This window comes from Bacillus sp. SIMBA_026, from assembly GCF_046535335.1.
GTDB classification, from domain to species: domain Bacteria; phylum Bacillota; class Bacilli; order Bacillales; family Bacillaceae; genus Bacillus; species Bacillus velezensis.
In genome coordinates, this window is the sequence record NZ_JAWRWX010000001.1 from 573,866 (window position 1) to 804,551 (window position 230,686).

General features: G+C 46.5%; 221 protein-coding genes, 1 pseudogene and 2 riboswitches (2 of these 224 cut by a window edge). Of the genes and pseudogenes, 206 read left to right on the forward strand and 16 right to left on the reverse strand.

The features are described 5' to 3' along the window. The 8 genes from SB847_RS02970 to lpdA form a co-directional block, all read left to right on the forward strand. Positions 1-145: the 3' portion of a type I polyketide synthase gene (locus SB847_RS02970; protein WP_044801372.1), read on the forward strand. Its footprint begins 5,567 nt before the window's first position; the window shows 145 of its 5,712 coding nt (coding positions 5,568-5,712); its start codon lies off the left edge, out of view; it ends in the stop codon at positions 143-145. Next, on the forward strand, positions 145-7,527 hold the full coding sequence (locus tag SB847_RS02975; RefSeq protein ID WP_044801373.1) for a type I polyketide synthase: 7,383 nt from the start codon (positions 145-147) through the stop codon (positions 7,525-7,527). Before SB847_RS02970 ends, SB847_RS02975 begins: the two co-directional genes overlap by 1 nt. A 50-nt stretch (positions 7,528-7,577) precedes the next feature. Next, positions 7,578-11,429 carry an alpha/beta fold hydrolase gene (locus tag SB847_RS02980; protein ID WP_410577327.1) on the forward strand — a complete coding sequence of 1,284 codons (3,852 nt, stop codon included), beginning with the start codon at positions 7,578-7,580 and terminating at the stop codon, positions 11,427-11,429. Positions 11,430-11,461: 32 nt separating this feature from the next. After that, positions 11,462-12,553, forward strand: coding sequence for a serine hydrolase domain-containing protein (locus SB847_RS02985; protein WP_265972006.1), 1,092 nt, complete (start codon positions 11,462-11,464; stop codon positions 12,551-12,553). A 470-nt stretch (positions 12,554-13,023) separates the two neighbouring features. Then, positions 13,024-14,139 carry a pyruvate dehydrogenase (acetyl-transferring) E1 component subunit alpha gene (pdhA, locus tag SB847_RS02990; RefSeq protein WP_007611171.1) on the forward strand — a complete coding sequence of 372 codons (1,116 nt, stop codon included), beginning with the start codon at positions 13,024-13,026 and terminating at the stop codon, positions 14,137-14,139. A 3-nt stretch (positions 14,140-14,142) separates the two neighbouring features. Next, positions 14,143-15,120 (forward strand): pyruvate dehydrogenase complex E1 component subunit beta, encoded by a 978-nt coding sequence (pdhB, locus tag SB847_RS02995; protein ID WP_003154528.1) that lies wholly within the window; start codon positions 14,143-14,145, stop codon positions 15,118-15,120. Between the two features lie 122 nt (positions 15,121-15,242). Next, a complete protein-coding gene (pdhC, locus tag SB847_RS03000; RefSeq protein ID WP_410562453.1) occupies positions 15,243-16,571 on the forward strand; it encodes a pyruvate dehydrogenase complex dihydrolipoyllysine-residue acetyltransferase in 1,329 nt (442 codons plus the stop codon). 4 nt (positions 16,572-16,575) lie between these two features. Beyond that, complete coding sequence (lpdA, locus tag SB847_RS03005) at positions 16,576-17,988, forward strand: dihydrolipoyl dehydrogenase (protein ID WP_007409663.1); 1,413 nt, start codon at positions 16,576-16,578, stop codon at positions 17,986-17,988. 46 nt (positions 17,989-18,034) lie between these two features. On the opposite strand, the gene SB847_RS03010 is transcribed toward lpdA, so the two are convergent. After that, complete coding sequence (locus SB847_RS03010) at positions 18,035-18,409, reverse strand: hypothetical protein (protein ID WP_007409664.1); 375 nt, start codon at positions 18,407-18,409, stop codon at positions 18,035-18,037. Positions 18,410-18,657: 248 nt separating this feature from the next. Here SB847_RS03010 and SB847_RS03015 point away from each other — a divergent pair, with 248 nt between their 5' ends. Further along, positions 18,658-19,458, forward strand: a complete 801-nt coding sequence (locus SB847_RS03015; protein ID WP_410562448.1) for a polysaccharide deacetylase family protein — start codon at positions 18,658-18,660, stop codon at positions 19,456-19,458. 114 nt (positions 19,459-19,572) lie between these two features. Continuing rightward, positions 19,573-19,692: a GapA-binding peptide SR1P gene (locus SB847_RS03020; protein WP_003154518.1), complete on the forward strand. Its 120-nt coding sequence runs from the start codon at positions 19,573-19,575 to the stop codon at positions 19,690-19,692. 47 nt (positions 19,693-19,739) lie between these two features. On the opposite strand, the gene SB847_RS03025 is transcribed toward SB847_RS03020, so the two are convergent. Then, the gene (locus SB847_RS03025; protein WP_410562445.1) at positions 19,740-21,212 is read right to left on the reverse strand and encodes an aminotransferase class I/II-fold pyridoxal phosphate-dependent enzyme; all 1,473 of its coding nucleotides are present in this window, start codon (positions 21,210-21,212) and stop codon (positions 19,740-19,742) included. A 179-nt stretch (positions 21,213-21,391) separates the two neighbouring features. On the opposite strand from SB847_RS03025, the gene SB847_RS03030 reads away from it, so the two are divergent. After that, a complete protein-coding gene (locus SB847_RS03030) occupies positions 21,392-21,658 on the forward strand; it encodes a UPF0223 family protein (RefSeq protein WP_007409667.1) in 267 nt (88 codons plus the stop codon). 34 nt (positions 21,659-21,692) lie between these two features. Here SB847_RS03030 and SB847_RS03035 read toward each other — a convergent pair whose 3' ends face one another. Then, on the reverse strand, positions 21,693-22,325 hold the full coding sequence (locus SB847_RS03035) for a DUF1054 domain-containing protein (RefSeq protein ID WP_410562442.1): 633 nt from the start codon (positions 22,323-22,325) through the stop codon (positions 21,693-21,695). Positions 22,326-22,560: 235 nt separating this feature from the next. Between SB847_RS03035 and SB847_RS03040 the strand changes: the two genes are divergently transcribed. From SB847_RS03040 to SB847_RS03050, 3 genes are all read left to right on the forward strand, one after another. Continuing rightward, a complete protein-coding gene (locus tag SB847_RS03040) occupies positions 22,561-22,749 on the forward strand; it encodes a hypothetical protein (RefSeq protein ID WP_003154513.1) in 189 nt (62 codons plus the stop codon). A gap of 133 nt (positions 22,750-22,882) precedes the next feature. Then, the gene (gene suhB / locus SB847_RS03045; RefSeq protein ID WP_017417710.1) at positions 22,883-23,680 is read left to right on the forward strand and encodes an inositol-1-monophosphatase; all 798 of its coding nucleotides are present in this window, start codon (positions 22,883-22,885) and stop codon (positions 23,678-23,680) included. Further along, positions 23,667-24,119 (forward strand): GNAT family N-acetyltransferase, encoded by a 453-nt coding sequence (locus SB847_RS03050; RefSeq protein WP_014417654.1) that lies wholly within the window; start codon positions 23,667-23,669, stop codon positions 24,117-24,119. The genes suhB and SB847_RS03050 overlap by 14 nt, the downstream gene beginning before the upstream one ends. Before the next feature lie 51 nt (positions 24,120-24,170). On the opposite strand, the gene SB847_RS03055 is transcribed toward SB847_RS03050, so the two are convergent. Further along, positions 24,171-25,736: a M4 family metallopeptidase gene (locus SB847_RS03055; RefSeq protein ID WP_017417711.1), complete on the reverse strand. Its 1,566-nt coding sequence runs from the start codon at positions 25,734-25,736 to the stop codon at positions 24,171-24,173. Between the two features lie 372 nt (positions 25,737-26,108). Here SB847_RS03055 and SB847_RS03060 point away from each other — a divergent pair. Continuing rightward, positions 26,109-26,237 (forward strand): annotated as a pseudogene (locus tag SB847_RS03060) (RNA polymerase sigma factor); the annotation flags it as partial. Then, complete coding sequence (locus SB847_RS03065) at positions 26,234-26,527, forward strand: zf-HC2 domain-containing protein (RefSeq protein WP_410562438.1); 294 nt, start codon at positions 26,234-26,236, stop codon at positions 26,525-26,527. The pseudogene SB847_RS03060 and the gene SB847_RS03065, both read left to right, overlap by 4 nt. Positions 26,528-26,565: 38 nt before the next feature. Here SB847_RS03065 and SB847_RS03070 read toward each other — a convergent pair whose 3' ends face one another. Further along, positions 26,566-27,183, reverse strand: coding sequence for a hypothetical protein (locus tag SB847_RS03070; protein ID WP_410562435.1), 618 nt, complete (start codon positions 27,181-27,183; stop codon positions 26,566-26,568). Positions 27,184-27,493: 310 nt separating this feature from the next. Further along, positions 27,494-27,682 carry a YlaF family protein gene (locus SB847_RS03075; protein WP_003154504.1) on the reverse strand — a complete coding sequence of 63 codons (189 nt, stop codon included), beginning with the start codon at positions 27,680-27,682 and terminating at the stop codon, positions 27,494-27,496. Between the two features lie 111 nt (positions 27,683-27,793). Here SB847_RS03075 and typA point away from each other — a divergent pair, with 111 nt between their 5' ends. Both typA and SB847_RS03085 read left to right on the forward strand, forming a co-directional pair. After that, positions 27,794-29,632 carry a translational GTPase TypA gene (typA, locus tag SB847_RS03080; protein WP_007409675.1) on the forward strand — a complete coding sequence of 613 codons (1,839 nt, stop codon included), beginning with the start codon at positions 27,794-27,796 and terminating at the stop codon, positions 29,630-29,632. Between the two features lie 56 nt (positions 29,633-29,688). Then, positions 29,689-30,009: a YlaH-like family protein gene (locus SB847_RS03085; RefSeq protein ID WP_007409676.1), complete on the forward strand. Its 321-nt coding sequence runs from the start codon at positions 29,689-29,691 to the stop codon at positions 30,007-30,009. Positions 30,010-30,050: 41 nt separating this feature from the next. Here SB847_RS03085 and SB847_RS03090 read toward each other — a convergent pair whose 3' ends face one another. Both SB847_RS03090 and SB847_RS03095 read right to left on the reverse strand, forming a co-directional pair. Beyond that, positions 30,051-30,260: a YlaI family protein gene (locus tag SB847_RS03090; protein WP_007409677.1), complete on the reverse strand. Its 210-nt coding sequence runs from the start codon at positions 30,258-30,260 to the stop codon at positions 30,051-30,053. Between the two features lie 102 nt (positions 30,261-30,362). Continuing rightward, positions 30,363-30,986 carry a YhcN/YlaJ family sporulation lipoprotein gene (locus SB847_RS03095; protein WP_012117484.1) on the reverse strand — a complete coding sequence of 208 codons (624 nt, stop codon included), beginning with the start codon at positions 30,984-30,986 and terminating at the stop codon, positions 30,363-30,365. Positions 30,987-31,140: 154 nt separating this feature from the next. On the opposite strand from SB847_RS03095, the gene SB847_RS03100 reads away from it, so the two are divergent. Beyond that, entirely contained in the window at positions 31,141-32,469 is a 1,329-nt protein-coding gene (locus SB847_RS03100; protein ID WP_007409679.1) for a PhoH family protein, read from the forward strand. On the opposite strand, the gene SB847_RS03105 is transcribed toward SB847_RS03100, so the two are convergent. After that, the gene (locus SB847_RS03105; protein ID WP_007409680.1) at positions 32,464-32,940 is read right to left on the reverse strand and encodes a hypothetical protein; all 477 of its coding nucleotides are present in this window, start codon (positions 32,938-32,940) and stop codon (positions 32,464-32,466) included. The genes SB847_RS03100 and SB847_RS03105 overlap by 6 nt on opposite strands. A gap of 103 nt (positions 32,941-33,043) precedes the next feature. Between SB847_RS03105 and glsA the strand changes: the two genes are divergently transcribed. From glsA to pyc, 4 genes are all read left to right on the forward strand, one after another. After that, positions 33,044-33,973 carry a glutaminase A gene (gene glsA, locus SB847_RS03110; RefSeq protein ID WP_038457903.1) on the forward strand — a complete coding sequence of 310 codons (930 nt, stop codon included), beginning with the start codon at positions 33,044-33,046 and terminating at the stop codon, positions 33,971-33,973. 107 nt (positions 33,974-34,080) lie between these two features. After that, complete coding sequence (locus SB847_RS03115) at positions 34,081-34,362, forward strand: Fpa/YlaN family protein (protein WP_003154494.1); 282 nt, start codon at positions 34,081-34,083, stop codon at positions 34,360-34,362. 204 nt (positions 34,363-34,566) lie between these two features. After that, a complete protein-coding gene (locus SB847_RS03120) occupies positions 34,567-35,778 on the forward strand; it encodes an FtsW/RodA/SpoVE family cell cycle protein (protein ID WP_015239798.1) in 1,212 nt (403 codons plus the stop codon). A 75-nt stretch (positions 35,779-35,853) separates the two neighbouring features. Continuing rightward, complete coding sequence (gene pyc / locus SB847_RS03125) at positions 35,854-39,300, forward strand: pyruvate carboxylase (protein ID WP_044801383.1); 3,447 nt, start codon at positions 35,854-35,856, stop codon at positions 39,298-39,300. A gap of 95 nt (positions 39,301-39,395) precedes the next feature. On the opposite strand, the gene ctaA is transcribed toward pyc, so the two are convergent. Then, a complete protein-coding gene (gene ctaA / locus SB847_RS03130; RefSeq protein ID WP_007611205.1) occupies positions 39,396-40,322 on the reverse strand; it encodes a heme A synthase CtaA in 927 nt (308 codons plus the stop codon). 343 nt (positions 40,323-40,665) lie between these two features. On the opposite strand from ctaA, the gene cyoE reads away from it, so the two are divergent. The 6 genes from cyoE to ctaG all read left to right on the forward strand — a co-directional run bounded on the left by cyoE (position 40,666) and on the right by ctaG (position 46,638). After that, complete coding sequence (cyoE, locus tag SB847_RS03135; protein WP_003154486.1) at positions 40,666-41,583, forward strand: heme o synthase; 918 nt, start codon at positions 40,666-40,668, stop codon at positions 41,581-41,583. A gap of 217 nt (positions 41,584-41,800) precedes the next feature. After that, positions 41,801-42,871 (forward strand): cytochrome c oxidase subunit II, encoded by a 1,071-nt coding sequence (gene coxB / locus SB847_RS03140; RefSeq protein WP_003154484.1) that lies wholly within the window; start codon positions 41,801-41,803, stop codon positions 42,869-42,871. Positions 42,872-42,902: 31 nt separating this feature from the next. After that, positions 42,903-44,771, forward strand: a complete 1,869-nt coding sequence (ctaD, locus tag SB847_RS03145; RefSeq protein WP_007611227.1) for a cytochrome c oxidase subunit I — start codon at positions 42,903-42,905, stop codon at positions 44,769-44,771. After that, the gene (gene ctaE / locus SB847_RS03150) at positions 44,771-45,394 is read left to right on the forward strand and encodes a cytochrome c oxidase subunit III (RefSeq protein WP_003154482.1); all 624 of its coding nucleotides are present in this window, start codon (positions 44,771-44,773) and stop codon (positions 45,392-45,394) included. Before ctaD ends, ctaE begins: the two co-directional genes overlap by 1 nt. A 2-nt stretch (positions 45,395-45,396) precedes the next feature. After that, on the forward strand, positions 45,397-45,729 hold the full coding sequence (ctaF, locus tag SB847_RS03155; protein WP_007409686.1) for a cytochrome c oxidase subunit IVB: 333 nt from the start codon (positions 45,397-45,399) through the stop codon (positions 45,727-45,729). Between the two features lie 24 nt (positions 45,730-45,753). Beyond that, positions 45,754-46,638 carry a cytochrome c oxidase assembly factor CtaG gene (gene ctaG / locus SB847_RS03160; RefSeq protein ID WP_025649488.1) on the forward strand — a complete coding sequence of 295 codons (885 nt, stop codon included), beginning with the start codon at positions 45,754-45,756 and terminating at the stop codon, positions 46,636-46,638. Positions 46,639-46,672: 34 nt separating this feature from the next. On the opposite strand, the gene SB847_RS03165 is transcribed toward ctaG, so the two are convergent. After that, positions 46,673-47,032 (reverse strand): YugN family protein, encoded by a 360-nt coding sequence (locus tag SB847_RS03165; RefSeq protein ID WP_007409688.1) that lies wholly within the window; start codon positions 47,030-47,032, stop codon positions 46,673-46,675. 140 nt (positions 47,033-47,172) lie between these two features. On the opposite strand from SB847_RS03165, the gene SB847_RS03170 reads away from it, so the two are divergent. The 8 genes from SB847_RS03170 (at position 47,173) to coaD (ending at position 51,762) form a co-directional block, all read left to right on the forward strand. Then, on the forward strand, positions 47,173-47,616 hold the full coding sequence (locus SB847_RS03170; RefSeq protein WP_014417702.1) for a CBS domain-containing protein: 444 nt from the start codon (positions 47,173-47,175) through the stop codon (positions 47,614-47,616). 84 nt (positions 47,617-47,700) lie between these two features. After that, on the forward strand, positions 47,701-48,741 hold the full coding sequence (locus tag SB847_RS03175) for a CAP domain-containing protein (RefSeq protein WP_044801385.1): 1,041 nt from the start codon (positions 47,701-47,703) through the stop codon (positions 48,739-48,741). Between the two features lie 164 nt (positions 48,742-48,905). Continuing rightward, positions 48,906-49,316, forward strand: a complete 411-nt coding sequence (locus SB847_RS03180; protein ID WP_045207344.1) for a YlbD family protein — start codon at positions 48,906-48,908, stop codon at positions 49,314-49,316. Positions 49,317-49,331: 15 nt separating this feature from the next. After that, positions 49,332-49,571 carry a YlbE-like family protein gene (locus SB847_RS03185; protein WP_003154475.1) on the forward strand — a complete coding sequence of 80 codons (240 nt, stop codon included), beginning with the start codon at positions 49,332-49,334 and terminating at the stop codon, positions 49,569-49,571. 70 nt (positions 49,572-49,641) lie between these two features. Further along, entirely contained in the window at positions 49,642-50,091 is a 450-nt protein-coding gene (gene ricF, locus SB847_RS03190) for a regulatory iron-sulfur-containing complex subunit RicF (protein ID WP_003154472.1), read from the forward strand. Positions 50,092-50,149: 58 nt separating this feature from the next. Next, complete coding sequence (locus SB847_RS03195; protein WP_014417705.1) at positions 50,150-50,422, forward strand: YlbG family protein; 273 nt, start codon at positions 50,150-50,152, stop codon at positions 50,420-50,422. A 298-nt stretch (positions 50,423-50,720) separates the two neighbouring features. Then, the gene (gene rsmD / locus SB847_RS03200) at positions 50,721-51,275 is read left to right on the forward strand and encodes a 16S rRNA (guanine(966)-N(2))-methyltransferase RsmD (protein WP_038457914.1); all 555 of its coding nucleotides are present in this window, start codon (positions 50,721-50,723) and stop codon (positions 51,273-51,275) included. Positions 51,276-51,279: 4 nt separating this feature from the next. Next, positions 51,280-51,762 carry a pantetheine-phosphate adenylyltransferase gene (gene coaD, locus SB847_RS03205; protein ID WP_014417707.1) on the forward strand — a complete coding sequence of 161 codons (483 nt, stop codon included), beginning with the start codon at positions 51,280-51,282 and terminating at the stop codon, positions 51,760-51,762. Positions 51,763-51,780: 18 nt separating this feature from the next. On the opposite strand, the gene ylbJ is transcribed toward coaD, so the two are convergent. Beyond that, positions 51,781-53,007, reverse strand: coding sequence for a sporulation integral membrane protein YlbJ (gene ylbJ / locus SB847_RS03210; protein ID WP_101669576.1), 1,227 nt, complete (start codon positions 53,005-53,007; stop codon positions 51,781-51,783). A 179-nt stretch (positions 53,008-53,186) separates the two neighbouring features. Between ylbJ and SB847_RS03215 the strand changes: the two genes are divergently transcribed. Both SB847_RS03215 and SB847_RS03220 read left to right on the forward strand, forming a co-directional pair. After that, positions 53,187-53,966 (forward strand): patatin family protein, encoded by a 780-nt coding sequence (locus tag SB847_RS03215; protein WP_014304961.1) that lies wholly within the window; start codon positions 53,187-53,189, stop codon positions 53,964-53,966. A gap of 5 nt (positions 53,967-53,971) precedes the next feature. Then, positions 53,972-54,994, forward strand: coding sequence for a SepM family pheromone-processing serine protease (locus SB847_RS03220; RefSeq protein WP_007611255.1), 1,023 nt, complete (start codon positions 53,972-53,974; stop codon positions 54,992-54,994). A gap of 18 nt (positions 54,995-55,012) precedes the next feature. Here the strand turns inward: SB847_RS03220 and SB847_RS03225 are convergent, their stop codons facing one another. Next, positions 55,013-56,260, reverse strand: a complete 1,248-nt coding sequence (locus tag SB847_RS03225; protein WP_410577330.1) for a nucleotidyltransferase — start codon at positions 56,258-56,260, stop codon at positions 55,013-55,015. A gap of 208 nt (positions 56,261-56,468) precedes the next feature. On the opposite strand from SB847_RS03225, the gene SB847_RS03230 reads away from it, so the two are divergent. The 3 genes from SB847_RS03230 to gerR all read left to right on the forward strand — a co-directional run bounded on the left by SB847_RS03230 (position 56,469) and on the right by gerR (position 57,922). Continuing rightward, positions 56,469-56,987: a YceD family protein gene (locus SB847_RS03230; protein ID WP_007611260.1), complete on the forward strand. Its 519-nt coding sequence runs from the start codon at positions 56,469-56,471 to the stop codon at positions 56,985-56,987. Between the two features lie 21 nt (positions 56,988-57,008). Next, the gene (gene rpmF / locus SB847_RS03235) at positions 57,009-57,188 is read left to right on the forward strand and encodes a 50S ribosomal protein L32 (protein ID WP_003154457.1); all 180 of its coding nucleotides are present in this window, start codon (positions 57,009-57,011) and stop codon (positions 57,186-57,188) included. A 158-nt stretch (positions 57,189-57,346) separates the two neighbouring features. Next, positions 57,347-57,922 (forward strand): sporulation-specific transcriptional regulator GerR, encoded by a 576-nt coding sequence (gerR, locus tag SB847_RS03240; protein ID WP_003154450.1) that lies wholly within the window; start codon positions 57,347-57,349, stop codon positions 57,920-57,922. Positions 57,923-57,961: 39 nt separating this feature from the next. On the opposite strand, the gene SB847_RS03245 is transcribed toward gerR, so the two are convergent. Then, positions 57,962-58,444 carry an N-acetyltransferase gene (locus tag SB847_RS03245; protein ID WP_101669575.1) on the reverse strand — a complete coding sequence of 161 codons (483 nt, stop codon included), beginning with the start codon at positions 58,442-58,444 and terminating at the stop codon, positions 57,962-57,964. Positions 58,445-58,606: 162 nt separating this feature from the next. Between SB847_RS03245 and SB847_RS03250 the strand changes: the two genes are divergently transcribed. The 50 genes from SB847_RS03250 to SB847_RS03495 all read left to right on the forward strand — a co-directional run bounded on the left by SB847_RS03250 (position 58,607) and on the right by SB847_RS03495 (position 115,683). Beyond that, complete coding sequence (locus SB847_RS03250) at positions 58,607-59,488, forward strand: 2-dehydropantoate 2-reductase (RefSeq protein WP_257993755.1); 882 nt, start codon at positions 58,607-58,609, stop codon at positions 59,486-59,488. Positions 59,489-59,574: 86 nt separating this feature from the next. Continuing rightward, positions 59,575-61,194, forward strand: coding sequence for a bacillithiol biosynthesis cysteine-adding enzyme BshC (gene bshC, locus SB847_RS03255; protein WP_038457925.1), 1,620 nt, complete (start codon positions 59,575-59,577; stop codon positions 61,192-61,194). Positions 61,195-61,319: 125 nt separating this feature from the next. Further along, positions 61,320-61,751, forward strand: a complete 432-nt coding sequence (mraZ, locus tag SB847_RS03260; protein WP_007409703.1) for a division/cell wall cluster transcriptional repressor MraZ — start codon at positions 61,320-61,322, stop codon at positions 61,749-61,751. Positions 61,752-61,820: 69 nt separating this feature from the next. Next, entirely contained in the window at positions 61,821-62,756 is a 936-nt protein-coding gene (gene rsmH, locus SB847_RS03265) for a 16S rRNA (cytosine(1402)-N(4))-methyltransferase RsmH (RefSeq protein ID WP_007409704.1), read from the forward strand. 39 nt (positions 62,757-62,795) lie between these two features. Beyond that, positions 62,796-63,149 (forward strand): cell division protein FtsL, encoded by a 354-nt coding sequence (ftsL, locus tag SB847_RS03270; protein ID WP_003154442.1) that lies wholly within the window; start codon positions 62,796-62,798, stop codon positions 63,147-63,149. A 6-nt stretch (positions 63,150-63,155) separates the two neighbouring features. Next, positions 63,156-65,300 (forward strand): penicillin-binding protein 2B, encoded by a 2,145-nt coding sequence (gene pbpB / locus SB847_RS03275; protein WP_044801392.1) that lies wholly within the window; start codon positions 63,156-63,158, stop codon positions 65,298-65,300. A 113-nt stretch (positions 65,301-65,413) separates the two neighbouring features. Next, positions 65,414-67,333, forward strand: coding sequence for a stage V sporulation protein D (locus SB847_RS03280; RefSeq protein ID WP_003154438.1), 1,920 nt, complete (start codon positions 65,414-65,416; stop codon positions 67,331-67,333). Between the two features lie 195 nt (positions 67,334-67,528). Further along, positions 67,529-69,001, forward strand: coding sequence for a UDP-N-acetylmuramoyl-L-alanyl-D-glutamate--2,6-diaminopimelate ligase (locus tag SB847_RS03285; protein WP_003154436.1), 1,473 nt, complete (start codon positions 67,529-67,531; stop codon positions 68,999-69,001). A 107-nt stretch (positions 69,002-69,108) separates the two neighbouring features. Then, on the forward strand, positions 69,109-70,083 hold the full coding sequence (gene mraY, locus SB847_RS03290) for a phospho-N-acetylmuramoyl-pentapeptide-transferase (protein ID WP_007409707.1): 975 nt from the start codon (positions 69,109-69,111) through the stop codon (positions 70,081-70,083). After that, positions 70,084-71,439, forward strand: a complete 1,356-nt coding sequence (gene murD, locus SB847_RS03295; RefSeq protein WP_101669573.1) for a UDP-N-acetylmuramoyl-L-alanine--D-glutamate ligase — start codon at positions 70,084-70,086, stop codon at positions 71,437-71,439. A 58-nt stretch (positions 71,440-71,497) separates the two neighbouring features. Continuing rightward, entirely contained in the window at positions 71,498-72,598 is a 1,101-nt protein-coding gene (spoVE, locus tag SB847_RS03300) for a stage V sporulation protein E (RefSeq protein ID WP_003154430.1), read from the forward strand. Positions 72,599-72,714: 116 nt separating this feature from the next. Beyond that, entirely contained in the window at positions 72,715-73,806 is a 1,092-nt protein-coding gene (gene murG, locus SB847_RS03305) for an undecaprenyldiphospho-muramoylpentapeptide beta-N-acetylglucosaminyltransferase (RefSeq protein ID WP_014417719.1), read from the forward strand. Between the two features lie 25 nt (positions 73,807-73,831). Continuing rightward, positions 73,832-74,743: a UDP-N-acetylmuramate dehydrogenase gene (murB, locus tag SB847_RS03310; protein WP_101669572.1), complete on the forward strand. Its 912-nt coding sequence runs from the start codon at positions 73,832-73,834 to the stop codon at positions 74,741-74,743. 128 nt (positions 74,744-74,871) lie between these two features. Beyond that, positions 74,872-75,660 carry a cell division protein FtsQ/DivIB gene (locus tag SB847_RS03315; RefSeq protein ID WP_007409710.1) on the forward strand — a complete coding sequence of 263 codons (789 nt, stop codon included), beginning with the start codon at positions 74,872-74,874 and terminating at the stop codon, positions 75,658-75,660. A gap of 548 nt (positions 75,661-76,208) precedes the next feature. Continuing rightward, entirely contained in the window at positions 76,209-77,522 is a 1,314-nt protein-coding gene (ftsA, locus tag SB847_RS03320) for a cell division protein FtsA (RefSeq protein WP_003154425.1), read from the forward strand. A gap of 35 nt (positions 77,523-77,557) precedes the next feature. Beyond that, positions 77,558-78,706, forward strand: a complete 1,149-nt coding sequence (gene ftsZ, locus SB847_RS03325) for a cell division protein FtsZ (RefSeq protein ID WP_044801395.1) — start codon at positions 77,558-77,560, stop codon at positions 78,704-78,706. Positions 78,707-78,978: 272 nt separating this feature from the next. Then, on the forward strand, positions 78,979-83,274 hold the full coding sequence (locus SB847_RS03330) for a S8 family peptidase (protein ID WP_101669571.1): 4,296 nt from the start codon (positions 78,979-78,981) through the stop codon (positions 83,272-83,274). A gap of 215 nt (positions 83,275-83,489) precedes the next feature. Beyond that, on the forward strand, positions 83,490-84,419 hold the full coding sequence (gene spoIIGA / locus SB847_RS03335; protein WP_101669570.1) for a sigma-E processing peptidase SpoIIGA: 930 nt from the start codon (positions 83,490-83,492) through the stop codon (positions 84,417-84,419). A 57-nt stretch (positions 84,420-84,476) separates the two neighbouring features. Continuing rightward, complete coding sequence (gene sigE, locus SB847_RS03340) at positions 84,477-85,196, forward strand: RNA polymerase sporulation sigma factor SigE (protein ID WP_007409714.1); 720 nt, start codon at positions 84,477-84,479, stop codon at positions 85,194-85,196. A 140-nt stretch (positions 85,197-85,336) separates the two neighbouring features. Next, entirely contained in the window at positions 85,337-86,119 is a 783-nt protein-coding gene (sigG, locus tag SB847_RS03345; protein WP_003154420.1) for an RNA polymerase sporulation sigma factor SigG, read from the forward strand. A 128-nt stretch (positions 86,120-86,247) separates the two neighbouring features. Continuing rightward, positions 86,248-87,045 carry an ABC transporter ATP-binding protein gene (locus SB847_RS03350; protein WP_007611292.1) on the forward strand — a complete coding sequence of 266 codons (798 nt, stop codon included), beginning with the start codon at positions 86,248-86,250 and terminating at the stop codon, positions 87,043-87,045. Positions 87,046-87,049: 4 nt separating this feature from the next. After that, positions 87,050-87,155, forward strand: a riboswitch (TPP riboswitch). Positions 87,156-87,230: 75 nt separating this feature from the next. After that, entirely contained in the window at positions 87,231-88,511 is a 1,281-nt protein-coding gene (locus SB847_RS03355) for an acetylornithine deacetylase (protein ID WP_410562369.1), read from the forward strand. Between the two features lie 60 nt (positions 88,512-88,571). Further along, a complete protein-coding gene (locus SB847_RS03360; protein WP_003154415.1) occupies positions 88,572-88,823 on the forward strand; it encodes a YlmC/YmxH family sporulation protein in 252 nt (83 codons plus the stop codon). Between the two features lie 154 nt (positions 88,824-88,977). After that, positions 88,978-89,814 carry a peptidoglycan editing factor PgeF gene (pgeF, locus tag SB847_RS03365; RefSeq protein WP_014304972.1) on the forward strand — a complete coding sequence of 279 codons (837 nt, stop codon included), beginning with the start codon at positions 88,978-88,980 and terminating at the stop codon, positions 89,812-89,814. A 4-nt stretch (positions 89,815-89,818) separates the two neighbouring features. Then, positions 89,819-90,511 carry a YggS family pyridoxal phosphate-dependent enzyme gene (locus tag SB847_RS03370; protein ID WP_410562365.1) on the forward strand — a complete coding sequence of 231 codons (693 nt, stop codon included), beginning with the start codon at positions 89,819-89,821 and terminating at the stop codon, positions 90,509-90,511. Next, positions 90,508-90,966: a cell division protein SepF gene (sepF, locus tag SB847_RS03375; protein ID WP_003154410.1), complete on the forward strand. Its 459-nt coding sequence runs from the start codon at positions 90,508-90,510 to the stop codon at positions 90,964-90,966. Before SB847_RS03370 ends, sepF begins: the two co-directional genes overlap by 4 nt. Positions 90,967-90,972: 6 nt before the next feature. Next, the gene (locus tag SB847_RS03380; RefSeq protein WP_003154408.1) at positions 90,973-91,251 is read left to right on the forward strand and encodes a YggT family protein; all 279 of its coding nucleotides are present in this window, start codon (positions 90,973-90,975) and stop codon (positions 91,249-91,251) included. 61 nt (positions 91,252-91,312) lie between these two features. Next, entirely contained in the window at positions 91,313-92,083 is a 771-nt protein-coding gene (locus SB847_RS03385; protein WP_007409722.1) for a YlmH family RNA-binding protein, read from the forward strand. A gap of 94 nt (positions 92,084-92,177) precedes the next feature. Beyond that, positions 92,178-92,672, forward strand: a complete 495-nt coding sequence (divIVA, locus tag SB847_RS03390; protein ID WP_206583540.1) for a septum site-determining protein DivIVA — start codon at positions 92,178-92,180, stop codon at positions 92,670-92,672. Between the two features lie 341 nt (positions 92,673-93,013). Then, positions 93,014-95,779 carry an isoleucine--tRNA ligase gene (gene ileS / locus SB847_RS03395; protein ID WP_410577336.1) on the forward strand — a complete coding sequence of 922 codons (2,766 nt, stop codon included), beginning with the start codon at positions 93,014-93,016 and terminating at the stop codon, positions 95,777-95,779. 149 nt (positions 95,780-95,928) lie between these two features. Beyond that, the gene (locus SB847_RS03400; RefSeq protein ID WP_003154399.1) at positions 95,929-96,300 is read left to right on the forward strand and encodes a TraR/DksA family transcriptional regulator; all 372 of its coding nucleotides are present in this window, start codon (positions 95,929-95,931) and stop codon (positions 96,298-96,300) included. Between the two features lie 101 nt (positions 96,301-96,401). After that, entirely contained in the window at positions 96,402-96,863 is a 462-nt protein-coding gene (lspA, locus tag SB847_RS03405; RefSeq protein ID WP_016936189.1) for a signal peptidase II, read from the forward strand. A 1-nt stretch (position 96,864) separates the two neighbouring features. After that, positions 96,865-97,779, forward strand: a complete 915-nt coding sequence (locus SB847_RS03410) for an RluA family pseudouridine synthase (protein ID WP_007409726.1) — start codon at positions 96,865-96,867, stop codon at positions 97,777-97,779. Positions 97,780-97,967: 188 nt separating this feature from the next. After that, complete coding sequence (pyrR, locus tag SB847_RS03415) at positions 97,968-98,513, forward strand: bifunctional pyrimidine operon transcriptional regulator/uracil phosphoribosyltransferase (protein ID WP_003154392.1); 546 nt, start codon at positions 97,968-97,970, stop codon at positions 98,511-98,513. A 154-nt stretch (positions 98,514-98,667) separates the two neighbouring features. Next, positions 98,668-99,978, forward strand: coding sequence for a uracil permease PyrP (pyrP, locus tag SB847_RS03420; protein ID WP_007409727.1), 1,311 nt, complete (start codon positions 98,668-98,670; stop codon positions 99,976-99,978). A gap of 142 nt (positions 99,979-100,120) precedes the next feature. Beyond that, entirely contained in the window at positions 100,121-101,035 is a 915-nt protein-coding gene (locus SB847_RS03425; protein ID WP_410577338.1) for an aspartate carbamoyltransferase catalytic subunit, read from the forward strand. Then, on the forward strand, positions 101,019-102,305 hold the full coding sequence (locus tag SB847_RS03430; RefSeq protein WP_222835957.1) for a dihydroorotase: 1,287 nt from the start codon (positions 101,019-101,021) through the stop codon (positions 102,303-102,305). Before SB847_RS03425 ends, SB847_RS03430 begins: the two co-directional genes overlap by 17 nt. Beyond that, entirely contained in the window at positions 102,302-103,396 is a 1,095-nt protein-coding gene (locus SB847_RS03435) for a carbamoyl phosphate synthase small subunit (RefSeq protein ID WP_032874843.1), read from the forward strand. Before SB847_RS03430 ends, SB847_RS03435 begins: the two co-directional genes overlap by 4 nt. Then, positions 103,381-106,596, forward strand: coding sequence for a carbamoyl-phosphate synthase (glutamine-hydrolyzing) large subunit (gene carB, locus SB847_RS03440; RefSeq protein ID WP_224224246.1), 3,216 nt, complete (start codon positions 103,381-103,383; stop codon positions 106,594-106,596). Before SB847_RS03435 ends, carB begins: the two co-directional genes overlap by 16 nt. Next, the gene (locus SB847_RS03445; RefSeq protein ID WP_410562346.1) at positions 106,593-107,363 is read left to right on the forward strand and encodes a dihydroorotate dehydrogenase electron transfer subunit; all 771 of its coding nucleotides are present in this window, start codon (positions 106,593-106,595) and stop codon (positions 107,361-107,363) included. The genes carB and SB847_RS03445 overlap by 4 nt, the downstream gene beginning before the upstream one ends. Further along, positions 107,363-108,298: a dihydroorotate dehydrogenase gene (locus tag SB847_RS03450; RefSeq protein ID WP_410577339.1), complete on the forward strand. Its 936-nt coding sequence runs from the start codon at positions 107,363-107,365 to the stop codon at positions 108,296-108,298. Before SB847_RS03445 ends, SB847_RS03450 begins: the two co-directional genes overlap by 1 nt. Continuing rightward, on the forward strand, positions 108,267-108,986 hold the full coding sequence (gene pyrF, locus SB847_RS03455; protein WP_023356886.1) for an orotidine-5'-phosphate decarboxylase: 720 nt from the start codon (positions 108,267-108,269) through the stop codon (positions 108,984-108,986). The genes SB847_RS03450 and pyrF overlap by 32 nt, the downstream gene beginning before the upstream one ends. Next, on the forward strand, positions 108,983-109,615 hold the full coding sequence (gene pyrE / locus SB847_RS03460; RefSeq protein WP_309146685.1) for an orotate phosphoribosyltransferase: 633 nt from the start codon (positions 108,983-108,985) through the stop codon (positions 109,613-109,615). The genes pyrF and pyrE overlap by 4 nt, the downstream gene beginning before the upstream one ends. Positions 109,616-109,716: 101 nt before the next feature. Further along, positions 109,717-109,821: riboswitch (SAM riboswitch) on the forward strand. Between the two features lie 126 nt (positions 109,822-109,947). After that, positions 109,948-110,649, forward strand: coding sequence for a phosphoadenylyl-sulfate reductase (locus tag SB847_RS03465; RefSeq protein ID WP_003154369.1), 702 nt, complete (start codon positions 109,948-109,950; stop codon positions 110,647-110,649). Positions 110,650-110,661: 12 nt separating this feature from the next. Continuing rightward, positions 110,662-111,726, forward strand: coding sequence for a sulfate permease (gene cysP, locus SB847_RS03470; protein WP_012117522.1), 1,065 nt, complete (start codon positions 110,662-110,664; stop codon positions 111,724-111,726). A 48-nt stretch (positions 111,727-111,774) separates the two neighbouring features. Beyond that, positions 111,775-112,923, forward strand: a complete 1,149-nt coding sequence (sat, locus tag SB847_RS03475) for a sulfate adenylyltransferase (RefSeq protein ID WP_410562339.1) — start codon at positions 111,775-111,777, stop codon at positions 112,921-112,923. A 13-nt stretch (positions 112,924-112,936) separates the two neighbouring features. Then, the gene (gene cysC / locus SB847_RS03480) at positions 112,937-113,530 is read left to right on the forward strand and encodes an adenylyl-sulfate kinase (protein ID WP_007611313.1); all 594 of its coding nucleotides are present in this window, start codon (positions 112,937-112,939) and stop codon (positions 113,528-113,530) included. Between the two features lie 124 nt (positions 113,531-113,654). After that, entirely contained in the window at positions 113,655-114,428 is a 774-nt protein-coding gene (gene cobA, locus SB847_RS03485) for a uroporphyrinogen-III C-methyltransferase (protein ID WP_015417441.1), read from the forward strand. After that, positions 114,429-115,214 (forward strand): sirohydrochlorin chelatase, encoded by a 786-nt coding sequence (locus SB847_RS03490; RefSeq protein ID WP_044801408.1) that lies wholly within the window; start codon positions 114,429-114,431, stop codon positions 115,212-115,214. Continuing rightward, entirely contained in the window at positions 115,195-115,683 is a 489-nt protein-coding gene (locus SB847_RS03495) for a precorrin-2 dehydrogenase/sirohydrochlorin ferrochelatase family protein (RefSeq protein WP_044801409.1), read from the forward strand. The genes SB847_RS03490 and SB847_RS03495 overlap by 20 nt, the downstream gene beginning before the upstream one ends. A gap of 426 nt (positions 115,684-116,109) precedes the next feature. On the opposite strand, the gene SB847_RS03500 is transcribed toward SB847_RS03495, so the two are convergent. Continuing rightward, positions 116,110-117,816 (reverse strand): Rqc2 family fibronectin-binding protein, encoded by a 1,707-nt coding sequence (locus SB847_RS03500; protein ID WP_044801503.1) that lies wholly within the window; start codon positions 117,814-117,816, stop codon positions 116,110-116,112. A gap of 119 nt (positions 117,817-117,935) precedes the next feature. Between SB847_RS03500 and SB847_RS03505 the strand changes: the two genes are divergently transcribed. The 17 genes from SB847_RS03505 (at position 117,936) to spoVM (ending at position 135,490) form a co-directional block, all read left to right on the forward strand. Then, entirely contained in the window at positions 117,936-120,608 is a 2,673-nt protein-coding gene (locus tag SB847_RS03505) for a calcium-translocating P-type ATPase, SERCA-type (RefSeq protein ID WP_410570095.1), read from the forward strand. A gap of 81 nt (positions 120,609-120,689) precedes the next feature. Further along, a complete protein-coding gene (locus SB847_RS03510; protein WP_014417740.1) occupies positions 120,690-121,565 on the forward strand; it encodes a YicC/YloC family endoribonuclease in 876 nt (291 codons plus the stop codon). A gap of 76 nt (positions 121,566-121,641) precedes the next feature. Continuing rightward, the gene (gene remA, locus SB847_RS03515; RefSeq protein ID WP_003154355.1) at positions 121,642-121,911 is read left to right on the forward strand and encodes an extracellular matrix/biofilm regulator RemA; all 270 of its coding nucleotides are present in this window, start codon (positions 121,642-121,644) and stop codon (positions 121,909-121,911) included. Between the two features lie 7 nt (positions 121,912-121,918). After that, positions 121,919-122,533 carry a guanylate kinase gene (gmk, locus tag SB847_RS03520; protein ID WP_003154347.1) on the forward strand — a complete coding sequence of 205 codons (615 nt, stop codon included), beginning with the start codon at positions 121,919-121,921 and terminating at the stop codon, positions 122,531-122,533. A 3-nt stretch (positions 122,534-122,536) separates the two neighbouring features. Beyond that, positions 122,537-122,740: a DNA-directed RNA polymerase subunit omega gene (gene rpoZ, locus SB847_RS03525; protein WP_003154346.1), complete on the forward strand. Its 204-nt coding sequence runs from the start codon at positions 122,537-122,539 to the stop codon at positions 122,738-122,740. A 90-nt stretch (positions 122,741-122,830) separates the two neighbouring features. After that, the gene (gene coaBC, locus SB847_RS03530) at positions 122,831-124,051 is read left to right on the forward strand and encodes a bifunctional phosphopantothenoylcysteine decarboxylase/phosphopantothenate--cysteine ligase CoaBC (protein ID WP_406527694.1); all 1,221 of its coding nucleotides are present in this window, start codon (positions 122,831-122,833) and stop codon (positions 124,049-124,051) included. Continuing rightward, positions 124,048-126,459 carry a primosomal protein N' gene (priA, locus tag SB847_RS03535; RefSeq protein WP_410562329.1) on the forward strand — a complete coding sequence of 804 codons (2,412 nt, stop codon included), beginning with the start codon at positions 124,048-124,050 and terminating at the stop codon, positions 126,457-126,459. The genes coaBC and priA overlap by 4 nt, the downstream gene beginning before the upstream one ends. A 24-nt stretch (positions 126,460-126,483) precedes the next feature. Then, the gene (def, locus tag SB847_RS03540) at positions 126,484-126,966 is read left to right on the forward strand and encodes a peptide deformylase (RefSeq protein ID WP_029325903.1); all 483 of its coding nucleotides are present in this window, start codon (positions 126,484-126,486) and stop codon (positions 126,964-126,966) included. A 4-nt stretch (positions 126,967-126,970) separates the two neighbouring features. After that, positions 126,971-127,924 carry a methionyl-tRNA formyltransferase gene (fmt, locus tag SB847_RS03545; protein ID WP_038457972.1) on the forward strand — a complete coding sequence of 318 codons (954 nt, stop codon included), beginning with the start codon at positions 126,971-126,973 and terminating at the stop codon, positions 127,922-127,924. Beyond that, complete coding sequence (rsmB, locus tag SB847_RS03550) at positions 127,911-129,254, forward strand: 16S rRNA (cytosine(967)-C(5))-methyltransferase RsmB (protein ID WP_410562326.1); 1,344 nt, start codon at positions 127,911-127,913, stop codon at positions 129,252-129,254. Before fmt ends, rsmB begins: the two co-directional genes overlap by 14 nt. Positions 129,255-129,257: 3 nt before the next feature. Next, entirely contained in the window at positions 129,258-130,349 is a 1,092-nt protein-coding gene (gene rlmN / locus SB847_RS03555; protein ID WP_003154339.1) for a dual-specificity RNA methyltransferase RlmN, read from the forward strand. Between the two features lie 5 nt (positions 130,350-130,354). Next, positions 130,355-131,116 carry a Stp1/IreP family PP2C-type Ser/Thr phosphatase gene (locus SB847_RS03560; RefSeq protein WP_038457977.1) on the forward strand — a complete coding sequence of 254 codons (762 nt, stop codon included), beginning with the start codon at positions 130,355-130,357 and terminating at the stop codon, positions 131,114-131,116. After that, on the forward strand, positions 131,110-133,053 hold the full coding sequence (gene pknB, locus SB847_RS03565) for a Stk1 family PASTA domain-containing Ser/Thr kinase (RefSeq protein ID WP_410577344.1): 1,944 nt from the start codon (positions 131,110-131,112) through the stop codon (positions 133,051-133,053). Before SB847_RS03560 ends, pknB begins: the two co-directional genes overlap by 7 nt. A gap of 14 nt (positions 133,054-133,067) precedes the next feature. Further along, complete coding sequence (rsgA, locus tag SB847_RS03570) at positions 133,068-133,958, forward strand: ribosome small subunit-dependent GTPase A (RefSeq protein ID WP_410562320.1); 891 nt, start codon at positions 133,068-133,070, stop codon at positions 133,956-133,958. A 1-nt stretch (position 133,959) separates the two neighbouring features. Further along, positions 133,960-134,613, forward strand: a complete 654-nt coding sequence (rpe, locus tag SB847_RS03575; protein WP_062623349.1) for a ribulose-phosphate 3-epimerase — start codon at positions 133,960-133,962, stop codon at positions 134,611-134,613. 65 nt (positions 134,614-134,678) lie between these two features. Further along, positions 134,679-135,323, forward strand: a complete 645-nt coding sequence (locus SB847_RS03580) for a thiamine diphosphokinase (protein ID WP_410562318.1) — start codon at positions 134,679-134,681, stop codon at positions 135,321-135,323. Between the two features lie 86 nt (positions 135,324-135,409). Further along, positions 135,410-135,490, forward strand: coding sequence for a stage V sporulation protein SpoVM (gene spoVM, locus SB847_RS03585; RefSeq protein WP_003154329.1), 81 nt, complete (start codon positions 135,410-135,412; stop codon positions 135,488-135,490). A 77-nt stretch (positions 135,491-135,567) separates the two neighbouring features. Here the strand turns inward: spoVM and rpmB are convergent, their stop codons facing one another. Further along, positions 135,568-135,756 (reverse strand): 50S ribosomal protein L28, encoded by a 189-nt coding sequence (gene rpmB, locus SB847_RS03590; protein ID WP_003154328.1) that lies wholly within the window; start codon positions 135,754-135,756, stop codon positions 135,568-135,570. Between the two features lie 258 nt (positions 135,757-136,014). Here rpmB and SB847_RS03595 point away from each other — a divergent pair, with 258 nt between their 5' ends. The 97 genes from SB847_RS03595 to rnjB all read left to right on the forward strand — a co-directional run. After that, the gene (locus SB847_RS03595; protein WP_003154327.1) at positions 136,015-136,377 is read left to right on the forward strand and encodes an Asp23/Gls24 family envelope stress response protein; all 363 of its coding nucleotides are present in this window, start codon (positions 136,015-136,017) and stop codon (positions 136,375-136,377) included. Between the two features lie 15 nt (positions 136,378-136,392). After that, positions 136,393-138,060: a DAK2 domain-containing protein gene (locus tag SB847_RS03600; protein WP_410562313.1), complete on the forward strand. Its 1,668-nt coding sequence runs from the start codon at positions 136,393-136,395 to the stop codon at positions 138,058-138,060. 142 nt (positions 138,061-138,202) lie between these two features. Then, a complete protein-coding gene (sdaAB, locus tag SB847_RS03605) occupies positions 138,203-138,865 on the forward strand; it encodes an L-serine ammonia-lyase, iron-sulfur-dependent subunit beta (RefSeq protein ID WP_017417764.1) in 663 nt (220 codons plus the stop codon). Positions 138,866-138,885: 20 nt separating this feature from the next. Continuing rightward, positions 138,886-139,788 carry an L-serine ammonia-lyase, iron-sulfur-dependent, subunit alpha gene (sdaAA, locus tag SB847_RS03610; protein ID WP_003154324.1) on the forward strand — a complete coding sequence of 301 codons (903 nt, stop codon included), beginning with the start codon at positions 138,886-138,888 and terminating at the stop codon, positions 139,786-139,788. Continuing rightward, positions 139,766-141,814 (forward strand): ATP-dependent DNA helicase RecG, encoded by a 2,049-nt coding sequence (gene recG / locus SB847_RS03615; RefSeq protein WP_410562310.1) that lies wholly within the window; start codon positions 139,766-139,768, stop codon positions 141,812-141,814. Before sdaAA ends, recG begins: the two co-directional genes overlap by 23 nt. 106 nt (positions 141,815-141,920) lie before the next feature. Further along, positions 141,921-142,487, forward strand: a complete 567-nt coding sequence (gene fapR / locus SB847_RS03620) for a transcription factor FapR (protein ID WP_003154320.1) — start codon at positions 141,921-141,923, stop codon at positions 142,485-142,487. A gap of 13 nt (positions 142,488-142,500) precedes the next feature. Then, positions 142,501-143,499 (forward strand): phosphate acyltransferase PlsX, encoded by a 999-nt coding sequence (gene plsX / locus SB847_RS03625; protein ID WP_007409758.1) that lies wholly within the window; start codon positions 142,501-142,503, stop codon positions 143,497-143,499. 18 nt (positions 143,500-143,517) lie between these two features. Next, positions 143,518-144,471: an ACP S-malonyltransferase gene (gene fabD / locus SB847_RS03630; RefSeq protein WP_003154316.1), complete on the forward strand. Its 954-nt coding sequence runs from the start codon at positions 143,518-143,520 to the stop codon at positions 144,469-144,471. Then, positions 144,464-145,204, forward strand: coding sequence for a 3-oxoacyl-[acyl-carrier-protein] reductase (gene fabG / locus SB847_RS03635; protein ID WP_032874875.1), 741 nt, complete (start codon positions 144,464-144,466; stop codon positions 145,202-145,204). Before fabD ends, fabG begins: the two co-directional genes overlap by 8 nt. 84 nt (positions 145,205-145,288) lie before the next feature. Next, positions 145,289-145,522 (forward strand): acyl carrier protein, encoded by a 234-nt coding sequence (gene acpP, locus SB847_RS03640; protein ID WP_003154310.1) that lies wholly within the window; start codon positions 145,289-145,291, stop codon positions 145,520-145,522. Positions 145,523-145,660: 138 nt separating this feature from the next. Continuing rightward, positions 145,661-146,410, forward strand: a complete 750-nt coding sequence (gene rncS, locus SB847_RS03645) for a ribonuclease III (protein WP_410562305.1) — start codon at positions 145,661-145,663, stop codon at positions 146,408-146,410. Between the two features lie 101 nt (positions 146,411-146,511). Then, entirely contained in the window at positions 146,512-150,072 is a 3,561-nt protein-coding gene (gene smc, locus SB847_RS03650; RefSeq protein WP_410562303.1) for a chromosome segregation protein SMC, read from the forward strand. A 19-nt stretch (positions 150,073-150,091) separates the two neighbouring features. After that, entirely contained in the window at positions 150,092-151,081 is a 990-nt protein-coding gene (ftsY, locus tag SB847_RS03655; RefSeq protein WP_003154301.1) for a signal recognition particle-docking protein FtsY, read from the forward strand. 83 nt (positions 151,082-151,164) lie between these two features. Next, a complete protein-coding gene (locus SB847_RS03660) occupies positions 151,165-151,935 on the forward strand; it encodes a phosphotransferase family protein (RefSeq protein ID WP_410562299.1) in 771 nt (256 codons plus the stop codon). A gap of 121 nt (positions 151,936-152,056) precedes the next feature. Next, positions 152,057-152,389: a putative DNA-binding protein gene (locus tag SB847_RS03665; protein WP_003154299.1), complete on the forward strand. Its 333-nt coding sequence runs from the start codon at positions 152,057-152,059 to the stop codon at positions 152,387-152,389. A gap of 13 nt (positions 152,390-152,402) precedes the next feature. Continuing rightward, positions 152,403-153,743: a signal recognition particle protein gene (gene ffh, locus SB847_RS03670; protein ID WP_095060044.1), complete on the forward strand. Its 1,341-nt coding sequence runs from the start codon at positions 152,403-152,405 to the stop codon at positions 153,741-153,743. Between the two features lie 105 nt (positions 153,744-153,848). Next, on the forward strand, positions 153,849-154,121 hold the full coding sequence (gene rpsP, locus SB847_RS03675) for a 30S ribosomal protein S16 (protein WP_003154296.1): 273 nt from the start codon (positions 153,849-153,851) through the stop codon (positions 154,119-154,121). Then, positions 154,121-154,366, forward strand: a complete 246-nt coding sequence (locus SB847_RS03680; RefSeq protein ID WP_007611392.1) for a KH domain-containing protein — start codon at positions 154,121-154,123, stop codon at positions 154,364-154,366. The genes rpsP and SB847_RS03680 overlap by 1 nt, the downstream gene beginning before the upstream one ends. Before the next feature lie 89 nt (positions 154,367-154,455). After that, on the forward strand, positions 154,456-154,842 hold the full coding sequence (locus SB847_RS03685) for a YlqD family protein (protein WP_003154291.1): 387 nt from the start codon (positions 154,456-154,458) through the stop codon (positions 154,840-154,842). Between the two features lie 4 nt (positions 154,843-154,846). Next, positions 154,847-155,371, forward strand: a complete 525-nt coding sequence (rimM, locus tag SB847_RS03690) for a ribosome maturation factor RimM (RefSeq protein WP_003154290.1) — start codon at positions 154,847-154,849, stop codon at positions 155,369-155,371. Continuing rightward, positions 155,368-156,099: a tRNA (guanosine(37)-N1)-methyltransferase TrmD gene (trmD, locus tag SB847_RS03695; RefSeq protein ID WP_003154289.1), complete on the forward strand. Its 732-nt coding sequence runs from the start codon at positions 155,368-155,370 to the stop codon at positions 156,097-156,099. Before rimM ends, trmD begins: the two co-directional genes overlap by 4 nt. A gap of 140 nt (positions 156,100-156,239) precedes the next feature. Next, the gene (gene rplS / locus SB847_RS03700; RefSeq protein ID WP_003154288.1) at positions 156,240-156,587 is read left to right on the forward strand and encodes a 50S ribosomal protein L19; all 348 of its coding nucleotides are present in this window, start codon (positions 156,240-156,242) and stop codon (positions 156,585-156,587) included. 142 nt (positions 156,588-156,729) lie between these two features. Then, on the forward strand, positions 156,730-157,578 hold the full coding sequence (ylqF, locus tag SB847_RS03705; RefSeq protein ID WP_007409766.1) for a ribosome biogenesis GTPase YlqF: 849 nt from the start codon (positions 156,730-156,732) through the stop codon (positions 157,576-157,578). A gap of 72 nt (positions 157,579-157,650) precedes the next feature. After that, positions 157,651-158,418 carry a ribonuclease HII gene (locus tag SB847_RS03710; protein ID WP_007611398.1) on the forward strand — a complete coding sequence of 256 codons (768 nt, stop codon included), beginning with the start codon at positions 157,651-157,653 and terminating at the stop codon, positions 158,416-158,418. 16 nt (positions 158,419-158,434) lie between these two features. Continuing rightward, entirely contained in the window at positions 158,435-160,138 is a 1,704-nt protein-coding gene (locus SB847_RS03715) for a glycosyl transferase (protein ID WP_410562289.1), read from the forward strand. Continuing rightward, positions 160,135-160,416 (forward strand): FlhB-like flagellar biosynthesis protein, encoded by a 282-nt coding sequence (locus SB847_RS03720; protein WP_014417762.1) that lies wholly within the window; start codon positions 160,135-160,137, stop codon positions 160,414-160,416. The genes SB847_RS03715 and SB847_RS03720 overlap by 4 nt, the downstream gene beginning before the upstream one ends. A gap of 174 nt (positions 160,417-160,590) precedes the next feature. After that, a complete protein-coding gene (gene sucC / locus SB847_RS03725) occupies positions 160,591-161,748 on the forward strand; it encodes an ADP-forming succinate--CoA ligase subunit beta (RefSeq protein ID WP_003154283.1) in 1,158 nt (385 codons plus the stop codon). 28 nt (positions 161,749-161,776) lie between these two features. Continuing rightward, on the forward strand, positions 161,777-162,679 hold the full coding sequence (sucD, locus tag SB847_RS03730) for a succinate--CoA ligase subunit alpha (protein ID WP_003154281.1): 903 nt from the start codon (positions 161,777-161,779) through the stop codon (positions 162,677-162,679). Between the two features lie 65 nt (positions 162,680-162,744). Next, a complete protein-coding gene (dprA, locus tag SB847_RS03735; protein ID WP_042635190.1) occupies positions 162,745-163,644 on the forward strand; it encodes a DNA-processing protein DprA in 900 nt (299 codons plus the stop codon). A gap of 181 nt (positions 163,645-163,825) precedes the next feature. Beyond that, positions 163,826-165,901, forward strand: coding sequence for a type I DNA topoisomerase (topA, locus tag SB847_RS03740; protein ID WP_007409771.1), 2,076 nt, complete (start codon positions 163,826-163,828; stop codon positions 165,899-165,901). A 64-nt stretch (positions 165,902-165,965) separates the two neighbouring features. Beyond that, positions 165,966-167,273 (forward strand): FADH(2)-oxidizing methylenetetrahydrofolate--tRNA-(uracil(54)-C(5))-methyltransferase TrmFO, encoded by a 1,308-nt coding sequence (gene trmFO / locus SB847_RS03745; protein WP_012117550.1) that lies wholly within the window; start codon positions 165,966-165,968, stop codon positions 167,271-167,273. Positions 167,274-167,342: 69 nt separating this feature from the next. Next, a complete protein-coding gene (gene xerC / locus SB847_RS03750; RefSeq protein ID WP_410562283.1) occupies positions 167,343-168,260 on the forward strand; it encodes a tyrosine recombinase XerC in 918 nt (305 codons plus the stop codon). Between the two features lie 15 nt (positions 168,261-168,275). Beyond that, a complete protein-coding gene (hslV, locus tag SB847_RS03755) occupies positions 168,276-168,821 on the forward strand; it encodes an ATP-dependent protease subunit HslV (protein ID WP_003154267.1) in 546 nt (181 codons plus the stop codon). 16 nt (positions 168,822-168,837) lie between these two features. After that, a complete protein-coding gene (gene hslU, locus SB847_RS03760) occupies positions 168,838-170,241 on the forward strand; it encodes an ATP-dependent protease ATPase subunit HslU (protein WP_007611413.1) in 1,404 nt (467 codons plus the stop codon). 37 nt (positions 170,242-170,278) lie between these two features. Beyond that, positions 170,279-171,058: a GTP-sensing pleiotropic transcriptional regulator CodY gene (codY, locus tag SB847_RS03765; protein ID WP_003154263.1), complete on the forward strand. Its 780-nt coding sequence runs from the start codon at positions 170,279-170,281 to the stop codon at positions 171,056-171,058. A gap of 353 nt (positions 171,059-171,411) precedes the next feature. Beyond that, positions 171,412-171,801 (forward strand): flagellar basal body rod protein FlgB, encoded by a 390-nt coding sequence (gene flgB, locus SB847_RS03770; protein WP_003154260.1) that lies wholly within the window; start codon positions 171,412-171,414, stop codon positions 171,799-171,801. Further along, complete coding sequence (gene flgC, locus SB847_RS03775) at positions 171,801-172,253, forward strand: flagellar basal body rod protein FlgC (RefSeq protein WP_007409776.1); 453 nt, start codon at positions 171,801-171,803, stop codon at positions 172,251-172,253. Before flgB ends, flgC begins: the two co-directional genes overlap by 1 nt. A gap of 10 nt (positions 172,254-172,263) precedes the next feature. Continuing rightward, a complete protein-coding gene (fliE, locus tag SB847_RS03780; protein ID WP_007409777.1) occupies positions 172,264-172,584 on the forward strand; it encodes a flagellar hook-basal body complex protein FliE in 321 nt (106 codons plus the stop codon). Positions 172,585-172,626: 42 nt separating this feature from the next. Beyond that, a complete protein-coding gene (fliF, locus tag SB847_RS03785) occupies positions 172,627-174,237 on the forward strand; it encodes a flagellar basal-body MS-ring/collar protein FliF (protein ID WP_410562275.1) in 1,611 nt (536 codons plus the stop codon). Positions 174,238-174,249: 12 nt separating this feature from the next. Beyond that, positions 174,250-175,266, forward strand: a complete 1,017-nt coding sequence (gene fliG, locus SB847_RS03790) for a flagellar motor switch protein FliG (RefSeq protein WP_003154256.1) — start codon at positions 174,250-174,252, stop codon at positions 175,264-175,266. Then, complete coding sequence (gene fliH / locus SB847_RS03795) at positions 175,259-176,014, forward strand: flagellar assembly protein FliH (RefSeq protein ID WP_326157060.1); 756 nt, start codon at positions 175,259-175,261, stop codon at positions 176,012-176,014. The genes fliG and fliH overlap by 8 nt, the downstream gene beginning before the upstream one ends. Beyond that, positions 176,011-177,327, forward strand: coding sequence for a flagellar protein export ATPase FliI (fliI, locus tag SB847_RS03800; RefSeq protein WP_335494972.1), 1,317 nt, complete (start codon positions 176,011-176,013; stop codon positions 177,325-177,327). Before fliH ends, fliI begins: the two co-directional genes overlap by 4 nt. A 5-nt stretch (positions 177,328-177,332) precedes the next feature. Then, positions 177,333-177,776 carry a flagellar export protein FliJ gene (gene fliJ / locus SB847_RS03805; protein ID WP_032874893.1) on the forward strand — a complete coding sequence of 148 codons (444 nt, stop codon included), beginning with the start codon at positions 177,333-177,335 and terminating at the stop codon, positions 177,774-177,776. Between the two features lie 11 nt (positions 177,777-177,787). After that, positions 177,788-178,402, forward strand: coding sequence for a MotE family protein (locus tag SB847_RS03810; RefSeq protein ID WP_015388236.1), 615 nt, complete (start codon positions 177,788-177,790; stop codon positions 178,400-178,402). 6 nt (positions 178,403-178,408) lie between these two features. Then, entirely contained in the window at positions 178,409-179,752 is a 1,344-nt protein-coding gene (locus SB847_RS03815; RefSeq protein ID WP_410562268.1) for a flagellar hook-length control protein FliK, read from the forward strand. Further along, a complete protein-coding gene (gene flgD, locus SB847_RS03820; protein ID WP_335494976.1) occupies positions 179,753-180,193 on the forward strand; it encodes a flagellar hook assembly protein FlgD in 441 nt (146 codons plus the stop codon). Positions 180,194-180,217: 24 nt separating this feature from the next. After that, positions 180,218-180,994, forward strand: coding sequence for a flagellar basal body rod protein FlgG (gene flgG / locus SB847_RS03825; protein ID WP_007409783.1), 777 nt, complete (start codon positions 180,218-180,220; stop codon positions 180,992-180,994). Positions 180,995-181,033: 39 nt separating this feature from the next. Then, positions 181,034-181,249: a swarming motility protein SwrD gene (gene swrD, locus SB847_RS03830; RefSeq protein WP_003154243.1), complete on the forward strand. Its 216-nt coding sequence runs from the start codon at positions 181,034-181,036 to the stop codon at positions 181,247-181,249. Further along, positions 181,246-181,665, forward strand: a complete 420-nt coding sequence (gene fliL, locus SB847_RS03835; RefSeq protein WP_014417773.1) for a flagellar basal body-associated protein FliL — start codon at positions 181,246-181,248, stop codon at positions 181,663-181,665. Before swrD ends, fliL begins: the two co-directional genes overlap by 4 nt. Before the next feature lie 33 nt (positions 181,666-181,698). After that, a complete protein-coding gene (gene fliM, locus SB847_RS03840) occupies positions 181,699-182,697 on the forward strand; it encodes a flagellar motor switch protein FliM (RefSeq protein WP_003154240.1) in 999 nt (332 codons plus the stop codon). After that, positions 182,687-183,823: a flagellar motor switch phosphatase FliY gene (gene fliY, locus SB847_RS03845; protein ID WP_015417472.1), complete on the forward strand. Its 1,137-nt coding sequence runs from the start codon at positions 182,687-182,689 to the stop codon at positions 183,821-183,823. Before fliM ends, fliY begins: the two co-directional genes overlap by 11 nt. Positions 183,824-183,849: 26 nt before the next feature. After that, positions 183,850-184,212 carry a chemotaxis protein CheY gene (gene cheY, locus SB847_RS03850; protein WP_003154238.1) on the forward strand — a complete coding sequence of 121 codons (363 nt, stop codon included), beginning with the start codon at positions 183,850-183,852 and terminating at the stop codon, positions 184,210-184,212. Positions 184,213-184,226: 14 nt separating this feature from the next. Beyond that, positions 184,227-184,880: a flagella biosynthesis regulatory protein FliZ gene (gene fliZ / locus SB847_RS03855; RefSeq protein WP_003154237.1), complete on the forward strand. Its 654-nt coding sequence runs from the start codon at positions 184,227-184,229 to the stop codon at positions 184,878-184,880. Beyond that, the gene (gene fliP, locus SB847_RS03860) at positions 184,873-185,538 is read left to right on the forward strand and encodes a flagellar type III secretion system pore protein FliP (RefSeq protein WP_007409786.1); all 666 of its coding nucleotides are present in this window, start codon (positions 184,873-184,875) and stop codon (positions 185,536-185,538) included. The genes fliZ and fliP overlap by 8 nt, the downstream gene beginning before the upstream one ends. A gap of 14 nt (positions 185,539-185,552) precedes the next feature. Further along, on the forward strand, positions 185,553-185,822 hold the full coding sequence (gene fliQ, locus SB847_RS03865; protein WP_003154234.1) for a flagellar biosynthesis protein FliQ: 270 nt from the start codon (positions 185,553-185,555) through the stop codon (positions 185,820-185,822). Between the two features lie 6 nt (positions 185,823-185,828). Beyond that, on the forward strand, positions 185,829-186,608 hold the full coding sequence (fliR, locus tag SB847_RS03870; RefSeq protein ID WP_017417780.1) for a flagellar biosynthetic protein FliR: 780 nt from the start codon (positions 185,829-185,831) through the stop codon (positions 186,606-186,608). After that, positions 186,608-187,687 (forward strand): flagellar biosynthesis protein FlhB, encoded by a 1,080-nt coding sequence (flhB, locus tag SB847_RS03875; RefSeq protein WP_410562260.1) that lies wholly within the window; start codon positions 186,608-186,610, stop codon positions 187,685-187,687. The genes fliR and flhB overlap by 1 nt, the downstream gene beginning before the upstream one ends. A gap of 33 nt (positions 187,688-187,720) precedes the next feature. Next, the gene (flhA, locus tag SB847_RS03880) at positions 187,721-189,754 is read left to right on the forward strand and encodes a flagellar biosynthesis protein FlhA (RefSeq protein WP_410562257.1); all 2,034 of its coding nucleotides are present in this window, start codon (positions 187,721-187,723) and stop codon (positions 189,752-189,754) included. Further along, positions 189,754-190,845 carry a flagellar biosynthesis GTPase FlhF gene (flhF, locus tag SB847_RS03885; RefSeq protein WP_410562254.1) on the forward strand — a complete coding sequence of 364 codons (1,092 nt, stop codon included), beginning with the start codon at positions 189,754-189,756 and terminating at the stop codon, positions 190,843-190,845. Before flhA ends, flhF begins: the two co-directional genes overlap by 1 nt. After that, complete coding sequence (locus SB847_RS03890; RefSeq protein ID WP_038458030.1) at positions 190,842-191,735, forward strand: MinD/ParA family protein; 894 nt, start codon at positions 190,842-190,844, stop codon at positions 191,733-191,735. The genes flhF and SB847_RS03890 overlap by 4 nt, the downstream gene beginning before the upstream one ends. Next, positions 191,732-192,799 (forward strand): protein-glutamate methylesterase/protein-glutamine glutaminase, encoded by a 1,068-nt coding sequence (locus SB847_RS03895; RefSeq protein WP_410562251.1) that lies wholly within the window; start codon positions 191,732-191,734, stop codon positions 192,797-192,799. Before SB847_RS03890 ends, SB847_RS03895 begins: the two co-directional genes overlap by 4 nt. A 5-nt stretch (positions 192,800-192,804) precedes the next feature. Continuing rightward, positions 192,805-194,823: a chemotaxis protein CheA gene (gene cheA / locus SB847_RS03900; protein ID WP_410562248.1), complete on the forward strand. Its 2,019-nt coding sequence runs from the start codon at positions 192,805-192,807 to the stop codon at positions 194,821-194,823. A 22-nt stretch (positions 194,824-194,845) separates the two neighbouring features. After that, the gene (gene cheW, locus SB847_RS03905; protein WP_003154225.1) at positions 194,846-195,319 is read left to right on the forward strand and encodes a chemotaxis protein CheW; all 474 of its coding nucleotides are present in this window, start codon (positions 194,846-194,848) and stop codon (positions 195,317-195,319) included. 15 nt (positions 195,320-195,334) lie between these two features. Then, the gene (gene cheC, locus SB847_RS03910; RefSeq protein ID WP_003154222.1) at positions 195,335-195,964 is read left to right on the forward strand and encodes a CheY-P phosphatase CheC; all 630 of its coding nucleotides are present in this window, start codon (positions 195,335-195,337) and stop codon (positions 195,962-195,964) included. After that, entirely contained in the window at positions 195,961-196,461 is a 501-nt protein-coding gene (gene cheD, locus SB847_RS03915) for a chemoreceptor glutamine deamidase CheD (RefSeq protein WP_410562245.1), read from the forward strand. Before cheC ends, cheD begins: the two co-directional genes overlap by 4 nt. 26 nt (positions 196,462-196,487) lie before the next feature. Further along, positions 196,488-197,252 carry an RNA polymerase sigma-28 factor SigD gene (sigD, locus tag SB847_RS03920; RefSeq protein WP_003154217.1) on the forward strand — a complete coding sequence of 255 codons (765 nt, stop codon included), beginning with the start codon at positions 196,488-196,490 and terminating at the stop codon, positions 197,250-197,252. Positions 197,253-197,279: 27 nt separating this feature from the next. After that, positions 197,280-197,747: a DUF6115 domain-containing protein gene (locus SB847_RS03925; RefSeq protein ID WP_410562241.1), complete on the forward strand. Its 468-nt coding sequence runs from the start codon at positions 197,280-197,282 to the stop codon at positions 197,745-197,747. A gap of 143 nt (positions 197,748-197,890) precedes the next feature. Continuing rightward, positions 197,891-198,631, forward strand: coding sequence for a 30S ribosomal protein S2 (gene rpsB, locus SB847_RS03930; protein WP_007611453.1), 741 nt, complete (start codon positions 197,891-197,893; stop codon positions 198,629-198,631). Between the two features lie 99 nt (positions 198,632-198,730). Next, positions 198,731-199,612 (forward strand): translation elongation factor Ts, encoded by an 882-nt coding sequence (gene tsf, locus SB847_RS03935; RefSeq protein WP_007611455.1) that lies wholly within the window; start codon positions 198,731-198,733, stop codon positions 199,610-199,612. Between the two features lie 145 nt (positions 199,613-199,757). Next, positions 199,758-200,480 (forward strand): UMP kinase, encoded by a 723-nt coding sequence (pyrH, locus tag SB847_RS03940; RefSeq protein WP_003154213.1) that lies wholly within the window; start codon positions 199,758-199,760, stop codon positions 200,478-200,480. Between the two features lie 2 nt (positions 200,481-200,482). Beyond that, a complete protein-coding gene (gene frr, locus SB847_RS03945; protein ID WP_003154212.1) occupies positions 200,483-201,040 on the forward strand; it encodes a ribosome recycling factor in 558 nt (185 codons plus the stop codon). Positions 201,041-201,165: 125 nt separating this feature from the next. Then, positions 201,166-201,948 carry an undecaprenyl pyrophosphate synthase gene (uppS, locus tag SB847_RS03950; RefSeq protein WP_007409795.1) on the forward strand — a complete coding sequence of 261 codons (783 nt, stop codon included), beginning with the start codon at positions 201,166-201,168 and terminating at the stop codon, positions 201,946-201,948. Between the two features lie 3 nt (positions 201,949-201,951). Beyond that, on the forward strand, positions 201,952-202,749 hold the full coding sequence (locus tag SB847_RS03955) for a phosphatidate cytidylyltransferase (protein WP_007409796.1): 798 nt from the start codon (positions 201,952-201,954) through the stop codon (positions 202,747-202,749). Between the two features lie 55 nt (positions 202,750-202,804). Continuing rightward, positions 202,805-203,956, forward strand: a complete 1,152-nt coding sequence (gene dxr / locus SB847_RS03960) for a 1-deoxy-D-xylulose-5-phosphate reductoisomerase (RefSeq protein ID WP_410562235.1) — start codon at positions 202,805-202,807, stop codon at positions 203,954-203,956. A gap of 6 nt (positions 203,957-203,962) precedes the next feature. Continuing rightward, positions 203,963-205,231: an RIP metalloprotease RseP gene (rseP, locus tag SB847_RS03965; RefSeq protein WP_007611459.1), complete on the forward strand. Its 1,269-nt coding sequence runs from the start codon at positions 203,963-203,965 to the stop codon at positions 205,229-205,231. Positions 205,232-205,262: 31 nt separating this feature from the next. Then, a complete protein-coding gene (gene proS / locus SB847_RS03970; RefSeq protein ID WP_130570995.1) occupies positions 205,263-206,957 on the forward strand; it encodes a proline--tRNA ligase in 1,695 nt (564 codons plus the stop codon). A gap of 111 nt (positions 206,958-207,068) precedes the next feature. Beyond that, positions 207,069-211,382: a PolC-type DNA polymerase III gene (locus tag SB847_RS03975; RefSeq protein WP_012117566.1), complete on the forward strand. Its 4,314-nt coding sequence runs from the start codon at positions 207,069-207,071 to the stop codon at positions 211,380-211,382. 239 nt (positions 211,383-211,621) lie between these two features. Continuing rightward, entirely contained in the window at positions 211,622-212,092 is a 471-nt protein-coding gene (gene rimP, locus SB847_RS03980) for a ribosome maturation factor RimP (protein ID WP_007409801.1), read from the forward strand. A 39-nt stretch (positions 212,093-212,131) separates the two neighbouring features. Further along, positions 212,132-213,253: a transcription termination factor NusA gene (gene nusA / locus SB847_RS03985; RefSeq protein WP_003154195.1), complete on the forward strand. Its 1,122-nt coding sequence runs from the start codon at positions 212,132-212,134 to the stop codon at positions 213,251-213,253. Positions 213,254-213,266: 13 nt separating this feature from the next. Next, a complete protein-coding gene (gene rulR / locus SB847_RS03990) occupies positions 213,267-213,542 on the forward strand; it encodes a glucose-induced regulator RulR (protein ID WP_003154193.1) in 276 nt (91 codons plus the stop codon). 1 nt (position 213,543) lies between these two features. Continuing rightward, positions 213,544-213,846, forward strand: coding sequence for a YlxQ family RNA-binding protein (locus SB847_RS03995; protein WP_003154192.1), 303 nt, complete (start codon positions 213,544-213,546; stop codon positions 213,844-213,846). A gap of 19 nt (positions 213,847-213,865) precedes the next feature. After that, positions 213,866-216,016, forward strand: coding sequence for a translation initiation factor IF-2 (gene infB, locus SB847_RS04000; protein WP_007611462.1), 2,151 nt, complete (start codon positions 213,866-213,868; stop codon positions 216,014-216,016). Then, positions 216,013-216,291 carry a DUF503 domain-containing protein gene (locus SB847_RS04005; RefSeq protein ID WP_003154188.1) on the forward strand — a complete coding sequence of 93 codons (279 nt, stop codon included), beginning with the start codon at positions 216,013-216,015 and terminating at the stop codon, positions 216,289-216,291. The genes infB and SB847_RS04005 overlap by 4 nt, the downstream gene beginning before the upstream one ends. 16 nt (positions 216,292-216,307) lie before the next feature. Next, entirely contained in the window at positions 216,308-216,661 is a 354-nt protein-coding gene (gene rbfA / locus SB847_RS04010) for a 30S ribosome-binding factor RbfA (protein ID WP_003154185.1), read from the forward strand. An 84-nt stretch (positions 216,662-216,745) separates the two neighbouring features. Continuing rightward, the gene (gene truB / locus SB847_RS04015; protein ID WP_088462125.1) at positions 216,746-217,675 is read left to right on the forward strand and encodes a tRNA pseudouridine(55) synthase TruB; all 930 of its coding nucleotides are present in this window, start codon (positions 216,746-216,748) and stop codon (positions 217,673-217,675) included. A gap of 19 nt (positions 217,676-217,694) precedes the next feature. Further along, the gene (gene ribF / locus SB847_RS04020; RefSeq protein ID WP_007611467.1) at positions 217,695-218,636 is read left to right on the forward strand and encodes a bifunctional riboflavin kinase/FAD synthetase; all 942 of its coding nucleotides are present in this window, start codon (positions 217,695-217,697) and stop codon (positions 218,634-218,636) included. Between the two features lie 165 nt (positions 218,637-218,801). Further along, the gene (gene rpsO, locus SB847_RS04025; RefSeq protein WP_003154182.1) at positions 218,802-219,071 is read left to right on the forward strand and encodes a 30S ribosomal protein S15; all 270 of its coding nucleotides are present in this window, start codon (positions 218,802-218,804) and stop codon (positions 219,069-219,071) included. A 175-nt stretch (positions 219,072-219,246) separates the two neighbouring features. Then, positions 219,247-221,370, forward strand: coding sequence for a polyribonucleotide nucleotidyltransferase (gene pnp, locus SB847_RS04030; protein WP_410562221.1), 2,124 nt, complete (start codon positions 219,247-219,249; stop codon positions 221,368-221,370). 112 nt (positions 221,371-221,482) lie between these two features. After that, entirely contained in the window at positions 221,483-222,442 is a 960-nt protein-coding gene (locus tag SB847_RS04035) for a polysaccharide deacetylase family protein (RefSeq protein ID WP_044801434.1), read from the forward strand. Positions 222,443-222,481: 39 nt separating this feature from the next. Then, entirely contained in the window at positions 222,482-223,717 is a 1,236-nt protein-coding gene (locus SB847_RS04040; protein ID WP_032874927.1) for a M16 family metallopeptidase, read from the forward strand. Between the two features lie 78 nt (positions 223,718-223,795). Next, complete coding sequence (locus SB847_RS04045) at positions 223,796-224,053, forward strand: YlmC/YmxH family sporulation protein (protein WP_003154176.1); 258 nt, start codon at positions 223,796-223,798, stop codon at positions 224,051-224,053. A gap of 157 nt (positions 224,054-224,210) precedes the next feature. Further along, complete coding sequence (gene dpaA / locus SB847_RS04050; RefSeq protein ID WP_045207420.1) at positions 224,211-225,101, forward strand: dipicolinic acid synthetase subunit A; 891 nt, start codon at positions 224,211-224,213, stop codon at positions 225,099-225,101. Between the two features lie 2 nt (positions 225,102-225,103). Continuing rightward, complete coding sequence (gene dpaB / locus SB847_RS04055) at positions 225,104-225,694, forward strand: dipicolinate synthase subunit B (protein WP_045207422.1); 591 nt, start codon at positions 225,104-225,106, stop codon at positions 225,692-225,694. A 134-nt stretch (positions 225,695-225,828) separates the two neighbouring features. Beyond that, entirely contained in the window at positions 225,829-226,869 is a 1,041-nt protein-coding gene (asd, locus tag SB847_RS04060) for an aspartate-semialdehyde dehydrogenase (protein ID WP_326157081.1), read from the forward strand. Between the two features lie 88 nt (positions 226,870-226,957). After that, positions 226,958-228,172, forward strand: a complete 1,215-nt coding sequence (dapG, locus tag SB847_RS04065) for an aspartate kinase (protein ID WP_410562212.1) — start codon at positions 226,958-226,960, stop codon at positions 228,170-228,172. Between the two features lie 30 nt (positions 228,173-228,202). Beyond that, positions 228,203-229,072, forward strand: coding sequence for a 4-hydroxy-tetrahydrodipicolinate synthase (dapA, locus tag SB847_RS04070; protein WP_003154166.1), 870 nt, complete (start codon positions 228,203-228,205; stop codon positions 229,070-229,072). 178 nt (positions 229,073-229,250) lie between these two features. Next, positions 229,251-230,686, forward strand: partial view of a ribonuclease J2 gene (gene rnjB / locus SB847_RS04075; RefSeq protein ID WP_012117573.1) — the 5' portion only. The gene runs 232 nt beyond the window's last position; the window shows 1,436 of its 1,668 coding nt (coding positions 1-1,436); it begins with the start codon at positions 229,251-229,253; its stop codon lies off the right edge, out of view.

Consider the following 230,686-nt stretch of genomic DNA (forward strand, 5'->3'; position numbering starts at 1 on the left):
AGAGTGCAAAGATGTGAGATTCAGATATGGTCATGAAAAAAGCACTGTTCAGACGGACGACGAACTCATTCGTCTCCTGCGTCAATTGGAAACCAATGATATTGATCAGAAGGCTGTATTGAAACAATTAATGGGGGAAGAATGATGAACGGAAAACGTGAACAAATCAGCGATATTCTTGATCTGATTCAATCAGGACAGATATCGGCTGACGAAGGCTATGCCCGTGTGACATCCATTCAGAATCAAAAATCACGGGCATCGAACCATCCGCTTTTTTATTACAAGCCGGAATGGACAGAATCGTTCATTCCGAATAAGAAGAGCGCACCCTTGACGGGATTGCTCCTGATTTTTGCAGAAAATGAACGGCAAATACAAGAATTGAGCGGTTTGTTTAAGGACTGTACTCTCTTGTTTGTTATCCGCGGAAAAGAATTTGCTGTTTTACATGATGATACGATTTGTATGAATCCCGTGAAAAAAGACGATTATCTAAAGCTGTTCCGGTACATTCATGATCATTATCAGCTGCCCGAAAAGATTCTTCACTTGTGGTCTGATTCTCAGGCTGACATGAGTAAGGGAGGTATACAGAAACAATTGGAAAACGGATTGTTTTCTCTTCTGTATATTACACAGGCGCTGATTGAACTAAAATGGAAAAAGATAATAAAGCTGACGCATATTTTTCAAACTGAGAATAAAGAACAACTGCCGCTGCATCATGCTCTCGGCGGATTGGTGAAAACCGTTCACCAGGAACACCCCAATTTTCACTATCAGATTATCAATATCACGCAATCAGAGGGTGCGGGAGCCGCTCTTCCAGCAATAGCGGATATATATCAGAGAGAGTGTGACGAAAAACGGGATATCCATTTTGAAGTGCGCTATGAAAACGGCAGACGTTTTACGAAAAGCTATAATAAAGCCGGCTCATTCGATTTAACCCAGCCGCTGAAACATCATGGGAATTATCTGATTACAGGAGGCCTGGGCGGTCTCGGTTATATATTGGCAAAACATCTGTCGGAAAAATGGAAAGCGAATCTCATATTGACGGGGCGCTCTGATTTAACTGAAGAGCAGGAGAAAAAGATCGAATATTTAAGAAGTTCAGGTTCAACAGTTGAATATATCCGATCTGATGTTTCAAAACAAAGTGATGCTGAACGGATGTTTGCTTTTGCAAAAGAGCAGTTCGGCACCTTACATGGAGTATTTCACAGTGCCGGCGTACTCCGTGACTCTTTTATCTTAAGAAAGACAAAAGAAGAAATTGATCAAGTCACAGGTTCGAAAGTTTATGGCACGCTGTGGCTGGCGGAAGAAATCAGAAAAATGAAAGTTGAATTACTTGTCTTGTTTTCATCCACATCGGCAGTCTTCGGCTCAGCCGGCCAATGTGACTATGCTTTCGCCAATGCCTGTTTGGATCAGTATGCAGCAGTTATGACCGCAAAAGAGTCTGCCGGAAGGGTAGTGTCAGTCAATTGGCCGCTATGGACTTCCGGCGGGATGAGTATTGACGATGAAGGAATATCCTACATGAAACAGGAACTCGGTCTTGACCCGTTAGATGACAGTGACGGAATACAGGCCCTGGAGAACAGCTTGTGTCAATCATCTGAACAGCTGATTGCCCTGAAAGGCCGAAAAGAAAAGATTGAGGATGTGCTGAAGCGTACCGGCACAATCAGCTTACATTCAGACCAGCAGGAAGATGCTGATTTGAAAAACGATGAATTAAGACAAAATATCATCAGTTATCTGAAAAATATAATGTCAGAGGAATTGAAATTACCGGTCTCACTCATAGATGAAAAACAATACCTGGAGAAATACGGCATTGATTCAGTGATGATCATGCGTCTGACCAAAAAGCTGGAGCAAAGTATCGGCAGATTGTCGAAAACATTGTTTTTTGAATATCATTCAATATCGCAGTTAGCCGAATATTTCCTGAGTCATCACAGCGAACGAATGATGAAACTGCTGAACCCGGCCGGCACATCTGAACTTGTCTCATATCAAAAAAAGCAAAAAAGAAAACCAGTGGAAACAAAAGCGCCGGTACGCTCTGAAGAAGAAGATTCAAAAGAGCACATTGCGGCCGATCCCCTTTCTGCTGATATAGCCATTATCGGTGTCAGCGGCAGATACCCGGGTGCGGAAAACATCAGGGAGTTCCAAAATGTGCTGATGAATGGACAGGATTGCGTAAGCGAAATTCCTGATGACCGGAAGGAAATGCTGGAGGGAAGCTGCTATAAGTGGGGAGGTTTTCTGAAAAATCCAGATCGGTTTGATCCTTTATTTTTCCGGATATCACCGAAAGAAGCGGCTTTTCTTGATCCTCAGGAACGTCTCTTTTTAGAGACAGTGTACAATACCATAGAGGATGCGGGTTATAAACCTTCAGATCTGACCCGCAAAAAGGTCGGAGTTTTTGCAGGCGTCACATATGGAAGCTATCAATTTTTCGGCGTTGAAGAATCACTTAAAGGAAATGAACTGGCCGTCGGGTCTCCATTTTCTGCAATAGCAAACAGAATATCGTATTTCTTTAACTTTAAGGGGCCGAGTATGGCGGTTGATACAATGTGTTCATCCTCTCTTAACGCCATTCACTTAGCCTGTGAAAGTATACGAAGAGGAGAAAGCACACTTGCTGTTGCGGGCGGGGTCAATCTTACGCTTCATCCGAATAAATATACATTATTAAATCAAAGCCGCTTCTTTGCAAGTGATGGCCGATGCCGTACATTCGGCGAGGGCGGTGACGGTTATGTACCGGGAGAAGGAGTGGGATCCGTACTTTTAAAGCCGGCGGCGGAAGCGGTAAGGGACGGAGATCATATTTATGCGCTGATTAAAGCGACAGCGGTCAATCACGGAGGGAGAACAAACGGTTTTACGGTTCCTAATCCGAATGGTCAGTCTGAACTGATACAGGACGCGCTTGAGAAAGCTTGTATTGACCCTCGTACAATTAGTTATATTGAAGCTCACGGAACGGGAACTGCTCTGGGAGACCCGATTGAGATCACCGGGTTAACAAAAGCGTTTCGGGAATTTACGGAGCACACTCAATATTGTTCAATCGGTTCTGTCAAATCAAATATCGGCCATCTTGAGGCCGCAGCGGGAATTGCCGGTTTGACAAAGGTTCTTTTGCAAATGAAACTGAAAAAACTGTTTCCTTCCATACATGCGGAGACGTTGAATCCAAATATTGATTTTAAAGCATCTCCCTTTTATGTACAGCGGTCATTGCAAGACTGGAAGAAACCGAAACTGCAGGAAAACGGAAAAACAGTAACTGTTCCGAGAAGAGCGGGGATCAGCTCATTCGGAGCGGGAGGAACGAATGTTCATATCATTATAGAAGAATATGAAGAAACAAACGTCACAACAGAACATGTTGAGAATGAACCGCATATTGTCCTGTTATCTGCCAAAGACAATGAACGTCTTCTTGAGTATGCCGAAAACATGAGAGATTTTATCCAACGTTCACTAAGTCCTGAAGTAAAGGATAAACAGCCTGATATGAAAGAAAAGGTGAATGAAGTACTCAAACCGTTTGTTTCGGAATTGCTTCATATCCATCCGGAAGAAATTAATATTGCTGATCACCTGAGTGAATTTGGCGTAGGGCCTTTGGAATTAAGCCGGATGGCGGATTTTATTAACGAAATGTTTCAAATTGAACTCACGATGTATGAATTAACTGATTGCCCCTCCATTCAAGCGGTTACTGAATACTTATTGAAGGAATATGCCGGAGCGATAAGAAACATGTTCCCGAATGAAGTGATGGAAGCCGGCCAATCGGAAAGCGTCGTTTTACGGGATCTGGCATACACTACACAATCGGGCAGAGAAGCGATGGAGGCCAGAGCGGCGATTACCGGTACCTCTCTTAAAGAAATTAAGGATAAATTATTTGAGTTTTGCCGCGGTGACAAGCAAGTTCCAGGCGTATATGTTAATCAGCAATCAGCAGATGCATTTGCTGAAAAAATGAAGGCGTTAACGGAAGGCAGAGCAGGTGAATTGTTTGTAAAGACCATTATTGAGAACGGTGAAGCGGAAAAGCTGGCTCAATTATGGGTTTGGGGGGCGGATATCGACTGGAAATCCGTTCATCAACATTTACAGCAGCCGGGTAAACGGATCTCAATTCCGACTTATCCGTTTGCGAAAGAACGTTATTGGGTTCCGTCCAGGAATGAGAAGGCAGAGATCCCTCAGCATTCTTTTCAACATTACTTGCAAAAAAAATGGAGGGAGAATCCGTTTGTAAATCCATCCGAAACAAAAGAGTACGGACTGACAGTAGCATTTGTAAATCAAGACACAGAATCAATTGCCCGCACCATTTATTCGGATATAGATCAGGAGAATCTGATTGTCATAAAACATCACTCTTCATTTATAAAACACTCTGATCAAATGTTTGAGTGTTCTTTATTAGATGAAAACCACGCATACGACGTTATCCGTGAGATCTTCTCGGGCGGTGAGCGGCAGGTCGAAAATATATTTGATTTCTCAGATATCGGAAACCAGAGTGAAAATCAGAACGGCATCCCATATGGTAAATTCTTATTTATACAAGAAATAATTAAGAGGAGTAAAAAGGAAACACCATTATCCATTTTACAAATCACCAATGGCTTGCAGGTATTTAAAGCGGAAAAACCAAAGCTGACGGGGGCAGAATCAGCGGCTTTTCTGAAAGCCCTTTCTGCGGAATACGGCTTTGTTCATGTGAAAACAATAGATATAGACAGCATGAAAGAAACGCATGAGCTGAAACAAATCTTTGAGAATGAAAGGGCGCAATGTACCGGAGAGAATGAAGTATGCTACCGCGGCGGCGTCAGATATGTTCCGTATTTTGAAGAAGAAAGAATCCATACCGGCGAGCCTGTTTCATTTCCTGCGGATAAAGCCATCGTGATTACCGGCGCGACAGGGGGCATTGGCAGAGCAATAGCTGAAGATTTGGTGAAACGGGGAGTGAAAAAACTCGTGCTGACGGGTACGCGTCCATTACCTTTGCGAAGTGAATGGGATCATTTGCTGAAAGAGGGCAGACAGGACGAAAAGACAGTCAGCAATATAAAACTGTTTCAAAGTTTTGAAGAGAAAGGTGTCAACTATCTGTATTACAGCGGTTCTCTCACAAATGAAGAGAAGCTGCGTTCATTCTTTCACCAAGTAAGCCTTGAATTTAAAGATATAAGCGGTGTCATACACTGTGCCGGACTGCACAGCGGCGGAAATCCGGCCTTTATTCATAAAAGAATGAGTGAATTTAAGACGGTGTACGGGCCGAAAGTCACTGGACTTCAGAATTTGGAGCGGATTTTTAATAATAGGCCGCTGGATTTCTTTATTCTATTTTCATCAATTGCTGCACAGTCACCCAAACTGTCGAAAGGAATGACTGATTACGCGTCTGCAAACGCATATATGGACTATTTCGCGGCTTATCATTTTCAAAAGGGGAGAACGTATTTCACGTCCATCAATTGGCCGAGCTGGAAAGAAGTCGGAATGGGTACTGTGACGAGTCCTTTATATGATGAATTGGGATTGGACTCTCTTTCCACACGGGAAGGACTGGCGATTTTGTATCATGCACTGGAGAGAAAATCGGCCAATATCATTCCCATCGTGAAAAAAGGAACAGTGTTTCATGCAGACAGTCTCCTGAACATCAATAAAACCGGCGGAGCTTCGGTGCCAGTCCGAAGACAGGAGACTCCCGACACTTTTGATCATTCAGAAGGGCTTGTCAGTGAACTTTCTGCCGTATTTGCCGAGGAATTGAGCATTCCCCTTGAAAAGCTTAACCCAAATACGGATTTTCAGGAATACGGTGTGGATTCTATACTTCTTGTCAGCATTATACATCGTATAGAAGCAATGATTCAGAAAAAAATTGACCCTACTGTGCTTCTTGAACACAACACGATTCATGGTCTTGCGGAATATATCGGTAAGACGGCGCCGCCGTTGAAAAAACAAATTGAACAGACTGATTCTCAAAGCAGCAATCAGCAAGATATGCAGTCTGTGACGAGCCGAAATACAGAACCGCAGACGGCTTCCTCTGCAAAGATAGCTGTTATCGGAATCGGATGTAAGTTCCCTGGAGCGGCTGATAAAGAGGAATTTTGGGACAATCTGAGAAAAGGAAAGAATCATATTAAAGAAGTACCTGATTCCCGGTGGAATATAGAAGAAAATTACTCTCCGGTGCAGCAAAAGGGAAAAAGCATCAGCAAATGGGGAGGATTTATCAATGGTATCGGCAGCTTCGATCCGGAGTATTTCCGCATGGAAGAGGAGAGAGCCATCCAAACGGACCCGCTGATAAGACATTTCTTAGAAACGAGTGTACAGACTGTACGGGATGCCGGTTATGAAGAAACGGAATTATCGGGAAAAAAAGTCGGCGTATTTGTCGGTTCCAGAATGGGCGGCTACGGTCACAAACTGCCGAAAGAAAGCAGCAGCCACATCGTCGGGCTTAGTCAAAACTTTATTGCTTCACATGTGTCGCATTTCTTTAATTTTCACGGTCCAAGCATGGTTTCTGATACCGCTTGTTCTTCTTCATTAGTCAGCATTCATTTAGCCTGCCAAAGCATAAAAAACGGTGATTCAGAGATGGCGCTGGCAGGAGGGGCGGATCTGCTTTTGGATGAAATTCCTTACCTGATGTTAACAGAAGGAGGAGCCCTTTCGCCGGACGGTCAGTGTTTTACTTTTGATGAAAGGGCAAACGGCTTTGTACCCGGAGAGGGTTTTGGCGCTGTTCTGTTAAAACCGCTGGAGAAAGCGAAAGCTGACGGAGATCGGATATACGGTATCATTGAAGCATCAGCTATTAATAACGACGGTGCGACAATGGGAATTACGACCCCGAATCCTAAGCTTCAAGAGCAGGTTATTCAAGATGCATTTGAAAAAGCCGATATCACTCCCGGATCAGTCAGCTACGTCGAAACTCACGGCACAGGCACGATGATTGGAGATCCGATTGAGCTTCAGGCTCTGACAAAAGTATTCCGAAGAGACACAAACAAAACGCAATTTTGCGGAGTAGGAAGTGTAAAAACCAATATCGGACACTTATTAAGCGCTGCCGGAGCGGCAAGTTTCATTAAAGTGATTTTATCAATATGGCATAAGGAAATTCCGCCTACATTGAATTGTGAAACGCCAAATCCCCGCTTTGAATTTGAAAAGTCGCCTTTTTATCCGAATACAGAACTGAGAAGCTGGAAGGATGGAAAACGGAGGGCGGGCATCAGCGCTTTCGGTTTTGGCGGAACAAACGCCCACCTTTTGGTAAGCGGCCTGGATGATTCATATCATTCCGTCAGAACGCCGCTGCCGCCTGCCGAGTTTGTCAGAAAAGAGTACTGGCCGGATTCAAATCGGAAAAAACAAATCAAACAGAATAAAAAACGGCTTCTTGAAATTATTGATGAAACAGAGTAGCACCTGCTCTGTTTCTTTACTTTGTAAAAGAAGAAAGGTTGTCGAGTTGCATGAGGTTCAGCGTATTAGTCAAACATGACGATTATATTGTTTCAGACCATGTCCTTCATCAAGTGCGTACGATACCCGGCGTAACGTATCTGGATTTAATAACACGATTTTTAGCTGAGAAAGGGATATCGCCCCGAAGTTTTGAAATCAAACATGTTTTATTCCGTGAACCTGTTGCGACGTCAGTCCATTTTGATAAAAAAGTCACCTTCCAGTTTACGCAACAAGAAAACGGCTGGCTTGTTGAAACAACAAGCAGGAAATGGGTCGCTGAAAAGGCGGAAGGTGAAGCGTCAGTCAACTTGCAGGCGGAAATCATAAGAAAAAATGCGATAAACGAAAAGACAATTTCAATCGAAGAATTAAAGAAAGGGGCCGTCCGGACTACGGATGCTGAATCCGCCTATCGTAATTTGCGCAGAGGCGGCCTGATTCATAAAGATTTTATGAAATTGGAAGGTACGGTATATGAAGGTGAAAATTATATTCTGGGAGAGGTCAGTTTAAGCGGAATTTCAAAAGAATATACAGATGACTTTTACATGCATCCCGCATTTTTGGATGGGTCTCTCAGCTTGTTGGGAATCCTTACATCAGACTTGCCGGGTGAAGGAACAAATGCGTTTATCCCTATATATATTGAGACGTTCCGGGCACTGCATAAAACAACTGGGTCTTGTTTTGTGTATATTGATAAAAACAGTATAACGCAGCCGCCTTCTAAAGACATTTTATATGCGGACATAGAAGTATACAGGCCTGATGGAGAGCTTGCTTTTTATTATGAGCGATTCGGTGTGAAAAGAGTCAGAAATGAAAAATCAATACAAAGGCTGGAGCATTCCCAAAAAGCTAAAGAGGTCGGCAGCGCAACGAACAATAAAGAAATGATCAGAAATAATTTGATCCAAGAGATAGCCGGCATGATTGAAAAACCTGCTGAAACAGTCAAGAATGATATTTCCTTTTACGAGATGGGCTTGGATTCTAAACAATTATTAGACTTATCCAAAAAATTAGAACTGATGTTAGATACAAAGCTGTACCCGACTTTATTATTTGATTACTCCACAATCGGTGAATTGACGGAATATCTGCAGGAGAAATACGGAGCCGACATTACAGACTCTATCTCTGATACAGTTTTGCACCAAGAAAGTCATAAAACATTAACAGATGAGCTGTCATCCATTATTGGAGAGGTTACAAACACACCGCCAAATAAAGCGGACAAACACCAATCTTTTTACGAACTGGGTCTTGACTCAAAACAGCTGTTGCATATATCGAAAATGCTAGAGGAAAGATTGGATACACAATTGTATCCGACATTGCTTTTTGATTATAACAATATTCATGATTTAGCGGCTTATTTAGAAGAAAAATATGATGTGCGTAATACGCCGGCCGCAGCTTTTAAAGAAAAAACGCAAACGAAAGAGCCGTCTGAAAAGCCGATGCTTGAATCTTTGTATTTACAAAAAGAATGGATAGAATCGCCATTAAAGTCCGGAGAAGTACCTAAGGAAAATACATTGATTTTCGATTTCGACAGTTCATTGAGTGATGAAATCCGAAAGTACATCGGCAGTGAAAATGTTATTTATGCGGAAGCCGCCGATGAATATGAAATGGTAAATGAAAAGCATTATAAATTTAATCCGGAGCAGTCTGCTCATTACACCAGACTGTTAGAAGATATGAGAAAGTCCGGAGCGTTTCCGTCGTCAATCATTCATTACCTGTCAAAAAAAGCTTATACTGAAGCAGCGTTAGATCTGACTCACAGTTTTTATTCAATTCTTTATTTGAGCAAAGCTTTAATCCGTCAAAAAGTAAAAGAAAACATCAACATTCTGTACGTACATGACAAGGGTCAATATACAAATCCGGTTTACGCCGCGATTGGAGGCTTTTTTAAAACGCTGAATGCGGAGCAGCCGAATATAAAGTGTAAAACGGTTGAGATTTCTTCAAGACAAACCATTGAAAAAGCACCTTTGCTTCTCAATGAATTAAGTGCCGGACATCATCAGGCTGTGAAATATGACGGCGATCAAAAAAGGTGGGTGACAGCATATAAAGACGCTTCGCTGCAAACAGGACAAAAGGCCGCAAAGTTTGCAAAAAACGGGGTGTATCTCATCATCGGAGGGTTAAGCGGCATCGGCTGGATTATTTCAGCGTTTCTTTATGCAAATCACGAAGCCAGCGTTATCATTGCCGGGCGATCGAAAATGACAGCAGACATGGAAGAAAAATTAGACAGCATCCGCTATGACGGGGCAAGCATTTCTTACATTCAGGCTGACATGTCAGATAAGCAGCAGGTCATCAAGTTAGCGGAAAAAATTCATGCTGATTATTCCGAAATCAACGGGGTCATTTACAGTGCAGGCGTGTTAAAAGACTCTCTCATTATGAATAAAACAGACGCGGAAGCTCAAGCGGTGCTGCAATCAAAGGTCAATGGTGTGATTCATTTGGATGAAGCGCTCAGAGATATGCCTTTAGACTTTTTTGTTTTGTTTTCTTCCATCTCCTCAGAAATCGGAAGTCTGGGTCAAGCCGATTACGCCTACGCCAATCGTTTTCTGGAGCATTTTGCCGAGTGGAGGGAATGTATGAGAAAGGCGGGGGGGAGATCAGGAAAAACCATCGCTGTAAATTGGCCTTTCTGGAAAGACGGAGGCATGTCAGTTGATCCCGGCATTCAAGATATTATGAAAATGGAGTACGGACTTCACCCATTAGAAAATACTGCCGGAATCAAAGCATTTGAACACTCGCTTCTCGGCCAAGGCCACCAGCTGATCGTGTTATACGGAGAAAAAGAAAAAATACAAAACGATTTCAAGCCGTTATCCGCCCGTTCAGCACCGCCTCTAGTAAGAGATTCAGCGATTGCAGCCGATTTTGATGCTTCGTCAATCGTTACGGGAGAAGCTGAAAGTCCTTTCCGAATACTCGGCACGGCTTCCAATCGTCATCTCGACGATTATTTGCATTATTGGAGCAGACTGAAGAAAGGAGCCCTTCAGCACGATCAAAGCGATGCCGCAAAAAAACTCATCGCTTTTTACCAGACAGAAGAAACGGAAACCGTTCATTTTCTGGCAAACACAGAAAATGCCCGGCATATGGAAATATTGATGAGCGGTAAGGGCGAAACAATTTTACTGATTTGCGGTTTTGCTACCACTGCTTACATGTGGAAAGAACAAATGAAGGAATGGGCAGATCAATTTAATGTCATTGTCATACACACACCGGGTTACGGGCTGAGTGAGGGGAGCGCCGATTTTACACTGAGCGGGCTGGCTCAGACTTTTATCGAAGTGCTGAACGAGTTAGGGGTTGCTTGGCCGATCCACATTGCGGCAGCTTCTTGGGGAGGCATGATAGGGCAGAGGATAGCCTATGAATACCCCGAAAAAGTAAAAACACTCATTCTTTCCGGAAGTTACACCGAATACGAAGAAGACCCTGAAAGCAGTGTCGAGGAAAAACTGAAAAATGATTTTATAGCTATAGGAAAGTCGCATGAATATGAAAGTTTATACAGTAATCAATTCTTAAATGCTTCTATTGAACGTTTTATGAAGATACATCAACAAGAAGGCTATTCTACAATCGGCTTTTTAAAAGACATTCATACAAGAACGCTTATCCTTACAGGTGAGAAGGAAAGCGTAGTTGATCAGAAAGAAACAAAAAGGCTGCGGAAACTGCTGAGCAATGCAGAATTAAAGAAAATTAAGGGAGCGGGGCATCTTCCGAACCTCACACATCCGGAAGAATTTAATAAAGCGGTGTCAGAATTCATCAAGAAATCGGTAAGTAAAGGATGAAAACGATACATACAGTACAGGGGGAGAAAACAATGAAACAAACAATAAGCAATCCGGCATTTGATATGAAACAAATTAACGCTCTTAACAGCCATTATCAGACGATGATAGACAATGGAGATCTGCAATGTGCGAGTTATATGATGTCAAGAGGAGGTGAGGTTTTTGCAGCTGAGTCGTTAGGGGAATTTACCGGCGGACAAAACGAAAAGCAACCATTTCAGCTTGATACAATCAGAGAAATCGGTTCTTTGACAAAAGTGTTTACCGCTGTAGCCGTCATGCAGCTCGTCGAAAAAGGTTTGCTCGATCTGAAAATGCCGGTCAAGCTCATTTTGCCTGCGTTTGATAAACCGGGTTTCGGAGAAATTAAAATTTTGCACCTTTTGACTCATACGGCGGGATTAAGTTTTGAGCTGGATATTCAAAAGGCTGAAGGCATTGACTTAACGAATGAGGAAGAATGGATAAACTATCTCGTCAGTACGCCTTTGGAGTACGGAGCGGATGAAGCATGGAACTATTCCAGAACCGGTTTTGTTATACTTGGCATCATTATTTCAAAAGTAACAGGCGTATCCTACGAACAGTATGTAACAAAGCATATTATTGAAGCGCTAGGATTAGAAAGAACGTATTTTTATGTGCCTGATGCTTTAAAAGAAGAAGTTTGTGTGATCAATGAGCACGAGTGCGTACAGCTGGAAAAAAGTCATCACCCGTATTTTCCGAATAAAGCGACAAGCGGTCTGTACTCTTCGTTGCGAGATATTTGGAAGTTGGCTGAAATGTTTAGAAATAAAGGCAGATTGAAAGATAAGAAGCTGCTTGGAAGAAAAACAGTCGAAGCTATGCTGAGAAATCAAATAAAGCCGGGTCTTCCTTTTTACTTCTTCGGAGCGCCCAGGGAGGAAGGCGGCTTTGGTTTAGGCGTTAATTTGTGGCCGGCCGGTGACCATTATTTCATGACAGAAGGCACCTTTTCACATCTTGGAATGGGTTGGTGCGGCATGTTTTCTGATCCAGCCGAAGATTTTACGTATGTATTTTTCACTCCGATTTCCGAGTTTCATCCTCATGCCGTGCTGACGCCGCTGAATATCGTGTGGGCGGGTATTGAATAATTAGACAAAAGCATCGTCCCGTCTGTTCGGCAGGCGGGACGATTGCTAACTGCCCGTTTTTATTCCGCGGCATCTTTTCAAAGCCCGCCCCTAAGTTAAATAACTTAATTTACTCTTTGTAATTTTTTTTAATTATAGTACAGTAGAGCATTTTTATAATACAGTTTAAAGTCTTTTATAGTACAGTTTGGCGCAATATGATCTTAAGTTTTATAAGCGGTTTCAAAATGAGGTTATAAATGATTGACGGCTTTGTTTAATTACTGTAAACTATGGTTGTTGATCATATTGTACTAATAAAAAATCTTTTTTTATTAGTACAGTTTAAACGTCATTATCTTTGCTTAAGCGCTATGTGAATTTCTGAATGATTAATTTTAGAATTGCAGAGCATGATAAGACTGTTTTTAATACGGATGGCTAAACGGTATCCTAACCCTGTTAAATCAAAAGAAGAGGTGGTTTAAAAAATGGCTGCAAAGACAAAAACTTCAATTGTTGATAGCAAAAAACAATTTGATGCTATTCATAAGCAGTTTGAAACGTTCCAAATTTTAAATGCTGAAGGAGAAGTCGTAAATAAAGACGCAATGCCTGATCTTTCAGATGATCAGTTAAAGGAATTAATGAGAAGAATGGTGTATATCCGCATTTTAGACCAGCGTTCAATTTCTCTTTCCCGTCAAGGACGTTTAGGTTTCTATGCACCGACAGCGGGCCAGGAAGCTTCTCAAATTGCATCACACTTCGCGCTTGAACAGGACGACTTTATCCTTCCGGGTTATCGTGACGTTCCTCAGCTGATTTGGCACGGGCTTCCTTTACACCAGGCATTCCTGTTCTCAAGAGGCCATTTTAAAGGTAATCAGATGCCTGAGGGAGTAAATGCTTTATCACCTCAAATTATTATTGGTGCTCAAATTATTCAAACCGCAGGTGTAGCTTTAGGTCTTAAAAAGCGCGGTAAAAAAGCGGTAGCTATTACTTACACTGGTGACGGCGGAGCTTCTCAAGGTGACTTCTATGAAGGAATGAACTTTGCCGGAGCATTTAAAGCGCCAGCGATCTTCGTTGTTCAGAATAACCGCTATGCGATTTCAACTCCTGTAGAAAAGCAATCATCCGCACAGACAATTGCCCAAAAAGCAGTTGCCGTCGGTATTACAGGTGTTCAAGTAGACGGAATGGATGCACTAGCCGTTTATGCTGCAACCGCAGAAGCACGCCAGCGCGCAATTAACGGTGAAGGTCCGACTCTGATCGAAACTCTTACATTCCGTTACGGACCTCATACAATGTCCGGTGACGATCCGACTAAATACCGTACGAAAGAAATAGAAAATGAATGGGAGCAAAAAGACCCGCTCGTACGTTTCCGCAAGTTCTTGGAAAACAAAGGACTATGGTCTGAAGAAGAAGAGAACAAAGTGATTGAACAGGCCAAAGAAGAAATCAAACAAGCTATCAAAAAGGCTGACGGCGAATCAAAACCGAAAGTAACAGAGCTGATTGAGAATATGTTTGAAGAGCCGACGTTCAACTTGAAAGAACAACTTGAAATTTACAAAGCGAAGGAGTCGAAGTAAGCCATGGCGCAAATGACAATGATTCAAGCGATCACTGATGCGTTACGCACAGAACTGAAAAACAATGAAAACGTTCTGCTTTTCGGGGAAGATGTAGGCGTTGCCGGAGGCGTATTCCGTGCAACTGAAGGCCTTCAAAAAGAATTCGGTGAGGACCGCGTATTTGACACGCCGCTTGCTGAATCCGGTATCGGCGGTCTCGCTCTCGGTTTAGGCCTGCAAGATTACCGTCCTGTTATGGAAATCCAATTCTTCGGATTTGTATATGAAGTAATGGATTCAATCTCAGGACAAATGGCTCGTCTCCGCTACCGTTCCGGCGGACGCTGGACTTCTCCGGTGACAATCCGTTCTCCATTCGGCGGAGGGGTTCATACACCTGAACTTCACGCTGACAGTTTGGAAGGCCTTATCGCTCAGCAGCCGGGTATTAAAGTTGTTATCCCTTCCACTCCTTACGATGCAAAAGGACTGCTGATTGCCTCTATCAGAGACAATGATCCGGTTGTTTTCTTAGAGCATATGAAACTTTACCGTTCTTTCCGTCAGGAAGTTCCTGAGGAGGAATACACAATCGAGCTTGGCAAAGCTGATGTGAAACGCGAAGGTACTGACCTTTCTATCATCACATACGGCGCGATGGTTCATGAGTCGCTTAAGGCTGCTGAAGAGCTTGAAAAAGAAGGCGTTTCTGCTGAAGTTATCGACCTTCGAACTGTAAGTCCGCTTGATATTGATACGATTATTGCTTCTGTTGAAAAAACAGGCCGCGCAATTGTCGTGCAGGAAGCTCAAAAACAAGCCGGCATCGCTGCCAACGTTGTAGCTGAAATCAATGACCGCGCGATTCTGAGCCTGGAAGCTCCGGTTCTGCGTGTTGCGGCGCCTGATACAGTATTTCCTTTCTCGCTTGCTGAGAGCGTATGGCTTCCAAACCATAAAGACGTTCTTGAAACTGCGAAAAAAGTTCTTGAATTTTAATCAGGCATCATAAAAGACGGTAAAGAGAGTCCTTTTCTCTATATGAAGGAGTCTGTTTACTAGGTTCAATGCTTGCGAATGCATAACTAAAATTTGCTTAATCAACTAGGAGGTCGAAAACTGTGGCATTTGAATTTAAACTTCCGGATATCGGGGAAGGTATCCACGAAGGCGAAATCGTAAAATGGTTTGTTAAGCCGAACGACGAGGTAGAAGAAGACGATGTTCTGGCTGAAGTGCAAAATGATAAAGCAGTGGTAGAAATTCCTTCACCTGTTAAAGGAAAAGTATTAGAATTAAAAGTTGAAGAGGGAACAGTTGCAACTGTTGGACAAACGATTATTACGTTTGACGCACCTGGTTACGAAGATCTTCAATTTAAAGGAAGCCATGATTCAGGAGATGCGAAAACTGAAGCTCAAGTTCAGTCGTCTGCTGAAGCAGGGCAGGATATCTCTAAAGAAGAGACTCCTAAAGAGCCTGCAAAAGAAACCGGCGCAGGACAGCAGGACCAAGCGGAAGCTGATCCGAACAAACGCGTGATCGCGATGCCTTCCGTACGCAAATATGCCCGTGAAAAAGGCGTGGATATCCGTAAAGTAACAGGTTCAGGCAATAACGGACGTGTTGTAAAAGAAGATATCGACAGCTTTGCAAATGGAGGAGCGGCTCAAGAAGCGGCACCGCAAGAAACAGCTGCACCTCAGGAAACAGCTAAACCTGCAGCGGCTCAGGCTCCTGAAGGCGAATTCCCTGAAACACGCGAAAAAATGAGCGGTATCCGTAAAGCGATCGCGAAAGCAATGGTGAACTCTAAGCATACTGCACCGCACGTAACTCTTATGGATGAAGTTGACGTAACAAATCTTGTTGCTCACCGCAAACAGTTCAAACAAGTTGCTGCTGATCAAGGCATCAAGCTGACTTATCTGCCTTACGTCGTCAAAGCATTAACATCTGCTTTGAAAAAATTCCCTGTTTTAAACACATCTATTGATGATAAAACAGATGAAGTGATCCAAAAACATTACTTCAACATCGGAATTGCAGCGGATACCGAAAAAGGCCTGCTTGTGCCGGTAGTGAAAAATGCCGACCGTAAAGCCATTTTCGAAATCTCTGATGAAATCAACAGCCTTGCTACAAAAGCGCGTGAAGGCAAGCTTGCACCTGCGGAAATGAAAGGCGCTTCTTGCACGATCACAAATATCGGTTCTGCCGGAGGCCAATGGTTCACACCGGTTATCAACCACCCAGAGGTTGCGATTCTCGGCATCGGCCGTATTGCTGAAAAAGCGATCGTCCGTGACGGTGAAATTGTAGCTGCTCCTGTCTTAGCTCTTTCTCTCAGCTTTGACCACCGTATGATTGACGGAGCAACTGCACAAAATGCGTTAAACCACATCAAGCGTTTACTGAACGATCCACAACTTATTTTAATGGAGGCGTAATGTTATGGTAGTAGGAGATTTCCCTATTGAAACAGATACTCTTGTGATTGGTGCGGGACCCGGCGGCTATGTAGCTGCCATCCGCGCTGCTCAGCTTGGACAAAAAGTAACAGTCGTTGAAAAAGCAACTCTTGGAGGCGTTTGTCTGAACGTCGGCTGTATTCCTTCAAAAGCGCTCATCAATGCAGGCCATCGTTACGAGAATGCAAAACATTCAGATGACATGGGAATCACTGCTGAGAACGTAACGGTTGACTTTACAAAAGTCCAAGAATGGAAAGCTTCTGTTGTAAATAAGCTTACCGGCGGTGTTGCAGGTCTTTTAAAAGGAAATAAAGTGGACGTTATAAAAGGGGAAGCTTATTTCGTAGACAGCAACTCTGTCCGCGTAATGGATGAGAACTCTGCGCAAACATACACATTTAAAAACGCAATCATTGCTACCGGTTCTCGCCCTATCGAATTGCCAAACTTCAAATATAGCGAACGCGTTCTGAACTCTACAGGCGCACTTGCGCTTAAAGAAATTCCGAAAAAGCTCGTTGTTATCGGCGGCGGATATATCGGTACTGAGCTTGGAACAGCGTATGCGAACTTCGGAACTGAATTGGTTATTTTAGAAGGCGGAGATGAAATTCTTCCTGGCTTCGAAAAACAAATGAGTTCTCTCGTTACCCGCAGACTGAAGAAAAAAGGTAACGTTGAAATCCATACAAGCGCTATGGCTAAAGGCGTTGAAGAAAGACCTGACGGCGTAACAGTTACATTCGAAGTAAAAGGCGAAGAAAAAACGGTTGATGCTGATTACGTATTAATCACTGTCGGACGCCGTCCGAACACTGATGAGCTCGGCCTTGAGCAAGTCGGTATCGAAATGACTGACCGCGGTGTCATTAAAACAGACAAGCAGTGCCGCACAAACGTACCGAACATCTACGCAATCGGTGACATCATTGACGGACCTCCATTGGCTCACAAAGCGTCTTACGAAGGTAAAATCGCTGCGGAAGCTATTTCAGGAGAGCCGGCTGAAATCGATTACCTCGGTATTCCGGCGGTTGTATTCTCTGAGCCTGAACTGGCTTCTGTCGGTTACACTGAAGCACAGGCGAAAGAAGAAGGCATTGAAGTCGTCGCAGCTAAGTTCCCGTTTGCAGCGAACGGACGTGCGCTGTCTCTTAACGAAACTGACGGCTTCATGAAGCTGATCACTCGTAAAGAAGACGGTCTTGTAATCGGTGCGCAAATTGCCGGCGCAAGCGCTTCTGACATGATTTCTGAATTGAGCCTGGCGATCGAAGGCGGAATGACTGCTGAAGATATCGCAATGACAATTCACGCTCACCCGACATTGGGCGAAATCACTATGGAAGCTGCCGAAGTAGCAATCGGAAGCCCGATCCATATCGTAAAATAATAATGTAATAAGAAACAGCCCCCGTTTGTAAAAGCGGGGGCTGTTTTTATTGTGCAAGCACATGCTGCATAGGTTTGATGATATCCTCTTTTTTCTTTACGGATCCCTCAATCTTCATGACCACATGCCGATGATTGATCACCATCAGCGCAGGGAACGTATTGATTTCCTCTTCCCATCCCTTTCTGTTGTCATAAACCTTCATTTGATCGACATGATGGGGATATTTCTTTTCTAAATCAAGAATCGCATCGTAATAAGGAACTTCTTTATCTATATGATTTTCATCGGAAAAAAACAAGATTTGAGTGTGATGAATGCTGTCGATCCGGTTTTTTGTGAATGGACTGACAGTAGAAACCGAACAGCTTGACAGAACGAACAGCATCAAAAAAAAGGGAATCACCGTACGGTAGCGCATCTATCTTACTCCTCTGTTTTATATAATATATTGGTTCATCCATTTATAAGGACTATATCAAGTGTATCACGAGAGGTGAAAAACCTAAGGCTTGTTACTGAATTGTTATATAATTGAAACCGTTTTTAATGAAGAAATAATACGTGTGACAACTTGCGCAGCCGATGTGTAAAAAAGGCACATTGTTTTTCGTGAGAGCGCTGTTTTTTCGTTATACTGGGGGCAAAACCATATCAGGAGGGATTGTCATGTATAAAGCCGCTGCAGCCGTCATATGTATGTGCTTACTCGCCGGCTGCCAATCAAACGAAAAGATGCAAACCAACAAACCCCATTCTCAAGCCGCGGCCAATCACGCCAAACGGGAAAACCATCATTCAAAAGAGGAAAAACAGAAAAAACAGAAGGCGGAGCCCCGTTACTATATCAATCCGAAAAGTTTTTCTGTGGAAAAAATGGATGAACAGAAAGAGAAAAAACCGATCGCATTGGTAACGATCGATGACGCGCCTGATCAGCATGCCGCTGAGATTGCGGATAAACTGCATGATCTCAATGCATCAGCGATCTTTTTTGTGAACGGACATTTTTTGAAAAAAGATGAAAATAAGAAAGCGCTTAAGCATATTCATGAGTTAGGTTTTATGATCGGAAATCATACAATGACTCATCAAAACTTAAAAGATCTTTCCGAACAAAAACAACGGGAAGAAATCATTGGCGTCAATAAAGCGGTTGAAAAGGTAATAGGAGAGAAACCCGCATTTTTCAGGGCGCCTTTCGGAAGCAATACGGACTACAGTGACAGACTTATAAAAAAAGAAGGTATGGTGAAAATGAACTGGACCTTCGGGTATGATTGGGATCAGAAATATCAATCCAAAAAAGCGCTTACCGATATCACACTGAACAGTCCTTATCTGCGGGACGGGGCCAACATATTGATGCATGACCGGAAATGGACGGCGGAAGCCATGCCGGACATTGTAAAAGGATTGTGTCATAAAGGATATACTGTTATTGACCCTCGAGCTATAAAAAGACCATAAAAAAATAAATGTGTTATACAATTTATCGGTTGACATATTAAATATGACATAATAATATAATAACAACAAGTAAAAATTAAGCGTTTTCAAATTCTGAGAAATGGGGAATGACAGATGGGTACAATTGTTTGCCAAGACTGTAACGAAGCGATTCATTACTTTGAGGATGAGAAGGTCACGACGTTATACGGAACATGCTGCGGACAATGCCAGTGTCATCTTGAAGAAGAGTAAAAAGCGTAAAAAGGCCCGAAACGATTTCGTTTCGGGCTTCTTTATATTTATTGGATGGCTTTTTGCTCTTTGATGACTCTGATCATTTCAAGCGTTGCATCTTCGGGACCCTGCACAGGAAGGCCGGCGTCCAAGTTTTTAAAAATGTAGCTGATATTTTCTTCAGTAATAATCTCACCCGGAATAAAGATCGGAATTCCCGGCGGGTACACCATGACAAACTCTGCGATGATCCGTCCCGCGGATTCTTTTAACGGAATGACTTCCGTATTTGCGTAAAACGCGTCTCTTGGCGTCATCGCTAACAGAGGAATTTCAGGAAGCAGAACTTCGGTTTGCTGATGAGCATAGTCATTGGCGGAAGCCTGCTTTGAAATGTCTGTAAGCGCGCTTACAAGACGGTCGGCATCTCCTGCTCTGTCTCCGGGGGTGAAAATACATAAAATATTATACAAATCGGACAGCTCGACTTCGATATTATATGATTCGCGGAGCCATTTTTCAACGTCATGACCCGTCAGGCCGAGGTTTTTGACCGAAATGATTAATTTAGTCGGATCATAACTGAAGGCAGCTTTAGACCCTGTGATTTCTTCGCCGACACAGCGGATGCCTTCAATTTGATTGAGGCGTTCCCGTGTCTGATCCGCCAGCAGAATCGTATCTTCAAGAAGATCGCGGCCTTCTGTAGCGAGGCGTTTTCTTGCGACATCAAGTGAAGCGAGAAGCAGATAGGATGTTGACGTTGTCGTCAGCATGCTTAAAATCGACTGTACTCTTTCTTTGGAAACAAGGCCTTCTCTCACATTTAAAATGGAGCTCTGCGTCAGGGAGCCTCCCAATTTGTGCACACTAGTAGCTGCCATATCAGCGCCCGCCTGCATGGCGGACAGAGGAAGCTTTTCATGAAAATGAATATGCACGCCGTGCGCTTCATCGACAAGCACAGGCACATCGAAAGAATGCGCGAGCTTTACAATGCTGCTCAAGTCCGCTGCCACACCGAAGTACGTCGGATTTATGACAAGCAGGCCTTTTGCGTCAGGGTGCTCCGTCAAAGCCCGCTCGGCGGACTCAAGCGTAATGCCGTGAGAAATTCCGAGCTCATCGTCAATTTCCGGGTGTATAAAAATCGGCACCGCTCCGGAAAATACAATGGCCGACATAATGGATTTATGAACGTTTCTCGGGATGATGATTTTATCTCCGGGTCCGCATACGGCCATGACCATCGTCATAATGGCGCCGCTCGTCCCTTGTACGGAAAAGAAGGTATGGTCTGCGCCGAATGCTCGAGCGGCCAGATCCTGGGCTTCTTTAATGATGCCCTTTGGCGCATGTAAATCATCCAGAGGTTCGATATTAATTAAATCTATGCTTAACGCGTTTTCTCCGATAAATTGTCTGAATTCCGGGTCCATTCCCGCGCCTTTTTTATGGCCCGGAATGTGGAATTGGACAGGCTGTCTGTCCGCGTGCTTTTTCAGTCCGCTGTACAGGGGTGTTTTATGTTGCGGCAATTGTTTTCCCACCTTTATCATAATACCTACGGATTAGTTTGTATTACATTCAGTTTTATTACCCGTTTTTTAAACGTAAAACAAATGAATTATATTATGAACTTGAAAGAAAGTAAAGAACAATTTATGATCTATGGAAGATGCTTATTTTGAGCATGATTATAAAGGAGTGAAGACATTTGGAATATCAATATCCGATGAATGAGGACTGGACGACAGAGGAGGCCGTGGATGTCATTGCTTTTTTTCAGCAGGTGGAAAACGCCTATGAAAAAGGAGCTGACCGGGACAGGCTTTTGAATGCGTACCGCCGCTTTAAAGAAATCGTTCCCGGGAAAGCGGAAGAAAAGAAAATCTGCAGCCAATTTGAAGCTGACAGCACCTATTCCCCGTATCGGACTGTGAAACAGGCGAAACAATCAGATCAAGCGATTATCAAAATGTAGACAAAGCGAGCCGGCAATCGGCCCGCTTTTTATGTTATGAGACTTTCTGAGTCAGTGTGTATAAAAAGGAAAGCTTCTGAAAAGCATCTTCAATGGTTTGCAGGAATTCATTGTTGTTCATGTTGATCACGTCTTCTTTTTGCAGCTGAATGCCGCACAAAAGCTCTGCTTTTTTCACTGTCTGCAGGCGTTCAAATAATGTTTTCAGCTGCTCCTGATCCATGTCGGACTGCTTGTACGCACCTGGCTTCGTATGATCCGGCGACCATACAAAATGACCGGGAATCTGTTTTGTGATGTCCTCCTGCTTCGCTTCCAGCAATCTGCCGTATTCCTCTTTTATCGGAGATTCATAAATGATGGCAAACCATACAAACATATGGGTGTCCCATAAACCGATCTGAAAGTGAGGGAGTTTCTTATACCCGCGTTTGCTGTTGGCAAAGGCAACCCAGCTGTCAGCCGGCGGGTTGACAGATCTTCTCGCGTGCTTGGCGACATGAGGGAACATTTCATCGCCTGTCAATGCTGACAATGTCGGTGCGAAATGCTCTCCTAACAAGGTCAGCTTCGGACGGACTTGTTCTTTTAACACCTCCATGCGCGGATCTAAACCTTCTATTGTAAATGTATCGAAGTCTTCTTTTGTAAAACGCATCTGAGTCATCTTTTTCCTCCTTATCGTAAGTATTCATATTTTACCACAGCCGCCGCCGGCCGCAAAAACATTGAGAACGTTTGAGCCGGGAGGATTGGGGTAAAAAACGAATAGGTAAACACACAATTTTAAGAATGTTGTTACAGCCGAATATAAGTTTCCATACGATATAAGAAGTATCATTAATAAATTGGAAAAATGGGATGCTTTTTTAACAAATGATCTCTGGAAGGGGCGAAAGACAATGAGGCAAGTGGTGAAGGAAGGATTCAGGGAGGAAAAAAATAACCGTGTAGCTGTCTGGAGACTAGAGGTTGATTATGAATTGGCAACCCTGTATGAGGCCATGCAAAAAGAGAATGAAGATCAAATCGATCTCAGCAAAAGAAAACTGGAACGTCTCAGAAAAGAATGGATTCGGCTTAACGGATAAAGAATAGTAAAAACGAACCGCAGGAAATGGTTCGTTTTTACGTGAGAAGGCATTTTTTTCATTTTCCTTGCTTTTTCATCGCCTTTATCAGTATGCTATAGAATAAGCTATACATAGAAAAGAGGTACACGGTATGACAAATTGGACGGAAATTGATGATATCGCAAAAAAATGGGTAAAAGAAGCCGGAACGAGAATCAGACAATCCATGCAGGAAAGCTTGACGATTGAAACAAAATCAAATCCGAATGATTTAGTCACAAATATTGATAAAGAGACGGAACGCTTTTTCATTGACCGTATACAGGGAACTTTTCCCGGACACCGGATTCTCGGAGAAGAAGGGCAGGGGGATAAACTCCGCTCCCTTGACGGAATTGTCTGGATCATTGATCCGATTGACGGAACGATGAATTTTGTCCATCAAAAGCGGCATTTCGCGATCTCCATCGGCATCTTTGAAGATGGAAAAGGCAAAATCGGCTTAATTTATGATGTGATGCAGGATGAACTGTATCACGCATTCAGCGGAAAAGGGGCTTATCTGAACAATACGCCGCTTGCTCCTTTAAAAGAAGCTTCCATTGAAGAAGCCATTATTGCAATCAATGCCACATGGGTGACGGAAAACAGAAGGATTGACCCGAGTATTTTGGCGCCGCTCGTAAAACGGGTCAGAGGAACGCGTTCCTACGGTTCGGCGGCACTTGAGCTGGCCAGTGTTGCGGCCGGCCGCATTGACGCATACATTACGATGAGGCTCGCGCCGTGGGATTACGCTGCCGGGTGCGTGCTGCTGAACGAAGTCGGGGGTATTTACACGACCACAGACGGCGAGCCGTTTACGTTTTTAGACAACCACAGCGTGCTTGCGGGCAATCCGGCAATACATAAAATTATCTTTGACGACTATTTACATGCTGACAGGTAGAGATTTTGAAGAAGAAGATCTCGGGTTTCTAGAGCAGCTGGCGGCATCACACCCGGTGTGGAAAAGCGAAGAGTTCGGAACAAAAAATGCGGCGGAGTTTATGCTTGCATACTCCATGTACAATGGAACGTGGCTCGTATGGGAGATTGACGGCGCTCCTGCCGCCGTCAGTTTTCATTTGGAATGGGCGCCTTCAAACGGAAAACCGTGGCTCGGAACCGTGGCCGTCGCTCCGGAGGCAAAAGAGAAAGGAATCGGACGCGCGGTCATTGAAGAGATTGCGGGCCGGCTGAGAGGGGAGCATAAAGCGATGTTTTCAGCCGTTCCCCTGGACAGGCAGGAATGGGTTTTGTTTTTAAGCCAATGCGGCTTTGAACAGCTTAAGCTTGAAAAAGACGATCGGGAAAAAACATATATGATCATGGTGAAGCCATTGTGAAATGTTTCAGATATAAAAAAGAGACCGGATTTCTCCGGTCTCTTTTCTTGTTTACAAGCCGACCGCATTCCAGGCCGCTTCTACGCTTGCAGCGTCTTGAGAGCCGTAAAGGTCCCGCGCTGATTGAATCAAAGCTGCTTTTGCATCTTTAAAGCTTGATGACGGAGTGAGATATACCGTCAGTGCACGGTAGTAAATCTGCTCCGCTTTTTTCACGCCGATTTTTGTAATCGTGTTGTAAGCGGCTTTGTTCGGAATTCCGCTGTTTGTATGCACGCCGCCGTAGTCGCCAGCATCAGTGTTCGGAAGGTTTCGATAATTTTTGTAATGGTCGGGCTGTCCGTATTTTGTCGGATTGGATAAACTGCGGAGAGCCGGCTGGCTGACCGTAATATCTTCACCGATATCCCAGTCCTCAGTATCATTGAAGTATCCGAATACATCAGAGAAGGATTCGTTTAAAGCGCCCGGCTGATTTTCATAGTTCAAGTTGGCTGTTTCCTGTGTAACACCATGTGTCATTTCATGGGCTGTTACGTCCATTGAACCGGAAAGAGGCGAGAAGAATGAGCCGTCACCGTCACCGTAAATCATTTGGTCGCCGATCCAGGCCGCGTTATTGTATTTGCTGCCGTAATGAACGGAAGATACGATTTTGCCGCCTTTATTGTCGTAGCTGTTGCGTTTAAACGTCTGATAGAAATAATCGTACACTTTGCCGAGATTGTAATGCGCATCAACGGCAGCGCGCTGAGAAGAAGTTGTGAACTGGTTTGTAGTGCTTGATACGAGCGTGCCCGGCAGGTTATATTGTCGGTTTTGCAGATCGTACGTAATAATTTGCGTTCCGGTAGGTTTAGAAAGATCACGCATTACATATTTGCCGCTTTCAGAAGAAATATTTAATGAGACCGTTTTTCCTTTAAGAGTCGTACCTGTTCCGGTTGCAGCGGCATGCTCCACTTTGTTTTGCTTTTTCAGGACTTTCCCTGTTTCCGCATCAACGGTTACTTCCCAGTTAGCTGGTTCCGGTTCGATGTAGCGGATGGTTACATCATAGGCGAGGCGGTATTTACCGTCTTTTGTGGCCGCTGCTTTCAGCTCGGCTTTGTTTTTGTTTGCAACGTTGCCGTTAGAGACGGCTTCAGGTGATTTGCCGATTGCTTTAAAAGCATGATCCAGCGCCTGATTTGCAGATAATTTTTTGCTGTTTGCCGTTTTGGCAGAAGCATCGTTGTTTAATTCTCCGTTAATCGCATAGACATTGTTGGATTTATCGACGTGAATAATGACTTGCGAGTCTTTCACAGGCACACCGTTAACGACAGGCACATAACGGAAGTGCTTGTAGCCGAGATCATCGGTCGTGTGGTCAATTAGCTTCAGTCTCTCAGAAGGGTTGCCTTTGAAGACTTTGCCGTTTTGTTTCAAGTATTGCTTGATTGCTTTGTCACTGACTGAAGGCAATTCAGATTGCACCAAAGAATGCTTCGGCACAAAGTTCGTCAGGTTTTCTTTAAGCTGAGGATTCTCAGCGGCCTGAACACCCGGAAGACTGATGGTTAAACTCATAAAGGAAGCGGCGACAGCAACAGACAATTTCTTACCTAAACCCACAATAAATCCCCCTTTTTGAAAATAATGAAAACTTATATTGTTATAATAAACCAGCATTCTCTCATTCTGCAATATAAAACTAGACTCCGCTGATGAATTGATAGAATCGTCCCGGAAAGGCTTCCGGCGGCCAGCATCGGGGGATAAGCCGAGAGGCACGTGTTGAATCAGACATGAGTCGAATGATGCGATTTATTCTGAAAAAAATGACAAATGAAGTCGGGAAAAATGATAGGGGAAAAATGTTCCGATCTGTAAAACTTTTTTTATAGCCGTTTGTCTCAACGGGTGAGGCCTTAATAAACGAAAAGGATTGTTTCAGATGTCAGAGATTTTCAGTCTTTTTATTCAGCATTTCGACAGGTATTTTAAGAGCTGTCTTACGAAGAGATTGCTGATGTTTTGGACTGGAGTCTTTCGAAGGTGAAGAGCACCCTGTACAGGGCGAGAATGCAGCTGAAACAGCACTTGGCGGAAAAAAGGAAGGACGGACAGATATGACTTGCTGTTTAGTGAGAGATTTACTCCCTTTATATATTGAAGGCGATTGTGAAACAGAAACGGAGCGGTTTATTTCCCGCCATCTTGAATTATGCGGTAAGTGCGGGAGTTTATATCATATGATGAAGGAGCCGCTTGACCTCGGCAGCCCTGAGATGAAGGCGCCAGCCTGTTATGCAGAAGAAGAAAGGCGGTTTAAGGAACGGTATTACGGGAAGCTGCTGATAAAAGCAGCCTGTTTGTTCGGCGCTGTTTTCTTTATCATGCTGATCCTTAAACTGCTGATTTAAAAAAACGCCCGGCTGAATGACCGGGCGTTTTAATCCGTTTACTCAGCCGGATGAAAGGCTGTATAAATGCCTTCAAGCAATTCCTGGGGCAGTGAATTAAAGAATCCGGCACACAGCTTTGCTTCTTTTTTTCCTGCTCCTGCTTTTTCAGCAAGGTCCTGATCAAACGTATACACACCGTCTTCTTCAATCAGCGCAGATTGAAGGATATGAAGACTTTGGGAAAAAGCGGTGAACAGCTGATCAACGATAAGGGCCTCTTTTTCCGTAAAGCCGAGCTCCACCGCTTTTTCTTTATTAAATGTATATTCGCCGTCCGTTTTCTCAATACATTGGGAAAGAACGGTTAAAAATTCGGTTGAACTGTCCCACAGCTTTTGAATGATCTGGGCTTGTTCTTGATCTAATCCCAATTCCACCGCTTTTTCGCCGTCAAAATAATAGACACCGTCTTTTTCGTAAATCGATTGGCTGATGATGTCAATGAGTTTTGCCGCGTCTTCCGGTGTTTTCTCTGCGGAAGCCTGCATGACATGCGGTTCATTTGCCTGGATCGTTTTTGCACCGGCAGAATCAAGCGGACTGAATGCAAGCAAGGCGGCTGAGGCGGTTGCGGCGGCAGTTACAGCGGTTTTCTTCAAAAAAGATGTTTTCATTTCGTTCTCTCCTTGTCATGTGTATTTGCTTACAGCCACAAGTATAAAAAGACAATGATGGAATTGATATAGGAGGTATGGTATTTTCTGCATAACGATGCCGGACTATTTCAGACTTCATTTTCTGAGGGAATCTGCTGATGTAACTAGACTGGGGGCCGTCATTTCCGGCTTCCTGACTAGGCGGCGGGGGAGATAAGCCTTACATCTCAGCCTGTTTTGAGGATGTAAAAAAGCCTGAATCTTTGATTCAGGCTTCATAAGATATTGTGCTTTCCATGTTTACGGAATTTTGCAAAGGGTCATGCTTTTAATCAAGCAGTCCCTGTTCGCGCATTTTTTTCTTTACGGTGAAACCGCTTCCCATCATGGCAATAACGAGAACAATGCTTCCGATGATGCCCCATGCGCTTTTCTCAGCGATTGATACGCCGATCAGCATCATGCTGAAGACTGCTGCGAATGCAAATAATAATAAGAGCCAATTCAATTTTTTCATATTTCCATCCCCTTTAACGTCATACTTTCAGTTTACAGAAAAACGTAACGCTTTTAAAGAGGATGTGTGGTATAATATGAAAGTTATCTAATTTTTTTAGGAGATGAAAATGTGAAACTTCGAAACGATCTTCGCAACATCGCGATTATTGCCCACGTTGACCATGGGAAAACGACTTTGGTAGACCAATTGCTTCACCAAGCCGGAACATTCCGTGCCAACGAAAATATTGCCGAACGCGCAATGGATTCAAACGATCTTGAACGTGAACGCGGTATTACAATTCTTGCGAAAAATACTGCGATTAACTATAAAGATACACGCATTAATATTTTGGACACTCCGGGACACGCCGACTTCGGCGGAGAGGTAGAACGGATTATGAAAATGGTTGACGGCGTTCTGTTAGTCGTTGACGCATATGAAGGCTGCATGCCGCAAACCCGTTTCGTACTGAAAAAAGCCCTTGAGCAGAACTTAAATCCGGTTGTCGTCGTAAACAAAATCGACCGTGATTTCGCCCGCCCGGAAGAAGTCATTGATGAAGTGCTTGATTTGTTCATCGAGCTTGACGCAAACGAACAACAGCTTGAGTTCCCTGTCGTCTACGCTTCTGCGATTAACGGAACGGCAAGTCTGGATCCGAAAAAGCAGGACGAAAATATGGAATCACTGTATGAAACGATTCTTGAACATGTCCCTGCCCCGGTAGATAACGCCGAAGAGCCTCTTCAATTCCAAGTGGCGCTGCTTGATTACAATGATTATGTCGGCCGTATCGGTATCGGACGCGTTTTCCGCGGCACGATGAAAGTGGGTCAGCAGGTTTCATTGATGAAACTTGACGGAACGGTAAAATCATTCCGCGTAACGAAAATCTTCGGTTTCCAAGGATTGAAACGCGTGGAAATTGAAGAAGCGAGAGCGGGAGACCTCGTTGCCGTTTCGGGCATGGAAGACATCAACGTCGGTGAAACGGTTTGTCCGGCTGACCACCATGAGCCGCTGCCGGTTCTGCGCATTGATGAGCCTACGCTTCAAATGACATTTGTTGTAAACAACAGCCCGTTTGCAGGCCGTGAAGGCAAATATGTCACAGCCCGCAAAATTGAAGAGCGTCTGAACGCGCAGCTTCAAACAGACGTCAGTCTTCGTGTCGAACCGACTGCATCACCTGACGCATGGGTTGTTTCAGGACGCGGTGAGCTTCACCTGTCCATTTTAATTGAAAACATGCGCCGTGAAGGCTATGAGCTTCAAGTGTCTAAACCTGAAGTTATCATTAAGGAAATCGACGGCGTAAGCTGCGAGCCTGTTGAGCGCGTACAGATTGACGTGCCTGAAGAGCATACCGGTTCTGTTATGGAATCAATGGGTGCGAGAAAAGGCGAAATGCTTGATATGATTAATAACGGAAACGGCCAGGTCCGCCTGATCTTTACCGTACCTTCACGCGGACTCATCGGTTATTCTACTGAGTTTCTGTCACTGACACGCGGTTTCGGTATCCTGAACCACACGTTTGACAGCTATCAGCCGATGCAAAAAGGCCAAGTCGGAGGCCGACGTCAGGGTGTGCTCGTTTCCATGGAAAACGGAAAAGCGACATCTTACGGAATTCAAGGTATTGAAGACCGCGGCGTCATCTTCGTTGAGCCTGGAACAGAAGTATATGAAGGCATGATTGTCGGCGAACATAACCGTGACAATGACCTTGTCGTCAATGTCAGCAAAATGAAACAGCAGACAAACGTCCGTTCCGCTACGAAGGATCAAACGACTACAATTAAGAAAGCGCGCATTATGTCGCTTGAAGAATCACTCGAGTACTTAAACGAAGATGAATACTGTGAAGTAACGCCGGAATCCATCCGTTTAAGAAAGAAAATCCTGAATAAAAACGAACGTGAAAAAGCGGCGAAAAAGAAAAAAACAGCAGGAATGTCTTAATCACTTGCAGAATTTGAAGAGGTAGAACCCGAACGGAAAAGGGGAGGGGGATCCTTTTGAATGAAGTAAGTGAACGGCTGTCGTTCTTTGCGGCTCTTTACCAAGTGGATGAGCATCCGCTGTCGGGAATGTGGCTGTTATACGGAACGATCGTCGTGCTTTCGGTGATTGTATTTAAACTCGGCTTTGCCAAACGGCTGCCGGTGTTGAAGGCTGCGGCAGTTTATCTCTTTCTCGTGCTCGGCTGCACCGTACTGACTTTTTTCGGTGTGTTTCTGCCGGTCGGAGAAGGGCTTGTTGTCGCCGCCTTGATTTTGATCGTTTACAAAATCCGTCTGCACCAGTCCAAAAAAAGCCAGTCAGCTAAACCGCAATAAAAAAATGACCTTGCCTTCCGGCGGGTCATTTTTTATTCGGTTTATTTTTTCAGTTTATCTTTTTTCGCTTTTTGTCCGGGATGAAAGGAAAAGTGTCCGGTATTCAGCCGCGCCTCCGTTTTGACTTTGATTCGGTCATGGCATTCCCGGCACATATATGTATGAATCGGACGATTGCGGAGGCGTTTGGCTGTCAGTGTTTCATCATCAATTTGTTCGATTTTGTCGCAAATGGAACATTTTACTCTCATTGATTTTTCACCTCTTTCACTATGACAAGCATTATATCATGGATGCCCCTCCTGCCAAAGGGAAAGAAAGCAGCGCCCTTCCTTTGGAGCGGGCGCTGCTTTTTACCGGCGGTTTTTCATATGATGATCCGATTGATCGTTCTGTTCGTTCTGCAGCTTGTTCTGGTCTCTTTGGTTCAGCTGATCATCATTCGATTGAGTCGGTGATTCTTTTTCATTGTCGGTCACATCATTCGGGACTTCCGGCATGACACGACCGACGATGGCGGCAAGTTCGTCCAAAATGCCTGAAACGGGGCGGCCGGCCTTAATGTCGCTGCCCATGCCTCTCAGACGGGAAACCGTATCAGGATCAGCCACGACAACGGCATTGGCGCCGTAAGGATCGTTTTTTAACGCCTGGGCAACCGTGTATTTAATGCTCTCCACTTTGCTTCTTTCTAAATTGTCATCCACATCGATACCGACAACGGAGTATCTTCCGAGTACAACCGCTGTGGCATCTGAAATGCCGGGGATTTTTTCGGTTACCTCGACGAGATGCTTAGCGATGTCTGTCCGGCCGGGATTTTCAGCTGTCTCAGGAGCTGTATTTTTCACATGGATCGGTTTTGCATCGCGCTGATCGGCTGATTCGTTCTGAATATTACGGCCGCGGCCGTCCTGTACAGCAGTGCAGCCGGTAAGGATAAACAAGGCTTGTATGATAATGAAAAGAATTCGCACGTCAGATTTCCTCCTTGAATGCTTTCATTTATTTTATTGTTGAATTAACCTTCTATCTTTATTCACAAAATCATATATTTTAGCAGGCATCCCCGTTATTCGCGGAAAGAGAAGCACACGATGGGCTTTGATCCTTATTTCAGGAGGCTGAGACTTGAGTAAAATTTATGTGTTAGATACGAATGTACTTTTGCAGGATCCTAACGCCATTTTTTCCTTTGAAGAAAACGAAGTTGTCATCCCCGCCGTCGTGCTGGAAGAGGTCGATTCAAAAAAGCGGTATATGGACGAGGTCGGGAGAAATGCGAGGCACGTATCTAAGCTGATAGACGGGCTCAGGGAGAAAGGAAGGCTGCACGAAAAAGTTCCGCTTGAAAGCGGAGGAACGCTCAGAATTGAACTGAACCACCGGTCGTTTCACCAGCTCCAAGAAATTTTTATCGAAAAAACGAATGATAACCGCATTTTGGCGGTGGCAAAAAATTTAAGCCTTGAGGAGGAAACGAAAGAAAACGGCCGCCTCGTCATCCTGGTCAGCAAAGATGTGCTTGTCAGGGTAAAGGCGGATGCCATCGGGCTTTTGGCGGAGGACTTTTTAAACGACAGAGTCGTTGACCATGATGAAATATATAGCGGGTACAAAGATATATTTATGAATAAAGAGCGGTTTGCCTCGTTTTATAAAAACAAACAAATTTCAGTCAAGGAGCTTCAGCAGCATCAGGTTTATCCGAATCAATTTGTGCTGATGAAAGATGAATTAGGAGGATCTTCGTCTGCGGTCGGCATGACAGATAAGAAAGGCGAGACCGTAAAAAGACTCGTTTTCGATGATGAGCACGTATGGGGTATCAGGCCGAAGAACGTCCAGCAGACAATGGCGCTTGAACTCCTGCTGAGGGAAGATATCCCGCTTGTCACCCTGATCGGAAAAGCGGGAACGGGTAAAACCTTGCTTGCTCTCGCGGCAGGGCTTCTGCAGACGGAGGATCTCGGGATTTATAAAAAACTGATCGTCGCGCGTCCCATCGTCCCGGTGGGAAAGGATATCGGATATTTGCCGGGCGAAAAAGAGGAAAAGCTCAAGCCGTGGATGCAGCCGATCTTTGATAATCTTGAATTTTTATTCAATGCGAAAAAGCCGGGTGAACTTGAAGCGATTTTGGCAGGAATCGGATCGATTCAGGTGGAGGCGCTGACATACATTCGGGGAAGAAGCATTCCGGATCAGTTTATTATTATTGATGAGGCTCAGAATTTGACGAGGCACGAGGTCAAAACGCTTTTGACTCGGGTGGGAGAGGGCAGCAAAATTGTCCTGATGGGCGATCCGGAGCAAATAGATCACCCATACTTAGACAGTTTAAACAACGGACTTGCTTATGTTGTAGAACGGTTTAAAGAACAAACCGTCTCCGGCAGCGTGAAGCTTGTGAAAGGTGAGAGATCCGGCCTTGCACAGCTTGCCGCCGATTTGTTATAAAACTTCGATTTCTGTGACGCCCGTTATCGGTTTTTCAAAGTCTCCGTCCACATAAAAATGGACCGGGCCGCCGTCTTGAAGGGGTTTCCCCGCATCGCTGAAATGCGCGATTGCGTCCATCGCCTTTTCGAGCGGCACTTCGGTTCTTTCTGATTTTGAAATAAATGCGCACAGGACAGCGCTTTCTTTCGGCTCGGCATTTGCTAAAACAGCGCCGAGCTTCATGGCGAAGCTGCCGTTCATCAGTCTTTCTTTTTCATAACGTTTTTCGCTTTTTAAAGTCGGCGGCGAAATGCGCCCTTCTCTGATCACCCGTTCCGGATCAAGCGTATGCTCCTGGGTTTCTGCAGAGCCGTCCGGATGAACGGGCTGATTTTTTTCAAACGGAAACTTACGGTCATCGAAAATCCAGACACTCGGATCAATTGTAATCGGGTATGTAACATTGCCTTTTACTTGAATAACGCTCATGGTGAAGCCCCCCTTTACTTAAAGTATAAAAGTTTTCGCATGAATTGTCACTTTGCGTCGCAAATTAGATGTATACAACGGCAGCGAAGTGAGGATGATCGACATGGTATGCCGGCATTACCAAGAGCTGGACGCATTAGTTCAGGAAGCGAAAAAAAGAACCGAAGAAGGCAAAGTGGCAGACTATATTCCGGCTCTGGCTGAATCTGAACAAGACAGCCTTTCGGTCACGATTTATCATGCGGAAAATACATGTCTGACGGCAGGAGACGCCGACCGGACATTTACGCTGCAGAGCATTTCGAAAGTGCTTTCTCTGGCGCTCGTACTGATGGATTACGGAAAGGAAAAGGTGTTCAGCTGCGTGGGTCAGGAGCCGACCGGCGACCCGTTTAATTCCATGATTAAGCTTGAAACAGTGAATCCGGGCAAGCCTTTAAATCCGATGATTAATGCAGGGGCTCTCGTCGTTACGGGCTTAATTAAAGGGCATTCGCCGAAAGACCGCCTGGATTACCTGCTCGGATTCATCAGAAGACTTGCGAATAATCAGGACATTACATATTGCAGCCATGTCGCGGAATCGGAATTCAGTTCATCCATGATTAATCGGGCCATGTGTTATTACATGAAGCAGTATGACATTTTTAAAGGCGATGTTGAAGAGGTCATGGATTTGTATACAAAACAGTGCGCGATTAAGATGAGCAGTCTGGATTTAGCCAAAATCGGCTGTGTATTCGCCCTTGACGGCAAGCACCCGGAAACCGGGGAGCAGGTCATTAAAAAAGATGTGGCGAGAATCTGCAAGACGTTTATGGTGACATGCGGCATGTACAATGCGAGCGGGGAATTCGCAATCAAGGTTGGCATTCCCGCTAAAAGCGGCGTTTCGGGAGGAATCATGGGCATTTCGCCGTACAACTTCGGAATCGGTATATTCGGCCCGGCGCTTGATGAAAAAGGCAACAGCATCGCGGGTGTGAAGCTTTTGGAAATCATGTCTGAGAAATACAGGCTGAGTATTTTTTGAAACATTTTTTATCATAACATCTGCTTAAATCCTCTTGCAATTTCACCTGATACCCTTTATGATAAATAGAAGAATTAGGTACTCGCCTGGGGAACGGAGGGATACTTTTGGCTTCAGAGATTATAGTTGACCATCAGCAGAAAGCATTCGAGCTGTTAAAATTAGATGCTGAGAAGATTTTGAAGCTGATCCGAGTACAAATGGATAACTTAACGATGCCTCAATGTCCTCTGTATGAAGAGGTCTTGGATACTCAGATGTTCGGACTGTCGAGGGAAATCGATTTTGCTGTCCGCCTGGGATTAGTTGACGAAAACGACGGCAAAGAGCTGCTGGACAGACTTGAAAGAGAACTGTCTGCTTTGCATGACGCGTTTACAGGAAAATAAATGATCAAACTCAAACTATTCAACGGTTTGGGTTTTTTTATAACCGTAAACCGTTTTTTTGCATCTTCTTTTCGTAAGACGGTCTCTTAATCTGCATTTCATCCGAAAAACTATAAAGAAACTGCGTAAATTGTTTATGAATTATAGTAAAATATAATACGCTATAGGTATTAAACGTAAGCTTTAAGCAGGAAAGAGGATGTTATGTTTAAAAGAATGTTAAAATCTTACGATTATTCATTGATATGCGCTATCATTCTGCTGTGCTGTTTCGGATTGGTAATGGTATACAGCTCAAGCATGATTACCGCCGTTATGCGTTACGGCGTGAGCAGCGACTATTTCTTTAAACGGCAGCTGTTCGCCGTCATCGCGGGGTTTGTGCTGTTTATCATCGCGGCCGTTTTTCCGTACAAAGTGTTCGCCCATCAAAAGATTCAGAAATTCATACTGCTTGCGTCAGTGGCTGCGCTTTGCGCGCTGTTTGTTTTCGGACATGTTGCCGGAAACGCGCAAAGCTGGTTTAAAATCGGCGGAATGGCCATTCAGCCGGGGGAATTTGTCAAGCTGACCCTGATACTGTACCTTGCCGCGGTATACGCAAAGAAACAAAGCTACATCGATCAGCTTTTGACGGGGGTTGCTCCGCCGGTGATCGTCACCGTAGTTATTTGTGCGCTTATCGCCATTCAGCCCGACTTCGGAACGGCAATGATTATCGGTCTGATCGCGTTTTGCGTCATTATGTGTTCGGGATTCAGCGGAAGGACCCTGCTCAGGCTGGTTCTCATGGCGGGAATCGTATTGCTCCTTGTCAGCCCGATCATCTATCTGAAATGGGACGATATTTTGACACCCGGTCGTATGAGCCGGTTTGAAAGCCTTGAAAATCCATTTAAATACGCCAGCACATCAGGCCTGCAGATTATAAATTCGTATTATGCGATCGGCTCAGGCGGTTTTTTCGGTCTCGGTCTTGGAGAAGGCATTCAAAAATACGGTTATCTGCCTGAATCGCATACAGACTTTATTATGGCGGTTATTTCAGAGGAGCTCGGCATTTTCGGCGTCCTGTTTGTCATTGTACTGCTGGCTTTTGTCGTGTTAAAAGGTTTTTATATTGCGAGAAAATGTGAAGATCCGTTCGGGAGCCTTTTGGCAATCGGGATATCCAGCATGATTGCGATTCAGACTTTTATCAATCTCGGCGGTGTCAGCGGCTTAATTCCGATTACAGGTGTTCCGCTGCCGTTTATCAGCTACGGGGGCTCATCAATGTTGTTGTTATTAATGAGCGCCGGTATATTGGTGAATGTCAGCATGCATGTCAAGTACTCAGAAAAGAAGAAAAAGAGGGAGCCCGTTCCGTCTAAGGGGGTAAAAAGACGGCAGACGGAAAAATCTGTGTATCTCTAAAAAACAAGTGTATACACAGGACGGATATTCCTTTATTATAAACTACATATTTATTAGGCCAAGGGGGAGAAAAGTTTGTCACAACAATCCATCCAAAAAGTGTTAGTAGCAAACAGGGGAGAAATTGCGATCCGGATTTTCCGGGCGTGCACAGAATTGAACATCAGAACGGTAGCCGTTTATTCAAAAGAAGATTCGGGCTCCTATCATCGCTATAAAGCGGATGAAGCTTATCTTGTGGGAGAAGGCAAAAAACCGATTGACGCGTATCTTGATATTGAAGGGATTATTGAGATCGCAAAAAGAAACGGCGTTGATGCCATTCATCCGGGCTACGGATTTCTCTCTGAAAATATCCAATTTGCGAGACGCTGTGAAGAAGAGGGCATCGTATTTATCGGACCGACGTCAGCGCATTTGGATATGTTCGGAGATAAGGTAAAGGCGAGGGAGCAGGCAGAAAAAGCCGGCATCCCCGTTATTCCGGGGAGTGACGGACCGGCTGAAACATTAAAAGATGTCGAACAATTCGCAAAAGTTCACGGATTTCCGTTTATTATTAAAGCATCGCTCGGAGGCGGAGGCCGCGGAATGAGAATCGTCCGAAGCGAAAGCGAATTGAAAGAATCGTTTGAACGGGCCAAATCAGAAGCGAAAGCTGCATTCGGAAACGATGAAGTGTATGTTGAAAAACTGATCGAAAATCCTAAGCATATTGAAGTTCAGGTGATCGGAGATAAAGAAGGCAATGTCGTCCATCTGTATGAGCGGGACTGTTCCGTTCAGAGACGCCATCAAAAGGTCATTGAGGTGGCGCCGAGTGTATCTTTGCAGCCTGAATTAAGGGACGAAATCTGTGAAGCGGCTGTGGCGCTTGCGAAAAATGTCGGCTATATCAACGCGGGGACCGTGGAATTTCTCGTAGCGGGCGGTGAATTTTACTTTATTGAAGTGAACCCGCGCGTGCAAGTGGAGCATACGATTACGGAAATGATAACGGGGGTTGATATCGTTCAGACGCAAATCCTCGTCGCTCAGGGCTACGGACTGCACAGCCGTGCCGTCAATATCCCTGAGCAGAAAGACATTTTTACAAACGGGTATGCGATACAATCACGTGTGACCACTGAAGACCCGCTGAATGACTTTATGCCTGACACGGGTAAAATTATGGCTTACCGCTCAGGCGGCGGCTTCGGCGTCCGCCTTGATACGGGAAACAGCTTCCAGGGCGCCGTCATCACGCCTTACTATGATTCACTGCTCGTCAAGCTGTCGACATGGGCGCTGACGTTTGAACAGGCATCAGCAAAAATGGTCCGCAACCTGCAGGAATTCAGGATCAGAGGCATTAAGACCAATATTCCGTTTCTTGAAAACGTGGCAAAGCATGAAAAGTTCCTGACGGGCCAATATGACACATCGTTTATCGACACAACGCCTGAGCTGTTTGTTTTTCCAAAACAGAAGGACCGCGGAACAAAAATGCTTTCCTATATCGGCAATGTCACGGTGAACGGTTTTCCGGGAATCGGGAAAAAAGAAAAACCTGCATTTGATAAGCCTCAGACCGTTACGTTAGGTATCGAAGAAAAGCCGGCAAGCGGTACGAAACAGATCCTTGACGAAAGAGGCGCCGAGGGGCTTGCTGACTGGGTGAAAGAGCAAAAATCCGTGCTCCTGACCGATACAACGTTCAGGGATGCCCATCAGTCTCTGCTTGCAACCCGGATCAGATCCAATGATTTGAAAAAAATCGCGAATCCTACGGCTGCCCTGTGGCCTGAACTGTTCAGCCTTGAAATGTGGGGAGGCGCGACATTTGATGTAGCGTACCGTTTCTTAAAAGAAGACCCTTGGAAACGCCTTGAAGATCTCCGCAAAGAAGTGCCGAACACATTGTTCCAGATGCTCCTTCGTTCATCAAATGCCGTCGGTTATACAAACTATCCGGACAATGTCATCCAAAAATTTGTCCGGCAGTCAGCGGAGTCAGGTATTGACGTATTCCGGATCTTTGACAGCCTGAACTGGGTAAAAGGGATGACGCTGGCCATCGATGCCGTCCGTGAAACCGGAAAAGTGGCGGAGGCTGCGATTTGTTACACGGGAGATATTCTTGATAAGACCCGGACGAAATATGATTTGCAATATTATCTTTCTATGGCGAAAGAGCTTGAGGCGTCTGGTGCGCACATTCTCGGTATTAAAGACATGGCCGGTCTTTTGAAACCTCAAGCCGCATACGAACTTATCTCAGCGCTGAAGGAAACGATTGATATTCCCGTTCATCTCCACACGCATGATACGAGCGGAAATGGCGTCTTTCTCTATGCCAAAGCTGTTGAAGCGGGTGTGGACATCGTGGATGTTGCCGTCAGCTCAATGGCGGGTCTGACTTCACAGCCGAGCGCAAGCGGATTTTATCATGCCCTTGAAGGAAACAGCCGCCGTCCTGAAATGGATGTCCGGCAGGTGGAAAGACTGTCGCAATACTGGGAATCCGTCCGTCAGTATTACAGTGAATTTGAAAGCGGGATGAAGTCTCCGCATACTGAGATTTATAATCATGAAATGCCGGGCGGCCAGTACAGCAATCTGCAGCAGCAGGCAAAAGGAGTCGGCCTCGGTGATCGCTGGAATGAGGTGAAAGACATGTACAGCGTCGTCAACCGCATGTTCGGCGACGTCGTGAAAGTAACACCTTCTTCCAAAGTCGTCGGAGATATGGCGCTTTACATGGTGCAAAACAATTTAACAGAACAAGATGTTTATGATAAAGGCGAAACGCTTGATTTTCCGGATTCAGTCGTTGAGCTCTTTAAAGGGCAGATCGGCCAGCCGCATGGCGGATTTCCGGAAAAACTGCAAAAGCTCGTTCTGAAAGGACAGACACCGATCACGGTAAGACCGGGTGAGCTGCTTGAACCGGTATCTTTTGAAGGCATTAAAGAAGAATGGAAAGAAACACATCAGATGGAATTGAGTGATCAGGACGCAATCGCGTATGCTCTTTATCCGAAGGTGTTTACTGAATATGTTAAAACGGCAGAACGCTTCGGTGATATTTCCGTATTAGACACACCGACTTTCTTCTATGGCATGACACTCGGTGAAGAAATCGAAGTGGAAATCGAGCGCGGAAAAACGCTGATCGTGAAGCTTGTATCTATCGGTGAACCGCAGCCAGATGCAACACGTGTCGTTTATTTCGAATTGAACGGCCAGCCGCGCGAGGTGGTCATTAAAGATGAAAGCATTAAATCGTCCGTACAGGAAAAATTAAAAGCAGATCGGACAAACCCAAGCCACATTGCGGCATCCATGCCGGGAACCGTCATTAAATTGTTAACGGAAACCGGGGCAAAGGTGAATAAAGGCGATCATCTGATGATTAATGAAGCGATGAAGATGGAGACGACGGTACAGGCGCCGTTCTCCGGGACGATACAGCAGATTCATGTGAAAAACGGTGAACCGATTCAGACAGGCGATTTACTGATCGAAATTGAAAAAGCGTAAAATGAATATAAAAAACCTGATCCGCCCCCGTGTGCGATCAGGTTTTTTATATGTAAAAAGGCCGAAGCTCTAATGCTTCGGCCTTTTCATGTGCCTCAGATGTTCCGCTGTTTTGATTCATATCGGAAGCGGGCGATTAATAATAAGAAATAGCATAAGACGCCGAACAGGCCGGCAATAAAGAGCGAATGGGCAAGTGCAAAGCCGGTGGCCATTTCTGAATAAACAACCATGATTCCGGAGAGCGCCTGTAATACAACAAAGGCAAGAGCCGCTATCCAGCCCCCAAGAATCTGTTTTTGATCTTTGTAGGAGCGCACCGCATGCGCAAAAGCGACAAGAATCCATACGAACAGAAGCAGCGCTGCCGTTCTGTGGCCCATCTGCACCCATTCCTGAAAATGAGACGGAAGCCCGTGGTTCAGCCTGCTGCAAAGCGGAACGTCAGGGCAGGCAAGGCTTGATTTCGTATGGCGCACATAAGCTCCCGTATAAACGACGATATACGTGTAAATCGAAAGGCCGATCATATGAAACTGCATTTTCCTGCCGATTCTGAGCGGCTTGACGAGCTTTTTGTCTGATTTATCAGCTTCAAATATGAGCAGCGTCAAAATCAGAACAGAAGCGAAAGAAATCAGCGATATGCCGAAATGAAGCGCCATAACGAGCGCATTTGATCCGAAAACAACCGCTAATGCGCCGAGAAGCGCCTGTAAAAACAAAAAGATAATGGACATAATGGCGAGAAAGGTTGTTTCACGGAAAACAGGCGTGACTTTTCTCCATGCCCAAAAAGCGAGACTCAGCACGAGAACGATTGAGACACCGCTTGCGAGTCTGTGGCTCCATTCAATGATAGAAGCGGCGTTAAGCTCCGGGAAAAACCGGCCGTGGCAAAGCGGCCACTGCCTTCCGCATCCGAGACCCGATCCTGTCTTTGTGACAAGAGCGCCGCCGATCAGCACGACGAGCATAACGAATGTCGTAAGCACGCCGAGCGCTTTCAAAGCTTTATTCATTTTACATTCACCTTCTTAACAAACTGGACAAAATGATATACGTACCAAGTGTAAGCGAATATGTGTTTCGTGGCAATTCTCAATTCTGTTTGTTCACAAAAATATAATAGAATCAGGACTTCTTAGATAATGGGGTTGATTATTCCAGATGGGTCTGATAGAAATAAAGTAACCGCTTTATTATGAAACCGGCGTATTTGGTAAAATTCATAAAAAGTTCACAAATAAATTCCTGTTTCTCGTTTAATATTTAAGAGGATGTTTTTTTACAGGTCATTATCTTGTATGATAGAGTTGCAGGTCTTAAAAAACCTGCTTTAGGTTTGTAAGGGAGGTTTACGTTATGGCTAATTCCAGAATTTTAAACGATACAGCTATAGACGGACAGATTGAAGAGACGACGGCATGGAAGGATTTCCTTTCGCTTATCAAAATAGGAATCGTCAATTCGAATTTAATTACGACTTTTACCGGCATGTGGCTTGCGTTACATATATCCGGTCTGAGTTTTTTAGGCAATTTAAACACCGTGCTTCTTACATTAATAGGATCATCTTTGATCATCGCCGGTTCTTGTGCGGTTAACAACTATTATGACCGTGATATTGATCATTTAATGGAACGCACGAAAGTAAGACCGACGGTAACCGGAAAGATTCAGCCGAATCAAGCGCTGTGGTCAGGAATTTTACTCATTGCTTTAGGACTTATCATGCTTTTGATGACCACCGTGATGGCAGCAGTCATCGGTTTTATCGGCGTGTTTACGTACGTTGTTCTTTATACAATGTGGACGAAACGCCGTTATACGATTAATACGGTTGTCGGAAGTGTATCAGGCGCCGTGCCGCCGTTAATCGGCTGGACAGCGGTTGAAGGACACATCGGTGTTGTCGCGTGGGTTTTATTCATGATTTTATTCATCTGGCAGATTCCGCACTTTTTAGCGCTTGCGATTAAGAAGACGGAAGATTACAGAGCAGCGAATATTCCGATGCTTCCGGTAGTGCACGGCTTTGAAGTGACGAAAAGACAGATTATCGTCTGGGTCGCATGCCTGCTGCCGCTTCCGTTTTTCCTCGGCAGTCTCGGTCTTCCGATCGTCATTCTCGGCACTTTGCTGAATGTCGGATGGCTTGTTCTCGGACTGATGGGATTCCGCATGAAAAACATCATGAAGTGGGCAACTCTTATGTTTGTCTATTCGCTTAATTACATGACCATTTATTTTGTAGCGATGGTGGTCTTCACGCTGTTTTAATTGAATAATGAGCTTGTTTGATCGCCAAAACAAACAATGACAACTAGTAAACGCCGCCTTGACCTTTTGTTTAATCAGGCGGCTTTGCTTTTATACATAGATGGAATTTTAAGTAAAAAATCTCATATTTTAAGAAATGAGGAAATGAAGTATTTCGGCTGGAAGCAGTTTTACTGCTTGTGCATCTCGTACTGATTCAAAAAAGGGGTTGGGTGAAATGTTAAAGCGTTGGCGTCTTTTATCATTATTAGCCTTAGTGCCGCTTTTATTGAGCGGCTGTGGAAAACCGTTTCTGTCCACACTCAAGCCTGCCGGCGAAGTGGCTGATAAACAATATGATCTGACGGTGCTCAGCACACTTATCATGGTTGTCGTCGTTGCGGTCGTAGCAGTTATTTTCTTTTACGTCATTGTGAGATTCAGACGGTCGCGTATAGGGGAAGACACGATACCGAAACAGGTGGAGGGGAACCGTTTTTTAGAAATCACCTGGACCGTTATTCCGATCCTGCTTCTGATTATTCTTGTCATTCCGGTTGTCATCGATACATTGGCACTGGCGGATACGTCGCCGATGGATAAGAAAAACCGTAAAGCAGAGGATGCGCTCGTGATTAATGTAAGGGCGAATTTATACTGGTGGGAATTCGAGTATCCCGATTACGGGTTTGTGACAAGTCAGGAGCTGATCGTTCCCACAGATGAACGCGTCTATTTCAAGCTGAAGTCCTCAGATGTGAAACACTCTTTCTGGATTCCGTCAGCCGGGGGAAAAATCGATACGAATACGGATAATGACAACACTTTCTTTCTGACCTTCGATTCTAAACGCAGCAAAGAAGCGGGAGAATATTTCTTCGGTAAATGCGCGGAGCTGTGCGGACCTTCACATGCGCTGATGGATTTCAAAGTGAAACCGCTGCCGTCAAAAGAATTTAAACAATGGACGAAAGCGATGAAAAATTATAAGCATACAACAGATTCCGGTTTAGCCGCGCAAGGAGAAGAGCTGTTTAAGGAAAAAAACTGCCTGAGCTGTCATGCGGTTGAGCCCAATGATAAACGGGCTGAAGCGGCAAGAACGGCTCCGAACCTCGCTACCTTCGGTGAACGGGTCAAAGTGGCCGGCATTAAGGATGCGAATAAAGAGAATATAAAAGCCTGGCTGAAAAATCCGGACAGCATTAAACCGGGCAATAAAATGACAGGCACTTATCCGAAGCTCTCGGACGCTGAAACGGATGCGCTGTATGAATATTTAAAAGGGCTGAAAGCGGAGAACAAGTGAGGACAGGGAGATATCAGGGGGGAGGTCGTAAATGATGAATACGCTTACAGGACAGCAAAGAAAAAGCTCTTTGCTTTGGGATTATTTGACGACGGTTGACCATAAGAAAATCGCGATTTTATATATGATCGCCGGGGGATTTTTCTTCGTCGTCGGCGGACTTGAGGCCATGCTTATCAGGATTCAGCTCTTGAGGCCGGGGAACGATTTTATGGGTGCGCAGCAGTTTAATGAAATTATGACGATGCACGGCACGACAATGATCTTCCTGGCGGCGATGCCGCTGTTATTCGGGCTGATGAACGCGGTTGTGCCGCTGCAGATCGGGGCGCGTGACGTTTCATTCCCATTTTTGAATGCGCTCGGATTTTGGCTGTTTTTCTTCGGAGGCATCTTTTTGAATCTGAGCTGGTTTTTAGGAGGCGCTCCTGATGCAGGATGGACGTCGTACGCGTCGCTTGCGCTGAATTCGAAAGGGCACGGCATAGACTTTTTCGTGCTCGGCCTGCAAATATCAGGCTTAGGTACACTGATTGCGGGGATCAATTTTCTCGCCACGATTATTAATATGAGGGCGCCGGGTTTGACGTATATGAGACTGCCGCTGTTTACGTGGACGACATTTGTGGCGTCGGCACTCATTTTATTCGCATTTCCTCCGCTCACCGTCGGTTTGGCGCTGATGATGCTGGATCGTTTGTTCGGAACGAATTTCTTTAATCCTGAATTGGGCGGCAATACGATAATCTGGGAGCATCTGTTTTGGATTTTCGGGCATCCGGAAGTATACATTTTAATTCTTCCCGCCTTTGGGATTTTTTCAGAAATCATTCCCGTTTTTGCGAGAAAACGTCTGTTCGGTTATTCGTCTATGGTCTTTGCGATCGTGCTGATCGGCTTTCTCGGGTTCATGGTTTGGGTTCACCACATGTTTACGACGGGACTCGGACCGATCGCTAATGCGATATTTGCGGTTGCGACGATGGCGATCGCGGTGCCTACCGGCATTAAAATTTTCAACTGGCTTTTGACCATCTGGGGAGGAAACGTCAAATTCACGACGCCTATGCTGTATGCCGTCGCCTTTATTCCTTCTTTCGTACTCGGAGGAGTCACGGGTGTCATGCTGGCGGCCGCAGCGGCAGATTATCAGTTCCACGATACTTATTTTGTCGTAGCGCATTTCCACTATGTCATTATCGGCGGCGTTGTGTTCGGCATCCTGGCGGGCGTGCATTTCTGGTGGCCGAAAATGTTCGGGAAGGTGCTTCATGAAACGATGGGGAAAATTTCGTTCGTCTTATTTTTTATCGGGTTTCATCTTACCTTCTTCATTCAGCATTTCCTCGGTTTGATGGGAATGCCGCGGCGCGTTTACACATATCTGCCCGGCCAGGGGCTTGATACCGGCAACCTGATCAGTTCAATCGGCGCGTTTTTCATGGCGGGCGCGGCTGCTTTACTCGTCGTCAATATTATTTATACCTCAATAAAGGGGAAATACGTCGGGAACGACCCGTGGCTGGACGGTCGTACGCTTGAATGGGCGGTCTCTTCGCCGCCGCCGGAATATAATTTTAAACAGCTTCCGTTTGTCCGGGGACTTGACCCGCTGTGGATTGAAAAGCAGGCCGGAAATGAAGGGATGGCGCCTGCAGAGCCTGTAGAGGACATTCATATGCCGAACGGATCCATCATGCCGTTTATCATATCTTTCGGGCTGTTTGTCGCAGCGTTCGGGTTTTTATACCACTCCGATTATTCATGGGGGCTTCCGGTTATCTTCATAGGGCTCGGCATCACATTCTTTACCATGCTGCTTCGCTCTGTGGTCGATGATTACGGCTATCATATTCACAAAGAAGATCTGCCGAATGATGATAAAGGGGTGAAGGCGTAATGCAGCTGCAGGAAAAAATGACGGCTGAAACCTTTCCGGCTTCTCCTGAAAAAGCAACGCTGGAAGGGAAAAATAAGTTTTTGGGATTTTGGCTGTTTCTCGGCGGGGAAACGGTTCTGTTCGCCTCTCTATTTGCAACATTCCTTGCTTTACGGGAATCTAAAGCCGGAGGGCCGTCAACGGCTGAGATGTTTGAGCTGCCGATCGTATTTATCGCGACGATGCTTCTTTTAACGAGCAGCTTAACGAGTGTGTATGCGATGTATCATATGAAAAATTTCTCCTTTAAAAAAATGCAGGTGTGGCTTTTGGTTACCGTTTTATTGGGAGCAGGATTTTTAGGGGTAGAAATCTATGAATTTATGCATTACACTCACGAATTCGGCTTTACCATTACAAGCTCTGCGCTCGGCTCAGCGTTTTACACGCTCGTCGGCACACACGGAGCACACGTGGCGTTCGGGCTGTTGTGGATCAGCGCGCTTATGATCCGGAATGCGAAAAGAGGGCTCAGCCTTTATAATGCGCCGAAATATTATGTGGCCAGCTTATATTGGCATTTTATCGATGTCGTGTGGGTCTTTATCTTTACCGTTGTATATTTGATGGGGATGGTGGGATAACGATGGACGATAACAAAAACAGAGGGACTGTCAGTACGGATCTCGAATATCGGAAAAAGAAAAATGCCGAGGAGATGAAATATCAGGTCATATCCTTCGGTTTGATGATCGGCCTTACGCTTGTCGCGTTTTTGACGGTGGCTGCTGACGGCATTGCCGGATGGTTTACGATGCCGTTTCTGATCCTGCTTGCGGTCATCCAGGTCATCTTTCAGCTGTTCTACTTCATGCATATGAGCCAGAAGGGGCATGAAGCGCCGTCATTATTTCTGTATTCGGGAATATTTGTCGCGTTTATCACCGTGCTTGCATTTGTCACGATTATTTGGTGGTAATCGGGACGGCGGGGAGTGAGAGATTTGATTAATTTGGAAATGTTCGGGTTTCGCGCAATGTGGAGCCCGTATCTGTTTTGTATAACTGCCGTGATAACAGGTGTTTACTTTTACTGGTGCAGCCGGCATAAAGGACGTGTGGCCGCTAAGGAGAAGGTGCTGTTTGTGCTTTCCGCGCTATTTTTTTACACGGCTGCGGGAAGTCCGGTTGATTTATTGGGCCATGTGATGTTCAGTGCTCATATGACGCAGATGGCGGTTCTGTTTTTAGTCGTACCGCCGCTGTTGATTTCCGGAATTCCCGGCTGGGCATGGAAGAAACTGATCTTCCGTCCTGTCGTAAAGCCGCTGTTTTCGTTCTTTTCAATGCCGCTTATCGCATTAGTGCTGTTTAACGGTATTTTTTCACTGTATCACATCCCGTTTATATTTGATTTCGTCAAAACGGATTCGCTGTATCACACGCTGATGAACGGACTCATCTTTGTAACGGCGTTTTTTATGTGGTGGCCGCTTGTGCATAAGGTGGACGGTCTGCCCCGTCTCAGCGGTTTAATGAAGCTGGGGTATATTATGGCAGACGGGATTCTGTTAACGCCGGCCTGCGCGCTCATTATGTTCAGCGGGGCGCCCATGTATGCCACGTATACAGATCCGGCGGCTTGGGCCGAAGCAATGAAGCTTTGCGTTCCTTTAGATTTGCTGGAGGAGATCCCTTTATCCGGACCGGAGATGTTCAACACGCTGCCTCCTCTGGAAGATCAGCAGCTTGGGGCAGTACTGATGAAAATCATTCAAGAGGCGGTCTACGGAACATATTTGGCTGTCATCTTTTTTCAGTGGGTCAGAACGGAACGGGAAAAAGATACGCTGTCAGAGCCGCCGTATATCGAGCATACCGTCTCATGAAAAAAAGTACAGCAGAATATGCTGTACTTTTTTATTACATTTGCACTGTTTTTAATGACTCTTCCAATTCAAGCAGTAAAGCTTTGCTTTCAGCGACGACATGTTCCGGAAATTCTTCAGCGCTGCCGTATTCTACGCCGTGCGGATAATAATGCTTTCCTAAAAGAGGGGCCTTCAGCTGAATCACGGCCCGGCTGCCGCCGACATCGCCCTCTTTTGCCGTTCCTTGAATCCGCAGATAAAATGTCCCCTCAGGTACTGAAAACTTTTTGTCGTAAGTCACTCTTTCATAATCCCATTGTCCAGCCAGAATGAGCCCTTTACCTTCCATCAGATCATTCAAGCGGCTGAGCTCCGCTGTTACTCCTTCAAGACCGCTGTTTTCAAACTTCAAACCTTCCCCCTCCTTTTAAAAATGCCCTTTCCTGACAATCATAGTATGAAAGCGTTACACTTTCAATGATTCATACGGTGAAAGTATGCAAAAAGAAAAATTTGACGACAATAGTAGCAGAAAAAAGGAGGAATTCCGCAATGACAAAGATCAATAAGCTCATGACGTCAGACTTGCAATATTGTACAGTATTAGATAATGTATATGAAGCTGCGGTGAAGATGAAAGACGCGGATGTCGGCGCCATTCCGATAGTGGATGAAGACGGCGCCACCCTTGTCGGGATCGTGACAGACAGAGATCTCGTATTACGGGGAATTGCTTCAAAAAAGCCGAACTCTCAAAAAATAACCGACGCAATGACAGAGCGGGTTATCAGTGCAGAAGAAGACGCCTCTGTGGAGGAGGTGCTCCATTTGATGGCTGAACATCAGCTCAGAAGAATTCCCGTCACAAAGGATAAAAAACTGGTAGGCATTGTTACGCTCGGCGATCTTTCGTTGGCCGAGCAATCAAATGAGCAAGCAGGCCGGGCGCTGTCTGACATTTCTGAAGACGGCGGTCCGGAGGGGTTTATCCATTAAACATAAATCACGGACGATGCAAATAGGCTGTACTGTATAAGAGTAAACAAAAACAGAACGGTTTGAACATATGGGGGTGAGAGGTTGAAAAATATCGCAAGGGCTCTCGTTATCCTTTTGCTTATTTACGGAGCGTATGTTCTGTTTATACAATATGGATCGGCTCCTCAGAAAAAGACGGATCAGGAGGAGCCACAGGTTTCCAATGAAGAAGAGAGCGGAAAACGGCTGAAAATGCCGTCATCCGGACTGCTTTCTCTCATGGGGAAATCTGCCGCCGATGTGAAAAAGAAACTTGGGGAACCGTCTCGGAAAGATCCTTCTGCCTACGATTACGAGTGGTGGGTGTACAACCAGGGGAAAGACCAATACGTACAAGTCGGTATTTTGAATGATAAAGCCGTGACTTTGTACGCTTCGGGAAGCGGCATCAACGCAAAACCGTTTAAGATCGGCGAATCGACGGGTGAAGTTTTTAAAACGACGCAGGTTTCTCCTTTTGTCAATGTGACTGACAAGGGAAACACGTATCGGTTCGAGTTTTCTGAAGAAGATATCAATACCCGTCCCACCGTCAAGATAGGCGGAATGTATGTTCAGCTGTACATGGACAAATTTGACGGGAATCTGTCAAGCATCAGGGCATTTGATGCGGAAACACTTGTGAAACAAAGGCCGTATGAAGTCATGTACAGAGGAAAGCTGACAGAATCCGAACCTGTTTCTGATGAAAAATGGAACGACATTGAACGAGCGAGTGAGCAGCAGATTCTCGATATTACAAATGTCATCCGCGTAAAACACGGACTTGCAAGGCTGAAATGGGACGAAGGCGCCGCAAAAGTGGCATTCGGTCACAGCAAGGACATGAAGGATAACAAGTATTTCTCTCACGTCTCAAAAAAATACGGGACTCTGAAGGATCGCTTGGAAAAAGGCGATGTGAAATACCGGGAGGCCGGTGAAAATATTGCCTACAACTATGTGGACGGTCCTGCAGCCGTGGAGGGCTGGCTGAACAGCGAAGGCCACAGAAAGGCGCTGTTAAGCCCGGATTATACGCACCTCGGTGTCGGCGTGGACCGGAAGTATTATACGCAAAACTTCATTAAGCCTTGGCAGTAAAAAACCGCAGAGGGGCACGTCCCCCGCGGTTTTTTTATGTTTTTTCGCGAGCGGCGCTCCTGCTGAAAAAAATATACCTGCTTTTTTTCGCAATTTAGGCGAACATTAAGGCGCATGAACCGATACATTATAGCAGGCAAAACTTTTCGGAGGGGGTGAGAATTGTGGCGAATCAGCAATCACGGCAATCAATCGATGATTTTAAACAATTCGTAAAAAAGCATCCCAAACTGATCCAAAATGTTCGCAAGGAACAAAGAAGCTGGCAGGAAGTCTATGAAAACTGGGTTCTTCTGGGCGAGGATGATCCGATATGGACCCCTTTTAAAGACGAGGCCGTTCAGCCTTCTTCCGACGCGGAAACCAAACAGGAACCAGCTGAAAAAAACGATTTCGTTTCAAAAATGGTCACTGCCGTCAAAAAGATGGATATCAACCAAATGAATGAGCAGATCAATAAAATGAGCCAATCCATTTCATCATTGCAAAGCCTTTTAAGCCAATTTTCGGGGAGCAGCACGAAGCAGCCCCGGCAAGGCTCCGGACAACATCCTTTTTCGTTCAGGAAGGATTAAAGAAGGGGATCGTGTATGCGAAAAGAGGTTCAGGAATTCATATCCGCAGATGAGGAACGGAAACGGTTTATACGGCAGCGTCCCGTCTGGTACCGCAGACTTGCGAGAAAACCGGACGATCTCAATTCCTTTCAGCTTGACATGATGAATTTTTATGAAAAGACGATACCGCATCGGGTAAGCCAATTCTCAAACGGGATTCAAATGGCGCAGATGATGATGCAGATGGTTCACGCCATGCGTTCACAGGATTAAAAAGCGTTTAAACGCCGCATTTTCCAATTGGGTGGTTTCATGGTAAACTAGCAACTGGAGGTGCGTATTTATGTATGCAACAATTGAGTCCGTCAAGCTTCAAAGTGAAGCGGAGCAGCTTGCCGGCATGATTCTGCAGTCTGAGACGGCTGAAAATTACCGCGATTGTTACAAGCGTCTCCGTGAAGATGAAGAGGCAGGGCGGATCATTCGTTCTTTTATGAGCGTTAAAGAGCAGTATGAGGATGTGCAGCGCTTTGGCAAATACCATCCTGATTATAGAGAGATTTCCCGCAAAATGAGAGAAATGAAGCGGGAACTGGATTTAAACGATAAGGTGGCCGAATTTAAAAAAGCGGAGACTGAGCTTCAGTCGCTGCTTGACGAGATCAGCATTGAACTCGGAACGGCCGTCTCGGAGCATGTAAAAGTGCCGACGGGGAATCCTTATTTTGACGGCCTGTCATCCTGCGGCGGCGGCTGCGGTTCCGGCGGCGGCTGCGGATGCAAAGTTTCCTGACGAGACGGCCGTCTCGTCTTTTACATAAAATGAACAGAAAGTCAGGCGGGTGATCATGATGGAAAATAAGCGCCAAGGCATAATCGTATATCTGCATTCCTTAAAACACAGCAAAATGCTGAGAAAATTCGGCAACGTTCATTATGTTTCAAAGCGGCTGAAATACGTTGTGCTGTATTGCGATATGGATTTAATCGAAAAAACAATGGAAAAGATTTCTTCTTATTCTTATGTGAAGAAGGTAGAGCCTTCTTATAAACCTTTTTTAAAGCTGGAATTTGAATCAAAGCTTGATAAAGCGAAAGAGTACGATTATAAAATCGGCATATAAAAAAATCCCCGCAGATACCTGCGGGGTCCTTCTATTCCTTAACAAGTTAAGGAGAAGGAAAAGGGAGAGGAGAAACCGGAGGAAGAACTTATGGGGAAACGTAAGTCTTCTCCGCGGTTGGCAACAACATCATTCATTGATGCTGTTACACGTAGTCTTGACAGGAATGTGAATATGTATACACGATTTCACGTTCATTGTTTGAAAGAATGCTTTATGATAAGATAGGGATTGTTTTTATACATAACGGCTCAGCCGATGAGAAACATCAAAGTTTTCAGAAAAAGTGGTGTGAATAATGAGAGTAATTTCCGGTTCAAGAAAAGGACGAGCCTTAAAGGCTGTGCCGGGCACATCAACAAGGCCGACGACGGATAAAGTAAAAGAGTCTATTTTTAATATGATCGGCCCTTATTTTGACGGAGGAACGGGGCTGGATTTGTTTGCGGGGAGCGGCGGTCTCGGGATTGAAGCGCTGTCGCGCGGATTTGACCGCTGTATCTTTGTGGATCGTGATTTCAAAGCCATCCAAACGGTAAAAGCGAATATCAAAGCGCTTGATCTGCTGTCTTCAGCGGAAGTATACCGCAATGATGCAGAGCGGGCCCTCTATGCCGCGGCGAAACGGGAAAAAGGTTTTGACGGAATTTTCTTAGATCCTCCGTATAAGGAACAAAAGCTGAAAGCGCTTATCGAAATGATTGATGAGCAGAACATGCTGAATGAAGACGGTTTTGTCGTAGCCGAGCATGATAAAGCCGTTGCGCTTCCTGAAGCCATCGGCGCGCTTTCTGTAACAAGAAGGGAAATTTACGGGCTTACAGGAGTGACGATATACCGAAATAGGGGGTAATGATGTGGCAAGTATAGCTGTATGTCCCGGAAGTTTTGATCCCGTTACCTACGGACATCTGGACATTATCAGACGGGGGGCAAACGTGTTTGAGCAGGTGTACGTATGCGTGCTCAATAATTCTTCTAAGCAGCCGCTGTTTACAGTTGAGGAACGATGTGAGCTGTTAAGAGAAGTGACAAAAGACATTCCGAATGTTACGGTCGAGACGTCACAGGGACTGTTAATCGACTATGCGAAAAAAAAGCGGGCGAAGGCGATTATCAGGGGGCTCAGAGCCGTTTCTGACTTCGAATATGAGATGCAGGGGACTTCCGTCAACCGCGTGCTCGACGAATCAATAGAAACTTTTTTTATGATGACGAACAATCAGTACTCTTTTTTAAGTTCAAGCATCGTAAAAGAAGTCGCAAAATATAACGGGCCTGTTTCAGAGTTTGTTCCTCCGGAAGTTGAACAGGCGCTGAAGCAGAAATTTAAAGGATGAGAAGCGCTGATTGGCGTCTCATCCTTTTTTTGTCCGTGCTGACAGCCTGTAACAATAAATCAATGCGTATACGGCGAGAGCTGTCAGCGTGATAGCGGGCCCGGTTTCAACAAGTGTATTCCAACCGCTGACGGCAGCAAATACCGCTTCCTGATCGCGGAAAGGGAGGAATACGGACTGGTAAGGTTCGTCCAACGCAAGGTAAAGCGGCTTCCACAGTAAGAGAATAAAGAGTGCGGCATAAATGCCCTGAAGGATACGCGCCGCGAAAAACGGTTTAAAGCGGATATCTGTTTCTGATAAAATGCCGGCTACCTGGGCCTGTACGGAAAGGCCGCTGAACCCGAGAATAAAACTCACAATCATGGCTTTCGGCAGCAAGGCGGCATCAGCTTCACTGACCAGCTTGCTCCCAAGTGTAATTTCAAACATCCCGCTGATAAGAGGGATGTCCAGATTTGCCGGAAGATGAAAAAGCGAAAGCAGCGCGTTTGTAAATACAGAAAGCACATCCATGACTTGTACGATTGATAATAACCGGCTGAAAACCGAAAACAATATAATAAAACCGCCCACCATCAGCAAGGTTTGTACAGAAGAGGTGACGGCGTCGCCCAAAATTTTTCCGAGCGGCCGCTTTTCCGAAAGCCGCGCCTTGTGGAGGGCCAGAAATGCTTCCTTCAGAGAAGGAAGAGCGATCGTCTTTTTACCGGTATACGCCGCTTCTTCTTTCCGTCCGTATGAACGCATCGTCAGGCCGACAGCGATGTTTCCGAGATAGTGAGCCGATGCCAGCAGAATGCCGAGAGACGCGTTATGAAAAAAGCCGACTGCCACAGCAGCGAATATAAATAACGGATTGGATGAATTGGTAAAAGAGACGAGGCGTTCAGCCTCTACTCTGGAGATTTGTTTATCCTGGCGCAGCCGTGCAGTCAGCTTTGCGCCGGCCGGATTGCCTGAAGCCATGCCCATAGCCAGTACAAATCCGCCGACCCCCGGCACTCTGAAAATGGGACGCATAAAGGGTTCGAGTAAAAGGCCGACAAACTTGACAATGCCGAATCCGATTAAAAGCTCAGATAGAATAAAAAACGGAAGCAATGAAGGAAAAACTACCTCCCACCACATGGAAAGACCGGTTTTGGAGGCTTCGAATGAGGCCTGAGGGTGTGAAATAACCGTCGCCGTCAAAAAAATGAAAAACAATGAAATCAAAAATGTATGAAACTTAGACAAATTCATTCTTACCTCCCCGATGCTAAAATTGCACACTGACATTTATATCATGATAAAATATAGAACAGACCTTAAAGGCGGCCCGGCAAGTACCTATTTGTCATCCTGTACTAATATACGAGCATAGGGGTTCAATTTAGACCATAGAATTCATGTATAGGATGTCTATTAGGGGGTTCGTCGCGTTGGCCAAACCTACAATCGGGTTAGCGTTAGGTTCGGGAGGGGCAAGAGGCATCGCTCATCTCGGAGTGTTATCCAGTTTACATAAGCATCAGATTCCAATTGATATGATTGCCGGCAGCAGCATGGGAGCATTAGTCGGAAGCTTTTATGCGGCCGGGCATGACGTGGCCACGATGAAAAAAGTCGCCAAAGCATTTAAGCGGCGGCTGTACGCGGATTATACGATGCCGAGGCTCGGATTTTTAAAAGGGGACCGCATCAGGCAGCTCGTTCATGCCTATACGTACGGCAAGCCGATAGAAGAACTGCGGATCCCGCTCGGCATCGTGGCCTGCGACCTTCAGACCGGCGAAAAGCTTGTTTTTACGAAAGGTTCAGTATCCGAAGCCGTCCGCGCGAGCATCAGCATACCGGGCGTTTTCGTCCCGCAAAAAATGAACGGACGTATGTTAGTCGACGGCGCGGTGGTCGACAGAATCCCGGTTTCCGCCGTAAAAGATATGGGTGCTGATATCGTCATCGCCTCTGACGTATCCCGGGTGAAAAAAACGGAAAAGGCGGCACATATTTTTGATGTAATCATGCAAAGTATGGATATACTGCAAAATGAATTGGTCCGTCACCAGACCATTGCCGCAGACGTCATGATCCGCCCTTCTCTTGAATCATTCAGCTCAAGTTCTTTTGCCAATATTGATCATATGATCACAGCGGGCGAAGAAGCCGCAGACCGGATGATCGGCCGGATTAAACAAGAAATAGAGAACTGGGAGGGCTAACTCATATGAAAGCAAAACATTTTCGCTGGGTGTTTATCATCCTGATCTTATTAATCGCTGTTACATTTATTAAGCTTCCGTATTACATCACACAGCCGGGAGAAGCATCAGAGCTGAGACCGCTGATTAAGGTGGACGGAGGCTATCCTGAAAAAGGAAGCCTTTCCTTGATGACTGTCAAAGTAGGCCCCGCCAATCCGTATACATATCTTTGGGCGAAAGTGCATCCTTACGATGAAATCGTCTCTGATGAAAGCATAAAAGAAGAGGGCGAATCGGACTCGGATTATATGAAGCGCCAGCTGCAAATGATGAAAAGCTCCCAAGAAAACGCGGTCATTGCCGCTTATCAAAAAGCCGGGAAACAGGTGAAATACTCATTTAACGGCATTTATGCCAGTTCAGTCGTCTCTGACATGCCGGCAAAAGGAAAAATAGAGGTCGGTGATAAAATCATCAGCGCGGACGGGAAAACATACGAATCCGCTGAAAAGCTGATTGATTATATCAGCAGCAAAAAAGCGGGGGAAAAAGTAACGTTTCACATTGAACGGGACACGAAAGAAAAGACCGTTGACATTGTGCTGAAATCATTCCCGGACGACCCGAAAAGAGCGGGAATCGGCGTCGCATTATATACGGACCGGAACGTGAAAGTGAAGCCGGATCTTCATTTCAGCATTGAAAACATCGGCGGGCCTTCTGCGGGTCTCATGATGTCTTTAGAAATTTACAACCAGCTGACAAAACCTGACGAAACAAAAGGCTATAATATAGCCGGAACGGGGACAATCGACGTGGACGGCAAAGTCGGACCGATCGGCGGAATCGATCAGAAAGTCGTCGCCGCAGACAAAGCGGGAAAAGATATTTTCTTTGCGCCGAATCAAAACGGAGCTGAAAATTCTGATTACAAAAATGCGGTAAAAACGGCGAAAGCAATCAAGTCCGATATGAAGATCGTTCCTGTCGACACCATGCAGGACGCACTTGACTATTTGGATCAGCTGAAAGTAAAAAGCACCTGATACAGTCAGGTGCTTTTTTTACGCATTCAAAAAACGCTTTTCGTCTTCATCATAGCGGATCGGGGCTTGTGAAAATTCCTGTTTCTCAAACAATGTGCGTTCAGGTTCGTTTATCGGCAGGCTGTAAACCCGTCCCGCCAGTATGTCCAGATCCAGAGCGGGATGAGAGAAAGAAGAGAGCTTGCTGACGAGAGGTGCGGTAAGCTTTTTTTTCTTTGCTGACAGGTACGTCTGTCCTTTTTTCGTCATTCCGAGAAGACGGATATAAGGAGCGCTTGAAGGCTGTAAGAGCCGATGCATGTCTTCCTTTTTCGTCCGTGTCAGAATGTGCGTATTCATCCGCTGCAGCCTCGTCCACGTGTATCGTTTTGTTTTCAATCGTTCCATCATTTCGCGATAGGATCGGGCTTGTCTGATGGTGCGCAGAATTCTGTGCTCAAGTCCTTCTTCCACTTCATAGATTCGGCTCAATTCTTCAGCGGAAAGAGTGCTGAGGCTGTATTTTACATATGAAAAATAGTCTTCCGTGCTGTGCCATATTCCGTATGAATTTCTGTATGCCTCCAGCTCACGCGCAGACGCTTCCGGGAGAAAGCTCCTTGCGGCCGCCGTTCCTTTTTCTATCAGCGCTTTCCGGATGCTTGTTGCGCTGGCTATCCGGCTGTTATCTCCGGGAAGCTCGGCGTCATGATACTGGGAAGCGATTCTGGCTGTCGTATAAGGCTGCATAGCGGAACCGGAGGTGTGAATCGCTCTAACGTAGTGAAAACCGAGAATATTGTTCGGCTTGGACAAATCGAGCATGTCCCGCCCTTTGAATATGTGTGAAAAAGCTTTTGAGGCGGCGGCCGGATAGCTGAGACCCTTTTTCAGCTCCTCTTTCAGAATCAGGCTGCAGTCATCTTCCTTTCGGCTGAACGCTTCAGACGCTTCAATAAAGGCCTCGATCCGCCCGTTTTCGCTGCCGAAAAACAAGCTGCTGCATCCTAAATGATGAAGAAGCGAAACGCTGCCGCGCGCGAATAATTCCGCTTTTTGTACGGCATATATATAAGGGAGCTCAATGACGATATCCACGCCGTTTTCCAGCGCCATTTTTGTCCGGGCCCACTTTGAGACGGCGGCCGGTTCCCCGCGCTGCAAAAAAGGGCCGCTCATCACCGCCGCCGCGACGCTGCTGTCCGTTTTGATTTTTGCTTGTTCCGCATGATAGCGGTGTCCGTTATGAAAGGGATTATATTCAACAACCAGGCCGACTGCTTTCATATTTGTCCCGCCTTTCTTGCTATGTTTTGCTTCGTGTGGTACATTTGCAAATGAAGTGCATATTTTAGTCCGTTTCGTTTAGTGTATGCATAGCCTATCCGGCTGTCAACGATTGCATGACGGCGGCATTATGCTGTAAAGAAAAAATATTGACAAAAACATTCTGAAAAGCTATAATCATGTTTGTTGCTTTCCTGAGGTGATACAAATGAAATGGACGATTTATCAGCTTCATCAAATGGCGAAAAAGAGTTTTGAATTTGATGAAACAGTTGAGTTAAATGAGCTGACAAAATTGAATTCTGACATCCGCCGCATTTCTCCCGTCCGGGTGAAGGGCCGCGCGGAGATTGAATCCAAGCAAGTTTCGTTTGACTTTACGATTTCAGGCGAAATGGTTTTGCCGTGCTCAAGAACTTTAGTTGATGTGCCGTATCCATTTACAATCGCGACAAAAGAACTGTTTAGATTTCATAAGTCGGATGATATAGAAGATGAGGACGTTCATATTGCTGAAGACGATATCGTCGACTTAACTCCGATCATAAAAGAAGAGATTCTTTTAGAAATTCCTATGCAAGTCTTTTGTGAAACTGAACAAAAAGAAGGAGCCGCTCCCCAAGTGGGGAAGGATTGGCAAGTGATTTCTGAGGAAGACAAGAAAAATCAAATCGACCCCAGACTTGCGGATCTGAAAAAGCTCTTAACACAAGATGATGAATCTTAACTCTTTAAGGAGGTGGGAATAATGGCTGTACCTTTTAGAAGAACTTCTAAAATGAAAAAAAGATTGCGCCGTACACATTTCAAACTAAATGTACCTGGTATGACAGAATGCCCGTCATGCGGAGAGATGAAATTGTCTCACCGTGTATGTAAAGCATGCGGATCATACAACGGCAAAGACATAAATGTTAAAAGCAATTAATGTATGAAGAAAAGCGCGGGAATCTCGGTTCCTGCGCTTTTCTTTTTTTTTGCCCCTCCGGTCTGCTTCCGCCGAAAAAATTGTGAGCGCCAGTAGTCTATCTAATCTATCAGCGGCATATGTATGAGGTAAATGAGCAAATATGGAGGGAGATACGATTGACGATAACGAGACAAGACGCGTGGACGCAAGATGAAGATTTGCTGCTGGCCGAAGTGGTGCTCAGGCATATTCGGGAAGGCGGTACCCAGCTTTCCGCTTTTGAAGAAGTCGGCAGAGCGCTGACGAGAACGGCTGCCGCCTGCGGGTTCAGATGGAATTCTTATGTCAGAAAACAATATCAGTCAGGGATAGAACTGGCGAAAAAACAGCGGAAGGAATTAAGAAAGCAGATCGGGGTGCATTCCGCCAATCTGCCGGGAACCGTCAAACAGCCTCCGATCCGCAGGGCGGAAGGAGAAAAAGAGCTGTCCATTGATGATGTCATTTTGTTTCTGCAGCAATTTAAAGAGTCGCCAGCCGCAGCGGATGTGCGTCATGAAAAAGAAAAACTCACAGAACAGCTGACCGCGCTGCAAAAAGAAGTCGAGGATCTGCGTGAGGAAAATGAAAGCTTGAGAAACAAGCTGGAGATGACGGAAGAAGATTATAAAGCGCTAATTGACATTATGGACAGAGCGAGAAGGATGGTCAATTCAAAAGAAGACGACAGAAAATCGGCGCAGAGCCTGTAAAATGAACCGGCCTGGGGGCGGCGCCCGGCCGGTTTTTTATTATGCCGTTTCTCCGGCTGTCATTTCACCGTCCATATCGGGTTGCCAGATATAAGGATTTTCTCCTTTATCACGCGCCATATCATATTTAACCGGCTCAAAATTCATCTTATCCCAGAAATCTGCTGATTTCATGCGTGAATTTGTCCTGATCGGCATTCTGAAGGATTTTGCAAAATCAACAAGCGCTTTTCCGTATCCGTTGTTTTGATAGCCCGGAAGAACCTCAAGCTTCCAAAGTTCCAAAAAGTCCTGGCGCTGATCAAAATACGGATTCGCGCCTCCGTTTACCTGATATAAACTCATTCTCGCCACTAGTTTATCCCCGAAGTAAATCCCGTAAAAAGGCGAGGTGCTGTCATTTTCAATGATATTATCCTGAAGATCTTCAAGCATCGACAGCTCCTGCATCCCGTATTCCTTAAACCTTTTAAATTCTTCGAGTGTCTTAAAGTTGATGAGCAGCCGCTCTATTTTCAACACAAACTCCCCCTTTGTTGTGTTCTACCATTATTGTAAACGCTTTAATTGAAAATTCCAACTATAATATGCTTGCCAGTCTTTTTGCTCAAAACGAAATTGAAGTAATTTGCGGCGGCTTCTGCTATGATAATATGGAAAAATGCAGATATAGGGTGTGACAGTGTGAAAATCGGAATTATCGGCGGCGGAGCGGTAGGCCTTTTATGTGCTTACTACTTATCGTCCCGCCATCAGGTAACGGTCATTACGCGGCGGACGGAGCAGGCTGATGCGATTAACTCAGGCGGTATACGGCTTTTGAAAGACGGAATAGAATGTACGGCGGCATGCAGAGCGCAAACAGGCATCACTTCCGGATTCGACCTCTTAATCGCAGCCGTTAAACAGCACCAGCTAAGTGCTGTGTTGCGGGATCTTGAGATGATAAAAGGGACGAATGTGCTGTTTTTGCAAAACGGCATGGGACACATACACGACATTAAAGATTGGCATACGGATCATTCGCTTTATGTCGGCACTGTTGAGCACGGAGCTAAAAAGATTTCAGATCATGCCGTTGAACATACGGGAGCGGGAGCCGTAAGGTGGAGTGTATTCAGCGCTTCCCGGCCGGAAACGCTCAAAAGCATCTTTTCCGGCATGCACCGGGATTTTCCCGTATATGATGAAAACGACTGGTATCGGCTGTTAACGGGAAAACTGATCATAAATGTATGCATTAACCCGTTAACTGCATTGCTGCGCGTGAAAAACGGAGAGCTGGTAACAAATGACGCTTACAAAAAATATATGAGAAACGTGTTTGAAGAAGCGGAGACAATACTTGGCCTCGCCGATAGAGAAAAAGCGTGGAACAAGGTTTGCGAAGTGTGCAGACTGACGGAAAAAAATCATTCTTCCATGCTCGTCGATATCATGGCAGGCAGGCGGACAGAGGCCGATGCGATTATCGGCTACCTTGTAAAAGAAGCGGAAAGCCGCGGATTGCCGGCCGTTCATCTCACGTTTTTACACCGCAGCATAAAAGCGTTAGAAAGAAACTGAAACAAAGTCTTTTGAGGTTTTCCGGTAACATGCTATACTCATTTCGGAAACCTAACTATTTATTGGAGAAAGGAAGTTCCAGACAGATGCAGCTAACTGAACTTTCCATCAAAAGTCAAAATAAGTTTGTGCAGCACTATATAGATGGAGAAAACATGTCTTCATTTTTTGATTATGATATTCATTCAGAGGACGTATGGCAAAAGCGGCTTCATGACTTGTCTTCGCGGCCGTTTGCCAGAGAGGAATTAGCGGATTATTTATCCTCCTATCACGAAAAATTTCACTCCGCCGCCATGCAGGCCTCCATCGAAAAACTGAGAGATCCAAAAAGCGCAGCGGTTGTAGGCGGCCAGCAGGCCGGTCTTTTAACGGGGCCTCTTTACACCATACATAAAATTATCTCCATTATCGTACTTGCCAGACAGCAGGAAGAGGCGTTACAGATTCCTGTTGTTCCGATTTTCTGGGTGGCGGGTGAAGATCACGATCTGGAAGAAATCAATTTTGTGCATACGTCAGCAGAGAATAAAGGTCCGGTGAAACAGAAACTGCCGCAGTCGTACTGGAAAAAAACATCGGCGGCTAAAACCGAGCTTGATCAGGAAAAATGCGCGGCTTGGATTGATGAAGTGTTCGCTGCTTTTGAGGAAACGGATCACACAAACACACTCCTTCAAAACGTGAAGCGATGTTTACGCTCATCAGAGACATTCACGGACTTTTTTGAGCTGTTGATCGCCGACTTGTTTCAAGAAGAAGGCCTTATTCTGATGAATTCGGGAGATCCGGGGATTAAAAAGCTGGAAACGGGTATGTTTCAGCAGATTTTAAAACACAATCATGAGCTTGCCAAAGCCGTGTCAGACCAGCAGAGTCTTATGCGGGAAGCCGGTTATCACCCGATTATTGAATCGGACAAAGATCAGGCCAATCTGTTTTACGAACACGAGGGAGAGCGTTTCTTAATTGAAAAAGAAAACGGCGTTTTTGTTATTAAGGAGCTTGACCTGAAGTGGACGAACGACGAGCTTCATACTCATATGGAAGAAAAACCGGAATGTTTCAGCAATAACGTTGTGACAAGGCCGCTTATGCAGGAGTTTCTTATTCCGACTCTGGCGTTTATCGCGGGGCCGGGGGAGATCAATTATTGGGGTGAGCTGAAGCAGGCTTTCTCATTAATGGGCTTTCGCATGACGCCGGTAGTGCCGAGACTGAACATTACGATTCTTGAGCGCCATATTGAAAAGAAGCTTTCAGAACGGAATATCCCGCTTCAGGAAGCGATTGAACACGGCACCGGACACCTGAAAGACACTTATTTTGAAGAGCAGATTCCGGAAGAGTTTTCTTCTGTAATGGAACAGGCGAAGTCGCAGATTGAAGCTGTCCATAAACGCGCAAGGGACGAAGCGCTGAAGGTCGATTCAAGCCTTGAGCCGCTCTTACAGAAGAATGCCGCCTTCATTCAAGATCAGCTCTTGTTTTTAGAACGGACGGTAACGAAAAGAATTGAAGAAAAAGAAGGCTTTGTGCTGCGTGACTATGAAAGAATCCAAAACAGCATCAGACCGCTCGGCGCTCCGCAGGAACGGATTTGGAATGTGATGTATTATCTGAACCGCTACGGTCCAAAATTCTTCACAACCTTCAAACATCTGCCATTTTCTTTTCAAAACCAACATCAGATTGTCAAACTTTGAAATAAAGTTTTAAAGAACCCTGAATAGTTCAGGGTTTTTTTTTATGTGTAAACAGTGTAAAATGAGGTTGTGGAGAGAAGTGGCGGATAGTGGTGAGTTTAGGGGAGAAAGTGGGGGTCCTTATCATGTTTATGGGTGAATACCGGCATACTGTTGATGCAAAGGGCCGCATGATCGTACCCGCAAAATTCAGAGAAGGCCTCGGTGAGCAGTTCGTGCTGACCAGAGGACTGGACCAATGCCTTTTCGGCTATCCGATGAATGAATGGAAGCTGATTGAAGAAAAGCTGAAGGCTCTGCCGCTCACCAAAAAAGACGCCCGCGCATTTACCCGATTCTTTTTTTCCGGTGCGACCGAATGCGAACTGGACAAGCAGGGAAGGGTTAATATTGCGTCATCTCTTCTGAATTACGCAAAACTGGAAAAAGAATGTGTTGTCATCGGGGTTTCCAATCGAATTGAATTGTGGAGTAAGGTAATATGGGAACAATACACAGAAGAGCAAGAAGATTCATTCGCTGAAATTGCTGAAAACATGATTGGATTTGATATATAATGGATCTTCGTGCATCACAACAACAACTGACAATTCAATTCATTCCTTATAAAGGTGGGACCGACACAAATGTTTCAGCATAAGACAGTACTTCTTCGTGAAACCGTCGACGGTTTAAATATCAAACCTGACGGAACCTATGTGGACTGCACCCTTGGCGGCGCCGGGCACAGTACATATTTATTGCAGCAATTATCGGAAAAAGGACGCTTGATCGCCTTTGACCAAGATGACACAGCACTTGAAAACGCAAAGAAAACATTGTCCGAATACAAAGGACAGCTTATTCTGGTGAAAAGCAACTTTCGTTATTTAAAAGAGTGTTTACATGAACACGGCATTACGAGTGTTGACGGAATTTTATTTGATTTAGGAGTATCCTCTCCGCAGCTTGATACACCGGAACGGGGATTCAGCTATCATCATGACGCACCGCTGGACATGAGGATGGACCAGTCGGCCGCCCTTACGGCGAAAGAAGTCGTAAATGAATGGCGGTATGAGGACCTTGTGAGGATTTTCTTTAAATACGGAGAAGAAAAATTCAGCAAGCAGATCGCCCGAAAAATTGAAGAGGCTAGAGAAAAATCGCCTATTCAAACAACCGGCCAACTGGTCGATCTAATAAAGGACGCGATACCGGCACCGGCGAGAAGAAGCGGAGGTCATCCGGCCAAACGCGTATTCCAAGCCATTCGAATCGCAGTAAACGACGAGCTTCAAGTATTTGAAGAGGCCCTCTTGCAAGCGATAGAGGTGCTGAAACCGGGCGGAAGGGTGTCTGTGATCACTTTTCACTCACTGGAAGACAGAATGTGCAAGACGACATTCAAGGAAAAATCATCACTTCCCGAACTGCCTCCGGGTCTTCCCGTGATACCGGAAGAATTTGAACCGGAATTAAAACTGATTACGAGAAAGCCCATTACGGCATCAAAAGAGGAGCTTGAAGAAAATAACCGCGCCCGGTCAGCGAAGCTCCGCATTGCGGAGAAACGAAAATAACGGGCAGCAAATGACAACATTAAAGGAGGTCATCAGCCTATGAGCAACTTAGCTTACCAGCAGGAAAAACAACAACGGCCAGTGATAAGTCCCGAAAAAAAGGTGATTGTCAAAAAGAGGGCTTCCATTACACTCGGGGAAAAGGTGCTGCTCGTCCTGTTTGCCATTGCCGTTCTCTCCACATCAATGTTTATCGTATCAAAGGCATACGCGGCGTACCAATCCAATATTGAGGTGCAAAAACTGGAGGAGAAAGTATCTGAGAAGAATAAGCAGATCGGTGATCTCGAAAAGACGGCTGCTGACTTAAGCCAGCCGCAGCGCCTGATGGATATCGCTAAAAAGCACGGTTTGAATCTGAAAGATAAAAAAGTGAAAAACATACAGGAATGATAACCCATGCCGAAAAAAAATAAGTTTATGAACAGAGGAGCAGCGATACTCAGTATTTGTTTCGCTCTCTTTTTCTTTGTCATTCTCGGGAGAATGGCGTACATTCAATTAACCGGTAAAGCAAACGGTGTAGAACTTGCAACAAAAGCGACCGAGCAGCACGAAAAAAAGCGGACGATAGAAGCGAGCCGCGGCTCTATTCTTGACCGGAACGGCAAAGTGCTTGCAGAGGACACGGCGACATATAAGCTCATTGCCGTGCTTGATAAAAAAATGACGAGTGATCCGAAGCATCCTCAGCATGTCAAAGACAAAGAGAAAACGGCGGAAAAACTGGCGACCGTTATCAATCTTGATAAAAGCAAGATTCTGGACATCTTAAACAGGGATGGCGCGAAGCAGGTGGAATTCGGTTCAGCCGGCCGCGATATCTCTTATGCGAAAAAACAAAAGATCGAAAAAATGAATCTTCCGGGTATTTCTTTCTTAAGAGATACGAAGCGCTACTATCCGAACGGTGTATTTTTGTCAAATGTTCTCGGCTATGCCGATGTGAATGAAAAAACAAACGAGATACAAGGCTCTTTAGGGCTTGAAAAAATACTGAATAACTATCTGACGGAACGCGACGGATCCGTCACTTACGAAAGTGATAAATCCGGCTGGAAACTTCCGAACAGCAAAGAAAAAATCACCGCACCTAAAAACGGTGACAATGTATATTTAACCATTGATCAGAAAATTCAAACCTTTTTAGAAGACAGCATGACGAAAGTAGCGGAAAAATATAAACCGAAAAAAATTATGGCGGCTGTCGTAGAACCGAAAACAGGCAAAGTGCTTGCGATGGGGCAGCGTCCGAGTTTCGACCCGAACATCAGAAACGTCACCAATTATTACAACGACTTAGTGTCGTACGCATATGAACCGGGATCGACGATGAAGATCTTTACGCTTGCCGCGGCGATTCAGGAAAATGTGTTTTCCGCAAACGAGAAATATAAATCAGGAACATATAAAGTGGGAGGCGGATCTGTTAAAGATTGGAACGAAGGCGCCGGATGGGGTATGACAAGCTTCCGTGACGGCCTCATGAGGTCATCGAATGTTGCTTTCGCCAAACTGGCCAACGAAAAACTGGGGTTTGACCGGTTTAATGAGTACCTGCACAAATTCGGGCTCTATCAAAAAACAGGGGTTGATCTGCCCGGTGAAGTATCAAGTAAAATTAACTACAAATATGATTTTGACAAAGCGTCTACGGCTTACGGCCAAGCATCGGCGATAACGCCGATCCAGCAGCTGCAGGCGGTCACGGCGATTGCCAATAACGGCAAAATGATGAAACCTTACGTCATTGATCATATTGTCGACCCCGATACGAAAAAAGTCGTCAAGCAGACAAAACCAGAGCAAGTAGGCACGCCGATTTCGGCCGATACGGCGAAAAAAGTCCGGAATCTGCTCGGAGAAGTCGTGACGTCAGACATCGGAACGGGAAAACCTTATAAAATTGAAGGATTTGACGTCGCGGGTAAAACGGGAACCGCACAAATCGCCGGGACGGGCGGATATTTAAAGGGAACGAGCAACTATGTGTTTTCATTCATGGGCATGGCGCCGAAAAATGATCCTAAGCTCGTCATCTATGTAGCCGTGCAGCAGCCGCAATTAAAAGCGGGGCAAAGCAGCTCTGATCCTGTCGCCGAAATCTTTAACCCGACGATGAAAAACAGCCTCCACTACATGAATATCGAACCGACGGAAAAAACAGATTCCGGTCAGGAAGAAACGAAAAGCCAAAAGATGCCTGACCTGACAGATAAGACGGTCAAGAGCGCTGAGAAGGAAGCGAAAAATGAACATCTCACACCGATTGTCATCGGCAGCGATGTTGCCGTAAAAGAGCAGTATCCGACAGCCGGAGAAGATGTGATCACCAATCAGAAAATCTTCTTAAAAACAGACGGAAAGATGACGATGCCGGATATGTCCGGATGGTCGAGACGGGAAGTGCTTCAATTCAGCAAAGTATCAGGCATTCACATTGATGTGAGCGGTGAAGGTTACGCTTCAAGCCAAAGTGTGAAAAAAGGCAAAGAACTGAAAGAAAATACCGTGATCAAGGTGAAATTTAAAAATCCTGATTAACGGGACAGAGAAGTCCGCGGATGCCCGCGGGCTTCTTTTTTATGCGCCGCCGTTCTATGTGTCCAAGCTGAGGCATAAATTGAAACAAGCCTAAATAAGGAGTGGACGGTCCCTTGCGCGTTTCAAATGTAACGGTTCGAAAACGTTTATTACTGGTTTTGCTTTTTGGCGTAATCATTTTTTTGATCATTGACAGCAGATTAGGCTATGTCCAATTTGTGATGGGAGAAAAGCTGACTTCACTGGCTAAGGATTCCTGGAGCCGAAATTTGCCGTTTGAGCCTGAGCGGGGAGAGATCCTTGACCGAAACGGCGTGAAGCTGGCTACTAATAAAAGCGCGCCGACCGTATTTGTCGTACCGCGCCAGATCCAAAATCCCATAAAAACGGGCAAACTTCTCGCGTCAGTTTTAAATATGTCGGAAGAGAAGGTCTACAAACACATTACTAAGAAAACCTCCATAGAAAAAATCTCACCCGAGGGGCGGAAAATTTCCAATAAAAAAGCGAAAGAAATCAAAGCGCTCGACTTAAAAGGGGTTTATGTGGCTGAAGACAGCATCCGCCATTATCCGTACGGAAGCTTTTTGTCCCATGTTCTCGGTTTTGCCGGTATTGATAACCAGGGCCTTCTCGGATTGGAGGCTTATTATGATGATGACTTAAAAGGTGTAAAGGGATCTGTGAAATTTTATACGGATGCCAAGGGGAAGAAAATGCCTGATGAAGCGGATGATTACACTCCTCCGAAAGACGGACTTGATATGAAATTGACGATTGACGCCAAGGTTCAGACGATTATAGAAAGGGAGCTCGACAATGCAGCGGCGAAATATAACCCGGACGGAATGATTGCGGTCGCAATGAATCCGAAAAACGGGGAAGTGCTCGGCATGTCAAGTCGTCCTGATTTTGATCCGGCTGACTATCAATCGGTGGATCCGTCCGTTTACAACCGGAACCTGCCGGTATGGAGCACATATGAACCGGGTTCGACCTTTAAGATTATTACACTTGCGGCGGCTCTCCAAGAGCAAAAAGTAAACTTGCAAAGAGACCACTTTTATGACAAAGGATTTGCCGAGGTCGACGGCGCCCGCCTCCGATGCTGGAAAAAGGGCGGCCACGGTTCGCAATCTTATCTTGAAGTCGTTCAAAATTCCTGCAACCCCGGGTTTGTACAGCTCGGGGAACGGCTCGGAAAACAAAAGCTGTTTCAATATATTAAGGACTTCGGCTTTGGAAAGAAAACAGGCATTGATCTGCAAGGGGAAGGAACGGGGATCTTATTCCCGCTTGACAGAGTCGGCCCGGTCGAACAGGCGACAACCGCTTTCGGACAAGGGGTTTCCGTCACGCCGATTCAGCAGGTGGCAGCCGTTTCCGCAGCAATAAACGGCGGAACGCTTTATACTCCGTTTATCGCCAAAGAGTGGGTTGATCCCGTTACGAAAAAAACTGTTAAGAAACAATCACCGATTGCGAAAAGGCAAGTTATTTCCCAGGAAACGTCAAAGCAGATCAGATATGCTTTAGAAAGTGTCGTCGCTCAGGGAACGGGGCGGAACGCCTTTGTGGAAGGGTATCGCGTCGGCGGAAAAACAGGTACCGCACAAAAGGTCAAAGACGGCAAATATCTCGAAAACAACCATATCGTCTCCTTTATCGGTTTTGCGCCGGCTGATGACCCGAGCCTTGTCGTGTATGTCGCGGTTGATAATCCGAAAGGCACGATTCAATTCGGGGGAACCGTCGCCGCGCCGATTGTCGGAAATATGATGAGAGACAGTCTGCCTGAGCTCGGCGTGAAACCACGAAAAAATCAAATCGAGAAAAAATATCAATGGAACGACACAAAAACAATAGAGGTTCCGAATGTTGTAGGGATGTCTGTCTCTGATCTTGAGTCGCTGCTTGTCAATTTGAATATTGACTCCTCAGGAAAAGGAAGCAAAATTGTGAAACAATCACCTGCAGCCGGAACGAAAGTAAAAGAAGGCTCAAAGATCCGTGTTTACTTGAGTGAAGAATGAGTCTTTTTGAGGCAGCCGATTGTTTTCGGCTGCCTCTTATCATAAAGAGAAAAAAAGAAGATAACTTTTAAGATTAACTGGATGTATCCTTTTATTTACGCTAAAATATGAACTGTATGTTTAAAAGCCATTCTGACTTTTATAAACGGTTATCATGATAAAAGAATGAATAGAATTTCTGAGAGGTTTGATACAATGAAACTTACAAAGCTGCTTACATATTTAATGGCCGAACCTGTTCAAAATGACTTTCATGACCCTGACATAACTTCAATTGAGATGGACTCCAGGGAAGTGAGAAAAGGGAGTCTTTTTGTGTGTATAAAAGGGTATACGGTAGACGGACATGATTTCGCCCAAAAAGCCGCAGAAAACGGCGCGGCGGCCATCGTTGCCGAGAAAGAGCTTGACGTCGATGTTCCTGTCATTATCGTCCGCCGGTCACAGCGGGCGCTCAGCGTTCTTTCTGACGCGTTTTACGGGCAGCCGACAAAGCAGCTTCAGCTTATCGGCATCACCGGAACAAACGGCAAAACATCAACGACGCACATGGTTGATGAGATTTTTAAAAAAGCGGGAAGACAGACCGGTTTAATCGGAACGATGTACATTAAAATCGGGGATGAGACATTCCCGGTCAAAAATACAACGCCCGAAAGCGTCACACTGCAAAAAACGTTCAAGAAAATGAATGATGAGCATGTTGACACAGCTATTATGGAAGTGTCTTCTCACGCTCTGTCACTCGGCAGGGTTCACGGCTGCGATTATGATATCGCCGTATTCACGAACCTGACGCAGGACCATTTAGATTATCACAAGACGATGGAAGACTACAGACAGGCTAAAAGCCTCCTGTTTTCCCAGCTGGGCGGCTCCTTTAACCATGAAAAGCCGAAGCGGGCCGTTTTAAACGCAGATGACAAAGCCAGTGCTTATTTTGAAAAAGTGACGGCGGCGCACATCCTTACATACGGAATCGAGAACGATGCCGATGTCATGGCGAAACAAATCGAGATCTCTGCGCAAGGCACAAGCTTTGAACTCGTTACGCCAAAAGGAACAAAGCAGATCACGGTTTCACTCGTCGGCCGCTTCAACGTGTATAACGTACTGGCTGCAGCGGCGACAGCGATCGCAGCGGGTCTGCCGTTTGATACGATCACAAGCGCTCTTGAAGAGCTGCAAGGTGTCAGAGGCCGGTTTGAACTGGTGAATCACAATCAGCCGTTTCCTGTGGTCGTCGATTATGCGCACACGCCTGACAGTCTGGAAAACGTTCTGAATACATGTAAAGACATGACAGAAGGCAAGCTTTTCGTCGTCGTCGGATGCGGCGGAGACCGGGACAAAACGAAACGCCCGAAAATGGCGGAAATTGCGGTACGGATTGCCGACGAACCGATTTTCACTTCAGATAACCCGAGAAGCGAGGACCCGCTGGCCATATTAAGAGATATGGAAAGAGGGGTAGAAGGCACCTACTATCACAGTATCGCAAACCGCGAGCAGGCTATCTTTTTTGCCATTGCCAACGCGAAAAAGGGAGATGTGGTTCTGATTGCCGGGAAAGGGCATGAAACCTATCAGCAGATCGGCAATGAAACATTCGACTTTGATGACGCCGAAGTAGCGGGAAGAGCTATTGTTGAGCTGAATAAAAAGTAAAACAGGAAAGAGTGTTAGAATGAGGGAAATGAATAGAATTACGGGGACACAATGTGAATATGATAAATACGTATGTCGTTTGAACGAAACGGGAGGAGAAAAGAGCAATGCTTGAGCAAGTGATTTTATTTACAATAATAATGGGATTTTTGATCAGTGTTCTGATATCTCCGATTCTTATCCCGTTTTTAAGACGTTTAAAATTCGGCCAAAGTATCAGGGAAGAGGGGCCGAAATCACATATGAAAAAATCAGGGACGCCGACGATGGGCGGGGTCATGATTATTGTATCCATCGCCATTACGGCGATTGTCATGACGCAGAAATTTTCGCATCTGAGCGCGGAAATGTTTCTTCTGCTGTTTGTCACGATCGGATACGGCCTGCTCGGCTTTCTGGATGACTATATTAAAGTAGTAATGAAACGGAATCTCGGATTGACGTCGAAGCAGAAATTGATCGGCCAGATCATTATTGCCATTGTATTTTACGGAGTATATCATTATTGCCATTTTTCAACCGGCATCAGGGTGCCGGGCACACATCTGTCAATCGATCTCGGCTGGGGATACTTTATCCTCGTTCTCTTTATGCTTGTCGGAGGTTCAAATGCCGTCAACCTGACAGACGGTCTGGACGGTCTCTTGTCCGGTACCGCGGCTATCGCATTCGGAGCTTTCGCCATCCTTGCGTGGAACCAGTCACAATATGACGTTGCGATTTTCTCGGTTGCCGTTGTCGGCGCCGTTCTCGGTTTTCTTGTATTCAACGCCCATCCCGCCAAGGTATTTATGGGGGATACCGGTTCGCTTGCGCTCGGAGGAGCGATCGTGACCGTTGCCATTTTGACGAAGCTTGAAATTCTGCTCGTCATTATCGGCGGAGTATTTGTTATTGAGACCTTATCTGTTATCTTACAAGTCATCAGCTTTAAAACGACAGGAAAACGAATCTTTAAGATGAGTCCGCTTCACCACCATTACGAATTGGTCGGATGGTCTGAATGGAGAGTTGTCGTCACATTCTGGACTGCGGGACTGCTGCTTGCCGTTTTAGGAATTTACATCGAGGTGTGGTTATAAGTGGAAAACGAACTTTTTTTGCAAAAACAAAACTTTATGGTCCTCGGACTGGCGAAAAGCGGATATGCGGCTGCGTCGATTCTTCATGAAAAAGGCGTTAACGTCGTCGTGAATGATCAAAAAGCCTTTGAAGAGAACGAACCTGCCCAAAGGCTTGCAGAAAGAGGAATTGAGGTCATCTGCGGTGAGCATCCGACGTCACTTTTTGATCAGTATCACATTACCATTCTGATCAAAAATCCCGGAATCCCGTATGAAAATATCATGGTGGAGGAAGCGCAAAAAAGAGGTATCCCGGTCTGGACGGAAATCGAGCTTGCGTATTATATCACCAATGCAAAATTCATCGGCATTACAGGTTCAAACGGGAAAACAACAACGACGACCCTGATTTATGAAATGCTGAAAGCTGATTCGATAAAGGCGCTGATCGCAGGGAATATCGGCACTGTCGCCAGTGAAGTGGCTTACCATGCTGACGGTGATGAATGGATCGTCACAGAGCTTTCTTCGTTCCAGCTTATGGGGACTCATGCGTTCAGACCTGAAATCGGCCTGATTTTAAATGTGTTTGACGCTCATTTGGATTACCATCACAGCCGTGAAAACTATGAAAAAGCTAAGCAGAACGTGTATCTTCATCAGCTTGAGAGTGATACGGCCATCGTGAATCAAAGCGATGAAACAGTCGTGCGGCTTGCCGAAAGCGGAAAAGCCGGCACCGTTCCGTTTTCAGTTCACCAGGAACTGTCAAGCGGCGCATTCATTAAAGACGGAATGCTGATGTTCGGTGATGAAGCGATTCTGCCTGTTGATGACATCGTACTGCCGGGCGCGCACAATTTAGAAAATATTTTAGCCGCTGTAGCCGCGGCAAAAACGGCGGGCGCATCTAATAAAGCGATTCAGAAGGTGCTGACAAGCTTTACCGGTGTTAAACACCGTCTGCAGTATGTAACAGCGATCCAGAATCGTAAATTTTATAATGACAGCAAAGCGACGAATATTTTGGCCACAAGCAAAGCGCTCTCCGCGTTCAAAGCTCCGGTTATTCTGCTTGCAGGCGGACTGGACCGCGGCAACGGTTTTGACGACCTGAAACCGTATATGGACAATGTCAAAGCGGTCCTGACGTTCGGACAGACAGCGCCGAAGATAGAAAAACTGGGCAATGAGCTGGGAATACAACATGTCAAACGTGTCGATAATGTTGAACAAGCAGTATCTGCGGCGTTTGCGCTCTCAAATGAAGGAGACGTCATCCTCTTGTCACCCGCGTGTGCAAGCTGGGATCAGTTCAAAACATTTGAAGAACGCGGTGACATGTTTATAGATGCCGTGCATATGCTTAAGTAAGGGCTTGTCTCTGTTCATCGGCAGCCCTAAATGACTTATGCTTGGGGTGTCGATTGCTTTGACTACTAAAAAAACAGCGCCTGATTTGTTATTAGTTATCATTACGTTATTGCTTTTAACAATAGGATTAATTATGGTCTACAGTGCAAGTGCGGTATGGGCGGATTATAAATTTGACGACTCGTTTTTCTTCGCGAAACGGCAGCTGCTGTTTGCGGGAATCGGCGTCATTGCCATGTTTTTCATTATGAATGTGGATTATTGGACATGGCGCACATGGTCGAAGCTGCTTCTGATCATTTGCTTTTTTCTGCTTGTGCTTGTGCTGATTCCGGGAGTCGGAATGGTGCGGAACGGTTCAAGAAGCTGGATCGGAGTGGGAGCGTTCAGCATTCAGCCTTCGGAGTTTATGAAACTCGCGATGATCGCGTTTCTGGCTAAATTTCTTTCTGAAAAACAGAAGAATATTACGTCATTCAGACGCGGATTCGTTCCCGCGCTCGGAATCGTGTTTTCTGCATTTATTATTATTATGTGCCAGCCGGACCTGGGAACGGGGACGGTAATGGTGGGCACGTGCATCGTGATGATTTTTGTTTCCGGTGCGCGAATCGCTCATTTTGCGTTTCTCGGACTCATCGGTTTAAGCGGATTTGCGGCGCTAGTTCTGTCCGCTCCTTATCGGATTAAACGGATTACCTCTTACTTAAACCCGTGGGAGGATCCGCTTGGAAGCGGATTTCAGATCATTCAGTCGCTCTATGCCGTAGGTCCGGGCGGACTGTTCGGGATGGGGCTCGGCCAAAGCCGGCAAAAGTTTTTTTACCTGCCGGAGCCGCAAACCGATTTCATTTTTGCTATTTTATCTGAGGAACTCGGCTTTATCGGCGGTTCGCTCATATTGCTGCTGTTCAGTATTTTATTATGGCGGGGCGTCAGGATTGCCCTCGGCGCGCCGGATTTATACGGAAGCTTTGTCGCCATCGGTATTATTTCTATGATAGCTATTCAAGTCATGATTAATATCGGTGTTGTGACGGGGCTGATCCCGGTAACAGGAATTACGCTGCCGTTTTTAAGCTACGGAGGCTCATCACTGACGCTGATGCTCGCAGCGGTCGGCGTGCTTTTAAATGTCAGCCGGTACTCGAGGTATTGATCTGTATCTTGCCTCATCACTCATGATTTATTCGTTATCTATAAAAAAACAGACAACATCAATAACCCTGTCCTAAAAAACAGGGTTATCGCTATGTGATTAAGGGGGACATACGAATGCGTATTGCAGTAAGCGGAGGCGGAACCGGAGGACATATTTATCCGGCCCTGGCCTTTATTAAAGAAGTTCAGCGCCGGCATCCGGATGTGGAATTTTTGTATATCGGAACAGAGAACGGTCTTGAGAAAAAAATTGTTGAACGGGAAAATATCCCGTTCCGCGCCATTGAAATTACAGGTTTCAAACGAAAACTTTCTTTTGAAAATGTAAAAACCGTCATGCGTTTCTTAAAAGGCGTGACGAAAAGCAAATCATATTTAAAAGAGTTTAAACCGGATGCCGTTATCGGTACAGGCGGCTATGTATGCGGTCCGGTCGTATACGCGGCGGCAAAAATGGGAATTCCGACGATCATTCATGAGCAAAACAGCCTGCCCGGCATCACAAATAAGTTTCTCTCGAAATATGTTAATAAGGTGGCAATTTGCTTTGAAGAGGCAAAATCGCATTTTCCTGCTGAAAAAGTTGTGTTTACGGGAAACCCGAGAGCCTCTGAAGTCGTCTCAATTAAGACAGGCCGCTCATTAACTGAGTTCGGGCTGAAAGACAATCAAAAAACGGTGCTCATTTTCGGCGGAAGCAGAGGCGCGGCTCCCATTAACCGTGCCGTTATAGATATGCAGGAAGAATTGAAAACGAGACCTTACCAAGTGCTTTATATTACCGGGGAAGTGCATTACGAGAAGGTAACGGCTGAGCTGAAAGGCGGAAAAGCCGCTGATAATATGGTGACAAAACCGTTTTTGCACCAAATGCCGGAGTACTTACAATCAATTGATGTCATTGTGGCCAGAGCCGGAGCGACGACGATTGCGGAGATCACCGCTCTCGGCATTCCGAGCGTGCTTATTCCGAGCCCGTATGTGACAGCCAATCACCAGGAAGTCAATGCGAAGGCGCTCAGCCAGCATGACGCTGCGATCGTACTGAAGGAAACCGAGCTCAGCGGAGAAAAACTGATCGCTGCGCTGGACAAAATCGTCATGAATGAAGAAACCTTAAAAGACATGAGTGAGCGGACAAAATCACTCGGTGTTCCGGATGCGGCAGCCAGACTGTACAGTATCATGGAAGACATAAAAAAATAGAGCAAATGGAATGCGGAGGTTTATGATGGAGAACGTAATTCAGGAATTAAGAGACCGCGAAGTCGGCAAAGTGCTGGAACAAGAACCGCTCGCGAACCATACAACGATGAAAATCGGCGGTCCGGCGGACATTTTGATCATCCCCAACCGTGTGGAAGCGGTCAAAGATATTATGGATATTGTGAAAAAACATGATCTGCCATGGACGGTTATCGGCCGCGGTTCAAATCTGCTCGTGCTTGATGAAGGCATAAGAGGAGTTGTCATCAAACTGGGCGCGGGTCTGGATCATTTGGAGATTGACGGTGATCAGGTGACGGTCGGAGGCGGCTATTCGGTCGTCCGGCTTGCGACTTCCATGAGTAAAAAAGGAATGTCCGGTCTCGAATTTGCAGCGGGCATTCCCGGATCAATCGGCGGAGCCGTCTATATGAATGCCGGGGCGCACGGATCTGATATGAGTGAGATTCTTGTGAAAGCCCGTATCTTATTTGAAGACGGCACAATCGAATGGCTGACGAACGAAGAGATGGATTTCAGCTACAGAACGTCTGTTTTGCAGAAAAAACGTCCCGGCGTCTGTCTCGAGGCAGTTCTTCAGCTTGAGCAAAAGGAACGGGAAGCCATTACGGCGCAAATGCAGCAGAACAAAGATTACAGAAAAAATACTCAACCGTATTCAAGCCCATGCGCCGGAAGCATATTCAGAAATCCGCTGCCGAATCATGCCGGAAACCTCGTTGAAAAAGCGGGATTAAAAGGATATCAGATCGGCGGAGCGAAAGTGTCCGAAATGCACGGGAATTTTATCGTCAATGCTGGCGGAGCGACTGCCAAGGACGTTCTCGATCTGATTGAATATGTGAAAAAGACAATCCGTGAGCAGTATGATGTTGACATGCATACAGAAGTTGAAATCATCGGAGGGAATCGTTAAAAGGTTCTCTGATTACATGAGCTCATGTGATATACTTTTAACAAATGTCAAACGGCATCACAGCATGCCGTTTGTTTTTCAATCAGACGAATGTCAAGCTGTTTCATTCTTAGTGAGGTGGACAGGCAGTGAACCCAAATCATGAAAGAGAAAAAATCGTAAATATTGAAGAGCGGATTCCGAAAATCAAAGAGCAGCGGAAACAAAAAGCAAACCGCCGGCTGATTTCATTCATTGTGCTCTTTTTTATGATGGTGCTAATCATCGTGTACTTGCAGATGCCGATCAGCAAAGTGTCTTCTGTCACCGTTTCCGGAAACGAAAACGTGTCTGTAAAAGAGATCAACGCGCTTTCTGATATACATAACGGACAAACCGAGTTCTGGAGTCTGAACAAGAAACAAACAGAAGAAAAGATTGAGCAGAATAAGCTGGTGAAAAAGGCGGAACTTTCAAAAGTATTTCCTAACAAAGTCAGCATTCACATTGAAGAATACAAGACGATCGCGTATCTGCAGCGACATGATGTGTATTATGAAGTGCTCGAAAACGGCACTGTGCTGCCGAACGAAGTCACGCCGGATGACGCGGGCCCGATTTTGGTTGACTGGACAAACGCGAAAAAGCGGGTCAAAATGGCGGAGCAGCTTGATAAGCTTTCCGGTTCGCTTAAGCAGTCGATTTCTGAAATCTATTATACACCGGTAAAAATGGATCAGGACCGGATCAAGCTGTATATGAACGACGGGTATGTAGTTACCGCTTCTATTAAAACGTTTGCCGGCCGAATGAAGACCTATCCTTCTATCGTTTCCCAGCTGGATGGCGGGAAAAAGGGGATTATCCACTTAGAAGTCGCTACGTATTTTGAAGAATTTAACAAAGGTAAATCCGGCAAGAAAAAAGAAAATGATTAATAGTTCTAAAGAACTAATTTAAAGGCGGTTCAAAAGAATCTATTACAATCAGCGGGGCAGCCGATATAACCGATAGCGGAATCATTATGACTATGTTTGTTTTTGCGCGGGATATGGCTGCCGGACAAGCGGAAAATTCTCAATGCAATGGGCGTGTCTTCTGCAGTGAGCATTACATTTGGAATTTTCCTCCTGTTTCTTCTTTTTTCGGATGTTTCTGGCAATATCTATAGCTTTTCTGGAGGTTCATCTTAGTGTAGACTAAGGGAAAGCGGGTATATTTGCATCTGGATTGCACAGTATGACACCGTGACAAGAAATCTTACGGTAAGGTGGGCCGTCTCTAAAAAAATAAAAAAAATGCGATATAAAAGAGGATATACATAGAATATAACGAATAGTTTCATTAAACATAAATTGTGAGAAATCAGATAAGAATTTGTTGATGCTGTTGTTTTTGTTACACACTTGTAAAGCCACATTCATTGTATTGTTGTTCCGCAAATAATAGAATAGAATTTGATCGAAATGTGAGGAGGTGCCATAGAATGAACAACAATGAACTTTACGTCAGTCTTGACATCGGTACGTCCAATACAAAAGTGATCGTCGGAGAAATGACAGATGATTCCCTTAACATTATCGGAGTGGGAAATGTGCCGTCTGAAGGGTTGAAAAAAGGCTCAATCGTTGATATAGATGAAACCGTTCATTCTATAAGAAAAGCGTTTGACCAAGCTGAAAGAATGGTAGGTTTTCCGCTGAAAAAAGCCATTGTCGGCGTTAATGGAAATTATATTCATATTCAAGATACGAACGGCGTTGTCGCTGTTTCCAGTGAAAACAAAGAAATTCACGTTGAAGACGTCCGCAGGGTAATGGAAGCGGCACAGGTCGTGTCAGTTCCGCATGAGCAGCTGATCGTAGACGTCGTTCCTAAACAGTTTATCGTTGACGGAAGAGACGAAATTACCGATCCGAAAAAAATGCTCGGCGTGCGCTTGGAAGTAGAGGGCACGCTGATTACCGGCTCCAAAACGATCTTACATAATTTACTTCGCTGTGTGGAGAGAGCGGGCGTTGAAATTACTGATATCTGCCTGCAGCCGCTTGCGGCCGGTTCGGCGGCTTTGTCAAAAGACGAAAAAAACCTCGGAGTCGCCATGATTGATATCGGCGGCGGCTCGACGACGGTGGCGGTATTTGAACAGGGGCACCTGAAGGAGACAGCCGTCATTCCGCTCGGAGGCGAAAACATCACGAAAGATGTATCGATCGGATTGCGCACTTCCACCGAAGAGGCTGAAAGAGTAAAAAAACAATTCGGACATGCATTCTACGATGAGGCTTCAGAAGATGAAGTATTTGAAGTCACCGTCATAGGAACGAATCAAAAGCAATCTTTTACACAGCAGGAAATTGCCAATATTATTGAAGCAAGAGTGGAAGAGATTCTTGAGATTGCCGCAGCCGAAATTGAGCATATGGGAATTACAGATCTGCCCGGCGGCTTTGTGCTGACCGGCGGACAGGCCGCAATGCCCGGAGTGCTTTCATTGGCACAGGAAGTGCTGAGGCACAATGTAAGGGTCGCAAGCCCGAATTATATCGGTGTAAGAGACCCTCAGTATATGACGGGTGTCGGCTTGATACAATTTGCCTGCCGAAATGCCAGAATTCAGGGAAGAAAAATAGGCTTTCATATGCCGGAAGAAGCCGTGCAGGAAATCGCGGTCTCTCACGAAGAAGAACATCATCAGCGGCCAGAGGCGCAGCAGCGTCCAAAAGCAAAACAAAAAACACAAGCCGAACACAACAAACCGAGCAAAATGAAAAAACTATTAAGCATGTTTTGGGAATAGATTGATAGTCATTCGGCAGATTAGGAGGATTTAGCATGTTGGATTTCGAAACAAACATAGACGGCTTAGCATCAATTAAAGTAATCGGAGTAGGAGGCGGCGGTAATAACGCGGTCAACCGAATGATTGAAAATGAAGTACAGGGTGTAGAGTACATTGCGGTAAACACGGACGCGCAAGCTCTTAACCTGTCAAAAGCGGAAGTGAAAATGCAGATCGGGGAAAAGCTGACCCGCGGTCTCGGAGCGGGAGCGAATCCGGAAGTCGGCAAAAAAGCCGCTGAAGAAAGTAAGGAACAAATCGAAGAAGCGCTGAAAGGCGCTGACATGGTGTTCGTTACAGCCGGAATGGGAGGCGGTACCGGAACGGGAGCCGCACCGGTTATCGCGCAAATCGCAAAGGACTTAGGCGCTTTGACTGTCGGTGTCGTAACAAGACCGTTTACATTTGAAGGAAGAAAACGCCAGCTGCAGGCTGCAGGCGGTATCACGGCAATGAAAGAAGCCGTTGACACACTGATCGTTATTCCGAATGACCGCATTCTTGAAATTGTCGATAAAAACACACCGATGCTTGAAGCATTCCGTGAAGCTGATAACGTGCTTCGCCAAGGGGTGCAAGGTATCTCTGACCTCATCGCGACGCCTGGTTTAATCAACTTGGACTTTGCCGATGTCAAAACCATCATGTCCAACAAAGGTTCAGCATTGATGGGTATCGGGATCGCTACGGGCGAAAGCCGTGCTGCTGAAGCCGCCAAAAAGGCGATCTCCAGTCCGTTACTGGAAGCGGCAATCGACGGAGCGCAAGGTGTTTTGATGAACATCACGGGAGGTACAAACCTGAGCCTCTACGAAGTGCAGGAAGCAGCCGACATCGTCGCTTCTGCATCTGACCCTGATGTCAACATGATTTTCGGTTCAGTTATCAATGAAAATCTGAAAGATGAAATCGTCGTCACCGTTATTGCGACCGGTTTTATCGAACAGGAAAAAGATGACTCAAAACCGCAGCGTCCGACTTTAAACCAAGGATTGAAGTCTCAAGGCCAAAACGCTGCGAAACGTGAGCCGAAACGAGAAGAAACACAGCATCAAAACACGGTGAACCGCCATACATCACAGCCGGCGGATGATGCCCTCGACATTCCTACATTTTTAAGAAACCGCAACAAACGCGGCTGATGTAAAAAAGGACAAGACCACATGGTTTTGTCCTTTTTCTTTTGTGCACAGTCTTCCTTCCTATCCCCGTAATCTACACAGTGAAAAAAGCAACTTTATACCTATGACGAATTGATTGTTTTTTAGTTTCATACGGTTTTCTACAGAATGTGACAATATCTGGATGGAAGATTGTCTACATTTAACGTACAGCATCGAAAATGACAAACGATTCCAATTATGAAGGAGGGATACACATTTTATAGGGCGTTACCAAATAAGGGGGGATACGATTGAAGAAAAAAACGAGAAACAGATTGACAGGCTCCGTTTTAAGCGCGATTGTCGTCAGTTCCCTGTTGTTTCCGGGTGCAGCCGGAGCGAACAGCACACCGGGGGCAGTTTCTTTCACCAAAGATCTTTCTTCCTCTAAGAGCATTCAGCATAAGATTTCCGATTCAGTCAAGAAGCGTTTTGAAAAAAATGATAAAGTCACGTTTCTTATCAAATTTAAAGAGAAAGCCAATACGAAAAAAGCGGTCAAAGAAGCAGAAAAAAACGCCAAGTCTCAATCGCTTTCCGCAGCAAAAACCGAATATCAAAAACGGTCAGCCGTCGTTTCTTCTTTAAAACTGGCGGCTCATGAAGCGCAGCAGAATCTGAAAACATATTTGGAAAAACAAAAAAAGAAAGGCAAGGCTGATCACATCCATTCCTATTATATTGTCAACGGAATGGCAGTCACTGCTTCGAAAGAGGTAATGGAAAAAGCCGCCTCATTTCCTGAAGTAGAAAAAGTTCTTCCGAATGAAAAACGTCAGCTTACTCAACGACAATCAAAAGCTCCTTTTCAAATGAAGAAAAAACAAAAAGAGATCAAAGCAAAGGAAGGCATCGAATGGAATATCAGCCAAATTGATGCGCCGCAGGCCTGGGCCTCAGGATACGACGGAACCGGCACGGTTGTCGCCTCCATTGATACGGGAGTTCAGTGGGATCATCCGGCGCTTAAGGAAAAATACCGGGGTTACGATCCTGAAAATCCCGCAGCGCCGAATCATGAAATGAACTGGTATGATGCCGTGTCCCATAAAGACGCTCCCTACGATGATCTTGAACACGGTACTCATGTAACAGGGACCATGACGGGTTCAGAACCTGACGGCTCAAATCAAATAGGTGTGGCTCCGGGGGCGAAATGGATCGCAGTAAAAGCATTTTCAGATGACGGAGGAACCGATGCCGATATTTTGGATGCCGGTGAATGGGTGCTCGCGCCTAAAGATAAAAACGGCACGCCGCATCCCGAGATGGCGCCGGATGTTGTTAATAATTCCTGGGCAGGCGGTTCGGGAATGGACGAGTGGTACCGCGATATGGTGAATGCGTGGAGAGCGGCAGGGATTTTTCCGGAATTCTCTGCGGGAAATGAAGACTTATTTACACCGGGAGGACCGGGTTCAATTGCAAATCCGGCCAATTATCCTGAAGCATTTGCGACAGGTGCGACTGACATCGACAAGAAACTCGCTGATTTCTCACTTCAAGGCCCCTCACCGTATCATGAAACAAAACCGGACATTTCGGCTCCGGGAGTGAATATCCGTTCTTCGATTCCTGGAGGAACATACGAAGGCGGCTGGGACGGAACTTCAATGGCCGGGCCGCATGTGGCGGCGACGGCGGCTTTGTTAAGGCAGGCGAACGCCTCTATTACGGTCGATGAAATGGAAGACGTTTTGACGCGCACCGCGGAAAAGCTGACAGATTCCGTTTTTCCGGAATCACCGAATAACGGTTACGGCCACGGTCTCGTTAACGCTTTTGATGCCGTTTCTGCCGTAACGGACGGAATCGGAAGCGTAGAAGGCAAGGTCACTTCTGCGGGCGAAGATCACAATCCGCCCAGCTTTCATCATGAACCGGTCTCAGTGGCTTACAAAGGGGCAAACCTTCCGTTAACGGTTACAGCAGAAGACGATGTAAGCGTAACTGAAGTCATCCTTTCCTATCAGTTTGATGAAGGAGAGTGGAAAACGACAGCCGCCGTTCAAAAAAGCGGTGATGAAAAAAAGGGAACATACCAGGCGGAAATTCTGGATGTAACGGGAAGCAAGATAAGTTATAAATGGACCATAAAAGATTTCGGAGGTCACTCTGTAGAATCTGATACGTACCGGGCTGACGTGAAACCGAGCATTACGGCGGGATACAAAGAGGATTTTGAATCACAGCCGGCGGGCTGGTCCAGTTACGGGACACATGACCAATGGGAATGGGGGATCCCGGGTTCAGGGCCCGGCGCCGCATTTTCCGGAGATAAAGTGTATGCGACGAATCTGTCCGGCCCTTATGCCGATTCAGCCAACATGAATTTGGTGATGCCTCCGATTCAAGTTCCGGAAACAGGACGGCTGTTTTTGCAATTTAAAAGCTGGCACAAGCTCGAAGAATTTTTTGATTACGGGTATGTGTTCGTTCTTCCGGAAGGAAAATCAAATTGGGAGCAGGCGGCCGTTTACAATGGTGACTCCGCAGGATGGAACGATGAAGAGGCAGATTTATCTGCGTATAAAGGCCAAAACATAAAACTCATGTTTAATATGCAGTCAGACGAAGTACTGAATGAAGACGGATGGTATATCGATGATGTCCGGCTTTCAAGCAGCTCTCTCGGCAAGGCGGCTAAAAAAAGTAAACACAATAGACAAACACCTCCCGGCCACCTGAAGAAAAAAGCCGTCAGTCCGAAACAGGCCAAACCGGCAGTGAAATCACCCGGAAAAAGAGTAAAACGTGAAACAAACCTCCTGCCTCTCAGAGCGCAAATCAGTGTCGCCGAGACGGGGAAATCCGTATATTCCGACCCTGCAAGCGGAAGCTACAGCCTGTCGCATAAGGCGGGAAGCTATACGCTGAAAGCAGAGGCTTACGGATTTAAGTCCGCTTCGAAACAAGTTTCTATTCAATCAGACAAAACCGCACAGGCAGACTTTACTCTGGAGCAAATGCCGTCCGGCACGCTAAAAGGAACCATCACCAATCAGTCAACAGGCAAACCGGTAAAAGGGGCTGCGCTTTATGTGGCCGAGGATGCCGCAATTGAACCGGCGGTGACAAACGATAAAGGGGAATATTCGCTTAAGGCGTACGAAGGCTCCTACACAATCAAAGTAGCGGCAAAAGGCTTTTACAATAGCGAATTTTCTGTTGACATCAAAGGAGATGCTGAAAAAAACGTCAAGCTTAAGCCGTATATCGGTTATGAAGGGGAAATTGCCTATGATAACGGGACGGAAGAAGCCGCGCTGTCATATTTTAAAGCCGGCAGCAAATCTGCCGTTAAGATGACGCTTAAAGACGGAAAAGAACACGGTATGCTGACGGGAGGCCTTTTTAAATTTTGGGGCGCAGACTGGCCTGATCCGGGAGGTACCGAATTTCAAGCAGAAGTATATGATGCATCCGGCCCCGATGGAGCTCCGGGCAGCAAAATTGCCGGCCCGTTCCAAGCTGAAGCGCTTCGAAACGGAGAATGGACCAAAGTGGATCTCAGCTCAAAAGGAATCGCGGTCGGAAAGGATTTTTATCTTGTGTTCCGCCAGACGAAACCCGATCCTTATACACCTGCCCTGTCATCTGATGACGGCAGTCCGTACTCGAACAGAAACTGGCAATACCTCGACGGCCGCTGGTCTAAAACCGATAAATCAGACGGAAACTTTATGATCAGGGCTTTGGTCGACTACGAAGCTTCTGTGCCTGACATAACGTCGCCTGAAGACCGGTCATTTACAAACAAGAAGTCAATCACGGTGAAAGGAACGGCTTCACCAAAAACCGCTGTCCGTCTTACCAATAACGGTAAAACCGCCGCAGAAACGAAAGCAGATGCAGAAGGCAATTTCCAGGCCGGCGTCACACTCACTAAAGATGCCAATCGGCTGACGGCGGCATCTGTGACAGACAGCGGGTCAACCGATGAGTCACGCCCTGTCATGGTCATACTGGATGAGGATAAGCCGGATGTGACGATTGACAGTCCGGCAAACGGTGATAAAACAAATAAAGAAACAGTGACCGTAAAAGGAAAAGTGCACGACGCCCATTTAAAATGGGTAAAGGTGAACGGAAAAAAAGCTGAAGTAAATAACGGTTCTTATCAAGCGAGAACCCTCCTGGAAAACGGCAGCAATGAGATCAAGGTGACGGCCTCAGATGAAGCGGGTAACAAAACAACGAAAAAGACGGTGATCGATGTCAATTACAATGCTCCCGTCATTTCCGGATTGGTTCCCGGAGCGGATAAGGAATTAAAAGCCGGAGAATCAGTGAAAATCGCTTTTTCAAGCGGAAAGAAATTAGACGCTTCCTTCGTTATCCGTCTGCCTCTGACAAACGCCCGGGCAGGGAGCCAAAACGCAACGGAGCTTCCGCTGAGAGAAATTTCTCCGGGACGATATGAGGGTTACTGGACGGCGACTTCTTCCATCAAAGCAAGCGGAGCAAAAATTGACGTTATCGCTAGAGATGACTACGGAAATGAAACGAGACAGACGGCTAAAGGAAAACTTTATATCAATGAGTAAAACAGAGCGCTGCCAGATCACGGCAGCGCTTTTTTAGTTGAAGCGGACAATAGGAAAGCAACCCTTTCGGCCCTCGACAAATAAAACGGTTATCCCTTAAAAATTGTACTTTACCCTCAACATTAATTGACAGACTTTCCCACAGAGCTTGCTTTATACTTATGAAACAAGAGAGAGAAACAGATATGTAAGACAAAAGAGGAAAGGGGTCAGATGTGAAAATCTATCTGGATGTCATTTGGCTGTTGAACTTTTGTTTTGATTCTCTTTTGCTTTTATTGACCGCCTTTATTTTAAAACGCCAGGTGAAAAAAAGAAGAGTGGCCGCCGGCGGTTTCATCGGGTCAGCCATTGTGCTTCTGATGTTTACGCCTGTTTCTCCCTTTGTGGAGCATCCGGCGGGAAAAATGGCGTTTTCAGTAGTCATCGTGCTTGCGGCTTTTGGCTTTAAACGGTTCCGATACTTTTTTCAAAATTTGTTCGCCTTTTATTTCGCGACTTTTCTCGTCGGCGGGGGAATGATCGGCGTACATTCCCTGCTGCAGACAGAATCAATTGTGCAGCAAGGCGTAATGGTCACAAGCCAGACCGGATTCGGCGACCCGATCAGCTGGATGTTTGTAGTTATCGGATTTCCGGCCATATGGTTTTTTTCGAAAAAGAGAATTGAAGACATCGAGACGAAGTCCATTCAGTACGATGAACTTGTCATGGTGCAGGCGGAATTCAGCGGACAGACAATCCGCGCGAAAGGATTGGTGGATTCCGGGAATCAGCTGTATGATCCGCTGACGAAAACGCCGGTCATGATTCTTCACATTGACAAATTCGCTCCGATTCTCAGCGAAAAGGAAACGGACCTCATCAAATCCGCCAGTCCGCTTGAAGTGATAGAGCGGCTTGATGATTCGTTCCGCCATGCGGATAAGCTGAGGCTGATTCCATACAGGGGCGTCGGCCAGGACAATCAATTTTTACTCTGTTTAAAGCCGGATTACGTCACGATTTTAACAAAAGACGAAATGATCGCTTGTGAAAAATGCCTGATCGGCATCAGCACGAAACCATTATCCGCGGACGGTGAATTTGACGGAATCGTTCATCCGAAGATGCTGACAGGGAAGGCTGTAAAACATGTTTCCTGACGAAAAGTCTGTTATTCATCATACTCAAAACGCGTTGTATTTAGAAGGGGGAGGAAGATGAAAAAACTTAAGCTGCGTCTGACATATTTGTGGTATAAATGGCTGATGAAACTCGGACTGAAAAGCGATGAAGTGTATTACATAGGAGGAAGCGAGGCGCTGCCGCCGCCTTTGTCTAAAGAAGAGGAGCAGGTGCTCTTATTAAAGCTGCCGAGCGGGGATCAGGCGGCGCGGGCCATTCTGATTGAGAGAAACTTACGTCTTGTCGTTTACATTGCCCGCAAATTCGAAAATACCGGCATCAATATCGAGGACTTAATCAGCATCGGCACCATCGGTTTGATCAAAGCGGTAAACACTTTTAATCCGGAAAAGAAAATCAAACTCGCCACCTACGCGTCGCGATGTATCGAAAACGAAATTTTAATGTACTTGCGCCGAAACAATAAAATCCGTTCAGAGGTGTCCTTTGATGAACCGCTGAATATTGATTGGGACGGAAACGAGCTGCTGCTTTCGGATGTGCTCGGCACTGATGATGATATTATTACAAAAGACATTGAAGCCAATGTGGATAAAAAACTTTTGAAAAAAGCGCTTGAGCAATTAAACGAAAGAGAAAAGCAGATTATGGAACTGCGTTTCGGGCTTGTCGGAGAAGAAGAAAAAACACAAAAAGATGTAGCCGACATGATGGGGATTTCACAATCTTATATCTCCCGGCTCGAAAAGCGGATTATCAAAAGACTGAGAAAAGAGTTTAACAAAATGGTGTAAAATTTTTTCCATCTGACAGCCCTTACTGCTGCAAGGATTGCCGTCGCCGGATGTTTATTTCTGTAAAATGGCGGTGCATATTTTTCCCACCCGAGGAGATACTTAACGTTGTACAGCAGCTCCTAGTGGGAGGGAAAAACGTGTCAAGAAATAAAGTCGAAATTTGCGGGGTGGATACCTCCAAATTACCGGTGCTCAAGAATGAAGAGATGAGAAAGCTGTTTAGGCAATTACAGGATGAGGGCGATGATTCAGCGAGGGAAAAGCTTGTAAACGGCAATCTGCGCCTTGTCTTAAGCGTCATTCAGAGGTTTAACAACAGAGGAGAGTATGTTGATGACTTATTTCAGGTCGGCTGCATCGGACTAATGAAATCCATTGATAATTTTGACCTAAGCCATAATGTTAAGTTTTCAACATACGCTGTACCGATGATCATCGGAGAAATCCGCAGATATTTGCGGGATAACAATCCGATCCGCGTCTCGAGGTCGCTTCGCGATATCGCATATAAAGCGCTTCAAGTAAGAGAGCGGTTAATCAGTGAGACAAGCAGGGAGCCGACAGCAGAGGAAATCGCCAAAGTTCTTGAAGTGCCCCATGAAGAAATTGTGTTTGCCCTTGACGCCATTCAGGATCCGGTTTCACTGTTTGAGCCGATTTATAATGACGGCGGCGATCCGATTTACGTGATGGACCAGATCAGTGATGAGCGCAACAAGGATACACAATGGATTGAGGAGCTGGCTCTGAAAGAAGGCATGAGAAGACTGAACGAACGGGAAAAAATGATTTTGCGAAAGCGCTTTTTCCAAGGGAAAACCCAAATGGAAGTCGCTGAAGAAATCGGCATATCCCAAGCTCAGGTCTCAAGGCTTGAAAAAGCAGCCATTAAACAAATGAATAAGAATATCCATCAATAACGGAAAAAGCCTTTAAACCTTGTTTAAAGGCTTTTTTCATGCGATGGTTTACGTTTGCAAAAAAGTGATGTATTCTAATGTGTAAAAGTTTTTAGAAAATTTAAACAAAGTAAACGGGGGAAACTGCAATGATTTTACAGCTGGACAGTGTGTCATTAAAAAGAAACGGGAAATGGATTTTGAAAGATATTAACTGGCGCGTCGAGAAAAACGAAAATTGGGTGCTGTACGGATTAAACGGAGCCGGAAAAACGGCTTTGCTGAATATGTTATGCTCTTATTACTTCCCCACTTCAGGAGAGATGCAGGTGCTCGGCCATCAATTCGGCAAAACAGAGCTCGGTGACAGGCTCAGAAGGAAAATCGGCCTTGTTTCGGCAGGTCTTCAGCACAAATTATATGCCGCGGACTCCGCTTTTGAAATCGCCCTCAGCGGCGCGTACGCCTCAATCGGGCTGTACGAAACTCCGAGTGAGCAAGTAAGGGAAAAAGCGATCGGTCTTCTGAAGGATTTGGGCGCCATCGGTTACGCCGACAGACGGTATGAAACATTATCACAAGGGGAAAGACAAAGAGCGCTGATTGCGCGGGCGCTTATGGCTGATCCGGAACTGCTGATTTTGGACGAACCCGTGACGGGTCTTGATTTTATGGCAAGGGAGCAGCTGCTGGACACGATTACGTCGATCGCCGAAAAAGAAAATGCGCCGTCCATCCTTTATGTCACCCATCACGCTGAAGAAATTCTGCCGGTGTTTGATCAGGCGCTGCTTTTAAAACAGGGCGAGGTGTTCGCCTCCGGGAAAATCAGGGACATGCTTTCTGACGAGCGGCTTACAGCGTTTTTCGATATGCCTGTCAATGTCTTATGGAACAATGGCCGACCGTTTTTAACACGTGCAAAAGAGGCATCATCCGTAAAATAACATAAATTCACCCTGGGGGTGCTGCCATGCGGCTGAGAGAGACGTTTGTCTCAACCCTTAACGGACCTGATCCGGATCATGCCGGCGGAGGGAAGCGGTGAAAAAAGCGGAGGAAGATCCGTTTTTTACCCGTTTCATTTCATGAATGAACGGGTTTTTTGATACAGCCAAAGGGGAGATTTCCAATGCATCAGATTGATATGCTTTTACATCAGGCGGAGAAACGGCGGCACGACTTGATACATATTGCTGAAAGACTGATAGCTTTTCCCACTCCGGCCCCGCCAGCAAGAAATACGGCAGAAGCCCAAAAGTGGGTGGCCGGCTTTTTAAAAGAAACGGGCTGCTCGGTCGATATGTGGGATGTGTATCCGGAAGACCCGAATGTAGTCGGTGTTTTAAAAGGGACAGATTCAAGCAGGCATCAAAGCCTGATTTTAAACGGACACATTGATGTGGCAGAAGCCGGGGGCGAAGACTGGCACTCTGACCCGTTTCAGCCGCTCGTAAAAGACGGCATGCTGATCGGAAGGGGCGCCGCTGATATGAAAGGGGGTTTGGCGTGTGTTCTTTTCTCTCTGAAGCTGATCCATGATGCCGGCATTAAGCTTCCGGGCGACCTCATTGTACAGTCTGTAATCGGAGAAGAAGTCGGTGAGGCGGGGACGCTGGAATGCTGCAAACGCGGCTATCACGCGGATTTTGCGGTTGTCGCGGATACGAGCAGCCTGCATATTCAAGGGCAGGGCGGTGTCATCACCGGCTGGATAGAATTGAAAAGCAAACAAACATTTCATGACGGCATGAGGCGCAATATGATTCACGCGGGCGGAGGCACATTCGGAGCGAGCGCCATCGAAAAAATGGCGAAAATCATCGCTGCCTTGGGAGAGCTGGAGCGCCACTGGGCGGTAACGAAAAGCTATCCCGGCTTTGCGCCCGGCACCAATACGATCAACCCCGCCGTCATTGAAGGCGGAAGACACGCAGCGTTTGTCGCCGATGAGTGCCGGTTATGGATCACCGTCCACTTTTATCCGAACGAAACGCACGAACAAGCAGCTGCAGAAATCGAAGACTATATTAATCGTGTCGCTGACAGTGATCTGTGGCTCAAAGAAAACAGGCCGGTGTTCAAATGGGGCGGATCTTCGATGATTGAAGACAGAGGAGAGGTGTTCCCGGCGCTGGAAATCGACCCGGACCATCCGGCAGTTTCTGTCTTGGCTGCATCACACTCAGCCGTCAATAAACAGGAGCCCGTCATTAATGTTTCCCAAACCGTAACTGACGGAGGGTGGCTTTATCATGCCGGGATTCCGAGCGTCATATACGGTCCCGGCGATTTAAAAAACGCCCACTCCGTAAACGAGGAAGTGTCTGTTGATGAGCTTATGGACTATACGAAAATCATGCTGAGATTTATCCTCGGCTGGTGCAGCCGCAAAAAAGATTGCCCGATGTGACAAGGTTCAGCCCGGCCGTTCATATAATAGGAAAAAGAACGGGCAAAGGGCGTGATACAGATGATCAGCATATCTGAATTTCAAATAAAAGATGTGGTAAACGTGTCGAACGGAAAAAAACTCGGAAGCATCGGTGATATTGATATTAACGTGACAACGGGAAAAATTCAGGCAATTATTTTAGGCGGAAGCGGAAAAGTTCTCGGTTTTTTCGGAAAAGAAGAGGAAATGATCATTCCTTGGCGAAATATAGTTAAAATTGGGGAAGATGTCATCTTAGTGCGTGTAAACGAACCAAAGGGGGGAGCGTAATCCTCCCTTTACTTGTAAAATGCCGGAAATCTCAATGTTTCCGGCACATTTATTTATCTCATTTTTCAATCAGCCGCTAAACGTATGCTTAAAATTGTGTTAAAATGAGTTGGAAATTACGCTTTTTTAATGTTTGTCGAAAGGTTGGATCTCCATGAATACATATCACCCGTTTAGTCTTACCACCCCCTCGGCACTCATGATAGAAGACTGGAACTGTGTGAATCAGCTTAACACAAAGGTCATCGCCGGATTCACAACGAAAAACGGCGGGGTCAGCAATCCTCCGTATGAGTCATTAAATACCGGATTGCACGTCCGGGACGAAGCTCATGATGTTGTGACAAACCGTGAAGTCATAGCGTCCTTATGCGGTACTGATCTGGATTCCTGGGTGTTCGCCGACCAGACACATGAAAACCGCGTCCGGCGCGTGACAGCCGGGGATAAAGGAAAAGGAGCGAGAGACTATTCTTCCGCATTCCGCGGGACGGACGGGCTCTACACGAAAGATGCGAATCTTTTTTTGGCCCTTTGTTTTGCGGACTGTGTGCCCTTGTATTTTTATGACCCGGTAAAATCCATTATTGGCGCTGCCCATGCCGGATGGAAAGGGACGGTCAAACAAATCGGACGCATCATGACGGAACGCTGGGTAAACGAAGAAGGCTCCCGTTTAACAGATATTCAGGCTGTCATCGGTCCGTCCATCAGCGCGGGAAGCTATACAGTCGACGATCGCGTCATCAATGAAGTGCGGGCGCTGCCTTTTACGGCTGAATCCGCTATATGCGAAACGGAAAAAGGCCAGTATCAGCTTGATTTAAAAGAGGTCAACCGCCTTCTTCTGATACATTGCGGCATTCCGGAAGAAAACATTTCAGTCAGCGGTTTATGCACTGAACGAGAGCGTGAACTATTCTTTTCACACCGCCGCGACAAAGGGAAAACGGGACGCATGATGTCCTTTATCGGAATGAAGGAGGCGTAAGATCTTGCGTGTTGCTGATCAATTACGACATATAAACGAAAGAATAAACGAAGCATGTAACAGATCGGGCCGAAGCCCCGAAGATGTTACCGTCATCGCGGTTACAAAATACGTATCAGCCGAAAGGGCTCAAGAGGCCGTTGATGCCGGTATTACAAGTCTGGGAGAAAACCGGGATGCCGAGCTTATCCATAAGCAGGAAGTCATCAAAGGCAGCCCGGAGTGGCACTTTATCGGCAGTCTTCAGTCCAGAAAGGTGAAGGCCGTCGTTGACCGTGTATCTTATATTCATTCCTTAGACAGACTGTCATTGGCAAAAGAGATTGAAAAACGGGCGCAGCATACGGTTCGCTGTTTTGTGCAGGTGAATACTTCGCTTGAGCCGTCTAAGCACGGTTTGAAAACAGAGGAGGTCATCCCCTTTATCAGAGAGCTTTCTGAGTTTAGAAACATTTCTGTAGAGGGCCTGATGACGATGGCTCCCCTGACAGACGATACAGAAACGATCAGAGCCTGCTTCCGGCAATTGCGTGATCTGAGGGGTCAGGTGCAAAAACTGAATCAGACAAACGCACCGTGCCGGGAACTGTCAATGGGCATGTCAAATGATTATGAAATCGCTGTTGAAGAGGGCGCAACTTTTATCAGAATCGGCTCTTCATTAGTCGGAAATGAACCGGGGGGTGTAAACAAATGAGCATGAAAAATAAACTGAAAAACTTTTTCTCAATGGATGAGGAGGAGTACGAGTACGAATACATTGAAACAGAGCAGGATCATCAGGAAGAGCATGAACAGCAGAAAGATAAACAGCCTGCTTACGCTCAGAAGCCGCAGGGCAAGCAGAACGTAGTAAGCTTGCAAAGTGTTCAGAAATCCTCTAAAGTGGTGTTGAGTGAACCGCGTGTATATGCGGAAGCGCAGGAAATCGCCGATCATTTAAAGAACAGGCGTGCGGTTGTCGTCAATCTGCAGCGCATCCAGCATGATCAGGCGAAAAGAATCGTCGACTTTTTAAGCGGTACCGTCTACGCCATCGGCGGCGACATTCAGAGAATCGGTTCAGATATTTTTCTGTGCACGCCTGATAATGTCGACGTTTCCGGCACGATTTCGGAGCTTATAAATGAAGACGAACATCAGAGGTGGTAAAGCAGGATGATTCTTTATCAAATTTTTTCCGTTCTGAGTTATTTAATTTACATCTACTCGTTTGCCCTGATCATCTATATCTTTATGTCATGGGTGCCGAGTACGAGAGAAACGGCGGTCGGACGGTTTCTCGCAGCGATTTGCGAACCGTATTTAGAGCCGTTCAGAAGGATCATTCCGCCCATTGCCATGCTGGATATATCCCCGATTGTAGCGATTATCGTGCTTCGGTTTGCCACGACGGGACTTTGGGGCCTATACCGCATGATCGCAATGTATACTTGAATGCGACAGTTTGATACGGGCTTGGCACCAGCCAAGCCTCTTTACATAGAAAGGAAAGAACATGAGCGATATTTACCAGCACTTCAGACAAGACGAGCGGCCTTTTATTGATCAGGCGCTTGAATGGAAACAGATTGTCCTGGACCAGTATCGGATGAAGCTGACTGATTTCTTAGATCCCAGAGAACAGGTCATTGTAAAGGCCGTTATCGGCGACGCCTGCGGTCTTGCGTTTTTCGGAGGATATGACAGAGCTGAGCGCAAACGCGCGATTTTATACCCTGAATATATGGAACCTGAACAGGATGATTTTGAGCTTCGGGCTTTTGACGTTCAATACGCTGAAAAATTCGTCAGCATTGACCACCGCTCTCTTCTCGGATCATTAATGGGGATCGGCTTAAAGCGGCAGAAATACGGCGATCTGATTTTCTCAGAGGAAGCCGTGCAGCTGATCGTCTCCGGTGAAATCGCCGATTTTGTCAGCACTCAGCTGACCAAGGCGGGCAAAGCGCCGGTAAAGCTTGAGAAAATCGAGCTTTCAGCTCTTCACATTCCCGCTTCAGATGTCGAAATAAGGGATGACACGGTTTCTTCATTGCGTCTCGACGCCGTCTGCGCTTCAATGAGCAGGCAATCCCGTCAGAAAGCGCAGGCGCTTGTGAAAAACGGGCTCGTTAAGGTGAATTGGAAAGCCATTGAAGATCCGTCTTATCAGGTTGCTGAAGGGGACATGCTCTCGATTCGCGGCTTCGGACGATGCAGTTTGGCAAAAGTTGACGGAAAAACGAAAAAAGACAAATGGAAAGTTACATTTGAACGGCAAAAATGAGTCGTTTTTTCAGTTTTTTTCTCCATCTGTGCCGTATTTGTTTTATAATGTGAACTAGATAACCGTACTGAAATGTAAAAATGGAGGTGGCAATATGCCATTAACGCCGAATGATATCCATAACAAAACGTTTACAAAAGGTTTTCGCGGATATGATGAAGACGAAGTAAATGAATTTTTAATGCAGGTCAGAAAAGATTACGAAATCGCACTCCGTAAAAAAACGGAGCTTGAGGCGAAAGTGAACGAGCTGGACGAAAAAATCGGCCACTTTGCCAATATCGAAGAAACGCTGAATAAATCAATTCTCATAGCCCAGGAAGCCGCAGAAGACGTAAAGCGCAACTCGCAAAAAGAAGCGAAGCTGATCGTCCGTGAAGCAGAAAAAAATGCCGATCGCATCATCAATGAGTCGCTTTCCAAATCAAGAAAAATCGCAATGGAAATTGAAGAGCTGAAAAAACAGTCTAAAGTCTTCAGAACACGTTTCCAAATGCTGATTGAGGCGCAGCTCGACCTGCTGAAGAACGATGATTGGGATCATCTGCTGGAATACGAAGTCGACGCGGTTTTTGAGGAAAAAGAATAATTTTCTGATTTTCTTGACATTCTCCGGCCCGTTCGAATATAATACGTTCATAAATTCAGATGAAAAGACGATTGAAAGGGACCGGCATGACTCAAAACAGGCTATAAAGCGACCCGGGGAAGGTGAAAGCCCGGGATGGCCGGAATCATGCAGATCAGCCCTTTAGTTTCCTTTCTGAACCGAGAGTAGGATAGGACGTTCCATCACGTTACGATGTTCGAGAGGAAAAGACGGATGATCCGTTTTTTCTAAAAGGGTGGTACCGCGAGATAAGCTTTCTCGTCCCTTATGGGATGAGAGGGCTTTTTTTATTTTCTGAAAAATGTTGTGGAGGAATGAAAATGGATTACAAAGATACGCTGTTAATGCCGAAAACAGATTTTCCGATGCGGGGAAATCTGCCGAATCGTGAGCCGGACATGCAAAAAGACTGGGAGGAGCAGGACATTTACCGTCTTGTTCAAGAACGGACGAAAGACCGCCCGAAATTCGTGCTGCATGACGGACCTCCTTATGCAAACGGAGACATCCACATGGGCCATGCCCTGAACAAAATCCTGAAAGACTTCATCGTCCGCTATAAATCAATGAGCGGCTACAACGCACCTTACGTGCCGGGCTGGGATACGCACGGACTGCCGATTGAAACGGCGCTGACGAAAAACAAAAAAGTAAACCGGAAAGAAATGTCCGTCGCTGATTTCCGCAAGCTTTGCGAAGATTATGCATGGCAGCAGATCGAAAGACAGCGCGAACAATTCAAGCGTCTCGGCGTCAGAGGCGATTGGGAAAACCCGTATGTTACGCTTCAGCCTGAATTTGAAGCGCAGCAGATCCGCGTTTTCGGCGAGATGGCGAAAAGAGGCTATATTTATAAAGGTCTGAAGCCGGTCAACTGGTCGCCTTCAAGTGAATCTGCCTTAGCGGAAGCGGAAATTGAATATCAGGACAAACGTTCCGCGTCTATTTATGTTGCGTTTAAGGTGAAAGACGGTAAAGGCGTTCTGGAAAACGGAGAAAGCTTCATCATCTGGACGACGACGCCGTGGACGATGCCTGCCAACCTCGGAATTTCCGTTCATCCTGATCTTGAATACAATGTCATCAAGGTTGGAGACAAGCGTTATGTAGTGGCTGCTGAACTGATCGAAAACGTAGCGGAGGCATGCGGTTTTGAAAATCCTGAAGTTGTCGCATCATATAAAGGCAGAGAATTAGAATACATCACTGCAGAACATCCGCTGTACGGCAGAGATTCACTCGTCATGCTCGGTGACCACGTCACAACCGATGCCGGAACAGGCTGTGTTCATACTGCTCCGGGCCACGGGGAAGATGACTTTATCGTCGGCCAAAAGTACGGCTTAGAAGTACTGTGCCCTGTTGATGAAAAAGGAAACATGACCGACGAAGCGCCGGGCTTTGAAGGAATGTTTTACGATAAAGCCAATAAACCGATCACGGAGAAGCTTGAAGAAAACGGCGCGCTCTTGAAACTCGAGTTTATTACACACTCCTATCCGCATGACTGGAGAACGAAAAAACCGACTATCTTCAGAGCGACAGCGCAATGGTTTGCGTCAATTAAAGATTTCAGATCCGATCTGCTTGATGCCATCAAACAAACGAAGTGGGTGCCGGAGTGGGGCGAACAGCGCCTTTACAACATGGTGCGCGACCGCGGTGACTGGTGTATCTCAAGACAGCGCGTCTGGGGCGTTCCGATCCCGGTATTTTATGCAGAAAACGGTGAGCCGGTCATCACTGACGAAACGATTGAACACGTGTCTGAGCTGTTCAAACAGCACGGCTCAAACGTCTGGTTTGAAAGAGAGGCAAAAGACCTTCTGCCGGAAGGATTTACACATCCGGGAAGCCCGAACGGAATCTTCACGAAAGAGCAAGACATTATGGATGTATGGTTTGATTCAGGTTCTTCCCATCAGGCTGTTCTTGAAGAACGTGATGATCTTGTCCGTCCGGCTGATTTATACCTTGAAGGCTCTGACCAATACCGCGGCTGGTTTAACTCATCTCTTTCCACCGCTGTTGCAGTCACCGGCAAAGCGCCGTATAAAGGCGTATTAAGCCATGGATTTACACTTGATGCAAACGGCCGTAAAATGAGCAAATCACTCGGCAATACGATTGACCCGACAAAAATCGCAAAACAGCTTGGAGCTGAAATTCTGCGTTTATGGGTATCTTCCGTAAACTATCAGGCCGATCACCCGGTTTCTGAAGATATTCTGAAGCAGGTCGCGGAAGTATACCGGAAAGTCCGCAACACGTTCCGCTTCCTTCACGGCAACCTGTTCGATTTCAATCCAAGCGTCAATGCCGTGGATGTAAAAGATCTCCGCGAAGTGGATCAATATATGCTGATCAAGCTGAATAAGCTGATCGAAAAGGTGAAAAAAGCGTACGATGAATACGAATTTGCGGTTGTTTATCACAGCATTCACAATTTCTGTACGATCGAGCTCAGCTCCTTCTATCTTGATTTTGCAAAAGATGTTGTGTACATCGAGCATGCGGATCATCCGGACCGCCGCAGCATGCAGACCGTCTTTTATGAAACGCTGCTGGCGTTAGTGAAGCTGACGGCGCCGATTCTCCCGCACACGGCGGATGAAATGTGGTCTCACTTATCATTTGTTGAAGAAGCGAGCGTGCAGCTGACAGATATGCCGGAAACCATTGCTGTTCCGGACAGTCAAGCGACAGAAGAAAAATTCGACCGCTTCATGGAGCTTCGAAACGACGTGCTGAAAGCTTTGGAAACAGCCCGTAACGAAAAAATTATCGGAAAATCATTGGAAGCGAGCCTGACTTTGTATCCGAACAAAGAAAACCGCGACCTCTTGTCATCCATTAAAGAAAATATCGCGCAGCTGTTTATCGTTTCAGAACTGACAGTAAAAGACGAAAGTGAAGCGCCGGAAAACGCGCAAAGCTTCACAACAGGAAAAATGACCGTAGAAAAAGCGGAAGGCCAGATGTGTGAACGTTCCCGCGTAATTTCTAAAGATGTCGGAGCCAATCCGAAATATCCGACGTTATCACTGCGCAATGCGGAAATCGTTGAAAAATATTATCAAAAATAATAAATGAGAAAGCGCCCGGTGTCAGCCGGGCGCTTTTTTACATGCCAGCAATGTCATCGATTAGAACGACAGGAAAAATCTTATGGGCTTCAAATGGCGCCCTGGGGGCAACAATAAAGCTATAACATCAAGAGCAGGAGTTGTGATGAATGAATGATCAACTGACCGCAATCCACACGGAGCTTCTCATGATGAAAGAAGAACTTCAATCAAGATTATTCGAATATTCTTGCTTTCAAATGTCAGCATCTGTTGAACCTTCAATGAACGACCAAGAAGCAACTCTGATCTATCATATAAAAGAAGAACTTCAGGACGTTCTTCTTGCCCTGTCTAAGTTTGAAAACAATACGTACGGTTATTGTGAAAAAACAGGCGCCCCCATTCCGATTGAAAAACTTGCGGTGTTGCCTACGGCCAGAACCGCTGATGATTTTTATTATCCCGCTCAATTTGAAAAGAAAACCCTTCCATATTGGGAACCCGGAGATTATGCATATGATCAGGCGCTGTATGAGTGACAGCGTCTGTTTGCATGCGCTTATGATCTGCCTTTACTCTGGCATCTTTTACTGATAAAATTCATAAAGGATAAAAGTAACTGTATACTGGAGGAACGTGTGTGCTTTATTATCTTATCGCTCTTTTTATTATTATTGCCGACCAATTGACCAAATGGCTTGTCGTCAGCCATATGGAATTGGGACAAAGCATACCTGTCATCGATCAGGTGCTTTATATCACATCTCATCGCAACACGGGAGCGGCGTGGGGGATTTTAGCCGGCCAAATGTGGTTTTTCTACGTCATTACCATCGCCGTGATTATCGGAATCGTTTATTACATACAGCGTTATGCAAAAGGGCAGATGTTACTCGGAATTTCTCTCGGCTTAATGCTGGGCGGTGCGGCCGGAAACTTTATTGACCGGGCGGCGCGCCAGGAAGTGGTGGATTTTATTCATGTCATCATCGTGAATTATCACTATCCGATTTTTAATATCGCGGACTCCTCACTGTGCGTCGGTGTAATACTTTTATTTATTCATATGCTGTTTGACAGCGGGAAAAAGAAGGAGCAATAACATGAATCAATTTGAGATAACCGTTCAGCCTGAACAAAAGAGCGAACGGATTGATAAATTTTTGGCTTCAACGGGAGAAAACTGGTCACGCACTCAAGTGCAGCAATGGGTAAAAGAGGGACTGGTATCCGTTAATGGCAAATCCGTAAAAGCGAATTATAAAATGCAGCCCGGCGATCAGGTAAACGTCACCATTCCTGAACCGGAAGAATTGGACGTGCTTGCAGAGCCGATGGATTTGGACATTTACTATGAAGACCAGGATGTCTTGGTTGTGAACAAGCCGCGGGGCATGGTTGTACACCCGGCGCCCGGCCATGTGACAGGGACGCTTGTAAACGGACTGATGGCTCACTGCAACGACCTTTCCGGCATTAACGGTGTCATGCGTCCGGGAATCGTCCACCGGATTGATAAAGATACTTCCGGTCTGTTAATGGTCGCTAAAAACGATATGGCGCATGAATCACTCGTTAATCAGCTCGTCAATAAAACCGTGACCAGAAAGTACACAGCGGTTGTCCACGGGGTGATTTCACATGATGACGGAACAATTGACGCTCCGATCGGGAGAGATAAAAAAGACCGTCAAAGCATGACCGTAACAAGAGAAAGCAGCAAAAACGCCGTCACGCATTTCCACGTGCTTGAGCGTTTTCAAGATTTCACGCTCGTAGAGTGCCGGCTTGAGACCGGAAGAACGCATCAGATCCGTGTTCATATGAAATATATCGGGTTTCCTTTGGCGGGCGATCCGAAGTACGGACCGAGAAAAACCATTGATTTCAATGGTCAGGCGCTTCATGCCGGAATATTAGGTTTTGATCATCCGCGGACGGGCGAATACATGGAGTTTGAAGCGCCCCTTCCTGAAGATATGAAAAAACTCATTGAAGATTTAAGAAATAGCCATTGACAGCGACTCTCTTTTCTGAAATAATAAAAACAAGCTGAATAGATTCTTTAACACAGTCCAGAGAGGCTGAGAAGGATAACGGATAGGACAGAAGAGATACGCATGTGTCTTCGTCCTGGAAAGGAACCCCTCTATGCTCTGGCAGGAGGGGTTTTTTCTTCTTATATACGAATGGAGAGGTGTCACGAGTGAATCAAAAAGCTGTTATTCTCGACGAACAGGCGATCAGGCGGGCGCTGACAAGGATAGCCCATGAAATGATCGAACGGAATAAAGGAATGAATGACTGCATTCTTGTAGGGATTAAAACAAGAGGCATTTATTTAGCGAAGCGGCTGGCCGAGCGGATCGAACAGATTGAAGGAAATCCGGTCACCGTCGGGGAAATCGATATCACCCTTTACCGTGACGATCTCACGAAAAAAACGAGCAATGAAGAGCCGCTTGTAAAAGGCGCGGACATTCCGGCCGATATCACAGACCAAAAGGTCATTGTGGTTGATGATGTGCTTTATACCGGCCGGACGGTGAGAGCTGCGATGGATGCCCTCGTTGATGTCGGGCGGCCGTCATCGATACAGCTTGCTGTGCTTGTCGACAGAGGGCACCGGGAGCTGCCGATCAGAGCGGACTATATCGGGAAAAACATTCCGACCTCAAAAGCTGAAAAAGTGATGGTTCAGCTGAGCGAAGTTGATCAGACTGATATGGTCGCCATTTACGAAAATGAATAATCACCCTTTTTAAATGCATTCCAGAGAGTTTGCAAAGAGGATTTTAAAACACAGAGCCGGGCGGATCGACGCGGCCGGGTTTTGTATGCCTCTTTGCGCAAAAAGCAAAGAGGTTTTTTTATACCATTTGAAAGTCAACCGGGAGGAAAACGCCATGAGTAAGAAAAAAGTAAACCTGGGAGTCAGGGACGTCCCCAATCCATTGTCCTGGCTGTCATTCAGCCTGCAGCATTTATTCGCCATGTTCGGTTCAACCATACTCGTGCCGAAACTGGTCGGAATGAGCCCGGCAGTGGCGCTTGTCACGAGCGGAATCGGGACACTCGCCTATCTCTTGGTGACAAAAGGCCAGATTCCCGCTTATCTCGGCTCATCATTCGCCTTTATATCACCGATTATCTTGGTGAAGGCGACGGGAGGGCCGGGGGCTGCCATGGTCGGCGCTTTCCTGGCGGGAATTGTGTACGGTCTGATCGCGCTTCTCATCAGGCAGCTTGGAACGGGGTGGCTGATGAAGCTGCTGCCCCCGGTGGTCGTCGGGCCGGTCATCATCGTCATCGGCCTCGGACTGGCAAGCACAGCCGTCAATATGGCAATGTATGCTGATCCGAATGCGAAGGAACTCGTCTACAGCTTGAAACATTTCAGTGTAGCCGGCGTCACTTTGGCAATCACCATTATCTGCGCCATCTTTTTACGGGGATTTTTAAGCCTGATTCCGGTATTGATCGGCATTATAGGCGGATATCTGTTTGCGCTGACACAGGGCATCGTCAATTTTCAGCCGGTCATTGATGCAAAGTGGTTCGCCGTTCCTGAATTTATCATCCCTTTCAAAGACTATACGCCGTCAGTGACATTGGGCATTGCGGCTGCGATGGTGCCGGTCGCTTTCGTGACGATGTCAGAACATATCGGCCACCAAATGGTGCTGAGTAAAGTCGTCGGACAGGATTTCATTAAAAAGCCGGGACTGCACCGCTCCATAATGGGGGACAGCGTAGCGACGATTATCGCTTCGTTAATCGGAGGCCCGCCGACGACAACATATGGCGAAAACATCGGTGTACTGGCAATTACGAGAGTTTTCAGCGTCTTTGTCATCGGCGGCGCGGGTGTGATTGCGCTGTGCTTCGGATTTATCGGAAAAGTATCAGCGCTGATCAGCTCTGTTCCGTCCGCGGTTATGGGGGGCGTTTCCTTCCTGCTCTTCGGAATTATCGCCTCCAGCGGTTTAAGAATGCTGATTGACAACAACATTGATTATGAAAACAAGCGAAATTTAATTATCACATCCGTCATTCTCGTGATCGGCGTCGGAGGGGCTTTTATTCAAGTATCAAAAGGCGGGTTCCAAATATCCGGCATGGCGCTTGCGGCAATCGTCGGAGTCATCCTGAACCTTATCCTGCCGCATGCAAATGAAGAAGACGCAATTGCATCAGAAAAACAAAATCATATGTAAAACCTTTTAAAGAAAGTCCAGAGAGGCTTGGAAGGGTTATAACGGGAAGAAGCTGTACGCTGCTTCTCTCTTTAACCGCACCCCGAGTCTATAGACCGGGGTGTTTTTTTACGGCCTTCAAGCGGAAACGGAGGAGAAAAACATGAATCATTTAACGGCGATGTCTGAACTGAGCACTGCTGAAATTACAGAACTGCTGCGTGAGGCAAAAGCGATAAAAGAGGGTACAGTCCGTCCCGATCTCGCGGGAAAATTCGTTGCGAATCTGTTTTTTGAACCGAGCACGAGGACGCGGTTCAGCTTTGAAGTGGCGGAAAAGAAACTCGGGATGAACGTGCTCAGCTTAGACGGCACGAGCACAAGCGTTCAAAAAGGCGAGTCCTTATACGACACGGTCAAAACACTGGAATCAATCGGAGCGGACGCCTGCGTCATCCGGCACAGCACGGATGAATATTACAAAGATCTGACCGGCAGAGTCAATATTCCGATCTTAAACGCCGGCGACGGCTGCGGCCAGCACCCGACCCAGTCGTTGCTTGATTTAATGACGATTCAAGAGGAATTTGAGACCTTTCAGGGCCTGACGGTTTCCATTCATGGCGATATCAAACACAGCAGGGTGGCAAGGTCGAATGCCGAGGTGCTGACAAGGCTCGGCGCGCGTGTGCTGTTTTCTGGTCCGCCGCAATGGCAGGATGAGAAAAACGCCTTCGGCACCTGTGTTCAGACGGATGAAGCCATACAAGCTTCAGATGTCGTCATGCTGCTCCGCATCCAAAATGAAAGGCATCAGACAGAAGCCGACCAAAAAGGCTACCTGGAAGCATACGGGCTGACCGCAAAGCGGGCGGAGAGCATGAAGCGGCATGCCATCACCATGCATCCCGCACCGGTGAACAGAGGAGTCGAAATTGACACAACATTAGTGGAATGCGGAAAATCAAGAATCTTTAAACAAATGGAAAATGGCGTGTATATCAGAATGGCAGTCTTAAAAAGAGCACTGCAAACCAATGTGAAAAGGGGAGAAGCGGCTTATGTCTTATCTCATTAAAAACGGCTGGATGTTAAATGAACAAGGAGAAAAAGTGGCACAGGATATCCGGGTAACGGGTGAATTTATTTCGGAAACCGGGCTTCTGACAGCGAAAGACGGAGAAACGGTGATCGACGCTGGGGGACTGTTCGTTTCACCGGGACTCGTAGACCTTCATGTCCACTTCAGAGAACCGGGCGGCGAGAAAAAAGAAACCATTGAGACGGGCTCTAAAGCCGCAGCGCGGGGCGGCTTTACCACAGTCGCAGCCATGCCGAATACAAGGCCGGTGCCGGATACGAAAGAGCAGATGGAATGGCTGCAAAACCGGATCAAAGAAACCTCATCTGTCAGGGTTCTTCCTTACGCATCCATTACGATCAGACAAACCGGCGAAGAAATGACAGATTTTGAGGCGCTTCATGAAGCCGGCGCATTCGCCTTCACCGATGACGGCGTCGGCGTTCAGACGGCCGGAATGATGTATGAAGCCATGAAACGGGCGGCTTCAATGAATAAAGCGATTGTCGCTCATTGTGAGGATAACTCGCTTATTTACGGAGGGAGCGTGCATGAAGGTTCTTTTTCAAAAGCGAACGGCCTGAACGGCATACCTTCCATTTGTGAAGCGGTACATATCGCCCGTGACGTGCTGCTGGCGGAAGCGGCGGGCTGCCATTACCACGTGTGTCATATCAGCACGAAAGAATCTGTCAGAGCCGTAAGAGACGCAAAAAAAGCGGGAATCCGCGTGACGGCGGAAGTATCGCCTCACCATCTGCTGCTTTGTGACGAAGATATCCCGGGACTTGATACCAATTTTAAAATGAATCCGCCCCTTCGCAGCAAAGAGGACAGAGAGGCGCTGATTGAAGGGCTTTTAGACGGCACGATTGATTTCATCGCCACTGACCATGCGCCGCATACAGAAGAAGAGAAAAACACGGACATGAAGCTTGCGCCTTTCGGTATCGTCGGTTTAGAAACAGCCTTTCCGCTTCTGTACACACATTTTGTGAAAAACGGGGCGTGGACGCTGAAGCAGCTGGTTGATTTCATGACGGTGAAACCTTGCGAGGCATTTGATCTTCCGTACGGAACGCTTGCACCGGGAGCGCCGGCTGACATCACCCTGATTGATCTGGAAAAAGAAGCAGCCATTGACAAAGATACATTTTTATCTAAAGGAAAAAATACGCCATTCAACAAGATGAAGTGCTTCGGCTGGCCTGTTGCAACGATGGCTGCCGGTAAGCTTGCATACGAAGAAGGGAGACTCGTCAAATGAAAAGAAGACTAGTGCTGGAAAATGGAGCGGTATTTGAGGGTGAAGCATTCGGGAGCCTGGAACATACAGCGGGTGAAGTCGTATTCAACACGGGAATGACCGGTTATCAGGAAATTTTATCAGACCCTTCTTACTGCGGGCAGATCGTGACGCTGACGTATCCTCTGATCGGCAACTACGGAATTAACAGAGATGACTTTGAATCCATCACTCCTTTTGTAAAAGGGCTGATCGTAAAAGAACTGTGCGAGCTGCCTTCCAACTGGCGTTCGGCTTACACGCTTGACGAGTATTTGAAAATGAAAAATATCCCCGGCTTACAAGGGATTGACACGAGAAAGCTCACAAGAATGATCCGCACGGCCGGCGCATTAAAAGGAACGTTTGCTTCAAGTGAGGAGAATGTCGGAGAGGTTCTTGCAAGGCTGAAAGAAACGGAACTGCCGAGAAATCAAGTCGCTCAAGTATCTGCGAAAACGGCATATCCGAGTCCGGGCCGCGGCAAACGCATCGTACTCGTCGATTTCGGTATGAAGCACGGCATTTTAAGAGAGTTAAACAAAAGAAAATGCGATGTCATCGTTGTGCCGTACAATGTAACGGCGGAAGAAGTGCTTCAGCTCAAGCCGGACGGCATCATGCTTTCTAACGGACCCGGAGATCCGAAAGATGTGCCGGAAGCCATTGAAATGATAAAAGGCATACTCGGGAAGGTGCCGTTATTCGGAATCTGCCTCGGCCACCAATTATTTGCGCTGGCATCCGGAGCGGAAACGGAAAAAATGAAATTCGGACACAGGGGTTCCAATCATCCGGTTAAAGAGCTTGCGACAGGGAAAGTCGCTTTAACCGCCCAAAACCACGGATATACAGTTTCTTCAATAGATGATACAGAGCTTGAAGTGACGCACATTGCGATCAATGATCAAACGATCGAAGGACTCAAGCATAAAACATTGCCGGCATTTACGGTTCAGTACCACCCTGAAGCTTCACCGGGGCCGGAAGACGCCAATCATTTATTTGACAGATTCATTGACTTGATCGAAACAACTGAGAAAGAAGGGGAAGCGGTATGCCAAAACGCGTAGATATTAAAAAGATTTTAGTGATCGGATCAGGCCCGATTATTATCGGACAGGCGGCGGAATTTGATTATGCGGGCACACAGGCGTGTCTCGCTTTAAAGGAAGAAGGCTATGAAGTCATTCTCGTCAACTCGAATCCGGCAACGATTATGACGGATACGGAAATGGCTGATCGGGTATACATAGAACCGCTGACGCCGGAGTTTCTCACGCGTATTATCAGAAAAGAACGGCCGGACGCCATCCTGCCGACTCTGGGAGGACAGACCGGACTGAATCTTGCCGTCGAGCTGTCTGAACTCGGGGTTCTTGAGGAATGCGGAGTGGAAGTGCTCGGCACAAAGCTGTCCGCCATCCAGCAGGCGGAAGACCGCGACTTATTCCGTACGCTGATGAATGAGCTGAATGAACCGGTGCCGGAAAGTGAGATCATCCGCACTTTACAGGAAGCCGAGGAATTTGTCGGCCGGATCGGGTTTCCGGTTATCGTGCGCCCCGCTTACACATTAGGCGGAACGGGCGGCGGCATCTGCTCGAATGAAGCAGAACTGAAAGAGATCGTCGAAAACGGATTAAAACTCAGCCCCGTCCATCAGTGCCTTCTGGAAAAAAGCATTGCCGGTTACAAAGAGATCGAATATGAAGTCATGAGAGACAGCAGAGATCACGCGATCGTCGTCTGCAACATGGAAAATATCGATCCGGTCGGCATCCATACGGGTGACAGCATCGTCGTTGCCCCGAGCCAGACTTTGAGCGACCGGGAATACCAGCTTTTGCGCAATGTTTCATTAAAGCTGATCCGCGCGCTCGGCATTGAAGGCGGCTGTAATGTTCAGCTCGCGCTCGATCCCGACAGCTTCCAATATTACATTATCGAAGTGAATCCGCGGGTGAGCCGCTCATCTGCCCTCGCCTCAAAAGCGACGGGTTACCCGATCGCAAAGCTTGCGGCGAAAATCGCAGTCGGGCTTTCTCTTGATGAAATGATGAATCCCGTAACGGGAAAAACATATGCGGCTTTTGAGCCCGCACTTGACTATGTCGTTTCTAAAATCCCGCGCTGGCCGTTCGACAAATTTGAGTCGGCAAACCGCAGGCTCGGGACGCAAATGAAAGCTACCGGAGAGGTCATGGCTATCGGACGCACCCTTGAAGAATCGCTGTTAAAGGCGGTCCGCTCACTTGAAGCCGATGTCTATCACCTGGAACTGAAGGATGCGGAAGAGATTTCTGACGGACTTTTGGAAAAACGGATCAGAAAAGCCGGGGATGAACGCCTGTTTTATCTTGCTGAAGCGTTCAGAAGAGGCTACACAGTGGAGCAGCTTCATGAGTTTTCCGCAATTGACGTATTCTTTTTGCACAAGCTCTGTAAGCTGGTCGCTTTTGAAACAGAGCTGAAAGCGGAAAAAGGCAGCCTCGCCGTCCTTCAGACAGCGAAGGAACTCGGTTTCTCCGACAAATATATCAGCCGGGAATGGAATATGCCGGAACAAGAGCTGTATCAAATGCGAAAAGAAGCAGACATCAAGCCTGTATATAAAATGGTGGATACATGCGCGGCGGAATTCGAATCAGAAACCCCGTACTTTTACAGCACATATGAGGAAGAGAACGAGTCTGAGGTTACATCAAGAAAAAGCGTCGTCGTCCTCGGTTCCGGGCCGATCCGTATCGGACAGGGCGTCGAATTTGACTATGCGACCGTTCATTCTGTCTGGGCGATCAAGCAGGCAGGCTATGAAGCGATTATTATCAACAACAACCCTGAGACGGTGTCCACTGATTTCAGCATATCAGACAAACTGTATTTTGAACCGCTGACGGTAGAAGATGTCATGCACATCATTGATTTGGAACAGCCGGAAGGCGTTGTTGTCCAATTCGGCGGCCAGACGGCGATCAACCTTGCGGAAGAATTGAGCGCCCGCGGCGTCAAAATACTCGGCACATCACTTGAAGATTTAGACCGTGCGGAAGACCGGGATAAGTTCGAGCAGGCGCTTGAGGCGCTGAATGTGCCGCAGCCGCTCGGGAAAACCGCCGTATCGGTGAACGAAGCGGTCAAAATCGCCGCATCCATCGGCTATCCGGTACTTGTCCGCCCTTCGTATGTGCTCGGCGGCCGGGCGATGGAAATCGTCTATCACGAAGAAGAGCTGCTTCACTATATGAAAAACGCGGTCAAAATCAACCCGCAGCATCCGGTGTTAATCGACCGTTATCTGACGGGGAAAGAAATCGAAGTCGATGCCGTATCTGACGGTGAAACAGTCGTTATTCCGGGAATTATGGAGCATATCGAGCGGGCCGGCGTCCATTCAGGGGATTCAATCGCCGTCTATCCGCCTCAGACTTTAAGCGAAGACATTAAGAAAAAAATCGAACAATACACTGTAGCCTTGGCAAAAGGCCTTAACATCATCGGGTTGCTGAACATCCAGTTCGTACTGTCGCAAGGTGAGGTGTATGTGCTTGAGGTAAATCCGCGGTCAAGCAGAACCGTGCCGTTCTTAAGCAAAATCACAAAAATCCCAATGGCGAACCTGGCGACAAAGGTCATTCTCGGCCAAAAGCTTGCTGATTTCGGCTATCAAGAGGGGCTGCAGCCTGAACAGCAGGGGGTATTCGTGAAAGCGCCTGTCTTCTCATTCGCGAAGCTGAGAAGAGTGGATATCACGTTAGGCCCTGAAATGAAGTCGACGGGAGAGGTCATGGGCAAAGATTCAACCCTGGAAAAAGCGCTCTATAAAGCGCTGATTGCCTCTGGCATTCAAATCCCGAACTACGGCTCAGTGCTGTTGACCGTTGCCGATAAAGATAAAGAAGAAGGACTGCTGATCGCCAAGCGGTTCCACGCCATCGGCTATAAAATCTTGGCGACGGAAGGAACGGCGGCTTATTTGAAAGACGCTCAGATTCCGGCTCAGGTCGTCGGAAAAATCGGCGAAGAAGGGAAAAATCTGCTCGATGTCATCAGAAACGGCGAAGCGCAATTTGTCATCAATACGCTGACAAAGGGCAAACAGCCGGCCAGAGACGGCTTCAGAATCCGCCGCGAATCTGTTGAAAACGGAGTCGCCTGCCTGACATCTTTAGATACGGCCGAAGCCATTTTGCGGGTATTGGAAAGCATGACATTCCGGGCGGATCATATGCCTGCATCCGAAACCAATCAAAAGGCGGCAGTCACGATATGAAGAAAGCGCATTTGACTGTTCAATCCAACTTAGAAATTGCCGACCGGATTTATAAGATGGTGCTGAAAGGAGAGCTTGTCCGGCACCTTACTGAGCCGGGTCAATTTCTTCATCTGAAGGTGAGTGACGCGGTCACGCCGCTATTAAGAAGACCGCTCAGCATTGCGGACGTCAATTTCGCTGCGAATGAAGTATCCGTTATCTACAGAGCTGACGGTGAGGGAACGCGTCTTTTGTCCGAGAAAAAAGAGGGCGGCAGGATAGACGTTCTCGGCCCTCTCGGCAACGGGTTCCCCGTCCGGCGGATTGAACCCAGCAAAAACGCGCTGTTAGTCGGAGGCGGAGTCGGGGTTCCGCCTTTGCAGGAACTGTCAAAGCGCCTGACGGAAAAAGGCGTAAACGTCATTCATGTGCTTGGATTTCAATCAGCAAAGGATGTTTTTTACGAACAGGAATGTCGTGCGTACGGAGACACCTATGTGGCGACGGCTGACGGAACATATGGAGAGAAAGGGTTTGTCACCGATGTCATCCGTGAAAAGCAGCTCGAATTCGATGTCCTGCTAAGCTGCGGACCGACACCGATGCTGAAAGCTCTGAAGCAGCAGTACGGCCATAAAGAGGTTTATCTTTCGATGGAAGAGCGGATGGGCTGCGGCATCGGTGCCTGCTTCGCCTGCGTGTGCCGCACGGGTGAAAGCGATACATCCTATGTAAAGGTCTGCCTTGACGGGCCGGTATTTAAAGCTGAGGAGGTGGCGCTGTAATGTTAGAGGTGAATCTGCCGGGTCTCCAATTGAAAAACCCGGTCATCCCCGCTTCCGGATGTTTCGGTTTCGGGAAAGAATATGCCGGATTTTACGATTTATCATGCCTCGGAGGCATTATGATTAAAGCAACGACGAACGAAGCCCGCTTCGGAAATCCGACGCCGAGAGTGGCGGAGACAAGCGCGGGAATGCTGAATGCCATCGGACTGCAAAATCCCGGCCTTGAGCATGTGCTCAATCATGAGCTGCCTTGGCTCGAACAATTTGACACGCCGATTATCGCAAATGTCGCCGGTTCTCAGGTGGACGACTATAAAGAAGTGGCCGAGCACATCAGCCAAGCGCCGAATGTGCATGCGCTTGAGCTTAACATTTCATGTCCGAATGTCAAAACGGGGGGGATTGCTTTTGGTACTGATCCCGTCATGGCGGCCGAACTGACAAAAGCGGTGAAAGAAGTTTCCGCAGTGCCTGTGTATGTGAAGCTTTCGCCTAATGTCGCAAACATAACCGAAATTGCCAAAGCGATTGAAGCGGCCGGTGCTGACGGTCTGACGATGATTAATACACTCATCGGGATGAGGCTCGATCTCAAGACGGGACGGCCGATCTTAGCAAATAAAACGGGCGGACTGTCAGGCCCGGCGATCAAACCGGTCGCCATCCGGATGGTATACGAAGTCAGCCAGGCCGTTCAAATTCCGATTATCGGGATGGGCGGCGTTCAGACCGCAGAGGATGCATTAGAATTTCTTCTTGCGGGAGCGAGTGCGGTTGCCGTCGGCACGGCAAACTTCGTCAATCCGCTCGTCTGCCCGGAAATCATAGAACAGCTCCCCCGTGTGCTGCGCCAACACGGCTTTCAATCTGTAAGTGAATGCATCGGAAGGAGCTGGAAACATGAAAAACAACCTGCCCATCATCGCGCTTGATTTTGCATCAGGGGAAGAGACTTTAACGTTTTTAGACTTGTTTGAAAAGGAAAGGCTTTTTGTCAAAACGGGGATGGAACTTTTTTATCAGGAAGGCCCCGCCATCATTCACCAATTAAAAGAACGGAACTGTGATATATTTTTAGATTTAAAGCTTCATGATATCCCGACTACGGTCAATAAAGCGATGAAGCGGCTGGCCGGCCTCGGCGTTGATCTCGTCAATGTGCATGCAGCAGGGGGCGCACGCATGATGCGCGCGGCCCTTGAGGGGCTTGAAGAAGGCACGCCGGCAGGCAGAAAACGCCCGTCTTTAATCGCGGTGACGCAGCTGACCAGCACTTCAGAGCAGGTGGCGAAGGAAGAGCTTCTGCTGCATAAGCCGCTGTTAGAAACGGTTGTGCATTACGGCAAAATGGCGGAAGAGTGCGGGCTGGACGGAGTGGTATGTTCGGTACATGAAACAAAAGCCATTTATGAAGCGGTCCGGCCTTCATTTCTGACAGTCACGCCGGGCATCCGCACGGCCAGTGACGCAGCTGACGATCAAGTCCGGACGGCGACTCCGTCATTTGCGAAAGAAAACGGTTCGTCAGCGATCGTCGTGGGCCGCTCAATTACAAAAGCGGAAAACCCCGTTGAAGCATATGAAGCAATTAAACTGGAATGGGAGGGCGTTCGCCGATGAAACAGGCTATCGCAAAACATCTATTACACATTGAAGCTGTCTTTTTACGCCCGAATGAGCCGTTTACGTGGGCGAGCGGCATTTTATCACCGATCTATTGTGACAACCGTCTGACATTGTCGTATCCAAAAGTGAGAAATGATGTGGCGGACGGGCTCGGCAAACTGCTGAAAGAGCATTTTCCCGAGGCAGAGATGATCGCGGGCACTGCAACGGCGGGCATTCCGCATGCTGCGCTTCTCGCAGACCGTACAGGCGCGCCGATGTGCTACGTCAGAAGCAAACCGAAAGCGCACGGCAAAGGAAATCAAATAGAAGGCGCCATTAAGAAAGGACAAAAAACAGTCGTGATTGAAGACTTGATTTCTACCGGAGGCAGCGTGCTTGAAGCTGCGGCGGCCCTTCAAAGAGAGGGCGCGGAAGTCCTCGGCGTCATTTCCATTTTTACATACGGGCTGCCGAAAGCAAAAGAAGCCTTTAAAAAAGCGGGTCTTCCTTATTACTCGTTAACGGATTATGACACGCTGATTGAAGTCGCGCTTGAAAACGGAACGATTCATTCAGCTGACATTGAAAAACTGAAATCATGGAAACAGAATCCCGAGTCAAAAGATTGGTTTAAAAAATAATGACAATAAAAACAGGCCTCAGGGCCTGTTTTATTATTCCTATCAAAAAACTCGGGTTGACTTCTGTTAGAATTGTGCTAAAATTTAGTACAAATCTAAAAAGCTTATCAAGAGCGGCTGAGGGACTGGACCGATGACGCCCGGCAACCTGCGTGTCATGCAAGGTGCCGCATCCAGAAAAATGCACAGCATTTTGAAGATAAGGGCTATACCGGGTCACTGTCTTTCATTCCGCTGGATTGAAAGTTTTTTATATGAAAAAAGATTGAGGGATAAGACAACCGGCAGAAAACAACAGCTGTTTGATTGTCTCCGGGAGGAGGAAAGGAAAAATGTTAACGTATGACACATGGGAAGAGCCGGCGATTACATTTCCGGAAGACGATTCCTATAAAGGGGCGCTGTCCGTTTTAAAATGGGCATACGGCCACTACGGAGACCAGCTTGTTTACGCGTGCAGCTTCGGGATTGAAGGCATCGTCCTGATCGATTTAATTTCTAAAGTAAAGAAAGACGCGGAAATCGTGTTTCTCGATACGGGTCTTCACTTTAAAGAAACATATGAAACGATCGAAAAAGTGAAAGAGCGTTACCCGGGACTGAACATTATCCTGAAAAAGCCAAGCCTTACTCTTGAAGAACAAGCCGAGGCTCACGGAGATAAACTGTGGGAAAGAGAACCGAACCAGTGCTGCTACATCAGAAAAATTCTGCCGTTAAGAGAAGCGCTCGCAGGGCATCCGGCATGGCTGTCCGGCCTTCGCCGGGATCAAGGGCCGAGCCGGGCGAATACGAATTTCCTGAATAAAGACGACAAGTTTCAATCGATTAAAGTATGCCCGCTGATCCATTGGACATGGAAAGACATCTGGAGATATACTTCCAAGCATGAGCTGGATTACAATATCCTCCATGATCAGGGGTATCCGAGCATCGGCTGTGAACCGTGCACTTCACCTGCGTTTACCGCGGAAGATTTGCGGAGCGGCAGATGGAACGGCATGGCGAAAACAGAATGCGGACTGCATGAATAAAGGAGCTGCACGATGGAATTAGCCGCTATTTTATTCTGCCTGTTTTTTGCCATGAATATCGGAGCCAGCGGGGCCGCGGCATCAATGGGAGTCGCTTACGGGTCCGGCGCAGTTAAAAAGAAAACGTATGCGCTGATCATTTGCGCGGCCGGAGTCCTGTCAGGGGCGGTTATCGGCGGCGGAGAAGTCGTTAAGACGATCAGCGGCGGAATCATTCCCGAACAAACCATTACGCTCACCATTGTCTGCATTATTATCGGATCGGCGGCGCTATCGTTATTCACGGCGAATGTGCTCGGCATTCCGCTGTCGACGAGTGAGGTCACTGTCGGGGCGATTGTCGGTGTCGGCGTCGCGTACAAAGTATTGTTTTTACAGCATCTTTTGGTCATCGTGAGTTTTTGGGTGCTCGTACCGTTCGTCGCGTTCTGTTTCACGTTTCTCGTCTCGAAGGTATTCAGTTCTCTGAATATTCGAGTCATTTCGAATCGGAAACAGAAGATTTTAGGGATTGTGCTGCTGATTGCGGGGTTTTGGGAAGCTTTTTCAGCCGGAATGAACAATGTCGCAAATGCGGTGGGCCCTTTGGTTGCTGCGGGCGTGCTCAGCGTGTCCAAAGGAACGCTGTACGGAGGCATCTTTGTCGCTCTCGGCGCTCTGCTTTTAGGACGTAAAGTGCTTGAAACCAACGGGAAAAAGATTACGAGATTTTCAGCCGGAGAAGGCATACTGCTTTCAGGAACCGGCGCGGGGCTTGTCATTATCAGTTCCGTCTTCGGTCTGCCGGTCCCATTGGCGCAAGTCACATCATCATCAATTATCGGCATCGGAATGGCCAAAAACGGGCCGAACGTTTTTCATAAAGAAGTCGTGAAAACGATGCTCAAAGTATGGGTCGTTTCGCCGTTTTTGTCACTGTCGATTTCGTATCTGCTTGTCTCCCTGCTGTTAAAAGGAGATTACTATTCCATCTTTATGATGGCCAGCGTGCTTTTGGCAGCTGGCGGAGCCGCCAGTCTGATGAAAGCCATCCGAAAAGAGAAACGCTCTGTCCATGAACAAGGCGGAGGCATTTAACTATTAATCTGAGTTTATTTATCTGTTAACTGGGAGGAATCATGTATTATGAGTTTAGCACCGCACGGAGGAACATTAATTAACCGGGTGAATGAGCAGTATGATCTTACATCCGTCCAAAAAGAAATTGAGCTTGATTTGATTTCGTTCGCTGATTTAGAGCTGATCGGGATCGGGGGGTACAGCCCGATTGAAGGATTTTTCACAGAAAAAGATTACGTGTCAGTCGTTGAAAATATGCGTTTGGCATCCGGGGTTGTCTGGTCCCTGCCGATCACGCTTCCGGTCGATTCAGAAAAAGCGGCTGAGCTTGCCGTCGGCGACACGGTGAAACTGACTTACGGCGGAGAAACATACGGCGTAGTCGACATCGAAGATATTTATACGCCGGATAAACAAAAAGAAGCCGTTCACGTATATAAAACCGATGATGCCGCGCATCCGGGCGTGAAAAAATTATTTTCACGCGGCGATACGTATGTCGGCGGGCCGATCACATTAGTTAAAAAAGCGTCAAAGCAGTTTCCCGAGTTTACATTTGAACCTGCCGATACAAGACTAAGCTTCGAAGAAAAGGGCTGGAAAACCATTGTCGGTTTCCAAACGAGAAATCCGGTCCACCGCGCCCACGAATATATCCAAAAAACCGCGCTTGAGACGGTAGACGGCCTGTTTTTGAACCCGCTCGTCGGTGAAACAAAATCAGATGATATTCCGGCGGATGTCAGAATGGAAAGCTACCAGGTGCTGCTCGATCATTATTATCCGAAAGACCGCGTTTTCCTCGGTGTATTTTTGGCGGCTATGCGGTATGCGGGGCCGAGAGAAGCCATTTTCCACGCGCTTGTCCGTAAAAACTACGGCTGCACGCATTTCATCGTCGGCCGCGATCATGCCGGCGTCGGTGATTACTACGGCACATATGAAGCGCAAGAGCTGTTTGATCAATTTACAGCGGATGAACTCGGGATTACACCGATGAAATTCGAGCACAGCTTCTTCTGCCGGAAATGCGGCAACATGGGAACGGCCAAAACATGCCCGCATGAAAGAGAAGACCACGTCATTCTGTCAGGAACAAAGGTCAGAGAAATGCTGCGAAGCGGCGTCATGCCGCCGGCGGAATTCAGCCGTCCTGAAGTTGTCGAAGTGTTGATTAAAGGGCTGAAAACGAAAGAAGAAGCAGGCGTTTCTTAAGGAGGAAAATAGAGTGACAAATCGTGATATCGTGTGGCATGAAGCCTCAATAACGAAAGAAGAATACCAGCAGAAAAACAAGCATAAAAGCTCTATCCTCTGGCTGACGGGCTTAAGCGGTTCAGGGAAATCCACGATTGCAAACGCCGCAGCGCGCGAGCTGTTTGAACAAGGCTATCAAGTCATCGTGCTTGATGGTGATAACATCCGCCACGGCTTAAACAAGGACTTAGGTTTTTCCGATGATGACCGCAAGGAAAACATACGCCGCATCGGGGAAGTGGCGAAGCTTTTCGTTCAGCAGGGAACCATCGTCATCACGGCTTTTATTTCTCCGTTCCGTGAGGACAGAGATCAGGTGAGAGAGCTTGTGGCAGAGGGCGAATTTAATGAAATCTATGTTAAATGTGACCTCGATATATGTGAAAAGCGCGATCCGAAAGGTTTATATAAAAAAGCAAGAAATGGTGAAATTCCGTTCTTTACGGGGATCGACTCACCGTATGAAGAGCCGAAAGCGCCTGAGCTCGTACTTGATTCAGGTAAATGTGAACGCGAAGAATGCACCGGAAGACTGGTTGACTTTGTGAAAAACAGCTTAGCATAATAGGTCCAAAAAGGCCGCGCAATCAGCCGGATATCCCCCGCAATGGCGGGATATGGTAAAATAGCTGAAGTGCGGCCTCGCGGCTGTTCTGGGAAGATTTCAAAACGGATCGGGGAGACATGCTATGGGGAAAGTATTTATCGTTGGAGCCGGTCCGGGAGATCCGGACTTATTAACGGTGAAGGCAATGAAAGCCATACAAAAAGCGGATGTTATATTATATGACAGATTGGTAAGCAAAGAGATTTTACAGTATGCCGGAGAAGAGGCGGATCTGATTTACTGCGGCAAGCTCCCGGATTTTCACATTATGAAACAGGATACGATCAACCGTTTCCTTGTGAAGTATGCGAAAAAAGGAAAAACCGTTGTAAGGCTCAAGGGGGGCGATCCGTTTGTTTTCGGCCGCGGAGGCGAAGAAGCGGAGGCTCTCGCGCAAAACGCCATTCCGTTTGAGATCGTTCCCGGCATTACATCAGGAATCGCGGCTGCTGCTTATGCCGGCATTCCCGTGACGCACAGAGAGGCGAGCTCCAATGTCGCATTCGTTACGGGGCATTATAAACAAGAAGACGACTTTGAAGAAAAATGGAAAGCGCTGGCGACGGGTATTGATACGCTGGTGATTTATATGGGAATTAAAAATATCCGGCAGATTGAAAGAATGCTGCTGGAAAACGGCAGAGACGCCGGCACCCCGGCAGCCTTTATTCATTGGGGAACGACGGACAGGCAAAAAACAGTCGTCTGCACCGTCGGCACGCTTTCAGACACCGTGATAAAAGAAGAAATCAAAAACCCGAGCTTAATTGTTATCGGTGATGTCGTCAATTATCACTGCAAACTGGACTGGTATGCATCTGATCAGAAAAATCTGGATTTGAGCGAGGCGTTGTAAATGAAGCAGGCGATTTTATACATCGGGCACGGAAGCAGGCTGAAAAAAGCGCAGACAGAGTCGGCGGCGTTTTTAAAAGGGTGCATGCCGCACGCTGACGCTCCCATTCAGGAAATTTGTTTTTTAGAACTGCAGGAACCGTCTATTGAAGCGGGATTTGAAGCATGTGTCAGACAAGGCGCCACTCATATTGCGGCCGTGCCTTTGCTGCTGTTGACCGCTGCCCACGCAAAACATGACATTCCGGCTGAAATCGCCCGTGCGGCGGCCCTGCATCCCGATATAAAAGTGACATATGGTGTTCCGATCGGAGTGGACGATGAAGTCGTAAAAGCGGTGCATCATCGCATTGAAGATACCGGAGTGCCCATTGAGCAGGCGAAAGTGGTGCTGATCGGAAGAGGAAGCACAGATCCGGCAGTTAAAAACGCAGTCAGTGAGATTGCCGGAAAACTTGAGGCGATTACACCTGTTAAAGAAGTCATCCCTTGTTTTTTAACAGCATGTGACCCGCACTATAAAGAAGTGTTTGCCGGCCTTGAAGAGGATGACGGAGCACCCGTTTTTATCGTTCCATATCTTCTGTTTACCGGGCTTTTAATGACTGAGATTGAACGGGAAGTTGAAAAGCTTCAAACGATCAATCAAAATGTTCATCTCGCTTCATACTTAGGTTTTCACCCTCATATTAAGCAGGCGTTTTTGAACCGTGTGTCAGAAGCTGTTCGAAACCCCGGCGGTCAGTTTGATTTTAAGGGGGGACAGTATGCTGCCTCTGCACATTAATTTAAGCGGAAAAAGAATTATCATCGCGGGCGGAGGCAATGTTGCCTTAAGAAGGCTCAAAACGGTGCTTCCGGAAGGCGCGGATATAACTGTAATCAGTCCCGATGCCCTGCCTGAAATTAAACAGCTGGCAGATGAAGGACGTATCCGCTGGGTTTCCCGTAAAATTGAAATGAAAGATCTCGCGCCCGCTTTTTTCATCATTGCCGCGACAAATGACCGCAGCGTGAATCAGGAGATAGCCGCGAGCGCTTCTGAAACGCAGCTGGTCAATTGTGTAAGCGATGCTGAACAGGGCAGCGTGTATATGCCGAAGATCATTCGCAAAGGGCGCATTCAAGTATCCGTATCAACAAGCGGCGCAAGCCCGGCACATACGAAAAGACTGGCTGAGGACATAGAGCCTCTCATTACTGCTGATTTGACTGAAGAAGTGGATCGATTATTTGAGAAAAGAAGAAGACCATAAAAAACACCTTGTCTGTCATCAGGCAGGGTGTTTTTTATACTGTCCTGACAGTCCGTCGAATGTGAACAATTCAAAACGAAAGCGGGCAGTTTGAATGGTATATGCCGACAAGCGGTCAGGGTTGCGAAGTGATGCGGAATATGTATCTGATCCCAATGCCGCCTGGATTCCGCCCGCATACAAAGGAAAGGTCAGAGACCCGCCCGGATGTGCTCAGGTTCGGCGAGGGAAGGTGACAGTATCCGCCGCCAAATCAAGGTGTGACCGCTTTAATCAGAGACGGCCCCCGGCGGATCAGGCAGACATGACGGGAAACTGATCAGATACTGTAAAGATCGGTTCTGACGGCTGGGAGAGTTTCGTCTCCGTTTATACGTAATAAAAAACACCTCCAAGCTGAGTGCGGATTTCAGCTTGGAGGTGCGTTTATTTTTTCAGCCGTATGACAAGGTCGGCATCAGGTGTGACAAATACGGTATGCTGGCTGTCATAGGTGACAAATCCGGGCTTTGCGCCGTTTGGCTTTTTCACGTGTCTGATTTTTGTATAATCAACCGGAACGGAGCCGGAATCTTTCGCTTTGGAAAAATAAGCGGCGATCGCAGCCGCCTCCAGTATGGATTGTTCATCCGGATCGCTGCTTTTAATCACAACGTGGGAACCCGGAATGTCTTTCGTGTGGAACCATAAATCATCCCTTGCGGCAGCTTTTGTCGTTAAGTACTCATTTTGTTTATTGTTTTTGCCGACAAGAATCGTCAATCCCCGTGAAGATTCATATTGCTCCAAAACAGGAACGTGCTGCTTCTGTTTTTTCTGTCCCCGCTGCTGTTTCGGTCGCAGATATTTGCCTTCCACAAGCTCTTCCCTTATTTCGTGAATATCCTTTGTGGACGCGGAGGAGAGCTGCTGGATCAGCTGATCGAAATAAGCGATTTCCTCCTCGGCCAGACGGATCTGTTCTTTTACCACCTCGACGGAATTCTTCGCCTTTTGATACTTTGTAAAATACATCTGTGCGTTTTCTGACGGTGTTTTGTTCGGATTTAAAGGGATGGTCACTGTCTTACTTTCTTCATCATAATAATTGATGACTTCCGCTTCTTTGTCACCTTTTTTCAGCATATACAAATTCGCCGTCAGCAGTTCGCCGTATAGCTGGAATTCCTTCGCATTCTCTGAGTAGTCGAGCGTCTTTTCCAGCTTTTTTATCTTATTGGCGTTCTTTTTCCGTTCATTTGCGACAAACCGCTCGAGATCCTGAGCCTGCTGTTTGACGCGGTCGCGTTCCGCCTTGCCGAAATAAAACCGGTCCAACAGCTCACTCAGTGAGTGAAAGGTGCGCTCCTCTCCGTTTACATGTGTGAGAGACAGGAGATAAAAGTATTCCTTTCCGCCGGCTGTCGTAATGTTCGGTGTAAACCTGCAATCTTTCACGGCATGGAACATTTCAATCAGCGTCTTCGGCAGCGTTATTTTGTTAGCGAGACCCGCTCTGTGAACGGCTTCTTTTGAAAACAGCGGAGAAACACCGGAGAAGTGTCTGACGATCTGCTGGTCAAGCCGTCCTTCCTGAAAACTGAGATAACGTAAAACGTCTTCTTCATCCGCGGCAAGCGGCGAAATTTTTTCCTGAGCGGGGGGAAGCTTGTAATCATAGCCCGGCAGAACGGTCCGGTAGCTGTTCATCGACGGAGATAAATGCTTCAGCCCGTCGATGATGGCTCCTTCTCCGTCAGTCAGAATAATATTGCTGTGCCGCCCCATAATTTCAACATACAGCGTTCTGACGGTTTCGTCGCCGATTTCATTTCTGCTTTTTATGCGGAATATCATAATCCGGTCTAATCCGGCCTGTTCTATTTTCTCAATAAATCCGCCTTCTATATGCTTTCTGAGCAGCATACAAAACATCGGCGGCTCGCTCGGATTTTCATAAGCCTGATTCGTCGTGTGCACCCGTGAATAGCTCGGATGCGCCGATAATAATAATTTATGGTTTTTTCCGTTAGCGCGGATATGGAATATCACATCGTGCTTAAAAGGCTGATGGACTCTCGTAATCCGGCCTCCGGCGATCCGGCTGTTTAATTCATGTGTCATTCCGTATGTAAACATGCCATCAAAAGACATATAAAACACCCTTTCCTTCTTCCTGCATTCGATAATTATAGCATGAAAAGGGACGAGTCAGAATAAGCTTGTTTACAGAGTGACATCTCTAAAGCGAGGCAGGGGAGTGGACGAGAAGAATGAAGTTTCATGAAATGGGACAAACCGATTTGCTGAAAGCAACAAATACGTCCATTAAACAGGGGTTGACCGAAAAAGAGGTGAAAAAACGCCTTGAAAAGCACGGACCGAACGAGCTTCAGGAGGGCAAGAGGACACCGGCGATCGCCGTGTTTTTCGCCCAATTTAAAGATTTTATGGTGCTCGTGCTGCTGGCGGCAACCTTAATATCCGGGTTTTTAGGCGAATATGTAGATGCCGTAGCGATTATGGCGATTGTATTTGTCAATGGGGTTCTCGGTTTTTTTCAAGAGCGGCGTGCGGAAAAGTCTTTACATGCATTAAAAGAGCTGTCAACGCCGTATGTGTCAGCGTTGCGGGACGGGAGCTGGAAGAAAATTCAGTCCAAGGAGCTCGTTCCCGGCGATATTATGAAATTTTCAAGCGGCGACCGGATTGGCGCGGATGTGCGGATCGTTGAAGCGAAAAGCCTTGAAATTGAGGAATCGGCGCTGACCGGGGAATCAATTCCGGTGGTTAAACAAGCTGATAAACTGAGAAAGCCGGATGTTTCGTTAGGCGACATCAGCAATATGGCGTTTATGGGTACGATCGTAACGCGCGGCAGCGGTGTCGGCGTCGTCGTCGGTACAGGAATGAATACGGCAATGGGGAAAATCGCCGATATGCTGGAATCCGCCGGCAGCCTTTCAACACCGCTGCAGCGAAGACTTGAAGAGCTCGGCAAAATTTTAATTATCGTCGCGCTCCTTTTAACGGTATTGGTCGTTGCAGTCGGCGTCTTACAGGGACATGAGCTTTACAGCATGTTTTTGGCCGGGGTGTCATTGGCCGTCGCCGCGATTCCGGAAGGGCTTCCCGCCATTGTTACGGTGGCATTATCAATCGGCGTCCAGCGCATGATCAAACAAAAATCAATTGTCAGAAAGCTCCCGGCGGTTGAAACATTGGGCTGCGCCTCTGTCATTTGTTCTGATAAAACCGGCACGCTGACACAAAACAAAATGACCGTCACCCATATGTGGTCAGGGGGAAAAACATTTAAAGTGTCAGGCATCGGCTATGAGCCGGAGGGCGTTTTCACCCGAGATGAGCGGGAAATCAAGCCGAAAGATGAAAAGATTCTTGAACAGATGCTGGTTTTCGGCGCGTTGTGCAACACATCCGAAATCGCACTGAAAGACGGCCATTATGTACTCGACGGTGATCCGACAGAAGGAGCGCTGCTGACGGCTGCAAGAAAGGGCGGCTATTCAAACGATTGGCTCAGCGCGCAATACCGCGTGGTTGCCGAGTTTCCGTTTGACTCCGTCCGCAAAATGATGACCGTCATTGTAGAGGATAAGGAAAAAAAGCAGTTCGTCATCACTAAAGGAGCGCCCGATGTGCTGATTGACCGCTCGTCACATCTGATGTACGACGCAAGAAGCGCGCCATTTTCAGGAGAAAAGAAAGCAGAAACGGAAGCGGTTCTGAAAGAGCTGGCGTCGCAAGCTTTGCGTACGATCGCGATTGCTTATAAACCGCTTAAGCCCGGAGAAAAGCCGACAATGGAGCAGGCGGAAAAAAATCTGACGATGCTCGGCTTGTCAGGCATAATTGATCCGCCCCGTCCGGAGGTCAGACAGGCAATTAAAGAATGCCGTGAAGCCGGCATTAAAACGGTTATGATCACAGGGGATCACGTCGAAACGGCAAAGGCCATTGCGAAAGATTTGCGTCTTCTTCCGAAAAAGGGGCGTGTGATGGACGGCAAGACGCTGAATGAGCTTACGGAGAAAGAACTTATCGAAACGGTCGATGATGTCTACGTCTTCGCACGCGTGTCGCCTGAACATAAATTGAAAATCGTCAAAGCGTTCCAGGAAAACGGACACGTCGTCGCCATGACGGGAGACGGGGTTAATGACGCGCCGGCCATAAAGCAGGCAGATATCGGTGTTGCCATGGGCGTGACGGGAACGGATGTGGCAAAGGAAGCCTCTTCTCTCATTCTGGTAGATGATAACTTTGCTACGATTAAATCAGCCATAAAAGAGGGACGGAATATCTATGAAAATATAAGAAAATTCGTCCGGTATTTGCTCGCCTCCAACGTCGGTGAAATTTTAGTGATGCTGTTTGCGATGCTTCTCGCTCTGCCGCTGCCGCTCGTTCCGATTCAGATATTGTGGGTGAACTTAGTCACTGACGGGCTGCCGGCGATGGCCCTCGGTATGGATCAGCCGGAAGGAGATCTGATGAGGCGGAAGCCGCGGCATCCGAAAGAAGGAGTGTTTGCGAGAAAACTGGGCTGGAAAGTCGTATCAAGAGGGTTTTTAATCGGAGCCGCAACCATTTTAGCGTTTATCATCGTCTATCACCGCAATCCTGAAAATCTGCCCTACGCACAGACCGTTGCATTCGCGACTCTTGTCCTGGCTCAGCTTATACACGTGTTTGACTGCCGGAGCGAAACGTCTGTTTTCTCCCGGAATCCGTTTGAAAATATCTATCTGCTCGGCGCCATCATTTCTTCTATCTTCCTGATGGTCATCGTCATCTATTATCCGCCGCTGCAGCCGATTTTCAAAACAGTGCCGATTACGCCGGGCGATTGGATGCTGATTATCGGTATGTCGGGCATACCTACTTTTTTGCTGGCGGGTTCACTTTTGACAAGAAAAAAATAATTCCATATGATATAATCTTAGGGGTAATAGCATGTCTATTGCCCTTTTATTTTGATAACGGGAAAGAATTGGGTGTTTCATATGATACGGAGTATGACAGGCTTCGGCAGCGCAAGCAGCACAAAAGGCGATCTCTCGGCAACCGTTGAATTGAAATCCGTCAATTACCGGTTCAAAGAAGTGAACGCCCGCCTGCCACGGCCTTTGCTATATGTAGAGGATAAGCTGAAACAAACGATATTACAGCATATACAGCGCGGAAGAGTAGAGCTGTTTCTCACTGTAAACAGTGACGCGCTCATAAAAAGAAGCCTGAACATCGATTGGGAGCTCCTTGATGAATATGTGAGCGCCGCACGCGTCATGAAAGAGCGCTACAGCCTGGCCGCAGAACCCGATGCAATGGATTTCTTTAAATTTGAACATATTGCGCAGATACACGAAGAACAGATGCGTGATGATAAGCTTGAAGAAGTCATCAGGGAAGCCGCTGAGCTGGCTGTAAAGGAACTTTGTGACATGAGGGAAAAAGAAGGCCGGCTTTTGGCGGAAGACTGCTTTCTGCACATTGAGCGGCTTGAGACGCTGTCCGAACAGGTGAAAGAGCGCGCTTCGGCCGTTGTTATTCAATACCGCGAGCGTCTTTACGCCCGAATGAAGGAATGGACGGAGGACGCGCTCGACGAAAGCAGGCTGATCACGGAATGCGCCATTTTCGCCGACCGTTCTGATATCACGGAAGAAATTACCAGATTGAAGAGCCATTTTGTTCAATTCCGTGATATATTAAAAGAAGGCGGGGCAGTCGGCCGCAAACTTGATTTCCTTGTTCAGGAGCTTAACCGGGAAGCGAACACGATCGGCTCAAAAGCCAATGATCATCAAATCACAAAGCTTGTCGTTGAAATGAAAAGTTCTATTGAAAAATTGAAGGAACAAGTGCAAAATATAGAATAGCGACTGTGCGTATTGTTTACAGACGGTCTCTTCAGGTTACACTAGAGACGTCTATTTTACAGGGGGAACGTAGAAGATGACGATTAAACTGATTAATATCGGATTTGGCAATATCATCTCCGCCAATCGGATGATTTCGATTGTCAGCCCGGAGTCTGCGCCAATAAAGCGAATGATCCAGGATGCAAGAGACCGCGGAATGCTAATAGACGCTACATACGGACGAAGAACCCGTGCAGTTGTCGTCATGGATAGTGATCACATTATCTTATCTGCCGTCCAGCCTGAGACAGTTGCACACAGACTTTCTGTGAAAGAAGAAATTATGGATGAAGGGCAGGGGTAATTGCCGCATGAAAGAAAGAGGGTTATTAATCGTTCTCTCAGGTCCCTCCGGAGTTGGAAAAGGAACGGTTCGGCAAGCAATATTTTCACAACAGGACACGAAATTTGAATACTCAATTTCAGTCACGACGAGAAACCCGAGAGAGGGCGAGGTCGACGGCGTCGATTATTTCTTTAAATCTAGAGATGAATTCGAACGCATGATTGAAAACAACAAACTGCTTGAGTGGGCGGAATATGTCGGCAACTATTACGGAACGCCCGTTGATTATGTCGAACAGACGCTTCAAGAAGGAAAAGACGTCTTCTTAGAGATTGAAGTGCAGGGCGCGCTCCAAGTGCGGAATGCATTTCCGGAAGGCCTGTTTATCTTCTTAGCGCCGCCGAGTCTTTCTGAGCTGAAAAACAGAATCGTGACAAGAGGGACTGAAACCGACGATTTAATCGAAAACAGAATGAATGCCGCAAAAGCTGAAATCGAAATGATGGACGCGTATGATTATGTCGTTGAAAACGACGATATCCAAACGGCTTGTGATAAGATTAACGCAATCGTTCTCGCCGAGCACTTAAAACGTGAACGCGTCGCTCCGAGATATAAGAAAATGCTGGAGGTAGAATAACTTATGTTAGATCCGTCAATTGACTCTTTAATGAATAAATTAGATTCTAAATATACGCTGGTGACCGTGTCTGCAAGACGCGCGCGTGAAATGCAGATCAAAAAAGACCAGCAGATTGAACATACCATTTCTCACAAATATGTAGGCAAAGCTTTAGAAGAAATTGACGCGGGCCTGCTTTCGTTTGAAAGAGAAGACAGCGAATAACAAGCACACGTAGCAACCTATCTCTACATAGGTTGTTATTTTTTTCCGTTTGGGATTTGTCCAATGCTTTCATAAAGGGGAGAAGACTTCATGAAAAACCGAAACATTTTGCTATGCGTAAGCGGAGGAATTGCCGTTTATAAAGCTTCCGCACTCACGAGCAAGCTGGTTCAGGCCGGCGCAAACGTCAAAGTGATTATGACTGAGTCCGCGCGTGAGTTTGTTTCTCCGCTGACATTTCAGGCGCTGAGCCGGAATGAAGTGTATACAGATACATTTAATGAACAAAATCCGAAGGTGATTTCTCATATTGATGCCGCTGACTGGGCGGATTTAATTATTGTCGCGCCCGCTACGGCAAATATCATCGGCAAGCTTGCCAACGGAATTGCTGACGATATGCTCACAACGACGGTGCTGGCCGCTGAGGCCCCGGTCTGGGTGGCGCCTGCGATGAATGTCCATATGTATGATCATCCGGCGGTGAAACGGAACATCTCTGTGCTTTATCAGGACGGGGTCCGCTTTATCGAGCCGAGTGAAGGCTATTTGGCATGCGGATATGTCGGCAAAGGAAGGCTGGAGGAGCCGGAGCTTATTGTTGAGCGTGTCAGAGAGCATTTTAAGGAGCCTGAAGACGAAGCGCCGCTGAAAGGAAAACATATTGTCATTACGGCCGGTCCGACGCGCGAAGCCGTGGACCCTGTCCGCTTCTTCACAAATAAATCCACCGGCAAAATGGGCTACGCCGCTGCTGAAGCCGCCGTCCGTCTCGGGGCGCGGGTGACGCTGATTTCAGGCCCGGTGTCAATAGAGCCGCCAGTCGGGCTGTATCAGTTTCTTCCTGTGCAATCGGCAGCCGATATGAGAGAAGCTGTGCTTTCTGTGTTTGATTCATGCGACATGGTGATTAAGACGGCGGCCGTGGCCGATTTTACGCCGGCGGCTGTTTCTGATCACAAAATGAAGAAGAAAGACGGTTCGCTCGTGATCGAATTCAACCGTACGGCAGACATACTGAAAGAACTCGGCGAACGGAAAACACACCAGCTGCTGGTCGGATTTGCGGCTGAAACGCAAGACGTCGAACGCTATGCGCGCAGAAAACTCGAACAGAAAAACCTTGATATGATCGTTGCGAATGATGTGAAAGCAGAAGGAGCCGGATTTGGCACGGATACGAATGTCGTCACCTTCTATTTCCGGGACGGAAGAAAACGGGAGCTTGCGCTTATGTCTAAACTTGACGTTTCCTTTGAAATGCTGAAGGAAATGACCGCTTTGAAAGCCGAGGACCGAAAACCCGTATGAATGTAGCAGAAGTCATTGTCGATGTCAGCTCCAAAAACATTGACAGACCCTTTGATTACAAAATTCCCGATCATTTAAAAGGGATGATCGAAGTCGGAATGCGGGTGATTGTCCCGTTTGGCCCGCGCAAGCTTCAAGGATTTGTGACCGGTTTGAAAGATTCGTCTGAATTAAACGGCGGCTCAATGAAGGAAGTCGAGAAGCTTCTTGATTTGACGCCCGTGCTGACTGAGGAACTGATGCAGCTGTCTTCATGGCTTTCTGACAAAACGCTGTCGTTTAAAATCACGGCGCTTCAGGCAATGCTGCCCGCCGCACTGAAGGCGAAGTACGAGAAAGAGCTGAAAGTCGTTGACGAAGAAGCGCTGACACCGGAGATCAAACAGCTTTTCAGGAATCAAAAAAGTCTTCTGTACTCGGATATTACCGATGAAAGCATTCTTTCGTCACTTCAAAAATTCGTGCGCAAAGGAAGCATTGATGTCACATATAAAGTCGCCCAAAAAACGAATAAAAAAATGATCCGCATGATCGAAGCGGGGGCAGACAAAGAAGAACTCACCCGGCACGCAGATTCATTGACAAAGCAGGCTTCTAAACAGCTCGCCGTGCTTACTTATTTTATCGGCGGGGGAGCAAAGATTTCCGCGGCCGAACTTTGCAAAAAGACCGATTCCAGTTCAGCGACGCTGAAAACGCTTCTTAAAAAGGGGCTTCTTACGGAAAGCTTTGAGGAGGTTTACCGCGATCCTTATCAGGACAGAATGTTCAAAAAAACAGAGCCGCTCTCTCTTACAGAAGAGCAGCGGGCCGCTTTTGAGCCGATTAAACAAGCTGTAGCCGACCATGTCCATCACGTCTTTCTGCTTCACGGCGTCACGGGAAGCGGCAAGACGGAAATTTACCTGCAATCCATTGAAAAAGTGCTGGCAAAAGGACAAGAAGCCATCGTGCTCGTTCCGGAAATCTCGTTGACACCGCAAATGGTCAACCGTTTTAAAGGCCGCTTCGGCTCACAGGTTGCGGTCATGCACAGCGGATTATCCACAGGTGAAAAATACGATGAATGGCGGAAGATTCAGCGCAAGGAAGTCCGGCTTGTCGTCGGAGCCAGATCGGCCATCTTTGCCCCGTTTGAAAATCTCGGCATGATCATTATTGATGAAGAGCACGAATCTTCCTATAAGCAGGAGGAAATGCCGCGGTATCATGCAAAGGACGTAGCCATCCGCCGGGCCGAGCATCACAGTTGTCCGGTCGTCCTCGGGAGCGCCACGCCGACATTGGAATCATTTGCGCGGGCGAAAAAAGGCGTTTATGAGCTGCTTCCGTTAAAACATCGCGTAAATCGCCAGCTCATGCCTGACGTTTCTCTCGTTGATATGAGAGAAGAACTGAGAAACGGCAACAGATCAATGTTTTCAAGAGAGCTGATGGAACAGCTGGAAGAGAAGCTTGCAAAAAAAGAGCAGGCCGTCCTTTTTCTGAATAAACGGGGGTATTCCTCGTTTGTGATGTGCCGGGACTGCGGTTATGTGCCGCAATGTCCGCATTGCGACATTTCAATGACTTATCACCGCTACGGACAAAGGCTGAAATGCCATTACTGCGGCCATGAGGAACCTGTACCGGGAACATGCCCGGAATGCGGCAGCGAACATATCCGCTTTTTCGGCACGGGAACGCAGCGTGTGGAGGAGGAGCTTACCAAAGTGCTGCCTCAGGCGCGCGTAATCAGGATGGATGTGGACACCACTTCAAGAAAAGGCGCCCATGAAAAACTGTTGTCAGCGTTCGGTGAAGGGAAGGCGGATATCCTGCTCGGTACGCAAATGATCGCAAAAGGGCTTGATTTTCCGAACGTGACGCTCGTCGGAGTATTAAGCGCAGATACGACGCTTCACATCCCTGATTTCAGGGCCGCGGAGAAGACATTCCAGCTGCTGACACAGGTAAGCGGACGGGCCGGGCGGCATGAAAAGCCGGGAACGGTGGTCATTCAAACGTATACACCGTCTCATTACAGCATTCAGCTGACGAAAACGCACGACTATGAAACTTTTTTTCAGCAGGAAATGGCGCACAGACGGGCCCAGTCATACCCGCCTTATTATTACGTGGCGCTGGTGACTGTTTCTCATGAAGAAGCGCCAAAAGCCGCGGTCACCGCAGAAAAGATTACAAACTATTTAAGAGCGGGATGCGGGCCTGATACGAAAATTCTCGGGCCGGCGGCTTCCCCGATCGCCAGGATCAAAGATAGATATCGCTATCAATGCGTGATAAAATACAGACAGGAAAACGAGTTGCAGATTCAGTTGAAAAAGATACTGGAGCACTATAAACGCGACATTGCGCAAAAGCATGTAATGATTTCAATCGATATGAATCCGTACATGCTGATGTAACATTAGTTTTTGGAGGGCAAAATTTTGGCTGTGAAAAAAATCGTCACACACCCGGCGGAGGTTCTGGAAACACCTGCCGATGAAGTGACAGTGTTTGATAAAAAATTAAAAAAACTGCTTGACGATATGTACGATACGATGCTTGAAATGGATGGCGTCGGCCTCGCCGCGCCGCAAATCGGTATTTTAAAAAGAGCGGCCGTCGTGGACATCGGTGAAGAAAGCGGCCGGATCGACCTTGTAAATCCGGTTATTCTTGAAAAGAGCGGTGAACAGACCGGAGTCGAGGGCTGCTTAAGCTTTCCCGGGGTTTACGGCGATGTCACCCGCCCGGATTACGTAAAGGTAAAAGCCCACGACCGTAAAGGAAAACCGTTTATTTTAGAAGCGGAGGGTTTTTTGGCCAGAGCCGTTCAGCATGAAATGGATCATTTAGACGGCATTTTATTCACATCAAAAATTACGGCTTACTACACTGAAGAAGAACTGGCAGAAATGGAAGGATGATTGGATGACAAGGATCGTTTTTATGGGAACGCCCGACTTTTCAGTTCCCGTCCTGCGCACGCTTATTGAAGACGGGTATGAAGTAGTTGGCGTCGTTACGCAGCCTGACCGCCCGAAAGGCAGAAAAAAAATCATGACGCCCCCTCCTGTAAAAGCTGAAGCTGAACGTCACGGCATTCCCGTGCTTCAGCCCGAAAAAGTAAGGCTCGAAGAAGAAATAGAAAAAGTGCTCAGCCTGAAGCCGGACCTGATTGTTACGGCGGCATTCGGACAGATCCTGCCCAAGCAGCTGCTGGACGGCCCGAAATACGGCTGTATCAACGTACACGCGTCACTATTGCCTGAATTAAGAGGCGGAGCGCCGATACATTATTCGATTCTCCAAGGGAAGAAGAAAACCGGCGTGACGATCATGTATATGGTTGAAAAGCTTGATGCGGGCGATATGATTTCTAAAATCGAAGTGGAAATTGATGAAACGGATAACGTCGGCACGCTTCACGACAAATTAAGCATAGCGGGGGCAAAGCTTTTGTCAGAGACCGTTCCGAACGTCATTTCCGGAAATATTAAACCGATCAAACAGGACGAATCAAAAGCGACTTACGCGCCTAATATTAAGCGTGAGCAGGAGCGGATTGATTGGGCAAAGCCCGGGGAAGAGATTTACAACCAGATCAGAGGTTTAAACCCTTGGCCTGTCGCCTATACAACTTTGAACGGTCAAAATATTAAAGTATGGGCTTCTGAAAAAGTTGCGGCAAAAACTGAAGCTGCGCCCGGAACAGTCATCCGCACGGAGCAAAACGGCATTGTCGTCGCAGCAGGAAACAGCACCGCCCTTTTAATCACAGAGCTGCAGCCGGCGGGAAAAAAACGGATGAAGGGCGAAGATTTCGTAAGAGGCAAAAATGTGCAGCCCGGTGACGTGTTAGGAGAAGCAAATGAAGAAAATTAATGTCCGGGAGCTCGCCCTTGAAGCGCTTGAGAAGCTTGAGCAAAATCAGGCATACAGCAACCTGCTTCTTACATCGGTTATCAAAACGAACACGCTCAGCGATCAGGACAGAGGACTGCTGACAGAGCTTGTCTACGGAACGCTGCAAAATAAAATCGCCTTAGACTATATGCTGAAGCCTTTTATCCGCAAGCCGAATAAGGTGAAGCCGTGGGTGATTCAGCTGCTTCGTCTGTCCGCATATCAAATGGAGTATTTAGAAAAAATACCGGATCGCGCCGCCATTCATGAAGCGGTTGAGATCGCCAAAAAACGCGGGCATAAGGGCATTGCGTCCTTTGTCAACGGCATCCTCCGCTCCCTGCAGCGTGAAGGGGCGCCGTCATTCGCTGAAATTGAAGACCCGGTTCTCCGTCTTTCCACAGAGACAAGCCATCCCGAATGGCTCGTAAAAGAGTGGGTCGAGGCGTACGGCTTTGAGGCAGCTGAAAAGATCTGCCGGATTCATCTCATTCCGCCGAAGCAGACGCTCCGTGTCAATCACATAAAGAGCGACAGGGAAACGGTGCTGAATGAGATGGAGAAAGCCGGTCTGGAAGCGGAAGCCGGAGACCTTTCTCCTGATGCGATTAAGCTTTTAAAAGGAAGCATCGCGAACACGGCATTTTTCCAAAACGGCCGGGTATCCATACAGGATGAAAGCTCTATGCTTGTCGCGCGGGCGCTGGACCCGAAGCCGGGCGAAACCGTTTTAGACGCATGCGCCGCACCGGGCGGAAAGTCGGCTCACATTGCGGAACTGATGGAGAACGAGGGGAGCCTCATATCGCTTGATCTTCACCGCCATAAAGTGAAGCTGATTAAAGAGGGCGCCGAACGGCTCGGGCTTACGATCATCGACGCACAAACGATGGATGCGCGGAAAGCGGGAGAGGCCTTTGGCGCAGAACGGTTTGACCGTATTCTCGTTGATGCCCCTTGCTCAGGTTTCGGCGTCATCAGAAGAAAACCCGATATGAAATATACGAAGACGCCGGAGGACAGCAGACGGCTGTCAGAAATCCAGCTCGGCATTTTAAGGGAAATCGCCCCATTAGTAAAAAAAGGTGGCACACTCGTATACAGTACGTGTACAATGGACCGGACAGAAAATGAAGAAGTTATGCATGCGTTTATACAAGAACACCCTGAGTTTGAACCCGATTTGTCTCTTGAAAAGCGGCTGCCTGAAAAGGCGAGACCCTTTGTTCAGGATGGAAGCCTTCAAATTCTTCCGCATTATTTCGGAACAGACGGTTTCTTTATTAGCAGCATGAGAAAGAAGGGATAAAAAATGACACAATTAAAAAAGACAAGCGTACGGAAAGAGCTGCGGACTGAGCAGCCGTCCATTTACTCTTTTGAATTAGATGAAATCAAACAATGGCTGACCGAGAATGGCGAAAAGCCGTTCCGCGCGGCACAGATTTTTGAATGGCTCTATGAAAAGCGGGTTTCTTCATTTGATGAAATGACAAACCTCTCAAAAAGCCTGCGTGAAAAACTCGAGAGCAATTTTGTGCTGACAACGCTGAAAACGGCTGTAAAACAGACATCTCAAGACGGCACGATGAAATTTTTATTTGAGCTTCATGACGGTTATACGATCGAAACGGTTTTAATGAGACACGAGTATGGTAATTCTGTATGTGTAACGACACAGGTCGGCTGCCGGATCGGCTGCACATTTTGCGCGTCAACGCTCGGCGGACTGAAACGGAATCTTGAAGCGGGAGAAATCGTCGCTCAAGTCGTGAAAGTGCAAAAGGCGCTTGATGAAACGGATGAACGCGTCAGCTCAGTCGTCATCATGGGAATCGGAGAGCCGTTTGATAATTTCAATGAAATGCTCGCTTTCTTAAAAATCATTAACCACGATAAAGGGCTGAACATCGGAGCGCGTCATATCACAGTTTCCACCAGCGGAATCATTCCGAAAATTTACGATTTCGCGGATCAAAAAATGCAGATCAATTTCGCGATTTCTCTGCATGCTCCGAATACGGAAATCAGAAGCCGTCTGATGCCGATTAACAAAGCTTATAAGCTTCCTGATCTTATGGAGGCCGTCAAATATTACATCGAGAAAACAGGCAGACGGATCAGCTTTGAATACGGGCTGTTCGGCGGCGTAAATGATCAGGTCGAACATGCAGAAGAGCTTGCAGAACTGTTAAAAGACGTGAAATGCCATGTCAATTTAATTCCGGTAAACTATGTGCCTGAACGGGATTACGTCCGCACACCGAGAGATCAGATTTTCGCATTTGAAAAAACGTTAAAATCCCGCGGTGTAAATGTCACGATCAGAAGAGAGCAAGGCCATGACATTGACGCGGCCTGCGGTCAGCTTCGCGCGAAGGAGCGTCAAGACGAGACGAGGTGAAGAGGTTGATTACAGCCTTGAAAACAGATACAGGTAAAGTCCGCCGGCATAATGAAGATGCGGCGGGCATTTTCACAAAAGAAGACGCGGTGCTTGCGGTTGTCGCCGACGGCATGGGCGGTCATCTTGCCGGAGATGTAGCGAGCAGGATGGCGGTTGCGGCGATGGAAGAGCAGTGGAACCGGACCGAAACGGTTCCTTCTCTGCCGTCTGCTTGCGAGGATTGGCTGAAAGACCGGATTCATGAGGCGAATCTCAAAGTACATGACCACGCTAAAGCGAATGAAGAATGCCGGGGAATGGGCACCACTGTTGTTTGCGCCTTATTCACCGGGAAGTTTGTCACTGTGGCTCATATCGGTGACAGCCGGTGCTACCTGCTTCAAGAGGGGGAATTCACTCAGCTGACTGAGGACCATTCGCTTGTGAATGAGCTGGTCAAGACGGGGGAAATTTCGAAAGAGGACGCCGAGCACCATCCGCGGAAAAATGTATTGACGAGAGCGCTGGGGACAGATGAAACCATCAGTCCCGACGCCCGTTCTTTTGAACTGTCTGACGGCGATCAGCTGCTTTTATGCTCTGACGGACTGTCAAATAAAATAGAAGATCACGAGATCAAACAAATGCTTCAAGCCGAATCTGATCCTCAGGAAAAAGTAGACCTTCTCATCAGCAAAGCGAATCAAAACGGCGGCGAAGATAACATCACGGCTGTGTTGATTGAGTTTTCCGCAGATGCAAAAGAGGGTGAAGACAAGTGCTAACCGGCAAGCGGATCAGCGGGCGTTATCATATCCTCCGGCCCATTGGCGGCGGCGGAATGGCAAACGTTTTTTTAGCTGAGGACATCATTCTCGAACGTGAAGTCGCAATTAAAATTCTGCGGTTTGACTTTGTGAATGACATTGATTTTATCAGGCGTTTCAGAAGAGAAGCACAGTCGGCATCAAGCCTCGATCATCCGAATATCGTCAGTATTTACGATATCGGGGAGGAAGGCGATATTTATTACATTGTCATGGAATACGTGGAAGGCATGACATTAAAGGAATACATAAACGCACACGGGCCGCTCCATCCGAAAGAAGCGCTGTCCATTATGGAGCAGATCGTCTCGGCCATCGCCCATGCCCATCAAAACCATATCGTGCACCGGGATATTAAACCGCATAATATATTGATAGATCATTTAGGGCATATCAAGGTGACGGATTTCGGCATCGCCACAGCGCTTACGTCTACGACAATCACACATACGAATTCTGTGCTGGGCTCGGTTCATTATTTGTCTCCGGAGCAAGCGAGAGGCGGTCTGGCAACGAAAAAATCAGATATTTACGCGCTCGGCATCGTGCTGTTTGAGCTTTTAACAGGTAAAATTCCTTTTGACGGAGAATCAGCCGTCAGCATAGCGCTAAAGCATCTGCAAACAGAAACGCCTTCCGCCAGAAAGTGGAACCCTTCCATTCCGCAGAGCGTCGAAAACATTATTTTGAAGGCAACCGCTAAAGACCCGTTTCACCGCTATGAAAGCGCCGAGGACATGGAAGCGGACATCAGAACGGCTTTTGACGCCGGCAGGCTGAATGAACAAAAATTTTCCGTTCAGGATGATGAGGAAATGACAAAAGCCATTCCCGTTATTACTGACGGCGCAAAAGCCGCGCCTCAGGCGGAAACGCCGGGGAAGACGGACGATAAGGAACAGCAGCCCGCCAAAAAGAAAAAACGGAAATGGCCGTGGGTTTTGCTGGCCGTCTGTTTCATTTTCATTATGGCGGCTGTTCTTGCGGTCACCGTGTTTCCGTCTTTATTTATGCCTAAAGATGTAAGCGTCCCCGACGTACGGGGCATGAAGTACGAAAAAGCGGAAGCCCTGCTTGTAAAGAACGGACTCCGGGCGGATCCTGATATAACGGACATTGAAGATGAAAAAATAAAAGAGGAATTAATGGTCAAAACGGACCCAAAAGCGGGGTCTACCGTTAAAGAAGGCTCTTCTGTAAAACTGTACAAAAGCATCGGAAAACCGAAAACCCAGCTGATCGACGTGAAAGGGCGGCAGATCGGCGACGCAAAAAAAGCGCTGAAGGAAAAAGGCTTCAAACATGTCAATGTCAAAGAAGAGAACGATGACAGCGAGGCCGGCACCGTAATTGATCAGAACCCGTCAGCCGGCACCGACATGGTCGCAAGCGACGATGAAGTCAATCTAACGGTCAGCCTCGGCCCGGCGGACGTTACGCTGAGGGACTTAAAGACTTACAGCAAAGAAGCGGCTTCAGGGTATCTTGAAGATAACGGCCTGCAGCTTGTTGAAAAACAAGCCCATTCAGATGACGTGCCAAAAGGACAAGTCATGAAACAAGAGCCGTCAGCCGGCACTGCGGTTAAGCCGGGAAGTAATGTTGAAGTGACGTTCTCGCTCGGACCTGAAGAAAAACCGGCGAAAACGGTAAAAGAAAAAATCAGCATTCCTTACGAACCCGAACATGAAGGGGACGAGCTTGAAGTGCAAATCGCCATCGATGATAAGGACCACAGCATCTCTGATACGTATGACTCATTTAAAATAAAAGAGCCGACTGAAAAAACAATTGAACTGAAGATTGATCAGGGACAGAAGGGGTATTATCAAGTGATGGTCGATCATAAAGTCGTCAGCTACAAAACGATTGAATACCCGAAAGATAATGACTGACAAGGAGGGACCCTATGCCTGAGGGCAAAATTATAAAAGCGTTAAGCGGATTCTATTATGTCTTGGATGAATCACAGGACAAGATCATTCAATGCAGGGGCCGGGGCATTTTCAGAAAAAATAAAATAACGCCCCTGGTCGGCGATTATGCCGTTTATCAGGCTGAAAATGATAAAGAAGGCTACCTGCTGGAAATCAAAGAACGAACAAACGAGCTGATCAGGCCGCCGATTTCAAATGTCGATCAGGCCGTTCTCGTCTTTTCTGCCGTTCAGCCGGCGTTCAGCACGTCTTTATTGGACCGTTTTCTCGTCCTTGTGGAAGCCAACGGCATTCACCCGATCATCTGCATAACCAAAATGGACTTAGCTGCAGACGGGGAATCGAAAGAGGTGATACTTTCTTACGTGAAAGACTATCAGGCAATCGGTTATGACGTATATGTGACGTCATCAAAAGAAAACAGCGGCTTAACAGGCATTGTGAAACACTTCGAGAACAAAACAACGGTGTTTGCCGGTCAGTCCGGAGTCGGAAAATCTTCGCTTTTAAATGCGATCAGCCCGGAGCTTGAGCTGAAAACAAACGAGATTTCCGCGCATTTGGGACGCGGAAAACATACGACGCGCCATGTGGAGCTCATTCATACATCAGGCGGTCTGGTGGCGGATACTCCGGGATTCAGTTCGCTTGAATTTACCGGCATTGAGGAAGAAGAGCTGGGCAGCACGTTCCCTGAGATCAGAGAAATAAGCGCCTCTTGCAAATTCAGAGGCTGTCTGCATCTTAAGGAGCCGAAATGCGCGGTAAAGCAAGCGGTGGAAGAAGGAGAGATTCAGCCGTACCGCTATGAGCATTACAAAGAATTTATGCAGGAAATAAAAGAGAGAAAGCCGAGGTATTAATATGATTAAGGTTGCGCCATCAATTCTTTCCGCCGATTTTGCTTCACTGGGCGAGGAAATTAAAGACGTGGAAAAAGGAGGGGCGGACTATATCCATATTGATGTCATGGATGGCCATTTCGTCCCTAACATTACAATCGGGCCGCTTATCGTTGAAGCCGTCCGTCCGGTGACTGATCTGCCGCTGGATGTCCATCTTATGATTGAAAACCCGGACCGCTACATCCCGGCATTCGCAAAAGCCGGTGCGGACATCCTTTCCGTTCATGCTGAAGCGTGTCCGCATCTTCACCGGACCATTCAATTGATAAAAGAGCAGGGGGTAAAAGCGGGAGTTGTGCTCAATCCGCATACGCCCGTCCACATGATTGAACATGTGATCGAGGAGCTTGACCTTGTGCTGTTAATGACGGTTAACCCCGGTTTTGGCGGACAGCGCTTCATTCATTCGGTTCTGCCGAAAATCCGTCAGGTCAAACAGCTGGCTGAGGAGAAAGGTCTGTCTGAGCTTTTAATCGAAGTGGATGGAGGCGTTAATAAAGAAACAGCCCCTTTATGCGCTGAAGCGGGCGCCAATCTGCTTGTTGCCGGGTCTGCCGTATATAATCAGCCGGATCGGAAAAAAGCCATCGCTGACATCCGAAACGCATCATAAACATGCTGAAAAAGAGCCCGGTGAAAGCCGCCGGCTCTTTTCGCGTCTAAGAGAGAGGAAAACATATGAAGACAATCAATATTGTTGCGGGCGGCCCGCGGGAGCTTATTCCCGATCTATCCGAATACACAGACGGAGATACGACATGGGTCGGAGTCGATAAAGGGACGGTTGCTCTTTTGGAGGCCGAAATCATTCCGCAGGAAGCTTTCGGTGATTTTGACAGCATTACGGAAGAGGAGCTCATGCAGATTCAAAAAGCGGCGCCGGCCCTCCATGTATATCAGGCGGAAAAAGATTATACCGATCTTGAACTCGCCCTTGACTGGGCTTTACAACTAGAACCGGAAACCATTCGGATATTCGGTGTGACGGGCGGAAGAGCCGATCACTTTTTAGGGAACATCCAGCTGCTGTATAAAGCTTTACATAAGAATACCGATGTCGAGCTGATCGACCGGCAGAATGACATTCAGATGTTCGGGCCCGGCCGTTATACAATTGAAGAGAAAGCAAGCAGACGCTATATTTCTTTCATTCCGTTTACGGAAGCGGCAGACGGCCTGACACTCGACGGTTTTAAATATCCCCTTGATAATTGTCATATTCCTCTGGGTTCCACACTATGTATTAGTAACGAACTCATTCATTCACGAGGTACTTTTTCGTTTGCAAAAGGCATATTAATAATGGTAAGGAGCGCGGATTAGAAAAGCGGCTTCTGCCATATGCGGAAAAAACCATGAATCCTAAAGTGATGAACGCAGCGGATACGGGATTTATAGGAGGGGACAAAATGAAATTTTATACCATTAAATTGCCGAAGTTTTTAGGAGGAATTGTCCGGGCGATGCTGGGCTCATTTAGAAAAGAGTAAGCCCAAGAAGCTGAAATTGCCCTCTTTGAACGCATAAAAAACGCCTGCCGCATAAAAGGGCAGGCGTTCATTTTTGCTTATACACGCTCAACTTTACCGGATTTTAAAGCCCGGGCAGATACATACACTTTTTTAGGTTTGCCGTCAACGAGGATGCGGACCTTTTGAAGGTTGGCGCCCCAAGTACGCTTAGAAGCGTTCATTGCGTGAGAACGGTTGTTTCCGGCTTTTGTTTTTTTACCTGTAATAAAACATTTACGTGCCATTTGTTTCCCTCCTAACTGCGCGAAACATCTTTTCAAACATAGTGTCTCAGATGCTTTCGTTATACAATACTTTAAATAATTTACCACAGCTAAAAACCGTTTGCAACTATTGTTTCCCTTACTTTCAAGAAAAATCACTTGACATGTAAAACCAATCACATTTCCGCGCTGAAGGCCGCTGTCTGTATCTTTTCTTTTCATAATGGGATACATATAGTAGAATAATGATAACTCTATGCACCTGAAGGAGGAACCTGTGTGTCCATTGAAATGAAGACAAAATACGGACAGATTGATATATCCAACGAAGTCATCGCAATGGTTGCCGGAGGCGCTGCCATTGACTGTTACGGAATAGTGGGGATGGCCTCAAAAAACCAGATTAAAGACGGTTTGTCTGAAATCCTCCGGAGAGAGAACTTCGCAAAAGGCGTACATGTCCGTCAGGAAGCCGAACAAATACATATCGACATGTACATTATTGTCAGCTACGGCACTAAAATATCCGAAGTAGCCCACAATGTTCAGACGAAGGTAAAATACACAGTAAATCAAACAATCGGACTTGCAGTTGATTCTGTAAATATTTATGTCCAAGGCGTACGAGTAACGAACCCGTAGTGAGGAGGATGAGTATTGTCTAGACGAAACTTAGATGGGAGAGCTTTTGCGGCAATGATTCTGGCGGGGGCTGAGACATTGTCTCAAAACGCATCCGCGGTGGATGCGCTGAACGTGTTTCCCGTGCCTGACGGCGATACCGGAACAAATATGAATTTATCGATGTCATCCGGTGCAAGAGAGGTAGAGCACATTGACTCACCCGACATCGGCAAAGTCGGCATCGCCCTGTCAAAAGGCCTGCTTATGGGGGCGAGAGGAAACTCAGGGGTGATCTTGTCCCAATTGTTCAGAGGTTTCACAAAGAGCATTGAAAACAAAAACCAAATAGACGCCCAAGAATTTGCCGCAGCACTCCAAGCGGGAGTGGATATGGCATATAAGGCGGTCATGAAACCGGTTGAAGGAACGATTTTAACCGTGGCCAAGGATGCGGCTAAAAAAGCGGTCGCCTCGGCTAAAGAAGAAACCGATATCATTGCTCTCATGGAGGCCGTTATTGAAGAAGCGGAAGCGTCGCTGAACCGCACGCCGGATCTGCTTCCTGTTTTAAAGGACGTCGGTGTCGTTGACAGCGGCGGAAAAGGTCTGCTTTGTGTATATGAAGGCTTTTTGGCTGCTTTAAAAGGAGAGGCCGTACCGAAAAAAGCGGTTCTTCCGGCACTCGATGATATGGTGAATGCCGAGCATCATAAAAGCGCGCAGAGCATGCTGAGTACAGAAGATATTGAATTCGGATTTTGTACGGAAGTGATGGTAAGGCTGGATCAAGATAAACGGACGTTCAAGGAAGAGACGTTCAGAAACGAACTGAGCCGTTTCGGCGATTCATTGCTGGTCGTGGCTGATGATACGCTGGCGAAAGTCCATATTCATGCCGAAGAACCAGGGAACGTACTCAATCTCGCACAGCGTTACGGCGATTTGATTAAAATTAAAATTGAAAACATGAGGGAACAGCATACTTCAATCATCAGCCAAGAACATGATGAAAAAAAGCCGGCCGGCGTTATGAAAGAAGCCCGCAAGCCTTTTGGCATCGTGACTGTGGCAATGGGAGAGGGCATTTCTGAATTGTTTACGAGCATCGGCGCTTCACACGTAATCGAAGGCGGCCAGACAATGAATCCGAGCACGGAAGATATTGTTGAAGCCGTTCAGTCTGTCAATGCGGAGACGGTTTTCATTCTTCCGAACAATTCCAATATTGTGATGGCTGCCAATCAGGCGGCGAGCGTGGCTGAAGAAAATGTCATTGTCATTCCGGCAAAAACGGTCCCTCAAGGCATGACCGCCCTGCTTGCGTTTAACCCTGACCAGCCGGCTGATGTAAATGAAGCCAATATGCTTGAGGCCATCCGGAATGTGAAAAGCGGCCAGGTGACATATTCAGTCAGAGACACCCATATTGACGGCAAAGATATTAAAAAAGGTGATTTTATCGGCATTTTAAACAGTTCAATTATCGGCAGCGCCGAAGATCGGATGAGTGCGGCGAAATTGCTGCTGGATGAAATGATCGGGGAAGAAGATGAAATCGTCACCATCCTGTACGGAGAGGACGCGCCGGAAGAAGAAGCTGAGAAACTTGCTGAGTATATTGCAAGCGTCTGTGAAGATATCGAGGTTGAAATCCATAACGGCAGACAGCCTCTGTATCCATATATATTTGCGGCAGAATAGAAGGGCTTATCAGGCCCTTCTATTCTTATGCCTTTATTTACCTGCGGCAGTGCGGCAGTGTGCCTGCTTGCCAATTGAGAAATGTTCAATTAGTCTAAAGAAAAGCGCTGAATAGAGTGATGTTAAGGAGGAACAAACCAGCATGAAGTATAGAAGCGTTTTTGATATTATCGGCCCGGTAATGATCGGTCCGTCCAGTTCACATACCGCAGGCGCCGCCCGGATCGGCAGAGTGGCCAGAAGCCTATTCAGGCGGGAGCCCCGCCGGATCATTGTGTCTTTTTACGGATCATTTGCGGAGACGTATAAGGGTCACGGCACTGATGTCGCGATTATCGGCGGCCTGCTTGATTTTGATACATTTGATGAACGGATTAAAACAGCGATTCAAATTGCGGAAGAGAAGGGCATATATGTAGAGTTCCGTACAGAGGATGCCGTGCCCGTTCATCCGAATACGGCGCGTATCGTCATTTCTGATGATGAGGGAGAGCTTGCCCTTACTGGTATTTCCATCGGCGGCGGAAAAATAGAAATCACGGAGCTCAATGGCTTTGAGCTGCGTCTTTCCGGAAACCATCCGGCTATTTTAGTCGTTCACAATGATAAATTCGGCACGATTGCAGGCGTTGCCAATGTGCTTGCGAAATTCTCCATCAACGTCGGACATATGGAAGTGGCGCGTAAGGACGTCGGCCAGCTTGCGCTGATGACGATTGAGGTCGATCAGAATATTGAAGAAGAAGTGCTTGACGAGCTTTCAACACTTCCTAATATTATACAGGTTACTAAGATAGCTGACTAAAAAGTCAGGAGGAAAATGACATGTTTCGTAATGTAAAAGAATTAATAGAAATCACTCAAGAAAAACAAATTCCGATTTCGGAAGTGATGATCACCCAAGAGATGGAAGTAACGCAAAAAACGCGGGAAGAAATCTTTCAAGGAATGGAGCGCAATCTCTCCGTCATGGAAGCAGCTGTTGAAAAGGGGCTGAAGGGCGTCACGAGTCAGACCGGTTTAACAGGCGGAGATGCCGTGAAACTTCAGGCATACATCCAATCGGGAAGAAGCCTGTCGGGCAATCTGATTTTAGACGCCGTTTCTAAAGCTGTCGCGACAAATGAAGTCAATGCGGCCATGGGAACGATCTGCGCTACACCGACCGCCGGCTCTGCCGGGGTTGTGCCGGGAACGTTATTCGCCGTAAAGCATAAGCTGAACCCTACGACAGAACAAATGATCCGTTTTCTGTTTACAGCCGGCGCGTTCGGTTTTGTCGTAGCAAACAATGCGAGTATTTCAGGAGCGGCAGGAGGCTGTCAGGCGGAAGTCGGGTCAGCATCAGGCATGGCAGCGGCTGCGATTGTGGAAATGGCGGGCGGAACGCCTCAGCAATCAGCGGAAGCAATGGCGATTACACTGAAAAATATGCTCGGTCTCGTATGTGACCCGGTCGCCGGATTGGTAGAAGTGCCGTGTGTCAAACGAAATGCAATGGGAGCATCGAACGCAATGATCGCGGCGGATATGGCGCTGGCCGGGATTACAAGCCGCATTCCTTGCGATGAGGTGATTGACGCGATGTACAAAATCGGCCAGACAATGCCGACAGCACTGCGTGAAACGGGACAAGGCGGTTTAGCCGCGACACCGACGGGAAGAGAATTAGAGAAAAAAATTTTCGGAGGAGCGCTGAAATCAAGTGACACACCATCAGCAAACTAGTATAGCGGAAATTAAGGGCATTGGGCCGGAAACAGAAAAAACATTGCGCGAACTTGGTATCTATGACATTTCTGATCTTCTGAATTATTTCCCTTACCGTTATGACGACTATGAGCTGAGGGACTTAGAAGAAGTAAAACATGAAGAAAGAGTGACGGTAGAAGGGAAGGTTCATTCAGAGCCTTCTCTTACCTATTACGGCAAAAAACGAAACAGGCTGACATTCAGGGTGCTTGTCGGCAATTATTTAATTACCGCGGTCTGCTTTAACCGTCCCTACTTAAAAAAGAAACTGACGTTAGGTTCTGTCGTCACAATATCCGGGAAATGGGATAAACACAGACAGACCGTTTCCGTGCAGGAATTAAAAAACGGTCCTCATCAAGAAGATAAAAGCATTGAGCCTGTTTATTCCGTTAAAGAAAACGTCACCGTAAAAATGATGAGACGGTTTATTAAGGAAGCGCTGGAGCATCATTTGGACAGTGCGGCCGATCCGCTTCCTGAAAAATTGAGAATCCGCTACAAGCTGCCTGATTACAAACATGCCCTGCAGACGATGCATCAGCCTGAAACGAGGGAATCGTTACAGCAGGCAAGACGCCGGTTTGTTTACGAGGAATTCTTATTATTTCAGCTGAAAATGCAGGCGTTCCGTAAAGCGGAAAGGGAACAGTCAAAAGGCATCAGCCATGTGTTCCCTGCTGAAAAGCTCGCCGCTTTCACAGACAGCCTGCCGTTTTCGCTCACAACCGCACAGACGCGCGTGCTTCGAGAAATTACCGCTGATATGACATCTCCTTACCGAATGAACCGTCTGCTGCAAGGTGATGTCGGTTCAGGGAAAACGGCCGTCGCCGCCATCGCTTTGTACGCTGCGATTCTGTCGGGGTATCAGGGGGCATTAATGGTGCCGACTGAAATTCTGGCCGAACAGCATGCAGATTCTCTCGTATCATTGTTTGCAAATGAAGATGTGAATATCGCGCTTTTGACGAGTTCTGTAAAAGGAAAGCGGCGCAGGGAGCTTTTGGAGCGGCTTGCTCTCGGAGAGATTGATATTTTAGTAGGTACCCATGCTTTAATCCAGGATGAAGTGGAATTTAAAGCGCTGAGCCTTGTCATTACGGACGAGCAGCACAGGTTCGGGGTCGAACAGCGCAAAAAACTCAAGAATAAAGGCCAGGATCCGGATGTGCTGTTTATGACAGCCACCCCGATTCCGAGAACGTTGGCCATTACCGTCTTCGGAGAAATGGATGTTTCCGTGATAGATGAAATGCCCGCGGGGCGAAAACAAATCGAAACGTATTGGGTGAAACACGACATGCTGGAGCGGATTTTGGCTTTTATAGAAAAAGAGCTGAAACAGGGAAGGCAAGCCTATATTATCTGCCCGCTCATTGAAGAGTCGGATAAACTGGATGTACAGAATGCGATTGACGTATATAACATGCTTTCTGACGTTTACCGCGGGAAATGGAATGTCGGCCTGATGCACGGGAAGCTCCATTCTGATGAAAAAGATCAGGTGATGAGAGAATTCAGCGCCAATCAATGTCAGGTACTTGTGTCAACAACCGTCGTAGAAGTCGGGGTGAACGTGCCGAATGCGACGATTATGGTCATCTATGACGCCGACCGTTTCGGATTATCTCAGCTCCACCAGCTCCGCGGCCGGGTCGGGCGGGGAGACCACCAATCTTTCTGCATCTTGATGGCAGATCCGAAATCCGAAACCGGGAAGGAACGGATGAGAATCATGTCGGAGACAAACGACGGCTTCGAGCTGTCTGAAAAGGACCTTGAACTGCGCGGCCCCGGGGATTTCTTCGGAAAAAAACAGAGCGGTATGCCCGAGTTCAAGGTGGCGGATATGGTTCATGACTACAGAGCTTTGGAGACGGCCCGCCAGGATGCGGTCAATCTGGTGTCTTCAGAGGCTTTTTGGAAAGATGACGAATACCGCATGCTGCGCGGTCAATTACTTTCAAGCGGCGTCTTGGAAGGGGAGAAATTAAGCTGATTCTGTAAAATTCGGCGGCTTTCAAAAAACAATCATTGCATTCCAATCTATGAGATTATATACTACTATTAGTACCTAGTCTTAATTGTCCGGATGGTGTTTACAGATGAGAAGAAGCAAAAAAGAACGCCAAAAATTATTGCAGCAGACGATCAAATCGACACCCTTCATCACAGATGAAGAATTAGCGGGGAAATTCGGCGTCAGCATTCAGACGATCCGTTTAGACCGCTTAGAGCTCTCAATACCGGAGCTGAGGGAAAGAATTAAAAACGTGGCAGAACAAACGCTTGATGATGAAGTGAAATCACTGTCTTTAGACGAAGTGATCGGTGAAATTATTGATCTGGAGCTTGACGGCCAGGCCATTTCCATATTAGAAGTAAGACGCGAACATGTCTTCAGCCGCAATCAAATTGCGCGGGGGCATCATTTGTTTGCGCAGGCGAACTCACTCGCCGTAGCCGTCATTGATGATGAGCTGGCGCTGACCGCAAGCGCAAATATCCGCTTTACAAGACAGGTGAAAGAAGGCGAGCGCGTCGTTGCGAAAGCCAAAGTGACGGCAGTCGAAAAAGAAAAAGGCAGAACGGTAGTTGAAGTCAACAGCTATGTGGGAGAAGAAGTCGTGTTCTCCGGCAGCTTTGACATGTACCGTTCAAAACAATCATAAAGGTGGAGCATGCATGAGAATAGCTGTAGATGCAATGGGAGGCGACAACGCACCCAAAGCTGTTATTGACGGAGTAATGAAGAGTATTGAGGCATTTGACGATCTTCATATTACGCTGGTCGGTGACAAGACAACGATAGAATCACACTTGCCAACAACATCAGACCGCATCACTGTGTTGCACGCCGATGAAGTGATTGAACCGACGGATGAACCGGTCCGCGCCGTACGCAGAAAGAAAAACTCTTCTATGGTGCTGATGGCGCAGGAAGTGGCTGAAAACAGAGCGGACGCCTGCATCTCAGCGGGGAATACGGGCGCACTCATGACAGCGGGACTGTTTATCGTCGGCAGAATTAAAGGAATCGACCGGCCTGCGCTTGCGCCGACGCTTCCGACCGTTTCAGGCGACGGTTTCCTTCTTTTGGACGTGGGAGCCAATGTCGATGCCAAACCGGAGCATCTCGTCCAGTACGGAATTATGGGATCTGTATATGCCCGGCAGGTTCTCGGAATCAGCTCGCCCCGCGTCGGCTTGTTAAATGTCGGCACGGAAGAAAAGAAAGGAAACGACCTGACAAAAAAGACGTTTGAATTATTAAAAGAAACAAACGTGAATTTTGTCGGAAACGTAGAGGCGAGAGACTTGCTCGAAGGCGCTGCTGACGTCATCGTCACAGACGGCTTTACGGGCAACGTCACGTTGAAAACATTGGAAGGTTCAGCGTTATCGATTTTCAAAATGCTGAAAGATACACTGACTTCAAGTTTTGTTTCTAAGCTCGCAGCGGGAGTGCTGAAGCCGAAGCTGATGGAAATGAAACTGAAAATGGACTATTCTGAGTACGGCGGGGCGAGTCTTTTCGGTTTGAAAGCGCCCGTCGTTAAAGCGCACGGCTCTTCTGACGCACGCGCTGTTTACCATGCGCTGCGCCAGGCGAGAGAAATGGTCAGCCAAAACGTGGCCGCATTTATAGAAGAAGAAGTAAAAGAAGAAAAAACAGATGAGTAGTCTGGAGGTTACCGCATCATGAGTAAGATTGCATTTTTATTTCCCGGACAGGGATCACAATATATCGGTATGGGAAAAGACCTGTACGAACGCGAAGAAGCGTCAAAACGTATTTTTGATGAAGCGGATGAAACGCTTGAAACAAAGCTGAGCTCACTCATTTTTGAAGGTGACGCCGAAGAATTGACCCTTACATACAATGCGCAGCCCGCGCTGTTGACAACGAGCATCGCCGTATTGGAAAAGTTTAAAGAATCCGGCATCACCCCTGATTTCACCGCCGGCCACAGCCTCGGAGAATATTCGGCGCTTGTTGCGGCGGGAGCGATGACATTTAAAGATGCCGTTTACACGGTAAGAAAACGGGGAGAATTCATGAATGAAGCCGTGCCGGCCGGAGAAGGCGCCATGGCAGCTATTCTCGGAATGGATGCGGAGTCCTTGAAAAAGGTGACGGATCAAGTGACGGAAAACGGTCATCTCGTACAGCTTGCAAACCTGAACTGCCCCGGCCAGATCGTCATTTCCGGAACGGCAAAAGGCGTGGAGCTTGCTTCAGAAGAAGCGAAAAACAACGGAGCAAAACGGGCAATCCCATTAGAAGTAAGCGGACCGTTCCATTCTGAATTAATGAAGCCGGCAGCGCAAAAACTCGAGGAGGTGCTCAGCGCCTGTGAGTTAAAAAATGCGGCTGTTCCCGTGATTTCAAACGTTTCGGCTGACGTTATGACAGAAAAAGACGATATCAAGAAAAAATTGATCGAACAGCTGTACTCACCTGTGCGCTTTGAAGAAACCATTAACAAACTGATTGACGAAGGTGTCACGACGTTTGTTGAAATCGGGCCCGGAAAAGTGCTTTCAGGCCTTGTGAAAAAAGTGAACCGCCGCCTTAAAACAATCTCGGTTTCTGACCATGAAACCATCGAACTGGCGATTCAAACGCTGAAGGAGGAGAATCAGGATGCTTAATGAAAAAACAGCAGTGGTAACGGGAGCGTCCCGCGGAATCGGGCGGGCGATCGCGCTTGATCTTGCGAAAAACGGCTGTAACGTAGTAGTCAACTACTCCGGGAATGAAGCGAAAGCGAACGAAGTCGTAGATGAAATCAAATCTTTGGGCCAAAACGCGATCGCGGTAAAAGCCGATGTATCAAATTCCGAAGAAGTACAAAACATGATGAAAGAGGCTGTCGCTGCATTTTCTTCAATCGACATTCTCGTGAACAATGCGGGGATCACAAAAGACAATCTTCTGATGAGAATGAAAGAAAATGAATGGGATGATGTCATTAACATTAACCTGAAAGGTGTATTCAACTGCACGAAAGCCGTGACAAGACAGATGATGAAACAGCGCTCCGGCCGGATTATCAACGTATCATCAATCGTCGGCGTCAGCGGAAACCCCGGCCAGGCGAACTATGTGGCGGCAAAAGCCGGTGTAATCGGCTTAACGAAGTCATCAGCCAAAGAGCTTGCGAGCCGAAATATTACGGTTAATGCCATTGCTCCGGGCTTTATTTCTACAGATATGACGGACAAGCTTTCTAAAGAAGTCCAAGATGAAATGCTGAAGCAGATTCCGCTCGCGCGTTTCGGTGATCCTTCCGATATCAGCAGCGTTGTTACGTTCCTTGCTTCTGAAGGATCGCGTTATATGACGGGCCAAACCCTTCATATTGACGGCGGAATGGTGATGTAAAGATTTGTTTTTAAAATTTCATCCTAGTTTCTCTAGTTTTTTAAAAACGAATCCTCTATAATACTTGAGGGGAGGTGAATTGCTATGGCAGATACATTAGAGCGTGTAACGAAAATCATCGTAGACCGCCTTGGCGTTGATGAAGCTGACGTCAAACTTGAAGCTTCTTTCAAGGAAGACTTAGGTGCTGATTCCCTAGATGTAGTTGAGCTTGTTATGGAACTTGAAGACGAGTTTGATATGGAGATTTCTGACGAAGATGCTGAAAAGATTGCAACAGTCGGCGACGCTGTGAACTACATACAAAACCAGCAATAAGCTGATGCTAAAAGTCCCGCCTGACAGCGGGGCTTTAGCCCTTTAATCGTTCGGTTACCGGCGTCTGACGCTGTACGCGCTGCCGATTCCGTTTACGGCGGGGAGCGCGGTGAACCTGATGTGCCTATGGAGGTTACTATGTCAAAATACTCACATTTTAAAGATAAAAAAAAGTTCTATAAAAAAATAGAGCAATTTAAAGAGTTCCAAGAACGGATTTCGGTTCATTTTCAAAACGAGAAACTTTTGTATCAAGCATTTACACATTCATCTTATGTGAATGAGCATCGGAAAAAGCCGTATGAAGACAATGAAAGGCTTGAATTTTTAGGTGACGCTGTTTTGGAACTGACGATCTCCCAATTCTTATTTGCCAAATATCCGGCCATGAGTGAAGGAGATTTGACGAAGCTGAGAGCCGCTATCGTATGCGAGCCGTCACTCGTCTCACTTGCCCATGAATTGTCATTCGGCGATCTTGTTCTCTTGGGAAAAGGAGAAGAAATGACGGGCGGCAGAAAGCGTCCTGCGCTTTTAGCGGATGTGTTTGAAGCGTTTATCGGCGCACTGTATCTGGATCAGGGCCTTGACCCGGTTCAGCAATTCCTGAAAGTGTACGTGTTCCCTAAAATAAACGATGGTGCTTTTTCTCATGTGATGGATTTCAAAAGCCAGCTTCAAGAATTTGTACAGCGGGACGGAAAAGGATCGCTTGAGTACAAAATTCTCAATGAAAAAGGGCCTGCCCACAACCGGGAATTCGAGGCGCTTGTCTCTCTTAAAGGTGAGGCGCTCGGTATCGGGAACGGACGTTCCAAAAAAGAAGCCGAGCAGCATGCGGCACAGGAAGCTCTTGCAAAAATGCAAAAACATCATACGAAACAATAAAATCCCCCTGTTTCCCTAGGGGGATTTCAGTATGTCTGCGCCTGATATAAGCGGGTGATTATGATAATATTGAGATACTTATACGATAAGGAGGATCTGGGATGTTCCTCAAACGTTTAGACGTTATAGGATTTAAATCGTTTGCAGAACGGATATCCGTTGACTTTGTAAAAGGCGTCACGGCCGTTGTCGGTCCGAACGGCAGCGGAAAGAGCAACATTACCGAAGCCATCCGCTGGGTGCTCGGCGAACAATCAGCCCGCTCGCTTCGGGGCGGAAAAATGGAAGATATCATTTTTGCGGGAAGTGATTCGCGCAAGCGGCTGAACCTTGCCGAAGTCACGTTAACGCTTGATAATGAAGATCATTTTCTCCCGATCGATTATCACGAAGTCAGCGTGACGAGACGGGTGTACCGTTCCGGAGAGAGTGAATTTCTCATCAACAATCAGCAGTGCCGCCTGAAAGACATCATTGACTTATTTATGGACTCCGGGCTCGGGAAAGAAGCATTCTCTATTATCAGCCAGGGGAAAGTCGAAGAGATTCTCAGCAGCAAAGCGGAAGACCGCCGCAGTATTTTTGAAGAAGCGGCCGGCGTGCTGAAATATAAAACAAGAAAGAAAAAAGCGGAAAACAAACTGTTTGAGACGCAGGATAACTTAAACAGGGTGGAAGATATTCTCCACGAGCTTGAAGATCAGGTCGAACCGCTGAAAATCCAGGCATCAATCGCCAAAGACTACTTAGAAAAAAAGAAAGAGCTTGAGCATGTCGAAATCGCCCTTACCGCCTTTGACATCGAAGAACTGCATGGCAGATGGTCGGGTTTAAAAGACAAGGTGCAGGCTGCTAAAGAAGAAGAATTGGCGGAATCATCGGCTCTGTCCGCAAAAGAAGCGATGATAGAAGAGACGAGAGATAAAATCCACGCGCTTGATGAATCGGTCAACGAACTGCAGCAGGTTCTGCTCGTGACAAGTGAAGAGCTGGAAAAGCTGGAAGGCCGGAAAGAAGTGCTGAAAGAGCGCAAAAAAAACGCCGCGCAAAACCGGGAACAGCTTGAGGAATCCGTTACACATTACACGAACAAAGAAGCCGAACTGAAAGCGGACATTGAAAAACAGTCTGCCGTCTATGATAAGCTGCGTGCGGAAGTGAAGCGGTTAAACGCCCAGGTGAAAGAAAAGCAGCAGGCTCTCAGTCTGCATAATGAAAATGTAGAAGACAAAATCGAACAATTAAAAAGCGATTACTTTGAATTGTTAAACAGCCAGGCGTCGATTCGCAACGAGCTGCAGCTTTTAGATGACCAGATGTCCCAATCTGCGGTCCAGCAGGCGAGACTGACCGCAAACAATGAAAAATACCTTGAAGAACGTAACGATATTGCAGTCCGCAAAGCGGCGTGCGAAGAAGAATTGGCCGCCGTTGAAGAGGATATTCACAATCAGGTCGTCCGCTTTCGCGAAGTCCAGACAGCATATGAACAAAAAAAACGCCAATATGAAAAGAAAGAATCTGCGCTGTATCAGGCGTATCAATTCGTCCAGCAGGCCAGATCCAAAAAAGATATGCTTGAAACGATGCAAGGCGATTTTTCAGGATTTTACCAAGGCGTAAAAGAAGTGCTGAAGCAGAAAGAGCAGCTTGGCGGCATCCGCGGCGCCGTTCTCGAACTGATTGCCACCGAACAAAAATATGAAACGGCGATCGAGATTGCACTCGGCGCAGCGGCGCAGCACGTTGTCACAGACGACGAGCAGGCGGCGCGGAAAGCGATTCAATATTTAAAACAGAATTCATTCGGCCGCGCGACGTTCCTGCCGCTTACGGTTATGAAACCGCGCCAGCTCCAAACCCGTGATGAACAGACGGCTTCAAAGCATCCGTCTTTCCTCGGCACAGCGAGCGGGCTTGTCACATATGATGCCGCGTATCGGAATGTCATTCAAAACCTTCTCGGCACCGTGCTGATCACTGAAGATTTAAAAGGCGCAAATGAACTGGCCAAGCTTCTCGGGCACCGCTACCGCATCGTGACGCTTGAGGGTGATGTCGTCAATCCAGGCGGATCAATGACAGGCGGCGCGGTCAAAAAGAAAAACAATTCTCTGCTCGGCAGAAGCCGTGAGCTTGAGACGGTGACTGCGCGGCTTGCCGAAATGGAAGAAAAAACAGCTCTGCTTGAAAAAGAGGTCAAAACGCTGAAGCAGGCCATTCAAGAGCTTGAACATACGCTGAGCGGTCTCCGTGAAGACGGTGAAGCTTTCAGAACAAAGCAGCAGGATGTAAAAGGCAGGCTGTATGAACTCGAAGTCGCTGAAAAGAACATCAATACCCATCTGGAGCTTTACGATCAGGAGAAAGCATCGCTGACGGAAAGCAGCCGGGAAAAAGAGACGCGCAAATCAGCTCTGGAAGAACAGCTGAGTGAGGCATCCGGCCAGCTGAAAGAGCTTGAGGAAGAGATGGAAAAGCTGACAAAACAAAAGCAGACCCTATCCTCAACAAAAGAAACGCTCTCTCATGAACTGACGGAATGTAAAGTGGCCGCTGCGAAAAAAGAACAGGCGTGCTCGAGTGAGGAAGACAACCTCAAAAGGCTGAAAAAAGAGCTTGAAGAAACGCAGCTCGCTCTGAAAGAAACACGGGAAGATTTAAGCCTCCTGACCTCAGAGATGACGTCCAGCACAAGCGGTGAGGAGCAGCTTGAAGAAGCAGCCCATCATAAACTTCACGATAAAACGAGAACGATCGAATTGATCGCCAGCCGGCGCGACCAGCGGGTGAAGCTTCAGAGGGCGCTTGATACGAACGAGCTTGAGCTGAAAGAGATGAAGCGTCTGTACAAGCAAAAAACGGACATTCTGAAAGATGAAGAGGTAAAACTCGGCCGGATGGAAGTCGAGCTTGATAATCTCTTGCAGTATTTACGCGAGGAGTACAGCTTATCCTTTGAAGGGGCAAAAGAACAATATCAGCTCGAACTCGAGCCTGAAGAGGCGAGAAAACGGGTCAAACTGATCAAGCTTTCAATTGAAGAGCTCGGAACGGTCAATCTCGGCAGCATCGATGAATTTGAAAGAGTAAACGAACGGTATCAGTTTTTAACAGAGCAGAAAAATGACCTGACGGAAGCGAAAAACACACTGTTTCAAGTCATTGAAGAAATGGATTCTGAAATGACGAAGCGATTCCATGAAACGTTTGTCCAGATCCGTTCTCAATTCAACGACGTGTTCCGTTCTTTATTCGGAGGAGGACGGGCTGAACTGAAGCTGACTGATCCGAATGATCTTCTTAATTCCGGGGTGGACATTATCGCGCAGCCTCCGGGCAAAAAACTGCAAAACTTAAATCTTTTGTCAGGGGGAGAACGGGCGCTGACTGCCATTGCCCTTTTATTCTCCATTCTGAAAGTAAGGCCCGTGCCGTTCTGCGTCCTTGATGAAGTGGAAGCTGCGCTTGATGAAGCCAATGTATTCAGGTTTGCGCAATATTTAAAAAAATACAGCGGCGACAGCCAGTTTATCGTCATCACCCACAGAAAAGGCACTATGGAAGAAGCGGATGTCCTCTACGGTGTTACAATGCAGGAATCCGGCGTTTCCCGAATGGTTTCGGTCAAACTGGAAGAAACAAAAGAATTCGTTCAGTAACGAGGAAAGAGGTTGAAAGATGAGCTTTTTTAAAAAATTAAAAGAGAAAATCACGAAACAGACAGACTCCGTCTCTGAAAAATTTAAAGATGGTCTTGAAAAAACAAGAAATTCCTTCTCAAATAAAGTGAACGAACTCGTCTCCCGCTACCGGAAAGTCGACGAGGATTTCTTCGAAGAGCTTGAGGAAGTGCTGATTGGCGCTGACGTAGGTTTTACAACCGTTATGGAGCTGATTGATGAGCTCAAAAAAGAAGTGAAGCTGAAAAACATCCAGGATCCTCAGGAAGTGCAGTCCGTCATTTCTGAAAAGCTTGTCGACATTTATAATAGCGGCGACGAACAGATTTCTGAATTAAATATTCAGGACGGGCGCCTGAACGTTATTCTGCTTGTCGGGGTAAACGGCGTCGGAAAAACGACAACGATCGGAAAACTTGCCCATAAGCTGAAAAATGAAGGCAAATCCGTTGTGCTCGCTGCCGGAGACACCTTCAGAGCCGGGGCGATTGAACAGCTTGAAGTGTGGGGGGAGCGTACAGGCGTGCCTGTCATTAAACAGGCTGCCGGAAGCGACCCTGCTGCGGTTATTTATGATGCCGTACACGCGGCTAAAGCAAGAGGAGCGGATGTGCTGATTTGTGATACGGCCGGCCGCCTTCAGAATAAAGTAAACTTAATGAAAGAGCTTGAAAAAGTCAAACGCGTCATCGAACGCGAAGTGCCTGAGGCTCCGCATGAGGTTCTCCTTGCGCTGGACGCGACGACAGGCCAAAATGCGATGGCGCAGGCGAAAGAATTCTCCAAAGCGACGAATGTGACGGGTATCGCGTTAACGAAGCTTGACGGCACCGCAAAAGGCGGTATCGTCCTGGCGATCCGCAATGAGCTTCACATCCCCGTGAAACTGGTCGGCCTCGGAGAAAAGGTTGACGATCTCCAGCGGTTTGATGCAGAATCTTACGTATACGGTCTCTTTTCTGATTTAGTTGAAAAAGCCGAGGATTAATGAATAAAAAACGAGTATAAAATGGACGGTTTTATACTCGTTTTTTTATACGCATTGATAGATCGGAATGGAGGGGGCAATTGTTGGACAAATGGCTGAAAGCTGAATTGGAAAGTAAGATCGGGGCGATAAACCATATGTCGCTGTTGGATGAACAGGGAGGCACTTCAACCGTTCGAAAAATAGTGACCGGCCAAGACGCATTTCTGCTGAAAAGTTCTTTTCAACAGAAGTATCGGGAATGGTTAATGAGAGAAGCCTTCGTTTTACAAAAACTGACGGAAACTCGTCGTCTGCCTGTTCCTGTTTATTATGGGATGATACAGGAACAGCATGCCAGCCATATCATAATGTCATTTGAGGATGGAATCACCCTGACTTCGGCTTTAAGAAAAGCAAAAGGGGATACTGAAAAGAAAAAGCTGATCAAAAGTTTCGGCCAGTTTCTGCAACGGCTGCATGAAACCGAAATGGTCTCTGGTTTACAGCCGGAGACAGACTGGCTCGATCTGCAAATCAAACGAGCCGGAGAATATGTCAAAAAAGGACAGGCTGAAGGAAGTGCAGAGCTTTTGAAGGAATTAGACAGGTACAGGCCTGTTCCTGTTCAGCAGACAATGATTCACGGTGACTGCACGACTGATAATGTGCTGGTGAAAGACGGAGAGGTCTATCTGTTTATCGATGCTGCGGGAATATCGGCGGGAGATCCGCGATATGATGAATCATTAGCGATCAGTCATTTTATCACAAATGAAGCATGCCTCAATGCTTTTTATGAAGGCTATTGCCGCTATCGTGTATCAAAACAAGAATTCGAGTATTTTAACGACGGTCTATATGAATTTTTTTAAAAAAACTTATTATGTAAAAAGAGCATCATGCTTTGACAAGATAAAAACTTGACACACGCTCTGAAACCATGTAAACTAAGTTTTTGTAAAGGGATTTGACTTAACAAAGGGGAGAGCTCAAATGTCGCTCGAAAAAACGACGAGAATGAACTATTTATTTGACTTCTATCAGTCGTTGCTGACGTCAAAACAAAAGAGCTATATGTCGCTTTATTATCTGGACGATTTCTCCCTTGGTGAAATAGCCGAAGAGTATGACGTTTCAAGGCAAGCCGTTTACGATAACATCAAACGGACTGAAGCGATGCTTGAACAATATGAAGAAAAACTGCTCCTTTTTAAAAAGTTTCAGGAGCGTAAAGAAATGTTTACAAAGCTGAAAGAGCTTGCTTCCGGGTTGCAGGAAGAGGAAAAAATGACGGCTCTGATTGAAGCGCTTGAGAAATTAGATTAGGAGGCGGCAAACAATGGCATTTGAAGGATTAGCCGACCGACTGCAAAAGACGATTTCAAAAATCCGCGGAAAAGGAAAAGTCAGCGAACAAGACGTAAAAGAGATGATGCGTGAAGTTCGTCTTGCGCTTCTTGAGGCTGACGTTAACTTTAAAGTCGTAAAGGATTTTGTGAAAAAAGTAAGTGAACGGGCTGTCGGACAGGACGTTATGCAGAGTCTGACACCCGGTCAGCAGGTTATTAAAGTCGTAAAAGAAGAGCTTACCGAGCTGATGGGCGGCGAAGAAAGCAAGATTGCCGCCGCCAAACGCCCGCCGACCGTTATTATGATGGTCGGGCTCCAAGGTGCCGGTAAAACGACAACCACGGGGAAGCTTGCCAACCTGCTGCGCAAAAAACATAACCGCAAACCGCTGCTCGTGGCTGCGGATATTTACCGCCCCGCCGCGATTAAACAGCTGGAAACACTGGGGAAACAGCTTGATATGCCGGTCTTTTCGCTTGGCGATCAGGTCAGCCCGGTGGAAATTGCCAGACAGGCGATTGAAAAAGCGAAGGAAGAGCATCATGATTATGTGATTTTAGATACCGCCGGACGGCTGCACATCGATCACGAACTGATGGATGAGCTCTCCGGCGTAAAGGAAGTCGCAAATCCTGAGGAAATTTTCCTTGTCGTCGACTCAATGACCGGTCAGGATGCGGTAAATGTCGCCAAAAGCTTTAATGACCAGCTCGGTTTAACGGGCGTCATTTTAACAAAGCTTGACGGGGATACCCGCGGAGGTGCGGCGCTTTCTATCCGCGCGGTCACCGAAACGCCGATTAAATTCGCCGGAATGGGAGAAAAGCTCGATGCTCTTGAAGCGTTCCATCCTGAACGGATGGCATCCCGGATTCTCGGAATGGGTGACGTGCTGACGCTGATTGAAAAAGCTCAGGCGACCGTTGATGAAGACAAAGCCAAAGAGCTTGAGCAGAAAATGAGAACGATGAGCTTCACATTGGATGATTTTCTGGAGCAGCTCGGCCAGGTCCGAAACATGGGGCCTCTTGACGAACTGCTGCAAATGATGCCCGGCGCAGGCAAAATGAAAGGCTTAAAAAACATCCAAGTCGATGAAAAACAGCTGAATCATGTGGAAGCGATCATTAAATCAATGACTGTTCTTGAAAAAGAACAGCCGGATATCATTAACGCCAGCCGGCGGAAGCGGATTGCCAAAGGAAGCGGAACATCCGTTCAGGAAGTCAACCGTCTTTTAAAGCAGTTTGAGGAAATGAAAAAAATGATGAAGCAGATGACCAACATGACAAAAGGGAAGAAAAAAGGCTTTAAATTACCTTTTATGTAATCGGTTATACATGATAAAACCGTTGTTAAGAAAAAACACTTTACAAACACTTTTATCATTGTTAATATACTATCTTGTTGAAATATTTTCGGAGGTGCTAGTAAAATGGCAGTAAAAATTCGTTTAAAACGTATGGGAGCAAAAAAATCTCCTTTCTATCGTATTGTTGTAGCAGATTCTCGTTCACCGCGTGACGGCCGTTTCATCGAAACAGTCGGCACATACAACCCGGTTGCAAAGCCGGCTGAAGTGAAAATCAACGAAGAGCTTGCTCTTAAATGGCTTCAAACAGGAGCTAAACCTTCTGATACAGTCCGCAACTTGTTCTCAAGCCAAGGAATTATGGAAAAATTCCACAACGCTAAACAAGGCAAGTAATGACTGATCAGAACTTGGAAGATTTGATTGTCAGCATTGTGGCTCCGCTTGTCGACCATCCGGAAGACATAACGGTCACAAAGGAAGAGACTGATCAAAAGATTGCGCTGCGCTTATCTGTCAATAAGTCAGATACCGGTAAAATTATCGGAAAGCAAGGCCGGACTGCAAGAGCGATTCGAACCGTCGTTTTTGCAGCTGGCGCACAGTCTTCTAAGAAAGTTCAATTTGAAATATTTGACTGAAAAGGGAGAGGGCCGGCACCTCCCCTTTTTTTACACGTAAAAAAGGCAAATGAACAGAAATATGTTGGAAGAGTGGGGAGTCTGGTACTATGCAGATTATTCACAGGGTAACCGTTATGCAGGTTCTGACCGAGCAAAGCAAGGAAAAGCTTTTGGCCTCTTTTGCAGAAAAAAAGCAAACGCTTGAACGAGAATGCAGCCAGCTCTATTTTCAGCTTAGAAAACATGAAAAAGATCAGCAGAATCCCGATGTAGCGGAATCTTTTAAAAAAGCCATTGAAAAAAGACAAGACAAAATCAAAATGATCGATTTCCAAATAAGCCAGACAGAGTCGCTCCCGCTTGGAAGCGAAGTGAAGGAAAAGGAGATCGATGCGCTGCTTTCAATCAACGTCGGTGATAACTGGCATGAAAAAACAGCGGCAAATACCATCGTCATAAAAGACGGGGTAGTAATTGAAATCCGCCCGAGGTGATAATATGACAAACAGATGGTTTAATGTAGGCAAAATTGTAAATACCCACGGCATTAAAGGCGAAGTGCGGGTCATTTCTAAAACGGACTTTGCCGAAGAACGGTACAAGCCCGGCAATACGCTTTATTTGTTTGCGGAAGGGGCTGCGGAGCCAATCAAAGTAACGGTCAGCGCCCACAGGCTTCACAAGCAGTTTCACCTGCTGCAATTCAAAGAAATGCCGAGTCTCAATGAAGTCGAGCACCTAAGAAACATGGTGATCAAAGTCCCTGAAGAAGACTTGGGAGAGCTTGAAGAAGATGAATTTTATTTTCATGAAATCATCGGCTGCGAGGTTGTGTCAGAAGACGGGGAACTGATCGGCACAGTGAAGGAAATCTTGACGCCCGGGGCTAATGACGTATGGGTGGTTGCAAGAAAAGGCAAAAAAGATGCGCTCATTCCGTATATTGCTTCTGTGGTAAAGGATATTAATATAAATGAGAAGAAAATTAAGATTCATGTAATGGAAGGGTTAATAGACGAATGAAAATCGACTTTTTAACACTGTTTCCCGAAATGTTTCAAGGGGTGCTCGGCTCATCCATTCTGCAAAAAGCACAAGAAAAAGAGGCTGTCCGTTTTGACGTCATCAATTTCCGGGCTTTTTCGGATAATAAACACCAAACGGTTGATGATTACCCGTACGGCGGGGGAGCCGGGATGGTGTTAAAGCCGCAGCCTGTATTTGATGCGGTTGAAAAGCTGACAGCCGGTACGGACGCCAAGCCGCGCATTATTCTCGTCTGCCCGCAAGGTGAGCGTTATACGCAGAAGAAAGCCGAGGAGCTGGCGGAAGAGGAACATCTCATGTTTATTTGCGGACATTATGAAGGGTATGATGAACGGATCCGGGAACATCTTGTCACTGATGAAATCTCCATCGGGGATTTTGTGCTGACCGGGGGAGAGCTCCCTGCCATGATGATCGCTGACAGCGTTGTCAGGCTTTTGCCGGGCGTCCTCGGGAAAGAAGCATCCCACGTGGAGGATTCCTTCAGCACGGGGCTTTTAGAGCATCCTCACTATACGAGGCCAGCAGATTATAAAGGCTTAAAAGTGCCTGAGACCCTTCTGTCCGGCAACCATGCCAAAATACAAGAATGGCGCAATAAAGAATCAATCAGAAGAACCTTTTTAAGACGTCCCGATCTTCTTGAAAACTATCCTCTCACTGATGAGCAAAGAAAATGGATTTCCGAGTGGGAAAACGAATAGATTCTATTGCGCAGGCGATGAAGATATGATAAGATACTACTTGTGGCTTAAGGAGGCTTATCCTTCAGAAGCTTGAAAACGATGTTCCGCTGTGCCTTGCAGTTGTGGCCAAGAGCATCTGTTGGAAGGAGTTGAAAACGATGCAAAAACTAATTCAAGATATCACAAAAGAACAGCTTCGCACTGATCTTCCTGCGTTCCGTCCTGGTGACACTTTACGTGTACACGTAAAAGTTGTTGAGGGTAACCGTGAGCGTATCCAGATCTTCGAAGGTGTTGTGATCAAGCGTCGTGGTGGTGGAATCAGCGAAACGTTCACAGTTCGTAAGATTTCTTACGGTGTTGGCGTTGAACGTACATTCCCTGTACACACACCAAAAATCGCGAAAATCGAAGTTGTACGTTACGGTAAAGTACGTCGCGCTAAGCTTTACTACCTGCGTGAACTTCGCGGAAAAGCGGCTCGTATTAAAGAAATCAGACGATAATGATAACGAACGAAAAGAGCTTGTTACCCGTAACAGGCTCTTTTTTTATATGAAATTTGTAAAAGCAGAACAAGCAACGTAAAATACATAAGAGATCATCGGAACATCCGGTTCCGGTAAATAAGGCAGGTGTCGAAGTCACATGACCATTCAATGGTTCCCAGGCCATATGGCTAAAGCGAGACGGGAAGTAACAGAAAAACTGAAATTAATTGATATCGTATACGAATTGGTGGATGCGAGAATCCCGATGTCATCGAGAAATCCGATGATTGAGGAGATTTTAAAAAATAAGCCGCGCATTATGCTTTTAAATAAAGCCGATAAGGCGGATGCGGCTGTGACTGCCCAGTGGAAGGACCACTTTCAGGAACAGGGCATTCCCTCTCTTTCAATAAACTCCGTTAACGGGCAGGGACTGCATCAAATCGTGCCGTCCTCAAAAGAGCTGCTGAAAGATAAGTTCGATAAAATGAAAGCAAAAGGCGTTAGGCCAAGAGCAATCCGCGCATTAATCATCGGCATTCCGAATGTCGGCAAGTCTACGCTCATTAACCGGCTGGCCAAGAAAAACATTGCCAAGACGGGAGACAGGCCCGGCATTACCACTTCACAGCAGTGGGTAAAGGTAGGCAAGGAATTAGAGCTGCTCGATACACCGGGAATTTTATGGCCTAAATTTGAAGATGAGCTTGTCGGCTTGCGCCTGGCGATCACCGGGGCGATTAAAGATACGATTATCAACCTGCAGGATGTGGCCGTCTTCGGGCTGCGCTTTCTGGAAGAGCATTATCCCGACCGCTTGAAGGAGCGCTACGGACTTCAGGAAATCCCTGAGGATATCGCCGCTCTTTTCGACGCGATCGGTGAAAAACGCGGCTGTTTGATGGGCGGCGGAATGGTTGACTATGATAAAACAACGGAAGTCATCATTCGGGACATCCGGACGGAAAAATTCGGCAGGCTTTCATTTGAAACACCATCAGAATAAAGACGCGCAGCGATGCGGGTCTTTATTTTTTCCGCAGAATACCGATATACATAATGTAAGGGAGAAGAGAACGTGAATACATTAACCGTAAAAAGCGTAAAAGAACGCCTGCAAGAGGTCAGGGACGAAAGCGACCCCTTCCTTGCCCAATGTGAGAAAGACCCGAGAAAAAGCGTACAGACGCTTTTAGAGCAATGGCTGAAAAAGCACGCGAAGGAAAAAGCTCTTAAAGAGCAATGGCTGAACATGACGGCATACGAAAGACTGTCATCCAAAAAGGGCTTCCGCCTGATTGCGGGTGTTGACGAAGCCGGAAGAGGGCCGCTTGCCGGACCGGTTGTCGCCGGCGCCGTCATTTTGCCGGCAGAATGCGAGATTCTCGGTCTCACGGACTCGAAGAAATTGTCGGAAAAGAAGCTCGAGGAGTATTACAGCCGGATCACGGAGGAAGCGGCGGCTGTAGGAGTCGGCATTGTCCATGCGGACGTGATTGACCGGATCAACATTTATGAGGCCGCGAGACTGGCGATGGTAAAAGCCGTCAATGCTTTAACGGAAACACCTGATTATCTGCTTGTTGATGCCATGACCCTTCCGCTTGACATTCCGCAGTCATCAGTTATTAAAGGGGATGCCAAAAGCGTGTCAATTGCCGCCGGAGCCTGCATAGCAAAAGTAACGCGGGACCGTCTCATGGCTGAGTACGCCAAAACCTATCCCATGTACGGCTTTGAAAAAAATAAAGGCTACGGAACGAAAGAACATCTTGAAGCTCTTCAGGCATACGGACCGACAACTATTCACCGAAAAACGTTCGCTCCCGTTCAATCTTATTGTTAGAAAAGAGGCTTAAGACATGAACATAAGCGGCGAAATCCAAGCGGCTTTCAGACAGCTGACGGCGGAAATCCCTCAGGACCGGCAAGACGGCGGTAAAGACAGCGGCGCTCAAAGGCTGCTGTTAGGGAAGGTTCTCCGTTTGCTGGACGATCAAAGCGCTCTTATCCAAATCGGCGGCCGGACGATGCAGGGAAAACTTGAAACCGTCCTTCGTCCGCAGGCGTATTACTGGTTTTCTTATGACAAACAGCCGGCGGAAAAAACGGGCCGGCTTCATGTCATCGACCAATTCGAAGGAAGCCCGAAAACCGTTCAGGAAGCTGCGGGAAGACTGTTAAACGCTCTTTCCGTCAAATCAGGTCCTGTGTCTCTGCAGATTGCCGAAACATTTATGCAGCAGAAGCTGCCGATGACGGAAAACAGCCTCAAAGCCTGCATCCGCTGGGCTGAATCACTTCCGGCGGCCGAATTGAAAAAAGCGGCGGAAACAATCGTATTTGCGCTGAAACGGGAACTGCCCGCACATCCGGAAGTCTTGTCAGCCATTCATGCCGTTAAATATCCGGTTCCGACCCGGCGCCTCCTCTCAGGACTGCTTCAGGCAATCAATCAGGCTCCGCAATCGGCAAAAGAGCTGTCTGTGCTCAAAGAGGCGGTTTCTGACGTGTTAAACGCGGAAACGGATCTTCATGCAAAACGTCTCTTGAAGAAGCTTGCCGAGACTGCACGCATGCCGATTTCAGAAACCGGGCTGATGAATGAGGGAGAACCGACGGAATCAAAACAATCACCATTTGTCCGAGAGACTCGAGAAAACGGAAAGGCAGTCTCAAGCCAATCTTCTCCTCCGAGTGCACGGACAAATCCGGAACTGCCTGAAAAAACGGCAAAACAGATTATAGAGAAATTAATGACATCGGCAGAAAAAACTGAAAACCGTCCCGTAAAAGTAACGGCGGAGATCATTAAGGCTTTCATTTCTCAAGAAAGAACATTAAAAACAGCACCTGTTCTTCAAAACGCACATCTGACAGAACAGGAGGCGGCTGTTTTCGAAAAAGCCGCTCAGCTCACCGAATTGAAATATGCGGAAAAACATGATGTATTAAGCCTTTTGCAGAAAATCAAAAAAGGACTGGGCACGCGTGATGAATTATCATTCATTACAGCGCTTGAAAAAGGCGTGTCTCCGCAGCCGGAGAAACAAGCGCTGAAAACGGCCCTCCAAGCCGTCCGGACGCTTCAAGAAGCGCCCCAATCCGTTAAACAAGAGGCGGAACCGCTTATTCATAAATTAAACGGCCAGCTGTTTATTGAGCAGCATAACCCTTCTTTTACGCAGATGGTGCTGTCATTTCCGCTGGGAGCGTCCGCGTATGAGAATGACATCACAGTTCTCTTTAAAGGACGGAAGAAGCCGGACGGAAAACTCGATCCGTCACATTGCAGGCTCCTGTTTTTGCTGCATCTTGAAACACTGCAAGAAACCGTTGTGGACTGCATGATTCAGCAAAATGTAATGACCATTACGGTTGAGACTGATTTTGAGCTTCAGGCGGCCATCGACCCTCTCGTACCGGCTTTAAAAGAAGCCGTAAAAGAAACGGGCTTCAGCCTGTCAGGCGTCACGGCTAAAAAACGGCGCCCGAAAGACCAGAGCGCTCTTGTGGAAGAGTTTATAGAAAAAGACGGCGGAAGAAAAGTGGATGTGAAAATATGAAAGAGCAAACGCCGTTAAGAAGAGCTGTCGCTCTGCATTACGACCGGCAGAAAGACCAAGTCCCGAAGGTTGTCGCAACAGGCAGGGGGCACGTGGCGGAAAATATTATAAAAGAAGCTGAGAAGGCTGGGGTCCCCATTCAGGAAGACAGAACCCTTGTCGAATTAATGCGCCATTTGACGGTTGACGATCAGATACCGGAGGCGCTTTATGAAACCGTTGCCGAAATTTTTTCATTTGTTTACAGACTGGACGAAACCCTGAAAAACGAAAAATAAGGACCATTCATTTCCCGGACTCCGTTTAAATTTATATTTTCAATAAAATAAAAGTTAGAATGTTTGGAAGGATATAAAGATTTTGTTTTGAACCCTAGACAATTCTTCCAGTATTATATAGAATGAAAGCGCAGTCTATTTTTAGTTTTGCTACATAAGTTAGGAGGATGGGAAATGAATATCCATGAGTACCAGGGAAAAGAAGTCCTCAGAAAATACGGGGTGTCTGTTCCTGAAGGTAAAGTGGCTTTTACAGCAGAGGAAGCAGTTGAAAAAGCAGAGAGCCTGTCAAGCTCGGTTTATGTCGTAAAGGCGCAAATCCATGCTGGCGGCCGCGGCAAAGCTGGTGGGGTAAAGATTGCAAAAACAAAAGATGAAGTGAAAGAGTATGCCGAAGAACTGTTAGGCAAGACGCTCGTCACACATCAAACGGGTCCGGACGGACAAGTAATAAAACGCTTACTTATTGAAGAAGGCTGCGATATTAAAAAGGAATACTATGTCGGGCTTGTACTTGACCGCGCTACTTCAAGAATCGTTTTAATGGCGTCTGAAGAAGGCGGAACGGAGATTGAAGAAGTAGCGGAAAAAACACCTGAAAAAATTAAAAAAGCGGTAATTGATCCGGCTGTCGGCCTTCAGGGCTATCAGGCAAGGGAAATTGCATTCGCAATTAACATCCCGAAAGAGCTTGTCGGCAAAGCTGCTAAATTTATGCTCGGCTTATATAAAGCATTTGTTGAGAAGGACTGCTCCATCGCCGAGATCAACCCTCTCGTCGTTACGGGGGACGGAAACGTCATGGCGCTGGATGCTAAGCTGAACTTCGACAGCAATGCGTTATACAGACAAAAAGACATTATGGAATACAGAGATTTAGATGAAGAAGATCCGAAAGAAATCGAAGCGTCAAAATACGATTTAAGCTACATTTCCCTTGATGGAAATATCGGCTGCATGGTAAACGGCGCGGGTCTTGCAATGTCTACAATGGATATCATTAAACACTACGGCGGAGAACCTGCAAACTTCCTTGATGTCGGGGGCGGCGCAACCGCAGAAAAAGTTACGGAAGCTTTTAAAATCATTCTTTCCGATCAAAACGTAAAAGGAATTTTCGTTAATATTTTCGGAGGCATCATGAAGTGTGATGTCATCGCCGAGGGCGTTGTTGAAGCGACGAGACAAGTCGGATTGACATTGCCGCTGGTCGTGCGCCTTGAAGGGACAAACGTAGATTTAGGAAAGAAAATCCTGAATGAATCAGGCTTAAACATCACATCTGCGGAATCAATGGCAGACGGCGCACAGAAAATCGTATCCTTAGTTTAGGAAAGAATGAAAGGCAGGGGACCAGATAATGAGTGTTTTTATCAATAAAGATACAAGAGTTATTGTACAGGGGATTACAGGTTCTACCGCTTTATTTCATACAAAGCAGATGCTGGAATACGGCACGAATATCGTTGGCGGTGTAACACCTGGAAAAGGCGGAACGGAAGCGGAAGGCGTACCGGTATTCAATACGGTCGCAGAAGCGGTTCATACAACGGGCGCTGATGCGTCAGTTATTTACGTGCCGGCTCCGTTTGCGGCGGACGCAATTATGGAAGCGGTTGACGCGGAAATTGATCTTGTCATTTGTATCACTGAGCACATTCCGGTTTTGGACATGGTGAAAGTGAAGCGCTTTATGGAAGGCAAGAAAACGAGATTAATAGGGCCGAACTGCCCGGGTGTTATTACACCTGAAGAATGCAAAATCGGCATTATGCCGGGATACATTCATAAAAAGGGTCATGTAGGCGTTGTATCCCGTTCAGGAACATTGACATACGAGGCCGTCCATCAGCTTTCAGAAGCCGGCGTAGGCCAATCTACCGCTGTAGGGATCGGCGGCGATCCGGTCAACGGCACGAACTTTATTGACGTGTTAAAAGCGTTCAATGAAGATCCAGAAACACATGCCGTCATCATGATCGGAGAAATCGGCGGCACAGCTGAAGAAGAAGCGGCTGAGTGGGTGAAAGCGAACATGACGAAGCCTGTTGTCGGCTTTATCGGCGGTAAAACCGCGCCTCCGGGAAAACGCATGGGCCATGCGGGCGCCATCATCTCCGGAGGAAAAGGCACGGCAGAAGAAAAAGTCAAAACGATGAACGCCTGCGGAATTGAAGTCGCGGAAACCCCTTCTGTAATGGGTGAAACGCTGATTAAGGTGTTAAAAGAAAAAGGCTTATTTGAAACGTGCAAAACGCACTGATCGAAGCAGGGGCAGCCGTAACGGCTGTTCCTGTTTTTGCTGAAAAAAAGAGGAGGTTGCCAGATTTGGATCAAGCATCGCGCTGTTTAATGGTCTGCAGTATTAATCAAATCATTTCCCCGTCTCTTCTATTAAAATGGTGGAAAGCTGATCACTCTCTGTCTTTTTTACCGAATCCGCATCCATTAACTGTTTTATCAGAAGGGAAAACAGCCCCGGAAGCAATTTTTCGGGAAATAGAGCGCAAGGATCCGGAACTTGATGAAGTTCTGTCCGATTACCGCCGCGAAGGCATTACTGTCATTCCGATTTCATCAAGCCGCTATCCAACATGGCTTAAAGCGATTTATGATCCGCCGGCTGTCTTGTATGCAAAAGGGAACACGCTGCTTCTTGAAAAAGGCAGAAAAATCGGGATTGTAGGAACGCGGAAACCGACGGAAGACGGAATAAAAGCGGTTGGGCATCTTTCCGCCGAACTCTCAAAAAAAGGCTGGATCATTGTAAGCGGGCTTGCATCCGGTATAGACGGATTGTCTCATAAGGCGAGCATCAGGGCAAAAGGGCTTACGATCGGCGTGATAGCCGGCGGATTCCATCACATCTATCCCCGGGAAAATCTCCTGTTAGCAGAATACATGGCTGAACACCATCTCCTACTCTCAGAACATCCTCCTGAAACAAAGCCGAAAAAATGGCACTTTCCGATGAGAAACCGCATAATCAGCGGACTAAGTGAAGGGATTGTGGTCGTGCAGGGAAAAGAAAAAAGCGGTTCATTAATCACAGCTTACCAGGCTCTCGATCAAGGCAGAGAGGTATTTGCCGTTCCGGGTTCCATATTTAATCCATATTCCGGAGGACCTATAAAACTCATTCAAGAAGGGGCGAAAGCTGTATTATGCGCAGAGGATATTGACGGAGAGCTGACCGCCCGATGCGTTCAGTATACGGAACCCTTTTGAAATATCGTTTGACAAACGGTATTGTAATATTTAATAATAGTGAGGATTTAAAGTTGCACATTATTTTCATGTATAAAATGACGTTCATCATAAAGAATGAAATGTTGAAAGCCATAAAAAGGCAGCTCTAAAATGAATTGATACTTGAAAAGAGAGAGAACACCTCTTGAGGGGGATGAAAATGTCTGATTATCTAGTCATCGTGGAATCGCCGGCAAAGGCGAAAACGATTGAACGTTATTTAGGGAAGAAATATAAAGTCAAAGCTTCAATGGGACATGTCCGGGATCTTCCGAAAAGTCAAATGGGAGTTGACATCGAACAGAACTTTGAACCGAAATATATTACGATCCGCGGAAAAGGCCCTGTTTTAAAAGAATTAAAAACAGCGGCAAAGAAAGCAAAAAAAGTCTATCTCGCGGCCGACCCCGACAGAGAAGGAGAAGCGATTGCATGGCATCTCGCACACAGCCTTGATCTGGATCTCAGCTCGGACTGCCGGGTCGTCTTTAATGAAATAACGAAAGACGCCATTAAAGAATCATTTAAACATCCGCGCATGATTAATATGGATCTTGTCGATGCGCAGCAGGCGCGCCGCATACTAGACAGACTCGTCGGATACAAAATCAGCCCGATTCTTTGGAAAAAAGTAAAAAAAGGCCTCAGTGCGGGCCGTGTGCAATCCGTTGCGCTCCGGCTGATCATCGACCGGGAAAAGGAAATCAATGACTTTAAACCTGAAGAGTACTGGACGATTACCGGCTCATTTTTAAAGGGAAAAGAGACGTTTGAAGCCGGATTTTTCGGAAAAAACGGCAAAAAGCTTCCTTTAAAAAGCGAAGAAGACGTAAAAGCCATCCTTGCTCAGCTGAAAGGCAATAAGTATACAGTTGACAAGGTTACGAAAAAAGAGCGCAAACGAAATCCCGCTCTGCCGTTTACAACGTCCACTCTGCAGCAGGAGGCTGCAAGAAAGCTGAATTTCAGAGCGAAGAAAACGATGATGATCGCTCAGCAATTATATGAAGGAATTGATCTCGGCAAAGAAGGGACAGTCGGGCTCATCACGTATATGAGAACGGACTCAACGCGGATTTCCAACACAGCCGTTGAAGAAGCGTCAGCTTTTATTGATCAGGCGTACGGAAAAGAGTACTTAGCGGGAAAACGGAAACCGGCAAAGAAAAATGAAAACGCTCAAGATGCCCACGAAGCGATCCGCCCGACTTCGGTGCTCAGAAAACCTGCCGACTTAAAAGCGGTGCTTGGAAGAGACCAGCTCAGATTATACAAGCTGATTTGGGAGCGCTTTGTTGCAAGCCAGATGGCGCCTGCCGTCCTTGATACGATGAGCGTCGATCTCAGCAATAACGGATTGACATTCCGGGCAAACGGAAGTAAAGTCAAATTCGCCGGCTTCATGAAAGTCTATGTAGAGGGTAAAGACGATCAGCTGGAAGAAAAAGACCGCATGCTTCCGGACCTTAAAGAGGGAGACACGGTTTTATCGAAAGATATTGAGCCTGAGCAGCACTTTACTCAGCCGCCTCCGCGTTATACAGAGGCGCGCCTGGTTAAAACGCTTGAAGAACTGGGGATCGGCCGTCCTTCGACATATGCGCCGACTCTTGACACCATCCAGCGCCGCGGTTACGTGGGATTAGACAATAAACGGTTTGTGCCGACTGAGCTTGGGCAGATCGTGCTGGATCTTATCATGGAGTTTTTCCCGGAAATCATTAACGTTGAATTCACGGCTAAAATGGAAAGAGACCTTGACCATGTTGAAGATGGCCAGACAGAATGGGTTCAAATCATTGACAGCTTCTATACTGATTTCGAAAAACGCGTGAAAAAAGCGGAAGCCGAAATGAAAGAAGTGGAAATTGAACCTGAATATGCCGATGAAGATTGTGAGTTATGCGGCTCCCGGATGGTTTATAAAATGGGCCGATACGGCAAATTTATGGCGTGCTCCAACTTCCCTGACTGCCGAAATACAAAACCGATTGTCAAACAAATCGGCGTAAAATGCCCTAAGTGCCATGAAGGAAACATTGTCGAACGAAAATCAAAAAAGAAACGCATCTTTTACGGCTGTGACCGTTATCCTGAATGCGACTTCGTATCTTGGGACAAACCGATTGAACGAAAATGCCCGAAATGTGAAAATATGCTCGTAGAGAAAAAGCTTAAAAAAGGCATACAAGTCCAATGCGTCGAATGCGATTATAAGGAAGAACCACAGAAGTAGCGGTGAGCAGAGCCTTGCTCACCTTCTTTGTGTGGAAGGGACAAACAACAGGAGATGAAAAGAAATGAACCAGCAAACAGTTAATGTAATCGGAGCAGGCCTTGCCGGAAGTGAAGCGGCATGGCAGCTTGCAAAACGAGGAATTCAAGTGAAACTATATGAAATGCGGCCCGTCAGGCAGACGGCAGCCCATCATACTGATAAATTCGCCGAACTGGTATGCAGCAACTCCCTCCGTTCAAATACACTCGCCAATGCGGTAGGCGTATTAAAGGAAGAAATGCGGGCGCTTGACTCGGCAATCATTCAATCTGCTGATAAATGCTCGGTTCCGGCCGGAGGAGCGCTTGCCGTTGACCGTCATGAATTTGCGCAAAGCGTGACGGATCTCGTGAAAAACCATCCGAACGTAACGGTTCTTACTGAGGAAGTAACAGAGATTCCGGAAGGCCCGACTGTTATCGCGACCGGACCGCTTACATCAGAATCGCTTTCACAGCAGCTGAAAGAGCTCACGGGAGAAGAGTATCTGTATTTTTATGACGCGGCGGCGCCGATTGTCGAAAAAGACAGCCTTGATATGGAGAAAGTGTACTTAAAATCCCGTTATGACAAGGGAGAAGCGGCGTACTTAAACTGCCCGATGACAGAGGAAGAGTTCGACCGTTTCTATGAAGCATTGACGACGGCTGAGACGGTACCTTTAAAAGAATTCGAAAAAGAAATCTTCTTTGAAGGCTGCATGCCGATTGAAGTCATGGCGAAAAGAGGCAAGAAAACGATGCTGTTCGGACCGATGAAACCGGTCGGACTGGAAGATCCGAAAACAGGCAAGCGCCCTTATGCAGTCGTTCAGCTCAGACAGGATGATGCGGCGGGAACGCTTTATAATATTGTAGGTTTTCAGACACATTTAAAATGGGGAGACCAAAAAGAAGTGCTTAAACTGATCCCCGGCCTTGAAAATGTTGATATCGTCAGATACGGCGTCATGCACAGAAACACATTTATCAACTCGCCGAGCCTTTTGAACCCGACATATCAATTTAAACAGCGGAACGATCTGTTTTTCGCGGGCCAAATGACCGGCGTAGAGGGTTATGTTGAATCTGCCGCTTCAGGTCTTGTAGCGGGAATCAATGCCGCCAAACTTGTGCTCGGTCAGGATCTTGTGACATTCCCGCAGGAGACGGCAATCGGAAGCATGGCTCACTACATTACGACGACAAATCAGAAGAACTTCCAGCCGATGAATGCAAACTTCGGCCTCTTAAAAGAATTGCCTGTAAAAATTAAAAACAAAAAAGAAAGAAATGAAGAATACGCTAAACGCGCAATTGAAACTATTCAAACTATTTCGAAAACGATATAGCTTTTCATTGCAACTTCGATGCATTATATGATACCATTTAAAAGCCCTTCGGAGAGGGAGGTCTTCATAATGACTGAGAATGTTAACTTTTTTTTAAAGTTATTCGTTGAATATTTACAAATTGAAAAAAATTATTCACAATATACTATTGTGAATTATGTTAATTCGATTGAAGAATTTGGGATGTTTCTGCATGCTCAAAATATAAATGGAATGAAAGAAGTTGCATATCATGATGTGAGAATATTTTTGACAGAGGCTTATGAAAAAGGCCTGTCAAGAAAAACAATCAGCAAGAAAATTTCAGCTTTGAGAAGCTTCTATAAATTTTTAATGAGGGAAAAGCTTGTTGAAGAGAATCCGTTTCAGCTTGTTCATCTGCCGAAACAAGAGAAACGGATTCCGAAGTTTCTTTATGAAAAAGAACTTGAGGAACTATTCGCTGTTTCAGACAGAAGTCAGCCGTCAGGGATGCGCGATCAGGCCCTGCTTGAGCTTCTTTATGCGACCGGAATGAGGGTCAGTGAGTGCTGTACGCTTACTGTCGGCGATCTTGACCTGTTCATGGATACGGTGCTCGTTCACGGGAAAGGCAAGAAGCAGCGCTATATCCCGTTCGGCTCATATGCCCGTGATGCGCTGGAGCTGTATATCAACAGCGGAAGGCAGTGCCTGCTTGAAAAAGCAAAAGAGCCTCATGATGTGCTGTTTGTCAATCAAAGAGGCGGCCCGCTGACCGCCAGAGGAATCCGGTATATTTTAAGCGGGCTTGTAAAAAAAGCATCCGGCACTTTACATATACACCCGCATATGCTTCGGCACACGTTTGCGACTCATCTGCTGAATGAAGGGGCTGATTTAAGAAGCGTCCAGGAGCTTTTGGGCCATTCCAATCTGTCTTCTACGCAGATATACACGCATGTATCGAAGGAAATGCTGAGAAACACATATATGTCCCACCACCCGAGAGCTTTTAAAGAAAATTAAAAGGAGGCCCTTCTCATGTCATCTTTTCATGCGACAACGATTTTTGCCGTCCAGCATAACGGGAAAAGCGCTATGTCAGGAGACGGCCAGGTCACATTCGGTCAGGCTGTAGTCATGAAACATACCGCGAGAAAAGTGAGAAAGCTGTTTAACGGAAAGGTTCTGGCCGGATTTGCAGGATCTGTTGCAGACGCTTTCACACTTTTTGAAATGTTTGAGGCGAAGCTTGAAGAATACAACGGCAATTTAAAACGTGCGTCGGTTGAGCTTGCGAAAGAATGGCGCAGCGATAAAGTGCTGCGCAAGCTGGAAGCCATGCTGATTGTCATGAACCAGGATACCTTGCTTCTCGTATCGGGAACAGGTGAAGTGATTGAGCCGGATGACGGCATTTTGGCAATCGGCTCCGGCGGAAACTACGCCCTGTCAGCAGGAAGAGCGCTGAAAACCTATGCCGGAGAGAATCTGTCCGCCAAAGATATTGCAAAAGCCGCTTTGAAAATCGCGGGCGAGATTTGTGTGTACACAAACGATCAGATCATTTTGGAAGAACTTGAATAGAAAGGACTTGAGGCGCATGGAAAACAAACCGTTAACACCGAGACAAATCGTAGATCGGTTGGATCAATACATTGTAGGACAGCAGGATGCGAAAAAAGCTGTCGCCGTGGCATTAAGAAACCGCTATCGCAGAAGTCTTCTTGATGAAAAACTGAGAGACGAGATCGTTCCCAAAAACATCCTGATGATGGGCCCGACCGGGGTGGGGAAAACAGAGATCGCCAGACGGATCGCCAAGCTTACCGGTGCGCCATTTATAAAAATTGAAGCGACAAAATTTACAGAAGTCGGCTATGTAGGCAGAGATGTCGAATCAATGGTCAGAGACCTCGTTGAGACATCCGTGCGGCTCATTAAAGAAGAAAAAATCAGCGAAGTGAAAGAACAGGCTGAAGAAAATGCAAACAAACGTATAGTGCGGCTTCTCGTTCCGGGAAAGAAAAAACAAGCGGGAGTGAAAAATCCGTTTGAAATGCTTTTCGGAGGAAGCCAGGCGGCAAATGATGATGAAGCCGACCAGCAGGAAGAAGCAAGCCTTGAAGAGAAAAGAAAGCGCATGGCGCATCAGCTCGCATTGGGAGAGCTCGAAGACCATTACGTCTCCGTAGAGGTGGAAGAGCAGCAGCCGTCGATGTTTGACATGCTGCAAGGCTCCGGGATGGAGCAGATGGGCATGAATATGCAGGATGCGCTGAGCAATCTGGTGCCAAAAAAGAAAAAACGCCGCAAAATGACGGTCAGAGAAGCAAGGAAGGTTCTGACCAATGAAGAGGCAGGCAAATTAATCGATATGGATGAAGTCGGCCAAGAAGCCGTGTTAAGAGCTGAAGAGGGCGGCATTATCTTTATTGACGAAATAGATAAAATCGCAAAAAACGGAGGGGCTTCTTCCTCAGCAGATGTATCGAGAGAAGGCGTTCAAAGAGATATCCTTCCGATTGTCGAAGGATCTACCGTCGTCACGAAATACGGCTCCGTCAAAACAGATCACGTGCTGTTTATCGCAGCCGGGGCATTCCATATGGCCAAACCGTCTGATCTGATTCCGGAGCTGCAGGGCCGCTTTCCGATTCGTGTAGAATTGAGCAAGCTGACAGTAGATGATTTTGTGAAGATTCTCGTCGAACCCGATAACGCGCTGCTAAAACAATATCAGGCTTTATTGCAGACAGAAGGTATATCTCTTGAATTTTCTGACGAAGCTATTCGTAAGATCGCCGAAGTAGCTTATCATGTGAATCAGGATACGGACAACATCGGAGCGAGAAGGCTTCACACGATATTGGAACGTCTCTTGGAAGACCTGTCGTTTGAAGCGCCGGACGTGACGATGGAAAAAGTCGCTATCACGCCGCAATACGTTGAAGAAAAGCTCGGAACGATTGCAAACAACAAAGATCTAAGTCAATTTATATTGTGAAAATTTAATAAGAGGAATTCTAGGAGGATTATTTATCATGGCTTTACTACAAAAAACACGAATTATTAACAGCATGCTGCAGGCTGCGGCAGGCAAACCCGTAAACTTTAAAGAAATGGCTGAAACGCTTCGTGACGTCATTGATTCTAATATTTTCGTCGTCAGCCGCAGAGGAAAGCTTTTGGGCTACTCTATTAATCAGCAGATTGAAAATGACCGCATGAAAAAAATGCTTGAAGACCGCCAGTTCCCGGAAGAGTACACGAGAAATCTGTTCAATGTTCCGGAGACGTCTTCAAACCTTGATATCAACAGCGAATACACGGCGTTTCCTGTAGAAAACAGAGACCTGTTCCAAGCGGGCTTAACAACGATCGTGCCGATCATCGGCGGAGGAGAGAGACTGGGCACGCTCATTCTGTCCCGTCTGCAGGATCAATTTGAAGATGATGATCTCATTCTTGCTGAATACGGAGCAACCGTTGTAGGAATGGAGATTTTAAGAGAAAAAGCAGAAGAAATCGAAGAAGAGGCGCGAAGCAAAGCGGTTGTTCAAATGGCGATCAGTTCTCTGTCTTACAGTGAACTTGAAGCGATTGAGCATATCTTTGAAGAGCTTGACGGAAACGAAGGCTTGCTTGTGGCAAGTAAGATTGCGGACCGTGTCGGCATTACGCGTTCAGTAATCGTTAACGCGCTGAGAAAGCTGGAAAGCGCAGGCGTCATTGAATCCAGATCACTGGGAATGAAGGGGACGTACATTAAAGTTCTGAACAACAAATTCCTTATTGAATTGGAAAACCTTAAATCTCATTAAGACAAAAGCAGGATCCCTAAAAATGGGCGTCCTGCTTTTTTTATGGACAATAGGTGAAAAGTTGCAGTTTAAAGTTGCTTATTGGAATCTGATCTGAGATAATCCATCTTGCTGTGTGAAAAAAGGAGGAAGATACAGAAATTCTGCTATTTTCAGTCTAATATTAAACAAATCCTTGTAGTACAAATATTCTAGGACTTAATACCTACATACAAAATAGATATAATTGAGCACTTTTTTTTAGCCTAACTTCATAGACTTTAAGCCTGTTATTTCTTACAATAAGCATATGGTTTTACAATTCTCGACAAGGATTTTTAGGAGAAAAATATCTGAAATGGAGGTAAGTGGATTTGGACTTATTTTCTGGAACTATACAAAATCTTGAGAATGCCTTGGGGAGAGCGGACATTAAGCAAAAAGTCTTAACTAATAATATCGCCAATATAGATACACCGAACTACAAGGCAAAAAAAGTCTCTTTCCGAAATTTGTTAGATCAGGAAACATCCAATCTTGAGGCTGTAAAAACCGACTATCGGCACGTTGACTTTACGGGTTCGGGGGACGATTATTCTATCGTGTCCAGCAGTGATACATCGTACCAGCAAAACGGAAACAATGTCGATATCGACAAAGAAATGACAGATTTAGCCGAAAACCAAATTAATTATCAGGCTTTGGTTGAAAGAATGAGCGGCAAATTCAATTCTCTGAAAACCGTCTTGACAGGAGGAAAATAATGAGTGGCTTTCAAAGCTTAAATATTTCGGGTTCCGCTTTAACTGCACAGCGTGTCCGGATGGATGTCGTATCGTCCAACCTGGCCAATATGGATACAACGAGAGCGAAGCAGGTAAATGGCGAATGGGTGCCTTACAGAAGAAAGCTGGTATCTCTCCAATCCGGAGGCGAATCATTTTCGTCCCTTTTACATTCCAAGATGAACGGAACAGGAAGCGCGGGAAGTGGCGTAAAGGTATCTGGTGTTACGGAAGACCCGTCCGCTTTTAATCTCGTTTATGATCCGGAGAATCCTGATGCGAATAAAGACGGATATGTACAAAAACCAAATGTAGATCCATTAAAGGAAATGGTGGATCTTGTCAGCAGCTCGAGATCATATGAAGCAAACGTAACTGCATTAAACGCCTCCAAAGGCATGCTTTTGAAGGCTTTAGAAATCGGAAAGTAAGGTGATGTAAGTGGTTAACGCTATTACTCCTTTTCAGCTTCAACAAACCCAAAACACTCAAAACGTAACGAATCAATTAAACCAAACTCAAAAAACTGATTCTTCAAACCAAACAAGCTTTTCGGAGCTTTTAAAAAACTCTATTGATTCGTTAAATGAGTCACAAGTAAAATCTGACCAAATAACGAACGAACTGGCTGCAGGAAAGGATGTAAACCTTGACGAGGTCATGATCGCTGCCCAAAAAGCAAATATTTCTCTGACGGCCGCTACCGAATTCCGCAATAAAGCCGTGGAAGCCTATCAGGAAATCATGAGAATGCAGATGTAGTGGTCAGATTGAAGAGAATGACTGGAATGACCGGGGGTTAACATGAATCGTACTCTAATGCAAATGAAAACCAAAACGGCAGCGTTTTGGAACAACAGATCAAAAACACAGAAGATACTCATGGTAAGCGGCTTGGCCGCATTCATTATTTTACTCATCGTCGTTATTATTTTTACTTCGTCTGAAAAGATGGTGCCTCTTTATAAAGATTTGTCCGCGGAAGAAGCGGGGAAGATTAAAGAAGAGCTCGATACGAAAAAGGTGTCTTCTGAACTTGCTGACGGCGGCACGGTCATTAAGGTTCCTGAGAGCCAAGTGGATTCGCTTAAAGTCCAGCTTGCCGCAGAAGGCCTGCCGAAAACGGGATCAATTGATTATTCGTTCTTCGGACAAAATGCGGGCTTCGGCCTGACAGATAATGAGTTTGACGTTTTAAAGGTTGAGGCGACTCAGACCGAATTGTCAAACCTGATAAATGAAATGGACGGTATTAAAAGCTCGAAGGTCATGATCAATATGCCGAAAGAAGCCGTGTTCGTCGGTGAAGATCAGCCGGCAGCATCCGCTTCAATCGTTTTGCAGATTAAACCGGGCTACTCGCTTGATCAAAACCAGATCAACGGGCTGTACCATCTCGTTTCTAAAAGTGTTCCGAACTTAAAAGAAGATAATATCGTCATAATGGATCAAAATTCTACATATTATGACAAAAGTGACGGCGGTGCAGGGTCCGTTTCTGACAGTTATGCTTCTCAGCAAGGTATTAAGTCGCAGGTCGAAAAGGACGTTCAAAAACATGTTCAGTCACTGCTCGGCACAATGATGGGGCAGGATAAGGTCGTGGTTTCCGTAACGGCGGATATTGACTTCACGAAGGAAAAACGCACTGAAGACACTGTCGAACCTGTCGATAAAGATAACATGGAAGGCATAGCGGTAAGCGCCGAAAAAGTTGCGGAAACGTACAAAGGCGACGGCGCGGCCAACGGCGGCACGGCCGGAACGGGAAGCAATGACACCGCGAACTATGCCGAGACAAACGGCGGTTCAAACAGCGGGGACTACGAAAAAAGCAGCAATAAAATCAACTATGAAGTCAACCGCATCCATAAAGAAATCGCTGAAAGCCCGTATAAAGTGCGTGATTTAGGCATTCAGGTCATGGTGGAGCCGCCTAATCCGAAAAATGCCGCTTCCTTATCAGCACAGAGACAGGCTGATATACAGAAGATTTTAGGAACGGTCGTCAGAACGTCTCTTGATAAAAACGAAACGCAAAATCAAAACCTGACAGACAATGATATCAACAATAAAATCGTTGTATCCGTTCAGCCGTTTGACGGAAAAACAAGCCTGAACACAGATTCGGCACAATCTTTAGGTCTTCCGATCTGGGTATACATTACAGGCGGCGTACTGCTTGCGGCCATTATTCTGCTTATTATTCTCCTCATCAGAAAGAAACGCTCACAAGAGGATGAATACGAAGAATATGAATATGAAACACCGCCGGAGCCGGTTCGATTGCCTGATATCAACGAAGAGAAAATTGAAACGGAAGAAACAGTCAGACGAAAACAGCTTGAAAAAATGGCTAAAGAAAAACCGGAAGACTTTGCTAAATTGCTTCGAAGCTGGCTGGACGAGGATTAGGGGGAATGGAAAATGGCGAAACGTGATCAGAACAAGCTTACAGGAAAACAAAAAGCAGCCATCCTCATGATTTCCTTAGGCCTTGATGTATCAGCTTCTGTATACAAGCATTTGTCTGAAGAAGAAATTGAAAGATTGACACTCGAGATTTCGGGAGTCAGAAGCGTCGATCATCAAAGAAAAGATGAAATCATTGAAGAATTTCATAATATCGCAATCGCTCAGGACTATATTTCACAAGGCGGTTTAAATTACGCCCGCCAAGTGCTTGAAAAAGCGCTCGGAGAAGACAAAGCGGTAAGCATTTTAAACAGGCTCACCTCTTCTTTGCAGGTAAAGCCGTTTGACTTCGCAAGAAAAGCGGAACCCGAACAGATTTTAAATTTCATTCAGCAGGAACATCCGCAAACGATGGCGCTGATTTTATCCTACCTTGACCCGGTGCAGGCCGGACAGATTTTGTCTGAGCTGAACCCGGACGTTCAGGCTGAGGTGGCAAGAAGGATTGCGGTTATGGACAGAACGTCTCCTGAAATCATAAATGAAGTGGAGCGGGTCCTTGAACAAAAGCTGTCCTCCTCCTTTACGCAGGATTATACGCAGACCGGCGGCATAGAAGCCGTTGTTGAAGTGTTAAACGGCGTAGACAGAGGAACGGAAAAAACGATCCTTGATTCATTAGAAATCCAAGATCCTGAGTTGGCGGATGAAATCAAAAAACGGATGTTTGTCTTTGAAGATATTGTCACCCTTGATAACCGTGCGATTCAGCGCGTGATCAGAGACGTTGAAAACGACGACCTCCTGCTTTCATTGAAGGTTGCGAGCGAGGAAGTCAAAGAAATCGTCTTCAGCAATATGTCACAGCGTATGGTTGAAACGTTTAAAGAGGAAATGGAGATTATGGGGCCTGTGCGTTTGCGTGATGTGGAAGAGGCGCAATCAAGAATCGTGGGCGTCGTCCGCAAGCTGGAAGAAGCCGGTGAAATTGTAATCGCGCGAGGCGGAGGAGACGATATTATTGTCTAATATCATTAAACAGCAATCATCATTTTCTCCTGAACAAAAACGGCGCAAGCTTTCCTTGCAGGAAGTCAGGAAAACACATTCCCAGCCAGACCGGGAGGAACCCGAAAATCCAGAGGCTCTCATGGCTTTTGCCAAAGCAGAAGCCGACAGGGTGTCTGAAGAAGCGAAAAATCAATTAGAGCACACTCTTCGGCAGATTGAAGAAGCGAAAAACCGCTGGGCGGAAGAAAAACAAAGATTGATAGAAGAAGCAAAGGCAGAAGGATATGAAGAAGGCATGGCATTGGGAAAAGCCGAGGCTCAAGCTGAATACGCTAATCTCATCAGCCGGGCCAATGCCGTTATGGAAATGGCGAGACAGTCAGTCGAGGAAAAACTGGAAAGCGCTGAGGAAGAAATTATTGAGCTTTCCGTTGCGCTCGCTAAAAAAGTATGGCGGCAAAAAAGTGATGATAAAGAGGCTTTCCTTCTGCTGGTCAAACAGGTAGTAGCCGAAGTAAAAGATTATGATGACATCTCCATCTATGTGGACCCTGAATATTATGAGACGGTTCATCAGCATATGGACGAAATTCAGCAGCTGTTATACAAAGAATGCAGATTAAGCTTATATGCCGATGAAAAAGCCGCGAAGGGAACGTGCTCGATAGAAACTCCGTTCGGACGTGTCGATGCAGGCATAGACACCCAGCTGATGCAATTAAAGCAAAAACTTTTAACGGCGCTTGAGGCGGGAGCGGAGCAATGAAGACACAGTATTTAATAGACTCAATTGAAACAGCGGATCCGTACAAGCGCTACGGCAAGGTTAAACGGGTCATCGGGCTGATGATTGAATCAAAAGGGCCCGAAAGCTCAATCGGAGATGTTTGTCTCATTTATCCGAAAGGCCATGCGAAAAAAGCGATTAAAGCTGAGGTTGTAGGCTTCCAGGATGAAAACATTCTGCTAATGCCTTATCTGGAAGCGGCCAGCATCGCGCCGGGCAGCATTGTGGAGGCCACTGGCGAGTCGCTCCGCATCAAAGTAGGCGCGGGTTTAATCGGACAGGTTGTTGATGCGTTCGGCGAACCTCTTGACGGCCGGGCGCTTCCGAAAGGTTTGTCCCCCGTTTCGACCGAGCAGCCGCCGCCAAACCCGATGAAACGCCCGCCGATACGGGAAAAGATGGGTGTCGGCGTCAGATCGATTGACAGTCTGCTGACGGTAGGAAAAGGGCAGAGAATCGGGATTTTTGCCGGAAGCGGAGTCGGAAAAAGCACCCTGATGGGAATGATCGCGAAGCAGACTGAAGCTGATTTAAACATTATCGCACTCGTCGGTGAACGGGGGCGCGAGGTGCGTGAATTCATCGAGAAGGATTTAGGCGAAGAAGGCCTGAAACGCTCGATAGTCGTAGTCGCGACCTCTGATCAGCCTGCCTTAATGCGTTTGAAAGCGGCGTATACGGCCACCGCCATTGCAGAGTACTTCCGCGATAAAGGCCGGAATGTGATGTTCATGATGGACTCTGTCACGAGGGTCGCGATGGCTCAGCGGGAAATCGGCCTGGCAGCGGGAGAACCGCCGACAACAAAAGGATATACACCTTCTGTGTTCGCTATTTTGCCCCGTTTGCTGGAAAGAACGGGCGCGAATGAACAAGGAACGATAACCGCTTTTTATACGGTTCTCGTTGACGGAGATGACATGAACGAACCGATTGCCGATACGGTGCGCGGAATATTAGACGGCCATATCGTTCTCGATCGGGCGCTTGCCAACAAAGGGCAGTTCCCGGCCGTGAACATCCTGAAAAGCATCAGCAGGGTCATGTCTAATATTTCAGACACATCGCATATAGAGGCGGCCAACAAATTCCGCGATCTTCTGTCAACTTATCAAAACTCTGAAGATCTCATTAATATCGGAGCTTACAAAAGAGGATCATCAAGAGAAATTGATGAAGCGATTCAGTTTTATCCGCAGCTTATTCAATTTTTAAAACAAGGAACGGAAGAACCTGCTCACTTGGAAGACAGCATTGCGGCATTGACGAGCCTGACAGGAAAAGAGGAATAAACATCGTGGCATACCAATTCAGATTTCAAAAGCTGCTGGAATTAAAAGAAAATGAAAAAGACCAAACATTGACTGAATACAGACAATCGGTTTCTGAATTTGAGACAGTGGCTGAAAAACTATATGAAAATATGAGCAAAAAAGAATTGCTCGAAAAAGACAAAGAATCAAAGCTGAAATGCGGGATGAGCGTTCAGGAAATGAGACATTATCAGCACTTCGTTTCCAATCTTGAGAACACCATCTATCATTATCAAAAGCTTGTCATCATGAAACGAAATGAAATGAATGAGAAGCAGGAACAGCTCACCGAAAAAAACATTGAAGTAAAGAAATTTGAAAAAATGCGGGAAAAACAATTTAATATGTTCGCACTTGAAGACAAAGCTGCAGAGATGAGGGAAATGGACGACATTTCAATCAAGCAGTTTATGATTCAGGGGCATTAGGAGCGAATGAAATGGCCGATAAAGAAAAGAGATCTGGAAAGTTCGGTTCAATCCTGCTTTTTATCATGATCCCGCTGATTTTTCTGATCATCGTCGCAAGCATCATCCTTTGGGCTGCCGGCGTTGATGTGATGAAGCCGATTCAGGAAACAGCCGCTAAAACGCCTGTTTTAAAAGAATTGGTTCCCGAAACGAAAGAAATGAAAAGCGCGGCGGAAAAGCAGAAGGAAGACAGAACGGCTTCTCTTGAAAAGACCATAAAGGAACAAAAAAGTGAAATTAACATTTTGAATAAAGATTTAGACACAAGCAAATCCGAAATCGATAATCTGAATCAGAAAATCCGTTCACTGAAACAGGAAGCTGAACAGCAGCAGAAAACGAAGACGGATGAAACGAAAAAAGACGCTTCGGATTCAGCCGGAAAAGATAAGATGATCAACATCTATAAAAGTATGGACAGCGGTAAAGCGGCAAGCATTATCGTAAAGCTGAAAGAAAAAGAAGCCCTCGATATTTTAAACGGATTAAGTAAAAAGCAGCTTGCTGAAATCTTGACGAAAATGACTCCTGAACAAGCGGCTAAATATACAGAAAAACTATCCGCTGACGGAAATAAGGAGTGATGTAAGTTGAAGCTGCTTGAATTAACTGGTAATCGTACGCAGACTGCGCAAAACAGCAATGTGAAGATGAATGTAAACAGCTTAGGTCTATTTCAGAACTGGCTCCTGTCGGAAATCACTTCTCCCCGGCAGCCCGGAGATGAAACAAAAACAAGTGACGCTGAGCTGAATGATGCTCTATCGAAAATCGGTGATTGGCTGAAAGCCGGCCCGGAAGATAAAGAATTGCAGCTAAAACAGCTGCTTGAGGCGGTAAAAGCTCTTGAAGGAAAGCAGACGGCTGAAACAGCTCTTCCTTTATTGAAACAGCTTGCCGAATCTGTTGAAGACATGTTAGCGGGAAAACAGCATGGGGCGAAGCCTGAAACGGATGAGCCGGATTCTTCCGCAAAAGACGGGGATTCCGTCAAGGATGCGCTTGAGAAGGGTCTGCTTTTCATTCATGAAGCCGTATCCCAGCTCTTCACATCTCAGCAGGAACTGCCGGACAGCGCGCAGGCAAAGGCGGTTTACCAGGAAGGCGCCCGTTTATTAGAGGCATTGAAAAAACAAGGCGTTCCGGACCGCGTAATTCAAGACCTGCGGCAGACATTTTTTCCGAAAAACGAATCTTCATCTAAACTTTACTCCATGACAGCCGCTGAGCTGAAGAGCTTTCAAAGCGTCGCGGAGCAGCTTGCGGGCCTCTCTCAAAAGGGAACAAAGGAATGGGATATGGCTGAAACTGAGCTGAAAGCTTTTGTGTTATCTCAATCATCTGAATCATCCCAAGAGTCAGCCGGGAAAACAGAACAGCAAAACGGCGGCACGGTTTCTCACGCAAAGGCGCCTGACAGCAAATTGTCTGCACATATCCTGTTTTCGGGAACGAGAAGCCTTGCCGGCATTCAGCAAACGTCCGCAGGAGCTGAACAGCAGCCGGCAGAAAATAAACCGTTAACGGATCAGGTCATCAGCGGCTGGAAACAGATGAAATACACGCCTTTCGGGAAAACAACCGGAAGCTTTACGATTCGTCTTAATCCCGAGAACCTCGGATTTGTCACAATTAAGGTGACAAACGAAAACGGGATGTTTCAAAGCAAAATAATCGCATCCAGCCAGTCCGCGAAAGAGCTGCTGGAACAGCATCTTCCTCAGCTGAAACAGTCGCTTCCGAATATGTCGGTCCAGGTCGACCGTTTTACAGTCCCGCTTCAAAGCGGGGATCAGCAGCCTGTTTACGGGCAGACGGCCGATCACAATAAACAGCAGCATCAGGGACAGAGAGAGCAGAAGAACCAGCAGCAGTCAGGCGATTTCGGAGATATGCTGGAGGAGCTTTCTCTCAATGAAATGGAGGAAGAATAGTTGACATCAGTAAACTCGGATTATGCCGCGGCGGGCGCTTCAACCACTTCAAGCGCGAAGAGCACCTCCGCAGTAAACAGCAGCACGAATTTAGGGAAAGACGAATTTCTGAAGATCTTAATGACACAGGTTCAAAACCAGGACCCGCTCAATCCGGTTGATGACAAAGAATTCATCAGCCAGATGGCGACATTTTCTTCATTAGAGCAAATGATGAATATGAATACGACGATGACTAAATTTGTAGAAAATCAAGATCCGTTTACGATGTATGTGAACTGGATCGGCAAAAATGTAACATTCAACGACAGCGACGGGAAGGACCAGACAAGCCCAGTCAATTCAGTCAAGCATTCAAACGGCAATTACGTGCTCGTGCTTGAAAATGGCAAAGAGGTCAGTCCGTGGAATGTCACGGCCGTCAGCGAAACATCTAAATAAAAAGAAACCCAGGGGGAATTTAACATGTTACGTTCATTATATTCCGGTATCAGCGGCATGAAAAACTTTCAGACAAAACTAGATGTAATCGGCAATAACATCGCCAACGTCAACACAGTAGGATTTAAGAAAAGCCGCGTTACATTTAAAGATATGATCAGCCAGACAGTCGCCGGCGGTTCAAACGTGACCAATTCAAAACAAATCGGCTTAGGTGCCGCGACTTCTTCCATTGATGTCGTTCATTCAACCGGCGCCCCGCAGGCTACACAGAATAAAACCGACCTAGCCATTGACGGAGACGGCTACTTTCAGATTAATACAGGCGCGGGAATTGTTTACACACGTGCGGGGAATTTCGGAAAGGACAATCAAGGGAACCTTGTTACGACTGACGGGTACTACCTTGAAAAAATCGGCGGCGGCAAAATCAATATTCCGACTGATGCGAAAGATTACAGCATCGGTGCAGACGGAACGGTTACATACACTGATGCAGGGGATGAGGTTCATGATGCCGGACAAATCGGTCTGGTCACGTTCCCTAACAGCGCCGGTCTGGAAAAAATCGGAGGAAACCTTTACAGAGAATCATTAAGTTCAGGAGCTGCGAGCGCAGTCACCACTCCGGGCGAAAACGGAACGGGTAAGCTTTTGGCAGGCTATCTTGAAATGTCAAACGTAGATCTGACAGATGAATTTACCGAAATGATCGTTGCTCAGCGCGGTTTCCAATCAAATTCAAAAATCATTACGACTTCAGATGAAATCCTTCAGGAGCTGGTTAATCTGAAACGGTAAGGAGGGAGGAGAGGCGGTTAGGCCGCTTCTCCGGATTGCATGATTCAAGTCACCCGTTTAAACGGCCAGCCTTTTACGCTGAACGCGCTGTTTATCGAACAGATTGAGTGCTTCCCCGACACGACGATTACACTGTCCAACGGCAAAAAGTTCGTAGTGAAAGAACCGGAAGAAGCAGTTCTCAAAAAAGTCATATCGTTTTACCATAGCATACAAATATTTTCACTGGATCAGGGAATAGAGGAAGAAGAATGAAGAAAAAATTAGTCATCATTTTGCTGATTATTTTAATTGTCATCGCCGGCCTCGGAACGGCAGCATATTTTGTCGTCAGCGGAAATTCCGGCAAAGACAAAAAGCCGACAATTGACGAAGTCGTTGCAGCCACTGTGTCTGTCGACGATATTACGACAAACTTAAAGTCTGACAGCATCATCCGTATCGGCATCAAGCTTGAAACCGACTCGGCTAAAGCGAAGGAAGAACTTGAAAAACGCGATTTTCAGGTGAAAGACAACATCATTTCCATTTTAGCCGACACAAGCGCCGGAGAGATTGAGGGAGATAAAGGAAGAGAAGCGTTTAAACAATCATTAAAAGAGAAAGTAAACAGCTATCTCCAAGAAGGAAAAGTTCAGAAAGTGTACATTACCTCCTTTAATCTGCAATAAAAACAAATTTGACAGAATACGGAGGTGAAGAAAATGTCAGGAGAAGTTCTCTCCCAAAATGAAATAGACGCACTGCTTTCCGCCATTTCCACGGGTGAGGCGGATGCGGAAGAGCTGAAAAAAGAAGTTAAAGAGAAAAAAGTAAAGGTATATGATTTTAAACGGGCTCTCAGATTCTCGAAAGATCAGATACGCAGTTTAACCCGGATACATGATAACTTTGCGAGGCTTCTCACAACACACTTTTCCGCCAAGCTCAGAACGTATATTCATATATCTGTCAGCTCAGTTGACCAGGTGCCATATGAAGAATTTATCCGTTCCATACCGAACATGACGATTTTAAATTTATTCGATGTTCATCCGATGGAAGGCAGAATCATGATGGAGGTTAATCCCACCATCGCATACGCAATGCTTGACCGCGTCATGGGAGGCATCGGCATCACTCATAACAAAGCTGACAGCCTTACGGAAATTGAAACGAATATTATTTCTAACTTATTTGAAAATGCACTGGGCAACTACAAAGAAGCTTGGCAATCGATTGCTGATATTGACCCTGAAATGACTGAATTTGAAGTGAATCCTCAGTTTGTACAGATGGTTTCCCCAAATGAAACAGTCGTTGTCATTTCTCTCAATACACAGATAGGTGAAATCAGCGGTGTCATTAACCTTTGTATTCCCCATGTCGTACTTGAGCCGATTATCCCTAAGCTTTCCGTACATTATTGGATGCAATCAGACCGGAATGAAGCGAAGCCCGAAGAAACGAAGTTGCTTGAAAAGCGCATCATGACGGCTCAAATTCCCGTTGTGGCTCTCTTGGGCGCTTCTGAACTGACAATAGAAGAATTTTTAAGTTTGGAAGTCGGGGACTGTATAACTCTGGACAAATCAGTGACTGATCCTCTTACTGTATTGGTCGGAAACAAACCGAAGTTTTTAGGGCAGGCCGGCCGGGTGAATCGAAGACAGGCAGTGCAAATTTTAGATCACGACATAAGAGGTGAACAAGATGAACAATAGATTATCTCAAGATGAAATCGATGCTCTTCTTAACGGCACAAGCAGTCAATCAGAGGATACAGAACAGCCTCAAGGGGCGAACTTGTCTGAACTTGAGCGCGATGCGATCGGAGAAATCGGGAATATTTCGTTCGGCAGCTCGGCTACGGCGCTGTCCACTCTTTTAAATCAAAAAGTGGACATTACGACGCCGAGTGTGACCGTCATTTCAAAAAGTAAAATCAGTGATGAATTTCCTCATCCGTATGTTGCCATTGAAGTGAACTACACAGAAGGCTTTGACGGCAGCAATTTGCTCGTCGTCGAACAAAGCGACGCGGCCATCATCGCGGATTTGATGATCGGAGGGGACGGCCGGGGCGCCGATCCGTCACTCGGTGAAATCCACCTGAGCGCCGTGCAGGAAGCAATGAATCAAATGATGGGCTCGGCTGCTACGTCAATGTCGACCGTGTTCAGTAAAAAGATTGACATTTCTCCGCCAAGGGTTGAACTTCTGGATGTTACGGAAGAAAAAGGGACCGACAGAATACCTGAGGATGACCTGCTCGTAAAAGTGTCATTCCGTCTGAAAGTCGGCGAATTAATCGATTCGAGCATCATGCAGCTTTATCCGATTACGTTTGCGAAAGATCTGATCGCAGACCTGATGACTGCAGACCAGCATGAGTCAGAGGCCGCAGAAACCGTATCAGAACCTCAGCAAACATACGAAACGCCGCAGCCGGAACCTGCCATGCAGCCGGAGCCGCAGGCAAAACCCGAGCTTCCGAAGAGACAGGGAACCGCAAAAAAAGCTGCTCCTGTTCAAGTCGCTCCGGTAGAATTCCAGGCGTTTGATCATAACGAAGCGGCGCAAGGATCAAGGAATAACCTTGATATGCTGATGGATATTCCGCTTTCCGTTACGGTTGAGCTTGGCAGAACGAAGAGAAGCGTCAAAGAAATCCTTGAACTTTCTGCGGGAAGCATTATTGAGCTTGACAAGCTGGCTGGTGAACCTGTTGACATCCTGGTCAACCAGCGGATCGTGGCAAAGGGCGAGGTCGTTGTCATAGAAGAAAACTTCGGCGTGAGAGTCACTGATATTTTAAGTCAGGCAGACCGCCTTAACAATTTAAAATAAGCGAACATAGAGGAGAGAAACAGATTATGGCACACAGAATTTTAATTGTAGACGATGCAGCATTTATGAGAATGATGATCAAAGATATTTTAGTGAAGAACGGTTTTGACGTTGTAGCTGAAGCTTCAGACGGAGCGCAGGCAGTCGAAAAATTCAAAGAGCATTCCCCCGACCTAGTGACAATGGATATTACAATGCCTGAAATGGACGGGATTACAGCTTTAAAGGAAATTAAACAAATCGATCCGCAGGCGAAAATCATCATGTGTTCGGCTATGGGCCAGCAGTCAATGGTTATTGACGCGATTCAAGCCGGCGCAAAAGACTTTATCGTGAAACCGTTCCAAGCGGACCGCGTGCTTGAAGCTATTAATAAAACATTAAGCTAAAGGGTGTACGACTGTTGAAAAAGAGTCATGGTTTACTAGCTTTGATTTGTTGTTTCGTTTTACTCAATGTACATCCGTTCCCTGCTTTTGCGGCGGAGTCTGACAATTCCACCGTCAACGAATGGTTTGACAAACAATCAACAAACAAAACAGAGAAAAAAAGCGATACATCGAAACAAACGGCTGATCAAGAGATAGGGGATGCTTCTGCATCTTCTGTCTCCGCTTTTGATTTTGTAAAGATGATTGGGGCGTTATTATTCGTCATTCTGCTGATCTATGGATTTGTCAAACTGATGAATAGAAGAAACCGTCTGCTGAAGCCGTTTCAATATGTAGAAAATATCGGCGGAACGTCAGTCGGCCAAAACCGTTCCGTGCAGCTGATTAAAGTGGGAAACAGCGTTCTCGTAGTCGGTGTGGGCGAAACGATACAGCTTTTAAAAGAAATTGAAGATGAAAAAGAGCGCGAGGCGATTCTGAGCCAATACGAAGAGTCGATGTCTTCAAAAGTGGAATGGACCAAGCTCGTAAATCCGCGTAAGGATGGAGAAAAAAAGCCGCAAACGATGCTTCCGTCGTTTTCAAAAGCGCTGAAAGAACAGCTGAACGAGCTGAAACAAAGCCGTTCTGAAGGAAAGAAGAAAGGCCCTTATCATCATGAATGAATTTATTAATCTTTTTAATTCAAGCAGTCCGACCGAAGTCAGCTCCACTGTTAAATTACTGCTGCTTTTGACTGTCTTTTCAGTGGCGCCGGGGATTCTGATTTTGATGACCTGCTTTACGAGAATCGTCATCGTTCTGTCTTTTGTAAGAACCTCACTGGCGACGCAGAACATGCCTCCCAACCAGGTTTTAATCGGCCTTGCGCTGTTCTTGACGTTTTTTATTATGGCGCCGACTTTTTCAGAGATTAATAAGGAAGCCTTAACGCCGCTGATGGACAACAAAATCAGTCTCGATGAAGCATATACAAAAGCCGAGAAGCCGATTAAAGAGTATATGAGCAAGCATACAAGGCAGAAGGATCTGGCGCTGTTTATGAACTATGCCAAAATGAAAAAACCTGAATCGATTCAGGATATTCCTTTGACGACGATGGTGCCCGCTTATGCGATATCAGAACTCAAAACCGCTTTTCAAATGGGCTTTATGATTTTTATTCCGTTTTTAATTATCGATATGGTCGTGGCGAGCGTCTTAATGTCAATGGGAATGATGATGCTACCGCCGGTTATGATCTCTCTGCCCTTTAAAATATTGCTTTTCGTTTTGGTCGATGGATGGTATTTAATCGTGAAATCTTTGCTTGACAGCTTTTAGGGTAGGTGCTAATTGTGAGTTCAGAATTTGTAATTTCCATGGCGGAAAAAGCCGTATATGTAACACTAATGATCAGCGGGCCGCTGCTTGCGATCGCGCTGATCGTCGGTTTGCTCGTCAGTATCTTTCAAGCGACAACTCAAATCCAGGAACAGACGCTTGCGTTCATTCCGAAAATCGTGGCGGTGATGCTTGGACTGATCTTTTTCGGTCCTTGGATGCTGTCGACGATTCTTTCGTTCACAACTGATCTGTTCTCTCATCTGAACCGATTTGCAGGGTAGAATCAAATGAATTCCATCATTGATTTGTTTCCCGCTTTTTTATTGGTCTTTATCAGAATCTCTGCTTTTTTTGTAACGGTGCCGGTGTTCGGACATCGGAATCTGCCGGCGGTTCACCGAATCGGCTTTGCTTTTTTTCTTTCGGTGATCTGCTTCAGCACGCTGAAACATGCGCCGGAAATAGAAATAGGGGAACAGTATATGCTGCTTGTCATAAAAGAGGCCGTTGTGGGCTTGAGCCTCGGGCTGATTGCTTTCATGATGATGACAGCCATTCAGATAGCAGGTTCCTTTATTGATTTTCAGATGGGCTTTTCCATCGCCAATGTCATTGATCCGCAATCAGGAACGCAAAGCCCGCTGATCGGACAATTCGTTTATACGCTGGCGCTGTTATTTATGCTCAGCGTAAACGCCCATTATCTTTTATTGGACGGGATTTATTACAGCTTTCAGTATATCCCGCTTGATCAGGCATTTCCGTCGTTTGGAAATGATCACTTTGGACTTTTTATCGCAAAAAGCTTCAATGCCATGTTTATTATCGCTTTTCAAATGTCTGCGCCGGTTGTGGCCAGTCTGTTTTTAGTTGATTTGGCGCTCGGCATTGTGGCGAGAACGGTGCCGCAGCTGAATGTTTTCGTTGTCGGGCTTCCTCTGAAAATAGCCGTGAGCTTTATTATGCTGATCGTTTGTATGTCGGTGATGTTTGTCGTCGTCCGCAACATCTTCAGCCTTACCGTTGAAACCATGCGGAATCTATTGGCATTGGTCGGTGTGACATGATGAGACTCAGACTGAATCTGCAATTCTTTGCCGGTGAAAAAACGGAGAAAGCCACTCCGAAAAAACGGAAGGATACAAGAAAGAAAGGACAGGTCGCGAAAAGTACGGATGTGAATACAGCCGTTTCTTTACTGATTATCTTTCTTTCGCTGATCGCGCTCGGTCCTTACATGCGGGACAGGCTGCTGTCTTTTATTAAAACGTTTTATACGAAATCGATAACATTACATCTGTCAGCATCTGTCGTGCATGAACTGTTCGTGGATACGGTGAAAGATATCAGCCTCATCCTCGCGCCGATTATGCTGGTCGCGCTTGTGGCAGGTGTCGTGAGCAATTACATGCAGGTGGGTTTTCTGTTTTCTGCGGAAGTGCTCAAGCCTGACTTGAATAAGCTCAGCCCGCTGAAAGGATTTAAGCGGATTTACAGCATGAGGGCGATTGTTGAACTGGTCAAATCCATTTTGAAGATTACCGTGGTCGGTTTTGCCGCCTTTATGGTGCTCTGGCTTCATTATGGCGATATTCTCCGCCTTCCGCTTTTAACGCCTGCGGAAGTGCTCACTTTCGTTTCTAAGCTCACGCTTTGGATGGGGCTTGCGGGATCAGGGGCTTTAATGCTGCTGGCCGGGCTTGATTATTTATATCAGCGTTTTGACTATGAGAAAAATATCAGAATGTCAAAGCAGGATATAAAAGATGAATACAAAAAATCGGAGGGTGATCCGATTATCAAGTCCAAAATTAAGCAGAAGCAGCGGGAAATGGCGATGAGGCGGATGATGCAGGAAGTGCCGAAAGCGGATGTCATCATTACCAACCCGACCCATTATGCGATAGCTTTAAAATATGATGAAAAGAAAATGGACGCTCCTTACATTGTTGCCAAAGGGGTCGACCATCTCGCATTAAAAATCAGGCAGATCGCCAAAGAACACGATGTCATGACGATTGAAAACAGGCCGCTCGCGCGTGCGTTATATGATCAGGTTGACATTGACCAGGCCGTGCCGGAAGAGTTTTTCAAAGTCATTGCGGAAATTTTGGCTTATGTATATAAAACGAAACAAAAAGTATAGTGAATTTCAGATTCAAAAGGAGAGAAAAACAGCATGTCAACAAGAGATTTATCGGTTTTAATAAGTGTTGTCCTCATTGTGGCAATGCTGGTGATTCCATTCCCTCCATGGTTGTTAAGTATTTTGATCATCATTAATATCTCTCTTGCGTTGATCGTGCTTCTCACCACAATGAATATGCAAGAACCGCTGCAATTCTCGATATTCCCGTCATTGCTGCTGTTATTGACGCTGTTTCGGCTTTCGCTCAATGTGTCGACGACACGTTCGATTCTTTCTCACGGAGAAGGGGGAAAGGTTGTTGAGACATTCGGGAATTTCGTTGTCGGCGGAAATGTGCTGGTAGGGCTTGTTGTCTTCATTATCTTGATTATTATTCAGTTTATCGTCATTACAAAAGGCGCCGAGCGGGTATCGGAAGTGGCGGCGAGATTTACGCTCGATGCGATGCCCGGAAAGCAAATGAGTATTGACGCGGATTTAAATGCCGGCATGATTACGGAGCAGGATGCAAAGCACAGACGTGAAAAAGTCGGCCGGGAAGCGGATTTTTACGGCGCCATGGACGGTGCGAGCAAATTCGTCAAAGGGGATGCCATCGCGGGTATCATCATCGTGATGATCAATATTATTTTCGGAATTGTAATCGGCATGCTGCAGCAGGGGATGAGCATACAAGAAGCTGCGTCTCACTTTACAATGCTGACGGTCGGTGACGGTATCGTTTCTCAAATGCCGGCCTTGCTCATTTCAACGGCTACGGGGATTGTCGTGACGAGAGCGGCATCTGAAGGAAACCTCGGTCATGATATTACAGGCCAGCTGTTTGCTTATCCGAAGCTCTTATATGTAGCCGCGGGAACTGTACTTTTGCTCGGTCTTCTTACACCGATCGGCATTCTGCTGACGGGGCCGATCGCCGGTCTGCTTGCATTCGGCGCTTATACGCTGTCCAAAGCGGATAAGCCGAGCGAAGAAGAGGAAGAAATTCTTGAAGAAGAGGCTCAGGCGGATGAACTGAAAAGCCCGGAAAGCGTTGTGCAGCTTTTACATATTGATCCGATTGAATTTGAATTCGGATACGGACTCGTGCCGCTTGCAGACGCGGGGCAGGGCGGTGATCTTCTTGACCGCATCGTCATGATCAGACGTCAGCTTGCGCTTGAATTGGGACTTGTCATTCCGGTTGTGCGCATCAGGGATAACATCGCGCTCCAGCCGAATGAATACAGATTGAAAATTAAAGGCAATGAAGTCGCTAAAGGAGAGCTCCTGCTGGATCATTACTTAGCGATGTCACCGACGCCTGAAGATGACGTCATTGAAGGAATTGAAACGATTGAACCGTCGTTCGGACTCCCCGCAAAATGGATCAGCGAAGCTGCAAAAGATGAAGCGGACATGCTGGGGTATACAGTTGTTGATCCGGCGTCAGTCGTATCTACGCATATTACAGAAAAAATTAAGCAGCATGCCCATGAACTGGTCGGCAGACAGGAAACAAAGCAGCTGATCGATCATCTGAAGGAAAATTATCCTGTGCTTGTTGAGGAAGTCACGCCAAACCCTCTTTCTGTCGGCGATATTCAAAAGGTGCTTGCCAAATTGCTGAGAGAAAAAGTTTCAATCAGAAACTTGGTGACCATTTTTGAAACTCTTGCCGATTACGGGAGATTAACGACAGATTCAGATCTTTTGACAGAATACGCGAGACAGTCGCTTGCCAAACAAATCACGGCACAATATGCGAGAGAGCATGAAACGCTGAAGGTCATCACATGCTCAGGCCGGGTGGAAAAAGCGATTGCAGACGGGGTTCAGCAGACTGAACAGGGCAATTACCTGTCACTCGACCCTGAGGTTTCAGACAGCATCATCCGTTCTGTCGCTAAAGAAGCCGAGCAGCTTTCCATCCGTCAGGAGTCGGCGATTCTTCTTTGCTCGCCTGCTGTCAGAATGTATGTTAAACAGCTGTTAGAACGCTATTTCCCTGATCTTCCGGTTCTTTCTTATAATGAGCTGGAAGCAAATGTTGAAGTACAGAGCATTGGAGTGGTGGATATTTAATGAAAATAAAAAAATTTACAGCCGCTTCAATGCAGGATGCCGCGAAGCAAATCAAAAAGGAACTCGGCAATGATGCCGTTATTTTACATTCCAAACAAGTAAAGAAACGAAAATGGCTGGGGCTGCGGTCGCAGCAGGCCGTCGAAGTGATAGCGGTTTTAGATCGTGACGTCAGGGAAGCGAGAAAAACGCCGCCGGCTGCCGCTGAAGAAATGAAAAAGACGGAAACGGCGGAGAAAGCTGAGCCTGTTCAGCCGCCGCGTCTTCCGGATCAAAGCATTTCCGGCGAACTGGCGCATTTTAAAGAAGTGCTCCCTGAACCATTAAAAAAAGCCGAGAGACTATTGAAGCAAGCCGGGCTTCCTGATCATACGCAAAACGCCGTACTCAGTGAATTGCTCCGTTCTTCAATTGTTTCCGGAGATTTAACTGAAGATAATGTCAGCTCAAAACTGCAGGATTTGTTAGTGAAAAAACTCCCTTCGGCAGACAGGTGGCAGGAAGGGATTCAATCAAAATACGTCGTGCTTTTCGGTTCAACCGGGGCCGGCAAAACGACTACACTTGCGAAACTCGCGGCCTCATCAATGCTGACAGAGCATAAAAAAATTGCCTTTATGACGACGGATACTTACCGGATTGCCGCGGTCGAGCAGCTGAAGACATATGCGGAGCTGCTTCAGGCTCCTCTTGAAGTATGCTATTCAAAGGAAGAATGTCTGAAGGCACTGGAAAAATTCGCTGAATATGACCATGTTTTCATTGATACAGCCGGTAGAAACTTTAAAGAAGAGCATTATATTACGGAATTACAAGAGATGATTCCGTTTGAATCAGGCTTACAATCCTTTCTCGTATTATCGGCATCTGCAAAGTATGAAGATATGAAACAGGTACTGAAACAGTTTTCAGGTGTGCCGATCAATCAATTCATTTTCACGAAAACGGATGAAACCGCCTCACTCGGCTCCGTGTTTCAAGTGCTGTCGGAATCAAGAATCGGCGCCGCCTATTTGACAAATGGACAGGATGTGCCTGAAGACATCCTATCGGCTTCACCAAAAGAGTTTGTAAGGATGCTTTTGACATGAAACCCGATCAGGCAGAGTCATTAAGAAAGAAAATGAGAGAGCGGCAAATGATCAAGCCGGAGCTTTATGAGAAAAAAGCGAAGACATTAGCCGTCATCAGCGGTAAAGGCGGCGTCGGAAAATCTAATTTAACATTAAACATGGCAGTTGCCCTGCAGGAAAAAGGAAAAAAAGCACTCATCATTGATCTTGACATCGGAATGGGCAACATTGATGTGCTGATCGGCGCTGCTTCTTCCCGCACCATTATTGATGTGATGGAGAATCGGCACGCGTTGGCGCAATCACTTTCCTCCGGTCCGAAAGGCCTTCGCTACATATCCGGCGGAACGGGGCTTGAGGCGATCTATCAAGCAGACGGAGAGAAGTGGACGGCTTTTATGAATGGTCTTTCCGCTGTATTAAGCGATTTTGATTACGTTCTGTTTGATATGGGAGCGGGACTTTCAAAAGAACAGCTGCCGTTTATTTTATCGGCGGAAGACATTCTCGCCGTGACAACGCCTGAGCCGACGGCCATTATGGATGCCTATAGCGCGATCAAACATCTTTTGCTCGCGGATGAACGGCTGACCGTAAACATTGCCGTAAATCGCGCCCGCGCCCAAAAACAGGCGCTGGACACGTACAACCGCCTTTCTCATGCGATTCACACGTTTTTAGGCGCAGGGGTGCGTTTCGCCGGCTCCATACCCGATGACCCGCTAGTAAGTCAAGCCGTCATTGACCAGGTGCCTTTTTTAATAAAAAGTCCTCAAGCAAAAGCCAGCAGGTCCGTCCGTCTTCTGACGGATGTCTTGTTTCAAACGGAAGAAAACAAACCAAGAGAAGAGAAACCGGCATTTATTGAGAGATTATCTTCTTTTTTATTGAGGAGGACTTTACAGTGATTCGTGTGCTTGTCGTTGATGACTCAGCTTTTATGAGAAAGATGATTACCGATTTTCTGGCTGTGGAAGTGCAGATAGAAGTCATCGGGACAGCCAGAAACGGGGAAGAGGCGCTGAAGAAAATAGAGCTTCTTAAACCGGATGTTGTCACGCTTGATATTGAAATGCCGGTCATGAACGGAACGGATACATTACGGAAGATCATCAGCATATATAAACTTCCCGTAATCATGGTATCGAGCCAGACACAGCAAGGGAAGGACCGAACGATCAACTGTCTGGAAATGGGCGCTTTTGATTTTATCACCAAGCCTTCCGGAGCGATTTCACTTGATCTTTATAAAATTAAAGAGCAGCTGATTGAGAGGGTGATTGCAGCCGGGCTGTCCCGCGCACAAAAACCTGAGGCGGCAGTAAAAGAGTCTTCTATCCCGGAACGTCCGGCTTTGGCGGGATTTGAAAGACCGAAAGCAAAATCAGCCAAGCAGGCCGTATTCATCGCGACCTCTACTGGCGGACCGCGGGCTCTGCAAAAGGTGATTCCGAAACTGCCGAAGGATTTAAAGGCGCCTGTATTTGTCGTTCAGCACATGCCTGAAGGCTTCACCGCTTCACTTGCAGACAGACTCAACCATTTGTCAGATATTCAGGTCAAAGAAGCGGAAAACGGTGAAGAAGCGAAAGACGGATGGGTGTACATCGCGCCCGGCGGAAAAAATATGACGGTTGCAGAGGAAGGCGGAAGGCTCCGCATCATTCTTGACGTTCATGATACGGAAAGCCGGCATAAACCATCAGCCGATTATTTGTTTCGGTCGGCAAGCCGCTTATCCGATTACGAAAAGGTGGCCGTCATTATGACAGGCATGGGCAGCGACGGAACCGAGGGCGTAAAAGAAATGCTCAGAACAGGCGGCGTTAAAACGATTGCGGAATCGGACGAATCCTGTGTTGTGTTCGGAATGCCGAAGTCAGCGATAAAGGCGGGCCTCATTCATGAGATTAAACATGTGGAAGATATCGCGGCATCCATCACCGGATGTGTGAAAAAAGAGAGGGTGTGAATCAATTGGATATGAATCAATATTTAGATGTCTTTATTGATGAAAGTAAAGAGCACTTACAGACATGTAACGAAAAGCTGCTGCTGTTGGAAAAAGATCCGGCAGACCTTCAGCTTGTGCATGACATCTTCAGAGCTGCCCATACGCTGAAAGGCATGAGCGCAACGATGGGATATACAGATCTGGCGCATTTAACCCACCTGATGGAAAATGTGCTGGACGCTATCCGCAATGGAGAAATGCCAGTTACATCGGATTGGCTGGACGTGCTGTTTGAAGCGCTTGATCATCTTGAAGAGATGGTGCAGTCCATTATTGACGGTGGAGACGGCAAACGTGATATTTCTGAAGTGAGTGCGAAGCTCGACGTAAATGCGGTGCATGAGACTGCGGCTTCAGCCGAAACAGCAGAACCGCCGGCTTCAAAACAACAGGCTTCAACTGAATGGAATTATGATGAGTTCGAACGGACTGTTATTGAAGAGGCGGAAGAGCAAGGATTCAGCCGCTATGAAATAACGGTTTCCCTGAATGAAAGCTGCATGCTCAAAGCCGTGCGCGTGTACATGATATTTGAAAAGCTGAATGAAGCCGGGGAAGTCGCAAAAACGATACCCGCCGCGGAAGTGCTTGAGACGGAAGATTTCGGAACGGATTTTCAGGTGTGTTTCTTGACAAAGCAGCCTGCTGAAGAAATTAAAGAACTCATCAGCGGCATTTCAGAAGTGGAGAATGTCGAAATTTCTGCCGGTGCTCCGTTAAAAACGGCCGAAAAACCGCAAGCGGCTGAACCGGTGAAGGAAGATCCGGTTAAAAAGGCTGAGAAACAGCCTAAGCCGCAAGCGAAAACGGAAGAACAGCCGAAGCATCACAGCGGCTCGAAAACGATTCGCGTCAACATTGAAAGACTGGATTCTTCAATGAACCTTTTTGAAGAACTTGTCATTGACCGCGGACGTCTTGAGCAGATCGCCAAGGAGCTTGACCACAATGAGCTGACTGAAACCGTTGAACGCCTGACCAGAATCTCGGGCGACCTTCAGTCTATTATTCTTAATATGCGGATGGTGCCGGTAGAAACCGTCTTTAATCGTTTCCCGAGAATGATCCGCCAGCTTCAAAAGGAATTAAACAAGAAGATCGAATTGTCCATCATCGGAGCTGAAACGGAGCTGGACCGCACGGTGATTGATGAAATCGGCGATCCGCTTGTCCATTTAATCAGAAACAGCATCGATCACGGCATTGAATCGCCTGAAGTGCGGGTGAATAAAGGAAAACCGGAATCTGGCCATGTCGTGCTTAAGGCATATCACAGCGGCAACCACGTCTTTATTGAGGTTGAAGATGACGGAGCCGGCCTGAACAGAAAGAAAATTCTTGAAAAAGCGCTCGAGCGGAGTGTAATCACCGAACGTGATGCTGAAACGCTTGAAGATAATGAGATTTACGAGCTTATTTTTGCTCCGGGCTTCTCGACTGCCGATCAAATTTCTGACATTTCAGGGCGGGGCGTCGGCCTGGATGTCGTAAAAAATAAACTCGAATCACTCGGCGGCTCTGTCAGTGTCAAATCCGCGGAAGGCCAAGGTTCTCTTTTCAGTATCCAGCTTCCGCTGACACTTTCAATTATATCCGTTCTTCTCATTAAACTGGAAGAAGAGACGTTTGCGATACCAATTTCTTCTATTATAGAGACGGCTGTTATTGATAAGAAAGATATCCTGCAGACGCATGACAGAGAAGTGATTGATTTCAGAGGCCAAATCGTTCCGATCGTCTATCTGAAAAAAGAATTCGGCATTACGGATTCAAAACAGGATGCCGATCAGTTCCATGTAATCGTCGTGAAAAAGGGCGATAAATCCACTGCTTTTGTCGTGGACTCTTTTATCGGACAGCAGGAAGTCGTACTGAAATCACTCGGCGACTATTTAACGAACGTCTTTGCGATTTCCGGCGCTACGATTCTCGGAAACGGAGAAGTGGCGCTGATTATTGATTGTAATGCGCTGATCTACTAAAACGACACGAGGAGGTGCCCGAATGACTGCTGAAATCAAAACAGGTGAAAAAATGATTGTGTTTATGATAAACGGGAAAGAATACGCTATCTCAGTTTCCCAGGTGAAATCAATTGAAAAGTGGCAAAAACCGACGAGGGTCCCGGGTGTGGAATCTTATATCCGCGGCGTTATCAATCTGCGCGGAGTGATTACCCCGGTTCTTGATTTAAGAAAACGTCTGAATCAGCCTGAACAGGACATCACAGAAGAGACTCGGATTATCATCATTTCTTACCGTGACGCTGATGTCGGATGGGTCGTGGATGAGGCCAATGACGTCATCACCGTGCATGAAAATGAAATCGAATCCGCGCCTGAAAGCCAGACAAAGGAAACGGATGTGTGGATTAAACAGATCGTCAAGCAAGATAACAGGCTCCTCAATATTATCGATGCGCATGCGGTACTGGATAAAGGTGCTTCGGCATCTGCGTCCGGAGAGCCTAATGCTTAAAGGGGAAAAGACAACATGAGTAAGTTTGAAGCGATCAAAGAAGAGCAGATGGATATTTTGCGGGAAGTCGGAAATATCGGGGCGGGTCACTCGGCTTCTGCAATGGCTCAGCTGCTGAACAGAAAGATAGACATGGAAGTGCCGTTTGCGACTTTATTGACATTTGATGAGCTCGCTGATTTTTTCGGCGGGGCTGAAACGCCGGTCGCCAGTATCTTTTTAAGAATGGAAGGCGACATGACCGGCTCTATCTTTCTCATCATGCCTTTCCATCAGGCGGAACAGTTTATCAGAGAGCTGATCGGAAATCCGGATTTTGATATTGACCAGTTGGGCGAAGATCATTTGAGTTCTTCTGCTTTACATGAGTTCGGCAATATTTTAGCAGGTTCCTATTTAACGGCATTGGCTGATTTGACGAAGCTTGAGATTTACCCAAGCGTGCCGGAAATCTCACTTGATATGTTCGGCGCGGTTATCAGTGAAGGGCTGATGGAACTCAGCCAAGTCGGAGAGCATGCCATTGTCGTGGATACTTCTATTTTTGACCAGGGCAGCCGGCAGGAGCTCAAAGCTCACATGTTTATGCTCCCGGACTATGATTCTTTTGAAAAGCTCTTCGTCTCATTGGGTGCGGCTTTATGAGCCGTGCGGAAGCCGCAGTCGTTAAAGTGGGGATTGCGGATGTTCAAGTCGCGCGTTACCCGGATAAAATCCGAACCTCGGGACTCGGTTCATGCGTGGGGCTGGTTTTATACGATAAAGACAAACAAACGGCAGGACTCGTTCACGTCATGCTGCCGGACTCCGGTTTATCAAAAACGGCGGAGCTCAACCGTGCAAAATACGCGGACACCGCCGTTAAGATGACGATTGATATGCTTTTGAAAGCCGGCTGCCGCAAGTTTGCCCTGAAGGCAAAACTCGCCGGGGGAGCGGAGATGTTTAAGTTTAAAATGACGAACGACCTGATGAAAATCGGTCCGAGGAATGTAGCGGCCATCAAAGAGCAGCTTTCATTGTATAACATTCCGATCATCAGTGAAGATACGGGCGGCTCAAGCGGCCGGACGATTGAATTTGAGCCAAAGTCCTGCATGCTGCACATTCGAACTGTTAAACAAGGTGAAACAACGATTTAATAAAGGTATGAGGTAGGGGGATAACAATGCAATCCTTGAATTATGAAGATCAGGTGCTTTGGTCGCGCTGGAAAGAGTGGAAAGATCCTAAAGCCGGTGATGATTTAATGCGCCGTTACATGCCGCTGGTCACATATCATGTCGGCAGAATTTCCGTCGGACTGCCGAAATCGGTGCATAAAGACGATCTAATGAGCCTTGGTATGCTTGGTTTATATGATGCCCTGGAAAAATTTGACCCCGGCCGGGATTTAAAATTTGATACCTATGCCTCGTTTAGAATTCGCGGTGCAATCATCGACGGGCTGCGTAAAGAAGATTGGCTGCCCAGAACTTCACGGGAGAAGACAAAAAAAGTCGAAGCGGCGATCGAAAAACTTGAACAGCGCTACCTTCGGAATGTGACGCCTTCAGAGATCGCAGAAGAGCTGGGGATGACGGAGCAGGACGTAGTATCAACGATGAATGAAGGGTTTTTTGCCAATCTCTTATCCATTGATGAAAAGCTTCACGACCAGGATGACGGTGAGAATATTCAAGTGATGATCAGAGATGACAAAAATGTGCCGCCGGAAGAAAAAATCATGAAGGACGAGCTGATCGCTCAGCTTGCGGGCAAAATTCACGAGCTCTCTGAAAAAGAGCAGCTTGTCGTCAGTTTATTCTATAAAGAAGAACTGACTTTGACCGAAATCGGACAAGTCCTGAACCTTTCGACGTCGCGGATTTCACAGATTCATTCAAAGGCGCTGTTTAAATTAAAGCACCTGCTTGAAAAAGTAATTCAATAATGAACTCATGGTTAGCGAGTGAAAAACATGTCAACACTATTATGGCTTTTAAGCTTTGTGCTTCACGGCGTACTGCTTTATGCCGTCATTATTCTGTACACGAGGTTTTCAGCCCTCAAGGAGACGGAGCGCCAGCAGAAGAAGATTCTTGAAGAGACGGAAAACACCCTTGCAGCGTTTCTGCTTGAGCTGAAAGAAGAAAATGAAAGACTCGAAGACGCAAAAAGCCGTCAAGCGCCGGACGCAGAAGACGCCGAACCCCTGGCGGAACCGAAAGAAGAGCCTGATATTCCGAACCACATGGAAAAGCTTATCAGTGCAACGGAACGGGCTGAAAGTGACGAAAACAGGGGCGCGCATTCGTTTGAAGAACGTGTTTCAGAATTATATGAACAAGGGCTCACCCCCGCGGAAATCGCCAAACGGATGCAGAGCGGAAAGACAGAAATCGAGCTGTTTTTAAAATTTCGCGGCAAAGCTGTAAAGGATTCTTGATTGTCGCATAAAGCTGTGTTATATTATGTCTTGGTGTTAAATACACACGCTTAACGATTTATGCAGAGGGTGCTGCAAACGGCAGTTCTGCACAAAAATGACCTAAGCGGAGGAAAAAAACCATTTTATTAGGAGGAAATCACATGTCAGTTATTTCTATGAAACAATTGCTTGAAGCTGGTGTTCACTTCGGCCACCAAACACGCCGCTGGAACCCAAAAATGAAGCGTTACATTTTCACGGAGCGTAACGGAATCTACATCATTGACCTTCAAAAAACAGTGAAAAAAGTAGAGGAAGCTTACAACTTCACGAAAAACCTTGCTGCTGAAGGCGGAAAAATCCTTTTCGTCGGCACAAAAAAACAAGCTCAGGATTCTGTTAAAGAAGAAGCTGTACGCTCTGGCATGTACTATGTCAACCAACGCTGGTTGGGCGGTACACTGACAAACTTCGAAACAATCCAAAAACGCATTAAGCGTCTGAAAGACATCGAGAAAATGCAAGAAAACGGTACATTTGAAGTACTTCCGAAAAAAGAAGTTGTTCAATTGAAAAAAGAATTAGAGCGTCTTGAAAAATTCCTCGGCGGAATTAAAGACATGAAGGATCTTCCTGATGCATTATTCATCATCGATCCTCGCAAAGAGCGCATCGCTGTTGCGGAAGCTCACAAATTGAACATTCCTATCATCGGAATCGTAGATACAAACTGTGATCCTGATGAAATTGATGTCGTAATCCCTGCAAACGATGACGCAATCCGCGCTGTCAAACTTCTTACTTCTAAAATGGCAGATGCTATTCTTGAAGCGAAGCAAGGCGAAGAAGAAGCGGAAGCTGCTGAAGAGACTGCACCTGAAACAGAAACGACAACTGCGTAACCTAATCAAAAGGTGATAAGAGGGACTGCCTTTTATCACCTTTTTTCAAGAAAAATGTATCTATACATATCTTGTTTACACATATAAGGAGGAATTCAAATGGCTATTACTGCACAGCAGGTAAAAGAACTGCGTCAAAAAACAGGCGCTGGTATGATGGACTGTAAAAAAGCATTGACTGAAACTGACGGAGATATGGACAAAGCAATCGACCTTCTGAGAGAAAAAGGAATTGCGAAAGCGGCTAAAAAAGCTGACCGTATCGCTGCTGAAGGTTCTACTCTTATTAAAACTGACGGCAACAAAGGCGTTATCTTAGAAGTAAACTCTGAAACTGATTTCGTTGCGAAAAACGAAGGCTTCAAAGAGCTTCTGAACACGCTTGCTGACCACCTTCTTGCAAACGCTCCTGCTGATCTTGAAGAAGCGATGGGTCAAAAGATGGAAAACGGTTCTACTGTTGAAGAATACATCACAAGCAACGTTGCTAAAATCGGAGAGAAAATCACTCTTCGCCGTTTTGCTGTTATTTCAAAAGAAGACAGCGAAGCGTTCGGTGCTTATCTTCACATGGGAGGCCGCATCGGCGTATTATCCGTTCTTAGCGGAACAACTGACGAAGATCTTGCAAAAGACATCGCGATGCATGTTGCAGCGGTAAACCCTCGTTACATTTCCCGCGACCAAGTGTCTGAAGAAGAAGCAAACCATGAGCGTCAGATTCTGACTCAGCAAGCTCTTCAAGAAGGCAAACCGGAAAACATCGTAGCTAAAATGGTTGAAGGCCGTCTGAACAAATTCTTCGAAGAAATTTGCTTATTAGACCAAGCTTTCGTTAAAAACCCAGACGAAAAAGTGAAACAAGTTGTGGCTGCGAAAAACGCATCTGTTAAAACTTACGTCCGCTACGAAGTTGGAGAAGGTATTGAAAAACGCCAAGAAAACTTTGCTGAAGAAGTTATGAACCAAGTGAAAAAATAATGGCGGAAAGCCTTGGCGAATCTTTCGCGGCTTTTCAGGCAGTATAGGGGACACTACTTGTGTTCCCTATTTTTAAAACTATATTTACAAACCTTTTTTTCTCTTGCATAATAGGAAACGGCAATGTTTACACTTGGAGGTTATTATGGAAAAACCAAAATACAATCGTATCGTTTTAAAGCTTAGCGGAGAAGCATTGGCAGGAGAGCAGGGAAACGGCATTAATCCGACTGTCATCCAATCCATCGCTAAACAGGTAAAAGAAATCGCTGAGCTTGACGTCGAAGTGGCCGTAGTCGTAGGCGGCGGCAACTTATGGCGCGGAAAAACGGGCAGTGACTTAGGAATGGACCGTGCGACGGCCGATTATATGGGCATGCTTGCTACTGTCATGAACTCACTTGCCCTGCAGGACAGCCTGGAAACGCTCGGAATTCAGTCCAGAGTGCAGACATCAATTGAAATGCGTCAGGTCGCTGAGCCTTACATCAGAAGAAAAGCCATCCGCCACCTGGAGAAAAAACGCGTTGTTATTTTTGCCGCGGGAACAGGAAACCCTTATTTCTCTACGGACACAACCGCAGCGCTGCGTGCCGCTGAAATCGAAGCGGACGTGATCTTAATGGCGAAAAATAATGTCGACGGTGTGTATAATGCTGATCCGAGAAAAGATGAGTCAGCCGTTAAATACGAAAAATTATCTTATCTCGATGTGTTAAAAGACGGGCTGGAAGTCATGGATTCTACGGCTTCTTCACTATGTATGGATAATGATATTCCGCTGATCGTCTTTTCTATTATGGAAGAAGGAAATATTAAGCGTGCCGTAATCGGCGAATCAATCGGAACGATCGTAAGGGGGAAATAACGTTGTCAAACGAAGTATTAACACAAACAAAAGAACGCATGGAAAAAGCGGTTGCCGCTTATTCACGCGAATTGGCGTCAGTCCGCGCAGGACGTGCCAACCCATCTCTATTGGATAAAGTGACAGTAGAATACTACGGTGCCCAAACACCTTTAAACCAGCTGTCTTCCATCAATGTGCCTGAAGCGCGTATGCTTGTTGTCACACCGTATGACAAAACGGCAATCGGCGATATTGAAAAAGCGATCCTGAAAGCTGATCTTGGCGTAACGCCGACAAGTGACGGCACAATTATCCGCATCGCGATCCCGGCTCTGACGGAAGAAAGACGTAAAGAACTTGTCAAAGTCGTGAAAAAATACGCGGAAGAAGCGAAAGTAGCAGTCCGTAATGTCCGCCGTGACAGCAACGATGACCTCAAAAAACTTGAGAAAAACGGAGACATTACAGAAGACGAGCTTCGTGCTTCCAGTGAAGACGTTCAAAAGCTGACAGATGAATATGTGTCAAAAATTGACAGTGTCACAAAGGACAAAGAAAAAGAAATCATGGAAGTTTAATGAAAAACTATGTACAATAGATAATGTGAAAAGACCCTCTCATGTTTACAGGGGGTTTTTTTGTTAATACTGTTGATTACATTGATCATCAGCAACGCAACCTTTTTGGGTGACGGAGGAATCTCATGCTCAACATACTCAAAAATTGGAAGAATCAGCAGAATGCGGCTTCCAACTTAGAACGGTATACAAAAGAAGACATACTGAAGGGTGAAATTCCCGCACACATTGCCATTATTATGGACGGAAACGGACGCTGGGCGAAGAAGCGCTCACTCCCTCGGATTGCAGGACATCATGAAGGAATGAAAGTGGTAAAAAGGGTGACAAAGCTCGCAAGTCAGCTCGGCGTTAAAGTTCTGACTCTTTATGCGTTTTCAACGGAGAACTGGAAGCGCCCGAAGATGGAAGTCGACTTTTTGATGAAGCTTCCGGAAGAGTTCCTGAATACGTATCTTCCTGAATTAATAGAGGAAAATGTACAGGTGAAAATTATCGGAGATGAATCCGCGCTCCCTTCTCATACGTACAGGGCGATTGAGAAGGCCGTAAAAGATACAGAACAAAATGACGGGCTGATTCTCAATTTCGCTTTGAACTACGGCGGACGCACGGAAATCGTCAATGCGGCAAAAGCACTGGCTGAACAGGTGAAAAGCGGCACGCTGAATATCGAAGACATTGATGAAGCGCTCTTTTCCGGGCATTTAATGACAGAATCACTCCAGGACCCGGAGCTGCTCATCAGAACGAGCGGAGAAATCAGATTGAGCAACTTTATGCTTTGGCAGGTGGCTTACAGTGAATTTGTTTTTACAGATGTCCTGTGGCCCGATTTTAAAGAAGATCACTTTCTGCAGGCAGTGGGAGAATTTCAGCAGCGGGGCCGGAGGTTTGGCGGAATTTAGAGGATGGTGGAAATGAAACAAAGATTGTTAACAGGTGTTCTGGCAGCGGCACTATTTTTATTTTTGGTTATTTTCGGAGGATTGCCGTTCACCGTATTTGTTTACGTGATGGGAAGTATAGCGCTTTTTGAGCTTTTGCGGATGAAAAAGCTCAGATTTTTTTCTTTTCCGGGTCTGATCAGCCTCTTGTTGTTATGGCTGTATATGATGCCGGACAAGTATCATTTTTTCGATGCGAAAATGGAAGTAACGATTTTCGCCGTATTGATTCTGCTCAGCTATACGGTGCTCGTGAAAAACACCTTTACGTTTGACGAAGTCGGGTTTATCGTTCTCGCGACGGTATATATCGGACTGTGTTTTCATTATTTTATCGAAATCAGAAACATTGAAACAAACGGGCTTTTGTATATCTTTTATGCCTGCGTTGTCATATGGTCAACGGACTCAGGCGCATATTTCGTCGGAAAGTCGCTCGGGAAGCGGAAACTGTGGCCTGAAATCAGCCCCAACAAAACAGTGGAAGGGTTTCTCGGCGGTATTGTCATCGCCCTTATTTTTACGGCTGTTTTTCAGCTGTTTGCGCACCTTCCGATTTCATACCCGGTTCTTTTGGTCATCACGCTTGTTCTGTCTGTGTTCGGACAGATCGGGGATTTGGTTGAATCAGCGCTTAAGCGGCACTATGATGTGAAGGATTCGGGGAAAATCCTTCCCGGGCACGGCGGCATTTTAGATCGATTTGACAGCTTTTTGTTTGTCATGCCGTTCTTATACTTTCTGCTTGCGCTTTTTTCATGAGAAAGGCTAATATGAAAATAAGACCGATCTGGACGCATAGAATGGGAGTGGCATTTTGAAGAATATTTGTCTTTTAGGAGCAACAGGATCAATAGGGGAGCAGACGTTAGACGTATTGCGCATGCATCAAGATCAGTTCCGTCTCGTCTCGATGACTTTCGGTAAAAACGCCGAGAAAGCGATCCCGTTGATCAGAACGTTTCAGCCGAAATATGTAGCAGTCGGCGACATGGATACATACCAAAAAGTGAAAGAAGCGTCTTTTTCTCATGAATGTCAAATCGGCATCGGAGAAGAAGGCCTGATTGAAGCGGCAGTCATGGACGAAGTGGATATCGTGGTCAATGCGCTGCTTGGAAGCGTCGGTTTAATCCCGACTTTGAAAGCGATTGAACAGAAAAAAACAATTGCGCTTGCAAATAAGGAAACTCTCGTCACTGCCGGGCATATAGTGAAAGGACACGCAAAACGATACGGTGTTCCTCTTCTTCCGGTCGACAGCGAACATTCCGCTATTTTTCAAGCGCTGCAAGGCGAACAGAGCAAAAATATCGAGCGCCTGATCATTACGGCATCCGGCGGCAGTTTCAGAGATAAAACGCGGCAGGAGCTTGAGTCTGTAACGATTGCCGACGCCCTTAACCACCCGAACTGGTCGATGGGCGCAAAAATTACGATTGACTCAGCTACAATGATGAATAAAGGACTTGAAGTCATTGAGGCGCATTGGCTGTTTGACATTCCGTATGAACAGATTGACGTTGTATTACATAAGGAGAGCATCATTCATTCGATGGTTGAATTTCACGACAGAAGCGTCATCGCCCAGCTCGGAAATCCGGACATGAGGGTGCCGATTCAATATGCGCTGACATATCCGGACCGACTGCCTCTGCCTGAAACAAAAAGGCTTGAATTATGGGAGATCGGAAGCCTCCATTTTGTGAAAGCTGACTTTGAAAGGTTCCGCTGCTTACAATTTGCCTTTGAATCAGGTAAAATAGGGGGAACGATGCCGACGGTTTTAAATGCGGCCAACGAAGAAGCCGTTGCCGCTTTTCTTGCCGGACGGATTTCATTCTTATCGATTGAGGACCTGATTGAAAAAGCATTGGACCGCCACAGCGTAATTCAGGATCCGAGTCTTGCGGATATCCAAGAAGTGGACAAAGACACCCGGGGATACGTTAATTCAATACTCACATAAGGTGGTATGTTCGTGAATACAGTTATCGCGTTTATTATTATTTTCGGAACGCTCGTTTTTTTCCATGAGCTGGGGCATTTATTGCTCGCCCAAAGAGCGGGAATCCTTTGCCGTGAATTTGCGATCGGCTTCGGCCCTAAAATCTTTTCATTTAAAAAGAATGAAACCGTGTATACGATCAGACTCCTTCCGGTCGGCGGGTTCGTCCGCATGGCCGGTGAAGACCCGGAGATGATCGAAGTCAAACCCGGTTATACCGTCGGGCTTCTTTTTAATAAAGATGACGAAGTGGAAAAAGTCATCATTAATCAAAAGGAAAAATATCCCGACGCTTTAATTATCGAGGTGGAGACGGCTGATCTTGAGCACGAAATGAAGATTACCGGGTACGAGCAGGGGAAAGAAGATGAACTGGCGGGCTTTACTGTCAGTCAGACCTCCTTTTTTATCGTAGACGGAGAAGAAGTGCAGATTGCGCCTTACAATCGACAATTTGGGTCTAAACCCGTATGGAAGCGGATTAAGGCGATTGCTGCCGGTCCGATAATGAACTTCATCTTAGCGTATGTCATTCTCGTCATGCTTGGATTCATTCAAGGCGTGCCTTCGAATCAGCCTGAGCTCGGGAAGCTGACAGACAATGGACGCGCAGCGGCTGCCGGTTTAAAAGAAGGCGACTATATCCAGAGCATTAACGGTGAAAAAATGAGGTCATGGACCGACATCGTGACAGCGGTAAAAGAAAATCCCGGAAAAAAAATCGATGTCGCCGTCAAACGGGACGGCAAATCGTTTCATATCTCGGTTACACCTGAAGCTGTAAAAGATGAAAATAAAAAAACAATCGGCCGCTTCGGCTCTTATGCGCCGACTGAAAAAGGCGCGCTTGCAGCGATTGCCTACGGCGCGACATCTACCGTTGATGTCACAAAAGCGATCCTGACCAATCTGAGCAAACTTGTGACAGGCCAGTTTAAGCTTGATATGCTTTCGGGTCCTGTCGGCATTTATGATATGACGGATCAAGTTGCAAAAACCGGTATTATCAACCTATTCCAGTTTGCGGCGTTTTTAAGCATCAACCTGGGAATTGTCAACCTGCTGCCGATACCGGCGCTTGACGGCGGGCGGCTGCTGTTTTTATTCATTGAAGCAATCCGCGGCAAGCCGATAAACCGTGACAAGGAAGCATTTGTTGTATTTATCGGCGTAGCTTTCTTAATGCTTCTTATGCTGGTTGTCACATGGAACGATATCCAGCGTTTATTCTTATAATTGACTAGTAAAAAATCAGAGGTGCGAAGACATGAGACAAAGTTTGACGCTTATTCCGACCCTGAGAGAAGTGCCGGCTGATGCTGAAGCAAAAAGCCATAAGCTTCTGCTGAGAGCGGGATTTATCAGACAAAATACGAGCGGGGTTTACAGCTACATGCCCCTGGCTTACAGGGTCATTCAAAACATTCAGAAGATCGTGCGTGAAGAAATGGAAAAAATCAACGCGGTGGAAATGCTGATGCCGGCCCTTCAGCAGGCTGAAACATGGCAGGAATCAGGCAGGTGGTATACGTACGGGCCTGAATTAATGCGTCTGAAAGACCGCCACGGCCGTGAATTTGCTTTAGGCGCGACACATGAAGAAGTCATTACTTCTCTCGTGCGCGATGAGGTGAAATCTTATAAGCGTCTGCCGCTCACTCTTTACCAGATCCAGTCTAAATTCAGAGATGAAAAACGCCCGCGTTTCGGGTTATTGCGCGGACGCGAATTCATCATGAAAGATGCGTATTCTTTCCATGCTTCTGAAGAAAGTCTGGAGGAAACATACCAAAACATGTACGACGCATACAGCAGCATTTTCGCACGCTGTGAATTAAACGTCCGTCCCGTTATTGCCGACTCGGGCGCGATGGGCGGAAAAGACACGCATGAATTTATGGCTCTTTCTGAAATAGGGGAAGATACCATCGCTTATTCCGATGGATCCTCTTACGCAGCCAATACGGAAATGGCGGAAGTTGTCATGAACAGCGAGCCGTCAGATGAAACACCCGAGGCATTGGAGAAAATTGATACGCCGAATGTCAAAAGCATTGAAGAGCTCGCTTCGTTCTTGCAGATCGAGCCGAGCGCCTGCATCAAATCAATGCTGTTTAAAGCGGATGACCGATTTGTTCTCGTGTTAGTAAGAGGCGATCATGAGGTCAATGACGTGAAAGTGAAAAACCTTCTGAACGCGGAAGTGGTTGAGCTTGCGTCTCATGAAGAAGTAGCAGAGAAACTTGGCACGGAGCCGGGATTTGCGGGGCCGATCGGCGCTGCCGGCGACATTGAGATTTATGCCGACCAAGCCGTAAAAGTAATGGTAAACGCCGTTAGCGGCGCGAATGAAAAAGACCGTCATTACCGAAACGTAAACATCGAACGTGACGCGTCAGTAAAAGCATATGCCGATCTTCGAATCATTCAGGAAGGCGATCCGTCACCTGACGGAAAAGGCACGATCCGTTTCGCTGAAGGGATTGAGGTCGGACAAGTCTTTAAACTCGGCACGCGTTACTCTGAAGCGATGAATGCGACATACCTTGATGAGAACGGGCGTGCGCAGCCGATGCTGATGGGATGTTACGGAATCGGCGTGTCCAGAACGCTTTCAGCCATCGCTGAACAGCATCACGACGAAAAAGGCTTGATCTGGCCGAAAAGCGTTGCTCCGTATGATCTTCATATTTTGGCGCTGAATATGAAAAACGAAGCGCAAAAAGAGCTTGCTGAACAGCTTTACGGCAAATTCCAGGCGGAAGGTTATGAGGTATTATACGATGACCGCGCTGAACGCGCAGGCGTGAAGTTTGCTGATTCTGATCTGATCGGCCTTCCGATCCGTATCACTGTCGGAAAACGTGCCGATGAAGGCATCGTAGAAGTGAAAATCCGCAAAACCGGTGAATCTGCCGAAGTTTCAGTGGATGAGCTTTCTGAATTTATCAAGACGAAGTAATCACCATAACGAATCATACAAAATCATGTTAAAATAGAGAAAAAAGAAGGTACCTCATCACCTGCGGAGGTACCTTCACTTATGATGTTTTAAGGGAGGGATACTGTCTGAATGGAACAGTTATCAGTAAACAGAAGACAGTTTCAGATTCTTCTGCAGCAGCTTAATATGACAGATGATACCTTCATGACATACTTTGAAGACGGAGAGATTGATAAACTGACAATCCATAAAGCGGAAAAAGCCTGGCATTTCCAATTTCGCTTTAAGGCTCTTTTGCCGTATCAAATATATGATTCATTCATGATGAGGTTAACACAATCGTTTGCTCACATCGCTCGTGTCACTTCATCTGTTCAGGTCATCGATCCTACAGTGACAGAGGAGCTTGTACAGGATTATTGGACACGCTGTATTGAAGAGCTTGAAGGAACCTCGCCGCCGATGGTGGCTCTTTTGAATCAGCAGAAACCGAAGCTCAAAGGAAACAAACTGATCGTGAAAACAAAAACAGATACAGAAGCATCTGCGCTCAAAAATAAATACAGCGCGCTGATTCAGCACAGCTACCGCCAATTCGGCTTTCCGGAACTTCAGCTGGATACCGAAATTTTCGTATCTGACCAAGAAGTCCAGAAATTCCGCGAGCAAAAGCTTGCTGAAGATCAGGAGCGGGCGATGCAGGCGCTTATCGAGATGGAGAAGAAGGAAAAAGAGGGCGATGAGGATCAGGCACCGTCCGGACCGCTTGTCATCGGCTATCAAATTAAAGAGAACGAAGAAATCCGGACGCTTGACAGCATCATGGATGAAGAAAGAAGAATTACGGTGCAGGGGTTTGTGTTTGATGCTGAAACACGCGAGCTGAAAAGCGGACGCACGCTCTGCATTTTCAAAATCACGGACTATACAAACAGCATTTTAGTAAAAATGTTCGCCAGAGAAAAAGAAGACGCCGCTTTGATGAAAACGCTGAAAAAAGGCATGTGGGTGAAGGCGCGGGGAAGCATTCAAAACGATACATTCGTCAGAGACCTCGTCATGATTGCAAATGACGTAAATGAAATAAAAGCCAAAACCCGTGAAGACACCGCTCCTGAAGGCGAAAAACGGGTTGAGCTTCATCTGCATTCTCCGATGAGCCAAATGGATGCTGTAACGGGCATCGGAAAGCTTGTCGAACAGGCGAAAAAATGGGGGCATGAAGCGATTGCGTTAACTGATCATGCCGTTGTGCAGTCTTTCCCGGATGCCTATTCCGCCGCGAAAAAACACGGCATTAAAATGATTTACGGAATGGAAGCCAATATCGTAGATGACGGCGTTCCGATCGCATACAATCCAGCTCACCGTCTCCTGGAAGAAGACACATACGTCGTCTTTGACGTTGAAACGACAGGTCTGTCTGCAGTGTATGACACCATCATTGAGCTTGCCGCAGTCAAAATAAGAGGCGGAGAAATTATCGATAAATTCGAAGCGTTCGCCAATCCGCACCATCCGCTGTCAGCAACGACGATAGAGCTTACCGGGATTACGGATGACATGGTCCGCGACGCTCCCGATGTCGTTGACGTCGTGCGGGATTTTAAAGAATGGATCGGCGATGACGTGCTTGTGGCTCACAACGCCAGCTTTGATATGGGATTTTTAAATGTGGCGTACAAGCGTCTTTTGAAAACGGAAAAAGCGAAAAATCCGGTCATTGATACGCTGGAACTCGCGCGTTTCCTGTATCCTGAGTTTAAAAATCACCGCTTAAATACGTTATGTAAGAAGTTTGATATCGAATTAACCCAGCATCACCGAGCGGTCTTTGACGCTGAAGCAACGGGCTACCTGCTGTTGAAAATGCTCAAAGATGCCGCTGAAAAAGACATTTTTTATCATGATCAGCTGAATGAGAATATGGGACAATCCAATGCTTATCAGAGATCAAGACCTTATCACGCTACATTGCTTGCCGTGAATGAGACCGGCCTTAAAAATCTGTTTAAGCTCGTGTCCATTTCTCATATTCAATATTTCTACAGAGTGCCGCGCATTCCGAGGTCGCAGCTTAATAAATACAGAGAAGGTCTGTTAATCGGCTCTGCCTGTGACAGGGGTGAGGTCTTTGAAGGCATGATGCAAAAATCTCCTGAAGAGGTTGAAGATATCGCATCCTTCTATGATTATCTTGAAGTGCAGCCGCCGGAAGTATACAGACACCTTCTGCAGCTTGAGCTCGTCCGAGATGAAAAAGCGCTGAAAGAAATCATCGCCAACATTACGAAGCTCGGAGAAAAATTGAATAAGCCGGTCGTGGCTACGGGAAATGTCCACTATTTAAACGATGAGGATAAAATTTACCGGAAGATCTTAATATCTTCCCAAGGCGGCGCCAACCCGTTAAACAGACACGAACTGCCTAAAGTGCACTTCAGAACGACAGATGAAATGCTGGAGGCTTTCTCCTTCCTCGGTGCGGAAAAAGCGAAAGAAATCGTGGTTGACAATACGCAGAAAGTCGCTTCGATGATCGATGAGATCAAACCGATCAAAGACGACCTGTACACGCCGAAAATTGACGGAGCCGATGAAGAAATCCGTGAAATGAGCTATCAGCGCGCCAGAAGCATTTACGGTGAAGAGCTTCCCGAAATTGTGGAAGCGAGAATAGAAAAAGAATTAAAAAGTATCATCGGTCATGGATTCGCCGTTATTTATCTTATCTCTCATAAGCTTGTAAAACGGTCTCTGGATGACGGTTATCTCGTCGGCTCCCGGGGGTCCGTCGGTTCATCGCTTGTGGCGACCTTAACGGAAATCACTGAAGTGAACCCGCTCGCTCCGCACTACGTGTGCCCGAGCTGCCGATATTCCGAATTCTTTAATGACGGATCAGTCGGTTCCGGTTTTGACCTTCCGGATAAAAGCTGCCCGTCTTGCGGCACCCCTTTGAAAAAGGACGGACATGATATCCCGTTTGAAACGTTCTTAGGCTTTAAAGGTGACAAAGTACCCGATATCGACTTGAACTTCTCAGGTGAGTACCAGCCGCATGCCCATAACTACACGAAAGTATTGTTCGGTGAAGATAACGTGTATCGCGCGGGAACGATCGGCACCGTCGCGGAAAAGACGGCTTACGGATATGTGAAAGGCTATGCGGGTGATCACAACCTACACATGCGCGGCGCGGAGATCGACCGTCTGGTGCAAGGCTGTACCGGCGTTAAGAGAACGACCGGCCAGCATCCGGGGGGGATTATCGTTGTCCCGGATTACATGGATATTTACGATTTTTCACCGATACAATTCCCGGCAGATGCGACGGGGTCTGAATGGAAAACGACTCATTTTGACTTCCACTCCATTCATGACAACCTGCTGAAGCTTGATATATTAGGGCACGATGATCCGACCGTCATCCGGATGCTCCAGGATTTAAGCGGAATTGATCCGAAGACGATTCCGACAGATGATCCGGAAGTTATGAAGATTTTCCAAGGCACAGAATCGCTCGGCGTTACTGAAGAGCAGATTGGCTGTAAAACGGGGACGCTCGGCATTCCTGAATTCGGGACGCGATTTGTGCGGCAGATGCTTGAGGATACGAAGCCGACGACGTTCTCCGAGCTTGTCCAGATTTCCGGGCTTTCTCACGGAACGGACGTATGGCTCGGCAATGCGCAGGAACTGATACACAACAATACGTGTGAACTGAGCGAAGTGATCGGCTGCCGTGATGACATTATGGTTTACTTGATCTATCAGGGCCTTGAGCCTTCACTGGCCTTTAAAATCATGGAATTCGTCCGTAAAGGCAAAGGCCTGACGCCGGAATGGGAAGAAGAAATGAAAAAGAACAATGTGCCGAACTGGTATATTGATTCATGCAAAAAAATCAAATACATGTTCCCGAAAGCCCACGCCGCCGCATACGTGCTGATGGCGGTGCGGATTGCCTATTTTAAAGTGCATCACGCGCTTTTATATTATGCTGCGTATTTTACCGTCCGCGCAGATGACTTTGACATTGATACAATGATCAAAGGCTCGACCGCCATCAGAGCGGTGATGGATGATATCAGTTCTAAAGGGCTTGATGCTTCGCCGAAGGAGAAAAACCTCCTTACCGTGTTAGAGCTTGCGCTTGAAATGTGTGAGCGCGGCTATTCCTTCCAGAAGGTCGATCTATACCGTTCGAGCGCTTCGGAATTTATCATTGACGGCAACAGTCTCATCCCGCCGTTCAACTCAATTCCGGGACTCGGAACCAACGCCGCTCTCAATATTGTGAAAGCGCGGAAAGAAGGGGAGTTCCTTTCAAAAGAGGATCTTCAAAAACGCGGAAAAGTGTCAAAAACCATTTTAGAGTATTTAGACCGTCACGGCTGTCTTGAGTCGCTTCCGGACCAAAATCAGCTGTCTCTGTTTTAAGCTTTGTGCACAGCCTCCGAGCGGAGTTTGATTTGCATTAAATATATGGTTATGGTATAGTTTTATTGGAAATGCTAACGATTACCGAGGCAAAGAGTGGGGAAACCCGCTCTTTTGTATTGAACAGGCAATTTTGCCTCGACATGTCCATCGTTTTCTCCATGCCCCTGCTCTTTTGAAGCAGGGTTTTTATGCAGAGGAACGGCTGATATGATATCGACAGCACAAGGAGGAAAAACATGAGCAAAAAAGTGACTGATACCGTTCAAGAAATGGCTCAGCCCATACTGGATGACCTTCAGCTTGAACTCGTAGACATTGAATTTGTCAAAGAGGGTCAAAACTGGTTCCTTCGCGTGTTTATTGATTCCGAGAACGGTGTTGATATTGAGGAGTGCGCCAAAGTCAGCGAAGCGTTAAGCGAAAAGCTGGATGAGGCCGATCCGATCACCCAGAACTACTTTCTTGAAGTATCTTCTCCTGGAGCCGAGCGTCCATTAAAGAAAAAAGCCGACTTCGAAAAATCACTGGGCAAAAATGTGTACATGAAAACGTACGAACCGATTGACGGTTTAAAAGTGTTTGAAGGCAAATTGGCTGAATTCGATGGACAAACTGTTACAATAGAGATGACGGTCAAAACAAGAAAGAAACGGGTCAATATTCCGTATGAAAAAATAGCTAACGCAAGATTAGCTGTAACATTTTAATGAATGAAGTATTAGTGTTTAAGGGGGGAGACCGCTAACATGAGCAGTGAACTATTAGATGCTCTCACTATTCTTGAAAAAGAAAAAGGCATCAGTAAAGACATTATCATCGAAGCAATTGAAGCTGCCTTAATTTCCGCGTACAAGCGAAATTTTAACCAGGCGCAAAACGTACGGGTCGATCTGAACCGTGAGACGGGCACGATCCGCGTGTTCGCAAGAAAGGATGTCGTAGACGAGGTATACGATTCAAGACTTGAAATCTCGCTTGACGACGCCCAGCACATCCATCCGAACTACCTTGTCGGAGATGTCGTTGAAATAGAAGTAACGCCGAAAGACTTCGGCCGCATTGCTGCGCAGACGGCGAAACAAGTGGTGACGCAGCGTGTCCGTGAAGCTGAGCGCGGCGTGATTTACTCAGAATTTATCGATCGTGAAGAAGACATCATGACGGGAATTGTACAGCGCTTAGACAGCAAGTTTATTTACGTGTCTCTCGGCAAGATTGAAGCGCTGCTGCCCGTCAATGAACAAATGCCGAATGAGAGCTATAAACCGCACGATCGGATTAAAGTATTTATCACAAAAGTCGAAAAAACGACAAAAGGGCCGCAGATCTATGTATCAAGAACGCATCCTGGTCTGTTGAAGCGTCTTTTTGAAATCGAAGTGCCGGAAATTTATGACGGAACGGTCGAACTGAAATCCGTTGCCAGAGAAGCGGGCGACCGCTCTAAAATCTCCGTCCGCACTGATGACCCTGACGTTGATCCGGTCGGTTCATGCGTCGGTCCTAAAGGCCAGCGCGTGCAGGCGATCGTCAATGAACTGAAAGGCGAAAAAATTGATATCGTTAACTGGTCTGATGATCCGGTTGAATTTGTTGCCAATGCGCTCAGCCCGTCTAAAGTGCTGGATGTCATCGTCAGCGAAGAAGAAAAAGCCACGACTGTCATCGTTCCTGATTACCAGCTTTCTCTGGCAATCGGAAAAAGAGGGCAAAACGCCCGCTTAGCCGCGAAACTGACAGGCTGGAAAATCGATATCAAAAGTGAAACGGATGCAAGAGATCTTGGCATCTATCCGAGAGAGCATGAAGAAGATGACGATTTAGAGCCGCTCTTTATGGAGCCTGAAACAGCCGAATCGGATGAATAAGAGGTGACTTTAGGTGAATAAGCGAAAAAAAATTCCTCTGCGCAAATGCGTGGTAACGGGGGAAATGAAGCCTAAAAAGGAACTGATCCGAATTGTCCGTTCTAAAGAAGGAGAGATTTCAGTCGATCCGACCGGAAAGAAGAACGGGCGGGGTGCCTATATCACCCTTGAGAAAGAATGCATCTTAGCTGCGAAAAAGAAAAACACATTGCAAAATCAATTTCAATCACAAATCGATGACCAGATTTTCGAAGAATTGCTGGAACTGGCGGAAAAGGTGAAAAAATAACATGTCTGGAATGGAATGGTTTCCCTTGCTGGGTCTGGCCAATCGAGCTCGTAAGGTCGTGTCGGGCGAGGACTTGGTTATAAAAGAAATTAGAAATGCGCGTGCAAAACTTGTTCTGCTGACAGAAGATGCATCTGCGAATACTGCAAAAAAAGTATCCGATAAATGCAATTATTATAAAGTGCCTTATAAAAAAGTCGAAAGCCGCGCGGATCTCGGCCGCTCTATCGGCAAGGAATCACGTGTCGTTGTCGCCGTCACTGACCAAGGTTTTGCGAATAAGCTGATCAGCTTGCTCGATTAATATTTTTGGGGGTGAACGAATGGCTAAAATGAGAGTTTACGAATATGCAAAAGCCATCAATGTTTCAAGCAAGGAAATTTTGACTGCGCTGAAAAACATGGATATAGTAGTAAATAACCATATGGCAATGCTTGAAGAAAAGACCATTAAGCAGCTTGATGCGAAATTTAAAAAAGGCGGCGCCGGCGTTACATCTCAGAAGCCTGCGGAAACGAACAAAAACAAGCCGCAAGGGATTAATCAGCAGCCTGCTGGGAATCAACCAAACAAAATTCGAGACGGAAAGAAGAATGACGTGCAGAATAATCAATTTAACAAAAACAAGAAGAACAACAACAACAACAAAAACAAAAACAAACGCAATCATAACAACAAAAATCAGTATCAGCAAAAACCGCTGAAGCCGAAAAAAGAGCTTCCTGAGAAAATTACGTTTTCCGGCTCTTTAACAGTCGGAGCTTTAGCCGAGGAACTGGGCAAAGAGCCGTCTGAACTCATTAAAAAACTGATGCTTCTGGGCGTAATGGCTACGATTAACCAGGAGCTTGACAAAGACACAATCGAACTGATCGCATCTGAATACGGTGTAGAAACAGAAGAAGTGATTGTGCTTGAAGAAACTGAGCTTGAAAAATATGAAGAGGCTGACAAAGAAGAAGATCTTCAAATCCGTCCGCCTGTCGTGACGATCATGGGCCACGTTGACCACGGGAAAACGACCCTCCTTGACAGCATCAGAAAGACAAAAGTTGTTGAAGGTGAAGCCGGCGGAATCACCCAGCATATCGGGGCTTACCAGATCGAAGAAAACGGCAAAAAAATCACGTTCTTAGATACTCCGGGACACGCGGCGTTCACAACAATGCGTGCGCGCGGTGCGGAAGTAACTGATATTACCATTTTAGTCGTAGCGGCTGATGACGGCGTTATGCCGCAGACAGTCGAAGCCATCAACCATGCGAAAGCGGCTGAGGTTCCGATTATCGTTGCCGTGAATAAAGTGGATAAAGAAAGCGCGAACCCTGACCGTGTCATGCAGGAGCTGACTGAATACGGACTCGTTCCTGAAGCATGGGGAGGAGAAACGATTTTCGTTCCTCTGTCCGCTCTTACAGGCAAGGGAATTGACGAGCTTGTCGAAATGATTCTGCTTGTCAGTGAAGTGGAAGAGCTGAAAGCCAATCCGAACCGTCAGGCAAAAGGAACGGTTATTGAAGCTGAGCTCGATAAAGGAAGAGGATCTGTCGCGACACTTCTCGTTCAAACGGGAACATTGAATGTCGGAGATCCGATCGTTGTCGGAAATACATTCGGCCGCGTGCGGGCCATGGTCAATGATCTCGGCCGCCGCGTGAAAACAGCCGGACCGTCCACACCTGTAGAAATCACGGGCTTAAACGACGTACCGCAGGCTGGCGATCAATTCCTCGTCTTTAAAGACGAAAAAACAGCCCGTTCTGTCGGTGAAGCACGCGCTTCCAAGCAACTGGAAGAACAGCGCAGCGACAAAGCGAAGCTGAGCCTCGATGATCTGTTTGAACAAATTAAACAAGGCGATGTCAAAGACATCAATTTAATCGTAAAAGCTGACGTTCAAGGTTCAGCCGAAGCGTTAACAGCCGCTCTTCAAAAAATTGAAGTAGAAGGCGTAAAAGTGAAAATCATTCACACAGGCGTCGGTGCGATTACGGAATCAGACATCATTCTCGCATCTGCTTCAAATGCAATCGTTATCGGGTTTAATGTGCGCCCAGACGGAAATGCTAAGAGCACGGCTGAAGCTGAAAATGTAGATATCCGTCTTCACCGTATCATTTACAAAGTCATCGAAGAAATTGAAGCGGCGATGAAAGGAATGCTTGATCCTGAATACGAAGAAAAAGTCATCGGTCAGGTTGAAGTGCGCCAAACATTCAAAGTGTCGAAAATCGGCACGATTGCCGGCGGATATGTAACAGACGGCCACATTACACGTGACAGCGGACTCCGCCTGATCCGTGACGGCGTGGTCATCTTCGAAGGGGAAGTAGACGTTCTGAAACGCTTCAAAGATGATGTGAAAGAAGTTTCACAAGGATATGAATGTGGTATTACAATTAAGAAATACAATGACATTCGCGAAGGTGACATCATTGAAGCGTATGTCATGCAGGAAATCGAAAGAAAGTGATCGGATTTGCGGAATGTGAATGCATCATTTATGATGCGGGATCATTAAAGGAGAAACGAGCCGTTCTGAAGCGGATTATAACGAGGGTTCAGAATAAGTTCAACGTGTCGGCTGCAGAAATCGGCTATCAGGACACTTGGCAGCGGACCAGCTTCGGAATCGCCGTCGTCTCCTCCTCTCACGTTCAGGCGGAAAAGGAGATCCAACGCGTACTCGCGTTTATTGACTCCTTTCCCGAAATAGAACGGACGATCACTAGAACAGAGTGGTTTTAACTTAGAGGTGATTGAATTGAGTATGAGAGCAAACCGTGTCGGCGAGCAGATGAAAAAAGAGCTCGGGGATATTATCAGCCGAAAGCTGAAAGACCCGAGAATCGGATTTCTCACTGTAACAGACGTACGTGTTTCAGGTGATTTACAAATAGCGAAGGTGTATATCTCCGTTCTCGGCGGAGAGAAAAAGAAAGAGGAGGCGCTGAAAGGGCTTGAGAAAGCGAAAGGATTTATCCGTTCCGAAATCGGCAGCCGAATCAGACTCCGCAAAACGCCTGAGCTTGAATTTGAATTTGATGAATCAATTGAGTACGGCAATCGTATTGAAACATTGATTCACGAACTGCATTCAGATAAACCGTCTGAATAACAAGGAAAGAGGATGGGCGAGTGTCGTCTGTCCTCTTTTCTGCGTTTTACGGGATACAATTGATAACAAAGGAGCGAAAGACAGATGGTTAACGGAGTTCTCCTTTTACATAAACCGGTCGGCATGACTTCTCACGACTGTGTAATGAAAATAAGAAAACTGTTAAAAACAAAGAAAGTCGGACATACGGGAACGCTTGATCCGGAAGTGTCTGGCGTACTGCCGATCTGTGTCGGACGGGCCACAAAGATTGTTGAGTACGTCACCGACAAGTCAAAAACGTACGATGCTGAGATCACTCTCGGCTTCTCCACATCGACCGAAGACCAGACTGGAGAAACGGTCAGCGTAAAACCTGTCAAGGAGCCGCTGAAAGAAGCGGATATCAAAGCCGTTTTAGACGAACTGAAGGGACCGCAGGAGCAAGTGCCGCCGATGTATTCCGCTGTAAAGGTCAACGGGAAAAAGCTCTATGAATACGCCAGAGCCGGTATTGAAGTGGAGCGGCCGAAGCGGAATATCACGATTGAAGATATCGCGCTCACTTCCCCTGTCACTTATAAAGAAGACACAGCATCATTCCGCTTTACAGTCACGTGCTCAAAGGGCACTTACGTCAGAACATTGGCGGTGACAATCGGTGAAAAACTCGGCTATCCCGCGCATATGTCGCATCTCATCCGCACCGCTTCCGGCGATTTCAGCCTTGATGAGTGTTTCACGTTTGGGGAACTTGAACAGCAGGTTTCAGACGGAACGGTTGCAGAGCATGCCGTGCCGATTGAAAGAGCGCTCAATCATTTGCCGAAATGGGTCATAAGTGATACATTAGCTAAGAAAGCTGAAAACGGGTCAGTGTTTGACATCCCGGCGGAATTTTCTGCAATGACAGCTGACGCCCGTATAGCGGTCTGTACTGAAGACGGAGAATGTGTGGCCATTTATATGCCGCATCCTTCAAAAAAAGGACTGCTGAAACCGGCTAAAGTGCTCATGCAAAAAAGCGAACAATAAGAAAAAAGGTGACCGTTCTGTGAAGACGATACATATTTCTCATCCGCATCATTTACAAAAAGAAGAGCAGCCGGCGTCTGTCATGGCGCTCGGCTACTTTGACGGCGTTCATTTGGGACACCGGAAAGTAATCGGAACAGCCAGACAAATAGCTGAAGAAAAAGGCCTGTCGCTGGCCGTTATGACGTTTCATCCCCACCCTTCCCATGTGTTGGGCAGGGACAAAGAGCCAAAGGATCTGATTACGCCGCTTGAAGATAAAATCAGCCAGATCGGGCGTTTAGGCGCTGATGTGCTGTATGTCGTAAAGTTTGATGAAGCGTTTGCGTCTCTGTCTCCAAAACAGTTTGCCGAGGAGTATATTTTAGGGTTAAACGCGCGGCACGCTGTGGGAGGCTTCGATTTTACGTACGGAAAATACGGAAAAGGCACGATGGAGACGCTGCCGGACGATTTAAACGGCAAGGCCGGATGCACGACTGTCGAGAAACAGACCGAGCAGGACAGAAAGATCAGCTCTACTTATATCCGGTCAGCGCTGCAGGATGGTGACGTTGAACTTGCACACACTCTTCTCGGCCAGCCGTATTTTATCCGGGGCACTGTGATTCACGGAGACAAAAGAGGCCGAACCATCGGTTTTCCTACCGCGAATGTCGGTCTGCACAACAGTTATATCGTGCCGCCGACAGGCGTGTATGCAGTGAAAGCCGAAATAAAAGGCGAGGTGTATGAAGGCGTCTGCAACATCGGCTACAAACCGACCTTTTATGAAAAGCGTCCCGATCAGCCGTCAATTGAAGTCCATTTGTTTAATTTTCAACAGGATGTATACGGAGAAGACGTTAAAATCGAGTGGTACAAACGAATCCGAAGCGAACGGAAGTTTAACGGCATCGATGAACTGACGGCTCAGATCGGGAAAGACAAACAAGAAGCGATCCGTTTTTTCAGCAAATAACGGAAAAAACATCAAAAGTACACAAATTTTCTTCTAAAAGATTTGCATATGGGCGCGATTTTTAGTATCATATGTTTCGTAGTCTTAAAACCATTGCTTGGCAATCCGAAGTCACCGACGGTTGCTAGGTAACTGGGGCTAATTATGATATGGAGGTGAAACAGGATGGCAATTACTCAAGAGCGTAAAAATCAACTCATCAGTGAGTTCAAAACACACGAATCTGATACTGGATCTCCAGAAGTTCAGATCGCTATCCTAACAGACTCAATTAACAACTTGAACGAGCATTTGCGTACTCACAAGAAAGATCACCACTCACGTCGCGGTCTTCTTAAAATGGTAGGTAAACGTCGTAATCTTCTTACGTATCTGCGTAATAAAGACGTAACTCGTTACCGTGAGTTAATTAACAAACTAGGCTTACGTCGATAATCGTAAAAAGCGGGAGGATTCCCGCTTTTTTATCGTATTAAAGCGAAAAAAATAATGATAAAAAAAACAATGAAATCCTTTTACATACTACTTTGACATTGATATGTTCAATTCATTTCGTTCATAATAGGAGTAATTGATTATTTCACACATTAAGAGAGGAGCTCGTAATCGAATGGGACAAGAGAAACATGTCTTTACCATAGATTGGGCCGGCAGACAGCTTACAGTAGAAGCCGGCCAGCTTGCCAAACAGGCAAACGGCGCTGTCATGGTCCGCTACGGCGATACTGCAGTGCTCAGCACAGCAACCGCATCAAAAGAACCGAAACCGCTAGATTTTTTCCCGCTTACCGTTAACTATGAAGAAAGATTATACGCAGTAGGTAAAATTCCGGGCGGTTTTATTAAAAGAGAAGGCCGTCCAAGTGAAAAGGCCGTTTTAGCCAGCCGTCTGATCGACCGTCCGATCCGCCCGCTTTTCGCAGACGGATTCCGTAACGAAGTACAGGTCATCAGCATTGTCATGAGTGTTGATCAGGACTGCTCATCTGAAATGGCTGCAATGTTCGGTTCATCACTCGCTCTTTGCGTTTCCGATATCCCGTTTGAAGGCCCGATCGCGGGTGTGACGGTAGGCCGCATTGACGGTAAATTCGTTATCAATCCGACGGTTGACCAGCTTGAAAAAAGTGATATCAACCTCATCGTTGCAGGCACAAAAGACGCCATCAACATGGTGGAAGCCGGAGCGGATGAAGTTCCTGAAGAAATCATGCTTGAGGCGATTATGTTCGGTCACGAAGAAATTAAGCGCCTGATCGCATTCCAAGAAGAAATCGTCGCAGCAGTCGGCAAAGAGAAAACAGAAATCCAACTGTATGAAATTGACGAAGAGCTCAGCGAAAAAGTAAAAAGCCTTGCGGAGCCGGATCTTCTCAGCGCCATTCAGGTTCACGAAAAACATGCTCGCGAAAACGCGATCAATGAAGTGAAAAATGCAGTTGTCGCGAAATTCGAAGAAGAAGAGCATGATGAAGATACGATTAAAAAAGTGAAACAGACACTGTCTAAACTCGTGAAAAACGAAGTGCGCCGTTTGATCACAGAAGAAAAAGTCCGTCCGGACGGCCGCGGCGTTGATCAGATCCGCCCGCTTTCTTCAGAAGTCGGCCTTCTGCCGAGAACACACGGCTCCGGGCTGTTTACGAGAGGACAGACGCAGGCGCTCAGCGTATGTACATTAGGCGCCCTTGGGGACGTTCAGATTCTTGACGGTTTAGGCGTGGAAGAATCAAAACGCTTTATGCACCATTATAACTTCCCGCAGTTCAGCGTAGGGGAGACAGGCCCGATGCGCGGACCGGGACGCCGTGAGATCGGTCACGGTGCTCTTGGAGAGCGTGCGCTTGAGCCGGTCATTCCGAATGAAAAAGACTTCCCGTATACGGTCCGCCTCGTATCCGAAGTGCTTGAATCAAACGGTTCCACTTCACAGGCCAGCATTTGCGCGAGCACGCTTGCCATGATGGACGCAGGTGTTCCGATTAAAGCCCCTGTTGCGGGTATTGCGATGGGACTTGTGAAATCAGGCGAGTACTATACGGTATTAACAGATATTCAAGGGATGGAAGACGCCCTCGGTGACATGGACTTTAAAGTAGCCGGCACGGAAAAAGGCGTGACAGCGCTGCAAATGGACATTAAAATTGAAGGCCTTTCAAGAGAAATTCTTGAAGAAGCGCTTCAGCAGGCGAAAAAAGGAAGAATGGAAATCTTGAACAGCATGCTCAGCACGCTTGGTGAATCAAGAAAAGAACTTTCTCAATATGCGCCGAAAATTTTAACGATGAACATTAATCCGGATAAAATCCGTGACGTTATCGGACCGAGCGGTAAACAAATCAACAAAATCATTGAAGATACCGGTGTTAAAATTGACATTGAACAAGACGGCACCATCTTTATTTCTTCTACTGATGAAAGCAGCAACCAAAAAGCGAAAAAAATCATCGAAGATCTTGTCAGAGAAGTCGAAGTCGGCCAGCTTTACCTCGGTAAAGTCAAACGGATTGAGAAATTCGGCGCTTTCGTTGAAATCTTCAGCGGAAAAGACGGTCTCGTTCACATCTCTGAACTAGCGCTCGAACGGGTCGGCAAGGTTGAGGATGTTGTGAAAATCGGTGACGAAATCCTTGTGAAGGTAACTGAAATTGACAAACAGGGACGAGTGAATCTGTCGCGTAAAGCAGTGCTGCGCGAAGAGAAAGAAAAAGAACAGGAACAACAACAATCTTAAATGAAAACCTAACAAGGAGCCTGGGAGACCCGGCTTCTTTATTTTGAGAAAGACAACAGACGGGTTCTACCTTGTCCTCCTCATACATAATGTGTGATGAGGGGGGAAGGACATGTTGAAAAAATTCGTGCCGTTTGCCGTTTTTTTATTTCTATTTTTTGTTTCGTTTGAAATGTTAAAAAACCCGTATACAGTTGATTACATAGACGCAATGAAAAAAGACGCTGTAACTGTGTCAGCATCAAAAGATCCGCTCTATGAAGAATTACTGCAAAAAGCGCCAGAGTATGAAGTGAAGCCGCAAGACGCGCGGATTGATAAAATATGGAAGAGTATACCGGGATATAACGGTTTAAAAGTCAATGTGGAAAAATCCTATAAACAAATGAAAAAGGACGGAGAATTTCACGAAGACGGCCTTGTCTATGAGCAGGTAAAACCGAAAGTCCATCTTGATTCTCTCGCGCCCGAACCCATTTATAAAGGAAATCCCGACAAACCGATGGTCGCTTTCCTGATAAATGTCGCCTGGGGAAATGAATACGTGGAGCAAATGCTGCCTATTCTGAAGCAGCACCAGGTCAAAGCAACTTTCTTTCTTGAAGGGAAATGGCTGAAAAACAATCAGGAACTGGGGAAAAAAATAGCGGCAGACGGACATGAAATCGGAAATCATTCATACAATCACCCTGATATGAGCAAACTGACTTCAGGAAGCATTTCCGAACAGCTTGACAAAACAAATGCACAAATCAGCGAGACGCTCGGCATAAAGCCAAAATGGTTTGCGCCGCCAAGCGGCAGCTTCAGAAAAGCTGTGGTCGACCTTGCGGCGGAAAAAGGAATGGGCACCATCATGTGGACCGTTGACACCATTGACTGGCAAAAACCGTCTCCGGCTGTTTTACAAACAAGGGTATTGAGCAAAATACATAACGGAGCCATGATTTTAATGCATCCGACTGATCCGACTGCGAAAAGCCTGGATACACTGATTGCAAAAATCAAAGAAAAAGGCTACGCGCTCGGCTCAGTGTCTGACTTAATGGATGAAAACAGGCTGATGAAGTAGCAGGCGGCAGTTGCCTGTCTTTGAATAGGAGGAACAGACTTGATAAAACGCTATACATGCCAAAACGGTGTAAGAGTTGTGCTTGAGAATAATCCAACGGTGCGGTCTGTGGCAATCGGCGTCTGGATCGGGACGGGGTCACGCCATGAAACGCCGGAGACAAACGGTATTTCGCACTTTCTTGAGCATATGTTTTTTAAAGGAACAAATACCAGGTCCGCACGGGAAATCGCAGAATCCTTCGATCGGATAGGCGGCCAAGTGAATGCCTTCACTTCAAAAGAATATACGTGCTATTACGCCAAAGTACTGGATGAGCATGCAAACTACGCACTTGATGTGCTGGCTGATATGTTCTTTCATTCTGCTTTTGACGAAGATGAGCTCAAGAAAGAAAAGAACGTCGTATATGAAGAAATCAAAATGTATGAAGACGCGCCGGATGACATTGTCCACGATCTGCTGAGCAAAGCGACATACGGCAATCATTCGCTCGGCTACCCGATTCTCGGGACGGAGGAAACGCTTTCGTCATTTAACGGCGATTCTCTCAGACAGCATATGGATGACTTTTACACGCCGGACCGCGTCGTCATTTCTGTCGCCGGAAATGTAACGGAACAATTCATTAAAAACGTGGAGAAATGGTTCGGTACATACGAAGCGAAGGGCAAAGCAAGCGGCATCAGCGAGCCTGAGTTTCATTATGAAAAGCTGACCAGAAAAAAAGACACCGAACAGGCGCATCTCTGTCTCGGTTTCAAAGGCCTGAAAGTCGGAGATCCGGACATTTACGATTTGATCGTCTTAAACAACGTGCTGGGCGGAAGCATGAGCAGCCGTCTTTTCCAGGATGTGCGCGAAGATAAAGGACTGGCCTATTCTGTATACAGCTATCACAGTTCCTATGAAGACAGCGGTATGCTGACGATTTACGGAGGCACCGGCGCGAATCAGCTCGGACTTCTGTCTGAAACCATTCAGGAAACGTTATCGGTTCTAAAACGTGACGGTATCACCCCGAAAGAGCTGGAAAATAGCAAAGAGCAAATGAAGGGGAGCTTAATGCTCAGCTTAGAGAGCACAAACAGCAAAATGAGCCGGAACGGGAAAAACGAACTCCTGCTCGGAAAGCATAAGACCATGGATGAAATTATCACTGAATTAAATGCGGTCAGCCTGGAAAGCGTCAACGGCCTCAGCCGCCGCTTATTTACGGATGATTACGCACTATCGCTCATCAGCCCGACCGGCAATATGCCGGCCTCGTCTTAATCGGCAAAGCAGTCTGCCTCTATACGGGGCAGGCATTTTTTTTTGCTCCGGGTCATATAGTACAAGGGGGTGGCTATCATGAGGCTCAGTGAACTGTCAGGTAAAGAAATTGTGGACATTAAACGGGCAGAGCGGCTCGGCGTGCTCGGCCAGACCGATTTGGAAATTAATGAACAGGACGGACAAATTACCGCGCTGTTGATACCGACGGTAAAATGGTTCGGATTGCGAAAACAAGGCCACGACATTCGCGTCCCCTGGAACCATATCCAAAAAATCGGGTCAGACATGATCATTTTAGACGTTCCGGGGGAGATCACGCCTCCCGAAGAGTAGATCTTATTCATTTTTTTGCAAGCACCGGCTCATACAGCCGGTGCTTTTTTTATGAAAAAGACGCTGTACATTCACCGCCCTTTCTCTTTGCACATACGATGAAGAGGAGGATGACACTTAAAAGATCCAGTAACTGTAAAGAAGGTGAACGTTTCAGATGTTAACCGGATTGACAATTGCGATCATTGGCGGTGACGCAAGACAGCTTGAGATTATAAGAAAGCTGACAGAACAGCATGCCGATATTTATCTTGCAGGGTTTGACCAATTGGATGACGGTTTTACAGGTACCGTCAAATGCAAAATCGATGAGATTCCCTTTCAAAAAATAGACAGTATCATCCTGCCCGTATCGGCAACGACCGGAGAAGGCGTTGTTTCCACGGTTTTTTCAAATGAAGAAGTGGTATTAAAGCAGAGCTATCTTGAGCGGACACCGGAGCATTGCGTCATTTATTCAGGCATCTCCAACGCGTATCTTGAGGGGATCGCCAGCGAAGCCGGCCGCAATCTTGTGAAATTATTTGAGCGGGACGACATCGCGATATTCAACTCGATTCCCACGGTTGAAGGAACAATCATGATGGCGATTCAGCATACGGATTATACCATTCACGGATCAAATGTCGCTGTTCTCGGCATGGGGCGCACCGGTATGACGATCGCCCGGACGTTTGCGGCGTTAGGGGCGAAGGTAAAAGTGGGCGCGCGGAGTTCGGCTCATTTGGCCCGTATAATGGAAATGGGGCTTTCTCCTTTTCAACTTGAAGAGCTTACTGAACATGTAAATGATATTGATATCTGCATTAACACCGTACCGAGCTTGATTCTGAATCAAAGCGTTTTATCGCGCATGACGCCGAAGACCTTGATTTTGGATTTAGCATCCCGTCCGGGCGGAACGGATTTCAAATATGCTGAAAAACAAGGCATTAAAGCGCTGCTTGCTCCGGGTCTTCCGGGAATTGTGGCCCCGAAAACAGCCGGACAGATTATTGCGAACGTATTGAGCAAGCTTTTGGCAGACTTAAAGAAAGAGGGGAAATAACCATGTCTCTGAAAGGGAAAAGAATCGGATTCGGATTAACCGGCTCGCATTGCACATATGAGGAAGTTTTTCCGCAAATAGAGGCGCTTATCAGTCAAGGAGCTGAAGTCCGGCCGGTCGTGACATCAACCGTTCAATCGACCGATACCCGCTTTGGGGAGGGGGGAGATTGGGTCAGAAAAATTGAAGAAGCAACAGGCTTTGAGGCGATTGATTCCATCGTAAAAGCGGAGCCTCTCGGGCCGAAACTTCCGCTCGACTGCATGGTCATCGCTCCCTTAACCGGAAATTCAATGAGCAAACTCGCAAATGCGATGACTGACAGCCCTGTCCTTATGGCTGCGAAAGCCACGATCCGCAACGGCCGCCCGGTCGTGCTCGGAATTTCGACAAACGACGGACTCGGTTTAAACGGAATGAATTTAATGAGGCTGATGTCCGCAAAAAACATATATTTCATCCCGTTCGGCCAGGACGACCACGTGAAAAAACCGACATCGCTCGTCGCCAGAATGGATCTCCTTCCGATTACGGTAGAAAAAGCTCTTTTGCACCAGCAGGTTCAGCCGGTGCTCGTACACCATCATGAATAAAAAATCATGATGACAGAAAATCATTCCGGAATAAAAAAATTCGGTCAATCCGTGACTATTCTATGGTAAAATAAAACGTAAAATGCAAAGTCAATTCAACAAATGATGCTTAATTGGCGGAAGGAGTTTTACAGATGGGAAGAGGATTACACGTAGCAGTTGTCGGAGCGACGGGAGCCGTAGGACAGCAAATGCTGAAAACACTGGAAGACAGAAACTTTGAAATCGAAACACTCACACTACTATCCTCAAAGCGTTCTGCTGGTACGAAAGTAACGTTTAAAGGCGAAGAATATACAGTGCAGGAAGCTGTTCCGGAAAGCTTCGAAGGCGTCCATATCGCGTTATTCAGCGCCGGCGGAAGCGTATCACAAAGCTTGGCGCCTGAGGCTGTAAAACGGGGAGCCATCGTGATTGACAATACCAGCGCATTCCGCATGGACGAAAATACACCGCTTGTCGTGCCTGAGGTGAACGAAGGTGATCTGCACAAACATAACGGCATTATCGCCAACCCTAACTGTTCAACGATTCAGATGGTGGCTGCACTTGAACCGATCCGCAAAGCGTACGGTTTGAATAAAGTCATTGTATCTACTTACCAAGCTGTGTCCGGGGCCGGCAATGAAGCGGCGAAGGAATTGTACAGCCAGACAAAGGCGATTTTAAACAATGAACCCGCAGAACCGTCCATTATGCCGGTTAAAGGCGACAAAAAGCATTATCAAATCGCATTTAACGCCATTCCGCAAATTGATAAATTCCAAGACAACGGCTATACGTTTGAGGAAATGAAAATGATTAATGAAACGAAAAAAATCATGCATATGCCGAATCTGGAAGTGGCTGCGACATGTGTCAGACTGCCGATTGAAACAGGACATTCAGAATCTGTTTACATTGAGCTTGACCGTGATGACGCAACCGTTGAAGATATTAAACAGCTTTTAAAAGAAGCTCCGGGTATTACGCTTCAGGATGATCCGGCGGAGCAGCTCTACCCGATGCCTGCTGATTGCGTCGGCAAACGCGATGTATTTGTAGGAAGAATCCGTAAAGATTTGGACAGAGCAAACGGTTTTCATTTGTGGGTTGTTTCTGATAACCTGTTAAAAGGCGCCGCTTGGAACTCAGTCCAAATCGCGGAAAGCCTGCAAAAACTGAACCTCGTATAAAACAAACGTATTTTCTATAGGCGAACAGAAGAGAGTAAGGCTCTGCCTGCTCTCTTCTGTTACGTCAGACTAATTTGGAGTGAAAATAGTGAAGATCATTGTTCAAAAATTCGGCGGAACATCCGTAAAAGATGACAAAGGCCGCAAGCTTGCGCTAGCACACATTAAAGATGCCATCAGTGAAGGTTATAAAGTTGTCGTTGTCGTATCGGCGATGGGAAGAAAAGGAGACCCGTACGCGACAGATTCTTTAATCGGGCTCCTTTACGGCAGCCAGTCCGACATTTCTCCGAGAGAGCAGGATATGCTTCTGTCTTGCGGAGAAACGATTTCGTCCGTTGTTTTTTCCAGCATGCTGAAGGAAAACGGCATAAAAGCCGAAGCTTTAACAGGAGCCCAGGCCGGCTTTTTAACCAATGCCCAGCATACTGACGCCAAAATTATAGAAATGAAAACAGAGCGGCTTTTCGCTGCACTCGCCAGCCATGACGCCGTCGTTGTCGCAGGATTTCAGGGAGCGACTGAAAAAGGCGACACGACGACGATCGGCAGAGGAGGAAGCGATACTTCAGCAGCGGCGCTCGGAGCGGCGGTTGATGCTGAGTTTATCGACATTTTTACGGACGTGGAAGGCGTTATGACAGCCGATCCGAGAATCGTGGAAAATGCTAAGCCGCTTCCGAACGTCACATATACGGAAATCTGCAACCTGGCCTATCAAGGCGCGAAAGTCATTCATCCGCGCGCGGTGGAAATCGCCATGCAGGCAAAGGTGCCGATCCGCGTGCGCTCCACTTATTCAAAAGACAAAGGCACTTTGGTGACGTCCCATCATTCGTCTAACATCGGCAGCGATGTATTCGAACGGCTGATTACAGGGATCGCCCATGTGAAAGATGTGACGCAATTTAAGGTTCCCGCCAAAATGGGGCAATACAACGTTCAGACTGAAGTCTTTAAAGCAATGGCAAATGCCGGAATCAGCGTAGATTTCTTTAACATTACGCCGAGTGAAATCGTATATACCGTAGCCGGCAGTAAAACGGAAGCCGCGCGCAGCATTTTGGCTGAATTAGGATATGAGCCGACAGTGACGGAGAGCTGTGCGAAAGTGTCAGCGGTCGGCGCCGGGATAATGGGTGTTCCGGGTGTCACGTCAAAAATCGTCTCCGCACTTTCTGATAAAGGCATTCCGATTCTGCAATCTGCCGACAGCCATACGACGATCTGGGTGCTCGTTCATGAAAAAGATATGGTAACGGCCGTAAATGCGCTGCATGAAGTGTTTGAACTTTCAAAGTAAATGTGATTGAATCATGATGAGGTGAAAAAAATGAATGTCGGAAATATATCTACAGCGATGATTACCCCCTTTGACAGTAAAGGGAATGTAGACTTTCAAAAACTGTCTACATTAATCGACTATTTGTTGAAAAACGGTACGGATTCTTTAGTCGTCGCAGGCACGACCGGCGAATCTCCGACACTTTCAACGGAAGAAAAAATTGCACTCTTTGAATTTACAGTCAAAGAAGTGAACGGACGCGTGCCTGTTATTGCGGGTACGGGAAGCAACAATACGAAAGACTCCATTAAACTGACAAAAAAAGCTGAAGAAGCCGGTGTCGATTGCGTTATGCTTGTCACGCCGTATTATAATAAGCCTTCCCAAGAGGGTATGTACCGTCATTTTAAAGCCATTGCGGAAGAAACGTCTCTTCCTGTGATGCTTTACAACGTGCCGGGCAGAACGGTCGCTTCGCTTGCGCCGGAAACGGCCATCAGACTTGCGGAGATTCCGAATATCTCTGCGATTAAAGAAGCGAGCGGCGATCTTGATGCCATTACGAAAATCATTGCCGAAACACCGGAAGATTTTTACGTCTATTCAGGTGATGACGGGTTAACGCTTCCTATTCTCGCAGTCGGCGGAAGAGGAGTCGTGTCAGTGGCCAGCCATATCGTAGGTTCTGACATGCAGCAGATGATTAAAAACTATACGAACGGGCAGACGGCAACCGCGGCACTGATTCATCAGAAGCTTCTGCCGATCATGAAGGAGCTCTTTAAAGCGCCTAATCCGGCTCCGGTCAAAACGGCGCTACAGCTGAAAGGCCTTGATGTCGGATCTGTGCGTCTTCCTCTTATCCCGCTGAATGAAGATGAACGTCTGAGCCTGAGCAGCGTCATCAGCGAACTGTAAGAAAAAATTTATACAGTTAAAATACGCGGTCATTCTCATTTTTATCGTGAGTTTGACCGTTTTGTATACATATTGGTTTTCCCTAAACCTTCCGCTTCTTCTTGTTTTCTAAAATTGATATCAGTTATAATAGGAACAAGTGATGATGGACGGGTATGAGACTAGGAGGATACAGATTTTGAAAAAGAAAAATACAGAAAACGTCAGAATTATCGCCCTTGGCGGCGTTGGAGAAATTGGGAAGAACCTATATGTCATTGAAATTGACTCAGACATATTTGTAGTGGATGCAGGGCTGATGCACCCTGAAAATGAAATGCTCGGTATTGATGTCGTCATTCCGGATATTTCCTACTTAGTAGAACGGGCTGACCGCGTGAAGGCCATCTTTCTGACACACGGGCACGATGAAAACATCGGGGGCGTCTTTTATTTATTGAACAAGCTGTCGGTGCCGGTATACGGAACGAAGCTTACGCTTGCATTACTGAGAGAAAAACTCAAGCAGTACGGGCATAATCGAAAAGCTGATTTGCGTGAAGTTCATTCTAAATCAGTCATTACATTTGAATCAACGAAAGTATCGTTCTTTAAAACGATTCACAGCATTCCGGATTCAGTGGGAGTCAGCTTCAAAACATCACTTGGCTCTATTGTATGCACGGGAGACTTTAAGTTTGACCAGACGCCTGCTTATCACCAATCATGTGATATTGGCGAAATTGCCAAAATCGGAAACAGCGGCGTGCTTGCCCTGCTTTCTGACAGCGCCAATGCGGAGCGCCCGGGATATACTCCGTCAGAAGCATATGTAAGCGGTGAAATTGCCGATGCGATGAACAATTCAGAAAACCGGGTCATCATTGCTGTATTCGCGTCTAATATCAACCGGATCCAGCAAGTGATACAGGCTGCCGTCCAGAACGGCCGCAAACTTGCAATCGCCGGAAAAAATCTGCAAAACGTGCTTCAGCTGGGGCGCAAGCTCGGCTATATTGAAGCCGAAGATGAAATGTTTATTCCTGTGCAGGATGTGAAAAAATATCCGAAGCGGGAAGTGGCAATTGTTACAGCCGGAAGCCATGGTGAGCCGCTGGCCGCTCTTACGCGGATGGCCAAGCAGGCGCACAAGCAGCTTAACATTGAAGAAGGAGACACCGTTGTCATTGCATCAACACCGATTCCGGGGCATGAATTGATATATTCCAAAACCGTCAACCTGCTTGCCCGCGCCGGCGCACAAGTCATTTTCGCCCAAAAACGCGTGCATGTGTCCGGTCACGGTTCGCAGGAAGAATTGAAACTCATGCTTAATTTGCTGAAACCGAAATATTTAATTCCGGTTAACGGTGAATTCAGAATGCAAAAAGCGCATTCCAAAATCGCAGAAGAGATCGGCATGAAACGCAGCGATATTTTCTTGATTGAAAAAGGTGACGTCGTTGAATTCCGCGGACAGAATGTGAAAATCGGGGATAAAGTCACATACGGAAACGTTCTGATTGACGGCCTCGGAGTCGGCGACATCGGCAACATCGTGCTGAGAGACCGCCGCTTATTGTCACAAGACGGCATTCTCATCGTCGTGATTTCACTCGATAAGCAGAAAAAGAA

Bases quoted from the DNA above. Each gene is read 5' to 3' on its own strand.
- SB847_RS03170 (WP_014417702.1), top strand. From the start codon at position 47,173: ATGACAAAGATCAATAAGCTCATGACGTCAGACTTGCAATATTGTACA.
- fliL (WP_014417773.1), top strand. From the start codon at position 181,246: ATGAAGAAAAAATTAGTCATCATTTTGCTGATTATTTTAATTGTCATC.
- SB847_RS03715 (WP_410562289.1), top strand. From the start codon at position 158,435: ATGAACATAAGCGGCGAAATCCAAGCGGCTTTCAGACAGCTGACGGCG.
- sucC (WP_003154283.1), top strand. From the start codon at position 160,591: ATGAATATCCATGAGTACCAGGGAAAAGAAGTCCTCAGAAAATACGGG.
- ctaF (WP_007409686.1), top strand. From the start codon at position 45,397: ATGGACGATAACAAAAACAGAGGGACTGTCAGTACGGATCTCGAATAT.
- SB847_RS03955 (WP_007409796.1), top strand. From the start codon at position 201,952: ATGGTGGAAATGAAACAAAGATTGTTAACAGGTGTTCTGGCAGCGGCA.
- truB (WP_088462125.1), top strand. From the start codon at position 216,746: ATGGTTAACGGAGTTCTCCTTTTACATAAACCGGTCGGCATGACTTCT.
- fmt (WP_038457972.1), top strand. From the start codon at position 126,971: ATGACAAGGATCGTTTTTATGGGAACGCCCGACTTTTCAGTTCCCGTC.
- mraY (WP_007409707.1), top strand. From the start codon at position 69,109: ATGCTTGAGCAAGTGATTTTATTTACAATAATAATGGGATTTTTGATC.
- SB847_RS03015 (WP_410562448.1), top strand. From the start codon at position 18,658: ATGTATAAAGCCGCTGCAGCCGTCATATGTATGTGCTTACTCGCCGGC.
- trmD (WP_003154289.1), top strand. From the start codon at position 155,368: ATGAAAATCGACTTTTTAACACTGTTTCCCGAAATGTTTCAAGGGGTG.
- hslU (WP_007611413.1), top strand. From the start codon at position 168,838: ATGGAAAACAAACCGTTAACACCGAGACAAATCGTAGATCGGTTGGAT.
- rimM (WP_003154290.1), top strand. From the start codon at position 154,847: ATGACAAACAGATGGTTTAATGTAGGCAAAATTGTAAATACCCACGGC.
- rsmH (WP_007409704.1), top strand. From the start codon at position 61,821: ATGTTTCAGCATAAGACAGTACTTCTTCGTGAAACCGTCGACGGTTTA.
- murB (WP_101669572.1), top strand. From the start codon at position 73,832: ATGGAGAACGTAATTCAGGAATTAAGAGACCGCGAAGTCGGCAAAGTG.
- SB847_RS03685 (WP_003154291.1), top strand. From the start codon at position 154,456: ATGCAGATTATTCACAGGGTAACCGTTATGCAGGTTCTGACCGAGCAA.
- pyrP (WP_007409727.1), top strand. From the start codon at position 98,668: ATGAGTAAGAAAAAAGTAAACCTGGGAGTCAGGGACGTCCCCAATCCA.
- SB847_RS03355 (WP_410562369.1), top strand. From the start codon at position 87,231: ATGCATCAGATTGATATGCTTTTACATCAGGCGGAGAAACGGCGGCAC.
- SB847_RS03050 (WP_014417654.1), top strand. From the start codon at position 23,667: ATGCTGACAGGTAGAGATTTTGAAGAAGAAGATCTCGGGTTTCTAGAG.
- fliY (WP_015417472.1), top strand. From the start codon at position 182,687: ATGAACAATAGATTATCTCAAGATGAAATCGATGCTCTTCTTAACGGC.
- flhB (WP_410562260.1), top strand. From the start codon at position 186,608: ATGAGACTCAGACTGAATCTGCAATTCTTTGCCGGTGAAAAAACGGAG.
- SB847_RS03230 (WP_007611260.1), top strand. From the start codon at position 56,469: ATGAAATGGACGATTTATCAGCTTCATCAAATGGCGAAAAAGAGTTTT.
- rseP (WP_007611459.1), top strand. From the start codon at position 203,963: ATGTTCGTGAATACAGTTATCGCGTTTATTATTATTTTCGGAACGCTC.
- rsmD (WP_038457914.1), top strand. From the start codon at position 50,721: ATGAGAGTAATTTCCGGTTCAAGAAAAGGACGAGCCTTAAAGGCTGTG.
- rimP (WP_007409801.1), top strand. From the start codon at position 211,622: ATGAGCAAAAAAGTGACTGATACCGTTCAAGAAATGGCTCAGCCCATA.
- cyoE (WP_003154486.1), top strand. From the start codon at position 40,666: ATGGCTAATTCCAGAATTTTAAACGATACAGCTATAGACGGACAGATT.
- SB847_RS03720 (WP_014417762.1), top strand. From the start codon at position 160,135: ATGAAAGAGCAAACGCCGTTAAGAAGAGCTGTCGCTCTGCATTACGAC.
- sucD (WP_003154281.1), top strand. From the start codon at position 161,777: ATGAGTGTTTTTATCAATAAAGATACAAGAGTTATTGTACAGGGGATT.
- sdaAA (WP_003154324.1), top strand. From the start codon at position 138,886: ATGTTTCGTAATGTAAAAGAATTAATAGAAATCACTCAAGAAAAACAA.
- fliF (WP_410562275.1), top strand. From the start codon at position 172,627: ATGAATCGTACTCTAATGCAAATGAAAACCAAAACGGCAGCGTTTTGG.
- sigD (WP_003154217.1), top strand. From the start codon at position 196,488: ATGCAATCCTTGAATTATGAAGATCAGGTGCTTTGGTCGCGCTGGAAA.
- ftsL (WP_003154442.1), top strand. From the start codon at position 62,796: ATGAGCAACTTAGCTTACCAGCAGGAAAAACAACAACGGCCAGTGATA.
- mraZ (WP_007409703.1), top strand. From the start codon at position 61,320: ATGTTTATGGGTGAATACCGGCATACTGTTGATGCAAAGGGCCGCATG.
- fliR (WP_017417780.1), top strand. From the start codon at position 185,829: ATGAATTCCATCATTGATTTGTTTCCCGCTTTTTTATTGGTCTTTATC.
- cheC (WP_003154222.1), top strand. From the start codon at position 195,335: ATGAGTAAGTTTGAAGCGATCAAAGAAGAGCAGATGGATATTTTGCGG.
- codY (WP_003154263.1), top strand. From the start codon at position 170,279: ATGGCTTTACTACAAAAAACACGAATTATTAACAGCATGCTGCAGGCT.
- rpsP (WP_003154296.1), top strand. From the start codon at position 153,849: ATGGCAGTAAAAATTCGTTTAAAACGTATGGGAGCAAAAAAATCTCCT.
- SB847_RS03195 (WP_014417705.1), top strand. From the start codon at position 50,150: ATGGAAAATAAGCGCCAAGGCATAATCGTATATCTGCATTCCTTAAAA.
- plsX (WP_007409758.1), top strand. From the start codon at position 142,501: ATGAGAATAGCTGTAGATGCAATGGGAGGCGACAACGCACCCAAAGCT.
- dpaA (WP_045207420.1), top strand. From the start codon at position 224,211: ATGTTAACCGGATTGACAATTGCGATCATTGGCGGTGACGCAAGACAG.
- SB847_RS03665 (WP_003154299.1), top strand. From the start codon at position 152,057: ATGTCGCTCGAAAAAACGACGAGAATGAACTATTTATTTGACTTCTAT.
- ctaD (WP_007611227.1), top strand. From the start codon at position 42,903: ATGATGAATACGCTTACAGGACAGCAAAGAAAAAGCTCTTTGCTTTGG.
- sat (WP_410562339.1), top strand. From the start codon at position 111,775: ATGAGTTTAGCACCGCACGGAGGAACATTAATTAACCGGGTGAATGAG.
- remA (WP_003154355.1), top strand. From the start codon at position 121,642: ATGACGATTAAACTGATTAATATCGGATTTGGCAATATCATCTCCGCC.
- SB847_RS03445 (WP_410562346.1), top strand. From the start codon at position 106,593: ATGAAGAAAGCGCATTTGACTGTTCAATCCAACTTAGAAATTGCCGAC.
- pyrE (WP_309146685.1), top strand. From the start codon at position 108,983: ATGAAACAGGCTATCGCAAAACATCTATTACACATTGAAGCTGTCTTT.
- asd (WP_326157081.1), top strand. From the start codon at position 225,829: ATGGGAAGAGGATTACACGTAGCAGTTGTCGGAGCGACGGGAGCCGTA.
- rpe (WP_062623349.1), top strand. From the start codon at position 133,960: ATGATTAAGGTTGCGCCATCAATTCTTTCCGCCGATTTTGCTTCACTG.
- SB847_RS03975 (WP_012117566.1), top strand. From the start codon at position 207,069: ATGGAACAGTTATCAGTAAACAGAAGACAGTTTCAGATTCTTCTGCAG.
- SB847_RS03075 (WP_003154504.1), bottom strand. From the start codon at position 27,682: ATGAAAAAATTGAATTGGCTCTTATTATTATTTGCATTCGCAGCAGTC.
- uppS (WP_007409795.1), top strand. From the start codon at position 201,166: ATGCTCAACATACTCAAAAATTGGAAGAATCAGCAGAATGCGGCTTCC.
- SB847_RS03285 (WP_003154436.1), top strand. From the start codon at position 67,529: ATGAAACTTACAAAGCTGCTTACATATTTAATGGCCGAACCTGTTCAA.
- dapA (WP_003154166.1), top strand. From the start codon at position 228,203: ATGAATGTCGGAAATATATCTACAGCGATGATTACCCCCTTTGACAGT.
- spoVM (WP_003154329.1), top strand. From the start codon at position 135,410: ATGAAATTTTATACCATTAAATTGCCGAAGTTTTTAGGAGGAATTGTC.
- fapR (WP_003154320.1), top strand. From the start codon at position 141,921: ATGAGAAGAAGCAAAAAAGAACGCCAAAAATTATTGCAGCAGACGATC.
- rsmB (WP_410562326.1), top strand. From the start codon at position 127,911: ATGAAGAAAATTAATGTCCGGGAGCTCGCCCTTGAAGCGCTTGAGAAG.
- sigE (WP_007409714.1), top strand. From the start codon at position 84,477: ATGAAAAAACTTAAGCTGCGTCTGACATATTTGTGGTATAAATGGCTG.
- dpaB (WP_045207422.1), top strand. From the start codon at position 225,104: ATGTCTCTGAAAGGGAAAAGAATCGGATTCGGATTAACCGGCTCGCAT.
- SB847_RS03020 (WP_003154518.1), top strand. From the start codon at position 19,573: ATGGGTACAATTGTTTGCCAAGACTGTAACGAAGCGATTCATTACTTT.
- SB847_RS04035 (WP_044801434.1), top strand. From the start codon at position 221,483: ATGTTGAAAAAATTCGTGCCGTTTGCCGTTTTTTTATTTCTATTTTTT.
- pdhA (WP_007611171.1), top strand. From the start codon at position 13,024: ATGGCTGCAAAGACAAAAACTTCAATTGTTGATAGCAAAAAACAATTT.
- fliG (WP_003154256.1), top strand. From the start codon at position 174,250: ATGGCGAAACGTGATCAGAACAAGCTTACAGGAAAACAAAAAGCAGCC.
- coxB (WP_003154484.1), top strand. From the start codon at position 41,801: ATGTTAAAGCGTTGGCGTCTTTTATCATTATTAGCCTTAGTGCCGCTT.
- SB847_RS03450 (WP_410577339.1), top strand. From the start codon at position 107,363: ATGTTAGAGGTGAATCTGCCGGGTCTCCAATTGAAAAACCCGGTCATC.
- ricF (WP_003154472.1), top strand. From the start codon at position 49,642: ATGTATGCAACAATTGAGTCCGTCAAGCTTCAAAGTGAAGCGGAGCAG.
- ileS (WP_410577336.1), top strand. From the start codon at position 93,014: ATGGATTACAAAGATACGCTGTTAATGCCGAAAACAGATTTTCCGATG.
- divIVA (WP_206583540.1), top strand. From the start codon at position 92,178: ATGCCATTAACGCCGAATGATATCCATAACAAAACGTTTACAAAAGGT.
- murG (WP_014417719.1), top strand. From the start codon at position 72,715: ATGCGTATTGCAGTAAGCGGAGGCGGAACCGGAGGACATATTTATCCG.
- glsA (WP_038457903.1), top strand. From the start codon at position 33,044: ATGGTATGCCGGCATTACCAAGAGCTGGACGCATTAGTTCAGGAAGCG.
- sdaAB (WP_017417764.1), top strand. From the start codon at position 138,203: ATGAAGTATAGAAGCGTTTTTGATATTATCGGCCCGGTAATGATCGGT.
- gmk (WP_003154347.1), top strand. From the start codon at position 121,919: ATGAAAGAAAGAGGGTTATTAATCGTTCTCTCAGGTCCCTCCGGAGTT.
- SB847_RS03385 (WP_007409722.1), top strand. From the start codon at position 91,313: ATGAGCGATATTTACCAGCACTTCAGACAAGACGAGCGGCCTTTTATT.
- tsf (WP_007611455.1), top strand. From the start codon at position 198,731: ATGGCTATTACTGCACAGCAGGTAAAAGAACTGCGTCAAAAAACAGGC.
- rpsB (WP_007611453.1), top strand. From the start codon at position 197,891: ATGTCAGTTATTTCTATGAAACAATTGCTTGAAGCTGGTGTTCACTTC.
- SB847_RS03360 (WP_003154415.1), top strand. From the start codon at position 88,572: ATGATCAGCATATCTGAATTTCAAATAAAAGATGTGGTAAACGTGTCG.
- SB847_RS03490 (WP_044801408.1), top strand. From the start codon at position 114,429: ATGAAGCAGGCGATTTTATACATCGGGCACGGAAGCAGGCTGAAAAAA.
- SB847_RS02975 (WP_044801373.1), top strand. From the start codon at position 145: ATGAACGGAAAACGTGAACAAATCAGCGATATTCTTGATCTGATTCAA.
- hslV (WP_003154267.1), top strand. From the start codon at position 168,276: ATGTCATCTTTTCATGCGACAACGATTTTTGCCGTCCAGCATAACGGG.
- SB847_RS03400 (WP_003154399.1), top strand. From the start codon at position 95,929: ATGAATGATCAACTGACCGCAATCCACACGGAGCTTCTCATGATGAAA.
- ctaA (WP_007611205.1), bottom strand. From the start codon at position 40,322: ATGAATAAAGCTTTGAAAGCGCTCGGCGTGCTTACGACATTCGTTATG.
- SB847_RS03120 (WP_015239798.1), top strand. From the start codon at position 34,567: ATGTTTAAAAGAATGTTAAAATCTTACGATTATTCATTGATATGCGCT.
- SB847_RS04045 (WP_003154176.1), top strand. From the start codon at position 223,796: ATGAGGCTCAGTGAACTGTCAGGTAAAGAAATTGTGGACATTAAACGG.
- coaBC (WP_406527694.1), top strand. From the start codon at position 122,831: ATGAAAAACCGAAACATTTTGCTATGCGTAAGCGGAGGAATTGCCGTT.
- topA (WP_007409771.1), top strand. From the start codon at position 163,826: ATGTCTGATTATCTAGTCATCGTGGAATCGCCGGCAAAGGCGAAAACG.
- rlmN (WP_003154339.1), top strand. From the start codon at position 129,258: ATGACACAATTAAAAAAGACAAGCGTACGGAAAGAGCTGCGGACTGAG.
- rsgA (WP_410562320.1), top strand. From the start codon at position 133,068: ATGCCTGAGGGCAAAATTATAAAAGCGTTAAGCGGATTCTATTATGTC.
- cheD (WP_410562245.1), top strand. From the start codon at position 195,961: ATGAGCCGTGCGGAAGCCGCAGTCGTTAAAGTGGGGATTGCGGATGTT.
- rpmB (WP_003154328.1), bottom strand. From the start codon at position 135,756: ATGGCACGTAAATGTTTTATTACAGGTAAAAAAACAAAAGCCGGAAAC.
- proS (WP_130570995.1), top strand. From the start codon at position 205,263: ATGAGACAAAGTTTGACGCTTATTCCGACCCTGAGAGAAGTGCCGGCT.
- SB847_RS03105 (WP_007409680.1), bottom strand. From the start codon at position 32,940: ATGAGCGTTATTCAAGTAAAAGGCAATGTTACATACCCGATTACAATT.
- sepF (WP_003154410.1), top strand. From the start codon at position 90,508: ATGAGCATGAAAAATAAACTGAAAAACTTTTTCTCAATGGATGAGGAG.
- SB847_RS03035 (WP_410562442.1), bottom strand. From the start codon at position 22,325: ATGACTCAGATGCGTTTTACAAAAGAAGACTTCGATACATTTACAATA.
- SB847_RS03220 (WP_007611255.1), top strand. From the start codon at position 53,972: ATGAAAGCAAAACATTTTCGCTGGGTGTTTATCATCCTGATCTTATTA.
- fliI (WP_335494972.1), top strand. From the start codon at position 176,011: ATGAAGACACAGTATTTAATAGACTCAATTGAAACAGCGGATCCGTAC.
- SB847_RS03680 (WP_007611392.1), top strand. From the start codon at position 154,121: ATGACTGATCAGAACTTGGAAGATTTGATTGTCAGCATTGTGGCTCCG.
- carB (WP_224224246.1), top strand. From the start codon at position 103,381: ATGCCAAAACGCGTAGATATTAAAAAGATTTTAGTGATCGGATCAGGC.
- cheW (WP_003154225.1), top strand. From the start codon at position 194,846: ATGACTGCTGAAATCAAAACAGGTGAAAAAATGATTGTGTTTATGATA.
- SB847_RS03500 (WP_044801503.1), bottom strand. From the start codon at position 117,816: ATGTCTTTTGATGGCATGTTTACATACGGAATGACACATGAATTAAAC.
- SB847_RS03380 (WP_003154408.1), top strand. From the start codon at position 90,973: ATGATTCTTTATCAAATTTTTTCCGTTCTGAGTTATTTAATTTACATC.
- acpP (WP_003154310.1), top strand. From the start codon at position 145,289: ATGGCAGATACATTAGAGCGTGTAACGAAAATCATCGTAGACCGCCTT.
- SB847_RS03925 (WP_410562241.1), top strand. From the start codon at position 197,280: ATGTCAACACTATTATGGCTTTTAAGCTTTGTGCTTCACGGCGTACTG.
- flhA (WP_410562257.1), top strand. From the start codon at position 187,721: ATGTCAACAAGAGATTTATCGGTTTTAATAAGTGTTGTCCTCATTGTG.
- ctaE (WP_003154482.1), top strand. From the start codon at position 44,771: ATGCAGCTGCAGGAAAAAATGACGGCTGAAACCTTTCCGGCTTCTCCT.
- cysP (WP_012117522.1), top strand. From the start codon at position 110,662: ATGGAATTAGCCGCTATTTTATTCTGCCTGTTTTTTGCCATGAATATC.
- SB847_RS03435 (WP_032874843.1), top strand. From the start codon at position 102,302: ATGAAAAGAAGACTAGTGCTGGAAAATGGAGCGGTATTTGAGGGTGAA.
- cheY (WP_003154238.1), top strand. From the start codon at position 183,850: ATGGCACACAGAATTTTAATTGTAGACGATGCAGCATTTATGAGAATG.
- SB847_RS03580 (WP_410562318.1), top strand. From the start codon at position 134,679: ATGAAGACAATCAATATTGTTGCGGGCGGCCCGCGGGAGCTTATTCCC.
- xerC (WP_410562283.1), top strand. From the start codon at position 167,343: ATGACTGAGAATGTTAACTTTTTTTTAAAGTTATTCGTTGAATATTTA.
- pbpB (WP_044801392.1), top strand. From the start codon at position 63,156: ATGCCGAAAAAAAATAAGTTTATGAACAGAGGAGCAGCGATACTCAGT.
- SB847_RS03225 (WP_410577330.1), bottom strand. From the start codon at position 56,260: ATGAAAGCAGTCGGCCTGGTTGTTGAATATAATCCCTTTCATAACGGA.
- suhB (WP_017417710.1), top strand. From the start codon at position 22,883: ATGACAAATTGGACGGAAATTGATGATATCGCAAAAAAATGGGTAAAA.
- SB847_RS03890 (WP_038458030.1), top strand. From the start codon at position 190,842: ATGAAACCCGATCAGGCAGAGTCATTAAGAAAGAAAATGAGAGAGCGG.
- pnp (WP_410562221.1), top strand. From the start codon at position 219,247: ATGGGACAAGAGAAACATGTCTTTACCATAGATTGGGCCGGCAGACAG.
- fabD (WP_003154316.1), top strand. From the start codon at position 143,518: ATGAGTAAGATTGCATTTTTATTTCCCGGACAGGGATCACAATATATC.
- ylbJ (WP_101669576.1), bottom strand. From the start codon at position 53,007: ATGAATTTGTCTAAGTTTCATACATTTTTGATTTCATTGTTTTTCATT.
- rplS (WP_003154288.1), top strand. From the start codon at position 156,240: ATGCAAAAACTAATTCAAGATATCACAAAAGAACAGCTTCGCACTGAT.
- rpmF (WP_003154457.1), top strand. From the start codon at position 57,009: ATGGCTGTACCTTTTAGAAGAACTTCTAAAATGAAAAAAAGATTGCGC.
- SB847_RS02980 (WP_410577327.1), top strand. From the start codon at position 7,578: ATGAGGTTCAGCGTATTAGTCAAACATGACGATTATATTGTTTCAGAC.
- priA (WP_410562329.1), top strand. From the start codon at position 124,048: ATGAATGTAGCAGAAGTCATTGTCGATGTCAGCTCCAAAAACATTGAC.
- flgG (WP_007409783.1), top strand. From the start codon at position 180,218: ATGTTACGTTCATTATATTCCGGTATCAGCGGCATGAAAAACTTTCAG.
- ftsA (WP_003154425.1), top strand. From the start codon at position 76,209: ATGAACAACAATGAACTTTACGTCAGTCTTGACATCGGTACGTCCAAT.
- SB847_RS03040 (WP_003154513.1), top strand. From the start codon at position 22,561: ATGAGGCAAGTGGTGAAGGAAGGATTCAGGGAGGAAAAAAATAACCGT.
- SB847_RS03510 (WP_014417740.1), top strand. From the start codon at position 120,690: ATGATACGGAGTATGACAGGCTTCGGCAGCGCAAGCAGCACAAAAGGC.
- rncS (WP_410562305.1), top strand. From the start codon at position 145,661: ATGTCAAAATACTCACATTTTAAAGATAAAAAAAAGTTCTATAAAAAA.
- trmFO (WP_012117550.1), top strand. From the start codon at position 165,966: ATGAACCAGCAAACAGTTAATGTAATCGGAGCAGGCCTTGCCGGAAGT.
- SB847_RS03495 (WP_044801409.1), top strand. From the start codon at position 115,195: ATGCTGCCTCTGCACATTAATTTAAGCGGAAAAAGAATTATCATCGCG.
- flgC (WP_007409776.1), top strand. From the start codon at position 171,801: ATGAGTGGCTTTCAAAGCTTAAATATTTCGGGTTCCGCTTTAACTGCA.
- SB847_RS03410 (WP_007409726.1), top strand. From the start codon at position 96,865: ATGAATCAATTTGAGATAACCGTTCAGCCTGAACAAAAGAGCGAACGG.
- nusA (WP_003154195.1), top strand. From the start codon at position 212,132: ATGAGCAGTGAACTATTAGATGCTCTCACTATTCTTGAAAAAGAAAAA.
- cobA (WP_015417441.1), top strand. From the start codon at position 113,655: ATGGGGAAAGTATTTATCGTTGGAGCCGGTCCGGGAGATCCGGACTTA.
- SB847_RS03185 (WP_003154475.1), top strand. From the start codon at position 49,332: ATGCGAAAAGAGGTTCAGGAATTCATATCCGCAGATGAGGAACGGAAA.
- SB847_RS03070 (WP_410562435.1), bottom strand. From the start codon at position 27,183: ATGAAAACATCTTTTTTGAAGAAAACCGCTGTAACTGCCGCCGCAACC.
- SB847_RS03350 (WP_007611292.1), top strand. From the start codon at position 86,248: ATGATTTTACAGCTGGACAGTGTGTCATTAAAAAGAAACGGGAAATGG.
- ftsZ (WP_044801395.1), top strand. From the start codon at position 77,558: ATGTTGGATTTCGAAACAAACATAGACGGCTTAGCATCAATTAAAGTA.
- SB847_RS03010 (WP_007409664.1), bottom strand. From the start codon at position 18,409: ATGCGCTACCGTACGGTGATTCCCTTTTTTTTGATGCTGTTCGTTCTG.
- SB847_RS03065 (WP_410562438.1), top strand. From the start codon at position 26,234: ATGACTTGCTGTTTAGTGAGAGATTTACTCCCTTTATATATTGAAGGC.
- pyrH (WP_003154213.1), top strand. From the start codon at position 199,758: ATGGAAAAACCAAAATACAATCGTATCGTTTTAAAGCTTAGCGGAGAA.
- rpsO (WP_003154182.1), top strand. From the start codon at position 218,802: ATGGCAATTACTCAAGAGCGTAAAAATCAACTCATCAGTGAGTTCAAA.
- SB847_RS03090 (WP_007409677.1), bottom strand. From the start codon at position 30,260: ATGAGAGTAAAATGTTCCATTTGCGACAAAATCGAACAAATTGATGAT.
- pgeF (WP_014304972.1), top strand. From the start codon at position 88,978: ATGAATACATATCACCCGTTTAGTCTTACCACCCCCTCGGCACTCATG.
- SB847_RS03465 (WP_003154369.1), top strand. From the start codon at position 109,948: ATGTTAACGTATGACACATGGGAAGAGCCGGCGATTACATTTCCGGAA.
- ylqF (WP_007409766.1), top strand. From the start codon at position 156,730: ATGACCATTCAATGGTTCCCAGGCCATATGGCTAAAGCGAGACGGGAA.
- SB847_RS02985 (WP_265972006.1), top strand. From the start codon at position 11,462: ATGAAACAAACAATAAGCAATCCGGCATTTGATATGAAACAAATTAAC.
- bshC (WP_038457925.1), top strand. From the start codon at position 59,575: ATGCAGCTAACTGAACTTTCCATCAAAAGTCAAAATAAGTTTGTGCAG.
- SB847_RS03810 (WP_015388236.1), top strand. From the start codon at position 177,788: ATGGCCGATAAAGAAAAGAGATCTGGAAAGTTCGGTTCAATCCTGCTT.
- fliP (WP_007409786.1), top strand. From the start codon at position 184,873: ATGAATGAATTTATTAATCTTTTTAATTCAAGCAGTCCGACCGAAGTC.
- ftsY (WP_003154301.1), top strand. From the start codon at position 150,092: ATGAGCTTTTTTAAAAAATTAAAAGAGAAAATCACGAAACAGACAGAC.
- rpoZ (WP_003154346.1), top strand. From the start codon at position 122,537: ATGTTAGATCCGTCAATTGACTCTTTAATGAATAAATTAGATTCTAAA.
- SB847_RS03425 (WP_410577338.1), top strand. From the start codon at position 100,121: ATGAATCATTTAACGGCGATGTCTGAACTGAGCACTGCTGAAATTACA.
- ffh (WP_095060044.1), top strand. From the start codon at position 152,403: ATGGCATTTGAAGGATTAGCCGACCGACTGCAAAAGACGATTTCAAAA.
- fabG (WP_032874875.1), top strand. From the start codon at position 144,464: ATGCTTAATGAAAAAACAGCAGTGGTAACGGGAGCGTCCCGCGGAATC.
- pyrF (WP_023356886.1), top strand. From the start codon at position 108,267: ATGAAAAACAACCTGCCCATCATCGCGCTTGATTTTGCATCAGGGGAA.
- SB847_RS03430 (WP_222835957.1), top strand. From the start codon at position 101,019: ATGTCTTATCTCATTAAAAACGGCTGGATGTTAAATGAACAAGGAGAA.
- SB847_RS03505 (WP_410570095.1), top strand. From the start codon at position 117,936: ATGAAGTTTCATGAAATGGGACAAACCGATTTGCTGAAAGCAACAAAT.
- flhF (WP_410562254.1), top strand. From the start codon at position 189,754: ATGAAAATAAAAAAATTTACAGCCGCTTCAATGCAGGATGCCGCGAAG.
- infB (WP_007611462.1), top strand. From the start codon at position 213,866: ATGGCTAAAATGAGAGTTTACGAATATGCAAAAGCCATCAATGTTTCA.
- pdhB (WP_003154528.1), top strand. From the start codon at position 14,143: ATGGCGCAAATGACAATGATTCAAGCGATCACTGATGCGTTACGCACA.
- fliM (WP_003154240.1), top strand. From the start codon at position 181,699: ATGTCAGGAGAAGTTCTCTCCCAAAATGAAATAGACGCACTGCTTTCC.
- swrD (WP_003154243.1), top strand. From the start codon at position 181,034: ATGATTCAAGTCACCCGTTTAAACGGCCAGCCTTTTACGCTGAACGCG.
- SB847_RS03995 (WP_003154192.1), top strand. From the start codon at position 213,544: ATGTCTGGAATGGAATGGTTTCCCTTGCTGGGTCTGGCCAATCGAGCT.
- lpdA (WP_007409663.1), top strand. From the start codon at position 16,576: ATGGTAGTAGGAGATTTCCCTATTGAAACAGATACTCTTGTGATTGGT.
- smc (WP_410562303.1), top strand. From the start codon at position 146,512: ATGTTCCTCAAACGTTTAGACGTTATAGGATTTAAATCGTTTGCAGAA.